We start from the raw sequence: 230,686 nt of genomic DNA, 5'->3' as shown, positions 1-230,686 counted from the left end.
GCGGAGGGTTGTAGGTCGTCAACTTGTCGGGAACCAGACTGGTTTCGGGGACGAAATGCTCCGAGCGCTGGTAGCCGACATAGGTTTCCGGCGACTGCACTTCGTTCATGTCCGGCGCGAGTTGAACACCCTCGGCATTGGCATTGATCAACCCGTCATCCACCTTGGCGGCACCCGCTTCACGCAGCAATTGCTGGATCACCCGCTCCGACTCGGCGTACTCGCCTTCGCCAAAGTGGTGATAACGAATGCGCCCCTGGGCGTCGGCAAAATAGTGGGCCGGCCAATACTCATTGTTGAAAGCTCGCCAGATCTTGAATTCATTGTCGATGGCCACCGGGTAGTTGATACCCAGGTCCTTCATGGCTTTGGTGACGTTGCCTACGTTGCGCTCGAAGGCGAACTCGGGTGCATGGACGCCGATCACCACCAACCCCTGATCGCGGTATTTTTCAGCCCAGGCTTTTACATACGGCAAGCTGCGCAGGCAGTTGATGCAGGAGTAAGTCCAGAAATCCACCAGCACTACCTTGCCCTTCAACGCCTGGGCATCGAGTGGTGGCGAGTTGAGCCATTGCACGGCGCCATCCAGCGATGGAAGCTTGCCTTCGATGGGCAGTGTGCCCGGCGCTTTGTCAGCCACGCTCATCGCACCATCAGCAGCCGGGGTTCTCGCCATCATCGCCCCGCTGCCGTTCGGTGTCTTACCGGCCAAACGGCCCACCAGCGCCTGCTCGATACCACCAGTAGATGCCGTGGAAAACCGCGCCAGAATCCCGGTATCAAGCCCCAACGCAATCGCCGCCACACCGGCCAGCATGGCCGCGCCCAAACCTCGACGGACCCACTCGCCAGCACCGATGGAACGCTTCATGGCGGCGAAAACCTTACCGCCCAGCAGCAACGCAACCGCAAGGGAAGTGGCGGCACCGGCGGCGTAGGCCAGCAGCAACAGGGTGGTGGCGATGCTTGCCCCTTGCAGCGCGGCACCGGTTAACAACAGGCCCAGAATTGGCCCGGCACACGGCGCCCAGAGCAGCCCCGTGGCAACACCGATCAAAAACGAAGCGCCGGGACGCGGCCGGGCATCGGCGCCCGCCGCCTCTGACAACCGACTGCCAGCCGCCACCAACGGGCGCGTCAGACGTTCGGCCAACTGCGGCAGCAACAGCGTCAGCCCGAACAGGGCGACAAACACCAGCGCGAGCCAACGTCCATACTGATTGAGTTGCACCACCCAACCGCCGCCCACTGCCGCCAATGAAGCGACCAGCGCGAAGGTCAGCGCCATGCCCGCCAGCAGCGGCAGGCTGCTCTTCATGAACGGCTGCCCGGTGCGAGCGAAGACAAACGGCAACACCGGCAGAATGCACGGGCTGACGATCGTCAGCACACCACCGAGATAAGCGAGGATCAGAAGCCACATAGCGTCGACCTGCAGGAAATGAGAGAAAAAGGAATCAAGCCGCCTGTGGCTTGAAGGTCATCGCCAGACCGTTCATGCAGTAGCGCAGACCGGTGGGTTTGGGCCCATCGTCGAAGACATGGCCCAGATGACCGCCGCAACGCCGGCAGTGAACCTCTTCGCGCAACACACCAAAGGACCGGTCCTGACGGGTCGCCACCGCCTTGTCCAGCGGTGCCCAGAAACTCGGCCAGCCGGTGTGGCTGTCGAACTTGGTGGCAGAGGAAAACAGCGGCAGATCGCAACCGGCACAGGCAAAGGTTCCATCACGATGCTCATTGTTCAGCGCACTGCTGTAAGCCCGTTCGGTGCCCTCTTCCCGCAGGATTTCGTACTGCTCGTCACTGAGCAGGGCACGCCATTCGCTGTCAGTGTGCGTCACCTCGAAAACCTCCGCCGCGCTGGCCTCGCTGACCAGCGCATAGCTGGCCGCAAATTTTGGCAATACACCGATCGCCAGGGCTGCAACCCCCAGCCCGCCGCTCGCTACAAGAAATTGTCGCCGTGAAAACATGGCCGTCTCCAAAATCCAAAGTGCCTTTCATGGAACACAGCCTAGGCTTGGGTTGATCGCCAAATCCTCACGGGAAGTTAAACAATTCGTGATAACTCTGGCCCCGGAAAACCCGCACAATGCGCTCATTGCGCCGAAGGATTGAGCTTGATGGAACCGACCAAACGCGTCCTCGTGGTCGAGGACGACCTGCATATCGCCGACCTTATCTGCCTGCATCTTCGTGATGAGCAGTTCGAGGTGGTGCACTGCGCCGATGGCGATGAAGGCATGCGAATGCTGCAGCAAGGAAGCTGGGATGCACTGATCCTCGACCTGATGCTGCCGGGCGTCGATGGCCTGGAAATCTGCCGGCGCGCCCGCGCCATGGCCCGCTACACACCGATCATCATCACCAGCGCACGCTCAAGTGAAGTGCACCGGATTCTGGGGCTGGAACTCGGTGCCGACGATTACCTGGCCAAACCCTTTTCCATGCTCGAGCTGGTCGCCCGGGTCAAAGCGCTGTTGCGGCGGGTCGACGCCATGGCCCGCAACCTGAAAATGGACGCCGGCAGCCTGATCACGGACGGGCTCGCCATCGATCCGATCACCCGCGACGTGTCCCTTGACGGTCGCCGCCTCGACCTCACGCCACGGGAGTTCGACCTGTTGTATTTCTTCGCCCGCCAGCCCGGCAAGGTGTTCTCGCGCATGGACCTGCTCAATGCCGTGTGGGGTTACAGCCATGAAGGCTACGAGCACACGGTCAATACCCACATCAACCGCCTGCGCGCGAAAATCGAGGCCGACCCGGCACAACCGGTGCGCATCCTCACGGTGTGGGGCCGAGGCTACAAATTCGCGGCCAGGGAGGAACAGCCATGAGGCTGACCCTCACCCAGCGGCTGTCGCTGGTGTTCGCCGTGCTGTTGTTGGTGTGCTGCGGCACCTCGGCATGGATGCAGGTACGTTCCAACCAGATGCATGAACAGGAAGTGGTGCAAGGGCTGTCGCGGGATCTGGCCCAGCACATCGCCCGTGACACCGTGCTGATGGACACCCAGGGCCTGATGCCCAATGCCGTGCGTGACCTGTTCAGCAAACTGATGCTGGTCAATCCCAGTGTCGAGGTCTATCTGCTCGACACCGAGGGCAAGATTGTCGGCAGCGCCGCGCCCGAGGGCCGGATTCATCGGGAGCGGATCGACCTCGCGCCGATCCAGCGCCTGCTCAAAGGCGATGCCCTGCCGATTCTCGGCGACGACCCGCGCAGCGCCGATGCGCGCAAGGTGTTCAGCGCCGCGCCGCTGAAAGTTGACGGCAAGCCGGCCGGTTATCTCTATGTGGTGCTGCTCGGTGAGGACCACGATCGCCTGGCTGAACGCGGCGCCACCAGTGCGGCACTCAATACCGCCCTGTTATCGATCGGGTTGGTCGCACTGCTGTGCCTGATTGCCGGTCTCACCGCGTTTGCACTGATTACCCGACCTTTGCGTCGACTGACCGAAACCGTCAGCCAGTTCGACATCGATGGCGTCCCGGCCACGCCTCCTGAATCAGCGCCGGTGGAAAAAACCGCCAGCCACGATGAAATTGCCATTCTCGACGCCACCTTCCGACAGATGCAGGCGCGCCTCAGTGAACAATGGCGTTCGTTGACCCGCCAGGATCAGGAACGCCGCGAACTGGTGGCGAACATTTCCCACGACTTGCGCACGCCGCTGGCCTCCCTGCACGGTTACCTGGAAACCCTGTCGATGAAGGACGCCACGTTGTCCCCCGCCGACCGCCGCCGCTACCTCGGCATCGCCCTGGATCAAAGCCGCAAAGTCGGCGGTCTGGCGCAATCGCTGCTGGAGCTGGTGCGACTGGAACATGGTTTTGTGCAACCGGTGCTGGAGCGCTTCTCCCTGACCGACCTGGTGCAGGACATCTTCCAGAAATTCGAACTGACCGCCGAGGCGCGTCAGGTCGAACTGAAAGCCAACTTTGCCCCCAACGTTGCAGCCGCCTGCGCCGATCTGGGGCTGATTGAACGGGTGCTCACCAATCTGTTCGACAACGCTCTGCGCCACACCGCCCAAGGTGGGGAAGTCGAACTGAGCCTGCGCCCTCAAGGGTCTTTCGTCGAAGTCACCGTCAGCGACACCGGGCCCGGCATCGCGCCAGAACTGCGCGAAGGGTTGTTCCTGCGCCCGTTCAACATTGGCGGGGCAAGGCGCGATGGCGGACTCGGGCTGCGAATCGTGCATCGGATCCTGCAACTGCACGGTCGCGATATCCAGCTGATCGACGTGCCCGGGCGCGGTGCAACGTTCCGCTTCACACTGCCGGTTGATCAGCAAACCGCAGAGCAATGGGCGGTGCGGTCGATGAATCTGAATTCACCGGGGAAATAGTCGCCGCAACCGCTATGATCCCGACTTCACTTTTCGGCAAGGACGCTGCTCGATGCTCAACACTCTGGAAAACACCCCGCTGTGGGTTTATGCAATATTTCTGCTGCTCTGTTACTACGGCATCAAAGCCCTGTCCCCGACCCGTGAAAGCAAGTTTTCACTGCTGATCACACCGCCGATTTTGCTGGGCTGGTCGCTGTATTCGTTGAATCTGACACCCGACTTCTCACTCTCTATCAGTTGCTGGCTGGCTGCGGTGATCGTGGGCAGCGTCGTCGCACTGGTGATTTTTTCGCGCAAGGGTGTCGAGCTGGATCAAGCGCAAACCGGGTTGATCGTGCCGGGCACAGCAAAAACCCTGGTGCTTTACCTGCTGTTTTTCGCTGTTAACTATTACTTTGGCTACCAGGCCGAGGTTGATCCGCAGCATTCGGCCACGCTGCCGATGGTGTTGCTCAAGGCGTGTGCATCGGGCTTTTCGAGCGGTTTGTTCTGCGGACGCTCATTCCGGTTTTATCAAACGTTCCGCTCCCTGAAGCCCGCCATCCTGTAGGAGCCGGCTTGTTGGCGATGGCGGAGGGTCAGTCAATATTGGTATCGACTGACACGCCGCCATCGCCAGCAAGCCGGCTCCTACAAGGTGGTGTTATCCAGTTCTTTTGCCCGCTCGCCTGTTCACCCGTGACAACGCCGCGCAGGTCCAATAGATTAGGCGGCCTGAAAAAGCCCTGTGCTTTTTCGCCCCAATTCAAGTTAAAGAAGTAGTGAAATTTCAATGTCCGATTCCAATACCGCTGAATCCGTAGTCACCTTGTCGTCCAAAGCGGAATACGAAAACTCCATCAATCTTTCACAGCACGTGCCCCAGGCCAAGACCATCGCCGAGATGGTGCTGGACGCTTTCCAGTCCACCCGGGAAAGCGACCAGATCCGCGAGCTGCGCGCCGCGATTCGCCAGGCCCACGACCGCTTCGACGACGATAAAGCCTATGAATTGATGGGCGAACTCAAGCAACTCAAGGACGCCGAGGCGGCCGATATCGCGGCCCTTGAAGACCTGAGCAGCAAATTCTCGATCAGCCGGATCCTTTCCAGCTTCAAGGACGATCCTGCGTTTCAGGAGATCGTCTACGGTCTGGCCCTGAAAGTACTGAACCAGACGCATCAGGCCATCAGCAACCCAACCAGTGGCAAGAGCAAAACGGCCCGCGCCAAGAAAGATGTCGAAGTGTTCACCATCAGCAAGGACGGCATCAGCGTCACGCTGCCGCTGCGCACTCCGCGTTCGCGCCTCAACGTTGACCGTGAGGCCCTGGAGTTCCTCGGCTTTACCTTTGTCGGCGAAGGCGATGAAGCAGAGCTGGAAAGCGAATCGTTCCTGGACAGTAGCGGAACCGAACACGCCGTTAACCGCAAAAACATCATCACCGCGCTTCAGCAGCAAACCGCGTTCGATGGCTACAGCATCGCCGCGCAGTAACACTTCCCGCTCAGCAGCGCCTCAAGCGCCACTGACCTAAAAGCCCCGCCCTAGAGCGGGGCTTTTTATTGCCCGCGATTCCGGCAAAAGCGCGATTACTCTCTGTGTATCGACGCCAGAAAAAAACTTCCCTTAACCCTTGAGCACCACGGGTCCGCCTGCGGGGAACGTCAACTTTCTTTCCAGCCCAAGACCTCAGTGGTGCGATTGCTGAGGTCATCATGCACCCGACCCCCTTGTATCGTCAGTTAGCCAACCACTACCTCGACGCGATCCGCAGCGGCACCTTGAAAACCGGGGAACGCTTCCCCTCCATTCGGCTGATGATGGAAAAACACGCCGTCAGCCTGTCGACCGCGGTGCAGGTGTGCCGGGAGCTTGAGGACTATGGCGTCCTGGAAGCCCGTCCGCGTTCCGGCAACTACATTCGCCAGCCGGACACCTTGCCCAAACCGGTCGTGACCACAACGCCTGCGCCCCTTGATACCGAGGTCTATCTCGGCATTCACGAGCAAGTGTCATCGGTACTCAAGGCCAGCCAACGCGCGACGGTCAAGGTCAATTTCGCCAGTGCCTACTGCGCGCCGGAACTCTATCCGTTGAAGATTCTGCAAGACCATATGAGCAAGGCATTGCGTCAGGATCAGAAACTGCTGGGTGCGACAGGCCCGACCTGCGGCAACATCGAGTTGCGCAACATCCTTGCCCGGCGAGCGTTGACGGCAAAGGCCAACCTGAGCGCCGAGAAAATGGTGATCACCAACGGCGCGACCGAAGCGATCAACCTGGCCTTGCGTGCGGTGACCCACCCCGGCGACACCGTGGCCGTGGAATCCCCGACCTTTTACGGCCTGCTGCAAATTCTCGAAAGTTTGAACTTGCGAGTGCTCGAAGTCCCGGCAACGGCCCATTCGGGCATCAATCTGTTCGCGCTCGAACAGCTGTTGCAAGGCCCCGAACGGATTCGGGCGCTGATCGTCATTCCCAATCTGCAGAATCCGCTCGGCAGCATCATGCCCGACACCCACAAGGCGCGGCTGGTGCAATTGTGTGCCGAGCACGGCACCGTGCTGATCGAAGACGATACCTACGGCGACCTGGTGGACACCGAGCAGCCGTTATCCACGCTCAAACACTGGGATCGCACCGACAACGTCATCTACTGCGCGTCGCTGAACAAAACGCTGGCGCCGGGCATACGCCTGGGCTGGATCAGCGCCGGGCAGTGGCACGACCGCGTGGAAATGCTCAAACACACGCAGTCCCGAGGTTGTGAAGCGTTGTCGCAACTGGCGGTCAGTGCGTTCATGAAGACGCCGTCCTACGAACGTTACCTGCGCCGCTTGAGGAAAACGCTGACACAGCAGCGCCAACAGATGAGTGCGGCGATCACTCGCTATTTTCCACCGGGCACCCGCATCACCCATCCACGGGGCGGTACGTTGTTGTGGGTGGAACTGCCGGCTGAACAGGCGTCCATGGCGTTTTTTCATGCGGCGTTGAAGGTGGGCATCCAGATTTTGCCTGGGGATATCTTTTCCAACGCCCAGCGCTTCAGTCACTTTGTGCGGATCGGTTGTGGGGCGCCGTATTCGCCGAAGATTGATGAGGCGCTGGCGACCCTCGGCCAGCTCCTCAAAAACCAGAGCTGACGTATTTCCTGTAGGAGCGAGGCTTGCCCGCGAAGAACGATAATGCGGTCATTCAGGAGAACCGCGTTATCGTTCTTCGCGGGCAAGTCGGAACGCCGCACCGCTCGCTCCTACAGGGGGTTGGCGTGCAGGCAGATGATGTGCGGGTCATCGTTCCAATGCGGAAAGCGCTCGGCGATCAACGGGTCATGGCCGGGAATGACGTGGTCTTCGCCATCGGCCAAACGGTCGATTTCGATAAACGCTTCCAGCGTCTGCGCCAGATCATCAATGATCGGAAACGGACTGCGCTGGCGAATGTTCGCCCACAAATGCGCCGCATCCGACGCCAGAACAATCCACCCGCGTGCGGTGTTCACCCGCACCACCTGGCTACCCGGCGTATGGCCGCCCACCGGGTGCAGCGTCACGCCGGGAACCACCTCGACCGTGCCGGTATGCAAGCGCAAGCGTCCCTCGAACAGCGGTGGCAACGCCGACATCACATCCTCGACCTCGTAGGTTTTGTTCACCGTGCGATGGGCCATTTTCGGTCCGGTGCAGAAACGCAGCTCCGCTTCCTGCAAATGCACCGTGGCTTTCGGAAACAACCCCAGGTTGCCGGCGTGGTCCCAGTGCAAATGGGTGAGGATCAGGTTCTCGACCTGCCCCGGATCGATGTCCAGTTGACGTAGGGATTCTTCCGGCAGGCGGTACATCTGACGGTTGCGCCGATCCGCTGTCGCGGGTTGAAAGCACGTGTCGACCACAATCACCTGCTGCTCATTACGAATGACCCAGAAGTAGTAATCCAGCGGCATCGACGCATTCGGATCACCGCAGCAGGCGTCGTAAAGAAAGTTCTCCCGGGCAGTGCGCTGGGCATTGGCGCCGACTCGGATGGCGAACACTTCGTACACAGGAACGGACATATTCACCTCCCGATCAGGCCACTGCAGCGGTTTTGAGGGTCGGACGGAAGTCGAAATCGATCTCGTCGCTAATCCCCAGATCCTGCGCCAGACGATGCAGGCCGCTGTAGTCGCGCATGATCGTGGCGTTCTTGTTGCTCTCCCGGGTGTCGGCGATGATCAGCGCAGCGTCTTCGACGCCGAGCTGCGTCAGAATCGCCTCCCACATCGAGTAGTCCTGAGCGACAAAGGCACTCAGCGCCACCGACAACGTCTGTGCGAAAAATGCCCGTTGAGGCGGCTGCATGTTGGCGTACATGACCTTCGCCACTTCCGCGAGAATCTTGCTGTGGGCATATTCGTCGCGGTTGTGCAGTTCTGCCACGCGGCGGTTTTGCGGCTGAATGGTTTGATCGTCGGCCAACAGATCGAGGTACGCGTTGACGCTGATCTCGGCCACTACCGCGAAGGTGATCGCTGCCAGATCGCGCTGCCACTGCTCGGGCAATTCCTCACGCAGCGCGGCAAGACGCAGATAGGTCACCGACGGCGGCAGGTCCAGATCCTGATCAAGCGCTCGATCCTCTTTGGTCCGCTCAATGGCCCGCAGGTGCATGAGCGTGTGGTAGTGCTCGTCGATCAACGTCTGCTGCATCGCTTCGCGAAAATGCCAGTCGTTTTTGCCCAGGTACTGATTGGCGATGACGCTCAGCGCAGGGTTCACCACGTGCTCTTCAGCCGTGACCGTGCGCAGGTTGTAGCCGATCCAGCCCCAGGTCACCACGGTGCTTTTGAGCTCGTCGCTCAGGGCCTGGAATTTCGGGTGATGGAAAAACGGCACCATGCACTCCGGGTAATCCGGACGCGCCGGGTCGAACGTTTCGCTGCCCGAGGTCTTGTCCGGTGCGCACACCGTGGCCCTTTTGGTCCAGGCCTGATTGAGCCGCACGACCAGTTGATGATCGACCTTGGCGATCTCGATTGCTGTTTGCATGACGCGATACCTGTAAGACGCGTACCCGCCGAGGGGTACGCCGATGGAATGGTGGGCGACGGATGAATCAGGCCAGCCAGTAGCGGGTCAGGTTTCGCGCCGGGTCAGTGTATCGACTGCGGGCGTGGATCATTCGCCAATTGTCCCAAATCAGCATGCAGCCGTCGGGAATCAGCACCGGCGTGTTGTGCTGGATGAAGTATTCCTCGCCGAGCATCGCGAACCTGGCCAGTGGCGATGAGCTGTTCGTCACCTTCGATTGCTGCAGATCCTCCTCGGAAGGGTTCACATCGCCGTAGTGAAACTGGTTGTAGCTGAAGCGGAAAATGTCCCCGTCCTCTGTAGGCGTCAGGATGTATTCCTTGACCCGCGTTTGCGCCACTTCACCCGGTTTGGCGGTGGCCACGAACTCCACGGGTGTGTCGTCGATCCATTCGCGCAGCTCGGGCTCCGTGCGTTCGAGGAATGCCAGGAACTCGATCCCGTCGACCAACCCGGTATGCCCGCCACCGCACGTGGCCTGATGATGACAATGCAGCGCCAGATAACGCGGCGGTGGGCCGTAGACCGGCGCTTCGGTGTGCGGTCCGATGCCGTTCATGCTCTGGGAGTACGGCAACGCTTCGTACCCCGGTTTGCGGGTAATGGCGAAGGCCGTCTGCCCGTTGAATTGCGGAATGATCTGACCGAACGCCTGCAATGTGCCGACGACATCGTAGGCAAATTCGGCTGGGGTCAGTACCGTCCAGCCGCGGGACGACAATTCGTCATGGCGGTGGCCCAGTGAAACGTAAGGTGTAGACGCAACAATCCCTTGATCTGACATGGTGAAGTTCCTGGCGGTTTATCAGGCGTTAACGGTTGAGGTGTAAGCGGCAATGAATTCGCGGCAGGCGTTGCCTGGTCGGTAGCGCTGCTCGTCGATGCTCTGCACGGGGGTGATTTCGGCGGCGGTGCCCGTCAGAAAACACTCATCGAAATCGCCAAGCTCCGTAGGAAGAATGGTGCGCTCGACCACTTGGTAATCCAGCGCCCCGGCCAATTCGATAACGGTCTGGCGGGTGATCCCATTGAGGAAGCAATCAGGCAGCGGCGTGTGCAGCGTCCGGTCCTTGACGAAAAACACGTTGGCGCTGGTGGCTTCGGCGACGTGACCGCGCCAGTCGAGCATCAACGCGTCGTGAAAACCGTTGTTTTCCGCATCGTGCTTGCTGAGCGTGGCGATCTGGTAATGCCCGGACGCCTTGGCTTCGAACGGGCTGCTGCTGGGTGGCGGACGCCGCCACTGCGCGGTCTTCAAGCGAATGCCGCCCATGTGCCCCGCCGGGTCGAAGTAACTCGGCCATTGCCAGCAGGCGATCGCCACGTGCACGCGGTTGAAACGAGCCGAGGTCGAGATCATTTCACTGCCGCGCCACGCCACCGGCCGCAGATAACCGTCCACGACGTTGTTGCGTTGCAGCAGTTCATGACTGGCCGCTTCCAGTTCGGCCAGCTCATAGGGAATAGCGAAATCCATCAACTGTGCCGAGCGATACAGCCGCTCGCTGTGTTCGCGCAGCTTGAAGATCTTGCCGTTGTAGACGCGCTCCCCTTCGTACACCGTACTCGCGTAATGCAGGCCGTGACTCAGCACATGCAGTCGCGCCTGGGACCACTCGACGAACTCGCCGTCGAGCCAGATAAAACCTTCTCGCTGATCAAACGGAATACTGCTCATATCCTTATCTCCTGATGAATCGTCCTACGCCGTTTCGAGCAGGACCGGTATCAATTCGGGCACTGCCGCAGGCTCCGGCTGAAAGAAGAACGCACGTTCGCCAAACGCTGGCCGCAACTCATCGAACCAGGTCGCGTTCGGATCAAAGCGCGCATAGAACGTGCGCAATACCCATTGCGGGTCCCGAGCCTGGAGAAACTGCAGCACGAAGACTTTTTCCCCGGCCACGGTCTCGATGCCGTTGATCAATACCTTGCCGTAGAAGGTGCTCATGGACGGCCCGCGTACTGTGCGCGCCAGCCCGGACACCGTGCGGTAAGCCGCCTGGAAGATCTCGAACGCCCGCGCCAGCGGCATCGCAAAGTAGTGGCTGGGCCCGGTATCGCGCTCGACGAACATGTAATAAGGCACCGCTCCCAGCCGCACGCCTTCAGTCCACAATTCGGCCCAATCGCCGGGGTTTTCGTTGATGTGGCGGATCACCGGCGCCTGCATGCGCAACGTCGCGCCGGTGGAACGAATGCGTTCGACAGCCTGCCGGGCAATGTCCTGGCGAATCTCGACCGGGTGGTTGTAGTGCCCCATGACCGACAGGTTTTTCCCGGCCGCAACGATGCGCCTGAACAGATCCAGCAGCTCCGGCGCATCCTTGTCGCTGACAAACCGCTGCGGCCAATACGCCACGGACTTGGTGCCGATGCGGATGCTTTTGAGGTGCGGCAGCGCCAGCAGCGGCTCGATGTAACCGGCCAGAGAACGGGTGTTCATGATCATCGGATCGCCACCGGTGATCAGCACATCCGTCACTTCAGTGTGCACCCGCAAGTAATTCACCAGCTCCTGGGACTCACGCGCGTTGAACTTGAGCTCTTCTTCGCCGATGAACTGCGCCCAGCGGAAACAGAACGTGCAGTAGGCGTGACACGTCTGACCTGCACCGGGGAAAAACAGCACGGTCTCGCGGTACTTGTGCTGAATGCCCGGCAGGACTTTTCCGTCGAGGGTCGCGCCGTTGTGCGTCAGCTGCCCGGCCGGATGCGGGTTCATGCGCAACCAGATTGCCTCGATCCGTCGCTTGATGGCGACGGCATCATCCCGTTCGATCAGTTGCTTGAGCGACGCGTATTCGTCCGGCAGCAGCATGTCCTTGTGGGGAAAGGTCATGCGAAAAATCGGATCGTCCGGAATGTTGTTCCAGTCGATCAACGTGCCCAGCACATATTCATTGGTGCGAAACGGCATGACCCTGGCCACCACGTTCATGGCTTCCTGCAACGCTGGCGTCAGTTTTTGCCAGTACGGCGTGTCGCGAATGGTGCGTGAGTTGTAGGGTTTGTATCTTTCCAGCTCCGACGGTCCCTGCATGGCAGCGCTCCTGGTGATTGCCTGGCGTTAGTTACTGGATGGCCGGCGCTGCGCGCTCTATGTCCATCCATGCCCGAACGCTGTCGCGATCCCACTGCCGACGCACATAGGCCGCGAGCCGCTGAGGAACGCGGTCGCCATTGGCAAGCAGTCGATTGAGCATGATTGCCAGGTCGGTGTCGGCAATGCTCCAGTCACCGAACAGGTGATCGGCGCCCTCCTCCAGCAACCGATCCGCGACGAAGAACAGCCTTGCGACAGCGGCCTGGGCTTCGTCCGACAACGGGGTTTCTTTCTTGCCGAAGTAGATGAGGTCCGCCGGGCGCTCTTTGCGAATCACCAACAAATCACTGCGCAGCCAGGCCTGGAGTTGACGAGCGCGAGCGCGCTGTTTGATGTCGAGCGGGAACAGTTTTTTATGCCCCGGCGCTATCTCTTCCAGGTATTCAGCAATGGCCGAAGATTCCGACAGTGCAAAACCATCATGAACCAGCGTGGGAATCTTGCACGTCAGCGATACATCACGATAACTCGCCAGGTAGTTATCACGCGCCTTTAAATCAACCTTAACAAGTTCAAATGAAAGTTGCTTTTCTTTCAGCGCGACAAATGCCGACATTGCAAAAGCACTGACAAAATCTGCGCCAACATACAGTTTCAGCTTCGTACTATCCATAGAACGCTCCCTTGCACTAACCACAATAATCCGTTGCATTGGAATCGATCGTAGTTAGTTGGCCAGGTGCTGAACAGATACAGAAATTATCTGTTTCTACGGATACAGAAAGTCAAAACAGCCATGGCCTGCCTAGGTAGCAGAAATGAAAAAGGGAGCCTGCGCATGCGGACTCCCTGATGGGCAAAACGGGAAGATTGAGCGTGTCAGACCGTGGCGTCTGCAGCATTGGAGAGCAACGCCATCTGGGGCATGTTGCTCATGTTCAGCATGGCCAGCGGCTCAGTGGCGCTGGTGTTGACGAAGCCGTGCCGGGTCCAGGCCGGTACCAGCAACACGTCGCCGGGGCTGATGTTCACTGCATCGGCATCGCCAAGGGTCAAGGTGCCGCTGCCGGACTGAATGATGAACAGGTGCCACCACGAATGGGCATGACCGTTCAGTTCGGTGCCGGGGTTCAACCATTGCATCGACACCGCCATCCCTGGCGTCAACTTGCAACCTTCGCTGCTGTCATGGTGGGCCAGCGCGACAATATCGACCTCGCTGGCCGCAAGGCTCTGGCGCATATCGGTAAGTTCATCGCCCTTCCACACCCGTGCACTCACCGGTGGACGGGTTAAACTCTGGCGAAAGTCCTTATATGAAAAAAAACCACCTTGAATGTTATTCATCCGTAAACACCGAGTTATGAGCAACTTAAGTGACCAGACACTAGGCGAACAATTGATCACTGTAAAGTCGGCGGACTAACACTCACAAAACCGAAGGCCGAAGCGCGACAATCATGTCAACTTCTACGGCGGCATTTTTCGGTAACTGATAAACGCCGACAGTGGTTCGAGTATGTTTGCCCGCATCGCCCAGCACATGGCTGAAGACATCCGATGCACCGTTGGCAACTTCGCTGAGGTCAACAAAGTCCGCCGTGGACTTCACGTAAACCGTGATACGTATCAGCGACTTTATTTTGTCCAGCGAGCCGATGGCATCAACGATCAAGGCCAGCCCGCGCATGGCACTGATACTGGCGGCCGCTTGTGCATCGGCCAGGCTGAGCTCCAGCCCCACTCTGCCGGGGTAGCGGATTTCGCCGGTCATGCGCGGCACCAGGCCGCTGAGATAGAGCTCATCGTGATGCCGAATCAGCGGCGCGTAATGACCACCCGCGGTGTTTTCGCCGTAGATGTCATAGTCCAGCTCTTTCGCCAGGGCTATAAAGCGCTCATCACAGGTCATTTTTTGCTCGATCATTGAAACAATCCTCTCAACTCAAAAATACCAAAACGCAGATCCAGGAGACTCAACCCGCGGCTCTCGCCGGGGCTGCCAGGCTAGTGACCTCGACACGTGATTCGATCGCGTCAGCCAGGCGCAGCAGGTTGTCGCTGAGCTGTGCGTAGTCTTCGCTGAACAACACGATGTGGCCGATAAACGAAGTGTTGTCCTTCACCAGTGCGGTGACCGAATCACTGAGGCGTTTGGTGTAAACGGCTTCTACCAGCTCGATGTTCAGGTCCCGGGCCAGGGACTCGATGTCCGGCACGTAGCGCAGCAGTCCGCCGGCCGGCGCCCGGACCAGACGGATGCCGCAATAGCCCCGAGCGACGGGATCGCGCGGGTCGGTCTTGCCTTCCACCGCCCACCTGACCCAGCGCTCCCACGGATCGAAATCGACGAACGCCAGGCGGGCCAGGTCCCAGATGTGCATGCCGCCGGGGCGCATGTTGGTTTCCACCGCCGACGTCAGGCCGTCGCTGCGCAGGAACACCTCGTTGTGGTACGCGCCGTTAGCCTGCGAGACCAACCCGGACATGTGTCGACCGGCAGCTGCCAGTCTGGCTTGCACATCTGCCGCCAGCGGTGCCGGCACCACTTGCTGAATTTCCGCGCGATAGGCGCCTTCGGTGGTGGTTTTCTCCGTGACCCACGTGCTGCCCGCAACGTAATCCCAGCTGTATTCCCGGGCGTTCTGAATCAGTTCTTCAAGGACGATGCCGCCCTCGCGATACGGCTTGAGTGCCTGCCACGCCTCGTCGCATTCGGACGGATGATGGATGACCCGGCAGCCCCTGCTTGCCCCTTCGCAGGCAGGTTTGATGAAGGCTTTGCCGCCCAGTTCGACGACCCGCTGACGCAGCTCGGCGAGGCTTTCGATGCGCACGGAAAACACCGGACGATAATCTTCCGGCGACTGCTCGGCCGCCGCTTCCAGCTTGCGAAAGATTGGTTTATCCAACCCCGCACGCGCCTCGGCCGGGGTGATGCCGGGCAAGCCGTAATGGCTCGCCAGCGCCGCGCCGAGCAGCACGCCACGGTCGGAAAACGGCAGCACGCCGATCAGTTTCCAGTGATCGGCACTCAAGCAACCCGCCACCAGTTCCAGGGATTCGGTGACGTCTTCCGGCGCCAGGGACGTGCTGCAGACGTGATCGGCCACCTGGTCGTCATCGGGCTGAATCTTCTCGACCAGCAGGATCAACCGGGCGTTGTAGAGCGTTTTGCAGAGTTCGCGCAGTTTCTGGATGTCGTGAACCCGATTGCCGTTGTACCCGACCACCACTACGCATGACGTCGTATTCATGAAGCCTCCGACCTGTGGAGTAAAAAACGCAAACGCGGTGACTCAGTCGTGCAGCGACGCGTTGGATCTACGGTTGAGCCAGTACCAGGCGAGGATGCCTCCCGCGCCGATGGCAGCCAGCACCAGGGCGCTATAGGGCGGCGGCATGACCCGCATGATCAGCACCGTCAGGCCGGCACCGACGCCCAGGGACACTTCCTTGACGAACATGTTGTTTTGTTTGACGGAGAAGTAATCGAGGTAGCTGAACGCACACTCGGCGATGGACAGCAGCGCCACCCAGATCAACGCGCCCACGAGGGTTTCGACGTGGAATGCACCCGGCGACGAGAGCACCGCGAAGCCGCCGATGATGATCCCGATGACAGCGACCACTTTGAAGCGGCCGGTGCGCTCGATCAGCTTCATCACCGGCACCTGGGCAAAGACCACCACGGCGCTGTTGAGGATCAGCATCAGGCCATACCAGGCCGGCAGTTCGCCGGTTTCGAGCAGGATTGCCTGGGGCAGGATCGAAAACACGCCAAACAGCTTGATGCCCATGATGATGCCGGCGATCACCCATGGCAGTTTGTTGCGCCAGCCGCTGCCGTCATGAGTGACCGGGCTGGCCACCACCGGTTGGGAGGTAAAAGTCGCGCCCATGGCGATGGGCAGGCACAGCAGGACGAAACCCGCCGCGCCGAGGAAAAACAGGGTCGGGGTCAGCAGCGGCGAGAGCAGGATCAGCCCCGCCACCAGACTGCCCATGTTCATGGCGACGCGGTTGTAGGCCGCGCCCTCCTTGGTCTGGGCGGCTTCGCTCTTGATCAGGTAACCGGCAATCGCAATGCCGTAGGCGAACAACGCGGCGGCGAACATCACCATGCCCTGGTTGCTGGTGACCGCCAGCAACACCAGCCCGAGGGCGGCGCACAACAACGTGACGCTCAGGGAGCGGCGACCCAGCACCAATAACGTCAGCGGCAGCAGCAACAGCAACGCCCGATAACCGAGGGCGAGGATGCTGTTGGTGGCGGTGTCGAGCCAGACGTTGGCCTTGCCCAGCACGGCAAACAGCGACACGGCGGTGATGATCCGGATCGTGAACAGGCGAATATTGATCACCGGTTTAGCGACGGCGACCGTTGTTTGAACACTCATGCAACACCTCTGGAACCAGCGATTGTTCAGGCGTTCAGCGCGAACAATCAGGAAAGTCTGTAAGGTGATGGTAGAGAGAGTCGCTTGTTTTCATCAGAGCAAGTTCGTATAGAATCAAACGAACTTTACTGCCGGAGAGACCAGTAAAATGCAGGTTCAGCGTGCAGTGATCGCCGCCATCGAGTTCCAGCCGGGTGTGCCGCTGGTCCAGCAGATTGTCGATCAATTGTCGGTAGCGATCAGCCAGGGCGGGCTGCCTCACGGCTCGCGGCTGCCGCCGATTCGCGAACTTTCCGAGTTGATGAACGTGGGCAAGTCCACGGTGGTGGATGCGCTGGACCGCTTGCGCGCCAAGGGTCTGGTGGTTTCACGCCAGGGGTCGGGGCATTACGTGCACCGCTCCAGCGCCACGCTCAAGACCGATGCCGGCCCGGACCTGCAACCTCAAGACACCCTCAGCGTGGTCCGCCGCGCGGTGCTGCAGGACAACGGCTCGCTGCGCCCCGGTGCGGGTTTTCTGCCGTCCTCGTGGCTACCGGCGGACGAATTGCTCAAAGCCGTGCGTGGCACGCTGCGCGCAACGTCCCTGCGCATGGGCGAATACGGCGTCGCCGCCGGTTACCTGCCGCTGCGCGAAGCGTTGCGGGTCAAACTGGCGACCCTGGGCATCGAAGTACCGGTGGACCAGATCATCACCACGGCCAACACCGTACAGGCCATCGACATGCTGATGCGCCTGCTGGTTAAACCCGGCGACACGGTGCTGCTCGACGATCCGTGTTACTTCACCATGCACACCAACCTGGCCCTGCATGGCGCCCGGGTCATCACCATCCCCCGTGGCGCGGACGGCATGGACCTGGACGCCTTCGAGCAATTGCTGATTGTCCATCGGCCCGTGCTCTACATGACCAATAACACCCTGCACAATCCGACCGGACACTCGTTCTCCCCGGCGCAGGTCTATCGCTTGCTGGAGCTGAGCCACCGCTACGGTTTTCACATCCTCGAAGACGATTTGTATTGCGACATGCAGCAACGAACGACCCCGCGCCTGGCAGCGGGCGGGCTGGACAATGTCAGTTACGTCTCCGGTTTCTCCAAGACCCTGACGGCGAACAGTCGGGTCAGCTATGCCGTACTTTCGCCGCAACTGGCGGCACGGATGGTCACCCTGAAAATGGCTTGCGGTGGCATGACGTCGGAACTGGCGGAGCAGATTATCTGCACGATGCTCAGCGACGGCAGCTACGCCAAACACACCCGGCGCACGGTGGATCGGCTTTACGAGGCGAGCAGTCGGGTGAGCAGTTGGCTGATGGAAGCCGGTTGCTCGGTGTCATCGCTGCCCCATGAAGGGTTGTTTATCTGGACGCGATTGCCCGAAGGGCATCATGCCGAAACGCTGGCGAGGAAAGGCCTGGACATCGACCTGGTGCTGGCGCCCGGCACGCTGCTCAGCAAAGCGCCGGATGCCAGTCACTTCCTGCGTTTCAACGTGGCGCACAGTGACAACGTTCAGGTGCGGGAGCGGTTTTTTCGGTTGCTCGACACACCCAGTAAATAACTGACCGTCGCCATCCTGTAGGAGCGAGCGGTGCGGCGACCCGACTTGCCCGCGAAGAACGATAACGCGGTGTATCAGCCAGACCGCGTTATCGTTCTTCGCGGGCAAGCCTCGCTCCTACAAGGGTCTGTATGTGGAGCAACGCCGATCCATTGTAGGAGCAAGCTTGCTCGCGATAGGGGCAACTCGGTCCACCAGAATACGGGCAACAAAAAACCCCGCACCTTCTCTCAAAGGGCGGGGTTTTTCTTTACAGCATCCGACGCTTAAGGCGCGTACGTCAGCAACAGCTCGGTCGGCACTTTGAAGTCCAGGGGCATCATCACGCTCAACGCGATAACGATCAGCTCGCGTGCCCAGACCGTGTCATCCACTGCCTGGTAGCCGGTCCAGAGCAATTACAAACCGCTCCCGATTAGTCTCACGATGTTCGGCATCGTAACTACACTTCTCTCTCCACCCATGGAGATGACCTCCAATGCCTTCAAGCATTCATCGGTTTACGCCTACCCTGACCGTCATTGATCCCCGTCGATTGCTGATGGCGACTGTGGACTATCACCGAATGAAGGTGGACGAACCCACGCAGGCGCGAACTGAACGGCAAGTTCACGATGCTGCGGGAAGAGTACGCGCGCAATGGGACGCGCGGTTATGGGCGTTGGGGGGTGAGTCCGAGGTTCCCAACCAGCGAAAAACCCACAGCCTGTCCGGGCAGGTTTTGAGCCTCGAAAGTGTAGATGCCGGATGGCGCGTCAGCCTTCTCGGCACCGACGCTCAATTACTGGAAAATTGGGATGGACGGAGCACGTGCCGGCAGACTACTTACGATTCCCATCTGCGCGCGGTCACTGTGCATGAGCACTTGCTGGACGACGTCCCGGCGTGCGTCGAGCGCTTCACTTATGGCATTCCGGCAGACACGGGTAACCGCTGCGGCCGGCTGATCCGTCACGATGACCCCGCCGGCACCCAGGTGTTCGTCGACTATGGTGTGTTGGGGCAGGCAGTTGCGCAGACCCAGCAGTTCCTGAAAGACCTGGCACCGCCTAACTGGCCCGCCTTGCTGCAGGAGCGCGACGTGTTGTTAGAGGTGGGCGCCCCGTATCTCACGCGTTGGCGCCACGATGCAGTGGGCGCGGTCATCAGACAAATCGATGCGGTAGGTAACGAGCAGCTCAACCGATACAACATTGCAGGCCAACTGGCCCTCTCCAGCCTCACCCCAGAGGGAGAGGCCAAGCAAGTGGTGGTGGCCGATATCCGTTACAACGCATCAGGCCAGATGGAATCCCAGACAGCAGGCAACCGGGTCACCAGCCAAGCGACCTATGCGGCGGACAACGGTCGCCTTTTACGCTTGCATGCGGCCCGACCCGATAAGGTGCTTCAAGACCTGCACTTCGTTCAGGATCCGGTGGGGAACGTGTTGAGCGTTGAAGATCAGGCGCAGCCGACCCAATGGTTTGACAGTCAACAGATCGATCCCGTGAGCACTTACCGTTACGACACGTTGAACCATCTGATTCAGGCAACGGGCCGGGAAAGCGTGTTGGCTGCGATCCAGCCGGGTTTACCCGAACTGGTCGTGCCGGGCTCAGGCGACGCAAGCCGGCTGCGCAACTACAAACAGAGCTACACCTATGATGCTGCCGGGAACTTGCTCACGCTCAAACATGGCGAAGCCCCGCTGCGAACAATGAAGGTGGCCCTGCGCAGCAACCGCAGTCTGTACATGGTCGATGAGGCGAACCCGCCAGATCTGGACAAGGGCTTTGATGCGAACGGCAATATGCTCCTGCTGGATGGGGCACAGACCATGGCGTGGGACGCGCGCAATCAGCTGCAACGCGTTACCCAAGTGGTACGCAATGACGGTGCCAATGACGACGAAGTGTATATCTACCATGGCGACGGGCAGCGTGCCCGCAAGGTAAGCGTTCAACAGGCCAAGGCCGTCGAACATGTGGCTCAGGTTCTTTACCTGCCGGGGTTGGAGATCCGTCGCGACACGGCCAAGGGTGAGGAGTTGTACGTGGCGACCGTGCAGGCCGGGCGCAGCCGGATGAGACGACTGCACTGGCGGGCGAACGGTCGCAAAGCATTGCCTGTTACGCAGTCGCGCTACAACGTCGATGACCACCTGGGTAGCTGCGCGCTGGAACTTGATGAGCAAGGTGAGGTGATCAGCCATGAGGGTTATTACCCCTTTGGCGGCAGCGCGTGGTGGGCGGCAAAAAGCCAGGCCCACGCCAATGGCAAGACAATCCGTTACTCCGGTAAGGAGCGCGATGCGACAGGGCTTTATTACTACGGTTTGCGCTACTACGCGCCGTGGCTCAATCGCTGGATCAATCCGGACCCGGCAGGTGATGTTGATGGGCTGAACTTGTATCGGATGGTCAGGAACAATCCGCTGCGGTTTCGGGATGGGGATGGCAGGCTGCCGGAAGACGTTGATGATTATTCTGAAGATTCCCCCAGCGCAGGAGTGCCGGGTTATCAACAGAACCCAAAGGCATTCAGGCGGCGAGATTTGGATGAGCATACTGCCGCAGCAAGCCAGAAGGTTGTGGTGAGCACTCTCTCACACACTGTGTATCGAGAGCACAGCATTGTGTCGACTTACACGGATTCGTCCATACCCAGAAAGTATCGTTTCAAAAATGAATATTTACCGGGCCGTTGGAGAATTATGGAAGTTTTCCGCGCGCCAGTAATGAATGGACCGAACGCTACTGATGTGACATGGCATCAATATGAACAGGTTTCAAGGCAGAACAATTTTTACGGCGTCTTGCCGAAAGTCATTGTGCACTGGGAAGTTATCAATATTGAGGCGTTACGTGCTACCCAAGCACCGGAAGGAATGCTTGAACGATTTTTGGCTAGCGAAGGTAATGGCAGGTTTACACAGCGTGTAATGAATGCGTTCGGCCTGCGCGCAACCGGAATTGAGAGAAGAGAAGTCCATGATTACCGCAAAGGAGCAGATATCAACATCATTGCTGTGCATGTCGAACCTATTCCTCAACCCAGGAGCCCGTCCCTGGAGGCCTTGACCAGAGAGGTCGAACGAGACTTGCGTCGAATGAGTCGCAACCCGGTATCCCGGGTCGCTCATAGCGTCTGGCGAAGTTTGAAACGAACCGCCCTGCGTTCCCCCTCCCGTCAAGTCTTGAGTTGATCTGCAGCCAACAAAAAACCCCGCACCTTCTCTCAAAGGGCGGGGTTTTTCTTTACAGCATCCAACGCTTAAGGCGCGTACGTCAGCAACAGCTCGGTCGGCACTTTGAAGTCCAGGGACATCATCACGCTCAACGCGGTAATGGTGAAGATCGAGAACACGAACAGCTTGCGTGCCCAGACCGTGTCATCCACTGCCTTGTAGCCGGTCCAGGCCATGTACAACCAGTACATGCCCATGGCCGCGGCGACGGCGAGGTAGCTCATGCCGGCGTAACCGCTGAAGGTCAGCATCAAGGTCGCCACGAGGAAGGCCAGGATGTAGATCAGGATGTGCTTCTTGGCCACTTGAATCCCGCGCTTCACGGGCAGCACCGGAATCGATGCGGCCAGGTAATCGTTGAAGCGGAAGATCGCGATGGCGTAGGAATGCGGCATCTGCCACAGGCTGAACATCACCAGCAGCGTCAGTGCAGCCATGTCGAAGGTGTTGCTCACCGCGACATAGCCGATCACCGGCGGCATCGCGCCCGACAGACTGCCCACCAGCGTGCCGTGAACCGACTTGCGCTTGAGGTACAGGCTGTAGAAGCCGACGTAGATGACGAAACCGATCACGGCGAACAGCGCAGCCAACGGATTGGCCACCTTGTACAGCAACGCAACGCCGGCAACACCCAGGACGGTCGCGAAGGCCAGGGCCAGTTTCAGGGAGACAAAGCCCTGAACCAGCGCCCGGTTCTTGGTGCGTTCCATCTTGATGTCGATGTCGCGGTCGATGCAGTTGTTGAACACGCAACCGGATGCCACCACCAGGGAAGTGCCGATCATGGCGGCCAGGAAGATGGCCAGATCGACATGCCCTTTCGAGGCCAGGAAAAATCCGCCTGCCACTGAAAGCACGTTACCGAAAATGATCCCCGGTTTGGTGATTTGGATAAAGTGCTTCAAGGACATCCGGATTTACCTCAGTGCGCCATCATGTTGGTGTGGATGCTGAACATGATCCACAGCGACAGGCCAACCAGCAGGACGATCACGATCGCGGCGAACACAAACGCAATCACGTTGTTACGCTGCGCGGCCGAACGGTCCAGGTGGAGGAAGTACACCAGGTGCACCAGCACCTGGATCACTGCGAAGGCCAGTACGATCCACAGGGTCAAGGCTTTCGGCAGCGATGGGTACATCACCAGGCCGAAAGGAATGACGGTCAGGATGACCGACAGGATGAAACCGATAGCGTAGGACTTGACGCTGCCGTGGCCGGCGTCGTGGCTATCGTGGGAATGAGCGTTAGCCATTTACATAGTCCCCATCAGATAAACAACGGTGAATACGCAGATCCACACCACGTCCAGGAAGTGCCAGAACAGGCTCAGGCAGCTCAGACGGGTCTTGTTGGTCGCCGTCAGGCCGTTTTTCTGCACCTGGTACATCATGATCGCCATCCAGATCAGACCGCTGGTCACGTGCAGACCGTGGGTGCCGACCAGGGTGAAGAACCCGGACAGGAAGCCGCTGCGGCTAGGACCGAAGCCCTCGGAGATCAACACGTGGAACTCGTTGATTTCCATGCCGATGAAGCCGGCGCCGAACAGGAAGGTCATGGCCAGCCAGCCCAGGACCTGGTTCTTCTTGCCCTTGAACAACGCCAGCATGGCGAAGCCGTAGGTGATCGAACTGAACAGCAGCAGAGCGGTTTCGCCCAGCACGTATGGCAGTTCGAAGATGTCGTGGCCCGACGGGCCACCCGCTACGTTGTTAACCAGTACCGCGTACGCCGCGAAGATCGATGCAAACAGGATGCAGTCGGTCATCAGGTAGAGCCAGAAACCGAATACGGTCATCTCGCCCGAGTCGTGGTGATGGTCATCGTGCCCATGTCCATCGACATGGGTGTGTCCAGCATTGGTCACTAAGTTCGACATGGTTTAAGCCTGTTCCAACGAGGTTTCAACACGGGTGGCGGTGGCTGGAACTTTCCCGGCCGCTACCAGACGCTTGTGCTGCTCGGCTTCGATGCGCTCGATCACGTCGACCGGCACCATATAGCCTTGATCATCACGTGCAGCGTGGATCACGAAGTACACCACGGTGCCGATCAGGCCGAATGCAGCCAACCACCAGATGTGCCAGATCATCGCGAAACCGAACACGGTCAACAGAGCACCCATGACCACACCGGTCGCAGTGTTGTTTGGCATGTGGATCGGCTCGTACTTGGCCGGAGCCTTGTACGCAGTACCGTTTTCCTTGGCTTCGGTGAACGGATCGATGGTTTCCGCTTTTGGCAGGACCGCGAAGTTGTAGAACGGTGGTGGCGACGAGGTCGACCATTCCAGGGTGTGTGCATTCCACGGGTCGCCGTGTTCGCACATGTTTTCTGGCTTGTTGCGGTCACGCACGCTGACGTACAGCTGAATCAGCTGGCAAGCGATGCCGACGGCGATCATCACCGCACCGAACATGGCGACGTACAGGTACGGCACCCACTCAGGGTTGGTGGTGGCGTTCAGACGACGGGTCATGCCCATGAAGCCCAGTACATAGAGCGGCATGAACGCGACGAAGAAGCCGGTGATCCAGAACCAGAACGCTGCCTTGCCCCAACCTTCGTGCAGCTTGAAGCCGAACGCTTTAGGGAAGTAGAAGCCGAAGCCTGCGATGTAACCGAATACCGCGCCGCCGATGATCACGTTGTGGAAGTGAGCGATCACGAACAGGCTGTTGTGCAGAACGAAGTCGGCACCCGGAATGGCCAGCAATACGCCGGTCATGCCGCCGATGGCGAAGGTCACCATGAAGCCCAGGGTCCACAGAACCTGGCTGGTGAAACGCAGACGGCCCTGGTAGATGGTGAACAGCCAGTTGAATAGCTTCACCCCCGTCGGGATCGAAATCAGCATCGTCGCCAGACCGAAGAAGGCGTTGACGCTGGCACCCGAACCCATGGTGAAGAAGTGGTGCAGCCAGACCATGAAGCCCAGGATCGAGATCGCGCCCGAGGCGTAGATCATCGAGTGGTGGCCGAACAGACGCTTGCCGGAGAAGGTCGAAATGACTTCGGAGAAGATCCCGAACGCCGGCAGAATCAGGATGTAAACCTCGGGGTGACCCCAAGCCCAGAACAGGTTGACGTACATCATCGGATTGCCACCAAGTTCATTGGTGAAAATGTGGAAATCCATGTAACGGTCAAGCGTCAGCAGTGCCAGGGTAGCGGTCAGGATCGGGAACGAGGCCACGATCAGGACGTTGGCCCAGGTGCAGGTCCAGGTGAAGATCGGCATGTCCATCAGCTTCATGCCAGGGGTACGCATTTTCAGCACGGTCGCCAGGAAGTTAACCCCGGTTAGCGTCGTACCCAGACCCGATAGCTGTAGCGCCCAGATGTAGTAATCCATCCCCACGCCAGGGCTGTATTGCAGGCCCGACAGCGGTGGATAGGCAACCCAGCCGGTCTTGGCGAATTCGCCGACGCCCAGGGACAGGTTGATCAGCACTACGCCGGATACCAGCAACCAGAAGCTCAGGGAGTTCAGGAACGGGTAGGCAACGTCACGGGCGCCGATCTGCAGCGGCACTGCAAGGTTCATCAGGCCGGTGAAGAATGGCATCGCCATGAAGATGATCATGATCACACCGTGAGCGGTGAAGATCTGGTCATAGTGTTCAGGTGGCAGGTAGCCAGGCGAACCCTCGGTGGCCATGGCCAGCTGGGTACGCATCATGATGGCGTCGGCAAAACCGCGCAGCAGCATGACCATGGCGACGATGATGTACATCACGCCGATTTTCTTGTGGTCGACCGACGTCAGCCACTCGGTCCACAAGTAAGTCCACTTCTTGAAGTAGGTGATTGCAGCGAACAGCGCCAGACCACCGAGCGCGATCATGGCGATGGTCACCATCACGATCGGCTCGTGGAACGGGACCGCTTCCCAACTTAATTTACCAAACATCGTTTACTCCTCTGCCCCGGCAGCTGAATGCGAACTCATGTCCATCCCTTCCATGGCGGCCACTTCGTGCTCTTTCTTCTCGTGGTGCATCGGCTTGCCTGGTTTCATGCCTTCGTACTTGTCGACGATGATCTGGAACAGGTTCGGCGTGACCGAGGAGTAGAGCTCGACTGGGTTGTTCTGGCTTGGCTTGGAAAGGGCTTCGTATTCAGCTTTTTCAAGCTGTTTAGGTGCCTTTTTGACTTCGCTGACCCAGGCGTCGAAATCTTCCTGGGAAGTGGCGATAGCTTTGAACTTCATGCCGGTGAAACCCGCGCCGCTGTAGTTGGCGGAGATACCGTCCATTTCAGCGTTCTGGTTGGCGATCAGGTGCAGTTTGGTCTGCATGCCGGCCATCGCGTAGATCTGGCCGCCCAGCGCCGGGATGAAGAACGAGTTCATCACGGAGTCCGAAGTCACCTTGAAGTTGATCGGCGTGTGCGCCGGGAACACGATCTTGTTGACGGTGGCAATGCCTTGCTCCGGATAGATGAACATCCACTTCCAGTCCAGCGCGACCACTTCAATGGTGATTGGCTTGACGTCGGAGACCAGCGGCTTGTAAGGGTCCAGTGCGTGGGTCGACTTGTAAGTGACATAACCCAGGGCAATGATGATCAGCACTGGAACAGCCCACACCGCGATTTCGATCTTGGTGGAGTGCGACCACTTCGGCGTGTACACGGCGTCGGTGTTGGACGCGCGGTATTTCCAGGCGAACAGGAAGGTCATGACGATGACCGGAACCACGACCAACAGCATCAGCAGCGTTGCGGTGATGATCAGGTTTCGCTCGTCCAGGCCAACCTGGCCCTTGGGATCGAGCAAGGTCATGTTGCAGCCTGACAGCAACAACGTGCCGATCAGCGGCAATAAGCCTAGTAGTCTGGGGTACCTGTTTTTACTCATCTCACGACCTCTAAAGCAGCTTGCGCAATGCAGTTGGGTTTTGATCGCCAACACTTCACCCTGCCAAGGGTTGGCATTTTCTTGGATTGAATAAGGGCCGCCCGTCGCGCGTCAGACGCTGCTCGACAATTCCTGGGCAAGCGGTGAGTTCTTATTCGAATTCGTGGTCAAAGGCCTTGTTACAGACCAATTCCATTTGGTGCGGATAGTTGGAAGGCACCGACACCAGAGGAGTCGCATGAAGCCATCCGGCCCCTCGACGCCCTATTGCTGCTCAAGCACCTGAAGCAGGGTGAGCAGTGCCGGGAATTCAGTGCGGGCGATTGTAGATATGTAACGATTCATAAACCATGTCTCATCCCGAAATAATTTTTATCCATTCCAGCAACAATCATTAACGGTTTTCGCAAAAGTGCGGCATCTTATCGAAATTCATTCTCAACAAAAACACCAAAATAAGTAGGGCTACCACGCGCAGTTCAGACAGTATCGAAAGCTCTGCCTCTGCCCTCTACCCTGCCTTAGCCCCCATGTGACAAGGGCTCTGGCAATTTGCCAAGGCCTGTTAAAACTGCCTGTTCCAGGTTGAGAGCGCTAAAGCCTGTTGCGAAATCAGAAGACCATTTTCATTGCGTCTACGCATACCAATCCGACACGCTGAAACGCCTTGCGACACTCGCGCTGTGACAACATGTCGCACATGCGCCGCACCCGTTCTTGTCGCGCATCAAGGTCTTTTTACCCGAGCCCTGAATGGCAAAACGCCCCGGCTCTCTCAACGAGGGCCGGGGCGTTTTCATGTGTTGCGCAGCGATACCGCGAATGACCTCAGCGCAGTGCCTTGCGGTTGCGCGAAGTGAGCAATGGCACCAACACCACCACCAGGACAAAGGCAATCAAAGCCCACTGTGCGAGCGACAGACCGAGGATCGGCGGGTACGGCGTGGAGCAGAAACCGTCGACCTGGAACCCCAGCGGGAAGATCTTCGCCAGCGGCAGACCATCGACAATCGGTTGCAACACATCGATGCCGCAGCTGACCGCCGGATAGAACTGGGTATAGACGTGATGCCCGGCTACGCCGACGCCTGCCAGGGCGCAGATCACCACCAGGGTTTCAAACACCGTGATGCTGCGGCGGGTGCGCATTGCCGCGCCGATGAACGCGAAGATCGCGATCAGCAACAAGGCATAACGTTGCAGGATGCACAGCGGGCATGGCGCCTCGCCCAACACGATCTGCATGTACAGCGCGCCGCCAATCAGCGCCAGACAGATGATGCCCAGCAACACCAGGTAGCGCCGCTCACGGCCCAACCGCATCGTTTCCTCGCTCATTGCGTTTCCCTTCTAGATATCGATTGACCGGAAGTCTACACGCTGGCCCGGACCTTGGAGAGCCCGGGGCGTGTGGAACAGATGTCGGGGAATAAACGATAAGGTGGTTAAGAAGGGATTAAATTCGATCAGTTTCCAGAGATTTGCATGATCCCACGATCGCATCGCCAGCAGGCTGGCTCCCACAGTTGAATGCATTCCAAAGTGGGAGCCAGCCTGCTGGCGATGCGGCTGCTCAGTCGCCGTAGATATCAGACTTGAAGTACTTCTCGGAAATCTTCTGATACTCGCCGCTGGCGCGAATACCGTCGATGGCCGTGTTCAGTTGGCTGACCAATTCGGTGTTGCCCTTGCGCACGGCAATCCCGGCGCCCTCGCCTACGTATTTCGGATCCTTGAGCTCTGGCCCGACGAAGGCGTATCCCTTGCCGCGTGGCATCGACAGGAAGTCATTCAGCGGGATGGTGTCGGCGAAAATGGCGTCGAGGCGACCAGCCGCCAGGTCCATGTAGATCTCTTCGTTGTTGCCGTAACGCTTGACAGTGATGCCCTTGGGTTCAAACACCTCGGTGGCATAACGGTCCGTGGTGGTCGCACGTTGCACGCCGACGGTCTTGCCTTTGAGGCTGGCGTACTGATCATCCACCACCGCGCCTTCCTTCATTACAAGGCGCGATGAGGTGAAGTAGTACTTGTGGGTGAAGTCCACCGACTTCTTGCGGTCTTCGTTGATGGTCATGGACGACAGCGCCATGTCGATTTTCTTCACTTTCAGGGAAGGAATCAGACCGTCGAACTCACCTTCGACCCAGACGCACTTGACCTGCATCTGCGCGCAGAGGGCATTGCCGATGTCGTAGTCGAAACCGACGATTTCACCTTTGTCGGTTTTCGACGCGAACGGTGGGTAAGCCGCCTCGATGCCGATGCGCAGGGTTTTCTCGGCGGCAAACAGAGTGCTGCACGCCAACAGGCTCAGGGCCAGACCGGTGATGAGGGGGAATTTCTTCATGTTCGTTCTCTCGCGGGTTGTTGTTGGTTTGGCAAGACAGAAGAAAGAGCAGAAACGGGGGCACGCATTTTTTGTACTTATAATTCCATACTGGACTTTTATGTATGAGCCGTCAATTGGGGGGAACGCGGATGTGCCGTCCGGTGGTCGGGCGGTGAGTCAGGAAGGTATTGGGTGATGCAGATGGCCTCTTCGCGGGCAAGCCTCGCTCCTACAGGGATTGGTAATGTCTGAACGACACGATCCTGTAGGAGCGAGCGGTGCGACGATTCGACTTGCCCGCGAAGGCGTACTTGAAGGCGCCGCAGGGGTTACTGCTTCCAGCGATCCGCCGCCGCATGATCACTGTCACGCCCTTCCACCCAACGCGCGCCTTCACGGGTGTTCTCTTTTTTCCAGAACGGTGCGCGGGTTTTCAGGTAGTCCATGACAAAAGCGCAGGCATCGAACGCGGCCTGGCGGTGGGCGCTGGCGGCGCCGACGAAGACGATCGGCTCACCCGGCTCAAGGGCGCCGATGCGGTGCAGCACTTCCAGCTTGAGCAACGGCCAGCGTTGTTCGGCCTCGATGGCGATCTTGCCGAGAGCCTTTTCGGTCATGCCCGGATAGTGCTCCAGGAACATCCCGGCCACGTCGAGCCCGTCATTGAAGTCGCGCACGTAACCGACAAAACTCACCACCGCACCGACGCCGACATTGGCGGCGTGCATGGCGTTGACTTCCGCCCCCGGATCGAACGCCGTGGACTGCACGCGAATCGCCATGGTTCAGCCCCCGGTCACGGTCGGAAAGAACGCCACTTCATCGCCATCACTTACCGGCTCGTCGAGTTGGCAGAGGTCTTCGTTGCGGGCGCACATCAGGTTCTGCTCGCTCAACACATCGGCGCCGTCACGCTTGGCCAGCAGTGCGCGAACGTCATCGACGGTGGCGAAATCACCTTCAACTTTCACTGAGTCAACGCCCAGTGCTTCTCTATAACGAGCGAAAAACTTCACGGTGAGGTTCATGACTGATCCGCCTGGTAATGACCGCTCTTGCCCCCGAGCTTCTCCAGCAACCGCACGCTCTCGATGGTCATGCCACGATCCACGGCCTTGCACATGTCATAAATCGTCAGCGCCGCGACACTGGCTGCGGTCAGCGCTTCCATTTCGACACCGGTCTGCCCGGACAACTTGCAGCTCGCGACGATGCGCACGGTGTCGTCGCCTTCGGCACTCAGTTCGACCTTGACGCCGGTGAGCAGCAACGGATGGCACAGAGGAATCAGATCGCTGGTTTTTTTCGCAGCCTGAATGCCGGCGATGCGCGCTACGGCGAACACATCACCCTTGGGGTGACCGCCGCTGACGATCATTTGCAGGGTTTCGGGCAGCATGCGCACCCGCGCTTGAGCGGTGGCTTCACGGAACGTTACGTCTTTTTCAGTGACGTCGACCATGTTGGCGCGACCTTGGGAATCGAGATGAGTCAGCACAGGGTTACTCCTGATCAAGAGCCCCGATTGTAAACCCGTGGGTCAATCTTCTGCACCCGCGATTATCAGGTCACCCAATTCCCTTGTAGGAGCGAGACCGGCTTGCCGGCGATGGTGTGTCAGTCGCCCCGGTGTCGACTGACACACCATCGCGAGCAGGCTCGCTCCTACAGGGGGATTTGTGTTGGGCATAAAAAAAGACGGGCGACCCGCGAGGGCCGCCCGGTTTGGGTGAAGGGTTACAGATGCGATTCGGCGTATTCGGCCAGAATCGAACGAGGCACCCCTTGCAGGGTGATGTGCACACCGTTGGGGAAATCCTTGAAACGTTCAGTCAGGTAGGTCAGCCCGGAGCTGGTCGCGGACAGGTAAGGGGTGTCGATCTGCGCCAGGTTGCCCAGGCACACCACTTTGGAACCGGCGCCGGCACGGGTGATGATGGTTTTCATCTGGTGCGGCGTGAGGTTCTGGCATTCGTCGATCAAAATCAGGCTCTGCTGGAAGCTGCGACCCCGGATGTAGTTGAGGGATTTGAACTGCAACGGCACTTTGCTGAGGATGTAATCGACGCTGCCATGGGTGTTTTCGTCATCCATGTGCAAGGCTTCGAGGTTGTCGGTGATGGCGCCCAGCCACGGCTCCATTTTTTCCGCTTCGGTGCCGGGCAGGAAACCGATCTCCTGGTCCAGGCCCTGAACGCTGCGCGTCGCGATGATCCGGCGATAGCGCTTGCTGACCATGGTCTGCTCGATTGCCGCCGCCAGTGCCAGGATGGTTTTGCCGGAACCGGCCGCACCCGACAGGTTGACCAGGTGAATATCCGGATCAAGCAAGGCGTACAGCGCCAGGCTCTGATAGATGTCACGCGGTTTCAGGCCCCAGGCTTCCTGGTGCAACAAGGGTTCCTGATGCAGGTCGAGAATCAGCAGCTTGTCTTCGTCGATCTCCTTGATCCAGCCGACAAAGCCCTGCTCATCGATGATGAACTCGTTGATGTGCACCGCCGGCAGGTTGTCGGTCAGCTTCACCTGGTGCCAGGTGCGGCCGTGGTCCTGACGGGTTTCGACATTACTCACGCGATCCCAGAAGGAGCCGTCCATGTTGTGATAACCGTTGGGCAACAGCGAAACGTCGTCAACCAGTTGGTCAGTGCTGTAGTCCTCGGCCGCGATCCCGCAGGCACGGGCCTTGAGGCGCATGTTGATGTCTTTGGTGACCAACACCACGGGCAGCTTTGGCGCGCGCGCGTGCAGGTCGATCAACTGGTTGATGATGATGTTGTCGTTCAGGTGCTCGGGAAGAATGATGTTCGGTTCGGCACGTTTGCTCATCAGAATTGACAGCAAACCCTTGGGCCCACTTTTGCCACGCTGGATCGGTACCCCCAGCTCAACGTCTTCAGGGCTGGCTTCGCCCAGGGTCTTGTCGATCAGGCGAATCGCCTGACGACATTCCGCAGCCACGCTGTGATGCCCGCTTTTGAGCTTGTCCAGCTCTTCAAGCACGGTCATCGGAATCGCGACGTGGTGTTCTTCGAAGTTCAGCAGGGCGTTTGGATCGTGAATCAATACGTTGGTATCGAGTACATAAAGGATTGGCTGGTTGGAGGAAGAACTACGTCCGTGATCATCCATACTCGGTCACCTTTGTGGGAGCCATTCGACGCAATACCTTGGCGGTGCTGCGCCTCGAAGTGACTGCCGAATTCACCTGCGGGGACTCAAGTGAACTGCATCCATAGCTGGGTCTTGGGAGACGCCACCTGTGTTGCAGGTTTCGGCGGTCTGTCTTCGTAATACTCCAAAACATGTGACAGAAAAAAGCACTTTGACGCTTTTTTGAAGTTTATTTTTCAGAGTGACGAATAGCCCTTGGCCTGCAGGCAATGTGCCGTTAAAGTCGGAAGTCCGCCTGCACTGAATTTCCCTCCAAAATCGCCTTAGCCCCAATATTTACGGGCTTTCCCGCTTTCAGCGAAACGCATCCTGACAATCTTCCCAACCGATCCCGCTGAGCGCCGTTTGCGTGACAAGCCAGGGCATCGCCGTTTTCACGCCATCCTGTTTAATGTTGAAATTGATCACCCCATGCCGCCACAACAGCATCAGGGTCAACACGCGCTGCGCGCTCTGACTGGCCTTGAGTTTGCCGGCGCCATCCTGGGCATCGATGTCCCACAGCGCCACTTGCAGGCCCTGGGATCTGAAGAAGCCTTGCGCGTCTGATCGGCGCTGACCATCGGGCGGACGAAACAACGGCACATAGTTCTCCGGCAATTTGCTTTTGACCAGTTCGGCGCTGCGCCGCACCGAGTCCTGCCAGTCCTGCCAATAGCTGTGGGAGCGAAACTCCCAGCCTTGCACGCCGATGCACTGCGCCGAGTAAGTGGCCTGCAGGTTGGCGACGGAACGATCGCTCAGACGCGCCTGAATGTCCTTGCCAAGGACGAAAAACGTGCCCGTCATGTTGGCCTTGCGCAGGTACTCGGTGACCCATGCCGTGTTGTCCGGCGCGGCATTGGCGGCGCTGTCGAAGGTCAACAGGAACAGTCGGTCATGCATTTGCTCGCCGTTGCGCTCGTAGTCGCCAAAACGATCGATTTCGCTGCTGGTTTGCGGAAACAGCGCAGCCTTGCGCAATTGCTCGTCGAGGTACTGCGCATGGAACAGCCGGCTCGGCTCGGACCACTTGATGTAGTAACTGTCGGCGCTGACCTGAAACTTGGCGGCTTGCTGGCGCAAGGTGGCCATGTCCTCCACCAGATAACACCAGGAAGCGTCCTGATCGCAGCTCTGTTGAGCGAAGTTGTAGTTGGTCAGCAGTCGTTGCCACATGCGCTGGCGCAGATGGTTGACCGAATCCGGATTGATCGTGCGCAGGCCCAGGCGCTGGGCCAGGCTTGCATCATCCAGCGACTCGCTGGCCAGCAGCACGCGCGCGAACATCAAAATCTCTGCCCGCGAGGCGACATCGAACAGCGTCGGGTTGCTGAGCTGTTCAGGCCAGGTGCTGCGATCGAGCGTCGCCACATCGCCCGGCGCCGCCATGGCACCGAAACTCAACAGCCACGCCGAAAAAAGAAAAACGATACGCAATGGGATGTCTCCAGAACAAAACCCGCGCGGCACTATAGCTGATCCGGCATTAGCGCCACGATCTCCTGTAGGAGCGAGGCTTGCCCGCGAAGGCGGTGTATCAGTTACCGATGATGCCGACTGACATACCGCTTTCGCGGGCAAGCCTCGCTCCTACAGGAGATCGTGGCCACCGATCATCACCTATGGACTTGATAGCTGGAGTCAACACGGACAACCCCCTAGAATCGCCCCACGATTAAAGGAGACGACTTCATGCTGATGGTGATTTCCCCCGCCAAGACCCTCGATTACGAAACACCGCCGGCCACCCAGCGCTTCACCCAGCCGCAATACCTCGACCATTCCCAGGAGCTGATCCTGCAATTGCGCGACCTGACGCCGGCGCAGATCAGCGAGCTGATGCATGTCTCCGATAAGATCGGCGGGCTCAACGCCGCGCGTTTCGGCAGCTGGACCCCGGCGTTCACGCCTGAAAACGCCAAACAGGCCCTGCTGGCGTTCAAGGGTGACGTTTATACCGGTCTCAACGCGCAAACCTTCAGCGAAGCCGATTTCGATTACGCCCAGCAGCATCTGCGCATGCTGTCCGGCCTGTATGGCCTGTTGCGTCCACTGGACCTGATGCAGCCGTACCGTCTGGAAATGGGCACCAAATTGCCCAACGCCCGTGGCAAGGACCTGTATGCCTTCTGGGGCACGCGCATCAGCGAATGGTTGAACGAAGCCCTGGCCGATCAGGGCGATGATGTGCTGCTGAACCTGGCGTCCAACGAGTATTTCTCGGCGGTCAAACGCAGCGCCCTGAATGCCCGCATCATCAATACCGAGTTCAAGGACCTGAAAAACGGTCAGTACAAGATCATCAGCTTCTACGCGAAAAAGGCCCGGGGCATGATGAGCCGCTTCGTCATCGAAGAACGCATCAACGACCCCGCCGCACTCAAGCAGTTTGACGTTCAGGGCTATCGGTACAGTGCCGAGCAGTCTAAACCGGACAACCTGGTGTTCCTGCGCGATCACGCCCCCGAGTAAATGCACCCGGTCGGTGCACGACCGCAAAAGCGTCGTGCACCGCCTTCAAATAGTCAAACAATCCCCCGCCTTTTTCGCCAGTTATTTGGCGCCAATTTTCAATCAATCAAAATCCTAACTTTAGTTTCACTCGACTTTCGTGATTTTTTTCAGTAGTGGCACTAAAAAAAATTATCCGTAGTGGCATAAAACTATCCAATCCAACGACGACCCTATGTATCAAGGGTGAAACAGCCGTTGCTATCAATATGAAAGCAGTGCCATCTTTTTCAATATTTCAAGAAATTTCAGAATTCGCGATGGGTGGACTGGAACTATGTCCAAATGCGTAGCTCATACCACCGGTAACCATTATCTCTGAACATGTACGAGATAACTTACGCAGAGAAGAGATTCACGTAGCGAAGTTGTCACAATAACTTCGGCTACATAATCCCTGATTTGGGCAACATCTGAAGGAAAGGAGATAACGCATCACTACTATCCCCTACACGGCCAAGGCAGCGCCCCTATAAACGTGCTCACCTGAGCACCAAACCGCTTGATTTACGGGCTTTCGGCCTGGCATTGAGCGCGCAAGACCTTTGCACGAAGGACCTCGACCAGAGGACTCGGCTGCATAACAGGGCAAGTCATAATAATAAGGCCTGGTTACGCACACCTTGAGTGCACTTATTTAGACACTCGGAACTTAGTATGCCTGTACACGGCATTGTGGCGCCTGACTGCCGCACTTCCGAGCGCACTACAACTGCTGAACACACTTAATTCCGGCCATGTAATGGCTTGTTGAACACAGTCTTGTTAACGAGAGGTAAATGCGATGCGCATCAGCATATTTGGTTTGGGTTACGTCGGTGCAGTATGTGCCGGTTGCCTGTCTGCACGGGGCCATGACGTCGTTGGCGTCGATGTCGCCAAAGACAAGATCGATATGATCAACGCCGGTAAATCACCGATTGTTGAACCAGGTTTGGGCGAACTGCTGGCCAAGGGTATCGAGACCGGTCGACTGCGCGGTACGACCAACTTCGCGGAAGCGATTCGCGACACCGACCTGTCGATGATCTGCGTCGGCACGCCGAGCAAGAAGAACGGCGACCTGGAACTGAACTACATCGAAGCCGTGTGCCGCGAGATCGGTTTTGTCCTGCGTGACAAGACCACCCGCCACACCATCGTGGTTCGCAGCACCGTTTTGCCGGGCACTGTCGCAAACGTTGTCATCCCGATTCTCGAAGACTGCTCCGGCAAGAAAGCCGGTGTTGATTTCGGTGTGGCGGTGAACCCTGAGTTCCTGCGCGAAAGCACCGCGATCGCCGACTACGACCTGCCACCGATGACCGTCATCGGCGAATTCGACAAGGCGTCCGGCGACGTTCTGCAATCGCTGTACGAAGAACTCGACGCGCCGATCATCCGCAAGGACATCGCCGTTGCCGAGATGATCAAGTACACCTGCAACGTGTGGCACGCCACCAAGGTGACCTTCGCCAACGAGATCGGCAACATCGCCAAGGCGTGCGGCGTCGATGGTCGTGAAGTGATGGAAGTGGTCTGCCAGGACAAGACACTGAACCTGTCCCAGTACTACATGCGCCCTGGTTTCGCCTTCGGCGGTTCGTGCCTGCCCAAAGACGTGCGCGCCCTGACCTACCGCGCCGGCGCCCTGGACGTGGAATCACCGCTGCTGAACTCGCTGATGCGCAGCAACGAATCCCAGGTGCAGAACGCCTTCGACATCGTTTCCAGCCACGACAAACGCAAAGTCGCCCTGCTGGGCCTGAGCTTCAAGGCCGGCACCGACGACCTGCGCGAAAGCCCGCTGGTTGATCTGGCAGAAATGCTGATCGGCAAAGGCTACGACCTGAGCATCTACGACGCCAACGTCGAATACGCCCGCGTTCACGGTGCGAACAAGGACTACATCGAGTCGAAGATTCCTCACGTCTCGTCCTTGCTCAACTCCGACTTCGACGAAGTGATCAACAACTCCGACGTGATCATCCTCGGCAACCGTGACGAGAAATTCCGCGCCCTGGCGCAGAACGCTCCGCACGGCAAGCAAGTGATCGACCTGGTCGGCTTCATGTCGAAAGCCACCAGCGTGAGTGGCCGCACCGAAGGCATCTGCTGGTAACACGCCGCGCTCTGTAGGAGCCAGGCTTGCCGGCGAACCAGGCGCCCCGGTGTGTCAGGCAGGCAGCCTTCGCGGGCAAGCCTCGCTCCTACAGTTTTTACGCCTGCCTTAACCCATTCGGGCCTCGCCCGAGATCGAGACGGATGCAGATTATGCACAGGCTAAAGCACGGCCTACTTCAGGCCGCCGGTTGGCTGTTTTACTTAAGTCTTTTGATGGGCATCGCCATGGCGTTGCCTGTGTCCACGTTCGACTCCGAGTCGAAGGACTTCATTTTCCTGATCGGTATCGTCGGTATCTGGCGCTACTCGATGGGTGCCACGCACTTTCTGCGCGGCATGCTGTTTCTGTACGTGGTCTACCCGCACCTGCGGCGCAAAGTGCGCAAGCTGGGTAAAGCGGCAGACCCGTCCCATGTGTTTTTGATGGTCACCAGTTTCCGTATCGACGCGCTGACCACCGCCCAGGTCTACGCCTCGGTGATCCGCGAAGCGATCGACTGCGGCCTGCCGACCACCATGGTCTGCTCCATCGTGGAAATGTCCGATGAGAAGCTGGTGAAAAGCCTGTGGACCAAGATGAATCCACCGGAGCGCGTCAAGCTCGACTTCGTGCGCATTCCCGGCACCGGCAAGCGTGATGGCCTGGCCTACGGTTTCCGCGCCATCTCCCGTCACCTGCCGGACGACCGCGCCGTGGTGGCCGTGATCGATGGCGACACCGTGCTCGCCGAAGGCGTCGTGCTCAAGACCGTGCCGTGGTTCCAGCTGTTCGGCAATGTCGGCGGCCTGACCACCAACGAATTCTGCGAAGTGCGCGGCGGCTACATCATGAGCGAGTGGCACAAGCTGCGTTTCGCCCAGCGCCACATCAACATGTGCTCGATGGCCTTGTCCAAGCGCGTGCTGACCATGACCGGCCGCATGTCCGTGTTCCGCGCAACGGTCGTGACCAACCCGGACTTCATCGCCGATGTGGAAAGCGACTCGCTGCAACACTGGCGCCTGGGTCGCTTCAAGTTTCTTACCGGTGATGACAAGTCGAGCTGGTTCAGCCTGATGCGCCTGGGCTACGACACGTTCTACGTGCCGGACGCCGCGATCCACACCGTGGAACACCCGCCGGAAAAAAGCTTCATCAAGGCCAGCCGCAAGCTGATGTTCCGCTGGTACGGCAACAACCTGCGCCAGAACTCCCGCGCCCTGGGCCTGGGGATGAAGCGTCTCGGCCTGTTCACCTCGGTGGTGCTGTTCGATCAGCGTGTATCGATGTGGACGTCCTTGCTGGGCCTGACCGTCGCGCTCATCGCGTCGTTCAAGTACGGCACCGCGTTCATCCTCGTTTACCTGCTGTGGATCGGCATCACCCGCCTGATCCTGACCCTGCTGCTGTCCTGCTCCGGTCACCGGATCGGCCCGGCTTACCCGGCGATTCTCTATTACAACCAGATCGTCGGCGCGCTGGTGAAAATCTACGTGTTCTTCCGCCTCGACCAACAGTCCTGGACTCGCCAGCCCACTTCCCTGACCCGTGATCTCGCCAGCTTTCAACGTTGGTTCAACACCTGGTCGTCTCGGACCATGACCTTCTCCGCCGGCAGCATTTTTGTCGCCGTGCTGCTGATGATGGTCTGACCGCCCCCTTATTGAATTAACCAGGAAATCGCCCCTATGAATACCGCCGTCAACGCCAATGTAGTGCATGAATCCGAAGCCCAGCGCCAACACGCCCGAGTGAAAATTCCGGCCAAGCTGCGTTTCTTCGGCCCGGACCGCACGCCGGTTGAAGCCCGGGTCCTCGACCTCTCCGCCGGCGGCCTGGCGTTCAACGCCGGTCAGCTGCCGCTGAAGGTCGGCGACGTGCACAAGGCTCGCCTGCAGTTCGTCATCGATAACCTCGGCCTGGCCATGGACGTAGAGATGCAAGTGCGCTCCTTCGACCGCCAGACCGGCCGTGCCGGTTGCCAATTCCAGAACCTGGAACCGCAAGACATCTCGACCCTGCGCCACCTGATCACTTCGCACCTGGCCGGCGACATCGTCAGCATGGGTGAAGTGCTGGCGACCCTGCAGCGCGACAACTTCACCAAAGCGCGCAAGGTCAAGGATGGCGGCCACGGCATGACCGCGTTCGGTCGCCTGCGTGCCGTGACCTTCAGCCTGGGGATTTTCCTCGTCGGCCTGGCGGCGTTCGGTTTCATTTTCAAATCGGTGTACGGCATGTACTTCGTCAGCCACGCACAGGCCGGTCTGGTCAGCGTGCCGGGCATGAGCATCACCATGCCCCGTGACGGCACCGTGCAAAGCCTGATCAAGGCCGACGGCGTTGCGGCCAAAGGCGCTCCGCTGGCAACGTTCAGCACCAGCATGCTCGACGTGCTCAAGGGTCATCTTGACGACAATCAGCTGCAACCGGCCAAGGTTGAAGAACTGTTCGGCAAGCAAATGACCGGCACCCTGACCTCGCCGTGCGATTGCACCGTGGCCCAGCAACTGGTCGCCGACGGTCAGTACGCCAGCAAGGGCGACGTGATCTTCCAACTGGTGCCGCGTAACAGCGAAGCCAACGTTGAAGCGCGCTTCTCCTATCGCCAGTTCGGCGACGTGCGTCCAGGCACCAACGTCAACTTCCAGATTGCCGGCGAAGACAAGACCCGCACCGGCAAGATCGTCAGCAGCACCAGCCTGAAAAGCGCCGACCTGTCGTCCGACATCCGCGTGCTGATCCAGCCGGACGAGCCGCTGGACAGCAAGTTCGCCGGTCGCCCGGTTGAAGTGAACAGCGACCGTGGCCCGAACCTGAACTGGCTGATCGATAAAGCCATGGCTTCCGGTCTTTAAGTCGAGGACATGCCTGTGACGACTCCTACCTTGAACACACCGCAGACCCTGTGGGAGCGAGCCTGCTCGCGATGGGATCAACGCGGTTCAACTGATGCACCGCGCAGCCTGAATCGCCAGCAGGCTGGCTCCCACATTGGAACAGTGTGTGCCTTGGCATTGGCAGTCAGCCTGGCCGGTTGCGCCGGTCTGCCCGACCAGCGTCTGGCCAATGAAGCGCTCAAGCGCGGCGACACCGCGCTGGCTCAGCAGAACTACAAGCAACTGGCCGACCTGGGCTACAGCGAGGCCCAAGTAGGCCTCGCCGATATCCAGGTCGACAGCCGCGACCCGGCGCAGCTCAAGCAGGCCGAGGCGACTTACCGCGCGGCGGCCGACGTCTCGCCGCGAGCGCAGGCTCGCCTGGGTCGCTTGCTGGTGGCCAAACCCGGTTCCACCGAAGCCGAACAGCACGAAGCTGAAGCCCTGCTGAAAAAGGCTTCGGCCAATGGCGAAGGCAACACGCTGATCCCGCTGGCGATGCTGTACCTGCAATACCCGCACAGTTTCCCCAACGTCAACGCGCAACAGCAGATCAGCCAATGGCGCGCCGAAGGCAAACCGGAAGCCGGCCTGGCCCAGGTGCTGCTCTATCGCACCCAAGGCACTTACGACCAGCACCTGGACGAAGTCGCAACGATCTGCAAAGCGGCGTTGAACACCACCGATATCTGCTACGTCGAGCTGGCCACGGTTTACCAGAAACAAGGCAAACCGGAACAGCAAGCTGAGCTGATCAAGCAGATGCAAGCGGCACATACCCGTGGCACCGTTTCCGCTCAGCGCGTGGACAGCGTTGCTCGTGTGCTCGGTGATGCAAGCCTGGGCAAGACCGACGAAAAAACCGCTCAGGCGCTGCTCGAAGACATCGCCCCCGCCTACCCCGCTTCGTGGGTCAGCCTGGCGCAATTGCTCTACGACTTCCCGGAACTCGGCGACGTCGACACGATGATGAAGTACCTGGACAACGGCCGCGCCGCTGACCAGCCGCGCGCCGAACTGTTGCTCGGCAAGCTCTACTACGAAGGCAAATGGGTGCCGGCGGACGCGAAAGTCGCCGAAGCACATTTCCAGAAAGCCGTCGGCAAGGAAGTCGCCGCCGATTACTACCTCGGCCAGATCTACCGTCGTGGTTACCTGGGCAAGGTCTATTCGCAGAAGGCACTGGACCACTTGCTGACCGCTGCGCGCAACGGCCAGAACAGCGCCGACTTCGCCATCGCCCAGCTGTTTTCCCAAGGCAAGGGCACCAAGCCCGACCCGCTTAACGCTTATGTCTTCAGCCAATTGGCCAAGGCCCAGAACACCCCGCAGGCCACCGAGCTTGCGCAAACTCTCGAAGCCCAACTGCCGCCTGCCCAGCTGGCCGAGGCCCAACGCCTGTTGAAACAAGAACAGGCCGTTCGTGGCGCCTTGAGCCAGAACACGCTGGAACTGCATGCCCTGCAAGAAGAAGACGGCGAGGAATCCCTATGAAGTTGAATCCATTCATGAAGGCCGGCATCGGCCTGACGTTTGCGCTGATCTGGTCTTGCCCGACCCTGGCGGCAATCACCGAAACCAAGAATTTCGGTCTGGACGTAAAAATCACCGGCCAGTCCGAAGACGACCGTGACCTCGGCACTGCCAGCGGCGGCGACGTCAATGGCGTCGGTCTCGACCTGCGTCCCTGGGTCTACGGCGAAAGCGGCGCGTGGAGCGCCTACGCCATGGGTCAGGCCGTGACGTCCACCGACATCATCGAAACCGACACCTTGCAGCAGTCCGACAGCGACGGCACCCAGACCACCGACAACGGTGATCGCAAGACCAAGAAAAACTACCTGGCGATGCGCGAATTCTGGGTCGGCTACAGCGGCCTGACACCGTATCCGGGCGAGCAGTTGAAGCTCGGTCGTCAGCGCCTGCGCAACGACGACGGCCAATGGCGCGACACCAACATCGAAGCCCTGAACTGGACCTTCGACACCACACTGTTGCGCGCCAACGTCGGCGTCGCCGAACGCTTCAGCGAATACCGCACCGACCTCAAAGAGTTGGCGCCGAAAGACAAGGATCGCTTGCACCTCTACGCCGACGCGGCGTATCAGTGGACACCGGGCAACTGGGTCGGCATTCGCGGTCATCACACCCACGACGACGGCAAACTCGACTACCCGGAACCGGGCGTGCCCGGCGACTCGCTGGACAAGAAACAGAACGGCGACATCAGCTGGCTCGGCCTCACCGCTGACAGCGACGCCTACAACTACCGCAACACCAACACCGTCAATTACTGGGGCAGCGTCACCGGCATGAGCGGCGACACCGACACGGTGAATCAGCTGAACGCCGACGGCTCCCGCCCGACCGAAGCCAAGCGCGGTGAAGACCTCAACGGCTGGGCCACCGATATCGGCGTGCGCCTGCGCCTCGATCCGCAATGGCAAGTGGGTGCAGCCTATGCCCGCGCCAGTGCCGATTACGAACAGAACGGCCTGGAAAGCAACCGCTCGAACTACACCGGTACGCGCTCGCGGGTTCACCGTTTCGGCGAAGCGTTCCGCGGCGAAATGAACAACATGCAAACCGCTACGTTGTTCGGTTCGTGGATGCTCAACGACGAGTACGACGCCAGCGTGATCTACCACAAATTCTGGCGCGTCGACGGCAACAAGCCGGTGGGCAGCAACGGCATCAACGCCGTCGAGAACGACACCGACCCAACCGGCGCGATTCTCTCCAGCACGTCCCTGCCGCTGGAAGATGGCAACAAAGACCTCGGCCAGGAAATGGACCTTGTGGTCACCAAGTACTTCAAGCAAGGCCTGTTGCCTGCCGCGCTGAGCCAGTCGATCGACGAACCGTCGGCCCTGGTGCGCTTGCGTGGCGGCGTGTTCAAGCCGGGCGATGCCTATGGCAAAGAAGTCGACTCGTACATGCACCGCGCGTTCATCGACGTGATCTGGCGCTTCTGATGCGAACCGCTAAGGGAGTTCCTGACATGAACAGTCCGAAGAGAGGCTCGTTGACCTTGCTGGCCGGCGCGATGCTGCTGGCAAGCTCGGCCGCCTTCGCCAACGTGGAACCGACCAAGCCGGTAACCATGGCCAAGGAACTGCAACAGGCCAAGACCTACACCGTCAGCAGCGCCCCGACCGCGCCGCTGGAACTGGAAAAGCCGACGCTGCCGGACACCGCCGGCTACACCGCCGACGCCATCGCCGCGAAAATCGTGCGCACCAAGGCCGGCAAAATCAGCGTGCGTCGGATGATGCAAGAGAACGCGCTGAAGGACTTCATCGGCGGCGACAACAAGATGGCCGAATGGGTGGTGCGTCAGCACGGTATCCCGCAGGCGATCTTCATCGACGACGGCTACATGAACCTCAAGGACCTGGCGAAGAAGCTGCCCAAGCAGTACTTCAGCGAAACCTCGCCGGGCGTGTTCCTGGCGAAGTTGCCGATTGTGGTCGGTGAGAAAGGCATCCTCGAAATCGACAAACAGACCCAGGAATTGCGCCTGTCCCAAGAGGCCGGTTCATTCCTGGTCAACGACGGCCAGCTGTTTGTGCGCGACACCAAAATCACTGGCTGGCGCGAGAAGGACAACGGCCCGGCGACGTTCAAGTCGCCGAATGAATTCCGTCCGTTCCTGCTGGCCTGGGGCGGCACCCAGACCTACATCGCCAACAGCAAGATGGCCAGTTTCGGCTACGCCAACAGTAAGTCGTATGGCGTGAGTATTTCCCAGTACACGCCGAACATGGCCAAGGTGCTCAAGCGTCCTGAACCGACCGGCTGGATCATCGGTTCCGAGTTCTCGGACATGTGGTACGGCTTCTACTGCTACGAAACCCGCGACTTCGTGGTCAAGGGCAACACCTACAAAGACAACATCGTCTACGGCATCGACCCGCATGACCGTTCGCACGGCCTGATCATCGCCGACAACACCGTTTACGGGACCAAGAAAAAGCACGGGATCATTATTTCCCGTGAGGTCAACGACAGCTTCATCTTCAACAATCGCAGCTACGACAACAAGTTGTCGGGCCTGGTGATCGACCGGAACAGCGTCAACAACATCATCGCCTACAACGAGATCTACAAGAACCACACCGACGGCATCACCCTCTACGAGAGTGCCGACAACCTGCTGTGGGCGAACAAGGTGATCAGCAACCGTCGCCACGGCATTCGCATTCGTAACAGCGTGAACATTCGCCTGTACGAAAACCTGTCCATGGCCAACGGCCTGACCGGCGTCTACGGCCACATCAAGGACCTGAGCGACACCGACCGGGACATCAAGCTCGACCCGTTCGACGCCCAGGTGTCGCTGATCGTTGTCGGCGGTGAACTGGCCGGCAACGGCAGTGGCCCGCTGTCCATCGACTCGCCGCTGAGCGTCGAGCTGTATCGCGTGTCCATGCTTGCCCCGACCAAATCCAGCGGCATCAGCTTCAGCGGGATTCTCGGCGAGCGTCAGGATGAAATTCTCGACCTGCTGGTACGCCAGCAGAAAGCCGTGCTGATCGACCCTGTCGAACGCCAGACCGAAATGCGGGACTGAGGATAATTTTATGCACCCACACTTGATCAAATTACTCAGCCTGTCGGCCCTGACCGCCGGCATTCTCGCGGCCAGCGGCGGCGTTCGTGCAGATGAAGCCAAAGCGCCGACCTTCAGCGCCGAACCGTGCTGCAACCTGTGCCCCGAAGCCCACGACGCGAAGAACTACACCACGCGTTACCAGCAGAACTTCACCACGCTGGTGCAGGCTCAGGGCGACTGGTTGTTCCGTACGCAAGAAGACTTGCGCACCGAATTCGACACCACCCCCTCCGGCTACAAACGCATGAAAGAACTGCACGATGCGTTCAAGAGCAAAGGCGTGGAGCTGGTGATTGTTTACCAACCCACTCGTGGCCTGGTGAACCGCAACAAGCTCAACCCGGAAGACAAGGCCAGGTTCGATTTCGACAAGGCGCTGAGGAACTACAAGACCATGCTCGGCCGCTTTGCCGCCATGGGTTACGTGGTGCCGGACCTGTCGCCGCTGACCAACGAGTCGCTGCCCGACACCCTGCCCGCCCACGACTTCTACTTCCGTGGCGACCAGCACTGGACGCCGTATGGCGCCCAGCGCACGGCAAAAATCGTCGGCGAGAAAATCAAGCAACTGCCTGAGTTTGCCGGCATTCCCAAGCGTGAATTCGAGAGCCACAGGTCGGGTCGCATGGGCAAGACCGGAACGTTGCACAACATGGCCGGTCAACTCTGTGGCACCAGCTACGCGATCCAGTACATGGATCAATTCACCACCGAGCCAAAAGGCGAAGCAGCGGATGGCGATCTGTTCAGTGATTCCGGCAACCCGGAAATCACCCTGGTCGGCACCAGCCACAGTGGCAAGAACTACAACTTCGCCGGTTTCCTCGAAGAGGCCATCGGCGCCGACATCCTCAACGTGGCGTTCCCCGGCGGTGGCCTGGAAGGTTCGATGCTGCAGTACCTGGGCAGCGAAGAGTTCCAGACCAAGCCGCCGAAGATTCTGATCTGGGAGTTCTCGCCGCTCTACCGCCTCGACCAGGAAACCATCTACCGCCAGATGATGGCGCTGCTGGACAACGGTTGCGAAGGCAAGGATGCACAGATGTCCGGCAGCACCACGTTGAAACCGGGCAAGAACGAATTGATGGTCAACAGCAAGAACCTGAACCTGCAAAACAGCAGTCACCAGGTCGACATCCGTTTCGCCGATCCGTCGGTGAAAACCCTGCAAGCCACCCTCTGGTACATGAACGGTCGCCACGAGGACATCAAGATCGAAAAACCGGAAACCTCCGACACCGACGGGCGTTTCGCCTTTGAGTTGCGCACGGACGAAGACTGGGCCTCGCAGAATCTGCTGGCCGTCGAAATCCAGGGTCCTGAAGCAGGTGCCGCGCAGCAGAAAGTCGAAGCGAAAATCTGCAAACGCAACGTGTTCCCGAGTGCCGAGCAGCGTACTGCTTCGGTCGGGCAATGAGGCAATCATGCAAACCCGAACTTTGAAAAAGCTACTCGCGCCCTCCCTGCTGACGCTGGCGATGTTCGCCGGCGCCACCCAGGCCGCCGCGCCGCTGCGTCCGCCACAGGGTTACTTCGCGCCGATTGAAAAAGTCAAAACCGGCGACAGCAAAGAAGGCTGTGACGCGATGCCGACGCCGTACACCGGCGCGCTGCAATTTCGCAGCAAATACGAAGGTTCCGACAAGGCCCGTTCGACCCTGAACGAGGTATCGGAAAAAGCCTTCCGCGACACCACGGCCGACATCACCAAGATCGAGCGCGGCACCAGCAAGCGCGTGATGCAGTTCATGCGTGACGGTCGCCCGGAACAGCTCGAATGCACGCTGAACTGGTTGACTGCCTGGGCCAAGGCCGATGCGTTGATGTCCAAAGACTTCAACCACACCGGCAAATCGATGCGCAAATGGGCGTTGGGCAGCATGGCGTCTTCGTACATCCGCCTGAAGTTCTCCGACTCGCATCCGTTGGCGAACCACCAGCAAGAGTCGCAGTTGATTGAAGCCTGGTTCAGCAAAATGGCCGATCAGGTGGTCAGCGATTGGGACAACCTGCCGCTGGAACAAACCAACAACCACTCGTACTGGGCCGCCTGGTCGGTGATGGCAACGTCCGTCGCCACCAACCGCCGCGACCTGTTCGACTGGGCCGTGAAGGAATACAAGGTCGGCGCCAATCAGGTCGACGCCCAAGGCTTCTTGCCCAACGAACTCAAGCGCCAGCAACGCGCCCTCGCCTATCACAACTACGCCCTGCCACCGCTGGCGATGATCGCCAGTTTCGCCCAGGTCAACGGTGTGGATCTGCGTCAGGAAAACAACGGCGCGTTGAAACGTTTGGGTGATCGAGTGCTCGCCGGGGTTAAAGACCCGGACGAATTCGAGAACAAGAACGGCAAGGAGCAGGACATGACCGACCTCAAGGTCGACTCGAAATTCGCCTGGCTCGAACCGTTCTGCACGCTCTACACCTGCTCGCCGGATGTGCTTGAGAAAAAGCACGAGATGCAGCCGTTCAAGACCTTCCGCCTCGGGGGTGACCTGACCAAGGTCTACGACCCGGCGAACGAAAAAGGCAAAGGTTCTTAACGCATAACCCTTGTAGGAGCGAGGCTTGCCCGCGAAGAACGATGACACGGTTCATCAGTTCCACCGCGTAACGGCCTTCGCGGGCAAGCCTCGCTCCTACAAGGATCGCGGTGGTTTGAATGCAATACATCTCCCTCGTTTTTTGGTGGGGGGGTTTGGGGGGGCTGCGGCCCTTGACTGTTGGTTAAACATGGAGAGACCGGGATGGTATTTTCATCCAACGTGTTCCTGTTTTTGTTCCTGCCGATCTTTCTCGGCATGTACTACTTGAGCGGAATACGCTATCGCAACCTACTGCTGCTGATCGCCAGCTATGTGTTCTATGCCTGGTGGCGCGTGGACTTCCTGGCGTTGTTCGCCGCCGTCACGCTGTGGAACTACTGGATCGGCCTCAAAGTCGGCGCCGCAGGCGTTCGGACCAAACCGGCCCAGCGCTGGCTGCTGCTCGGCGTGGCCGTCGACCTGTGCATTCTCGGCTACTTCAAGTACGCCAACTTCGGTGTCGACAGCATCAACGCGATGATGACGTCGGTGGGTCTGTCGCCGTTCATCCTGACCCACGTGCTGTTGCCGATCGGGATCTCGTTCTACATCTTCGAGTCCATCAGCTACATCATCGACGTCTACCGTGGTGACACCCCGGCAACACGCAACCTGATCGACTTTGCGGCGTTCGTGGCGATCTTCCCGCACCTGATTGCCGGCCCGGTATTGCGCTTCCGCGACCTCGCCGACCAGTTCAACAACCGCACCCACACCCTCGACAAGTTCTCCGAGGGCTGCACGCGGTTCATGCAGGGTTTCATCAAGAAGGTCTTCATCGCCGACACCCTCGCGGTGGTGGCCGACCATTGCTTCGCCTTGCAGAACCCGACCACGGGCGATGCCTGGCTCGGCGCGCTGGCGTACACCGCGCAGTTGTATTTCGACTTCTCCGGTTACAGCGACATGGCCATCGGCCTGGGCTTGATGATGGGTTTCCGCTTCATGGAAAACTTCAAGCAGCCGTACATCAGCCAGTCGATCACCGAGTTCTGGCGTCGCTGGCACATCAGCCTGTCCACCTGGCTGCGTGACTACCTGTACATCACGCTGGGCGGTAACCGCAAAGGCACGCTGATGACCTATCGCAACCTGTTCCTGACCATGCTGCTCGGTGGTCTGTGGCACGGCGCGAACATCACCTACATCGTGTGGGGTGCGTGGCACGGCATGTGGCTGGCGATTGAAAAAGCGCTGGGCCTGAACACTTCGCCGCGCAGCATCAACCCGATCCGCTGGGCGCTGACCTTCCTGCTGGTAGTGATGGGCTGGGTGATCTTCCGCGCGGAAAACCTGCACGTCGCCGGTCGTATGTACGGCGCGATGTTCAGCTTCGGCGAGTGGTCGCTGTCGGAACTCAACGAGGCCAACCTCACCGGTCTGCAAGTGGCGACTCTGGTGGTGGCGTACGCAACCCTGGCGTTCTTCGGCATCCGTGACTTCTACAGCAACCAGCCACCGGTCAAGACCAAACCTGCGGTCAACGTCGAGGCCGATGGCCCTGCCGGTGCGACACCAGGAATGATCAAAGCCGTACCGGGCGACAACCCGGCCAGCATCCACCAACCGGGTTACACCGTTGGCGTTGAAGCCAGCGTGCAGCCGGCTTACTGGACGGCGGACTGGTCGCGTTACGTGATGCGCACGCTGGTACTGGTGCTGTTCATTGCCTCGATTTTCAAACTCTCGGCGCAAAGCTTCTCGCCGTTCCTTTACTTCCAGTTCTGAGGGATCTGACCATGACCCGCTCATTACGCATCTTCTACATCGCCCTGTTCCTGGTGACCCTGCTGGTCCTGGGCCTGTGGTCGACGCGCAGCTTCTTCGGCTTCAGCACCAACGCCGATGCGACGGTGCTCAATGGCCGCTGGGCCAAGGCTGTCGAAACGCACTACGACGACGAGTTCCCGATCAAGCGCCTGGGCACCAACCTCTGGGCTGCGCTGGATTTCAAACTGTTCAACGAAGGTCGTCCGGGCGTCGTGCTCGGTCGCGATCAGTGGTTGTACAGCGATGAAGAGTTCAACCCGATCGTCAACGAAGAGTTGAACCTGCAAGGCAACTACGCGCTGGTCGAAGGCGTGCGCCAGGAACTGAAAGAGAAAGGCGTGAAACTGGTGATGGCGATCGTGCCGGCCAAGACTCGCCTGTATCCGGAACACCTGGGCGAAGTGAAGCCTTCGAGCATTCACGCCAATCTTTATGAGGACTTCCACGCTCGTCTGGCGGCCAACAAGATCCTCGCACCCGACCTGTACGGCCCCCTGCTGAAGGCCAAGCTCGACGGTCAGCAAGTGTTCCTGCGCACCGACACCCACTGGACCCCGGAAGGCGCGCAAATCGCCGCCCAGACCCTGGCCAAGACCATCGCCGAGAAAACCCCGCTCAGCGGCGAGCCTCAGCGCTTCGTCACCGAGCCGGCAGAGAAAGTGACCCACAAGGGTGACCTGCGTTTGTTCCTGCCGCTTGACCCACTGTTCGAAAACCTGATGCCGGCGACCGAGCCGCTGCAGAAGCGCAACACCGTGGTGGCCGACGATCAGGCTGGCGGTGATGACGCGCTGTTCGCCAACACCGAAGTGCCGGTGGCCCTGATCGGCACCAGCTACAGCGCCAACCCGAACTGGAACTTCGTCGGCGCGCTGAAAGAAGCGCTGAACAGCGACGTGGTCAATTACGCCGAAGACGGCCACGGCCCGATTCTGCCGATGCTCAGCTACCTGAAAAGCGATGCCTTCAAGAACAGCCCGCCACAGGTGCTGATCTGGGAGTTTCCTGAACGTTATCTGCCTGTGAACAACGAAATCGGCGACGCCGACCCGCAGTGGGTCGCAGCGCTCAAAGAAGCCGGCGCCCGCCAACAAAACGTAGCCGTAAACACTAAATCCGAGACGCCCGACCGGGCGCAAAACTGAAAGAGAGGTACACCATGACTTTCACTACTACTCCTCGCCGTCTCGCCAAGACCTTTGCTCTGGCCGCAACCTTCAGCGTGCTGTCCATGAACGCCTTCGCCGCCGGTGACTCGGCCCTCTACGGTCCGACCGCGCCTAAAGGTTCGAGCTTCGTACGGGTCTATAACGCCGGCAACGCTGAAGTCAGCGCCACCGTCGGCAGCACCAACCTGAGCGACGTCGCGCCGCTGTCCAGCACTGACTTCAGCTTCATGCCGGGCGGCGACTACAGCGCCAAGGTCGGCAGCCAGACCCTGCCGGTGAAACTGGCCGGCGATCACTATTACACCCTGGTCAACAACGCCAGCGGCGCGCCGCAACTGATCGAAGAGCCGCCGTTCAAGAACAAGCAAAAATCCCTGGTTCGCGTACAGAACCTGAGCGACAAGGCCCTGACCCTGAAAACCGCCGACGGCAAGACCGAAGTGGTCCCGTCCGTGGCCGCCAAGGGCCGTGGCGAGCGTGAAATCAACCCGGTCAAAGTCAGCCTGGCGCTATACGATGGCGCCACGAAAGTGGGCGACGTGAAACCGGTTGCCCTGGAACGCGGTGAAGCGGCGGTGCTGTACGTCACCGGCAACGGCAGCAGCCTGTCGCCAGTCTGGGTAAAACGCCCGGTTTCGACGCGCTAACAAATTTACCCGGTTGACCCGTGCCCTGTAGGAGCACGGCTTGCCGGCGAAGAGGCCCTCGAGACCGCCTTCGCTGGCAAGCCATGCTCCTACAAGGGACCGAGATGTCAGTCGGGACACGAAACAAAAACAAGAGTGAAACGACAGAACGCAGTAGCTCTGACCCATACGATTTTCAAGGAGTAACAACATGATTCCGGTGATCTTGTCAGGTGGTAGTGGCTCACGTCTTTGGCCGCTTTCCCGTAAGCAGTTCCCTAAACAATTCCTCGCCCTGACCGGCGAACACACGCTGTTCCAGCAAACCCTGGAACGCCTGGTGTTCGAAGGCATGGACACCCCGATCGTGGTCTGCAACAAAGACCACCGCTTCATCGTCAACGAGCAACTGAGCAACCGTAAGCTGGAAACCCAGCGCATCCTGATGGAACCGTTCGGCCGCAACACCGCGCCGGCCGTGGCCCTGACCGCGATGATGCTGGTCAACGAAGGTCGCGACGAACTGATGCTGGTGCTGCCGGCCGACCACGTACTGGAAGATCAGAAAGCCCTGCAACGCGCCCTCGCCCTTGCCACCGTCGCCGCCGAAAACGGCGAAATGGTGCTGTTCGGCGTCCCGGCGACCAAACCGGAAACCGGCTACGGCTACATCAAGTCGACCAACGACTCGCTGCTGCCGGAAGGCGTCAGCCGCGTCTCGCACTTCGTTGAAAAACCGGACGTGAAACGCGCCACCGAGTTCGTCCAGTCCGGCGGCTACTTCTGGAACAGCGGCATGTTCCTGTTCCGCGCCAGCCGCTTCCTCGAAGAGCTGAAAAAGCACGATCCGGACATCTACGACACCTGCCTGCTGACCCTGGAACGCAGCCAACAGGACGCCGACACCGTCACCATCGACGAAGCCACCTTCGCCTGCTGCCCGGACAATTCCATCGATTACTCGGTCATGGAAAAAACCCAGCGCGCCTGCGTCGTACCGCTGACTGCCGGCTGGAGCGATGTCGGTTGCTGGGCGTCGCTGTGGGAAGTAAATGACAAGGACATCAACGGTAACGTCACCAAAGGCGACGTGGTCATTCAGGACAGCAAAAACTGCATGATCCACGGCAACGGCAAACTGGTGTCGGTGATCGGCCTGGAAAACATCGTGGTCGTCGAAACCAAGGACGCCATGATGATCGCGCACAAGGACTCGGTCCAAGGCGTGAAACAGATGGTCAACACCCTCAACGAACAGGGCCGCAGCGAAACCCAGAACCACTGCGAAGTCTATCGTCCGTGGGGTTCCTACGACTCGGTGGACATGGGCGGTCGCTTCCAGGTCAAGCACATCTCGGTCAAACCGGGCGCGTGCCTGTCACTGCAAATGCACCACCACCGCGCCGAACACTGGATCGTGGTCAGCGGCACCGCTGAAGTGACCTGCGACGAGAACGTGTTCCTGCTGTGCGAGAACCAGTCGACCTACATTCCGATTGCTTCGGTTCACCGTTTGCGCAACCCGGGCAAGATTCCACTTGAGATTATTGAAGTGCAATCGGGCAGCTATCTGGGTGAGGACGATATCGAGCGGTTTGAAGATATCTATGGTCGGTCCACGCCGATTGAGCGTGGGGTTTCGGTGAAGACCATCGCGCAGTAAGTCATCGGTAAAAAGAAGCCCCCATCCAGGTCACTGCGTTCCCTATCCGCAGTGGTTTGGGTGGGGGCTTTTTTTATGGAAATCATCAATGGTTCAGGTTTAACCTCGAAAGAGGCGTGTTGATAGGCTTTGCCTTGATCCTTTGCGCCACGTCCGAATCTCTTTGGGTTGAGGAGCCAAACAGCACATATTTCATGTTTGTGCTTTTGCCCACCTCGTTCAAACTCCGAACTGTGACGAAGGTTCGCACCCGCCTCAGTACAGGTATCGACTCTCTTCCAAGCAGATCGCTAAAACCGCCCCTCACCTCGGGTCGAATGAGTGGGTTCTGAATAACGCCACTGACAAACGCCCTGTCTTCACCAGCGGTACGCTGACTTATCGATATTTTCTGAATGGCCAGGATTTCTCGCTTTCCGTTTTCCGGCTTTGCTTTCATCAATGCAAAGAAGCGAGGCTTGTTCGCTGCTGCCGAAGCAGTTGATCCATCAATGCCCTTAGCGACATCACGCATCCGCCCTGCTTGATTTGAAAGCTCTATCATCGACAGTCCCAACTCCGACTTTCCAGCAGTGGATGCACGATTCGCCAAGTCCAGGTACGTCTTGCGGTAGCCCTCCAATGCCTCAACGATTTCCTGCCCAGTCAAGGCGTACTCCGGATCACCCACTTCGAAAACGCGATAGTCATGGGTTTCTTCGTAGCCTCCCTTCGTCTTGTCATGGCGCTGCAACAGGAGATTCAACAGTTGAGTTTCAAGCAAGTGCTGTTTCCAGCCTTGGGTTGAAAGGTCAAGCTCATGGAAAGATGCTTTGGATAATTCGTCACCTGCCAAACCGTTGTAGTCTCGCACCACCATTGGATTGTTTCGAACCATGGCATAGAAATTCAATCCATCAACCGCGCCCGCCGGATCTGGATTCAGCCATCGCTGCAGCCAAGGTACGTAATACCTGAAGCCATAGTAATAAAACCCCGTCGCATCCTGCTCCTTGCCCGAATACCGCACCGTTTTGTAGCTGACCTGCACCGTCGCGCCGTTCCACCATGCCGTGCCGCCAAACGGGTAAAACCTTTCCTGGGTGATGAGGCGGGCGTGCTGATCCAACTCCAGCGTGCTCGAGCCCAGATGATCCGTCAGGCTGTAGCCCTGCTGGTCGTTGCTGATCTCGTTCGGTCTTCCCGCTTCCCAGTGCAACACCCGCACGCTGCCACGCCCGGTCGCCACGTCGATGACATGCAGCACTTCGCCGGTGCCGCTGTGGGTGCGGATTTCCAGGCCGGGCAAATACAGGGTTTCGATGATGTTCGTTTGGGCATTGGTTTGCAGCGAGCGGACTTTGCGCACGCGCAGGCCGTCGGCGCCGTAAACGTAATGCTCGCTGTCGTTTTCGGCATCACGCGCCACCGGGCGGACTTCACACAATTGATTGCGCGCGTCCCAACGCAGCGTTTGCCCCGGTTGCAGCTTCAGCAGGTTGCCGTTGGCATCGAAACTGTCACGGAAGTCTTGTTCAGTCGGCTCGATACCCTCGCGCACCGGCAGGCAGCGGTTGCTGTGAGCATCGGCGACCAGACGATGGCCATGGTTTTGCGGGCCGATGTGGGTCAGTTCGAGCAGGTTGTGGCCGGCGTCATAACGGTAGGTCTGGCGGTAATTGCCGGGCATGGCGGGGGCCGCCGTCATTGCCGACGACGGGCCCTGCCTGACCGAGCCGGCCTCCCAGCCTGTGGCCGCGATCAATCGGTAGAGTGTGTCGTACCAATAATGGCTGACCGGCTCGATACGCTGATTGGCAAAGTAGCGGATCGGCAGCGCGGCGTTTTCGATGCTCAGCACATTGCTGACCGGGTCGTAGGTGTAACGCAGATCCTGCAATGGCTCGTTCTGGCCGAGCCGGGAAAACAGCCGTTGCAGACGCCCGTCCTCGGCGGCGTATTCGAGGGTGGTGATCACGCCATTGCCGGCGACTTCCCTTTCGACCTGGGCGTGGGCGTTGTAGGTAATGGCGCTGACCATCGGCAGGTGTTGGGGCGTGTGGCTCAGACGCAAATCCACGGCGCGCAACTGACCGTCCACAGTCTGGCTGAAGCGTTGTTCGTTACCTTGGGCATCGGTTCGGGAGAGCAGGTCACCCGCTGGGTTGAAGCGTGAGTGCGTTGAAAAAGACTGCGCGATGTCGGCGAGACGTCGCTCTTGCTCGAGAAGCGCAGTGGTCAATCCGTAGTCGTTGAACAGCAGAACACCGGCAAGGTCTGCGTGGCTGATCAGTTGGCTGCACTGGTTGTGAGCGGCGGAAACGGGATCGTTGGCCGCATAAGTCAGATGCTCTGCGCAAATCGCTTCGCCCTCTAACGCCTGCTCGAACAGCGCCGTCAATCGCAGCTGATTGTCGTAGTGCATCCAACGTTGCGAACCCCGGCCATCCCAGGATTGAACCGGTTGGCCCGCCTCACCGAACAAACTCACGCGCAGCCCGGCATCGACACTGAGGGTGCACAAGGCGGTGCCGGAGAGCCCACGAATCGTAACCAGATTGGCCGGCGCCGAGGCATCCAGAAACAGGCGCGGATCGCACTGCGCAACTGCCCTTCCCGCTGGGTCATGGGTCGTGTAATCGACCCGCGCCTCTGCCATATCGCCCGAATCGGCACGGTAATAATCCACCGAGCGAACGGCCAGACTGCGGGGATCGATGGCAATCAGCTTTGGGGTATGGCGGTGCATGGCCGTTACTTGGGTATCCATGACAATTCATCTCGAAGAATGACGATCAGCTAATGCCTAAAACCCATACTTGGCTACTGTCAAAAGTTACAGCCGCGACTGTCGGCGCGATAAAAAGTCGATTTGCATTACGACAGATTCGCCTCCCCACTTGCGTAATTCCACCTAAACCCCAGCTTACTCACCAATATATTTGTGATCGAAATCTGTTTTATTCATTACCATTTTTTTGGGAACAGCAAATTGCGGCCTATAAAATACATTAAGAACTTCACCCAATTCACGCCCCTCCCTTAAAGACATGATTTTCTCCTGAGCCGCAGGACTTAGCAGTCTCACGTCGCGAATGATTCTACGCCCCAGCAACTCGATGGCATGTTCCGGACTAGACATCAATTCGGTAGGATCTTTGGCCACCTCTTGTTTTTTAAGTATTTCAACGTCAGTTTCAGAAAAATAGTCCGGATAATGATTTGTCTGACGTGATTCATAATCATGAATGTCGTTCAACTGCACATGAGCATACTGAACGTAGTGTGATTTATTTGCGTCAACCAGCTTCATTTGATATCGATGCCCTCCAAATCTACTTTTAACCTTTGCATCAGGAGCAACATCAAGTGAAAAATATACAAAATCGACACCACCCACATCATCAATATCACTCGGCTTGCTGTTGCCCTGATTAAATTTAATTCCTTTTTTTTGCAAGCTTTTACGCGACCTTAATACAACATCCCCTTTCTTATCCTGAGGGATTTCGTTTCCCGTAAAGTGAACTATGTAGCTATCCTTACCTGCTTCCACAAAATTATTAAGGAATGCCCTCTCGCTAGGTTCCAAGGGAATGTTTCTAGCTTCTATCAAATTATCCGCACTGATTTTCTGCATCATTTCCAATCCCCCCAACTCACGGCCTCGTCCCTCCACCTTGTCCAGCCACGCCCCCCAAAACTCGCCTTGCTGCATTGCCAAATAAGCCTGGTCCGCGCGACGTCGGGTTAGTCCGGAATGATCAATGAAGTTCAACGGATTGTTTCCGACAAAACAAAATTGATTAAGCCCATCGATAATTCCCGCCGGATCCGGACTCAACCACCGCTGCAACCAAGCCACGTAATACCGCAACCCATAGTAATAAAGCCCCGTCGCATCCCTCTCTTTCCCCGAATACCGAACCGTTTTACGACTCGCCTCTACCTCCCCCCTCCCGGCAAACCAGGCGGTAGTCCCGAACGGGTGATAACGCTCCTGGCTGATCACTTCGCCGTCGCTGTCGAGCTCCAGGGTGGAGGACCCCAAATGATCACTCAGGCAAAACCGGTATTGATCATTGGCGCTGTCCTTTGGCGGCGCCGTTTCCCAGTGCAACACCCGCACGCTGCTGCGCCCGGTCTGGACGTTGATCACATGCAGCACTTCGCCGGTGCCGCTGTGGGTACGCATTTCCAAACCTGGCAAATAACGCACTTCAACCAAAACCGTTCGGGCATTGGTTTGCGTCGAGCGGACTTTGCGCACGCGCATGCCGTCGGATCCGTAGCTGTAACCCTCACTGTCGTCTGGGGCACCGTTTCGTTCTACCGGCCGCACTTCGCACAACTGGTTACGCAGGTCCCAACTCAAGGTTTGTCCCGGTTGCAACGTCAGCAGGTTGCCGTTGGCGTCGAAGCCCCTGCGAAAATCCTCTTCGCCGGGGTCCACGCCCTCGACCACTGGCAGGCAACGGTTGCTGAAGGGCGCGACGACCAGACGATGCCCATGCTTTTGCGGCCCCTCGTGGATGAGTCCCAACAAGTTGCCGCCCCGATCGTAGTGATAGCTCTGACAGTAATTGCCCCGTGGCGCGGGATCGTCGAAGGCCGAAAACTGTGGGCCTCTGTTCGCGCCGCCGGCCTCCCAGCCCGTCGCACGAATCAACTGATTGAGGCTGTCGTAGGCATATCCGTTGACCGGGTCGATACGCTGGTTGGCGAAGTAGCTAGTCGGTACGGCGTCGTCTTCGATGCGCAGCACGTTGCCCGTCGGGTCGTATTCATAATGGGAATCTTGCAGGACTTCGTTGCCGCGCCTGGCGTGCAAGCGGGTCAGACGAGCATCTTCCGGGGCGTATTCGAGCGTGGTGATCACGCCGTTGCCCGCCACTTCCCGTTCGGTCTGGCCATGGGCGTTGTACTGGATGGCGCTGACCAGCGTTTTTGGCGTGGTGTCGCTGCGCAGTTGCAGTCGTACCTCGCGCAACTGGCCGGCGACGGTGTGGCTGAACAACTGACGGTTGCCTTGGGCGTCGGTCTGTTCAACAGCCTCGCCCAGCGGGTTGAAGCGTGAGCGAGTGGTCGCGCCAGATCCCGGTTCCAGCCAGGTATCGCGCTCGTCCACGTGTTCGGGCCAATCGGGGATTTCCAACGTACGCAGAAAGTGCCGGGTCTGCTCAAGCAACCCGCCGGTCAATCCAAACGTCGGGAACAGCTGCGTGCCTGCCCGGTCGTCATGCCGGATCAATTGGCCGCACTGATTGCGATCGGCAGACGCCGGATCATTGGCTGCATAAGTCAGACGCTCTGCGCAAACAGCTTCGCCCCTCGCGGTTTGCTCGAACAGCGCGGTCAGGCGCAGTTGATTGTCATAGTGCATCCAGCGTTGCGACCCCCGACCATCCCAGGACTGAACCGGTTGATCTGCCTCGCCGAAAAGATTCACGCTCAAGCCGGCGTCGACACTGACGGTACTCAACGCAGTGTCGGACAGTGACAGGATGCTGCTGAGGTTCGCCGGTGCCGAAGCCTCCAGGAACAACCGCGGATCCCGCTGCGCAATCGCCCGCCCCGCCGGGTCATGAACCGTGCGGTTGACCCGAGCTTCGGCGACTTCACCCTGCGCGGCGCGGTAATAATCCACCGAACGCACGGCCAGCCCCCGCGGTTCAACGACCGTCATGCTTGGGGTGTCGCGGTGCAGGAAAGCCAGCTGAGGTTGCATCAGGCGTCTTCATGTCGATTTGCACCAGCTAATGCTGAAAACCCATGCATGGCTACTGTCACAAATTACAGGCTCGACAAACGGTCGCCCTCACCACGCCCATCGCCAAGCACACCCGCCCTTAGGTAGGATGAGCCTCTCTCCTGCGAGGTTGTGCGACATGTTCATCGGCGTCCTGTTGGTCATCACCTGGCTGATCCTGTTGCTGCGCTACCCGTCCAAGGCCCTGCCCGTTTCGGTGGCGGCCGCCATTGGACTGGGGCTGGTGGCCACCTGGGTGGTCTGGCTGGACAATCGCGAGGTCAAGCAATTGGCGCGCCTTGAGTTGCGCATCACTTACGCGCCGGAGCACTGCCCGGCGGATCGCCCTTTGCTATTGAAAATGAACAACGGCAACGACGTGCCGCTGACCGAACTGCGCTGGCGCGTCGCTGCCTACGCGCCGGGCGATACGGTCAACCTCGCCGACAATCAATACGCCGCACCGCGTTATCGCGGCCCAGGTGAACTGCAAGCCGGGGCGAACTGGGAAGATTGCCTGCCCATGCCGCCGCTGCGTCCCGGTTATCGCCCGCAAACCCTGGAGTTTCGCGCCGAGCGTTTGCAGGGTAGTTTCTCCGACTGACCCCCACTCTTCCCTTTGCACAAGGACCGCGCCATGCCCGTTGCGTTGATTACCGGTTGTTCCAGCGGCATTGGCCGCGCTCTGGCGGATGCCTTTAAAGGTGCCGGTTATAAAGTCTGGGCCAGCGCCCGCAAGGCTGAAGACGTTGCCGCGTTGACGGCGGCCGGTTTCACCGCCGTGCAGCTGGACGTCAACGATGGCGTGGCACTTGAAGCGTTGGCCGGGCAGATCAACCAGCAACATGGCGGCCTCGATGTGCTGATCAACAACGCCGGTTATGGCGCCATGGGGCCGCTGCTGGACGGCGGTGTGCCGGCCATGCAGCGGCAGTTCGAAACCAATGTGTTTGCGATTGTCGGTGTGACGCGCGCGCTGTTTCCAGTGCTGCGCCGGGCCAAAGGGATAGTGGTGAATATCGGCAGCGTTTCCGGGGTCCTGGTCACGCCATTTGCCGGTGCTTACTGCGCCTCGAAAGCCGCAGTGCATGCCTTGAGCGATGCGTTGCGCATGGAACTGGCGCCGTTCGGTGTGCGAGTGATGGAGGTGCAACCGGGCGCCATCGCGTCCAGTTTTGCCAAGAATGCCGGGGCAGAGGCGGAGCAGTTGATCAGCGAACAGTCACCGTGGTTTCCGCTGCGTGAGGGCATTCGTGCGCGGGCCAAGGCGTCCCAGGACAACCCGACGCCGGCCAGTGAGTTTGCCGCCGGTTTGCTCAAGGCAGTGCAGCAGGACAAACCGCCGCGCCTGATTCGTTTGGGCAATGGCAGCCGGGCGTTGCCGTTGTTGGCGGGGTTGCTGCCCAAAGGGTTGCTGGAGTCGGGGTTGATGAAGCGGTTCGGGTTGAGTGGGCAGCTTTGAGACCGCGTTATCGTTCTTCGCGGGCGAGCCTCGCTCCTACAGGTTTTGCGCGAGCCTTGTAGGAGCGAGGCTTGCCCGCGAAAGCGTCAGATCAGACTCTGCAAAATTTTCAGGAAGTAACATGACCGACTACACCGAATACTTCGACGAAGTGATCCAGGCCCACGTCGCCATCGAGCAATGGCTGGCCGAAGAACGAAACGTCACCGAACTTGAACACTTGCTCGCCCGTTTTTCACCGCAGTTTTCCATGGTCTCGCCGTTGGGCCGAGTGCTGGATTTCGACGCGCTTGGCGAGTTGTTCCGGATGGCGGGCGGGAAGAAGCTCGGGTTCAGGATTGAGCTCAGCGAGTTGCGTGGCATTGCGCTGTCCGACAACGGCGCGACCGTGAGTTATCGCGAGCAGCAGACCGATGCGACCGGCCAGCAGACGGACCGGCGTTCGACGGTGGTGTTTGAGAAGCAGGCCGGTGGAAAGGTGGTTTGGCGGCATTTGCATGAGACGTTTTGCAAGGAGTGAGCTGTAAGACCGAGGCGCCTGCATCGCGAGCAGGCTCACTCCCACAGTAAAACTTCAGTGAACACAAGATATATGTACGACGGAGATCAAGTGTGGGAGCGAGCCTGCTCGCGATGGCCGCGACTCGGTCCAAAAGTTAGTTAACCACCACCGTGCACGTAATCCCCGCCGCCAACAACACCCCTTCCGGCACTTCATCAATGTGAATCCGCACCGGCACCCGCTGTGCCAGGCGCACCCAGTTGAACGTCGGGTTCACGTCCGCAATCAGCTCGCGGCTTTCCGGATTATCGCGGTCGTAGATCCCGCGAGAAATACTCTCCACATGCCCCTTGAGCACTTCGCCGCTCATCAGTTGCATGTCGGCCTTATCGCCCACCCGCACGTGCGGCAGTTTGGTTTCTTCGAAGAAGCCATACACCCAGAACGAGTTCATATCGACCACAGCCATTTTCGCTTCGCCGATGCGTGCGTAGTCGCCGGGATGCACGTTGAGGTTGGTCACGTAACCGTCCACCGCCGCGCGCACTTCGGTGCGTTTGAGGTTCAGTTCGGCGGCTTCCAGTTGCGCTTGCGCGTGTTGGTAATCGGCGAGGGCCGAGTCTGCGATATTGCTGGCGTCGTCGCGGTTTTCCTTGGAGATCACCAAGGCATCCATGTCGGCGCGGCGATGGGCGTTGACCTTGCGCATCTCCCACGTCGACTTGCGTGAAGCCACCAGTGCCTGCGCCTGTTTGACCGCGATGCGGTAGTGCTCGGGGTCGATGCGCATCAGCAGATCGCCCTTCTTCACCTGTTGGTTGTCGCGCACCGGCACGTCCACCACTTCACCGGTGACGTCGGCGGCGACGTTGATGATGTCGGCGCGCACCCGGCCGTCGCGGGTCCACGGCGTGTTCATGTAATGCACCCACAGGGTTCGGCCAATCCACAGCGCGAGGGCCAGCACCAGCAGAGTGGCGAGCAGGCTGAAAAGCTTTTTCATCAGAGCCTTCTTCAGAGATAGAGAGTCAGTGGTAGACAGTCAGCGCCAAAGCACCAAACAGACAGGTAAACAAACTCAGGCGCAACAACGCCGGGTGCCAGAAAAAACGGTACAGATCGAACCCGGACAGGAACCGGTCCAGCGCCCAGGCCAGCACCGCGGCGATGAAGAACATCAGCGTCATGGTCGGCATGTACACGCCGTGGAAGGCGATTTCACGAGGCATGTTCAAGTCCTTGGGGCGTGGTCATTGCGTAGGCGGCAAGCGGTGATTGCGGGTCGAGTAATGAGGTGCGGATGAAATGCAGGTAGCTCTTCACCCGGCGCAACGCCGAGGTGTCGAAGTGCGGCGCGAAGGGCTCGTCGGTGGCTTGCACGCGGCTGATCGCATGGTCCACCGCGATCAGGCAGCGCTGCAGATTGCTCTGGCCCGGTTGCAGAAACAGCCGCACCAGCGAACGGCCCATCACGCGGATGGCCTGGCGCCACGGCTGCGATTCGGCGTACGCCGGGTGCACCGGCAGAATCGCCTGTTCCTTGCGTAACTCGATGATCGCGTGACCGACTTCCAGCACCACGAACATCCAGCGCAGCAAGTCCCGTTGCACCTGCGGCTGACCGGCGGCGAGACCGTAGGCCTGATGCAGCAAGTCCCGCGTGCGGCTTTCGAAACTCGACGCCAGGCCCTTCAGTTTGCCGCCGATCGCATACACCACTTGCCCGCGCAGGTCCTGCTCCAACCGGCGCCATAACCAGCGACTGTTCGGCGGCAGGATGATCGCCCCCGCAGCGGCGCACACCAGCATGCCGAGCACCATGGCGATGTAGTCGTTGATGAAGGTGTAAGGGTTGTAGATGGTGAGGTTGTCCGGCACCGAACCGGTGCTGAAAAAGATCAGCAAACCGAGGCCGACACCGGCGTATTGCGGGCGCGAGGTCAGGAACGAACCGAGCACGATCACCGGCGCGAGCATCACGCACAGCAACGGAAACCCATCGATCCACGGGAAGATGAAAAACATCTCGACGAAGCCGATCAGCGCCCCCAGGAACGTGCCGCAGGCCATCTGGAACGCCATGCGTTTCGGGTTCGGCGTTGCCGCCGAAAGGCCCACGGTGGCGGCGGCAATCAGGGTCATCATCGCCCCGCTCGGCCACGCGGTGGCGACCCAATAACTGCCCAACACCACGAGAATGAACGCCGCGCGAATCCCCGAAGCGGCAGACGCCATCCAGTTGGTTTGCGGGGTGAAAGGCTCGTCCCACTGCTCCCGTTCATGGCTGTGATCAGCCAGGGACGCGTGGGTCTGTGCATAACCGTGCAGGTCGTCGACGAAGCGATAGAGCAGCTCATACGCGGTATGAAAATCGAGCTGCTCGGCGTCGCTTGGCTCGCTCTCCTGAAACGTCGCGCGCAGGCTGCGGACACGCGCCGGCAGCGCTTCTTTGTAGGCGCTCAGCGCAATCACCAGGCGTGCGGCGTCAGGGCTGGTCAACGCGCGACCACTGAAACCGTCGAGCACTTCCGCGAGGTCCTGCAAGCCCGGCTTGATTGCCGCGACCACATGATCGGCGCCACTGCTGCGCAAGCGTTCGAGCAGTTGGTGCAGGGCATTGAACCGCGTGGTGACGCCCATGAACTCGCTGTTCAAGCGACTGAGCCGACCGTTGCGCCGACGCATGTGCGGGTCTTCGAACACGGTGACGCTGCGCAGCCCTTCCAGGCCGACCGCCTCGGCGATGAAGCGCACGTTGCTCGCTTCAAAAGCGTCCCGTTTGCTGCGACCGCGCAAGCCATCGGTGACGAACAAGGCGAACACACCGAAGCGTTGATACAAAGCGTTGCGCATCGCCGCGCTGGCGGTTTGCGGCAGGATCGCAGCGCTGACCAGCGTGGCACAGAGAATCCCCAACGAGATTTCCAGCACGCGCCAGACCGCCGCCATGAACGCGCCCTCCGGGTGCGCCAGGGCCGGCAAGCCGACCATCGCGGCGGTGTACCCGGCCAGCACAAATCCGTAGGCGCGGAAGTTACGAGAACGCGCCGCGCCGGCCGAGCAGATGCCGACCCAGATCGCCAGCGAACCAAGGAACAACTCGGTGTTCTGTGCGAACAAGGCAATCAGCGCGACCATCACCGCCGACCCGGTCAGCGTGCCGAGAAAGCGGTAGAAACTCTTGGCGAACACCTGGCCGCTTTGCGGTTGCATGACAATGAACACGGTGATCATCGCCGTGCGCGGTTGCGGCAATTCCAGACGCATGGCCAGCCACAGGGTCAGGAACGCGGCGAACAACACCTTGAAAATGTAGACCCAGGTCACGCCGTCGCTGCGTGCCCAGTCGAAGAAACCCCGGCGCCATTCAAGGGTGTACAGCCAGCGCAGCGGTGCGGGCAAGGGAGTCATGAAATCCTGCTTAATTCAGTCTGACCGGGGACCTGTAGGAGCGAGCCTGCTCGCGATAGCGGTCTGACATTCAACATCGATGTCGACTGACACTCCCTCATCGCGAGCAGGCTCACTCCTACAGGTTTTGTGTTCAACGCAATAGAACCGGGGTTTTCGGGGGCTGGGTTTTCTCAGCATTCGGCACGTCATTACCCGCACCAAGCCCGCCACCGAGCGCCGTCACCAATTCGGCGTGAGCACTCAGCCGCGCGGCCTGAACCTGTTGCTGAACCTGCTGCTGTTTGAACAACAAGGTCTGGGCATTGAGCACGTTGAGGTAATCGGTGAGCCCGCGTTGATAAGCGATCATCGCGATGTCGTAAGTCTTCTGCGCGGTGGCCACGGATTCGGCGGCGAAGGTTTGCTGCTTGTCCATGGATTCGCGGCGGATCAACTGGTCGGAGATGTTTTTCAGCGCATTGACCAGCGTCTGGTTGTACTTCGCCACGGCGATGTCGTAACCGGCCGAGGCTTCCCCCAACTCGGCGCGCAATCGGCCACCGTCGAAGATCGGCAACGAGATCGCCGGACCGACGCTGTAGTTGAGTTTCTTGCCGGTCAAAAACTCCAGCGCACCGCCGCCGGTGGCCATGTAGCCGAGGCTGCCGACCAGATCGACGTTGGGGTAGAAACCCGCGTGAGCCACATCGATGCCCCGCGCCTGAGCCGCCACTTGCCAGCGGCTGGCGACCACGTCGGGACGCTGGCCGAGCAATTGCGCCGGCAGCGACGATGGCAGTTTCAGCGCAGTGCCCAATGCCAACGTGGGTCGCTGCAACTGCGCGCCGTCGCCCGGGCCTTTGCCGGCGAGTGCGGCAAGCTGATTGCGGCTGAGGGCGATTTCTTCGTCCAGCGCGTCGAGCTGGCGGTGGGTTTCCGGCAGCGGCGTTTCGGCCTGGCTGACTTCGAAGTGGGTGCCGATGCCGCCGCTCAGGCGTTTCTGGGCGAGGTCGAGAATTTGCTGCTGTTGTTGCAGGGTCGCGGCGACGATGTCCCGTTGCGCGTAATGCAGCGACAGTTCGATGTAGGCGCGCACGATGTTGTTCTGCAGTTCGAGCTGGGCCAGACGCGCTTCGGCGGCGCTCATGTGCGCCATGTCGACGGCGCGCTCGGTGGCGTTGCTTTCACGGCCCCAGAGGTCGAGGGCGTAGCTGAAGCCCAGCGCGGCGTTGTTGTCCCACGTCGTCGCATTGGCCAGCTCGCCCGGCCCGTAGAACTGATCGGTGGGCCAGTTGTGGCGCTTGAGGGTGGACCCGCCATTGATCTGCAGCGACTCGGCAGACTCGGCGATGCCCGCCATGGATTTGGCCTGACGCACCCGCGCCGCCGCCATGGCCATGGTCGGGCTGCCTTGCAGAGCGAGGTCGATCCAGCGGTTCAGTTGCGGGTCGCCATACGCCTGCCACCATTGCGCGGTGGGCCAGTGAGCGTCCTGCGCGGCGCTCTGGATGGCGTCGTCGGTGGCCAGTGAATTGGCCTCCAGTGCCTTGCCCTGCGGGGCAATACCTGCGGTTCCGATGCAGCCGCTGATTGCCAGGGTTAAAGTCAAAACACTGAGCGTCTGAAGCGCTCTGCTGATGCGACGCGGCACTGCTGCGATTTCCCGAGAAAGTGGACTGGATCCCGTAGGAGCGAAGCTTGCTCGCGAAGAACGATAACGCGGTCCATCTGTTAAACCGCGTTATCGTTCTTCGCGAGCAAGCTTCGCTCCTACAAGGAACGGCGCAATTCTAGGGGGCGGGTTTGATGGCGATAAGCTGGGATTCCTGTGAATCTTTGTTACCGTTAACGCGATAATCCCTTGGTCGGGGTCTCAGACTCTGAAACTTCGTGTCACAATTTGCCATCGCACCCGAGAGCACCCCATGGACACTTTGCAAAACATGCGCGCCTTCAGCTACGTGGCCGAGGCCGGCAGCTTCACCGCCGCCGCCGTGCAACTCGACACCACCACGGCCAACGTCTCGCGCGCGGTCTCCAACCTGGAAGCCCACCTGCAAACCCGCCTGCTCAACCGCACCACTCGTCGCATCGCCCTGACCGAGGCCGGCAAGCGCTATCTATTGCGCTGCGAGCAGATCCTGGCGTACGTCGAAGAGGCCGAAGCCGAGGCCAGCGATGCCCACGCGCGCCCGGCCGGGCAACTCAAGGTGCACACCATGACCGGCATCGGTCAGCACTTCGTGATCGACGCCATCGCCCGCTATCGCAAGACCCATCCCGACGTGACCTTCGACCTGACCATGGCCAACCGCGTGCCGGACTTGCTCGACGAGGGCTACGACGTGTCCATCGTCCTTGCCAGCGAACTGCCGGACTCGGGCTTCGTCTCCCAGCGCCTGGGCATCACCTACAGCATCGTTTGCGCCTCCCCGGCCTACGTGAAAGCCAACGGCTGCGCGCACAAGCCCAGCGATTTGCTGAACCACGCGTGCCTGCGCCTGGTGAGCCCGGTGATTCCGCTGGAGAAATGGAATTTCGACGGCCCGGAAGGCCAGGAAATGGTCACCATCAACAGCTCGCCGTTTCTGGTGAACTCCGCCGATGCGATGAAAACCGCGATCATCAGCGGCATGGGCGTCGGCGTGTTGCCGGTGTATGCGGCGATCGAAGGCTTGCGCAACGGCACACTGGTGCGGGTGATGCCGAACTACCGCTCGCAGGAACTGAATCTGTATGCGATCTATCCGTCGCGGCAGTATCTGGATGCGAAGATCAAAACCTGGGTCGAGTATTTGCGCGGGTCGTTGCCGGAGATATTGGCAGCGCATCAGGCGGAACTGGCCGCGTATGAGTTGAGCGGGAGCCTGGGTGGCGCGCGATTGGCGAATTGACGACAGAACACTGTGGGAGCGAGACCGGCTTGCCGGCGATGGTCGTGAACGATAACGCTGTGAACCTGATACCCCGCAGTGTTCTCACGTTTTTCGCGAGCAGGCTCGCTCCTACAAAAAGCGTGGTGTCCTAGGATGTTTCCGACGCGTTCTGTCGGTTGTCGGGTGGGAAGCTAGATGGGTAGGCTTCGGGTGTCGCTGAGAAATCAGCGACCGGGCCTGGAAACCCGAGGTTCAAGAGATAGATGCCGGACTTCATGACATACTACGGCGCTTTTTTTGCCCGTTAGCACTTGTTATGGCGGCTGTGCGTGGGAGACCTTCGGGTCTGCCGGGTTTTGCTCTTGCCTCGGTTTTCCAGCCCGCGCATAGCTGCCACCCTTTCGTCTGGAAACGAAAAATGGCGGCTCCATCAAGCAAGAGGAATACGCCATGAAAAAGCCGTCACCCAATCCGCCAGATGCGGAAGTCACCTCCCCCCAAAACTCATTCACCCTGAAAGCCTTGATCCCGCCCCACACCCCCAGCCATCTATTCACCGTCGTCCCCGACATCAACACCGAAACCCTTTTGGTTCACGCCAGCGAATCCCTCGCCTCCGCCAGCGTCATGGCCAGCGACCTCGCCGGATTTCTCGACGGCCCCCACCGCAACACTCTGCTGGGCATTCAACAAGTCATCATGCTCGGCGAACTGGCCGTCAACCGCGCGCTGGATAACATCGACCCGCAGGATTAGACACCCCAATCTGTAGGAGCCGGCTTGCTGGCGATCCATACGACGCGGTGCATCAGACGAACCGAGGTGCCTGGATCGCCAGCAAGCCGGCTCCTACAAGTTCGCGTACGAAGCACCCTTTGCGCATCACCCATCACCTGTAGGAGCCGGCTTGCCGGCGATCCATGCGACGCGGTGCGTCAGACAGACCGAGGTGCCTGGATCGCCAGCAAGCCGGCTCCTACAGGGGGAAATGCGTGCATCCGAACCATCCGGGCACTCGCACAAAAGCGCGGAAGAATGTTAGCGTGCTTGGCATTCTCCATGCCCGACGAGCCCGCCTCCCATGAAAAAGACCGTCCTCGCTTTCAGCCGCGTCACTCCCGCCATGATCGAACGCCTCCAGCAGGATTTCGACGTCATCGTGCCTGACCCGAAAAAAGGCGACATCAACGCCCAATTCAACGAGGCCCTGCCCCATGCCCACGGTTTGATTGGCGTGGGTCGCAAGCTCGGTCGCGCACAACTGGAGAACGCGAGCAGCCTGGAGGTGGTGTCCAGCGTCTCGGTGGGCTACGACAACTACGACGTCGCGTACTTCAACGAACGCGGGATCATGCTGACCAACACGCCGGATGTGCTGACCGAAAGCACCGCCGACCTGGCCTTCTCTCTGATCATGAGCAGCGCCCGCCGCGTCGCCGAACTCGATGCCTGGACCAAGGCCGGTCAATGGCAAGCCACCGTCGGCGCCCCGCTGTTCGGCACCGATGTCTATGGCAAGACCCTGGGCATCGTCGGCATGGGTAACATCGGCGCCGCCATCGCCCGGCGCGGTCGGCTCGGTTTCAACATGCCGATTATCTACAGTGGCAACAGCCGCAAAACTGCACTTGAGCAAGAGCTCGGTGCGCAGTTCCGCAGCCTCGATGAGTTGCTGGCTGAAGCCGATTTCGTTTGCCTGGTGGTGCCGCTCAGCGAAAAGACCAAACACCTGATCAGCCGCCGTGAACTGGCGCTGATGAAGTCGGACGCGATTCTGATCAACATCGCCCGCGGCCCGGTGGTGGACGAGCCCGCGCTGATCGAAGCGCTGCAAAACAACCAGATCCGTGGCGCCGGGCTGGATGTCTACGAGAAAGAACCGCTGGCCGAATCGCCACTGTTCCAACTGAAAAACGCAGTGACTTTGCCACACATCGGCTCCGCCACCCATGAAACCCGTGAAGCGATGGCCAATCGCGCCTTGGCCAACCTGCGCAGCGCCTTATTGGGTGAACGACCGCAGGACCTGGTGAACCCGCAAGTCTGGAAAGGCTGAAAAAAACGGGCAGGCGATTAAAGCGCCTGCCCGTTTACAACTAAGTTTCACAAACCACAAAACAACCAATACACAATTTGCAATTTAGTCCACCCCTCAACAAATACACTTCGCTATAGACTCTCCTTACTTACCCGCCCTGACGGGAACCCGTTCTGGAGAACTATTACCTTGAACCACTTGACGACCGAGCAAACAATTAGAATCAGCAAAGCCACATTGATGCTATTTATAAGCTTCTTTGGTTTTTTAATGTTGTTTAGCAACTTCACCGACTACCCTTCCAACTACGAATACATCGCCCACATCCTCAGTATGGACACCACGCGCGAGGGCGAGAAGTACAGTTATCGCGCCATTACCTCCCCCATGGCCCATCACAGGGTTTACTGGCTGATCATTACACTTGAAGTCCTCTTCACCGCCTTTTGCATGATGGGCACTTACCAACTATTCAAGAATATAAACACCAGCGCCAAAAAGTTTCACGAGGCAAAGAAATATGCACTGGTTGGCTTACTGATTGCCGTATTTATCTACTACGTGTGTTTTCAGGTGGTGGGTGTCGAATGGTTCAATATGGATGAATCACAACAGTGGAACTATAAAGACTGGGCTCGACATATTGTTGATTTCATCATGCCGCTAATGATCTATGTGGCCATCCGGATCGAGCGCTGAGTGCACACGCACCCGATCCGCAACATCTTCAAGCCAGCTTGCCACTCCCCTGCACCATCGGTGCCTTGGGTTTGCGGAACACCAGCACGTTGCCCAACATCACCAACACTAGGCCCATCAGCGCCGGCGCGGTCCATTGGTAGCCTTCGGCAAACGCCGAGACGTTGAGCGCCACCACCGGGAACAGCACCGTGCAATAGGCTGCGCGCTCCGGGCCCATGCGCCCGACCAGCGTCAGGTAGGCGGTGAAGCCGATCACCGAACCCGGAATGACCAGGTACAGCAGCGAGCCGATGTAACGCGCATTCCATTCCATCTCGAACGGAATGCCTTTGACCAGGCACCACACCGACAGCATCGCCGCGCCATAAGCCATGCCCCAGGCATTGGTGGTCAGCGGCTTGAGCCCGGCCTTCTGTTGCAGGCTAGACAGCATGTTGCCCGCCGAGAAGCACAGCGTGCCCAACAAGGCCAGGCCCAGGCCCAGCAAGGTTTCCGGGCTGGCCGTGTGGCCGGCCAGCTCCGGCCAGAACAGCAAACCCAGCCCGAACAAGCCGAGCGCGCCACCCAACAGGACGTTGCGGGCGATTTTCTGGCCGAAGAACACCCGCGCATTCAGGGCATTCCACAGCGTGGCAGTGGAAAACACCACGGCTACCAAGCCACTGGGGATCCATTGGCTGGCCGTCAGGAAGCACATGAAGTTGATGCAAAACAGGCACAGGCCCTGCGCCAGGCAGATCAGGTGTCCGCGACGGTTCATCACTTGCAGCTTGCGGCTGAGCAACAGCATCACGAACAGCACCAGCGCGGCGAGGCCGAAGCGGTAGACGATCGACACCGGAATGGCCACCACGCCCAGTTGCCATTTCAAGGCAATCCAGGTGGTGCCCCAGATCAGCACGGTCAGCAAATACAGCGAAAGGTTCATGGCGAAGGCTCCTCAATAGGTGCCCAGTGTCCTGCGCCAAACTTTTTCGCACTTGCATAAACTTGCGCTTTTGTCGGCCCGGAGGCTGGCAGGCCAACGTCTACGGAGTAGGATGCGAAGCGTTGGAGAAACGATCATGCCCGCACTGGAATCACTGCAAGTCTTTCAAGCCCTCAACCGCTCGCCCAATGCTCGCCTCGAGCACAGCGCCGAGCTCGGTGACGGCATGGCTGCAGCCCTGTGGAGCAACCATCACGACGCCCAGGACTACGAAGCGCCGAGCCATCACACCTTGTCCTGTTACATCGCGGGCGGCACCGGCACTTTTCGCCGCGATCAGCCCGGCACCAAGGGCGGTCCGGACAAACTGTGCATTCTGCCGGCCGACCATCAGTCAGGCTGGGTGATCAATGGCGACATTCGCCTGGCCCATCTGTATTTCAGCCCGGAACAATTCGCCCTCGGTTGCGTCACGCTGCTGGACCGCGAACCTCGCGAATTGCAATTGCGCGAAGGGACTTTTCTCGACGACCCGCAGCAAGCCCGGCGCTTTCGCCAGATGCTCACGCTCAACTGGGATGAACCCGGCGAACGCCTGCTGACCAGCAGCCTGGCCCATGAAATGCTCAGCCACGTGTTGCTCGGCCAGGTCGGCATGCGCGACGGCTTGCGGCTCAAGGGCGGATTGGCGGCGCACCAGCGGCGGCAGCTGGTCGAGTTCATCGACAATCAGTTGGCCGAAGCCATCAGCCTTGGGCAGTTAGCGGGGTTGTGTGCGCTGTCGGAGTATCACTTTGCGCGGATGTTCCGGGAGAGCTTTGGCTTGCCGCCGCATCAGTATGTGTTGGCAAGGCGACTGAGCCGGGCGCGGGAGTTATTGCGTTCGACATCGCAGCCGTTGGGGGAGATTGCATTGGCGAGTGGGTTTGCCAGTGCGAGTCATTTCACCAATCGGTTTCGGCAGGTTCTCGGTGGGACGCCTGGCGAGTATCGGCAGGCGTTTTTGCGCTGACCCGGAAGCCGCCTTCGCGGGCAAGCCTCGCTCCTACAGGGATGTGTGTTGATCGCGAAAATTGGACTCGACACGATTCCTGTAGGAGCGAGGCTTGCCCGCGAAGAACGATAACGCGGTCTGTGATCAGAACTCCAAGGTGCTGGACAACGAAACCTGCCGCGAATCCCCCATCGACACAAAGAACCGGCTCGCCGCCGAGGTGTAGTAAGTGCGGTCAAACAGGTTCTTCACGTTGAGCTGGAACTTGACCTTCTGCCCCTCGACCTTGGTGTCGTAGGTGGCGAATGCATCGGCCACGGTGTAGCTCGGCAGATCAAAATCGTTCACCGCGTTACCCGCCCGCTCACCGACATACCGCGCGCCCGCGCCGACCCGCAATTGATCGCCACCAACAATGGTGCCGAAGTCATAGACCGCCGACAGCGAGCCGGTGTTCTTCGCCACGTTTTGCAGTTTTTTGCCTTTGTAGTCCGGGTCTTCGGTGACTTCGGCATCGGTGTAGGCATAGCTGCCGATCATGCTCCAGCGATCGCTGAGCTGACCGCTCAGGTCCACTTCCAGACCACGGGAACGCACTTCGCCGGCGGCGCTGTAAAGGGTCACCGGACCTTCGGCATTGGCCACCAGCACGTTGCGTTTCTTGATGTCGAACAGGGCAACGTTACCCGTCACACGCCCCGGAATATCCAGCTTCGCGCCGACTTCCCAGGACTTGGCTTCTTCCGGCGCGATGCTGCCGTCGAGCACGGTGCTGCTGCCGCTCAAAGGAGCGATGGTCGAGTTGGGCTTGAACGATTCGGTGTAGCTGCCGTAGAACGACAACGCGTCGGTGTACTTGTAGACAAGGCCGGCACGCGGCCCCCATTTTTGCCCGTTGCTGTCGGTGTTGGCCTTGAACGGCACGCCTTTGCCGGCGTACTGGTCGTACTCCTGGAAACGGCCGCCGGCCACCAGAATCCACTGGTCAGTGAGGTGGATCGAGTCCTGCAGAAACAGCGAATCGCTGCGCAGCAGATCGGTCTGCGCGCTGTCCGCCGGGCTGACGGTGGTGCCGGCGACTTCACGGCCATAGACCGGGTTGAGGTAACTGAAGGTGGTCAGGCTTTTCTGGCGGATCAGGTCTTCGCGGTAGATCTTGCGGTACTCGTCATCGACGCCGAACACCAGGTCATGTTGCATGCCCAGCGCATTCACTTTGCCTTCGAGGCTGGCCGTGGTGAAGCGGTCGGTGCTGATCGCGTTTTGCGTGCCGTCCATGCTGCGGGTCAGCGTGCCTTTCTTGGTGTCGATGGCGGTAACGCGCACTTGGCTGGCGTCGTAGGTTTCACGGTTCCAGCTGTAGCCAAAGTGCGCTTTCCAGTTGTCGTTGAGTTCGTGGTCGGCCTCGAAGTGATAGAGGTCCGAACGCCCTTCCATGTTGTTGAACGGCTCGTCCAGACGACGCTCGCGGGAGATGTCCAGCGGATGGTTGTCGCGTGGGTCGATCAGCGTGCCACGGTCGAACGGGGTGAGGAATTCACGGTGTTCGTAGGCGAACAACAGCTTGGTGCTTTCACCGAACCAGGCCAGGGACGGCGCCACCAGCGTCTCGCGGTGGGTGCCGAAATTGCGCCAGTAATCTTCGTCTTCGTGGTCGAGCACCATGCGGTAGGCCAGCCCGGAATCACCGAGCGCGCCGGTGCTGTCGAAGCTGCCGCCGCTGCCGTTTTTGCCATCGCCGTACGTCGAGCCACGCACGGTCAACGCGTTGTACTGTTCCAGTTCAGGTTTCTTGCTGACCATGTTGACCACGCCGCCCGGGTCCTGGATGCCGTAGAGCAACGAGGCCGGGCCCTTGAGCACTTCGACCCGATCGACCGTGGCGTTGAGGCCACGGCCCTGCACCACCGGCATGCCGTCGCGCATGATCGAGCCGTTGCGGTTGTCGCCGAAGCCACGGGTCATCACCGAATCCTGGGTGCTGCCCAATGTATTGCCCTGAGTGATGCCGCTGACGTTGGCCAGCGCGTCGTCGAGGTTGCGCGGCGCCTGATCGCGAATGACCTGGGCCGGGATGACGTTGACGGTCTGGGGGATTTCCTGGAGCAAGGCCGAAGAGCGCATCACCGAACTGGTCGGCGGCGGCTGGTAGCTCATGGATTGATCCATCACCGAGGTGATGGTGGTCGCGCCGAGGTTCAAGGCGCCTTCGGTGGGCTGCGGTTCCAGCGCCATGGTGTGCGCATCGGTACGACGGAAGGTCAAACCCGAACCGCTGAGCAAACGCTGGATCGCCTGTTCGGCGCTCATCTGCCCGCTGACCGCTGGCGCGGTCATGCCGTATGGCGCTTCATCGGTGTAGACCACGCTGATGCCGGTGATCCGGCTGAAGTCGCTCAGGGCCTGGGGCAGCGGTTTGGCGGCCATCGCGAAGCTGAACTGCGTGCGCTGCTGCGTCGTGCCCGCTTCAGCGGCCAATGCCACGCTCAATGGCAGCAATGCCAATGCCGAAATGCTCAGCGCCGAAGCACCCAACCACTGTTTGACCGAACCCGATTTTGCCCTGGACTTCATTGCTCATGACCTGTGTAGAACCGCTACGGATGCGAATGACTCGCAGTTTCAGTCACTACACGGATGGGGCTTGGGTTTACCTCACCATCATTTTGAAAATATTTTTATTTGAGTGATGGGGTGTTTGATTTGACGCCTTCGCGGGCAAGCCTCGCTCCTACAGGGATCGTGAAACCTGTAGGAGCCGGCTTGCCGGCGATGAGGCCGGACGCCTCAACGCAAAATAATCAAATGCCCCACGGCATGCTGCTCAAACCCCATCACCCCCTGCAACGAACTCAACACCGCCTGCGGATCCTTGCTCGGGAAACTGCCACTGACCCGCCGCGCCGCCAGCTCATCGTTGAGCAGCACAATCCGCCCAGGGTAGTAACGCCGTAAATCCTGCACCACGTCGGCCAATGGCGCCTTGTAGTAATTGAGCCAGCCCTGACGCCACGCCAGCTGCGCTTCGCTGTCCACGGCATGCAGTTTTTCCGCCGTGCCTTCGCCGTAAGCCACTTGTTGGCCGGCGGACAGAATCTGCTGCTCGGCATGCTTGTCTGCCGTCACGCCGACCCGGCCGGACAACACCGTCACTTGCGCGCCGTGAGGTTGCAAACGCACTTCAAACTGCGTCCCCAGCACCCGCGCCTGGCCCTTTTCAGCCTCAACCACAAACGGTTCGCCGGTGTGCGTCACGCTGAAAAATCCGGCGCCGCGACGCAACTGCACGTGACGCTCACCGCGACTGAAATCCACCGCGATGGCGCTGTCGGCATCCAGCGTGACCTGCGATTGATCCGCCAGCGTGACGGTGCGAACTTCCCCCGGCGCCGACACATAGTCAGCACCCAGATCATCCACCCAGCGCATCGGCTGCCAGCCTGAACCGAGGCTGACCATCAACAACAGGCACGCCGCCATTGCCAGTGCTCCGGACCAGCGCCGAACGCTGCTGCGCCGCGAGCGATTCATCGCATTGAGGTAACCCTGCAAGGCAAACGCGTCTTCGTTGGCCAGCGTCCGCGCCGGGCCTTCGCTCAATTCCCACACCACTTGCGCCTGGGCATAGGCCTCGGCATGCGCGGGATCGGCCTGCAGCCAATGGCTGAAAGTAGCCTGATCACCGCTGCTCGGCTGGTCATGCAGCAGACTCAGCCAGGCGAAAGCGGCCTGTTCCTGAGCGGGCGTCGGGGTGACGCGTTCGATGTGATTCACGGTGCTTTCCCTGGCGTGCGCGGTTCGGGGTCCCGCAGGCTGGCCTTGCAGGCTTCGAGGGCGCGCATCATATGTTTTTCCACGGCGCTTTGGGACAAACCCATGGCCTTGGCGATCTCGGCGTATTTGCGGCCATGGATGCGATTGAGCAAAAAGATCTGCCGCGTGCGCTCGGGCAACGCACGCAACGCCGCTTCGACATGGCGCAAATCGTTGCCGGCCTCCAGCGCGGCTTGCGGCTCGCTGCCGTGGCTGTCCGGTTGATCCGGTTGCCAGCCTTCAGTGACCCGCACCCGCGTGCCTTCGCTGCGCAAGTGGTCGATGGCAATGTTGCCGGCGCAACGCAACAGGTAGGTGCTGAGCTCTTCGACCTGCACCAGCGGCCGGCGCCAGAAGCGCAAAAACAAATCCTGCACCAGGTCCGCCGCCGTTGCCCGACAGCCGACGCGACGGTTCACCAGCGCTTCCATCTGCGAACGCTGGGACAGGAACACTTGCAGGAAATGCGCACGTGCTCCGCGAGGTTCGTCGTCATGGGAATCCGGAGGGCTAGTCATCATCGGGTCAGTACTGCGCAAACGCGGCAACGGGGCTGACGAGCAGGCTCAAAGCAGCCATCGACAGCGCCAGGCGCGGGCGATACGGCATCAACAGCACCAGCAGCAACGCGCTGAGCATCAACACCGCACACCATTCCACCAGGCCAAGCCCCCAGCCGGTCGAAGACACCGCCGCCCACAGAGACAAGATCAGCAACAGCCAGCCACCCAGTTTCAACAACCGGCGACGATGGGCCGTCGGTTTACCGCCCAACAGCTCGGCGTGATGTCGGTCCATCGATAAACACAGTGCGGTGAAACCGCCGTAACAGAGCAACAGCGACAGCAACATTCAGTTCGCCTCTCGCTCAAGGGTAATCGGTTGTGCACGCTGCCGGATGACGATCCTGGCCTGTCCCGAACGCTGCATTTTCCACGCAGCCCAGGCGAAAAACACACCGCTGCCCAGGCACGTCAGATCGAAACCGGCCATCGCCCAATCGCCCTGCGCCAGCGTGTTTCCCAAGTGAAACGGCGTGGTCATGGCGTTCAGCAGCGGCATCGCGCCAAACAGCAATGCCACCAGTGCCAATTGCTCGATCCACGCCGTGCGGCCCCGGCGGACCATGGCATGCAGCACACTCAAACCCCAGACGATGAAGAAGCTGTTCACCTCCCAATCCGCACGTCCGGCCATGTCGACCGGCAACACCCGATTGGCCCAAAAGAACGCCGCCACCGCCACCATCAACCCGGACATGCTGGCGATATTCAGCACTTCCACCAGTCGCAATTCGAACGGCATCACGGCGCTTTTCGCGTGTTTGAGCTGACGCTTGCCGAGCCAGATCACCAGCCCGGTGCCAATCATCGCCGTGCCGGCCAACCCGCAAATGAAGTACAACCAGCGCAGCACGGGGCCGGCGAAATGGCCCATGTGCAAACCATAGAAACTGCCGGCAATCGCCCTCGGCAGCGATTGCTCCGGGGTCGTGCCGAGCAATTGCCCGGTCACGCCGTTGAAGGTCACCGCGCTGCCGAAGTCGTGAACTACACGGTCCGCGCCATCACGCACGAGCACCACCGAGGCATTCGCGTCGCCCGGATTGTTCACCGTCAGCCGCCCGACGCGCCCTCCCGACCACTGCTCGCGCGCCTTTTCCAGCAGCGGTGCCAGCGGCGCCAACTGCGCCGGTTTGTCCGCACGCTCCGGAGCCGTGGAAGCCGGGAACACCTCATCGTAAAACGCCCGCGCATCACCGTTGTACGCGGCAAGAATGCTCGCCGGCATCACCATCGACATGAAAATCACCAGGCTGCTGTAGGTGATCATCAGGTGAAACGGCAGCACCAGCACACCCACCGCGTTGTGCCCGTCGAGCCAGGAACGCTGGCCTTTGCGCGGGCGGAAGGTGAAGAAGTCCTTGAAGATTTTCTTGTGGGTGATGATCCCGCTGATCAGCGCGACGAACATCACCATGGCGGCGATGGTCGACAACCAACGGCCCCACGGATACGGCATTTGCAGCTGAAAGTGGAAGCGGTAGAAAAACTCGCCGCCGGTGGTTGCCCGGCCCTGCACTTCGGCGCCGGTTTGCGGGTCGAGGAGTTTTTCTGTGAACTGACCGCGTTCGCCACGTTTGGCCGGGGTCTGCTGCCAGCGTACCGACAGGCCGGGTTCGCGGGCATCGGGCAGGTCGATGAGCCAGCGCGAGGCGCCGCCGGCGTGTTGCTGAAGGTAGTTTTGCGCCACGGTCAGGCTGGCTTCGGAAGTCACCGAACGCGCAGGGATTTCCGGCTGCATCCAGTGGCTGATCTCGTCCTTGAAATACGCGAGTGTGCCGGTGAGGAAAATCGCGAACAGCAACCAGCCGAAGATCAACCCGGCCCAGGTGTGCAACCAGGCCATGGCCTGACGAAAACCCTCTTTCATGTGCGGCCCATCCAGTACGCGAGGCCCGAAATCGCCGCAAGCACCAGGCTTGGCACGATCAACCCGAGCCAGGCCCGCCATGCGCTGCGGCAGGCGAAGCACCAGATCACTGCGCCGAGGTAGGCCAGAAACGAAGTCATCATCCCGGTCACCACGGCGTCGGCGCGGGCCATGGGCACCCACAGCGTCAGGCTGACACTGGCCAGCGCCGCAACGATGTAGCCGCCCAGCACGGCGGCCAACACCCGGGAGGTGACGGCCAATCGATAGGACACGGGGATTACTTTCATGTTTCGACCTTGAAACCGGTGAGGCCTGGGGAAATCACGAGGCCAGGGCCGCAATATTAATGATAAATATTCTCATACGCAAAAGAGATACGATCAGCGCCGATTGCCGGAGCGGGTTCTCGCCTCTACAATGCGAACAATTCTTGTTCTCTAACGCATTAAACCGCGCTCGGAGTTACCGTTGCAGCCAGCCCACACCGTCGAAGTCCTCTATCACGCCCATCACAACTGGCTCACCGGTTGGTTGCGGCGCAAGCTCGGCTGCCCGGACAGCGCGGCAGATCTGGCCCAGGACACGTTCATGCGGGTGCTGACCGCACGAGACACGCCGCAGATCATCGAGCCGCGAGCGTTCCTTACCACCCTCGCCAAACGCGTGCTGTCCAATCATTACCGCCGTCTGGATCTGGAGCGCGCCTACCTCGACGCCCTGGCGCAGATGCCGGAAAGGGTCGCGCCGTCGGAAGAAGAACGGGCGATCATCCTGCAAACCCTGATGGAACTGGACCAGTTGCTCGACGGTTTGCCGCGCCTGGTCAAGCGCGCATTTCTGCTGGCCCAGGTCGATGGCCTGACGTATCCACAAATCGCCGCCGAGCTGGGGATTTCCATCGCCACGGTCAAGCGGCACCTGAATAAAGCGGCGATGCGCTGCTACTTCGCCCTATGAACGGCACCCCGGATTTTTCACCGCAAGTCGCCGAGCAGGCGGTGCAGTGGTTGATGAAAATGCAGCAAGGGCCGTTGAGCCCGCGCCAGCAAAACGCCTGGCAGCAATGGCTCGATGCGCACAGCGAGCATCAACGGGCGTGGGAGCATATTCAGCGGGTCAACCAGCGCCTGCGCGGTTTGTCTTCGCCGCTGGCGCATGCGGCCCTGAATGCACCGACGTCCAGCAGCCGGCGTCAGGCGCTGAAGTTGTTGCTGATTCTTGGTGCCGGTTCGGCCGTCACCTGGGGCATGCGCGAGCACAACCTGCTGCCACCGTTGCTGGCCGACTACCGCAGCCCCATTGGCCAGCGGCGCAAGATCGCGCTCGCAGACGGCAGCCAATTGCAACTCAATACCGCAAGTTCGGCGGATGTGCGGGTCGAGGGTCAGCAACGGCTGATCCGTTTGCTTGAAGGCGAGATGCTGCTGACGACGTCCAAAACGTTTCAAGTGCGCACGGCACAAGGCTTGTTGAAAACCGAAGGGGCGCGCCTGAACGTTCGGCAGCTTGCGGATCGCACTCAGGTCGCGGTGTTTGAAGGCCATGTCGAATTGACGCCTGATGGCGGTTCTCCCTGGGTACTGCAAAGCGCCCGGCAGTTGAGTTTTGATGCTCGCGGAATCGGCAACCCCGTGCCTCTGGATGCCAACAGCGGCGCCTGGGCCGACGGCATGCTGGTGGCTGCGCACATGCGCCTTGGCGATTTCCTTGAGGAACTTGGCCGCTATCGTCGCGGGCAGTTGAACTGCGATGCGAAAGTTGCTGACTTGTTGATCTCCGGGACTTATCCACTGGACGACAGCGAGCGGATTCTGGATCTGCTGGAAATCAGTTTGCCGGTGAAGGTGAAGCGCTTTACGCGGTATTGGGTAACCGTCGAGGCGCGCGCCTGACTCTTGTAGGAGCCGGCTTGCTGCGGGCGGCGTTCCGACGATCGGCACGCCGCGGCCTGTCTGATACACCGCCTTCGCCGGCAAGCCAGGCTCCTACAGTTACGGTGTTTGTTCAGAAATCCTGTGGCAGTGGGGTTGCTTGCGAAAGCCCCAAAAAATATTCACACAACCGTGAGCCGTTTTTCAGATCTGGCGTGACAGAGAAGGAAAGCCACCTTGATTCCACCTTCTCAGGATCGTCCTCCATGCACCCCACCCGCCTCACCCCGCTGGCCCGCACCTTGCGCCAACTCTTGCTGGGCGCCAGCCTGAGCTTCGGCGCGCTGCCACTCGTCCACGCAGACGATGCCAAGCCGTACCACATCGCGCCATCGTCGCTGGAAAACGCCCTCAACCAGTTCGGCCGTGAAGCCGGCGTGTTGATTTCGTTTGGCTCGCAAGTCACCAGCGGTGTGCAGAGTCGTGGCCTGGAGGGTAACTACACCGCCGAACAGGGCTTGAACGCCTTGCTCGAAGGCACCGGCCTGCAGGCCCGCGCCGAAGGCAACAACGCGTTCAGCCTGCAACCGGTGGGCAATGCTGCGCTGGAGCTGGACACATCGAAAGTGGTCGGCGACTGGCTCGGCGATGCGCAGCAAATCAACGTCTTCGAGCATCCCGGCGCGCGTGACGTGATCCGTCGCGAGGAATTCGAACGCCAGGGCGCAACCCAGGCCAGGGACGTGCTCAACCGCATCCCCGGCGTCAACGCGCCGGACAACAACGGCACCGGCAGCCATGACATGGCGCTGAACTTCGGCATTCGTGGTCTCAATCCGCGCTTGGCGTCGCGCTCGACGGTGTTGATGGATGGCATCCCGGTGCCCTTCGCGCCTTACGGTCAGCCACAGTTGTCGTTCGCGCCGATCAGTATGGGCAACATGGACGCGGTCGATGTGGTGCGCGGCGGCGGCGCGGTGCGTTATGGCCCGCAAAACGTCGGCGGCGTGGTCAACTTCGTGACCCGCGCGATTCCCGACGAGCCCACGGTGAAAGGCGGTTTCCAGACCGAAACCAGCCCCTCCTCCAGCCACGACGGTTTCAAGACCACCGGCAACCTGCTGGCCGGCGGCACTGGCGACAATGGCCTGGGCGGCGCGTTGTTGTATTCCGGCACACGCGGTGGCGACTGGCGTGAACATAGCGACACCGAGATCGATGACCTGATTCTCAAAGGCAAATACCAGCTCGACGACGCCAACAGCTTCAATGCCATGGCCCAGTATTACGAAGGCAAGGCCGACATGCCCGGTGGCCTGAACGTTGCCGATTACGATGCCGATCCGTACCAGTCGACCCGCCCGAAGGATCAGTTCTGGGGCCGCCGGACGATGTTCAACTTCGGCTATCGCTATCAGGAAGATCGCCGCGAATTCACCGCTAACACCTTCTTCACCAAAACCCTGCGCAGCGGCTATCTGGATCAGGGCACGTTCCTGTCGCTGTCGCCACGCGAATACTGGGTACGTGGCCTGGAAACCCGCTTCGCCCAAGGCTTTGATGTTGGCCCAACCAGCCATGAAGTCGGTGTCGGCTATCGCTACATCAACGAAGCCGGCCACGAACTGCGCTATCGCACGCCGATTGCCAGTAACGAGTATCCGACCACCAACAGCCGCAACGACCGCGATACGCGCGGTGGCACCGAGGCCAACGCGTTCTTCGTCGATGACCGGATCGACATCGGCAAATGGACAGTGACGCCGGGCATCCGCTACGAAATGATCGAATCGCAACAGACCAACAAACTGACGAACGAGAAGTACAAGGGCGACTACAACACCGCCCTGCCGGCGCTGAACGTGCTCTATCACCTGACCGACAGCTGGAACCTCTACGCCAACACCGAAGGTTCGTTCGGCAGCGTGCAATACAGCCAGATGCCAAACCGCGTGACCAGCGGCGAAGTCAAACCGGAAAAAGCGCGCACCTGGGAACTGGGCACCCGCTACGACAACGGTGCGTTACGCGCGGAAATCGGCGCGTTCCTGATCAACTTCGACAATCAGTACGAAAGTAATCAGACCAACGATTCGGTGATCGCTCGGGGCGAGACTCGCCATCAGGGCATCGAAACCAGCGTCAACTACGCACTCGATGATGTGAGCCCGGCACTGGCCGGTTTCGATGTCTACGCCACGTACGCCTATGTGGACGCGACCATCCGCGAAGACGGGCCGAACAAGGGCAATCGTGTGCCGTTCTCCTCGAAACACAAGGGCACCGTGGGCGTCGGTTACACCGAAGGCGCGTGGAAGTTGAACCTGGACAGCAGCTATCAGAGCGACCAGTTTGCCGACAACGCCAATACGTCGAAAGAAAGTGCCGACGGCAGCACGGGCACGATTCCTGGCTACATGCTGTTCAGCAGCCGCGCGGCGTATGACTTCGGGCCGAAGTTGTCGGATTTGAATGTGGCGGTGGGGGTGAAAAACATCTTCAACCACCAGTACTTCACACGCTCGTTCGATGACAACAACAAGGGCAAGTACGTCGGGGAACCGCGGACGGTGTATGTGCAGACGTCGGTAGCGTTCTGATCTGAAACTGAACAGCCTCGCTGCAATTCACCCCTGTAGGAGCGAGGCTTGCCCGCGAAGGCGATTTAACGAGCGACATATGCGCTGGATTTCCGGGCCTCTTCGCGGGCAAGCCACGCTCCTACAAGGAATCGCGGCGCTGCGATAATCGGCACAAACAACAACGGGCCTGCAATGCAGGCCCGTTTTTCGTTGGGACGTTAAATCAGGCGTCAGCCGTTTTGTGCAGCCTGTTCGTTCTCGAGAAACTCGTCTTCCAGCAGCGCATCGGCTGCACGCCTCTCAAACGGCACCACAGCGGCACGTGGTTTGCCCCGCAGTTTGCCGAACAGATGTTCCAGTGCATGTTCGAGTTTTTCAGCCGCACCGTCGATCGCCAGTTCCAGGTTTTCGGCTTTATGGGTGACAGAAATCGGTTGGTGGCCTTTTGGCCGCGCTTCCAGCTGGCAGCGCAAATCATGGGGACCGGGCTTGTCGCCGTTCTCGTCCCGCAGATGGACCTCGACGCGTGTCAGGTCCTCTTCATAACGTTCGAGCGTGCTCTCAATGGTAGTACGTACCCACTCCTCCAGTCGGATGCTGCTTTGAATATGGTTATCGCTGTTGACTTGGATTTGCATAGTTCATCCCTTATTTCAGCTAGCTCGCGAGAGGCCCCTCGGCTGGCCCTTGGGCGTCATCACCGTGACCTCTTGGTTACACAATCGGTCTGTACGACGAACAATTCAACCCCTGAAAAAAGATAAATTTTCATACGCAAAAAAAGCCGGACAAGGAGCAAAAGCGCTGTTAAGGTCGGGAGTTGGGTCGCTTCACTTCTTTGTCATAATTACTCACATCTGCCGCTCCGCCAGCGGGTGCAGGCTGCGAAAAATACCCGCCTCCTCTACCAGCCAGTCATGTACTGCGCGCACGCCCGGATGGCTCAGCGCCCCCGGCGCATACAGCAACACGTAACGTTTGTGATTGGGCACCGCCAGACCGAACGGCACAATCAACGTCCCGCGCTCCAGCTCATCGTTCAACAGCGTTCGCCGCGCAATCGCCACGCCCATGCCGGCAATCGCCGCTTCGATGGTCAGGTGATTGCGATTGAACGTGTGCCCGCGCCGCACGTCCGCGCCTTCGAAGCCGATGGCGTTGAGATAGAACTCCCACTCCGCGTACTCGTAACTGCCGCGCCAGGCCGTAATGTCGTGCAACAGCGGAAAGTGCGACAGGTCTGCCGGGCCATGCAACGGCGGCCGCCCGCGCAACAGACTCGGCGCGCACACCGGGAAGATCTGTTCGTCGAGCAAGGTTGTGGATAACAAGCCAGGGTAGCTGCCGTCGTTCAGGTCGATGGCCAGGTCAAAGTCGCCCTCATGCAACGGCACGCTGCTGTCCTCGGCCACCAGGCGCAGCTGAATGTCCGGAAAACGCTGCTGCAAGCGCGGCAGACGCGGGGTCAGCCATTTGCTCAGGAACGATGGAATCGACCGTACCCGCAGAATTCCGCTGATCATTCCCGCGTCCAGTCGTCGCAATTCCGCGTCGATGCTGCCGTAAGCCTCGTTGACCGTAATGGCCAGTCGCTGGCCTTGCGCGCTCAACTCCACGCCTCGGGCACGCCGGTGGAACAGTCGAAACCCCAGCCGCTCTTCCAGTTGTCGGATCTGCTGACTGACCGCCCCCGGCGTGATGTGCAGTTCTTCGGCGCAGCGGGTGAAGGACAAGTGCCGTGCGGCACAGGAAAACACGTGCAGCCAGACGTAAGTCTGGGCGTGCAATTGGCGACTCATTGTTTAGTCCTGCTAAAGGCTGTCTTAGGAAGTTTCGTTGGTCACGTAGGACCGAGGTAGGCAGTATCGCCGACATTGCGCTTGTCCTACAAAAATGGCAGCGATTTCTCTTCCATTGCTTGTATAGGCTTTAGCATGGCTATCAGTGTTTTTGATCTTTTCAAAGTCGGCATCGGTCCGTCCAGTTCTCACACCGTCGGCCCGATGCGCGCCGCCGCGACCTTTGCCCAGGCACTGATTGACCAGCATTTGCTGGACGCCGTACGCCGAGTGGAAATCCGCCTGTACGGCTCCCTTTCCGCCACCGGCGTCGGCCACGCCACCGACCGAGCCTGCGTCATGGGCCTGATGGGCGAATGGCCGGACAGCATCGACCCGTCCAGCATCGACAGCCGCATCAAAACGCTGCTCGAGACCGGCGAACTGAGTCTGGCCGGTAAAACCACCATCGCCTTCAACTGGCAAAGCGATCTCCTGCTGCTCGACGAGAGCCTGCCCTACCACCCCAACGCCATGTCTCTGACAGCCTTCGGCGACACTGGCGAATTGTCAGAACAAACGTATTACTCGATCGGCGGCGGTTTCATCATTGAAGCGGCCGAAGCCGAGTCCGGCATCGCGCCGACCAGCGACGTGGTGCTGCCGTACGATTTTTCCAGCGCCGCCGAATTGCTCAAGCTCTGCAATCAGCATGGTCTGCGGGTTTCCGAGTTGATGATGGCCAACGAACGGGCCTGGCGCAGCGAAGCCGAAATCCGTCAGGGCTTGCTGCACATCTGGTCGGTGATGCGCGAGTGCGTCGAGCAGGGTTTGCGCCACGAAGGCATCTTGCCCGGCGGTCTGAATGTTCCGCGTCGCGCGGCGAAATTGCACCGCAGCCTGTTGGAAATCGGCAAGCCGAATGTCATCACTTCGACACTGTCGGCGATGGAATGGGTGAACCTGTTTGCCCTCGCCGTGAACGAAGAAAACGCCGCCGGCGGACGGATGGTCACCGCACCTACCAACGGCGCGGCCGGGATCATTCCCGCCGTCCTGCACTACTACATGAAATTCAACCCGGACGCGTCGGACGATGACGTCGTTGCGTTCTTTTTGGGCGCCGCGGCCGTAGGCATTCTCTGTAAGAAAAACGCTTCGATCTCCGGCGCCGAAGTCGGCTGTCAGGGCGAAGTCGGTTCGGCGTGCGCCATGGCCGCCGCCGGTCTGGCCGACGTACTGGGCGCCACGCCCGAGCAACTGGAAAACGCCGCCGAAATCGGCCTGGAACACAACCTGGGCCTGACCTGCGATCCGGTCGGCGGCCTGGTGCAAGTGCCGTGTATCGAGCGCAACGCCATCGCGGCCGTGAAGGCGATCAACGCCACGCAAATGGCCCTGCGCGGCGACGGCAAACACTTCATTTCCCTGGACCGGGTGATCCGCACCATGCGCGATACCGGCGCCGACATGCACGACAAATACAAAGAGACTTCACGGGGCGGCCTGGCTGTCAGCTGGGTGGAGTGCTGAGGAGCATTCCCGACCGTCCGCAACACGTGAGCCCGAGCAAGAATAATAACGAGGCCAATAACGATGACCGATGTACGTACACCTGCTGCCGATAATCCTGCTGTAGACCTGACACGCAATACAGAAACAGCCCACAAGGGCTGGAGCAAACACGACACCACCTGGATGCTGGGCCTCTACGGCACGGCGATTGGCGCCGGCACGCTGTTCCTGCCGATCAACGCCGGCGTGGGTGGCTTCTGGCCGCTGCTGATCCTGGCGGTGCTGGCGTTTCCGATGACCTTCTTTGCTCACCGCGGCCTGACTCGCTTCGTGCTGTCGGGGCGCTCCGGGGACATCACTGAAGTGGTGGAAGAACACTTCGGCATCGGTGCCGGCAAGCTGATCACGCTGCTGTATTTTTTCGCGATCTTCCCGATTCTGCTGGTGTACAGCGTGGCGCTGACCAACACCCTCAGCAGTTTCATGGAGCACCAGTTGCACATCGCCCCGCCACCTCGGGCGGTGCTGTCTCTGGGGCTGATCCTTGGTTTGATGGCGATTGTGCGCTGCGGCCAGGGTGTCATCGTCAAATGCATGAGCGTGCTGGTTTACCCGTTCGTCGCGGCGTTGCTGCTGCTCGGTATCAGTCTGATTCCGAACTGGAACGGCGCGTTCTTCGCCACCGCCGGTGACGGCATGCCGATGCCACTGTTCTTCAAAACGCTGTGGCTGGCGATCCCGGTGATGGTGTTTTCGTTCAATCATTCGCCGATCATCTCCGCCTTTGCTGTCGATCAGAAGCAGCGGTACGGCGAGCAAGCCGAGCGCAAGAGCAGCGGCATCCTCGCCATTGCCCACGGGATGATGGTGGTGACCGTGATGTTCTTCTGTTTCAGCTGCGTGTTGGCCCTGTCCCCGGCTGATCTGGCGGCGGCGAAGGCACAGAACATCTCGATCCTGTCGTACCTGGCCAACCACTTCCAGACCCCGGTCATTGCCTACGCAGCGCCGCTGATTGCGCTGGTGGCGATCACCAAATCCTTCCTAGGCCACTACATCGGCGCCAGCGAAGGCTTTCAGGGCCTGATCGTGAAAAGCCTGCGTGGTCGTGGCCGGGTGATGTCGGCGAGCTGGCTGAACCGCATGACTGCACTGTTCATGATCCTCAGCTGCTGGGCCGTGGCCACTTTCAACCCGAGCATCCTTGGCATGATCGAAACCCTCGGCGGGCCGATCATTGCGTGCCTGTTGTTCCTGATGCCGATGTACGCCATCCGCCGCGTGCCGGCTTTGCGCCAGTATTCGGGCCAGGCGTCGAACGTGTTTGTGGTGTTGATCGGTCTGATTGCACTGTCTGCGATCATCTACTCATTCATGCCCTGAAACGGGCAAAGTTCTTGTAGGAGCGAGCCTGCTCGCGATGGTCTCGAGAGCGCCACGTTTACCCGGTAAACACGCGTTATCGTTGACGAACATCGCGAGCAAGCTCGCTCCTACATTGTCCGACAATCTTTCCGGCATGCCCCTTGCTACATCCCTGACGAGGCAAAAAGGATGTTTGAAAACCTCAGCGAGCGACAGGCCAATGGTCCGGTGTTGCGAACCAACCCGATCATGGCCGGTCAACAACTGCACGTTCAATCAGGCGGTGACGCATCATGGACAACCCTTTTCAGCTCATTACCGATGCCTTTGCACCGGATTACCAGATCAACCTGAGCATTCAGGGGCTGGACGGCAGCATCATGCTGACCCTCTCCAACAGCGGCCGCGTCGTGGCCAAGCGAATGATCAGCGCCGAACAACGCAATGACCCCAAGCGCCTCAAACGCCTGGTGCAAAGTATTCAATTCGGCATCGCCATCGAGCAGGGTCACAGCGCAATGACCATCCTCGAAGCCATGACCGACAGCGACAATCGCACCCCGCCGCCGCCATCGACCAAAGCCCACCCGCGCCCCGCCATGCGGTTTTAAATCTCGCCCTTCTCCACTTCGGGATGCTCACTGGAACCCGCACCGGTCTTGCGTTGCGGGTGTTCGATCTTCACCGAAGGGAATTGCGACGAGGCGTAACGCACCACCAGAATCGCAAACGCCAGCAGCAGAATCCCGCCGCACAGGTAAATGATGCCCAGGTCCGGCGGATTGTGGTGCGAGACGTTGGAGATCAACAACCGCGTCAGCGCGGTGATCGCCACGTAGATCAGGAAACGCACCGGCATGTGATTGGTCTTGAAGTAAATCCCGACCATCGCGCCCAGTTCGAGGTAGATGAACAGCAGCAAGATGTCATCGATCTTGATGTGCCCCGCTTCGATCATCCCCAGAAACTCCATCACCGCCGCCCACGCGGTCACCGCACCGATGGCGAACAACGCCAGGTAGTGGAAGGTCTCGACGAACAGATTGCCCAGGGATTCGGCCAGTTGGTGCACGTTCTGCCGCAGGTTCTCGGCCCAGTTGATTTTCACGATGATTCTTCCTTAGCTCGGTTCGAGCGGATGATGCCGGTTGGACGTGACGGTTGTTCTGCATGCAGAAAAAAGGCCAGAGGTTGATGGTGAGATGGCGATAGGCTGCCAGTGGACACTTTTGTGCTGTCTGGACGGGCGCCTTCGCGGGCAAGCCTCGCTCCTACCTAGCGTTATTGCCCTGTAGGAGCGAGGCTTGCCCGCGAATGAAGCAACGCGGTCTACCTGACAAACGCTGATTTCGGTCTACATTAAAAAGCCACTACCCAAAGCGCAGGGATTCGCTTATCCTTTTCGCTGTATAAAAACACAGTGGTCGAAACAGACAACTATCGTGAAGGCATGTGAGGTGGTGAATGGCCGTCGAAGTGGTATACCGCAGCAGCCGAGATCTGGAGCGCTTGTTCATGGATAAAGCCGAAGCTGACCGTCATGACAAAATGCTCGAACTGGCCGAATTGCTGGCTGAAGTGTTGCAAAAAGCCGTTCCGTCCCTGACCGAGCAGCAAGTGGAAGAAGCCGGGATCTACATGGCGAAGAATCGCGATGTGTTCGCCAAGGCGTTCAAGAGCCAGCCGGATGCGTTGTCCGAGCTGCTGAGCGCGCCTGTTGAAGTCGCAGAACAGGTTGAAGTGGCAGAAACAGCTGAGCCGACCAAGCCAGCCAAAGCCGCTAAAACGCCGAAGTAAGCAACAGCCGAATTGAACAGGCCCTGAGTCGAATGACTCAGGGCCTTTTTCATGCCTGCGAAAAACGCGGCTCAAACCGTTCGCGGCGTTCGCTCGTCTGCAGCTGTCGAGCTTCCACGTACTGACGCCCCCCATGGCGACTGCGGAGAAAGTCCCTGGATGACGTAGAGATACGTTTCTTGCGCAGCGTAGTCGAGCACGCTGATCAAACCGCCGACATAGCTACCGTTGTAAAGGAAACCATCAAAGTTATAGGTCACCGTGAAGGTGATCTGTGCCTCGGCACTTTTGCCCGAGGCCTCGATGATCGTGCCCGCCAACGTTGCTGGCGATACGGTGCTTCCCTCGTACGGGATCGGATCCTGGTAGAAATCCGGTAGCGCCAATGCGCCTGTCACCGAATCGGTGTCGAACGTCAACGTGCCGCTCTGCCAAACCTGCAACCCGTTCGGGTTGGCGCTCGCGTCGAACAGGCTGACGGAGAAGGTGTAAGAAGTGCTCATGATTTCACCCATGGCCGTTCAACGACGTTCAACAGGTAGACCTCTTCACTGTCAGGCGTCAGTGAAAACAGGTAGCCATTGTTGAGGAAGTCCTCGTGATCGCTGACATCGATGGGCCAACCGGGGTACTGATTACCGTCGGCGTCCAGCACCCACATGAACTTGACGTTGTAGTCTGTCGGGGTGGCCGATTTGTAGACACCGCCGGCGACCTGCGTCCCGTCGTCAAACCGCGCCCATGCCATGACGACCGGCGAGCCAACACTGATTTCGTCGGGCACCGGTGTATTGCCCTGCATGATCAGCGTCCACGCCTCTTTACCGCCGGCAGGCAGCATCATTCGCGCAACGTGTTGCGGCGCCGGCGATCCTGCTGCCTGTCCCGTAACGGCGCCCTGACCAACGCCCGTGCCCTGCGCGACATTGAGGGTATAACCAAACGTGTTTTCACCGGGTTGCTGCACCGGGCCGGTGATGGTGCAGATCAGGCCATTTTGCTGGGCGACCTCCACGTAGGGGTCCCAGGTACCGGGCGTCGATCCCGAATTGATCACGCAGTTGATGGCCGGGTTTTCAGACTGGTAGAGGGTGAAGAAGACGTTGCCGTCGTTGTCCCATAAACCGGTGCTCACCGGACCTGCGGTGCCGGGGGTGAAAATAGTGATCTGCCCGCCGTAATTGGCGCCGTTATCGTCGCTGACAAACGACACGCCAATATCAAGGCTGGAGTTGATCGTGAAATTGCAGGTGAGAGAAGAACTGGAAGACATGATTCGCTCCTTGAAATCACGAAAAAGCAGTGCGCCAGTCATGATTGCCCCAGACGCTGGCAGGCCCTCATCAACCGGGCGGGTGGCGTTGCGCCATCCCGCTTGCAGCGTAGTCAGGTCTTTAGAATTTGCCAGCGAAGTGAAGGGCGCGGCGAGCCTTTACCGGTACAAGACTTTCTCCGCCAACTCGTCCGCCACCCGGGCGGGGGAACGTTTCTCAGCCTGCGCATGGGCGAACACTTCGGTCAGCCGTGAGCTGATTTTCGACAAGTGCGCGGTGATGGTCGTCAGCTCTTCGCCACGGTGTTTGAGCGACACGTAGATCAGCCCGCCGGCATTGATCACATAATCCGGCGCATAAAGAATGCCTCGCCGTTCCAGTTGATCCGCGACATCCAGATGAGTCAGTTGGTTATTCGCCGAACCGGCCACCGCCGAGCAACGCAGTTGCGTAACGGTGTTGCTGTTGAGCACGCCGCCGAGGCCGCACGGCGCGAGAATGTCGCAAGGCGTGCTGAGCAACGCCTCGTTGGCAATCGGGTGAGCCCCGAGTTGCTCCATCGCCAGTTGCACCTTGCCGTGATCGATGTCGCTGACCAGCAGTTCGGCACCGGCAGCGTGTAACTGCTCGGCCAAGGCATAACCGACATTACCCAGGCCTTGTATGGCCACGCGCAGGCCTTCGAGGTTGTCGCTGCCCAGGCGGGCCATGGCGGTGGCACGAATGCCGGTGAATACGCCCATCGCCGCGTGAGGCGCCGGATCGCCCGCCGAAGTGGTGCTGGTGACGTGCTGGGTCTGTTGGGCGATGCAATCCATGTCCGCCACTGAGGTACCGCTGTCGATGGCCGTGATATAGCGCCCGTCGAGCTGATTGATGCAGCGCCCGAACGCTTCGAACAACGCGGCGCGGTTTTCCACATGGACCGGTCGAACAATCACCGCCACGCCGCCACCCTGAGCCAGGCCGGCCAGTGCCGCCTTGTAACTCATGCCTTGAGCCAGACGAATGGCATCCTCGACCGCGGACTCGTCGCTTGGATAGGCAAGGTAACGACACCCGCCCAGGGCAGGCCCCAGACGGCTGTTATGAATAGCAATGACCGCCTTCAACCCGGTGACCGAGTCGACGCTCAGATGCAGCGATTCAAGGCGAGTGCTTTGCATGAGAGCGAACATCGTAAGGGCTCCCGAATCACTTCTTGTAGTCGCCAGTATAGGCTTGCGCCCAAAATTTGCAGAAGCGCACCGGAATAAGCGGCGCCGCCATTCAGGCTTTCGGACATAACCTGCGCGGCACTGGACGAATGCCGCAGGGGAGGCTAAAACGAGGCATGTCCCGGAGATTTTGATGACGCCCCGCCAACGCTTTTTCGACTGCCTGCAACGATCACCGCCCGCGCTGTTCGAAGCGGCGCTGTGGATTGCCGTCGAGCACGATAAAGAGGTGGATCCGCAGGCGGTACTGGCGAATTTCAAGGACCTGCAACAGCGCGTCAGTTACGGCTTGCCGATGTTGCCGGTGAGCGAGCTGGCCCAGCCGCTGTTGCGACGCCTGAATGATCTGGGATACGCCCAGGACGATTTCACGCCATTGCGACCGCAAGTGGCCTTGCTCGACAAAGTGCTGGAGCGCCGACGTGGCCAGCCATTGGCCCTGGGCCTGATTGCACTGGAACTGGCCAGAGGCCTGGAAATCCCCCTGGTCGGGGTCAACTTCCCAGGGCATTTCCTGCTGCGGGTTCCGGGGGCCGATCACCTGCTGGACCCTTGCGGCGGTCGACGGTTGTACCCCAACGATTGCCGGGAACTGCTGCAACGCCAGTACGGCCCGAACATGAAACTCAGCGCCGAACATTTGCTGACGGCCGAGCCGGTGCAAATGCTCCAGCGGTTATCACGCAACCTGCGCCAGTTGCACCTTTCCCACGATGACTACATTGGCGCGTTGATCGACGCCGAACGCGTGCTGGAACTGGGCAACGCCAGCGCCTCCGATTACCTGGCCCGGGCCAGCCTTTACCAGCGGCTGGACTGCCCGAACGCCGAGCGTTTCGATCTGGAGCATGCGCTGCTGCTCAGCGACGACCCTATCCAGCGGATCCGCCTGACCGAACGACTCGGCCACCTGCCCCCCAACTCAATCGTCCACTGAACACCTGCAAGCGCCGGCTTGCTGGCGATTCAAACGCAGCGGTCAGTCAGGAACATCGCGTTATCGTTCATCGCCGGCAAGCCGGCTCCTACAAAAAACTGTGCGGCAATTGAACCTGTAGGAGCCAGCTTGCTGGCGATTCAAACGCCGCGGACCATCAGGAACACCGCGTTATCGTTCATCGCCGGCAAGCCGGCTCCTACAAAAAACTGCGCGGTATTTGACCCTGTAGGAGCTGGCTTGCTGGCGATTCAAACGCCGCGGTCAGTCAGGAACACCGCGTTATCGTTCTTCGCGAGCAAGCTTCGCTCCTACAGGGAATTGTGCGGTATTTGAACCTGTAGGAGCCGGCTTGCTGGCGATTGATACGCCGCGGTCAGTCAGGAACACCGCGTTATCGTTCATCGCGAGCAAGCTTCGCTCCTACAGGGGGCGGTGTGATGTTTTCAAGGAGTGTCTGGCTGATTGGCCGGGTGCGCTTTCATGAACGCTGGATGCGTCGCGGCCAGCGTCGCCACTCGACGAATCCGTGGGTATGCCTCCAGCGAAATGTTGAAACGTTCAGCCGCGTACAACTGCGGAATCAGGTACACATCCGCCAGCCCCGGTTCAGCGCCGAAGCAATAACCTTCATCACCAATCAACTGTTCCACCGTCGCCAGCCCTTGGCTGATCCAGTGCCCGATCCACTCGACCACCTGCGGTTCATCGTGGCCCAACTGCCGCAGCCTGTTGAGCACGCTGACGTTGTGCAGCGGATGCACGTCGCAGCCAATCACCGCCGCCACACCGCGCTCATGCGCGCGAGCGGCGAGGTCTTTGGACAGCAGCGGCACCTGTGGATAACGTTCCTCCAGGTACTCGATGATCGCCGGTGACTGGATCAGCAACTCGCCTTCGTCGGTGCGCAAGGCCGGCACCCGGCCTTGCGGATTGATCGCCAGGTACGGTGGCTGGCGATGCTCACCGCCCGGCGGCGCGATCAGGTTGATCGGCAACGCCCGGTAATCCAGGCCCTTCAACGCCAATGCGATACGCACCCGGTAAGACGAAGTCGAACGGTAGTAGGTATAGAGTTCCATGACCCGTTCCTCTTAACGCGCCGGCAGCACTTTGCCACGGCATTCGCCGAAACCGATGGAGGCAAAACCGTCGCGGCTGCAACGGGCGCGCAGGATGATTTCGTCGCCGTCCTCAAGGAATTTACGCACTTCGCCGGAGGCCAGTTCGATCGGCTTTTTACCGCCCTCGGTGATTTCCAGCAGGCTACCGAACTGACCGTTTTCCGGCCCCGACAAAGTGCCCGAACCAAACAGATCGCCGGCCTGCAACTGGCAGCCGTTGACGCTGTGGTGCGCGACCATTTGCGCCACGGTCCAGTACATGTGTCGGGTGTTGCTCAGGGTCAGGCGATGGGCCGGCAGGTTCTGCTCGCGCATGCCTTCGGTCAGCAGCAGCACTTCCAGTTCGATGTCGAAGGCACCCGCGGCCTGGTCACGTTTGTCGAACAGGTAAGGCAGCGGCTGCGGATCGCCTTCCGGACGCGCCGGTTGCGCACGACGGAACGGTTCCAGCGCCTCGGCCGTCACCACCCATGGCGAGATGCTGGTAATGAAACTCTTCGACAGGAACGGCCCCAGAGGCTGGTATTCCCACGCCTGGATATCCCGCGCCGACCAGTCGTTGAGCAGGCAGAAACCGGCGATGTGATCGGCGGCGTCGCCGATGGCAATCGAGTCGCCCATGTCGTTGCCCTGGCCGATCCAGATGCCCAGTTCCAGTTCGTAGTCCAGCCGTGCACACGGGCCGAAGGTCGGTTCGGTCTGACCGGCCGGCAGGGTCTGGCCTTTCGGACGGCGAACGTCGGTGCCGGACGGGCGAATGGTCGATGCGCGGCCGTGGTAACCGATCGGCACGTACTTGTAGTTCGGCAGCAGCGGGTTGTCGGGACGGAACAGTTTGCCGACGTTTTGCGCGTGCTCGATGCCGACGTAGAAGTCGGTGTAATCGTTGATTTTCGCCGGCAGGTGCATCTCGCAGTTCGCCGCCAGCGGCAGCAGTTTTGCACCTTGGGCTTCGATCTTGCCGTGCAGGGTGCTGCCTTCCTTGAACAGTTCGATCAAGCGCTCACGCAGGGCAACACGAGCCTCGCGGCCGAGTTCGAAAAACGCATTGAGCTGACCGCCACGGGTGGCTTCGACCGCCGCTTTTGCAGCACCGTCGAACAGGCCGGCGTCGAGTGCCGCTTGCAGATCAAAGATGTGTTCGCCAATCGCCACGCCACTGCGCGGCGCAGAACCCTTCACGCTGAACACGCCCAGCGGCAGGTTTTGCAACGGGAAGTCGACATGGCCGTTGGCGGAGGCAACCCAGCTACGAGTGATGGAAGTCTGAGTCATGGGTTATCTCCGGGTCGGGTCGAAAGTAGCGGGCAGCGTGGCCCAGCAGGCATCGTAATGGGGTTGCAGTTGTGGGCAGTCGAGGGCGAAGCGACTCGGGCGCAGCACCTGACTGGTCTCGAACATGAAGGCCATGGTGTTGTCGATTTTCGCTGGTGCGAGTTCTGCGTTGATCGCTTTGGTACAGGTTTCCCCGTCCGGGCCGTGGGCGCTCATGCAACTGTGCAGCGACGCACCGCCGGGCACGAAGCCTTCGGCCTTGGCGTCGTACTCGCCCTTGATCAGGCCCATGAATTCGTTCATCAGGTTGCGGTGGAACCACGGTGGACGGAAGGTTTTTTCGGCGACCATCCAGCGTGGCGGGAAGATCACGAAGTCGAGATTGGCCAGGCCATGGACGCTGGTCGGCGAAGTCAGGACGGTGAAAATCGAAGGATCCGGATGATCGAAGCTGACCGTACCAATGGTGTTGAAACGGCGCAGGTCATATTTGTACGGCACGTTATTACCGTGCCAGGCGACCACGTTCAGCGGCGAATGATCGAGCTCGCAGCCCCACAACTGGCCGAGGAATTTCTGCACCAGGGTGGTCGGCTGCTTGAGGTTTTCGTAATGGGCGACCGGGGTCAGGAAGTCCCGTGGATTGGCCAGACCGTTGCTGCCAATCGGTCCGAGGTCCGGCAGGCGCAATGGCGCGCCGTGGTTTTCCGCAATATAGCCACGCGCCTGCGGGTCGAGCAGTTCGACGCGAAATTTCAGACCGCGTGGCAGCACGGCAATTTCCAGCGGTTCGAGTTCCAGCACGCCCAGTTCGGTGGCAATGCGCAGGCGGCCCAGTTCCGGCACCAGCAGCAGTTCGCCATCCGCGTTGAAGAACACGCGCTCCATGGAGCGGTTGGCACGGTAATGGTAAATGCTGATTCCGGCCGGTTTTTCCGCCGCCGAATTGGCAACCATGCTCACCAGCCCGTCAATGAAATCGGTGGGCTCGGTCGGGATGTCCAACGGGTTCCAGCGCAGGCGATTGGGGGTCACTTCACCCAACGGTCCGCCGGCCAGTTGCCGATCCAGTTTGACGAATGCCGGGTGATTGGCCGAGGGCTGAATGCGGTACATCCAGGTCCGCCGCGCTTCGGCGCGAACCATGGTGAACGCGGTGCCGGAGAACAGCTCAGTGTAGAGGCCGTATGGGGCTTTTTGCGGGGAGTTCTGGCCGACGGGCAGTGCGCCGGGCAACGCTTCACTGCTGAACTCATTGCCGAAACCGGACTGATAAGCCAGCGCGGGCGCCGTTGAATCGAGGTTCATGGAGCCTCCTGAACAGGGAGTAGGCAATGGCCTGTCGCTCTGTTGCAGAGGTCTCGGCACGCCTGGGTTATTTTTATCGTAATTCAATTACGCATAACGTAATTTGATTGGTATTGACCGTCAAGCTATAAAGACGCCCATTCGTCCCGGGATCAGACTGCCTCCATGGAAACGCCGCGCAACAACGACAAACAGAAAGTCCGCTCGGCCGAGGTCGGCACCGACATCCTCAAGGCACTGGCCGAGTTGTCGCCATCGACTTCACTGTCGCGCCTGGCCGAGCATGTGCAGATGCCGGCAAGCAAGGTTCACCGCTATCTACAGGCGTTGATCGCCAGCGGTTTTGCCGAACAGAACACCGCCACCAACCATTACGGCCTGGGCCGCGAAGCGCTGCGCGTGGGGTTGGCCGCACTTAACAGTATGGACGTGCTGAAAGTCGCCGCCCTGCCCTTGGCCGAACTGCGCGATGAATTGAATGAAACGTGTTTTTTGGCGGTGTGGGGCAATCAGGGCGCAACCGTGGTGCATATCGAACCGGCGGTGCGCGCGGTGACCGTGGTGACGCAATTGGGCTCTGTGTTGCCGTTGCTCAGTTCATCCACGGGATTGGTGTTTGGCGCTTATCTGCCCAAGCGTGAAACGGTGGATTTGCGCGAGCAGGAAGTGCTGGCAAACAGTTCCCATACGCTGGCGGACGATCAGGCTTATGTGACCTTGTGTGAACAGATCCGCGAGCGCGGCCTGCACCATGTGCATGGATTGTTGATGCCCGGCGTCGATGCGTTGTCGGCCCCGGTGTTCAACGCGGTGGGGAATGTGGTGGCCGTCATGACCATCGTTGGCCCGGCGTCACTGTTTCACGCCGACGAAAACGGCCCGGCGGCGCAGCGATTGCTGGCTGCGACGCGGGCCGTTAGTTGGCGAATGGGATATGAGCCATCCGTTGTCACTGGTTAATTAAGCTGGCAGGCTACTGTTGCGCTTAATTGCTTCTCGGTAGGACTCAACCACAATACGACCTGCAGTATTAAGATCAATGCTGTCCAAATAGGCAACGCGATCAGCTTTATCAAAAGTCCATCGCTTTGAAAAAATACCCGCGTATTCAGTATTGAACCTGGGCAACTCATCCGCCTGCACTTGTTCCATGATAGCCCAGCTCAAACTCTCGGAGTAATCAACCACCTGCTTTCCCTCGTCGTTGATCACTACCGAGTTCAGGTAAGTTTCATCAACATTAATGGTATACCCTAAAACACCGAACGCACCAGTCAACTTTTTACTTACTTCTTCCAGCAAATTATTACTCACAAATAGCATCCTTACTAATAATGGAAGTCGGCCAAAACACATTCAAAAAATATAAACACTGATTGACGGGCCGACGCCCACTTTATAAACAACCCAACTAATTTAGTACACCCCAAAACTTGTATGTAGACGTAAACACACCGAACACTTCAAACAACAATCCCCAGAACTTTGGCTTTGGCCACAGCCTGAGTCCTCCGCTCTACACCCAACTTTCCATTGATCCGCCGCGCGTGGGTTTTAACGGTATGTAACGATATGAACAACTGATCAGCTATCTGTTGATTGGAGTTACCCAGGGCGACTAACTCAAGCACTTCTATTTCACGCTGACTCAAGCGGTTCTGGACCGAAGCCAGCGGTTCAGCAGGGTTACCCGACTCGGTACGCCCGATCGCCTCCGGCAAGCGTGGCTGGCGCAATTGCAGATCGCGCAGGGCCTGTTGAAGATTGCAGCGCTCGACCAGTGCCAAACCTTCCTGCATCGCCTCGCGAGCGGCAGGCGTGTCGCCCGTCAGCCAGGCCACTTCTGCCAGCGCCAGGTGCAATTGCGCTTGCAGCCCCGCCATTCCCCGTTGGCGCGCCCAGTGCAACTGAGCCTCGAGCTGCACCAGAGGGTTTGGCGCCTGCCCTCGATACACTTCGGTCAGCACCAGCAGGTATTCAAGGCCGGGAATCAGCTCCAGCGTCGCCGGTGGCGCCTGACGAGCATGGACGCCGTGATAGTGGCGTAGCACCCGGGTCAGGGCTTCATGGGCCAAATCCGGACGGCCCTGCTGTAGCCAGAAATGGCAGCTGTATTGCAGCAGAACACTGCGGTAGACCGTGTCTGGAATCCGCCGCTGTTGCATCAATCGTTCGGCGTCACGCAGCAGGACAAAAGCCTGGGCGTAGTCCTGGCGATTGGCGGCCAATTGCGCGAGGCCGAGGAAACCGTAAAGCACGCGTTTGTCCTGGCTACGCAGGCAGATTTGCAGGCCGCTCTCGAAGTACGCAGCCGCCTGCGTCTCTCGTCCCTGACACAGGCTCAAGCGTCCGCGCTGCAAGGCAATCCGCCCCAGCAGCGGTTGGGCCAGCGGTTGCTGCTGGACGAGCAAGCCATGCATGTTGGCCAGCAGGGTTTCGGCCCGGCCGGACGCACCACGCTGCTCGAGCAATTGCGCATGATCGAGTTCCAGCAGCCCCTCGAACACCAGCGAACCTTGCGCACGCGCCAGGCACAACGCCTCACGGTTGGTCGCCTGCGCCACGTCGAGCTCGCCCCTGAGCAAGGCTTGCTGGGTCAGCGCTGACAGGCACATCAGCCGAGCCGTCCAGAGCGAGGGATCGAGTTCGTCGAGTGCCTCAAGCAAATGCGCGCGCGAAGGCTCCATGCGCCCCTGCAAATGCAACAGCCAACCCTGCATCGCCTGCCAACGCGCCATCAGCTGCCGTTGATGCAACGCCGACGGCTGAGGGGCGAAGCGTGACAAATGCCCGATGCACTCACCCGCCTGCTCGAACCGCCCGGCAAACAGCAACGCCGCGGTGATCAACCCCACCAGTTGCGGCGAGCCAAGCATCAGCTCGTCGCCTTTGTGTTCATGCAGACGCAACAACAGCACCACGGTCTGCTCTTCGAACAGGTGCTCGAAACTGAAATGCTGCAACAGGCTGACCGCGACCTCGAACTCTTCGGCCAACAAGGCTTGTTCAAACGCAGCTTTCCAGTCCAGTTCGGCGGCGAACCACTGACAAGCGCGGCGATGCCAGGAACGTCCCGCCGGCCACTGCTCTTCGCGCATCAATTGCGTGAGGGGGGTGAAAATCTGCAGCCAGTCGGTCGAGTCCTGCCAGGGCTCGATGAAGCAGCCCAACGCCTGCAACGTGCTCAGGCATTGGGCGCCCTCGCCTGCACCGAACAGGTGGTCGCACAACCGCGCATTGAATCGCTGCAAATGGGCCAGCACCCGCCAGGCTTCTGCCAGCTCCGGGGTCAGCATGCCGAACAATTCGTGTTCGAGGTAATCGTGCAGGGTGTCCGGCCGACCGTGCAGCGACTCGCTGCGCGACCAGTCGCATTTTTGCAGCAGCGCTATCCGCACACCCGCGCACCAGCCACCGCTGAGTTCGATGATCCTGCCGGCACGTTTCGCCGCCTGCTCCGGCTCCAGGTGATGCAGCAGTCGGGCAATTTCCGTTTGAGTGAAGGCCAGCGTGGCGCGCTCGCAGTCGTACAGCTCATCGGCGAGCAACAAGCGTGGCCAATTGCATTGCGGGCGGCGGCGACCACTGAGCCACCAGGTAATCATCGGACTGCTGATAGCCAGCAACCGGTCGAGCAGCAGGTCCAGCTCCGGGTTGGGCGTGCGGCAATAGTCATCGAGGCACAGCCAGGTCGGCGTCTGCCATTGAGCCAGCGATGACAGCAATGCGGATTCGTCCGCCGCGGCCAATCCCAACGCGTGGGCCAGCCGCTGCCGAAAATCGGCAGCCTCCATCGGCGCCCCCGCCAACGGCAACCAACAGACCCGGCACTGCTCGGGCGCCTGCAACAGGCATTCGATCAGCAGCGCACTCTTGCCACTGCCCGCCGGCGCACAGAGCAATTTCACGCGTGCGGTCGAGGCCAGTAACGGCTCGATCAGCCGCTCGCGAGACTGGTGATGGGAAGACAAACGGGGCAGAAGTCCAGGACGGTCCAGACACGGGGTCATGGCGGTCATAGTGGTGCGCCTTTTTATAATTGTGGCGCCACCCTAGCCCTCTCTACACGGCTTGTTGAAGAAGTATTCAACACACTTATCGACACCTATAAAAAAGGTGACCGCGAAGTCACCTTTTTCTGTAGAGCCTGTAGGAATGATTACCTCACCCCTGTACTCCGCAGCGCTGCTGGCGTGTAGTCACCTGCTTTGGCATCGATGCCGAATTCGAAGCTGCGCTTCTCCTCGTTCTTCATCCCCAGTGCGATGTAGCGACCGGCGATCAAGTCGTACAGCGCTTCAACGGTGTAGGCCGGAACCTGGTGATCGTAGTAGAACTGGGCATGACCTTCGGCCACACGCCACAGCTGACCGCGACCGTCATAGTGATCGGCCAGTGCCACCTGCCAGCTGTCTTCGTCGATGTACATGTGACGCTTGGCGTACACGTGCCGTTCGTTGGGCTTGACCGTGGCGACAACCTCCCAGACCCGGTGCAGCTCGTAGCGTGTGAGGTCCTGATTGATATGCCCGGCCTTGATCACATCGGTGTACTTGAGGTTGGGCGAGTCGAGCTTGTAGCTGTTGTAAGGGATGTACATTTCCTTCTTGCCGATCAGCTTCCAGTCATAGCGATCCGGTGCGCCGGAAAACATGTCGAAGTTGTCGGTGGTGCGCAACCCGTCGGACGAGGTGCCGACGCCGTCATAGGCCACCTGCGGCGCACGCCGCACGCGACGCTGACCGGCGTTGTAGATCCAGGCCTTGCGCGGTTCCTTGACCTGGTCGAGGGTCTCGTGAACCAGCAACACGTTGCCGGCCAACCGCGCCGGCGCCGTGACTTCCTGCTTGAAGTAGCTGAGCACGTTGTCGTCGCTGCCGGGTTTCAAGTCCCCCAGCAGCGAAGGCACGGCGACTTCATCCTTGAAGCGGATCACCGTGAAATCGCCATTGGACTGCGGCGTGGCCTGGGTGATGGTGCGACGCAAATTGCCGCCGTGATAACGGGTGACGTGGTTCCAGATCACCTCAACGCCGTTCTTCGGAATCGGAAACGCGTAGTAGCGATTGCCGGTGAAATTGGCCAGGCCATTGCCGTCGTTGATCGGCGTTACATTCAGCGCGCTGCGCTTGGCCGACTCGTAGATGTCCGCTGGCAAGGCCACTGTACGGTGGGTCGGATAGACCGGGATCTTGTAGGTCTCCGGGTAGCGTTTGAACATCGCGATCTGGCCGTCGGAGAGCTTGTCCTTGTACTTGTCGACGGTTGCCGCCGTGATGGTAAACAGCGGCTTTTCATTGGCGAACGGGTCGGCAAGGAACCCTTTGCTGTCCACCGCGCCGGCGTTTTTCGGGATGCCGCCGGTCCAGGCCGGAATCGAGCCATCGGCATTACCCGCCTTCTCGGCGCCCAACGGCGTCAGGCTGGTGCCGAGTTTATTGGCTTCTTCCGGCGACACCGCGGCCATTACATCGACGGCCAACAGGCTCAGGGCCAGAACGCTGCATTGCAGAATCATTTTGCGCATTGAAATCATCCTTCTCAGCCAGATCAGAAGTTCACGCCAAAGCTCAGCGCCAGGAAGTCGCGATCTTCCAGGGTGTTGTAGTCACCGCCGAAGAAATCGGTGTAACTCAAGCTCGCGGTATAGGTGTTGCGATAGTCCGCATCGACGCCGACGCTGATGGCCTTGGCGCCTTCGTTGAACAGCCCGTTGGGGCCGTAACCGGCGACGTCATGGGACCACGACAGGTTGGGTTTGAAATTGATTCCGGCGATGACGTTGTTGTAATCAAGGATCGCGCGGGCACGGTAGCCCCAGGATGTCGAGGTGACGAAACCGTCGGTATCACCACGGAAACCGTACTGTCCGTAGACCGAGTCGCGGCCGTAACGCAGCTTGCTTTTGTCTTCCAGCCCGCCGACGTGAACAACGGCCGCCTCACCCACCAGGGTCAAACGGTCCGCGCCGGCGACCTGATCGATGAAGTGCGTCAGGGTGCTCTGGATCTGCGTCACTTCCTTGCGGCGATAGCCTTTGTTATCCGCGCCTGGCCGGGTGGCGATTGGCGAAGCAGCGCCGCCGGCAATCGGGTTGAGCAAGGCCAGTGTCAGGTCGGTGCTGTTGACCTGCACCGGTGCGTTGGGGCGATAGCTGATCTCGCCGGTCCATGCGGTGCCGGTCGGCAAGGTGGTGGAGAAGCTCGCGCCGTAGAGGCGGATGTCTTCCGGGTATTCGAGATAGTACTGGCCGCGACCGAGCATCACGCTCTGGGCCAAGGCCGAACCGGTGCCGGGTGCGATGGCGTTCGCGGTAGAAACGATGGCCGGAATCCGTGCCAGCGTCCCCGCCCCGGCAGTGGTGGTGCCAACATTCGGGGTGCGGCTGTGGTAGTTCATGAAGTACAGGCCGTACTCGGTGTCATCACCCAACCAGCGCAACGCCGTGCCCCATTGCCCGGAGTCGCGGGCGTCGCGGTCGCCACCACGGGGCACGATCACCCCTTCCTTGCTGACCTGGAAGCCTTGGCCGAATGCGGCAGCAATCGGTTGCAACGGTGCAATCGCCGGGCTGGCGACCGTGTATCCCGTGTTGCAGCCATCTGCCGCCACGTCCCCGCCGAAGAAGGTGCCGCAGTTGTCGAGAACGGTCTGGTCCCACTCCAGTTGATAGAAACCTTCCACGGTAAGTTTGTCGGTCAGGCCCTGAGAGGCGAACAGCATGTTCACCGGAATCAGGCCTTCCTTGATTTCCGCGCCAGGACGACGGAACGCTGAAACGTCGACCGGGTTGATGCTGTTGATCGAGTTGCCGATGAAGGTACTTTCGCCCCAACTGACCACCTGTTTACCCGCGCGCAAGGTGCCCGGCAGATCGGCGATGGAATAGTTGTGATAGACGAACGCATCGAGGATCTGCGCGCCGGCAGACTTGGAACCCTCCTTGCGATTGTGATCGCTGATCGGCTTGAACTCGCGGTCTTCGTCCTTCAGTTCGAAGTCGTACCAATACTTGCCACGGACGAACACGCCGGTGTCGCCGTACTTCAGTTCGAGGTCGTGAATGCCCTTGAAGATCTTGGAGTAGGTTTCGCCCTTCTTGAAGTTCAGACGCCCGTCGTCACCGGTCGACGCCTGGCCGGTCCCGCCGTTGACGATGCCCACCAGCGATTTATCGGCATCGCGCATGCCCCAACTCGCGCCGACGGACAGTGAGGAGTCGAATGTCCCCTCGATTTCGCCAATGTTGAATGAAACGGCCTGCGCCTGGGCGCAGCAACCCAAGGCAACCGCAGCGGCCAGCGCCTGCGGTGTGAAGATGGCGCGCATTGTTGTTTTTGTCATGCGTCTTCCCCGGTGAGTGACAGAAGGCCACACCCTACTGCCGCAGGTCGGGAGCGATAAGCGCACCAAGGAGGTATTCGTTGTGTAGCTCTAAAGGATGAATGGCCTTGCGGCGCGGGGAGTTGCGCGAGGTATGGATGAAGTGGATGGAGGTTCATCAGCCGGATGCATGAGCGCAAGACTGTTGCCCAGGCTGCAATACTGCATGTCTGGAATCGCTATTTTTCCTTTGGACTCAAGCGCTTATTCTTGTCGGGCTTTCACGGCAACAGCCTGACAGCACACCGCGATGGCGTGTGATCAGTCCGCGCCATTGGCGACAGATTTCAGATGTGTCGAAGGTTTCGACTCATCACCCCATGTTCACTGACGTTGATTTGTAGCTCCTTGATCCAACGTCTTACTTTGGCCGCTGCGTTTGCAGCGGCCTTTTTTATGGGCGATGGTTTTGCGCGGAGGCAGAACTCAGGCGAGCCCTGCGCGAGGCGAAGGAATCAGAGGGAATACTTCTGCAAATTGCCCATCATTTCCTTCAGCGCCTCGATGTTGTCCTTTGGATGCGCTGCGCCTTCGAAGTCGCAGATCTGCTGCCAGTGCGCCGCCACATCTTCCGGTGAAAACCCGACCCGTGGATCGAACCCGGCGCCGAGGCTGCGCTCCCAACGCACCTTGCCCATCCAGCCGCCACCGACCTCAAACAGCCCCGAGGTTTCCTGGCAGTTTTCGCTGGCGAGGTACACCACCAGCGGGCTGACCAGTTCCGGCTTGAGTTGTTCGAACACTTGCGGCGGGATCAGGCCTTCGGTCATGCGGGTGCCGCCGGTTGGGGCGATGGCGTTGACCAGGATGTTGTTTTTGCGGCCTTCGATGGCCAGGGTGCGGGTCAGGCCGTAGAGGCCGAGCTTGGCCATGCCGTAGTTGGACTGGCCGAAGTTGCCGTAGATGCCCGAGGTGGATGCGGTGAAGATCACGCGACCATAATTTTGCTCGCGCATGTGCGGCCAGGCGGCGCGGGTGACTTTGTAGGCGCCTTCGACGTGGACGCGATAGACCAGGTCCCAATCGGCATCGTCCATTTTGTGGAAAGTCTTGTCCCGCAGGATCCCGGCGTTGTTGACCACTACGTCGACCCGGCCGAAAACGTCGAGGGCGTTCTGGACGATTTTGTCGCCGTCGGTGACGGAGTCATGGTTGGCCTCGGCAATGCCGCCGGCCTCACGGATTTCCGCGACTACGCGGTCTGCTGCCGAAGCGTTTGCACCTTCACCTTGCGCCGAGCCACCGAGATCGTTGACCAGCACCCTGGCGCCCTGTTTCGCGAACAACAGCGCATGAGCGCGGCCCAGGCCACCACCGGCTCCGGTGATGATCACGACTTTATCTTCGAAGCGCACAGGCTCATTCATTAGGGGGGACTCCAGCAGGCCGAGGGACAATAAGTCCGAGTCTCAGGCAAGGCGCTGCCGGTCACAATGAACACGGGGTAGGCTGAATGGTGCTCGATAAGGCGGGGGGATGATGAGCGCGTGGACCGAGTCACGGCCCATCGCCAGCAAGCCGGCTCCTACAGGACCGGGGTGCCCCAAACTCATCAAACACCACAAAAACCCTGTAGGAGCCGGCTTGCTGGCGATGGCAATCCGACAGACACCACAACCCTCAAGAACGCATTCGCCGGCAAGAATTGGGATGAACACCACCTCACCAAACACCACAAAACCTGTAGGAGCCGGCTTGCTGGCGATGGCAATCTTACAGACACCACAAGCCTCGAGGACGCCATCGCCGGCAAGCCGGCTACAAGGTTGCTGCGATGTTTACGAACAGGCCACTTTCAGCGGCGTTGAAATCAGCCGGTCGCGAAACGCCAGATAATGCTTGAGCACCTGAGCCGGTGCTTCGGTTTGCGGGTAATGGCCGATGCCGGGCAGCAGGACAGTGTCCGGGTTCGGGATCAGCTCCCGATAGCGTTCGACCATATGCCCGCCGGAGATCGGATCGACCTCGCCATCGATCACCCGCAACGGCACTTCGCCGCGCTGCATGGCACTCACCCAACGCTCGCGCTGAACCCTGCGCTCGGGGATGTAGGCAATCAGCTTGTGCATGATCCGTGGCCCGTGATTGCTGTCGATCAGGCTCCAGAAATCATCCATCTCACTCTCGGTCGGACGGCTCTGCGGTCCGAAAATCTGGCGGAAACTCTTCACCAGCGCATCACGGGAAAACGCGCGGCCGATCATCCAGCCCACCGGGCTGAGCAACAGTTTTTGCATCAGTACCGGGCGATGGGTTTCAGGAAACAGCCCCCCATTGAGGAACACGCAACTGGCGAGATGAATGCGCGCCTCGTAATGCCGGGCCAACAGTTCCTGAGCCACGCTGTCACCATAATCGTGGGCGAGCACGTGCACCGGTTGCTCGACGTTCAAATGCTCCAGCAATGCCTGTTGCAGATCGGCCTGCTCCAGCAGGCTGTATTCATGATCCACCGGTTTGGCTGAATCGCCGAAACCGAGCATGTCGCAGGCAATCACCCGATAACGCTGGGCCAGCGGCTGCCACAGGTAGTGCCAGTCCCAACTGGCGGTCGGGAAGCCGTGAATGAGCAACAGCGGCTCACCCTGCCCTGCCGTCCAGTAACGCACCGTCTGATCACGAAAGTCGAACGTCTGGCTGCGCTTGCGCCAGACACACAGGGGGATCTCGGCGAGAGGCATCAGAGTTTATATCCCGCGTCTTGTTTATCGAGTTTGCGCAGCAGCGCCGGCCAGGCCAGTGCGCCGCCCATCCCTTGTGCACTTTTGGTGACGCCGGCGATCATCGCCTTGGCGCCCGCCAGAATCTGCGGTTCGATGGCGATGAGTTCCGCGCCACCGTTCTGTGCCAGCACCTGGATCTCGCAGGCGCGCTGAAAGGTGAACATCATCAGGAACGTGTCGGCGATGGTGCCGCCGCAGGTCAGCAACCCATGGTTGTGCAGCATCAGGAAATTGTTTTCACCGAGGTCGGCCTGCAGCCGCGCCTTCTCTTCGTGGTTCAGCGCAACGCCTTCATAGGCGTGATACGCCAGGCTCGACAGAACAAACAGCGACTGTTGGCTGATCGGCAAAACGCCTTGCTTCTGCGCCGACACCGCAACGCCGGCCGCCGTGTGCGTGTGCAATACACAGACGACATCGTGCCGCACTTCGTGCACGGCGCTGTGGATGGTGTAGCCCGCCGGGTTGATCTCGTAAGGGCTGTCCATCAGCTTGTTGCCGGCCTGATCGACTTTGACCAGGCTCGAAGCGGTAATTTCGTGGAACATCAACCCGAACGGGTTGATCAGGAAATCTTCAGTGCCTGGCACCTTGGCGGAGATGTGCGTGAAGATCAGATCATCCCAGCCATGCAGGGCGACCAGACGATAACAGGCGGCCAGATCGACGCGGGTCTGCCACTCGGCGGCACTGACCTGGTCTTTGACACTGTGGGGAGATTGGACGGGGGCTACGCTCACGACAAGGAACTCCTGTTCTTATTGTTTTGCTCACGTTTAGCAGTCTAGTCAGCCCCCGGGGTTCGTGTAGTTGCATTGGCAGCCAGCTTGATGACCTAGCGAGTCACTGCGCCAGACAGCTTGGATCCATGTCAAAGTACTGCCGCCAACAAGGGGTCCGCGAACCGGTTCCGCAGCCCCGAATCGGCACAATCCTGGCTCGCCTTGCTGCGCGAATGGCCAGTCAGCCCTGCAGAGCGGTGACGAGTTCCGCCAGCCAGGGTTCGGCATCGGTTTCCGGGGTGACGCTTTCGCTGGCATCCAGGCGCAGCATCGGCAGCACTTCGCGGATGCCCAGTTCGCCGAACAGCTCGCGCATCAGCTCACCGCCGCCACAGAACGTATCGCCGTAGCTCGCATCGCCCAGGCCGATCACCGCGCCCGGCAAACCACGCCAGGCGGCCGGCAATTGATCGCGAATGGCGAAATACAACGGTTGCAGGTTGTCCGGCAGTTCGCCCATGCCCGTGGTCGAAGTCACTGCCAGAAAGGCTTGCGGGCCAAACGCCTGAACATCGGCAAGGCTAGCGCGCGGGTTGTGAAAGGTCTCGAAGCCCGCGGTTTTCAAAATATTCGCAGCGTGGCGAGCGACTTCTTCAGCCGTGCCGTACACCGAGCCCGAAAAAATGGCGACTTTCATCAATCTGATCCTGAAGCTGAGTAAAAAGATGAGGGATATTAACAGCCGCAGCAAAAAAGCTGCGATTAGCTCTCATTAAGCATTGAAGGCCGCTAGAGTTCTTTTAGAATGCTGCGCTCAATCAATCTGGAAAGGATTCTCCGATGATCAACGCACAACTGCTGCAAATGGTGATTGACGCGTCCAACGACGGCATCGTGATTGCCGAAAAAGAAGGTGAACACGACAACATCCTGATTTACGTCAACCCGGCGTTCGAACGGTTGACCGGTTACACCAGCGAAGAAATCCTCTACCAGGATTGCCGCTTTCTGCAATCAGGTGACCGCGACCAGGAAGCGCTGCCCTTGATTCGCAATGCGTTGAGCAGTGGCGGCTCCTGCCGGGAAATCCTGCGCAACTACCGCAAGGACGGCACGCCCTTCTGGAATGAGCTGTCGCTTTCTACGGTGAAAAACCCGAGTGACGGTCAGACGTATTTTGTCGGCGTGCAAAAGGACGTCACCGTGCAGGTCAAGGCGCAGCAGCGGGTAGCGCAGCTTGAAGCGCAAGTGGCAGAGCTTCAGGCCGAGCTCGCCGCGCTCAAACCGACGAACGGCGCAAACAAAACCGAGAATTGATTGTCATTAACTACAATCACCGATGACTTTGTTACTTTTCCTTTCGAGCCCATCATGCAGCGCGACGCACTCCTGACCCAGGATGAGCTGGATTTTATCCAGACCATGCAACACAACCCGCAACTCAATGTGCGGGATGCGACGTCGAGTCTGCTTGTAAATGGTGGTTCGCAAATCCGTGACTTGCTCACGCGCCTTGCTGCTCATGAGCAAGTCACGATCCAGGCCAACTTCGAAAATCAGCAAATGACCTTCCCGCTGCACCTGGTGGAAGACGAATTTCACGCGCTGCATTTACGTCTCGGCGTACCCAGCATTTATGAAGACGGACCGCTGGTCCGGCCATGGCGCCTGGTCCTCGAAGAACCGGTCGCCCTGGAAAATGCCGCCGGCCATGCCGGCACGATGTGGGTGCATGAAGTGTCGTTCAAAGGGGTTTTGCTGGAAGTTCGCAACAAGACCAAACCGCCCAAGCATTTCGCGTTGTGGTTCAGCCCGTCAGGCTATGAACGTATCGCGTTGCGCGGCACCTTCGAGAGAGAAACCGAGAACGGCTTCTTTGCCTATCAGTTGAGTCAGAGCGACAAGGATGAAACCGAGCGCCTTCGCCAGTACATCCTTCAGCAGCATCGACTGACCCACCCGACCCTGCATCTGTGATTCAGGTGTCCAGGTTGCCTGCCAGGAACTGTTTCAGGCGCTGACGCATCACCACTCCTTCGTTACCCAGGCAGCCGATGGACGATCCGTCCAGGCTCTCCTGCACCAGTTCCGACGCGTCACCGGCCAGCATCAACTGGCAATCCAGGCTCATCGCCAGACGATTCAAACGTCGCGGCAAATCGCTGGTGGGCGCGTGATTGGAAAACAGCACCAACGCCTGGGGCTTGACCCTTTCGCAGATCAGCGCCAGTTCATCAAAGGGCTGACCAACCGCCAGCAATTGAATGGCCGAATCGACACTGCTCAAAAACAACGCCGTGACCAACAGTTCGAGTTCGCGACATTGATCGTTCAGGGGACAGACAATCACGCGCCGTGGCTGCATGACGCGCACCAGCAGCAGCCGCTGTAACACCCGGGAACGCAAAAAACCGTCCAGGAATAGCCACTCGCTGGCCTGGCCGAACACTTCCTGACGTTGCAGAAATTGCTTCCAGAGTGGCATCAGAATGTCCTGAAACGCCACGGTCAGGGGGTAACTGGAAAAGATCTGCCCATAGACCTGCTCCAGTTGCACCTCATCGAACACGCTCACCGCCGCTTTGACTTGTTCCTGCCACTGCGCGTAGTCAGCCTGCACCAGTTCGTTGGGGATGATGTGCGACAACGCTTGAAGCGGAGCAGTCTTGGCCAGTATCTTGCCGACCTTGCTGACGGCGACGCCACGTTCGATCCAGCCCAGGATGCTGCGGACCCGCTCGATATCGGTCATTGCGTACAAGCGATGCCCGCTTTCGGTGCGCATTGGCTGAATCAGACCATAACGTCGCTCCCACGCCCGCAAGGTGACCGGATTGACGCCGGTCAGCCGTGATACTTCACGGATCGGAAACAGTTCTTCCTTTTCTATGGAAAGAGCACGCGGCAAACCAGCGACATCTTCAGTCAAGACAGGCATAGGGCAATCAACGTCCGCGCATAAATTGGATCCCATTCTACCTCTCTTGCCCCATCACCATTCAATACATTGATGAACGACGATTGTCGCTGCCATAACCTGTAGAATCCGGACTAATCCTTGCTTGTTCCGAGACGCAGCCCATCACCCCGGCGCTGCGGCTGGCGAAACTCCTATCCGGAGTAACGCGATTGTCATACGGAGATACATAATGTCTACCTCCCCCGTCACGCTGATGGTTGCGCGCCGCGTCGCCGATGGGCGTTATCAGGACCTGATGACCTGGTTGCGCGAAGGCGAACAACTGGCCACCGATTTCCAGGGTTATCTCGGCTCAGGCGTGCTCGCCCCGCCGCCCGACGATGACGAATTCCAGATCATTTTCCGCTTCGCCAACGCGCAGACCATGCACGCCTGGGAGCATTCGGCCTCGCGTACCGCCTGGCTCGCGCGCGGCAGCGACTTGTTTGCACATAAGACGGAACATCGTGTGAGCGGCATCGAAGGCTGGTTCGGTGCTGCCGGCGCACGTCCGCCTCGCTGGAAACAGGCCGTGGCAATCTGGTTGGCGTTCTTCCCGGTGTCGTTGTTGTTCAACTTCGTACTGGGGCCGTTGCTCGGCGAAATGAGCCTGCTGCCTCGGGTGTTCATCAGCACGCTGTGTCTGACGCCGTTGATGGTCTACTTCTTTATTCCACTGTCGACCCGTTTGTTGGCAGGTTGGCTGCAAAGTACACCGCAACGACGGTTGCCCGCCGAGCCGTCCTCCCAAAATCACTGAGCCCTTGTAGGAGCGAGGCTTGCCCGCGAAAGCGATGTACCGTTCAACATATTTTGTCGACTGTTACACCGCTTTCGCGGGCAAGTCGGATCGCCGCGCCGCACGCTCCTACAAAAGCCACCTCACGGCTCGTCGCTGGTATAGTTTTGCTCTTACCGCGACGCGAGCCGTTCATGACCTCTTCATCCGCCCCGATCCTCATCACCGGTGCCGGCCAGCGTGTCGGCCTGCACTGCGCGCAGCGATTGCTCGAAGACGGCCATGCGCTGATCTTCAGCTATCGCACTGAACGCCCAGGCGTACAGGCATTGCGCGATCTGGGGGCGACGGCAATCCTCGCCGACTTTTCCAGCGAGGGCGGGATTCTCGCCTTCATCAGCGAACTGAAAACCCACACCGACTGCCTGCGGGCGATCATTCACAACGCATCCGAATGGCTGGCCGAAACGCCGGACACCGACGCCGCAGCGTTTACCCGCATGTTCAGCGTGCACATGCTGGCGCCCTACCTGATCAACCTGCACTGTGCCGACTTGTTGCAACGCTCGACCCCGGCGGACATCGTGCACATCAGCGATGACGTCACGCGCAAGGGCAGCAGCAAGCACATCGGCTACTGCGCCAGTAAAGCCGGGCTCGACAGCCTGACCCTGTCCTTCGCGGCGAAGTACGCGCCTGACATCAAGGTCAACGGCATCGCCCCTGCCCTGCTACTGTTCAACCCTGACGACGACGCGGCGTACCGCGCCAAGGCTCTGGCCAAATCCGCATTGGGTATCGAACCCGGTAGCGACGTGATCTACCAAAGCCTGCGTTATTTGCTCGACAACCCTTATGTCACCGGCACGACCCTGACCGTCAACGGCGGGCGGCACCTCAAGTAAGTTGCCCCGCGAGGATATTTCATGACGTTATCCCGGCCCCAGAACGCCCTGTCCCAGAACTACCGCGAGATCCTCATCGGCCTCGGTGAAAATCCCGACCGCGAAGGCCTGCTCGATACGCCGGCGCGCGCAGCCAAAGCCATGCAGTACCTGTGTCATGGTTATGAGCAATGTGTCGAAGAAATCGTCAACGGCGCGTTGTTCGCCTCTGACAACGATGAAATGATCATTGTCGACAACATCGAGTTGTACTCACTCTGTGAACATCACCTGCTGCCCTTCATCGGCAAGGCGCATGTGGCTTATATTCCAACGGGTAAAGTGCTGGGCCTGTCGAAGATTGCACGGCTGGTGGACATGTTTGCCCGTCGCCTGCAGATCCAGGAAAACCTCACCCGGCAGATCGCCGACGCGGTGCAACAAGTGACCGGTGCCGCCGGTGTCGCGGTGGTCATCGAGGCACAGCACATGTGCATGATGATGCGCGGCGTCGAGAAACAGAATTCGACCATGAACACCTCGGTGATGCTCGGCGCCTTCCGCGATTCGAGCAACACCCGTCAGGAGTTCCTGCAATTGATTGGACGGAGCAAGTAGCAATGCCACAACTTCAACCAGGAATGGCACGCATCCGGGTCAAGGACCTGTGCCTGCGGACGTTCATCGGGATCAACGAGGATGAAATCCTCAACAAGCAGGACGTGCTGATCAACCTGACGATCCTGTATGCAGCCCAGGAAGCGGTGCGTGACAACGACATCGATCACGCGCTGAATTACCGGACCATCACCAAAGCGATCATCGCTCACGTGGAAGGCAATCGCTTTGCCCTGCTCGAACGCCTGACCCAGGAAATTCTCGATCTGGTCATGGCCAATGAGTCGGTGCTGTACGCCGAAGTCGAAGTCGACAAGCCCCACGCCCTGCGTTTCGCCGAGTCAGTGTCGATCACCCTGGCCGCGAGCCGCTGACCGCGTCTGGCGCATTGCTCGCCAGACTTTTATTATCTCGCGCACGACTGAGTAACACAGAGCCCATCATGACTGACCAACAACGCCTCGAACTTGAAGCCGCCGCCTTCCGCCGGCTGGTCGCGCACCTGGACAGCCGCAAGGATGTGCAGAACATCGACCTGATGAACCTCTCGGGTTTCTGCCGCAACTGCCTGTCCAAATGGTACAAGGCCGCGGCTGACGAACGTCAGATCGAGGTCAGCCTCGACGACGCCCGTGAAGTCGTCTACGGCATGCCGTACGCCGAGTGGAAAGCCCAATATCAGCAAGAAGCCAGCGCCGAGCAACAAGCAGCGTTCGCCAAAGGAAAACCCAATGAGTGATTTGAACACCCTGCGCGCCAGCCTCAAGAGCGGCGAACACGTTTTTGCCGACACCCTGGCCTTCATCGCCGCCGGTTATGACTACCAGCCACAGGCGTTCAACAACGGTGGCGTGGAAAACGCCGCCGGGCAAAACGAAGGTTCGTGCAAGACCCTGGGTCTGGCGCTGCTGGAAGGGTTGAGCGATGAAGAAGCGCTGTTGGCATTCGGCGAGCATTACCGCTCCGTCGTGGCCACCCCCGAAGGCAGCGATCACGGCAACATCCGCGCGTTGATTGCCCATGGCCTGGCCGGTGTGAAGTTCACCCAGCAACCCCTGACCCGCCGCTGATTTCTGAGCAACACCTCCCACTGTAGGAGCCGGCTTGCCGGCGATGGGCCCCTTGAGGCTTGCATCGCCCTTGAGGACGCCTTCGCTGGCAAGCCATGCTCCTACAGGTTTTGCGTTGTTTTGAATGATTTTGCACAACGCTCAAACCACATCCCGACTTTTAAGATTGACCCGGCAACTTTATTTCGTTTGCCCGGCACCACTGCTCGCGGCTTAGATAAAAGAAGAGCCTCCCTTCTTCAGAGTCGGTCATCCATGAGCAGCGAAACCATCAGCCGGTCGATCAACATCGTGCACCCTGTCACGCTCAGCCACGGCAAAAATGCCGAGGTCTGGGACACCGAGGGCAAACGCTACATCGACTTTGTCGGCGGCATCGGCGTGTTGAACCTCGGCCATTGCCACCCGCGCATCGTCGAGGCCATTCGCGAACAAGCCACCCGGTTGACGCACTACGCGTTCAACGCCGCCCCGCACGTGCCTTACCTCGAACTCATGGAGCGTCTGGCCGCGTTCATCCCGGTGGATTACCCGGTCAGCGGCATGCTCACCAACAGCGGCGCGGAAGCAGCGGAAAACGCCCTGAAGATCGTCCGGGGTGCGACCGGTCGCACGGCCGTCATCGCTTTCGACGGCGCCTTCCACGGGCGCACCCTCGCCACTCTCAACCTCAATGGCAAAGTCGCGCCCTACAAACAGAAGGTCGGCGTGTTGCCTGGTCCGGTGTTCCACTTGCCCTACCCGAGCAAGGACAACGGCGTGACCTGCGCCGAAGCGTTGAAGGCGATGGATCGGCTGTTCAGCGTCGAGATCGAAGTCGACGACGTGGCGTGTTTTATCGTCGAGCCTGTGCAGGGTGAAGCCGGTTTCCTGGCGATGGATGTCGAGTTCGCTCAGGCCTTGCGCAAGTTCTGTGATGAAAAGAACATCCTGCTGATCGCCGATGAAATCCAGTCCGGCTTCGGCCGCACCGGCCAGCGGTTTGCGTTCTCGCGACTGGGCATCGAGCCGGACCTGATCCTGCTGGCCAAAAGCATTGCCGGCGGCGTGCCGCTGGGGGCGGTAGTCGGGCGCAAGTCGCTGCTCGACACCTTGCCCAAGGGCGGACTGGGCGGCACTTATTCGGGCAATCCGATCGCCTGCGCCGCTGCGTTGGCGACGCTGGATGAAATGACCGACGCCAACCTGCACGCCTGGGGTTCGCAGCAGGAAGAAGCAATAGTCAGCCGCTACGAAGCCTGGCGAGCCAACAAGGTTTCCCCTTATCTCGGACGCCTGACCGGTGTCGGTGCCATGCGCGGCATCGAACTGGCCAACGCCGACGGCACACCCGCCCCGGCGCAGCTGACACAACTGTTGGCCCTGGCCCGTGAAGCGGGGTTGCTGCTGATGCCTAGCGGCAAGTCGCGGCACATCATCCGGCTGCTGGCGCCGTTGACCACGGAGGCGGCGGTGCTGGAAAAAGGCCTCGACATCCTGGAAGCGTGCCTGAAAAAGCTGACCTGATCCCTGTAGGAGCCGGCTTGCTGGCGATCCAGTCGACTCGGTATGACAGGAGCACCGCGCCGCCTGCATCGCCAGCAAGCCGGCTCCTACAGGACAAGCAAAATGAGCGGCACAAAAAAACCGGCCGAAGCCGGTTTTTTTTCATTTCAACAGAATCAGAACGAAGCGTTCTGCAGACCGTCGAGGTAACGCTCGGTGTCCAGTGCCGCCATGCAGCCGGCGCCGGCCGAGGTGATCGCTTGACGGTAAACGTGGTCAGCCACGTCACCGGCGGCGAAGATGCCTTCAACGTTGGTCGCGGTCGCATTGCCTTCACGGCCGCCGTGCACCACCAGGTAACCGTCTTTCAATGTCAGCTGGCCTTCGAACAGCGAGGTGTTCGGGGTGTGGCCGATGGCGATGAACACGCCGTCGACTTTCAGCTCGTCGAAGCTGCCGTCGTTGTTCTTCAGGCGAGCACCGGTCACGCCCATGTTGTCGCCCAGGACTTCGTCCAGGTTCGAGTTCAACTTCAGGATGATCTTGCCTTCGGCAACGCGAGCATTGAGCTTGTCGATCAGGATCTTCTCGGCGCGGAAGGTTTCGCGACGGTGGATCAGGGTCACGGTGCTGGCGATGTTGGCCAGGTACAAGGCTTCTTCGACAGCGGTGTTACCGCCACCGACCACGGCCACTGGCTTGTTGCGGTAGAAGAAACCGTCGCACGTCGCGCAGGCCGAAACGCCTTTGCCCATGAACGCTTCTTCCGATGGCAGGCCCAGGTAACGAGCGCTGGCGCCGGTGGCGATGATCAGGGCGTCGCAAGTGTAAGTCGCGCTGTCGCCGGTCAGGGTGTAAGGCTTGGCGGCGAAGTCCACGGCATTGATGTGATCGAAAACGATCTCGGTTTCAAAGCGCTCGGCGTGCTCACGCATCCGCTCCATCAACGCCGGGCCGGTCAGACCGTGGACATCGCCCGGCCAGTTGTCGACTTCGGTGGTGGTGGTCAGTTGACCGCCGGCTTGCATGCCGGTGATCAGCAGTGGCTTGAGGTTGGCACGGGCGGCATAGACCGCGGCGCTGTAACCGGCAGGGCCGGAACCGAGAATAATCACTCGCGAATGACGGACTTCAGACATGACCTGCTCCTGTTGACCGGCCCGGAATACCTGGCGCGGAACGCCGGGTTGCCGGCGGGAATAAAAAAGGACCGTTGAAAGCACTTGGGGAAGGCTTGAACTCGACAGTCCTGTAAAAAGATTGGGTGCAGCGTATCGAGGGGGCGAAGATTAAGGAAATACGGTTTAACAATCCAGCTCATAGGCGGTCTCTATCCCGTCACGGCCAATATATAGACGCCTTTGTTACTGTTGATGTCGATGCTGCGACCGCGCTTTCGCCCGTAAGGCAAAGCCGGTAAGGTCGGCGCGTTTCCCTTCTGCTCGGAGCTCGATATGCCCGCCCCTGTTCTGTCCGGCCCGCAATACCTGCGCGAAGGCCTCAAGCTGGTCCTCAGCCCCAGCCTGCGTTTATTCGTGTTGCTGCCGCTGGCAATCAATCTGGTGCTGTTCGTCGGATTGATCTATCTGGCCGGCCATCAATTCAGTCTGTGGGTCGATACGCTGATGCCGTCTCTGCCCGACTGGCTGAGTTTTCTCAGCTACATCCTCTGGCCGATTTTCGTGGTGCTGGTGGTGTTGATGGTGTTCTTCACCTTCACCATGCTCGCCAACGTCATCGCTGCGCCGTTCAACGGTTTTCTCGCGGAGAAAGTCGAAGTGGTGGTGCGCGGCACCGACGACTTCCCGGCTTTCAGCTGGGGTGAACTGATCGCCATGATCCCGCGCACCCTCGCCCGGGAAATGCGCAAACTCGGCTACTTCCTGCCGCGGGCGATCGGGCTGTTCATCCTCTCGTTCATCCCGGTGGTGAACATCATCGCCGCACCGCTGTGGCTACTGTTCGGCGTATGGATGATGGCGATCCAGTACATCGACTACCCGGCGGACAACCACAAGCTGGGCTGGAACGAGATGCTCGCCTGGCTGCGTGAGAAGCGCTGGCAGAGCATGAGCTTCGGCGGGAGTGTTTACCTGGTGCTGCTGATTCCGGTGGTCAATATCCTGATGATGCCGGCGGCAGTGGCCGGCGCGACATTATTCTGGGTGCGAGAGCGTGGAGTAGAAAACCTCACCGCCAAACTTCGTTAGGTACTTGCTTTTCGTTGTTATCCACGCGCGGCAATAACTGTGCCCAGAATAATCAGGCCAACGCCCATTGATTTCTGGAGTGTCATTGGCTCACTTAGAATCCAACCACTTAAAAGCAAAACGACAACGAAGTTCAAGCTCATAAATGGATAGGCGTGACTAAGATCAAACTTGGTCATCGCCGCCATCCAGGCTAACGATGCTAAAAATCCCGCGGCGAACCCTGAAACAATCGCCGGATCCAAAAACAGCAAAAAAAGAAATTTAATTTTTTGAGTTGTGTCAGCGGGGAATGCACCGTAGTGAGAGATTCGCCATTTAAGAATAAGTTGCCCATAGACGGTCAGCAGGATGGTTGCAAATATATACACATAATCGAATATACGAGCCATCAGCCTCTCTCCAGCACAGCCAGGCCGAAGCCGGTTTTACCATAGCCATTACCGTTATAAAGCATGTACCGACTTCCCTTATGATCAAACACAAACGGGTATTCGATCATCTCGCTATCCCAGCCTTCCGATGAAACATCGATAGCGGCTTCCTCCAGCGCCAATCGCCATTGCTTGCCTTCGTCAGTGGTTGCGTAGCCGATACGATAGGTTTCCCCGGCTCCGCTGCGATAGGAGAACCACATCTCCAATCCACCCAGATGGTTTTTTGCGACGGTTGGGCGCGAAAACGCTTGAGCGACTCCAAGTTCGAAGGGGATTGCCAAGCCGTTACGCTTCCAGTTTTCGCCATCAAGGGAATGCGCCGAGTTGATCACATGAATCATTTCTCCGTTACCCGAATCCCAAGTACGGGTCGATCCATACCACATGTCATACCCGCCGTTTCCGTCTTCACGCACCCACGGGTAAGAAAGGCTTATAGGATCGTCTTTATCAGCGCTCATGAACGGATTTTTGCTATCAAGCGTCAGCGTAGTATCCGCATTGACAACTAACCTGCCGACATCCCCCCTCCAATGCTGATCAATTGGCGCCTGCCAACCCATGAAAAGCATGTATTGCACGCCATCCACCGTGTAGCAGTTACCAATGCTTATACCATCAGCGTAAAAACTCCCTTTCGGTCCGTGTTCCATGAAAGGTGAAGGGTGTTCTTTGATGACTTTTCGTTTTTCAATATCGATATCCACAGCCCCAACGGAGGAGCGGTTATCAGAATCCCGACCACTGAAAAATACCCGAAAGACATCATCGTGCAGATGTACCGGTAACGGGTTGGCGGCATGAGATAATAACTTGGGATGACGCGCATCACCCTCGACAAAAAATAATTGCCCGAGCTTTTTCCATGTCGACTTCATAGTTTTCTCAGCTTGCTGCTGGGAACTTTAGAGCGCTCAGTCGCCGTGCCGATAAAGACACCCTCCTGTTCAGCGTTTGCTAACAGCAGTGCACCTGCACCAACGACGCACTTGTCCTCGACCGTTATATGATCACGAAGAGTCGCATTGACCCCGATAAAACACTGCTCGCCGATATGCACACCACCAGAAATAACTACATGGGATGCGATAAACGTATGATCCTGAATCGTAGAGTGGTGACCAATATGGTTACCGCTCCACAACGTAATATTATTGCCAATATTAACGAATGGCTGAATGGTATTGTCTTCAAGAATAAAACAATTGTCGCCAATCCGGCCTTCATTGAGCACCGTGGCATGACTGCTTATGTAACTGGCAAGCGTGTAGCCGAGCGCCTTGGCTGCAAGATATTTTTCTTTGCGCACTGCATTGAGCTTCGAGTAGCTCAGGGCAATAAACAGCTCGTGACTGTGCGTTGGATAGTGCTCGGCTACGTCTTCGAATGCAACGACTGGTAGACCACAGAAAGTAGGCGCCTCGATATAACTACCGTCCACAGTGAAAGCAACAATCTCATAAGCGGAGTCTGTACTAAAATAAAAGTGGGCCAGCTGCGCAATATCGCCAGAGCCGAAAATCACTAATTTTTTTTTCATCACATTTTCCTTACAAGAATAGTGAATTCGTACAACCCATAATCGTGCAGAAGGGCTACATGACGAGAGTAACGCCGCTTGCATATATCAAATAACAGGCAAGGATCGGCGTAGTACAGATCATCTCGCTTCTTATCTTCGTCAGAGTAGGAGGTGAGGCAATTAAAAGAGAACCCCAGACGACTTGTTCGATCCAGAACATCCAGTGTTTTTTCAAGATAGCTCAGCCACTCGTCGTCTGAACGACCCAGGCGAACATTAAAAATACCACTGGCAACGCCATAGTCAGCGACAGAGTCGGGCTCGGACCCGGCAATGAATCGAACACCGGACAGTTTTGCGTAACGCTGTTCGGCGGCCTGAATCATCTCTTTTGAAACATCTATACCAAGATATGAAAATTTCTGAGGCTTGTTATTTAAGTAGTCAACCAGCGCACCGTAGCCACATCCCAGATCATTGACAGTACAGTCCTGCGGGCCATCGATTACTTTGCAGAGTTGCTCGAAACGCAGCGCCTGGCCCTGTTCACCATTCCAGTCCACCCCATTCGGTGTCTCGCCATGCAGCGCAAGCTTGCTCGAGTAATAGCTCGCTACTTCATCAAGGAGCTCAGTTTTGTCGCTGTGCATAAATCTGCCTCACGATAGTGTAGGGGCGCTGTTTTGACTCGGAAAATATCTTGGAAAGATAGATCCCCACGACACCGATAAACGAAATTATCATGCCGCCAAGTAGCCAGATAGAGGCCATGACCGACGTCCAGCCGCTCATTGGCTTTGCGAGAAACATCCAGTGCGCTGTCAAATATAGAATATAAAGTAGTGCGAAAAACGAAATAGACACACCTATATAAAAAATACCAATCAATGGCGCATTGCTGAACGATGTTACCGAATTCACCAATATAGACATTTTTCTTCTGAGTGTATAAGTCGTCTGACTGGTATTGCTCTTTTTGACCGTCTGCGGCTGCTGTTCAAACCCGGTAATATGCCAAAGACCGGCAATAAATACCTCTCGTTCCTTATGGCGCAGTAAAGCGTCCACGTAGCGACGAGTCATTAATCTTGCAGTGACAATATTCTCTGGCAGGGCGAGTCCAGTCAGGGCTTGAAAGAAACGATAGAACCACCGGCCGCTCCATCGCTCAAACCAGCCGCCTTTGCGCTGCTCCTGCACTCCGTAAACAACATCACAGGCGGTCTGATTGATTTGCTGGTCAAAGCTGAGCAAGCACTCCGGCTCTTCTTCCAGATCGCTGTCAATCAGGAATATTTTTTCGCCTTTTGCGTGGGAGAGCCCCGTCATCATGGCCTTATGATGGCCGAAATTACGGGAGAGATCGATAAGTACGACATGATGGTCTCGTTCAGTGAGCGAGATGGCGATATCAAGACTGTTATCGGGAGATCCATCATTCACCAGCAGGATCTCATAATCATCCCCTGCAAGCGTCATCGCGACAGCACTCACGCGCGAATGAAACTCCTCTATGTAAGAGGCTGACTGATAAAGAGTGGCTACGATTGAGAGCTTCATGGAGCAACATGCCTCATTTGGCGATGAGCGTCTTTTCCACAATTAAAAAGCAGGTCAAGGACCGTGACGCCATGGGTAAACTCGCCCCATAACTGCGAATACTCCGGATAACCTGAGTAATCGAACCAGGTTAACTTTATATTCATCGCTTCAAATACAGCTTCATCAACGTAGTCCTTGGCAGATGGCCCGGAGACGTACTCGCTCCCCCCAGCCTGTGCACAAAGATTGGCAAGGCGTTCCGTCTTACCGTCGACCAACTCATAATCCGATGAACGACTAATAACTGTCTTGATTTCCAGGTAATCGCAAATAGCCTGAATAAATCGCTGATTAAGCTCTGAAATATGAGTATAACTTTCATTCAGATAAAGCGGCTCAAGCCATTTTGCAATTTCATTGAAGTGCGGAGCGCGACTGTAATTTTGAACCAGAGACTTCCAATGTGAAGCGGCCCAGTCAACACCATCTATCTCAGTTTCCCTGATCTTCTGATGATATTTTCCTTTCACTAAAACTGGCACGGTCAACCATTGCACACCTTGCGGGGTTTTAATCTGATTACGATTTCGCCAATCACGCCGAGTATATTGCATGTCATCATAGAGAATGAACTCATCCACTGATGCGATCATGTCAAAATACCCTTTCCAAGGGATGTAGTTGGATTGAAGTATCGCGACTTTTTTCAACGCACTGTTCCCTGGCGACGGTGAATCTTCATTGAGAAATGTAATTGTGAAGTAGAACGAGCACTTAGACGCACAGCAATATCACTACACAATTTTTAAGGCTGTCATATTAATCTGCAATGGGGGGAAGCGTCACCCTTTTCATGGTTTTTTGCCTCAGCAAACGCTCGAACGAGTTAACGTTTTGTGGACGCGACGCTAGCCCACGCCCATCCTCAGTCGCCCGGCCAAATGACATTCAATGCTCGCGCGGTCACAAATCCATCATCAAAACGCCACAACGACGACATGGCCTCAGCCGACACTGAGGTCATGACGACAGCTCTGCATATCACCCTGATCACCGAAACCTTCCCTCCCGAAATCAACGGCGTGGCCAATACCCTTGGCCGCTTGTGCGACGGTTTGCGCGCGCGCGGGCATCAGGTTGAACTGGTGCGGCCACGCCAGGGTTGCGATCAGCAGCTGGGCAGCGACGATGAATTGCTGCTGTGCCGGGGCTGGCCGCTGCCGGGGTATCCGGGTTTGCAATGGGGCCAGTCGTCGATGCACAAGCTGCTGCGACGCTGGAAGCGCCAGCGCCCGGACGTGCTGTACATCGCCACGGAAGGACCGCTGGGCTTGTCCGCGTTGCGCGCGGCACGGCGCCTGGGGATTTCGGTGGTCAGCGGTTTTCACACCAACTTCCAGCAGTACTCCAATCAGTACGGGCTCGGATTGCTCACGCGCCTGCTGACCCACTACCTGCGCTGGTTTCACAATCGCTCGACCCTGACGCTGGTGCCGAGTGTCAGCCAGCGAATGGAGCTGGAGCGCCGGCATTTCGAGCGGCTGGCATTGCTGTCCCGCGGGGTCGACAGTCAGTTGTTCCACCCGACCAAACGGCTGCAATCGTTGCGTGAGCAATGGGGCCTGAGCGAGAAGGACATCGCAGTCATCCACGTAGGACGCCTGGCACCGGAGAAGAACCTTGGTTTGCTCAAGCGCTGTTTCGACACGTTGAAAGCGACTTATCCACAGCGAATCCTAAAGCTGATCATCGTCGGTGACGGTCCGCAACGAGTGGCTCTGGAACAGGAACTGCCCGAAGCGATTTTCTGTGGCACTCAGCGCGGCGAGGCCCTGGCCAGCCACTATGCGTCAGGGGATGTGTTTTTGTTTCCGAGCATGACCGAAACCTTCGGCAATGTGGTGCTTGAGGCACTCGCGTCAGGGTTGGGCGTGGTGGCCTACGATCAGGCTGCGGCGGCGCAGCATATTCGCCATGGCTACAACGGCGTGCTGGCGATGCCGGGGGATGAGGAAGCGTTCAGCGATGCCGCGGTGTGGCTGTTGGAGAAGCGCGAAACCTTGCGATGCGTAAGGCTCAATGCGCGCCAGCATGCGAGTCGGCAGGGTTGGGCAGCGATTATCGAGCAATTCGAGGGGCAGTTGCGGGGGGCTTGTTCGCAGGAACAGGTTTTGCCTGATGTGGCTTTGTTGCCTTAAAAGCTTCGCGGGCAAGCCTCGCTCCTACAGGGACTTGCGTTCCGGCACATACCCTGTAGGAGCGAGCGGTGCGGCGACCCGACTTGCCCGCGAAGAGGCCTTTCCAGTCGCCGCTTAAACCAGCGTCATCAACGCCTCACGGCTGAACGGCAGGATATCTCCCTCTCGACCGTCACGCACTTTCTGCGCCCAGTCCGGGTCCACCAGCAGCGCACGCCCCACCGCCACCAGATCGAACTCGTCGTTGTTCAAACGCTCCAGCAGTTTTTCCAGACTGGCCGGCTGCGCGATCTTGTCGGTGTTGACCATGAATTGCAGGAACTCGCCATCCAGACCGACGCTGCCCACGGTGATGGTCGGCTTGCCGGTCAGTTTGCGCGTCCAGCCTGCCAGGTTCAGCTCGGAACCGTCGAACTCCGGCTCCCAGAAACGGCGCGTCGAGCAGTGGAAAATGTCCACGCCGGCGTCAGACAACGGCTTGAGGAACTCGCCCAGCGCTTCCGGAGTTTGCACCAGACGCGCGGTGTAATCCTGCTGCTTCCACTGAGAAAAACGGAAGATGATCGGGAAGCCTTCACCGACTGCCGCACGCACCGCCTGAATCAGTTCGATGGCAAAACGCGAACGGTTCGCCAGGTTGCCACCGTATTCATCGGTGCGCTGATTGGTTCCTTCCCAGAAGAACTGGTCCACCAGGTAGCCATGGGCGCCGTGGATTTCCACGCCGTCCATGCCGATGCTTTGCGCGTCTTTGGCAGCTTGAGCGAACGAGGCGATTACGTCCTGGATATCCTGTTTAGTCATGCCGTGAACCACGACCTGACCATCCTTCAGTTTTTCCGACGGACCGTAACCCGGCACGCTGGCGTCAGGCTCGGTGCCGATGCGACGCACGCTGCCGACATGCCAAAGCTGCGGAACGATCTTGCCGCCTTCGGCATGCACCGCGTCGACGACTTTCTTCCAGCCGGCCAGCGCGGCTTCACCGTAGAAATGCGGCACGTTCGGGTAGCCGTTGGAGGCCTTGTGGCCGACGGTGGTGCCTTCAGTGATGATCAAACCCACGCCGGCGGCGGCGCGACGACGGTAGTACTCGACCACTTTGGAGTTGGGTACGCCACCCGGCGAAAACGAGCGGGTCATCGGCGCCATGACGACACGGGTCGGCAGTTCGAGGGTGCCGAGGTGGAACGGTTTGAACAGGGCTTTGACAGGCATGGGACGCTCCACGGGAATAGACTTTATGACGGCGATAATATGGAGTTGGGAACGCCTTGAATAGCACTATTGATTTTGGTGATTAAGGAATAAAAGGTGGAAAGCATCGTAGGAGCGAGCGGGCGGCGCTCCGACTTGCCCGCGAAGGCGGTCGGTCAGTCGACATCATTACTGACTGACCTGACGCCTTCGCGGGCAAGCCTCGCTCCTACAGGGGGAATCAGCTCAGGGCTTTTTCGATTGCCTGAATGACAGTGGGATCATCCGGCGCCGTACGCGGTGAGAACCGTGCCAGTACACGACCGTCCTTGCCGAGCAGGAATTTTTCGAAATTCCAGGTGATATCACCCGGGAATTCAGCACCCTCGCCCGCCAGCAGGCGGTACAACTGATGACGCTCATGTCCGTTGACTTCCAGCTTGCTGGACAACGGAAAGGTCACGCCATAGTTGAGGCTGCAGAACTCCTGGATCTCTTTCTCGGTACCCGGTTCCTGTCCGGCAAACTGGTTGCACGGCAAGCCCAGCACGCTGAAGCCTTTACCTTTGTATTGCTGGTAAAGGTTTTCCAGCGCCGCGTATTGTGGGGTCAAGCCACATTTGGAGGCGACGTTGACCACCAGCACGACATGCCCCTTGAAGGGCGCCAGAGGTAGCTCCTGACCATCCAGGCCTGTCAAATTAAGGTCGTGAAAAGCACTCATGACGTACTCCAGATTCCCGTGTTCTTCTCGAAACAGCCTCTTGGTGAGGCCACCAAGGACAGCCGCGGACTAAAAAGGCGCCCTCGGGCGCCTCTCCAGTTCTCTGAGCTTAGCGCAGAAAATCAGTGGTGATGGCCACCTTCGCCATGGACGTGACCATGAGCGATTTCTTCCTGGCTGGCGTCACGGATGGCGATGATCTTGACCTGGAAGTTCAGGCGCTGACCGGCCAACGGGTGGTTGCCGTCGACAGTGACATCGTCGCCGTCCAGATCGCGAATGGTCACGATCTGCATTTGGCCGTCCGGTGCGGAAGCGTGGAACTGCATGCCCACTTCCAGCTCGTCGACGCCTTCGAACATGCTGCGGCTCAAGGTGCTGACCAGTTCGGCAGCGTATTCGCCGTAAGCGTCTTCAGGTTCAACGGCCACGGTCAGCTCGTCGCCGACTGCTTTGCCTTCCAGAGCCTTTTCCAGGCCCGGAATGATGTTACCTGCGCCTTGCAGGTAGACCAGCGGCGCGCCGCCGGCGGAGCTGTCGATGACCTCACCAGCGTCGTTGGTCAGGGTATAGTCGATGGAGACAGCCTTATTGGCGGCGATCAGCATGGGGCGAGACCTTTTGCATAAGAATTTAGAAAGGCCAAGTTTAGCGAAGCAATCGTCCGAAAGCGAACACAACCCGGACAGACGGAATGCGGCGCCAGGCTCGACGGTCACAGGTTTTCATCAGGACGAGGACGGGCATTGGGTGGCCGAGCTGTCCTGTGGCCACACGCAGCACCTGCGCCACCAGCCGCCGTGGCAATCGCGCGCCTGGGTCATGGACCCGGCGCAACGTATTGAAAAAATAGGCCAGCCCTTTGAATGCGGTTGGTGCGCACAAGGCTCGGTTAGCGATAACCTTGGCGACTGAATTTCGGTAGATCGTCAGCTATAGATGATCACCTTTGTCATGCTCCCTTAGAGAATCCGCATGCAAACTTTTTTTATCGCGCCCACCGATTTTGGTGTGGGTCTGACCTCCATCAGCCTCGGGCTGGTGCGCACCCTCGAGCGGGCCGGCCTCAAGGTCGGCTTTTTCAAACCGATTGCCCAGCCGCATCCGGGTGATACCGGGCCGGAGCGCTCCACCGAACTGGTGGCGCGAACCCACGGTTTGAAGCCGCCGCAACCGCTGGGCCTGGCGCACGTCGAGCGCATGCTCGGCGACGGCCAGCTCGATGAGCTGCTCGAAGAAATCATCACGCTCTATCAGCAAGCGGCCATCGGCAAGGACGTGCTGATCGTCGAAGGCATGGTCCCGACCCGCAGCGCCAGTTACGCCGCGCGGGTCAATCTGCATTTGGCCAAGAGTCTGGATGCCGACGTGATTCTGGTTTCGGCACCGGAAAACGAAGTGCTGACCGAACTCTCCGGTCGCGTGGAGCTGCAGGCGCAATTGTTCGGCGGGCCGAAAGACCCGAAAGTCCTCGGCGTGATCCTCAACAAGGTCAAGACCGACGAGAGCATGGAGGCCTTCGCCTCGCGCCTCAAGGAGCATTCGCCGTTGCTGCGCAGCGGTGATTTCCGCTTGCTCGGTTGCATCCCGTACCAGCCGGAACTGAACGCGCCGCGCACCCGCGACGTGGCCGATCTGATGGGCGCGCAAATCCTCAATGCCGGCGACTACGAAACCCGGCGCATGACCAAAATCATCATTTGTGCGCGCACCATGCGCAACACCGTGGAGCTGCTCAAGCCCGGCGTGCTGGTGGTGACGCCCGGCGATCGCGACGACATCATCCTCGCCGTCAGCCTCGCCGCCATGAACGGCGTGCCGCTGGCCGGCCTGCTGCTGACCAGCGACACCCTGCCCGACCCGCGCATCATGGACCTGTGCCGTGGCGCCTTGCAGGCCGGTTTGCCGGTGTTGTCGGTGAGCACCGGCTCCTACGACACCGCGAACCAGCTGAACGGTTTGAACAAGGAAATCCCGATCGACGACCGCGAGCGAGCGGAGATCATCACCGACTTCGTCGCCAGCCACCTCGACGCCAACTGGCTGCACCAGCGTTGCGGCACGCCACGGGAGATGCGCCTGTCGCCTGCGGTGTTCCGTTATCAATTGATCCAGCGCGCCCAGGCCGCCAACAAGCGCATCGTGCTGCCCGAGGGTAGTGAGCCACTGACCGTGCAAGCCGCCGCAATCTGCCAAGCGCGCGGCATTGCCCGCTGTGTGTTGCTGGCGAAACCGGCGGATGTCGAAGCCGTGGCGCGTGCCCACGATATCGAACTGCCGCCAGGCCTGGAGATTCTCGACCCGGACCTGATTCGCGAACGTTACGTCGAGCCGATGGTTGCGTTGCGCAAGACCAAAAGCCTCAACGCGCCGATGGCCGAGCAGCAACTGGAAGACACCGTGGTGATCGGCACCATGATGCTGGCGCTGGATGAAGTCGACGGCCTGGTGTCCGGTGTCATTCACTCCACCGCCAACACCATCCGCCCGGCCTTGCAGTTGATCAAGACCGCGCCGGGCTGCACGCTGGTGTCGTCGGTGTTCTTCATGCTGTTTCCCGAAGAGGTGCTGGTCTACGGCGACTGCGTGATGAACCCGCACCCGAGCGCCACGGAACTGGCCGAGATCGCCCTGCAAAGTGCGGACTCGGCAGCAGCGTTCGGCATTACGCCGCGCGTGGCGATGATCAGCTACTCCAGCGGTGAATCGGCCAGCGGCGAAGAGGTCGAGAAGGTCCGCGAGGCGACGCTGCTCGCCCACGAGCAACAACATTCACTGCTGATCGACGGTCCGTTGCAGTACGACGCCGCCGCCAACGAAACCGTTGCCCGGCAACTGGCGCCGAACAGTCAGGTCGCCGGTCGCGCCACGGTGTTCGTGTTCCCCGACCTGAATACCGGCAACACCACGCACAAAGCCGTGCAGCGCAGCGCCGACTGCGTCAGCCTCGGCCCGATGCTGCAAGGCCTGCGCAAACCGGTGAACGACCTGCCGCGTGGCGCGCAAGTCGACGACATCGTGTACACCATCGCGTTGACCGCGATTCAAGCTGCCAACCGACCTCTGGATGTTTAAATGCTGGATTTCCTGCCTGCCGCCGCACGCGGCGTGATTGCATCGTTGTTGCTGGCACTGAATACGATTCTGCTCTGCTCGTTTCTGTTCTGCGTGGCGATTTTCAAGGTGTTGCCGTTCGCCCTCACCCAGCGTTTCACGCGCTGGCTGATGAACCATACCCATGAAGCCTGGATCAGCAACAACAAGGCCTGGATGAACCTGGTCCGCCGCACCCGCTGGCACCTCAGCGGCCTTGAAGGGCTGGACTATCAGCACTCGTACCTGATCACCAGCAACCACCAGAGCTGGGTCGACATCATGGTGTTGCAGTACGTGCTCAACCGTCGTATCCAGCCGCTGAAGTTCTTTCTCAAGCAAGAGCTGATCTGGGTGCCGGTGATTGGCCTGGCCTGGTGGACGCTGGGCTTTCCGTTCATGAAGCGCTATTCCAAGGCTTACCTGGAAAAGCACCCGGAGAAGAAAGGCAAAGACCTGGAAACCACGCGCAAGACCTGTGCGAAGTTTCGTGATAACCCGGTGGGGATTTTCAATTTCGTCGAAGGCACGCGCTTCACCGAAGGCAAGCATGCGCAGCAGAAATCACCGTTCAAGTATTTGCTCAAACCCAAGGCCGGTGGCATTGCGTTTGTGCTGGACGCCATGGGTGAGCAGCTGGAGTCGATCGTCAACGTGACGATTCACTATCCGGGCGGGCGTCCGGGGTATTGGGATTTGCTCTGCGGGAACGTTGAAGATGTTGTGGTGCACTTTCAGGAGTTGAAGATTCCGCCGCAGTTTATTGGCAAGAACTACGACCAGGATGGGGAGTATCGGTTGCAGTTTCAGGGGTGGATCAATCAGCTTTGGCTAGACAAGGATGCGTTGTTGACGCAGATGCATCGCGAGTATCCCGCCAAACACTGACCTACTGTGGGAGCCAGCCTGCTGGCGATAGCGGGTTCACATTCAGCAGATTTATTGCCTGAATCACCGCAATCGCTAGCAGGCTAGCTCCCACAGTTGACCGAGTTGACCCACAAAAAAACCCGCCGATGATCACTCATCGGCGGGTTTTTCATTAGCAGCTAACGCTTAGATCGCGCCATGCTTGCGCAGCAGATCCAGCACTTGCTTGACGCTTTCTTCCAGCGACAGCGACTGGGTGTCGACCACGAGTTCGGCGTCCAGCGGCACGTCGTACGGGAAGGAATCACCCGGAATGTTATCCCCGGCCGCCGCGTACAAGCCTTGCGGATCACGCTCGGCACAAACCGTCGGCGAGGCCTGGACGTAGACCGTCAGCAGACGCTCCTTGCCGATCAGGTCCTTGGCCTGCTCACGCCCTTCTGCACTCGGCGCAACAAACGCAGCGAGGGTCAGCAGACCGGCTTCGTTGAACTGACGCGCAACGTGCGCGGCACGACGCCAGTTCTCGGTACGCCCGGCGCGATCCTGTGGCAGACCTTTGTTCAGGTCGTGACGCAGGTTCTGGCCATCAAGCACAAACACCGCACGGCCCAGGTCGAACAACTTGCGTTCAACGGCGTAAGCCAGGGTGCTTTTGCCCGCGCCCGACAAACCGCTGAACAACACGGTAGCCGGCTGTTGGCCGAAACGCTGAGCGCGCTCCTCGGTGGCAACGTGCGCCAGTTTGCCGTGGTGCGTGCTGCTGCCATGCGCCAACGGCTGAGCGATGATCATGCCGGCGGCAACGGTGCCGTTGGTCAAACGGTCGATGACGATGAACGAACCGGTGGTGCGGTTGCTCGCGTAACCGTCCAGCGCGATGGCGGCGTCGAGGCTGATCTTGACGCGACCGATCTCGTTCAACTGCAACGCGCTGGCAGGACCTTCTTCCAGGGTGTTCACGTCAACGCGGTTGACGATGCTGGTGATCGAACCCGGCACGTACGTCGTAGCGCGCTTGATGTCGTATTTCTTGCCCGGCAGCATCGGTTCTTCGGCCATCCACACCAGCATGGCGTCGAAGGCGTCAGTCACTTGCGGCAGGTTGTCGGCGTGCACCAGCAAGTCGCCGCGAGAGATATCGATCTCGTCTTCCATGGTCAGCGTCACCGCTTGACCCGGACCGGCATGCTCCAGCTCACCTTCGAAGGTGACGATGGATTTCACGCGGCTGCTCTTGCCCGACGGCAGCACAACGACTTCATCGCCCTTGTGCACGATGCCGCTGGCCAGGGTGCCGGCGAAACCACGGAAGTTCAGGTTCGGACGGTTGACGTACTGCACCGGGAAACGCAGGTCGGTGTAGTTGCGGTCGCTGGCAATTTCGACGGTTTCGAGAATTTCCATCAGCGACTGGCCGGTGTACCACGGCGAGCGCTCGGACTTGTTCACCACGTTGTCGCCCTTCAGCGCCGACATCGGCACGAAGGCCATGGTGGTCGGCTTGAACGCGATGCCTTCGGCGAACTTCAGGTAATCGGCCTTGATCGACTCGAACACGCTTTCGTCGAAGCCATTGAGGTCCATCTTGTTGATGGCGACCACGATGTGCTTGATGCCCAGCAACGAGGCGATGAAGCTGTGGCGACGGGTCTGGGTCTGCACGCCGTAGCGGGCGTCGACCAGGATGATCGCCAGGTCACAGGTGGATGCACCGGTGGCCATGTTGCGGGTGTACTGCTCATGGCCAGGGGTGTCGGCAATGATGAATTTGCGCTTGGCGGTGGAGAAGTAGCGGTAAGCGACATCGATGGTGATGCCCTGCTCACGCTCGGCCTGCAGGCCGTCGACCAGCAATGCCAGGTCGATGTCTTCGCCAGTGGTGCCGACTTTTTTCGAGTCGCGGGTAATGGCTTCCAGGTGATCTTCGTAGATCATCTTGGAGTCGTGCAGCAGGCGCCCGATCAGGGTGCTCTTGCCGTCGTCGACGTTGCCACAGGTCAGAAAGCGCAGCATTTCCTTGCGTTCGTGCTGGCCCAGGTAGGCGAGGATGTCCTCGCTGATCAAATCAGATGCGTGCGACATGACAACCCCTTAGAAATAACCCTGACGTTTCTTTTCTTCCATCGAGCCTGCGCCATCGTGATCGATGACCCGGCCCTGGCGTTCGGAAGTTCGCGTCAGGAGCATTTCCTGAATGATGTCGGTCAGGCTGGTGGCCTCGGACTCGACCGCACCGGTCAGCGGGTAGTCACCCAATGTACGGAAACGGACTTTCTTCTTGACGATGCGCGCCTTGTCTTCGTCGCTCAGGTGATTGAGCAGGCGTTCGTCGTCGATCATGATCCAGGTGCCATTCATCTCGATGACGTCGCGCTCGGCGGCGAAATACAGCGGCACAATCGGGATGCCTTCGAGGTAGATGTACTGCCAGATGTCCAGTTCGGTCCAGTTCGACAATGGGAAAACGCGGATCGATTCGCCCTTGTTGACGTTGCCGTTGTAGACGTTCCACAGCTCTGGACGCTGGTTTTTCGGGTCCCAGCGGTGCTTGGTGTCGCGGAAGGAATACACGCGCTCTTTGGCGCGGGACTTCTCTTCGTCGCGGCGAGCGCCACCGAAAGCGGCGTCGAAACCGTACTTGTCGAGCGCCTGTTTCAGGCCCTCGGTTTTCATGATGTCGGTGTGCTTGGCACTGCCGTGGGTCAGCGGGTTGATGCCCTGGGCCACGCCATCGGGGTTCACGTGCACTAGCAGGTCCAGGCCGAGTTCTTCGACCATGCGGTCGCGGAATTCGTACATTTCCTTGAACTTCCACCGGGTGTCGACGTGCATCACCGGGAACGGCAATTTGCCCGGGAAGAATGCCTTGCGCGCAAGGTGCAGCATCACGGCGGAATCTTTACCGACGGAGTACAGCATCACCGGGTTATCGAACTCGGCGGCGACCTCGCGGATGATGTGGATGCTTTCGGCCTCCAGCTGTTTCAGATGCGTCAGTTTGTCGACCATGGCTACTCACGAAAACGATCTTATGGACGGCCAGCGGGCCGTGTTCGAGCGGGGAATCCTAGCACAGCGACCTCTTCTAATCAGGCCGCGAGCTAGATCGAAAGGGTATATGAATATACCCCCTCGTTTGGGCGCAGGGACCTTGTAGGAGCGAGGCTTGCCCGCGAAGAACGATAACGCGGTGTGCCTGATGTACTGCGTTATCGTTTTTCGCGGGCAAGCCTCGCTCCTACATGAAATTAGATCGGATTCGGGCAATCGATGAAGATGTGCTCCAGCGCAAACCGTCGCGCCAGGTAATCCCCCAGCGCCTGCACACCATAACGCTCGGTGGCGTGGTGACCGGCGGCGATGAAGCTGATGTCGTTTTCCCGGGCGCTGTGGAAGGTTTGCTCGGACGCCTCACCGCTGAGGTACAGATCGACGCCCGCCAAGACCGCCTGATCGATATACCCCTGACCGCCACCAGTGCACCAGCCGACCCGACGAATCATCTCGCTGCCTTCAATCAGCAGCGGCTCGCGCCCCATGACTTCCTGCACGCGGCGAGCGAAATCACGCGGCGTCACCGGTTCGTTCAACGAGCCGACCAGACCGACAATCTTCAGGTTATCCGGGTCCAGCGGCCCTTCGACGGTGATGTCCAACTGACGGGCGAGCTGCACGTTGTTACCGACTTCCGGGTGCAGGTCCAGCGGCAAGTGATAGGACAGCAGGCTGATGTCGTGCTTGAGCAGGGTTTTCAACCGACGCTGCTTCATGCCGGTGATGCACGGGTTCTCGCCCTTCCAGAAGTAACCGTGATGCACCAGCACCAGATCGGCCTGCGCTTCGACGGCTGCATCCAGCAACGCCTGACTGGCCGTGACGCCACTGACGATGCGCATCACCTGCGGCCGGCCTTCGACCTGTAACCCGTTGGGGCAATAATCGGCAATCTTTGCACTGTTCAGATAACGGTCGGCTTCTTCGACCAGGGTGCTCAGGGCGACGGCCATAAAAGACTCCTAAATATCCCGTTCAGAGGCGCGCGCGGCCTCGTATAATGCGCGACATTATGGGCGGTCTCTAACCGCCTGCAACCTCTCAGGACGTGCTTAATGCTCAAGGCGCTGCGTTTTTCCGGCTGGCCGCTGTTGGCCGGCGTGCTTATCGCTCTATTGATCATCCAGCGTTACCCGCAGTGGGTCGGGCTTCCAAGCCTCGACGTCAACCTGCAGCAAGCCCCGCAAACCACCACCATGCAACAGGGGCCGGTGTCCTATGCCGACGCAGTCACCACCGCTGCGCCGTCGGTGGTGAACCTGTACACCACCAAAGTCATCAACAAGCCGAACCATCCGCTGTTCGAAGACCCGCAGTTCCGTCGCTTCTTCGGCGACAACGCGCCCAAGCAGAAGCGCATGGAATCGAGCCTCGGCTCCGGCGTGATCATGAGTCCGGAAGGCTACCTGCTGACCAACAACCACGTGACCAGCGGCGCCGACCAGATTGTCGTCGCGCTGAAGGACGGGCGTGAAACCCTGGCCCGCGTCATCGGCAGCGACCCGGAAACCGACCTCGCGGTCCTGAAGATCGATCTGAAAAACCTGCCGTCGATCACCGTCGGCCGCTCCGACAACATCCGCATCGGCGACGTCGCCCTCGCCATCGGCAACCCGTTCGGCGTCGGCCAGACCGTGACCATGGGCATCATCAGCGCCACCGGCCGTAACCAGCTGGGCCTGAACAACTACGAAGATTTCATCCAGACCGACGCCGCGATCAACCCCGGCAACTCCGGCGGTGCGCTGGTGGATGCCAATGGCAACCTGACCGGGATCAACACGGCGATCTTCTCCAAGTCCGGCGGTTCGCAAGGCATCGGTTTCGCGATCCCGGTCAAACTGGCGATGGAAGTGATGAAGTCGATCATCGAACACGGCCAGGTGATTCGCGGCTGGCTCGGTATCGAAGTGCAGCCGTTGAGCCAGGAGCTGGCGGAGTCGTATGGCCTATCGGGACGTCCGGGCATTGTGGTCGCGGGGATTTTCCGTGACGGCCCTGCGCAGAAGGCCGGCCTGCAATTGGGTGACGTGATTCTCACCATCGACGGCGAACCGGCCGGTGATGGTCGTCGCTCGATGAACCAGGTCGCGCGGATCAAACCGACCGACAAAGTCACGGTTCAAGTGATGCGCAACGGCAAGGAACTGAAGCTCACCGCTGAAATCGGCTTGCGCCCGCCACCGGCGCCGGTCAAAGAGAAAGAAGAGCAGTAAACCGCCAGCGCGAAACCTGTGGGAGCGGGCTTGCTCGCGAAAGCGGTTGATCAGCCAACATCTCTGCTGAATGGAAAACCGTATTCGCGAGCAAGCCCGCTCCCACAGGATTGGTGGATGTTTTAGAGGTCGCCGAGGCCGTCGATCAGTGCCTGATTCTGTTCAGGTGTGCCAATCGAAATCCGCAGGAACTGCGCAATGCGCTCCTGCTTGAAGTGCCGGACGATCACGCCTTGCTCGCGCAACTTCGCCGCCAGCCCCGCCGCATCGTGCTGCGGATGCCGGGCGAAGATGAAGTTCGCCGCTGACGGCAGCACTTCAAAGCCCTTGGCTTGCAGTTGCGCAACGACCTTCTCGCGATTCTCGATCACCAACCCACAGGTCTTGTCGAAGTATTCGCGGTCTTCGAATGCGGCGGCTGCACCGACGTTCGCCAGGCGATCCAGCGGATAAGAGTTGAAGCTGTTCTTGATCCGCTCCAGCGCCTCGATCAGGTCCGGATGCCCCACCGCCAGACCGACCCGCAGGCCGGCCAGGGAACGGGATTTGGACAAGGTCTGAGTCACCAGCAAATTCGGATAACGGTCCACCAGACTGATCGCCGTCTCGCCACCGAAGTCGATGTAAGCCTCATCCACCACGACCACCGAATCCGGGCTGGCCTTGAGGATCTGCTCAACCGCGTCCAGCGCCAACAGGCAACCGGTCGGCGCGTTCGGGTTCGGGAAGATGATCCCGCCGTTCGGCTTGGCGTAATCCGCCGGGTTGATCTGGAACTGCTCGTCCAGCGGCACCGCGTCGAACGTGATGCCATACAACCCGCAGTAGACCGGGTAGAAGCTGTAGCTGATGTCCGGGAACAGCACCGGCTGATCGTGTTGCAGCAAACCGTGAAAAATGTGCGCCAGGACTTCATCGGAACCGTTGCCGAGGAACACCTGATTGCTTTGCACGCCGTAGTACTTGGCGACAGCGTTCTTCAACAGGTCGCTGTTCGGGTCCGGGTACAAACGCAGGTTGTCGTTGAGCTCGGTCTGCATCGCCGCCAGGGCTTTTGGCGATGGGCCGTACGGGTTTTCGTTGGTGTTGAGCTTCACCAGTTTCGCCAGTTTCGGCTGCTCGCCCGGCACGTAAGGCACCAGGTTCTTGACGAACGGGCTCCAGAATTTACTCATCTCAGTTCCCCTGCTTGTCGTCGATGATGCGGTATTCGGCGCTGCGGGCGTGGGCGGTCAGCGACTCGCCACGGGCCAGCACGGAAGCGGTCTTGCCCAGTTCCGACGCACCCTGCTCGGAGCAGAAGATGATCGACGAGCGTTTCTGGAAGTCGTACACGCCCAGCGGCGAGGAGAACCGTGCGGTGCCGGAAGTCGGCAGCACGTGGTTCGGGCCGGCGCAGTAGTCGCCCAAGGCTTCGGAGGTGTGACGGCCCATGAAGATTGCGCCGGCGTGACGGATCTGCGGCAACCACGCTTGTGGATCGGCGACCGACAACTCCAGGTGCTCCGGTGCGATGCGGTTGGCCACTTCGATGGCTTGCTCCATATCGCGAACCTGGATCAGCGCCCCACGGCCATTGATCGAGGTTTCGATGATCTCGGCGCGTTCCATGGTCGGCAGCAGTTTGGCGATGCTGGCGGCGACCTTGTCGAGGAACCCGGCGTCCGGGCTGACCAGAATCGCCTGGGCGTCTTCGTCGTGCTCGGCCTGGGAGAACAGGTCCATGGCGATCCAGTCCGGATCGGTCTGGCCGTCGCACACAACGAGGATTTCCGACGGGCCGGCGATCATGTCAATGCCGACCTGGCCGAACACGTGACGCTTGGCGGTGGCGACATAGATATTGCCCGGGCCGACCACCTTGTCGACCTTCGGCACGCTTTCGGTGCCGTACGCCAACGCGGCAACGGCTTGGGCGCCACCGATGGTGAACACACGATCGACGCCAGCGATGCACGCAGCGGCCAATACCAGCTCGTTGATTTCACCGCGCGGGGTCGGCACTACCATGACCACTTCGGTCACGCCCGCCACTTTGGCCGGGATCGCATTCATCAGTACGGACGACGGGTACGACGCTTTGCCGCCCGGGACATAAAGACCGGCGCGATCCAGCGGCGTGACCTTCTGGCCCAGCACGGTGCCATCGGCCTCGGTATAGCTCCAGGAATCCTGTTTCTGCTTTTCGTGGTAGCTGCGCACACGGGCTGCGGCTTTTTCCAGCGCTTCACGCTGCGGCACGGTGATGCGGGTCAGCGCCAGTTCCAGGCGTTCGCGTGGCAGGATCAGGTCGGCCATCGAGGCGACTTCCAGGCCGTCGAACTTCTGGGTGAATTCCACCAGCGCCGCATCGCCACGCTCGCGCACGGCCTTGATGATGTCCAGCACCCGCTGATTGACCGAGTCGTCAGACACACTTTCCCAGCTCAGCAGATGATCCAGATGATGTGCGAAATCCGGGTCAGCAGCGTTGAGTCGGCGAATTGCAGTCGGTGCGGTCATAGCGAGAGCCTCATAGGAATGGCAAAAACTCAGGCGCCCTAACTTAGCAGTCGTTTCCGCTTGGGCACCTGAGATTCTGGCTATGAGGCGGATAGACGGGCGCGACTCAAGGTCGCGCAGGTGAATCAGCCGCGGTGTCGAGACTCCACTGCCTTGCGCAGGGTGTCGATCAACGCCTGGATACGGGCGTGCTGCATTTTCATCGAAGCTTTGTTGACGATCAGCCGGGAGCTGATGTCGGCAATGAAATCCTGGGGTTCCAGGCCATTGGCGCGCAGGGTGTTGCCGGTGTCGACCACGTCGATGATCTTGTCCGCCAGACCGATCAGCGGCGCCAGCTCCATCGAGCCGTACAGCTTGATGATGTCGACCTGACGACCCTGTTCGGCGTAGTAACGCTTGGCAACGTTGACGAACTTGGTCGCCACCCGCAAACGGCCCTTGGGCTCGACGTCGCCGACACGGCCAGCGGTCATCAGCTTGCAGAGGGCGATGCGCAGGTCCAGTGGCTCGTACAAGCCCTGGCCGCCATATTCCATCAACACATCTTTACCGGCGACGCCCAGGTCAGCGGCACCATGCTCGACATAGGTCGGCACATCGGTGGCGCGCACGATCAGCAGGCGTACATCTTCCTGGGTCGTGGGGATGATCAGCTTGCGGCTCTTGTCCGGATTCTCGGTCGGCACGATGCCCGCTTCAGCCAGAAGCGGCAGGGTGTCGTCAAGGATGCGGCCCTTGGACAGTGCGATGGTCAACATGGGAAACGTCAGTCCTTATCAAGGTACGTGCCCGATCACAAACGGCGCCGGACACACATCGTGGGTGAAGTACCCTCGACTTGAAACGAATTCAACGGGCACATCCTTATGCCCATGCAGCAAAAAACTAGCCCGGTACGCGGCGGATCTTGGCGCCGAGCATCTGCAGTTTCTCTTCGATGCACTCGTAACCACGGTCGATGTGGTAGATGCGGTCGATCAGGGTGTCGCCTTCAGCGATCAGCGCCGAGATCACCAGGCTGGCCGAAGCACGCAGGTCGGTGGCCATGACTGGCGCGCCTTTCAGCTTCTCGGTACCGGTGACAATGGCGGTGTTGCCTTCGACCTGGATCTTGGCGCCCATGCGGTGCAGTTCGTAAACGTGCATGAAGCGGTTTTCGAAGATCGTCTCGATCACGGCACCGGTGCCTTCGGCAATGGCGTTGAGCGAGATGAACTGCGCCTGCATGTCAGTCGGGAACGCCGGGTATGGAGCGGTGCGCACGTTGACGGCTTTTGGCCGCTTGCCGTGCATGTTCAGCTCGATCCAGTCTTCGCCGCAGTTGATTTCGGCACCCGACTCACGGAGTTTTTCCAGGACGGCTTCGAGGATGGTCGGATCGGTGTCCTTGACCTTCACACGACCGCCGGTCACGGCGGCGGCAACCAGGTAGGTACCGGTTTCGATACGGTCCGGCATCACTTTGTAAGTGGTGGTGTGCAGACGCTCGACGCCATCGATGGTGATGGTGTCGGTGCCGGCGCCAGAGATCTTGGCACCCATGGCGATCAGGAAGTTCGCCAGGTCGACCACTTCAGGCTCGCGCGCGGCGTTGGCCAGCACGCTGCGGCCCTTGGCCAGGGCAGCGGCCATCATGATGTTTTCGGTACCGGTCACACTGACGGTGTCGAAGAAGAAGTGCGCGCCACGCAGGCCGCCTTCAGGCGCCTTGGCCTTGATGTAGCCGCCTTCGACGTCGATGACCGCGCCCATGGCTTCAAGACCACGGATGTGCAGGTCCACCGGACGCGAACCGATGGCGCAACCGCCAGGCAGTGCGACTTCGGCTTCACCGAAACGGGCAACCATCGGGCCCAGTACCAGGATCGACGCACGCATGGTTTTAACCAGTTCGTACGGAGCGATCAGGGTCTTGATGGTGCGCGGGTCGATTTCGACGCTGAGTTTCTCGTCGATCACCGGCTCGATGCCCATGCGACCGAACAGCTCGATCATGGTGGTGATGTCGTGCAGGTGCGGCAGGTTGGCAACGGTAACCGGGCCATCGCACAGCAAAGTTGCAGCCAGGATCGGCAGGGCAGAGTTCTTTGCCCCGGAAATGCGGATCTCGCCATCAAGACGAGCGCCACCGGTAATAATCAATTTATCCATAAGAATCTCGACGCCCTTGGGCTCAGGTGCGCTCGGCCCAGGCCGCGCTGCTGAAAAATTTCATAGTGACCGCATGGATGCTGCCATCGGTGATCCATGGGTTCAAATGGGCATAGACCTGCTGCTGACGCTTCACCGGGCTCAACGCCGCCAGTTCATCGCTAATCACATTCAGCTGGAAATTGCAGCCTTCGCCTTCAACTTCCACCTTGGTGTTTGGCAGCTTTCCTTCAAGGAAGCTCTTCACTTCTACGGCCTGCATGCTCAACCTCAATCGGCGCCCTGTGCGCGCGGGTCGGACATCATACAAAAAAGCCCCGCGCCTGCGAACCCCGCGAAGCAGGACTCTGACGGGGGGCTTCTCTGTCGATGCGGTTAGGGATGCGCCAACAGCTCGGTCATTTCGCTGACCTGAGCGATTTCGCGCATGTCTTCGGGCATCGCGCGAATGCTCAGCGACTTGCCGGCCTCGTGCGCATCCCGCATGAAACACAGCAGCAACGACAAGCCGACGCTGCTGGATTTCAACACCGCCGAACAGTCCACCACCAGTGCGGGGGCCTTGCTGGCCTTGATCAGCGCCTGGCCCTGCTTGCGCAGGCCCGGGCCGGTGAGGTAGTCCAGCATGCCGCTGAGCATCAGTTCACCGGATTCGTTCATGCGAATGGCCGATACACTCATTGGGTCTGCTGCTCGGTGGATTGCTTCTGGCTGGCTTCCTTGGCCTTGGCGACTTCACCGGCCCAACCATTGATGGTCTTTTCCAGGTCGTTGCCATTGCGCTGCATCGCATCGGCGAACTGATCGCGGAACAGCTTGCCGATGTTGATGCCGTTGATGATCACGTTACGCAGCTTCCACTCGCCGTTGATCTTCTCGAGCGTGTAGGACACAGGATAGATCGCGCCGTTGCTGCCTTTGACCGTCATGCCAACGCTGGTGCGGTCTCCCGACTCATCCTTGGCAGGGTCGACGACGATGCCCTGGTTGTTGTACTCGAGCAAGGCGTTGCCATAAAACTGGAACAGGCCTTTCTTGAAGTTTTCTTCAAAGGTCTTCATTTGCGCCGGCGTGGCCTTGCGCGAATATTTGACCGTCATGATGCTCTTGGAGATGCCCTCGGCATCCACCACAGGCCCGACGATGGTGTTCAGCGCCGTGTAAAAGTCCTGCGGGTCCTGCTTGTACTTCTCTTTGTTGGCCGACAGATCCGCCAGCAACCGGGTCGTGGTGTCTTGTACCAGTTCGTGCGCGGAAGGCGCCGCCACGGCGTTAGCCATCAACGGCAGGGCCGCGAGTAATACCAACAGGCCACGTCGCAAGGTAGAGATCATTCAAAAGCTCCTCATTTGGCGTCTTTGCTAACGGTATTGAGCAGGAATTTACCGATCAGGTCCTCGAGCACCAGCGACGACTGGGTGTCATGGATGGTTCCACCATCCTTGAGCAGGGCTTCTTCGCCGCCCACGCTGATACCGATGTACTTCTCGCCCAACAGGCCAGCAGTCAGGATAGATGCAGTGGAGTCATTCGGCAGGTTATCTACGCGCTTTTCCAGCTGCATCGTCACTCGACCGGTGAAACTGTCGCGGTCCAGATCGATCGCCGTGACCTTGCCGATGGTCACACCGGCCATGGTCACTTTAGCTCTGACCGTCAAACCGGCGATATTGTCGAAATACGCATAAAGTTTATAAGTATCGTTGGTTGCGCTCGGGGACAGGCCACTCACCCGCAACGCCAGCAACAGCAAAGCCAGGATGCCAGCCAGCAAGAAAAGGCCGACACCGATTTCCAGGGTGCGGTTTTGCATCAGAAATCTCCAAACATCAAGGCGGTCAGAATAAAGTCCAGGCCGAGTACCGCCAACGAGGCGTACACAACGGTCTTGGTAGTGGCACGACTGATCCCCTCGGATGTGGGCTCGCAGTCATAGCCTTGGAATACGGCGATCCAGGTCACGACAAAAGCGAAGACAATGCTTTTGATGATGCCGTTCAGCACATCGTCGGCAAAGGTCACGCTGTTTTGCATGTTCGACCAGTAGGAACCTTCATAGACACCCAGCCAGTCGACGGCCACCCACGAACCGCCCCAGATACCCACCACGCTGAAAATCATCGCCAGCACAGGCAGGGAAATGAAGCCGGCCCACAGGCGCGGGGCAATGATGTACTTGAGCGGGTCGACACCAATCATTTCCAGACTGGACAACTGCTCGGTGGACTTCATGTTGCCGATTTCAGCCGTCAGGGCCGAACCGGCGCGCCCGGCGAACAACAACGCCGTGACCACGGGGCCCAGTTCACGCAGCAACGTCAGCGCAACCATCTGCCCGACCGCCTGCTCCGAACCATAGCTGGACAGGATGTTGAACCCCTGCAGTGCCAGCACCATGCCGATGAACACCCCGGAGACCACGATGATCACCAGGGACATCACGCCCACCGAATGCAATTGCTTGATCAGCAGCCCGAACCCGCCGCCGATACCGCCACGGCCGAGCAAGGCATGAAACAGGAAGATCGTCGAACGACCGAACACCGCCAGCACATCGATGCCGGAGTGGCCGAACCGGCGCACGCGCTCCAATAGTGAAATCTTGCGCATCAACGCTTCCCCAGAAGATCTGCGCGGTAATCCGTCGCTGGAAAGTGGTACGCCACCGGGCCGTCGGGTTCGCCGGTCATGAATTGGCGAATTCGCGGCTCCTGCGAGTTCATCAGCTCCTCGGGCGTGCCCTGCCCCAACACCTGGCCTTCGCCCACCACATAGATGTAGTCGGCGATGCTCGCCGTCTCGGCCAGATCGTGGGAGACCACGATGCTGGTGATGCCCAGCGCGTCGTTGAGCAGGCGGATCAGGCGCACCAGGACGCCCATGGCGATCGGGTCCTGACCGACGAAGGGTTCGTCATACATGAGAATCTGCGGATCGAGAGCAATTGCCCGGGCCAGCGCCACACGACGCTTCATGCCGCCGGACAGCTCCTCGGGCATCAGGTCGATGGCACCACGCAGGCCCACGGCCTGTAATTTGAGCAGGACGATGTCCCGGATCATTTCTTCCGGAAGCTCGGTATGAACGCGAAGCGGAAAGGCGACGTTCTCGAACACATCGAGATCGGTAAACAGTGCGCCGCTCTGAAACAGCACGCCCATGTGCTTGCGAGCGTCGAACAAATCGCTGCGCGACAGCTTCGGCAGGTTTTGACCGTTGACCCAGACTTCGCCCTTGGTGGGACGCAGCTGTGCGCCCATCAAACGCAGCAATGTGGTCTTGCCACACCCGGAAGGCCCCATGATGCCGGTGACCTTGCCGCGTGGAATACGGATATCGACGTTATTGAAAATGCTGCGCGAACCGCGCTTGAAGGTCAGTCCCTTCAGCTCGACCGCGTAGGCGTTATCGGCACTCATCTAAACTCCTTGCGATGCAGCCTCTCACTCGGACGCCTGACTTTCTGACGAAAGCACATACCTCCCGGGCAGGCCGAACTGGCGGCGAACTATATCACTGCAAAGGCCAAGCGCCCAAGCGCCAAGCCGGGCCATGTTCAGCAACATGACAGGCAAAAAGCTTTCACTCGGAGGGTTTCGGTAACAGGGAATGACAAAGCGCGACGAACTTGCGTGAGGGTTTCGATCATTACCGCTATAATCGCCGCCTTTTCATCAGGCTATACGATTTCTGACATGAGCCAATCCAGCGACCTGATTCAATCAGCACAACGCACCATCCGCCTCGAACTGGAAGCCGTAGAAGGCTTGCTGCCCCACATCGACGCAGATTTCGTACGCGCTTGCGAGATGATTCTGGCCAGCAAAGGCCGCGTAGTCGTGGTCGGCATGGGCAAATCAGGGCACATCGGCAACAAGATCGCGGCCACCCTGGCCAGCACCGGCACCACGGCGTTTTTCGTGCACCCGGCCGAAGCCAGTCACGGCGACATGGGCATGATCACCCGCGACGACATCATCCTGGCCCTGTCGAACTCCGGTTCCACCAACGAAATCGTGACCCTGCTGCCGCTGATCAAGCGCCTGGGCATCAAACTGATCAGCGTGACCGGCAACCCCGACTCACCGCTGGCCAAGGCTGCCGAGGTCAACCTCAACGTGCACGTCGAGCATGAAGCCTGCCCGCTGAACCTGGCGCCGACATCGTCGACCACCGCGGCGCTGGTCATGGGCGACGCCCTGGCCGTTGCGCTGCTGGAAGCCCGCGGCTTTACTGCTGAAGACTTCGCCTTTTCCCACCCGGGTGGCGCGCTGGGCCGACGCCTGCTGTTGAAAGTGGAAAACGTCATGCACGCCGGGCAGGAGCTGCCGCAAGTCCAGCGCGGCACCTTGCTCAAGGACGCGCTGATGGAAATGACCCGCAAGGGTCTGGGCATGACCGTGATCCTGGAAGCCGACGGCAAACTCGCCGGGATCTTCACCGACGGCGATTTGCGCCGCACCCTGGATCGCAGCATCGACATCCACAGCGCGACGATCGACCAGGTCATGACCGCTCACGGCAAGACCGCCCGCGCCGAGATGCTCGCGGCCGAGGCCCTGAAAATCATGGAAGACCATAAAATCAACGCGCTGGTCGTGGTCGATAGCGAAGACCGCCCGGTCGGCGCCTTGAACATGCACGATTTGCTGCGTGCGGGAGTAATGTAATGAGCACGGACCTGCTGCAACGCGGCAAACAGATCAAACTGGCGGTATTCGACGTCGACGGCGTCCTGACCGACGGACGCCTGTACTTCCTTGAAGACGGCAGCGAATTCAAGACATTCAATACGCTCGACGGCCAGGGCATCAAGATGTTGATGGCAGCGGGCGTGCAGACGGCTATCATCAGCGGCCGCAAGACCCCGGTGGTCGAGCGACGGGCGAAGAACCTCGGTATTCCCCACCTTTATCAGGGCCGTGAAGATAAACTGGTGGTGCTTGACGAGCTTCTCGCACAGCTCAATCTAAGCTATGAACAAGTCGCCTACCTCGGCGACGACCTGCCAGACCTGCCGGTGATCCGCCGCGTTGGCCTGGGCATGGCGGTGGCCAATGCCGCCAGCTTCGTGCGTGAACACGCCCACGGCATCACCCAGGCCCGTGGTGGCGAGGGTGCCGCTCGCGAATTCTGCGAATTGATCCTGCGCGCCCAGGGCCGCCTCGATGCGGCCAACGCCGCGTACCTGTGAGCCAACTATGCTGAGCAAGAAATTTCGCAACATCCTGATGTTCGGTTGCATCGCAGCGATATTTGCTGCGGTCGGCTACTGGAACATCAGCCCGGAGCGCTTCCTCGACAAGCCTGTGGCAAAGGTCGATGAAAGCGAAATCGACTACTACGCGATCAACGCGCACAGCGTCCAGTTCCTGCCGGATGGCAAACTGCAATACGAAATGACGTCCGACAAGGTTGAACACCTGAAGGCGACCGAAGTGACGCTGTTGACCAACCCGGACCTGAACCTGTTCCGCGGCACCCAGTTCCCTTGGCACGTCCAGAGCGAACACGGCGAGGTCAACCCGGACGGCACCCAGGTCGAACTGATCGACTCGGTGCGCATCACGCGTTTCGACGAGAAAAACCGCAAGACCCTGATTACTACCACCCGTATGACCGTGTTCCCGCAACAGCAATATGCGCAGACCGAGCAACCCGTTAGAATCGACGGCGCTGGCGGTGTATCGACTGGCAAGGGAATGAAAGCGTATTTGAAAGAAAGCAGGATACACCTGCTATCGAACGTAAGAGGACAGTATGAGGCTCGTTAAAACTCTCCCTATTTTGCTCGGTCTGAGCGCAGCACTGGGAAGCGTGAGCGCCTGGGCTCTGCCGAACGATCAACAGCAGCCGATCCGCATCCAGGCCGACGACGCCCAACTGGACGACAAGAACGGTATTGCCACCTATAAAGGTGACGTGATCATCACCCAAGGTTCGATGATCGTTAAAGGCAATACTGTGACCATGACCCGCACCCCTGCGGGCGACATCGACGTGGTGACTTCGGTGGGCAACCTTGCCTATTTCGAACAGCTGCAAACGGCGGGCGACACCAAGCCGGTTCAGGGCTGGGGCGTCACCATCCAGTACCACGCCTCGCAAGATCGCGTCGTGCTGATCGATCGCGCCAAAGTTGTCGATAAGGACGGTAACGTCACCCAAGGCGAGAAAATCGTCTACGACACCAACAAAAAGCTTGCCAGCGCAGGCCGTGCCACGGGCACCAATGTGACCGAGTCGCGTCCGCGTATCGACATGGTTATCCAGCCGAAAAAGAAAACCGACGAGCAAAAGGCCCCGTAATGGCAACTCTGAAAGCTCAGCATTTGGCCAAGAGCTACAAGAGCCGTCAGGTCGTGCGCGACGTCAGCCTGTCTATCGACAGCGGTCAGATCGTCGGCCTGCTTGGCCCTAACGGCGCCGGTAAAACCACCTGTTTCTACATGATTGTCGGCCTGGTTCAGGCCGATCAGGGTCGCGTACTGATCGATGATCTGGACGTCAGCCACCAGCCGATGCACGGTCGTGCGAAGGCAGGTATCGGCTATCTTCCGCAAGAAGCGTCGATCTTCCGCAAACTCTCGGTCGCCGACAACATCATGGCGATCCTCGAGACCCGCAAGGAACTCGACAAGGCCGATCGCCGCAAGGAACTGGAAAGCCTGCTGCAGGAATTCCACATCAGCCACATCCGCGACAGCCTCGGCATGAGCCTGTCCGGTGGCGAGCGCCGCCGCGTGGAAATCGCCAGGGCACTGGCCACCAACCCGAAATTCATCCTCCTCGACGAACCGTTCGCCGGCGTGGACCCGATTTCGGTGGGCGACATCAAACAGATCATCTACCACCTCAAGGCCAAGGGCATTGGCGTGCTGATCACCGACCACAACGTCCGTGAGACGCTGGATATCTGCGAAACCGCCTACATCGTCAACGATGGCCAACTGATCGCCGAAGGTGATTCGGCCACCATCCTGGCCAACGACCTCGTGAAAGAAGTCTATCTGGGCCATGAGTTCCGCCTGTAAGCACTAAGGTGTCTGGCTGGCTGCCCGAGCGCTTGTCTCGATAAAAAATCAATACTTTTTTATTGTTACAGCGCTCTAGGCAAACGCTACGGTTTCGGGCATATAATTTGCTTATGTTTGGCGCTTCGGCGCCCTGTAGTGGATGGCGCATGTGCGCCGGCGAATAAGGTGTTTAGCCCCTGCCATGAAACCATCGCTAGTCTTGAGAATGGGCCAGCAGCTGACGATGACACCGCAGCTGCAACAGGCCATCCGCCTGCTCCAATTGTCGACCCTGGACCTGCAACAGGAGATCCAGGAGGCCCTGGAGTCCAATCCGATGCTCGAACGCCAGGAAGAAGGCGACGACTTCGATAACGCCGACCCCTTGGCCGACAAAGCCGAACAGCAACCCAACGCCGACGTTTCAGAACCCTCCTATCAGGAAACCGCCCCGACGGTGGACAACCTCGAGGAAGGTGACTGGAACGAGCGCATTCCCAACGAACTGCCCGTCGACACCGCCTGGGAAGACGTCTACCAGACCAGCGCCAGCAGCCTGCCGAGCAACGATGACGACGAGTGGGATTTCACCACCCGTACATCCGCCGGTGAGAGTCTGCAAAGCCACCTGTTGTGGCAACTGAACCTGGCGCCGATGTCCGACACCGATCGCCTGATCGCCGTGACCCTGATCGACTGCATCAACAATCAGGGTTACCTGGACGAAACCCTCGAGGAAATCCTCGAAGCCTTCGATCCGGAACTCGACATCGAACTGGACGAGATCGAAGCCGTCCTGCATCGCATCCAGCAATTCGAACCCGCCGGCATCGGCGCCCGCAACCTGGGTGAATGCCTGCTGCTGCAATTGCGCCAACTCCCTGCCAAGACACCTTGGCTGGCCGAGGCCAAGCGCCTGGTCACCGACTACATCGACCTGCTCGGCAGCCGCGACTACAGCCAGCTGATGCGCCGCATGAAGCTCAAGGAAGATGAACTGCGCCAGGTGATCGAACTGGTTCAGAGCCTCAACCCGCGCCCCGGCTCGCAGATCGAATCCAGCGAAGCCGAGTACGTCGTCCCCGACGTGATCGTGCGCAAGGACAACGAGCGCTGGCTGGTCGAGCTGAACCAGGAATCGGTGCCACGGCTGCGGGTCAACGCCCAATACGCCGGTTTTGTGCGCCGCGCCGACACCAGTGCCGACAACACCTTCATGCGCAATCAGTTGCAAGAGGCCCGCTGGTTCATCAAGAGCCTGCAAAGCCGCAACGAAACGCTGATGAAAGTTGCCACCCAGATCGTCGAGCATCAGCGCGGTTTTCTGGAATACGGCGACGAAGCGATGAAACCGCTGGTGCTGCATGACATCGCCGAAGCGGTGGGCATGCACGAGTCGACGATTTCCCGCGTAACCACACAAAAATTCATGCATACCCCCCGGGGCATATATGAGCTGAAATACTTTTTCTCCAGCCACGTCAGCACCTCCGAAGGCGGTGAATGCTCGTCCACGGCGATCCGCGCGATCATCAAAAAACTGGTTGCCGCGGAAAATCAGAAAAAGCCGTTGAGTGACAGCAAGATCGCTGGTTTACTGGAGGCACAAGGCATTCAGGTGGCTCGCCGCACCGTCGCCAAGTACCGCGAATCCCTCGGGATCGCGCCTTCGAGCGAACGCAAGCGGTTGATGTAGAGCCACGCCACAGCGTTCCAGTGGTAGATCATCTGGTCTACCGCTTTATGCACTGGCAACGAAGGAGAAGCTGTATGCAAGTCAACATCAGTGGACACCAACTGGAAGTGACCGAACCTCTTCGCACCTACATCGGCGAAAAACTCGAACGGTTAGAGAGGCATTTCGACAAGATCACCAACGTGCAGGTCACGATGACGGTCGAAAAGCTGAAGCAGAAAATCGAAGCCACGCTGCATATTCCCGGCAATGAAGTGGTCGCCAATGCGGAACATACCGATATGTACGCGGCGATCGACGCATTGACCGACAAGCTGGATAAACAACTCAAAAAGCATAAGGAAAAGACCCAGAGCCTCCTCCAGGGCGCGACCGGTCGTTAACACTCCCAACCCATGATCCGACTTGAAAGCATCCTGACCCCCGGCCGTTCCCTCGTGAACGTGCCGGGCGGCAGCAAAAAGAAAGCCCTCGAGCAAATTGCCAACCTGATCGCCCGGGAAGTGCCGGATCTGGAGATGCAAGATGTCTTCGAGGCGTTGATTGCCCGTGAAAAACTCGGCTCGACCGGTTTTGGCAACGGCATCGCTATCCCTCACTGTCGGCTGAAAGGTTGCACCTCGCCTATCAGCGCCTTGATGCACCTGGACGCCCCCATCGATTTCGACGCCATCGACGGTGCTCCGGTTGACCTGCTGTTCGTCTTGCTGGTCCCCGAAGCCGCTACCGATGCGCACCTTGAATTGCTCCGCCAGATCGCCAGCATGCTCGATCGCAAGGAAGTCCGCGATCGCCTGCGTAGCGCCCCGAGCAATGAAGCCTTGTATCAGGTTGTCCTGGACGAGCAAAACGGGCACTAATCATGCGCTTGATCATCGTCAGTGGCCGTTCCGGCTCAGGTAAAAGCACCGCGCTCGATGTTCTCGAGGACAACGGCTATTACTGCATCGACAACCTGCCCGCCGGGTTGTTGCCGGAACTGGCCGAACGCGCGCTGGTCCACACCGAACTGCCACAGCCGCTGGTTGCCGTCTCTATTGATGCGCGCAACCTGCCGAGCCACCTGAGCCGGTTTCCGGAACTGCTCGAAGAAGTTCGCAGCCGGCATATCCAGTGCGACGTCCTGTACCTGGACGCCGACGAAGAAACCTTGCTGAAGCGTTTTTCGGAAACTCGCCGTCGTCACCCGCTGAGCAGCGCCAACCGCTCGCTGGCCGAGGCGATCAACGACGAAACCAGCCTGCTCGGGCCGATTGCCGACCTCGCCGATCTCAAGGTCATCACCACCAACCTGAACCTGTACCAGCTGCGCGATACCATCAAGTTGCGCCTGCTGAACCAGCCGGAACCCGGTACTGCGTTTTTGGTGGAGTCGTTCGGATTCAAGCGCGGCATGCCGGTGGACGCCGATCTGGTGTTCGACGTGCGCTGCCTGCCGAACCCCTATTGGAAGCCCGAGCTACGCGATCAGTCCGGGCTTGATGAACCGGTTGCCACGTACCTGGCCGCCCAGCCGGACGTCGAAGAGATGTTCCAGGACATTTCCACGTACCTGCTCAAATGGCTGCCGCGCTTTGCCGCCAGCAACCGCGCTTATGTCACCATTGCCATCGGCTGCACCGGCGGGCATCACCGCTCCGTCTATCTGACCGAACGTCTGGGTCAGGCCCTGCAAAAAACCCTGAAGAACGTCCAGGTCCGCCACCGCGACCTCAGCTAAAGGATTCACATCGCGATGCCTGCTCTGGAAATCGAAATCATCAACAAGCTGGGTCTGCATGCCCGTGCTTCCGCCAAATTCGTTGGTGTCGCCGGCGAGTTCAAAGACTGCACGATCAGAGTCGGACGAACGCCGGAATCAACGGTCGACGGCAAAAGCATCATGGCAATGATGATGCTCGCTGCGGGCAAAGGCACCAAAATCTACATCAGCACCGAAGGCGAAGACGAGCAAAGAGCGCTGGATGCGCTGACAGACTTGATCAACCGTTACTTCGACGAAGGCGAATAACGCTCGCCTAGGCGAGCGCTGTATCCATCACCATCATCAAACAAAACCCGATCAGCAGCCCAAGACTGGCCAGCTTGTCGTGACCATGGCGTCGCGACTCGGGGATGACTTCGTGCGTGACCACCAGCAACATGGCCCCGGCCGCGAGCGCCAGGCCCAACGGCAACAGCAATTCGGCCAGGCTCACCAGCCAGGCGCACAACAGTGCGAAGACCGGCTCGACCAAGCCTGATGCCGCCCCGATCAGGAACGCCTTGACCCGCGACATCCCTGCCCCGGCCAACACCAACGCAATGACCAATCCTTCCGGCACATCCTGCAAGGCGATGCCCATGGCCAGGCTGTCGGCGTCGGGCATGCCGCCCCCCGCCGAGACACCGACCGCCATGCCTTCGGGAATGTTGTGGGCAATGATGGCAAACACGAACAACCAGATCCGTGGCGCAATGACCGGCCGCTCCAGCGTGCCGACGAGCATTTCCGGTGAAGCGCCGGAAGCCTTTCGATCCACCAGATACAGCCCGAACGCGCCAAGCATGATGCCGAAACTGATCAGACCGCTGGCCGCCCAGGGTGTCAGCCCCAGGCTTTCAGCGGCGGCAATGCCTGGCACGATCAGCGAAAACGCCGTCGCCGCGAGCATCACCCCGGCACCGAAGCCGAGCAGCGTATCGCTGACCGTCTGGGGCATGCGTCGAATCACCAGCACCGGCACCGCGCCCAAGGCTGTGCCCAAGGCGCAAATGGCCCCGCCCTGCAACGCACGCAGCAGTTTCGGCTCAAGGTCCAGCCACGCGAGCCCATGCGCAACCAACAGGCTCATGCCCGCCAGTAGTAACAGCGACCCAAACGCGTAACGAAACATTCGTCCACTTCCGATCGCCAGTGTTTCAGTGCCCATAGCCCGCCCAGGATTGTTTTTATAGAAGACTTAAACCAGTGCAGCCTGATAGCGCGCAGCGACTTCGGGCCAATTGATCACGTTGTAAAAAGCGTTGATGTATTCCGGCCGGCGGTTTTGATACTGCAGGTAATAGGCATGCTCCCAGACATCCAGCCCCAGAATCGGCGTATTGCCATTCATCAAGGGACTGTCCTGGTTGCCGCTGCTTTCAACGACCAGCGTCTTTTGCGGCGTCACACTCAGCCAGGCCCAGCCACTGCCGAAACGGGTCAGCGCGGCTTTGGTGAAGGCCTCCTTGAAACGGTCGAGGCCGCCCAACTGGTCTTCGATGGCCTTGGCCAATTCACCGTCCGGCCGACCGCCGCCGTTGGGCACCATCACTTCCCAGAACAGCGAGTGGTTGGCGTGACCGCCGCCCTGATTGATCACCGCCGCGCGGAGCTTTTCCGGCAGTTGCTGGACAGCTGCCACCAGCTTTTCCACCGGCCACTCGGCGAACTCGGTGCCTTCGACAGCCGCGTTGAGGTTATTGATGTAAGTCTGGTGGTGCTTGGTGTAGTGGATTTCCATGGTCTGCGCATCGATGTGCGGTTCCAGGGCATCGTAGGCGTACGGCAAGGCAGGCAAGCTAAAAGCCATTTCAGTGGACTCCATGATGTAGAGACGCAGGGGGCGACGCGGCATCGACGTGCAGCAAACGATGAGTGCGCGGGTATTCGCCATGCTCGCTGATGAAATTCAGCAGTTCGACGTAGGTTTTGCTGCTCTGACGCAGTGCGGCTTCACGCAATGCCGGCGCCAGTCGCGGGTCCTGCATGGTCTTCAACAAGCGCTGGTGGATGGCGCACAGGTATTCGGCGCTCTCCTCCGGCTGGTTCAGACGCAAATGCAGGTCCGCCAGGTTGTGATGGGAAATGACGCAGGCCGCCACCGCTTCGTCGGCATCCGCCCAGCGCTCGAACAACACCTGGGCCAGGGCCAATGCCTGCAAGTAAGCCTCGCGGGCATCGACGTATTCGCCCAGCATGAAACAACGGTTTGCCCTTTCGATCGTGCGTTTCCAGTGCTCCATGGTGAGCCTCCAAAGCGGTTGCGGTGATTACACGCCGCCTGCGGTGAGCTTTTCCGGATTGAGCAACTCTTCCAGTTGGCTGCGCGACAGTTCGGTGTGCTCCAGAGCGACATCGATCACCGGCCGGCCTTGCTGATAAGCCTTCTTGGCGATCTCCGCAGCTTTTTGGTAACCAATGATCGGGTTCAGTGCCGTGACCAGAATCGGGTTGCGCGACAGCGCTTCCTTGAGCCTGGCTTCGTTGACCTTGAAACTGGCGATAGCCTTTTCACCCAAGAGGTGGCTGGAGTTGGCCAGCAATTCGATGCTGCTCAACAGGTTCTGAGCGATGATCGGCAGCATCACGTTCAGCTCGAAATTGCCCGACTGACCGGCGATGGTGATCACCGTGTCATTGCCGATCACCTGAGCGGCGACCATCGCGGTGGCTTCCGGGATCACCGGGTTGACCTTGCCGGGCATGATCGACGAGCCCGGCTGCAAGGCTTCGAGTTCAATTTCACCAAGGCCGGCCAGCGGGCCGGAGTTCATCCAGCGCAGGTCGTTGGCGATTTTCATCAGCGAGACAGCGGTGGTTTTCAGCTGCCCGGAGACCGCAACGGCGGTGTCCTGAGAGCCGATCAGTGCAAACAGATCGGTGCCCGGCGTGAATTGCACCTGAGTCAACTTGCTCAACTGCTGGCTGAAAAGCCCGGCAAATTCAGGGTGCGCATTGATACCGGTGCCCACCGCCGTGCCACCCTGAGCCAGGGATTGCAGGCTCGGCAGCAGATCCTGCAGATGGCCGATGTTGGCTTTGAGCTGTTGCGCCCAACCGTTGAGCACCTGGCTCATGCGCACCGGCATCGCATCCATCAAGTGAGTGCGACCGGTTTTGACGTGGTGGTGAACCTCCTCGGCCTTTTGCTCGATCACCTGCACCAAGCGCACCAATGCCGGCAGCAATTGCTCATGCAATGCCAGCGCAGCGCTGACGTGGATGGTGGTCGGGATGATGTCGTTGCTGCTCTGCCCGCAATTGACGTGATCGTTGGGGTTCACCGGCTCGCCAAGCAGTCGGCTCGCCAGCGTGGCAATCACTTCGTTGGCGTTCATGTTGGAACTGGTGCCGGAACCGGTCTGGAAGATATCCACCGGGAAGTGCTGCATGAAGTCGTCCTTGAGCAAACCCAACGCCGCTTCGACGATGGCATTGCCCTGGGATTCGCGGATCTGCTTGAGTTCGACGTTGGCGCGGGCGGCGGCGGCCTTGGCCAGGATCAGCGCGCGAATGAACTGCACGGGCATCGGCTTGCCGCTGATCGGGAAGTTGTTCACCGCACGCTGGGTCTGTGCGCCGTAGAGGGCATCCACCGGGACCTGAAGCTCGCCCATGCTGTCGCGCTCAATACGTGTCTTGGTCATCAGAAAATCCTTGCACCAGTTCTATGAGAGGAATCGAAGGCTGCAACTCGCAGGTCGCCAGTTGCCAGGTGTAGCTTTGCCAGCGCTTGAGGCGGCACTTGCACAGAGAGAGGCGTTCGAGTTCGCGTAGCGGGCGCCATGCCTGGTCCAGGCAATAGGTTCGCCAGTGCCAGGGCAGCGCGACGTCGGCAGCGGTGTCGAGCAATAAACGGAAAGAGGTTTCAGCGATGGTCCAGGGTGAAGTCGCCGTGCAACACGCCAGATACCGGCCTTCGGCCAGGTAGTGGTCGATCAGGCGCGGCTCGTCAGGGTCCATCCCGCAACGGATCTGGCGACTCATCCAGCGCCAGCTTTCGAGGTAAGGCTGCTCGTGCAAGGCAGAACTCATGATCCGGGGCTCATTCGGTAATGAGATTTATTATTAGATGATAATGAGAACCAACACAAGCCCGAGCATGGTCCCTTGTAGGAGCCGGCTTGCTGGCGATTGCGATCTGGCATTCAACATCGATGTCGACTGATTGACCGCAATCGCCAGCAAGCCGGCTCCTACAGGTGTGTTATGCGGGCACAAAAAAAGGCGCGCCACCCGATGGGTGGCGCGCCTTTTGTGTAGCGGTCGCGGGTTAGCTGCCGGCGACTGTCATCCGCTCGATCAGCACCGAACCCGTGCGAATGTTGCTGCGCAATTCCAGGTCGTTACCCACCGCAACGATCTGCTTGAACATGTCGCGCATGTTGCCGGCGATGGTCACTTCCTGGACGGCGAACTGGATTTCGCCATTCTCGACCCAGTAACCCGCCGCGCCACGGGAGTAATCGCCCGTGACCATGTTCAGGCCCTGGCCCATCAGCTCGGTGACCAGCAAGCCACGGCCCATGCGGCGCAGCAACGCCGCCTGATCTTCATCGCCATGGGTGACGAACAGGTTGTGCACGCCGCCGGCGTTGGCCGTGCTCGGCATGCCGAGTTTGCGACCGGAATAGGTGCCGAGGATGTAGGACACCAACTCGCCTTTTTCGACGAACGGTTTGGCGTAGGTCGCCAGGCCATCGCCGTCAAACGCCGAGCTGCCCATTGCACGCATCAAGTGCGGACGCTCATCGATGGTCAGCCATTCCGGGAACAGCTTCTGACCCAGCGTGCCTTCAAGGAACGACGATTTGCGATACAGACTGCCGCCGGAAATCGCCGAAAGGAAACTGCCGAACAAGCCACCGGCCAGCTCAGCGGAAAACAATACCGGCACTTCACAGGTCGGCACCGGACGTGCACCCAGTCGGCTCGCCGCCCGCTGCGCGGCACGCTGGCCGATGCTCGCCGGGTCGGCCAGCAAGTTGCCCTGGCGATTGACGTCGTACCAGTAATCACGCTGCATCTGGCCGTCGGCTTCGGCGATCATGACGCAGCTCAAGCTATGACGAGTCGATGCATAGCCGCCGATAAAACCGTGGCTGTTGCCGTAAACGCGGCAGCCCTGATGCGTGCTGAGGGTGGTGCCGTCGGCGTTCTTGATCCGGCTGTCGGTAGCAAATGCCGCAGCTTCACAGCTCAGGGCCATCTCGATGGCTTGTTCCGGTGTGATGTCCCACTGATGGAACAGGTCGAAATCCTGCAGATCCTTGGCCATCAGCGCGGCATCCGCCAGGCCGGCGGCTTCGTCTTCGGAGGTGTGTTTAGCGATGGCCAGCGCCGCAGCGACGGTTTCACGAATCGCTTCAGGACCACTGGCCGACGTGCTGGCCGAGCCCTTGCGCTGCCCGACGTACAAGGTGATGCCAAAGCCCTGATCGCGGTTGAATTCGACGGTTTCGACCTCGCGCTGACGCACCGATGTGGACAGGCCCTGCTCCAGGGACACCGCCACTTCACAGGCACTGGCGCCCTGACGCTTGGCTTCAGCGATGATCTGCTCGACTTGTTCTTGCAGTGCCGGCAACGCTTGTGGGCCGACGCTTTCAACTGCACTCATGCTGTTCTCCACTCAAATTCTGCTTTCGGTAAAGGCCTTCGAGCGACCGGGCCGGACAAGCGGCCCCCGACTGGTTATCATGGCGGCGTTTCTTTGCGGACGGCCACCATGGTTGATTCTTACGACGACTCCCTCGATACGGGAGAAAAAAGCAAATCCCAGGTTAAACGCGAGCTGCATGCTCTGGTTGACCTCGGCGAACGCCTTACAACGCTCAAGCCTGACTTGCTGGCAAAACTCCCGTTGACCGACGCTCTGCGCCGGGCTCTGGGCGATGCGCCCAAGCACACCGCGAATATCGCGCGTAAACGGCACCTTATGTTCATCGGCAAACTGATGCGCGATCAGGACACTGACGCCATTCTGACTTTGCTCGATCAACTCGATGCCTCCACCCGGCAGTACAACGAACGTTTCCATGGCCTGGAACGCTGGCGCGATCGCTTGATCGCGGGCGACGATGCAGTCCTGGAGAAGTTCGTGCTCGACTACCCGGAGGCTGATCGTCAGCAGTTGCGCTCCCTGATCCGTCAGGCCCAGCACGAACTGGCGACCAACAAGCCACCGGCATCGAGCCGTAAAATCTTCAAGTACATCCGTGAGCTGGACGAGACTCAACGCGGTCTGCGTTGAATCTCTTCTCGGGTGAGCCGCCACGCGGCTCACCCGAAGCTCCATCCCTTACGATCCTGTACCACCCACAGTGATCGCATCGATTTTCAGCGTTGGCTGGCCGACACCCACCGGCACCGACTGCCCATCCTTGCCGCACGTGCCCACGCCGCTGTCCAGCGCCAGGTCATTACCGACCATCGACACCTTGCTCATCGCTTCAGGCCCGTTGCCAATCAACGTCGCGCCTTTGACCGGCGCCGTAATCTTGCCGTCTTCGATCAGGTACGCCTCGCTGGTGGAGAACACGAACTTGCCGCTGGTGATGTCCACCTGACCACCACCCAGGTTGGCGCAGTAGATGCCGCGCTTCACCGAGGCGATGATTTCCGCCGGATCGCTTTCGCCCGCCAGCATGTAGGTATTGGTCATGCGCGGCATTGGCAGGTGCGCGTAGGACTCACGGCGACCGTTGCCGGTGCGGGCGACGCCCATCAGGCGCGCGTTGAGTTTGTCTTGCATGTAGCCTTTGAGTACGCCGTTTTCGATCAGCGTGGTGCACTCGGTCGGGGTGCCTTCGTCGTCGACGCTCAACGAACCGCGACGACCGGCCAGCGTGCCGTCATCGACGATGGTGCAGAGCTTGGACGCAACCATCTCGCCCATACGGCCACTGTAAGCGGAGCTGCCCTTGCGGTTGAAATCGCCTTCCAGACCGTGACCGACCGCTTCGTGCAACAGCACACCGGACCAGCCCGAACCCAACACCACCGGCAACGTACCGGCCGGTGCCGGAATGGCTTCGAGGTTGACCAGCGCCTGACGCAACGCTTCACGGGCGTAGCCCATGGCGCGGTCGTCGCTGAGGAAATAACGGTAATCGGTACGCCCGCCGCCGCCATGGCCGCCGCGCTCGCGACGACCGTTCTGCTCGACGATGACGCTGACGTTGAAGCGCACCAGCGGCCGTACATCTGCCGCCAGGCTGCCGTCGGTGGAGGCCACCAGAATGCGCTCCCAGACGCCGGCCATGCTCACGGTCACTTGCTGGATACGCGGGTCGAGAGCGCGGGTGGCGACGTCGATGCGTTTGAGCAGTTCGACTTTCTCGGCGCGGGTCATCACTTCCAGCGGGTTGTCCGGCCCGTACAACTGGGCGACGTCCTGAGTGGTGAAGGCCTGCACCGTGCCGTTCTGCCCGGCGCGGGAGATCGAGCGCGCAGCACGGGCCGCAGCGCCAAGGGCTTCGAGGGTAATGGCATTGCTGTAGGCAAAGCCGGTTTTCTCACCCGATTGCGCGCGCACGCCAACGCCCTGGTCAAGGTTGAAACTGCCTTCCTTGACGATGCCGTCTTCCAGGGCCCAGGACTCGGAAATCTGCCCCTGGAAATACAGGTCGGCGGCATCGATGCCCGGGCCGGCCAGATCGCCGAGCACACCTTGCAGGCTTTCGATGGTAACGCCGCCGGGCGCCAGGAGGTGTTCACTGACTGAGGACAACAACTCGCTCATATGCTTTACGCCTTAAATTCATCGTTCTGAGGCAGGTCGCCGGGCGCCCTGCGAGAAAAAGCGCCGGTGACTGGACACCGGCATCCGCGCCCGGATGGACGCCTGTTCGCTGCTATCGCGTTCGGCCAGCAGCACGGCCTCGCCTTGATCCTGTTGCGCCAGCACTCGACCCCACGGGTCGACAATTGCGGCATGCCCCCAGGTTTCTCGCGGCCCCGGATGCGTTCCACCCTGGGCAGCCGCGAGCACATAACACTGGGTCTCAATGGCCCGCGCGCGAATCAGTACATCCCAATGCGCCGCACCGGTCACCGCAGTAAAGGCCGACGGCGCGGTAATCAACTCCGCCCCGGCAGCGCGTAATTCGCTGTACAGCTCCGGGAAGCGCAGGTCGTAACAGACCGTCAGGCCGACTCGACCGACGGGCGTGTCCACGACCACCACGTCACTGCCATAAGCATAGTCATCGGACTCACGATAACGCCCACGGTTGTCCGCCACGTCCACGTCGAACAAGTGCAGCTTGTCGTAGCGTGCCACCGTTTCGCCCTGATCATTGACCAGCAGCGAGCAGGCATGCACTTTCGCCGCTGGCTGATCCGCCGGCGGCAACGGCAATGTGCCGGCCACTATCCATAACTTGAGGTCGCGGGCGGTCTGTTTCAACCAGGGCAGGATCGGACCTTCGCCCAACGCTTCGGCGCGGCCGATGTCAGCGATGTCGCGTCGGCCCATGGCGGCGAAGTTTTCCGGCAGCACGGCAAGCTTTGCGCCCCCGACGGCCGCTTGTTCAAGCAGCCGACGGGCCTGGGCCAGATTGGCCAGCACGTCGCTCTGGCTGACCATTTGAATCACCGCTACAGACATGGCCTTCCCTTTACCTGGAAATCAATAGATACCCCGTAGGAGCGAGGCTTGCCCGCGAAAGCGTCGTTCCTGACACACCTCGGTGGGTCGGTTCGCGGGCAAGTCGGGTCGCCGCATCGCTCGCTCCTACAGAGATTAGCGTCGGAGCATTAGAGCCTAGGGCCATGCTACTCCATAGGCTTGGGGAGTGGCTTTTCAAAAAGGTTTGTCGAAGGTGATTTTCGGCTCTTTCCACGGGCCTTTGACGGTGTACTTCACGCTGGCGAAACGTGCCACGCGGTCACCGATCAGCTTGTCGATCAGGAACAGCGCCCCACCGATGGCCGGTGCACCGACAATCAGCGCGGCAATCGGCAAGTTGTTGGTAACCGGCAAGGTCACCAGCAGTTTCGCATCGATCTGATCACCCACCAGGTCCAGCGTGCCATTGAGCTCGACATTGCTCGACGGACCGGTCAGCAGAATCGGCTCACGGGTCACGTAAACGCCGTTGGTCCCGACCAGCAGGCCTTTGACTCGGTCGTAACTCAAGCCTTTGCCAAACAGATCGGAGAAGTCCAGCCGCAAGCGCCGGCCGATGGAGTTGAAGTTGAGCAGGCCAAACACCCGCAACGCCTGAGCGCCACCCTCGACTTCAACGAACTGGCCTTTGTTCAGCGACGCATCAAGCGTCCCGGAGAAGCGCTTGGTGGCCAGCCAGGCCGGTGAACCGGGCCAGCGACCCTCGACATCCATATGAAACTCTTCGCTGGTGACACTGGGCGCAAAGCCCCAACCTTTCAGCACATCCGCCAGATTCTTGCCGCTGACCCGGCCCTTGTACCAACTGGTGGAAGCACCAGGCGCGCCTTCCCAGCCGCCGCTGCCCTGCAACAGAAGGCCCTTGAGGCCCAGATCCAGCGTATTGAGCGCGATGCCTTTGGCGGTCGGACGCACTTTCAGCGACCAGCCCCCGACCAGATCCTGCCCCTGGAACAGTTGATTGATGGTGATATCCAGCGCCGGGATCTTCGTCGGATCCACGGAGGCCAATGGATCCGGCGAATTTTCATCGGCCAAAACCGTTGGGTCCGGTGCCGGCAAACGCACGTATTGCAGATTGATCGCAATCGGTGCGCCTTTCGCATCGGGGATACCGGCGGTGCCCTTGACCTGTTGGCTGTCGAGTTGCAGGGCCCATGCACTCGGCTTTCGGTTCAACTGCACCGAGGCCTGATCAAGCGTGGTACCGATGCCGCTGAGCTTGCCGACCTTGAAATCCGCGCCGCTGAGCAACTGCTTGGCGCTGCCGCCCGGATCCTGGCCGGCATACTTGTCCACCAGATCCTTCCACGGGCCGACATCCAGCTCCGACAGCACGCCGCGCACCCGCAGGCCTTTGCCGCCTGGCAATACGGCATCGCCACCACCGAGGAACAGTTCACCGCGACCGTCGGCAAAACTGCCGGCCGGCGCTGCAAACGTGAAGCTGGCCAATTCGCCGTACTTGACCCAGTAACGCCGTTCCGGCCCTTGCAGGGTCATGCGGAACGTCGTGTCGCGCCCCACATCGGCCGCCATGCCGAACGGCGCCGGCAAATCGACGGCCACGCCTTTGAGGCTGGAATTGACCATCAACTGGCTGTCTGCGCCATCCAGGTTCAGTTGCAACTGATACGGGATCAAACCAGAGACCGGCAACGGCTGCGTGACACTCAGCCAGTCAGTCAGCTTTTTGACCTCGACCTGGCCGGAAGCGGTGACCCGCGTCTTGATGTCGCCTGGACTGCCATCGGCGAAAATCTGTGCGGTGACGGGTTTGTCAAAGGCACGAGCGGTGATGTTCTGCCCACTCAAGCCTTTGGTGCTGTCGAAGCGGAAATCGCCCTTCAACTGAGTCAGTTCAAGGACTGGCTCAGCCAGTTTCAAGCGCGCCTTGGCGGTCTTGAAGTCGACGAGGATATTCGGCTGTTCGCCTTTGGCCAGCGGAATATCCAGTTTCAGCTTGCCCTTCAGCTCGCCCTCGCCTTCCCATCCGGCGAAGGTGGCGGCGGTGCCGATCGGCGCTTCCTGGAGAATTTTCAGGCCATCGCCCAACCCGCCAGCGAAAGCGCCATCGAGCAACAGGTGAGGGTTTTGCCCGGCGGGCGCGTGGGGAATATTGACGTAAATATCGCTGACTTGTGTGTCGAGCAACTGACCTTTGCTGGCCAGAATCCGCACGCCACTGTCTTCGATGAACACGTCGCCAGTGACCTTGCTGACATGCGGCCAACCCGGTTGGAACGCCAGCTCGGCATCGTGAACCTTGAAGAACAGGCTGATGCTGCGCGCGGTGTCGGCGGCGCCATGGTTCAGCGAGCCTTGATACTGGAAGAAGCCCTGGTCCACCGCGCCCTTGAGAATCGCCGTACGCAACCATTCGTCCAGCGCCGGGCTGAGCACTTCGGGCAGGTACTTGGCGGTGTACTTGCCATCGCCCTCCACCAGGCCGACCCGCAGGTCCATGTAGTCTTCCTGGGTGTGATCGAAATGCAGGCGGATCAGGAAGTCGCCGGCAATCTTGCCCTCTTCGCCCAGCACCTTCAGGTACGGCGCGATCAGGGTGAAACCTTCTTTGTCGAGCTTCCAGGTCAAACGGGCGTTGGCCTGAATGTATTGCCATGGCTTGGCGAAAATCGGGTCCAGGTGCAGGGAAAAATCCTTGCTGTCCATGCGCAGTTCGCCGTGACCCAGATCACCGCTGATGCTGCCGCTGACATTCCGTGCTGCCGGGGCACCGTGATAGGCATCAAAGCCGACCCGGTCGAGGTTGGCGGCAAAACTGACCTTGCTGTCGTCGGTGGCGTTGGGCCGGATGTCGACCAGCACATTACGCAAACCACCCGTCACCTTGAGCCGCTCGACGGCGGTGGCGAGGCCTTCGGGCAATGGCCCCAAGGCATTCAGCAGCGGAGTCAGCGGGGTGAGGTCGAGGCGGTCGGCTTGCAGATGCCAGAGCTCTTCGGTCGTGTCGGTGGCCAGGCTCTGTTTGAGTTGCAGGTGCGATTCCCAGCGGGTCTCACCGAAGTTCATGGACAGCGAGTCCACCGTCACCAGAAAGCCTTCAGCACTGCGCTGGAAATAACTGTTGAGCGCCAGGTTGTTGATCTGGATCGGCTTGCGCTCGGCGTAGGCGCCCTTGAGTTGCGGCGCGTTCAAGCGGATCGCGGCGCTTTGCAGAGCGCCCTTATCCCAGTTGACCCAGAGTTCGCCACCGGCCTTGATTTCGGAAAAGTTCCATTGCTGGGTCACACGCTCGGGCAGCCATTTCGACCAGTCGCTTTGCGGCAGGCTCAGGTACGCATCCGCTGCACCGTCCTGCCACTGACTGGCACTAATGCGGGTGCGCACGCTCATGGCGACCGGCTGGCCGTCGGGCAGGGTCAGCCGTGCGTCGAGTCGCTGCCGGGAGACGCCGGTTTTCAGATTCAGGCCAACGTAGGTCAAGGTCAGCGGCGGGTGATCCAGTGGCTGCAAGGTCACTTGGCTGTCGAGCACCGACAACTGCTGGACCATCTGCATGCGATTGAGCAGTTGTTCCGGATCCAGCGGCTGATCCTGCTGCACCGGCAAGCCTTCCAGCGCCCAATGACCGTCCTCGCCTTCCTTGAGGCTGATCTTCAGACCGTTGAGTTCCAGATGAGCGATGCGCAGTTCACGGGCCGCGAGGCTGGCCCAGAGGTCCGGCACCGCGCGCACCTGATCCAGACGCAGGGCATTGGCGCCCTCGCCGACCATCACGTCGTGAGCCAGCAGAATCGGCGCGAAGCCACTCCAGTTGCCTTCCAGCTCACCTATATGCAGCGGCATGCCCAGGGCTGCGCCGGCTTTGGTTTCGACTTCGGCCCGATATTCGGCCACCAGCGGCGCCAGCTCGCGACCGAGACTGACGTAAAGCGCCATCATCACCAAAGCCAACGCGCACAGGCCCAGACCCCAGCGGGTCAGTGCGGCCAAAATGCGTGTCAGACGGTCCATGTCAGTTGGCTCCCATGGCAAAATTACTGCAAAAAGCTGAGGCCAGCTGTTCTAGTCGGGTTGAAACACAGCGATTCAGAGCAGCACCACGTCGTATTGTTCCTGGGAATACATGGTTTCCACCTGGAACCGAATGGTGCGCCCGATAAATCCTTCCAGCTCGGCGACGTTGCCCGACTCTTCATCGAGCAAGCGGTCGACGACTTTCTGATTCGCCAATACACGATAGCCTTCCGCTTGATAGGCGCGAGCCTCACGGAGGATTTCGCGGAAAATTTCGTAGCAGACCGTTTCCGGTGTCTTGAGCTTGCCGCGCCCCTGGCAACTGTTGCACGGCTCGCACAGTACTTGTTCGAGACTTTCGCGGGTGCGCTTGCGGGTCATCTGCACCAGGCCCAACTCGGTGATACCGATAATGTTGGTCTTGGCGTGGTCGCGCTCCAGTTGTTTCTCCAGCGTGCGCAGCACCTGACGCTGATGCTCTTCGTCTTCCATGTCGATGAAGTCGATGATGATGATCCCGCCCAGGTTGCGCAGGCGCAGCTGGCGAGCGATGGCGGTCGCGGCTTCGAGGTTGGTCTTGAAGATGGTTTCTTCAAGGTTGCGATGACCGACGAACGCCCCGGTGTTGACGTCGATGGTGCTCATGGCTTCCGCCGGGTCCACCACCAGGTAACCGCCGGACTTCAGCGGGACTTTGCGTTCGAGGGCTTTCTGGATTTCGTCTTCGACGCCGTACAGGTCGAAGATCGGCCGCTCGCCCGGATAATGCTCCAGGCGATCAGCGATTTCCGGCATCAGTTCGGCCACGAACTGCGTGGTTTTCTGGAAGGTTTCCCGGGAGTCGATGCGGATCTTCTCGATCTTCGGGCTGACCAGGTCGCGCAAAGTGCGCAATGCCAGGCCAAGGTCTTCGTAAATCACGCTCGGCGCGCTGATGGTTTTGATCTGCTCGTTGATCTGATCCCAGAGCCGGCGCAGGTAGCGGATGTCCATGAGGATCTCATCGGCCCCGGCGCCTTCGGCGGCGGTACGCAGGATGAAACCACCGGCTTCCTTGATGCCTTCCGTGGCCACGCAATCGGTGACCACTTGCTTGAGGCGCTCGCGCTCGGCTTCGTCTTCGATCTTCAGGGAAATGCCGACATGCGCGGTACGCGGCATGTACACCAGATAACGCGAAGGTATTGATAGTTGTGTGGTCAGGCGTGCGCCTTTGGAACCGATCGGGTCCTTGGTGACTTGCACGACCAGGCTTTGGCCTTCATGAACCAGCGCGCTGATGCTTTCGACCGCAGGGCCTTCGCGCAGGGAAATTTCCGAGGCATGAATGAACGCAGCGCGGTCCAGACCGATGTCGACGAACGCCGCCTGCATGCCCGGCAACACCCGCACGACTTTGCCTTTATAGATGTTGCCGACGATACCGCGTTTTTGCGTGCGTTCGACGTGGACCTCTTGCAGGACACCGTTTTCAACCACCGCCACGCGCGATTCCATCGGCGTGATGTTGATCAGGATCTCTTCACTCATGGCAGGGTCTCGTTCAGGCATGTTCACGATAATGGCCGCATCTTGTCAGTACGACGCTCAGCGCGCGTTAAGGGTTTGCCAACAGGGTATGCCGAAATGGCCAAGCAGCTCAGCGGTTTCGCACAGCGGCAGTCCGACCACCGCCGAGTAGCTGCCATTGAGCCCGGCGACAAACACCGCGCCCAGTCCTTGAATGCCATAGCCACCCGCCTTGTCCCGAGGTTCGCCGCTGGCCCAGTAGGCTGCCGCTTCATTGAGATCAATGGGGCGAAAACGCACCAGGCTGCGCACAACACGAGACTCGCAACGCTCACCGTCAAGCACGGCAATGGCGGTCAGCACTTCATGTTCTTGTCCTGCCAACATCATAAGCATGGCGCACGCGTCGGCTTCGTCCACCGGTTTGCCGAGAATTTTGCCGTTGAGCACTACGGCGGTATCAGCGCCCAGCACGCAAAAATCGGCGTCGGACACGACCGCGCCACGCCCGGCTTCAGCCTTGCCGCGCGCAAGGCGCTCGACATAGGCCGACGGCGATTCATGGTTCAAAGGGGTTTCATCGATGTCCGCGCTGATGGCGGAGAACGGCACGCCGATCTGCGTAAGCAGCTCACGCCGACGCGGCGAGCCTGAGGCGAGGAATAGCTGTTTCATCAAGACATCTCCCTTGTCATGGTGTGGGCAAATGCCTGACCGAATCAGTTAATTTTGTAACGTCGACGCAGACCGCGCAAACCGAAGCTGATCCACGGCCAGAGCAACGCGCTGACCAGTGCCGGCAAGACCAGCGCCAGCGTTGGCTGACGATTGCCGGTCAGGGCGCTGAGCCACAGCTGAACAAGCTGCGCGAGGCCGAAGATCACCAGGATCACCAGGCTCTGTTGCCACATCGGGAACATCCGCAGCCGCTGTTGCAGCGACAGCACCAGGAACGTGATGAGCGTCAGGATCAACGCGTTCTGGCCCAGCAGCGTGCCGTAAAGCACATCTTCGGCCAGGCCCAGGCACCACGCGGTGACCATGCCGACTTTCTGCGGCAGGGCCAACGCCCAGAACGCCAGCAGCAAGGCGAGCCATAGCGGGCGAAGGATTTCCATGAATTGCGGCAGCGGCGAAACGCTGAGCAACATGCCGATGGCGAACGTCAGCCAGATCATCCAGCCATTTCGGGAGGCGGTAGCACCGACCATTATTCTCTTCCCCCAGTGGTAGCCGGTGCAGAGACAGGCGGTTTGGCAGCGGGCTTAACGACAGCGGGTTGTGTCGCCGGTGGTTTGGCGGCGGGTGCAGTCGCGGGCGGCTTGGCGGCGGCAGGGTGTGCGGCAGCGGGTTTGACCGGGGTTGTGGCAGCAGGTTTGGCCGGGGTCGCAGCAGGTGCAGTCGCTGGAACGGCGGCGGCAGCAGCAGGTGCAATCACCGCAGCAGGTTTCGGCACGGTGGCGGGAATGATTGGCCCGCCGCCTTGCGCATCGAGGTTTTCCTGAGCCTGAGCGGCGTCATTTGCACGCTCTTCCGGTGTACGCGTATCGCTGAACACCAGCAACAGGTAACGGCTACGGTTCAAGGCAGCGGTCGGCACGGCGCGGACAATGGCAAATGGCTGGCCGGAATCGTGAATCACTTCCTTGACCGTCGCCACCGGGTAACCCGCCGGGAATCGCTGGCCGAGACCGGAGCTGACCAGCAAGTCGCCTTCCTTGATGTCCGCCGTGTCGGCCACGTGACGCAGTTCCAGACGTTCCGGGTTGCCGGTGCCGCTGGCAATCGCTCGCAGTCCGTTACGGTTCACTTGCACCGGGATGCTGTGGGTGGTGTCGGTGAGCAACAGCACACGGGAGGTGTACGGCATCAACTCGACCACCTGGCCCATCAGGCCACGGGCATCGAGCACCGGCTGACCGAGGACCACACCGTCGCGCTCACCTTTATTGATGATGATGCGATGGGTGAAGGGGTTGGGGTCCATGCCGATCAACTCGGCTACTTCGACCTTCTCGTTGACCAGCGCGGAGGAATTGAGCAACTCGCGCAACCGAACGTTCTGCTCGGTGAGGGCGGCAAGCTTTTGCATGCGACCCTGCAGCAGCAGGTTTTCGGTCTTGAGTTTTTCGTTTTCGGCGACCAGCTCGGTACGGCTGCCAAACTGGCTGGCCACACCTTGCCATAGCCGCTGCGGCAGGTCGGTGATCCAGTAAGACTGCATCAGCACCAGCGACATCTGGCTACGCACTGGCTTGAGCAGTGTGAAGCGGGCATCGACCACCATCAGCGCGACCGATAGCACGACCAGCACCAACAAGCGCACGCCCAGTGAAGGCCCTTTGGTGAAAAGCGGTTTAATAAGCCGCTCCTCCCAGGCAAATGTTTTCTTTATTCATACGGCAGACCGGCCTGGATACAGACTGACAGAAGGTAAACGCAAACAGGCAGCACTGCAAAGTGCCGCCTGCGCGCTCAACAGCATAGTTGCATCGGGCGATCACTCGCTCGACAGCAGATCCATGGTGTGTTTATCCATCATTTCCAATGCGCGGCCACCGCCGCGAGCAACGCAGGTCAGCGGGTCTTCGGCAACGATCACCGGCAGACCGGTTTCCTGGGCCAGCAACTTGTCGAGGTCACGCAGCAAGGCGCCACCACCGGTCAGTACCAGGCCACGCTCGGCGATGTCGGAAGCCAGCTCCGGAGGCGATTGCTCCAGTGCGCTTTTAACAGCCTGAACGATAGTAGCCAGGGACTCTTGCAGAGCTTCCAGCACTTCATTGGAGTTCAGGGTGAATGCGCGTGGAACGCCTTCGGCCAGGTTACGGCCGCGAACGTCGACTTCGCGAACTTCGCCGCCCGGGTAGGCAGTACCGATTTCCTGTTTGATGCGCTCGGCGGTGGATTCGCCGATCAGGCTGCCGTAGTTGCGACGCACGTAGGTGATGATCGCTTCGTCGAAGCGGTCGCCGCCAACCCGTACGGATTCGGCGTAAACCACACCGTTCAGGGAGATCAGTGCGATTTCAGTGGTTCCACCACCGATATCGACCACCATCGAACCGCGTGCTTCTTCAACCGGCAGGCCGGCACCGATCGCAGCCGCCATCGGCTCTTCGATCAGGAACACTTCACGTGCGCCGGCACCAAGGGCCGACTCACGGATGGCACGACGCTCAACCTGAGTGGATTTGCACGGAACGCAGATCAGCACACGAGGGCTAGGCTGCAGGAAGCTGTTTTCGTGAACCTTGTTGATAAAGTATTGCAGCATCTTTTCGCAGACGCTGAAGTCGGCAATGACGCCATCCTTCATCGGACGAATGGCGGCAATGTTGCCCGGCGTACGGCCGAGCATGCGCTTGGCCTCGGTGCCGACAGCAACGACACTTTTCTGGTTACCGTGTGTCCGAATAGCCACAACCGATGGCTCATTCAGGACGATTCCGCGCTCGCGCACGTAAATAAGGGTGTTGGCAGTGCCCAGGTCAATGGAAAGATCGCTGGAAAACATGCCACGCAGTTTCTTGAACATGGGAAAGGGACCCTAGGCAACGCGTGGGTAAAAAAGTGCGGCAAACTCTAACAACGACAGGGATTTTGGGCAAGGCGCCAATATGTTAAATTGGCCGCTTTTCTGTGCACCAACCCCCACAATCGCGGCCTTATGACCGTAGAAATGCGGTAGTGTTCCGACAATCTAACACACGGATAGCATCCGTTCTGTTTTCCTTCCACTGGAGAATCCCATGACGCTTGAACGCTCCGACGTGGAAAAAATCGCTCATTTGGCCTGTCTGGGCCTCAATGATGCCGATCTTCCACACATCACTTCGGCCCTGAACAGCATTCTGGGACTGGTCGACGAAATGCAGGCGGTCAATACCGACGGTATCGAGCCGCTCGCCCACCCACTGGAAGCCAGCCAGCGCCTGCGTGCAGACGTCGTGACCGAGACCAATCATCGCGAGGCCTATCAGTCCATCGCACCAGCGGTCGAAAACGGCCTGTACCTGGTTCCGAAAGTCATCGACTAAAGGGAAAGAGCCTGCAATGCATCAATTGACTCTGGCCGAGATCGCCCGCGGACTCGCCGATAAAAAGTTTTCTTCCGAAGAGCTGACCAAAGTCCTGCTGGCGCGCATCGCCCAGCTCGATCCACAGCTCAACAGCTTCATCAGCCTCACCGAAGACCTGGCGCTCCAGCAGGCGAAAGCCGCTGACGCACGCCGGGCCAATGGTGAGAGCGGCGCCCTGCTCGGCGCGCCGATCGCCCATAAAGACCTGTTCTGCACCCAGGGCGTGCGCACCAGCTGCGGCTCGAAGATGCTCGACAACTTCAAGGCACCGTACGACGCCACCGTCGTCGCCAAACTGGCAGCCGCCGGCGCGGTGACCCTGGGCAAGACCAACATGGACGAATTCGCCATGGGTTCGGCCAACGAGTCGAGCTACTACGGCGCGGTGAAAAACCCGTGGAACCTGGAACACGTGCCGGGCGGTTCGTCCGGTGGTTCGGCGGCGGCCGTTGCCGCTCGTCTGTTGCCAGCCGCGACCGCCACCGACACCGGCGGCTCGATCCGCCAGCCGGCCGCGTTCACCAACCTCACCGGCCTGAAACCGACCTACGGTCGCGTTTCGCGCTGGGGCATGATCGCTTACGCGTCCAGCCTCGATCAGGGTGGCCCGTTGGCGCGCACCGCCGAAGACTGCGCGATCCTGCTGCAAGGCATGGCCGGTTTCGACAGCAATGACTCCACCAGCATCGACGAGCCCGTGCCGGATTACAGCGCCAGCCTCAACGATTCGCTGAAAGGCCTGCGCATCGGTGTGCCGAAGGAATACTTCAGCGCCGGTCTCGACCCGCGTATCGCCGAGTTGATCCAGAACAGCATCAAGGAGCTGGAAAAGCTCGGTGCCGTGATCAAGGAAATCAGCCTGCCGAACATGCAGCACGCGATTCCTGCGTACTACGTGATCGCCCCGGCAGAAGCGTCTTCCAACCTGTCGCGTTTCGACGGCGTGCGTTTCGGCTATCGCTGCGAAGACCCGAAAAACCTGGAAGACCTGTACAAGCGTTCCCGTGGCGAAGGTTTCGGTGCAGAAGTGCAGCGCCGGATCATGGTCGGCGCCTACGCGCTGTCGGCCGGTTACTACGACGCCTACTACCTGAAGGCGCAGAAGATTCGTCGCCTGGTGAAAAACGACTTCATGGCGGCTTTCAATGAAGTCGACATCATCCTCGGCCCAACCACGCCGAACCCGGCCTGGAAGCTTGGCGCCAAGAGCAGCGACCCGGTCGCTGCCTATCTGGAAGACGTCTACACCATCACCGCCAACCTCGCCGGCCTGCCGGGCTTGTCCATGCCCGCCGGTTTCGTCGATGGCCTGCCGGTCGGCGTGCAACTGCTCGCCCCGTATTTCCAGGAAGGTCGCCTGTTGAACGTTGCCCATCAGTATCAGTTGAACACTGACTGGCACACCCGCACCCCAACCGGCTTCTGAGGAGAAACACATGCAATGGGAAGTCGTGATCGGGCTGGAGATTCATACCCAGCTCACCACCCGGTCGAAAATCTTTTCCGGTAGCTCCACCACTTTCGGTTCCGAGCCGAACACCCAGGCCAGCCTGGTTGACCTCGGCATGCCTGGCGTCTTGCCAGTGCTGAACCAGGAAGCGGTGCGCATGGCCGTGATGTTCGGCCTCGCTATCGATGCCGAGATCGGCCAGCACAACGTGTTCGCCCGTAAAAACTATTTCTACCCGGACCTGCCCAAGGGCTACCAGATCAGCCAGATGGAATTGCCGATTGTCGGCAAGGGCCACCTGGACATCGCCCTTGAAGACGGTACGGTCAAACGCGTTGGCATCACCCGCGCGCACCTGGAAGAAGACGCCGGTAAAAGCCTGCACGAAGAGTTCAACGGTGCCACCGGCATCGACCTGAACCGCGCCGGCACGCCGCTGCTGGAAATCGTTTCCGAGCCGGACATGCGCAGCGCCAAGGAAGCCGTGGCTTACGTCAAGGCTGTCCACGCGCTGGTGCGCTACCTGGGCATCTGCGACGGCAACATGGCCGAAGGTTCGCTGCGTTGCGACTGCAACGTGTCGATCCGTCCGAAAGGCCAGGCCGAGTTCGGCACGCGTTGCGAGATCAAGAACGTCAACTCGTTCCGCTTCATCGAGAAGGCGATCAACACCGAAGTGCAGCGTCAGATCGAACTGATCGAAGACGGCGGCAAGGTGATCCAGCAGACTCGCCTGTACGACCCGAACAAGGACGAAACCCGTCCGATGCGCAGCAAAGAGGAAGCCAACGACTACCGTTACTTCCCCGATCCGGACCTGCTGCCGGTGGTCATCGAGAACTCGTTCCTCGACGACGTGCGCGCCACCCTGCCGGAATTGCCACCGCAGAAACGCGAGCGCTTCCAGGAGCAGTTCGGTCTGTCGGTCTACGACGCCAGCGTCCTGGCCACCAGCCGCGAGCAAGCCGATTACTTCGAGAAAGTCGCGAGCATTGGCGGCGACGCCAAACTGGCGGCCAACTGGGTCATGGTTGAACTGGGCAGCCTGTTGAACAAACAAGGCCTGGACATCGACCAGTCGCCGGTTTCGGCCGAGCAACTGGGCGGCATGCTGCTGCGCATCAAGGACAACACCATCTCCGGCAAGATCGCCAAAGTGGTGTTTGAAGCGATGGCCAACGGCGAAGGCAGCGCGGACGAGATCATCGACAAGCGCGGCTTGAAGCAAGTGACCGACACCGGCGCGATCTCGGCGGTACTGGACGAAATGCTCGCGGCCAACGCCGAGCAGGTCGAACAATACCGCGCGGCAGACGAAGCCAAACGCGGCAAGATGTTCGGCTTCTTCGTCGGCCAGGCCATGAAAGCCTCCAAAGGCAAGGCCAACCCGCAACAGGTCAACGAACTGCTGAAAAGCAAGCTCGAAGGCTGATGAGCATGGAGCCAGATGTTACGCCTGGCTCAAATCCTTGTAGGAGCAAGCTTGCTCGCGATGGTGTGTCAGTCGACATTGATGTAGCTGACACACCATCGCGAGCAGGCTCGCTCCTACAGTTGTTTGTGGGAGCTTTACAATGAAACGTCTACTGGGGGCCTGCGCCCTGTTGTCTTTACTGGCCGGTTGCGCCAGCACCGATGTCGTCGATCCTCACGGTTACGACCAGACAGGCGTGGCGTCCTACTACGGCGCCAAACACCAGGGCAAACGCACCGCCAGTGGTGAACGTTTCGACAAAAATTCCATGACCGCTGCCCACCGCCAACTACCCTTTGGTACGCGGGTGAAGGTCACCAATCTGAAAAACGACAAATCCTGCGTGGTCCGTATCAATGATCGCGGGCCGCACACTCGCGGGCGCCTGATCGACTTGTCTCACGAAGCCGCCGAGCAACTGGGCATGATCAAAAGCGGCACCGCACGGGTTCGCGTGCAAGCCCTCGACTGACTCACGGAGCCCCGACCATTTTCGGACTTGCCGACTTACCCCTGCTCAGCGTGATTGAACTGCTCAGCGGCCTGGTTCTACTGATCGCCGGTGCCGAACTGATGGTGCGCGCCGCCGTGCGCGTGGCCGCGCGGCTGCACGTTCGACCGCTGATCATCGGCCTGACCATCGTCGCCCTCGGCAGCAGCGCACCGCAGATGGCCGTCAGCCTGCAAGCCACGCTGGCGCAGAACGCCGACATCGCCGTCGGCAGCGTGATCGGCAGCAGTATCTTCAACATCCTCGTCACCCTCGGGCTTTCGGCGCTGATCATCCCGCTGCGGGTCTCGCGGCAACTGGTGCGCCTGGATATTCCACTGATGATCGGCGCCAGCCTGCTGGTGTTCGTCCTGGCATGGAATGAAGAACTGACCCGGGTCGACGGCGTCCTGCTATTGGCGGCGCTGATGGTGTATCTGGGCCTGCTGCTGCGCCAGTCGCGGCATTCGGCGCGCCCACAAACGAGCCCGCATGAAGGCCCTGAAGTTCCGTGGTTCAGCAGCCTGCTGATGATCGTCGCGGGCCTGGCGATGCTGATCTACGCCGGGCATTTGCTGCTGGGCGCCGCGGTGTCGGTCGCCACGGACCTGGGGCTGTCGGAACGGATCATCGGCCTGACCATCGTCGCCGTCAGCACCTCCCTGCCGGAGCTCGCCACCTCGTTGATCGCGGCATTGCGTGGCCAGCGCGACATCGCCGTAGGCAACGTGATCGGCAGCAACCTGTTCAACCTGTTGGGCGTGCTGGGCGTTACCGCACTGATCGCGCCGTCGCCGCTGTCGGTCTCGCCCAACGCGCTGGATTTCGACTTGCCGGTGATGCTCGGCGTCGCGGCGCTGTGCCTGCCGGTGTTCTATTCCGGCTACCGGGTGACCCGCGCCGAAGGTCTGCTGTTTTTGGGTTTGTACCTGGCTTACGGTCTGCACGTGGTGTCGTTCACCACCGGCATGCCCCTGGCCGGCAAGCTTGAACACCTGATGCTGTTTTTCGTCCTGCCGGCGCTGTTGGCGTTTTTGCTGTTCACGTCGCTGCGCGCCTGGCGTCGCCAACACCACAAGAAGGAATTGCCATGACCGACAATAAAAAAACCGGCGTTGAAGTCCGCCGCCAAGTGATGGGCGACGCGTTCGTCGATCGAGCATTGGGCAATGCCACCGAGTTCACCCAGCCGTTGCAGGATTTCGTCAATGAACACGCCTGGGGCAGTGTGTGGAGTCGCGAAGGGTTGCCGCTGAAAACCCGCAGCCTGATCACCCTCGCCGCGCTGACCGCGTTGAAGTGCCCACAGGAATTGAAAGGCCACGTGCGCGGCGCGCTGAACAACGGTTGCACCGTGGAAGAGATTCGCGAGGCACTGCTGCATTGCGCGGTGTATGCCGGTGTGCCGGCGGCGATCGATGCGTTTCGGGCGGCGCAGGAAGTGATCGATACCTACCAGAAGCCGGAGTAAGCAGGTCCGCAGCTTTCGCGGGCAAGCCTCGCTCCTACACGTTCGATGACCTTCTGTAGGAGCGAGGCTTGCCCGCGAATGGATCTAAAGCGCACAGAGAATCTGAAGCTAGATCCACCCACCCCACTGCAACAAAAAGATCCCGATATTGGTGGTCACCGCCGCCATCAGCGTGGTGATCACAATGATCGCCGCCGCCAGTTCATGATTGCCGTCGGCCTGACGCGCCATGACAAAACTGGCCGCCGCGGTCGGGCTGCCGAAGTACAGGAACAGAATCCCCAACTCCGCCCCGCGAAAACCCCAGAGCCATGCGCCCAGCGTCGCCAGCACCGGCAGGCCGATCATCTTCACCAGGCTGGAGCTGAGCGCCATGTTGCCGCTTTTGCGCATCGCCGCCAGCGACAGCGTGCCGCCGATGCAGATCAACGCCAAGGGCAACGTGGTTTGCGCCAGGTACTGCCCGGACTTCTCCAGCCAGCCCGGCAAGGCAATATTGAAATATGCAAACGGCGCCGCCGCAAACACGCTGATGATCAGCGGGTTGTTCATCACGCTTTTGCAGATACTCCACGGGTCGGACTTGATCACCGGGCTGTACACCGCCAGCACAATGGTCGACAGCGTGTTGTAAAACAGGATCACCAGTGCCGCGAGAATCGCGCCGAGGGAAATTCCGTAATCGCCGTACATGCTCGCTGCCAGCGCGAGGCCGATAACGCCGTTGTTGCCGCGAAACGCACCCTGGGTGTAAATCCCGCGGTCTTCACGCGGGCACTTCCAGATCGCCCAGCCCCAGGCGATGGCGAAGCTGACCAGCGTGGCAATCGAAAAATAGATCAGCAGCGACGGTTGCAGCGCGGCGTGCAAGTCGGCATGCAGGATGCCCAGAAACAGCAACGCCGGCATGGTGACGTTGAACACCAGAGCCGACGCTGTGTGGATGAAATTGTCGTTGATCCAGTTGATGCGCTTGAGCAGCACGCCCAGAAACAGCATGGCAAACACCGGCGCGGTGATGTTCAGGGTTTCGAGGAAGATAGCCAGCATGCCGGGGGTCACCTTGGGTGGGCGTCGTTAGGGGGCTAATGATAAGCCACCCAGGGCGTTGGCGTCTGGTGGAAAGCCTTCGCGGGCAAGCCTCGCTCCTACAGGTTCGGTGATCTTCTGTAGGAGCGAGGCTTGCCCGCGAAGAACGATGACGCGGTCTTACGTGATCGGCGCCGGGTTGAACAGGGTAATGTCGTTATGCAGCTTGTGCCGCTCCGACCACGTCTGTTTCTTCCCGCTGGCCACGTCCAGGTAGTAGTGAAACAACTCCCACCCGAGATCCTCGATCGACGCCCGTCCAGTCGCAATCCGCCCGGCATCGATGTCGATCAGGTCCGGCCAGCGCTGCGCCAGTTCGGTCCGGGTCGACACCTTCACCACTGGCGCCATCGCCAGGCCATACGGCGTGCCACGCCCGGTGGTGAACACGTGCAGGTTCATCCCGGCCGCCAGTTGCAACGTCCCGCAGACAAAATCACTGGCCGGGGTCGCGCAGAAAATCAGGCCTTTGCGCTTGAAGCGCTCGCCAGGACCCAGCACGCCGTTGATCGCGCTGCTGCCGGATTTGACGATCGACCCAAGGGATTTCTCGACAATGTTCGACAACCCGCCCTTCTTGTTGCCCGGCGTGGTGTTGGCGCTGCGATCCGCTTCGCCCTTGGCCAGGTAACGGTCGTACCAGTCCATTTCCCGCACCAGTTCCTGAGCGACCTCCTCGGTTTCGGCGCGGGACGTCAGCAGGTAAATCGCGTCGCGCACTTCGGTGACTTCGGAAAACATCACCGTCGCACCGGCGCGCAGCAACAGGTCAGAGGCGTAACCCAGCGCCGGGTTGGCGGTGATGCCGGAGAACGCATCGCTGCCGCCACACTGCATGCCGAGAATCAGCTCGGACGCCGGCACGGTTTCCCGGCGACGTTGATCGAGCTTCTTCAAACGGGTCTCGGCCAGGGCCATGATCTGCTCGATCATTTCGGTGAAACCGTGACTCGAATCCTGCAAGCGATACAGCCACGGATCGCTCAAATCCACCGAACTGTCGTTCTCGTGCATCACCTGCCCGGCCTGCAATTTCTCGCAGCCCAAACTGATCACCAGCGCTTCGCCGCCCAGGTTCGGGTTGCGCGCCAGGTTACGCACGGTGCGGATCGGGATGTACGCGTCGGTGGCGGTAATTGCCACGCCGCAGCCGTAGCTGTGAGTCAACGCGACCACGTCATCGACGTTCGGATACTTGGGCAGCAACTCGTCCTTGATGCGCTTGACCGCATGATCCAGAACGCCGGTGACGCACTGCACCGTGGTGGTAATCCCGAGAATGTTGCGCGTGCCGACGGTGCCGTCGGCGTTGCGATAACCCTCGAACGTAAAGCCTTCCAGCGGTGCCTGCGCCGCCGGCACCTCGGTGGACAGCGGCAAGCTGTCCAGCGGTGGCGCGGTGGGCATGCGCAGTTGATCTTCCTTGACCCAACTGCCGCGCGGAATCGGCTGCAACGCGTAGCCAATGGTCTGGCCGTAACGAATCACCTGACCGCCCTCGGGAATATCCTCAAGGGTGACCTTGTGGCTCTGCGGCACGAAGTCCACGGTGACCAGGCCATCGGGAAACTCGGTGCCCGCCGGCACGCCCTGATCGTTGACCACGATCACGACGTTGTCTCGCTCGTGCAGACGGATGTAGCGCGGCGAGTCGGAATGTTCAATCAACTGCATGACGCCGCTCCTCAGGAATGCGCTTGTGACAATTTGTTGTTTGTTTCAGGGCCGCTGACCGGTGGCTCTTTAAGCACCACACGTTTGATCGGACCAACGATCACCAAGTAGCTGAACACTGCAACCAGTGCGTTGCAACCGACAAACACCAGCGCCCATTTGAACGAGCCGGTGGAGCTGATGATGTAGCCGATGACGATCGGGGTGGTAATCGACGCGATGTTGCCGAAGGTGTTGAACAGGCCACCGCTGAGACCGGCGATCTGTTTTGGCGAGGTGTCGGACACCACGGCCCAACCCAGTGCACCCACGCCTTTGCCGAAGAATGCCAAGGCCATGAAGCCCACGACCATCCATTCAACATCGACATAGTTGCAAGCCACGATGCTGCTGGAGACCAGCAGGCCCGCGATGATCGGCGCCTTGCGAGCGAAGGTCAGTGAATGGCCCTTGCGCAGCAGGTAGTCGGAAATCACCCCACCGAGCACACCACCGATGAAGCCGCAGATCGCCGGCAACGAGGCGATGAAACCGGCCTTGAGGATGGTCATGCCGCGTTCTTGCACCAGGTATACCGGGAACCAGGTCAGGAAGAAGTAGGTGATGCCGTTGATGCAGTATTGGCCCAGGTACACGCCGAGCATCATGCGGTTGGTCAGCAACTGGCGGATGTAATCCCACTTCGGACCGTCGCTTTTTTTGCCTTTGCCTTTGTCCTGGTCCATATCGACCATGCCGCCGTTGTCGGCGATGTGCTTGAACTCGGCATCGTTGATCATCGGGTGCTGGCGCGGGCTGTAGATCACCTTCAGCCAGATGCCCGAGAAGATGATGCCGATCACGCCCATCACGATGAACACGTGCTGCCAGCCGAAGCTGTAGACGATCCAGCCCATCAGCGGCGCGAACAACACGGTGGCAAAGTATTGCGCCGAGTTGAAGATCGCCGAGGCGGTGCCGCGTTCAGCGGTCGGGAACCAGGCGGCCACGATGCGTGCGTTACCGGGGAAGGACGGCGCTTCGGCCAGGCCCACCAGGAAGCGCAGCATGAACAGCGCAACCACTGCCGTGGACATGCCGAACTCGCCGACATAGCCCTGCAGCACGGTGAACAATGACCAGGTGAAAATGCTCAGCGCGTAGATTTTTTTCGAGCCGAAACGGTCCAGCAGCCAGCCACCGGGAATTTGCCCGGCCACGTAGGCCCAACCGAATGCGGAGAAGATGTAACCGAGGGTGACCGCGTCGATGCCGAGGTCTTTTTGCAGGCTGGAGCCCGCGATTGCGATGGTTGCCCGGTCGGCGTAGTTGATTGTGGTCACCAGAAAAAGCATGAGCAAAATCAAATAGCGGACGTGGGTCGGCTTGGTCGCTTGCATGTAGATGTACTCCCACTGATTATTTTTATGCGGGTAATAACGATGTTCTGTAGGCGCCGGCTTGCTGGCGATGCAGGCACCTCGGTGTGTCATTTACACCGTGGTGATGCGATCGCCAGCAAGCCGGCTCCTACAGGTATTGCGTGAATCAGGAACCGATGTAGGAGGTCTTCACAACCGTGTAGAACTCTTGCGCGTAGCGACCTTGCTCGCGGGAACCATAGGATGAACCTTTACGCCCACCGAATGGAACGTGGTAATCCACGCCCGCCGTCGGCAGGTTGACCATCACCATCCCGGCCTGGGAGTGGCGTTTGAAGTGGTTGGCGTACTTCAGCGACGTGGTGGCGATGCCCGCCGACAGACCGAATTCGGTGTCGTTGGCCATGGCCAGTGCAGCGTCGTAATCCGCCACGCGAACGATGTTGGCCACCGGGCCGAAGATCTCTTCGCGGCTGATGCGCATCGCAGCTTCGCTGTCGGCAAACAGCGTAGGCGCGAGGTAGTAGCCTTCGGTGTCGCAGGTCACCAGACCGCCGCCGCTGACCAGACGTGCACCTTCGGACTGGCCGATGTCGATGTACTTCATGTCCTGTTCAAGCTGAGCTTGCGAGACCACCGGACCGATGTCGGTGCCGGTTTTCAGCGCGTGGCCAACCTTGATCGACTTCATGCGTTCGGCCATCGCTTCGACGAACTTGTCGTGGATGCCGGCAGTGACGATGAAGCGGCTGGAAGCGGTGCAACGCTGGCCGGTGGAGTAGAACGCGCTCTGTACCGACAGTTCGACCGCTTGCTTGAGGTCGGCGTCGTCGAGAATGATCTGCGGGTTCTTGCCACCCATTTCCAGCTGAACCTTGGCCTGGCGCGACACGCAGCTGACGGCGATCTGACGACCGACACCGACGGAACCGGTGAAGCTGATGCCATCGACTTTCGGGCTCTGAACCATTGCATCGCCAACCACGCGACCGCTGCCCATCACCAGGTTGAACACGCCGGCCGGGAAGCCTGCGCGGGAGATGATTTCAGCCAGCGCCCAGGCGCACCCCGGCACCAGATCCGCCGGTTTCAGCACGACGCAGTTGCCGTAGGCCAGGGCCGGGGCGATTTTCCACGCAGGGATGGCGATCGGGAAGTTCCACGGGGTGATCAGGCCAACCACGCCCAAGGCTTCGCGAGTGACTTCGACGTTGACGCCCGGACGTACCGACGGCAAGTAGTCGCCGGACAGACGCAGGGTTTCACCGGCGAAGAACTTGAAGATGTTACCGGCGCGGGTCACTTCGCCGATGGCTTCAGGCAGGGTCTTGCCCTCTTCCCGAGCCAGCAAGGTGCCGAGCTCTTCGCGGCGAGCGAGGATTTCAGTACCGACTTTATCCAGCGAGTCGTGGCGGGCTTGAATGCCCGAGGTCGACCAGGCCGGGAACGCAGCGCGAGCGGCGTCGATGGCGGCGTGGACCTGGGCCAGATCAGCCTTGGCGTATTCACCGATGGTGTCGGTCAGTTCGGACGGGTTGATGTTGGCGCAGTATTCACTGCCGGCAACCCATTCACCGTTGATGTAGTTATCGAAACGCTTTGTATCTGCCACAACAATTCTCCTCACGCAAAAGGCCGCTGATTGCTCAGCGGCCTTGTTTAATCGGGTGTGTTACTGCGCACCTTGCTTGTCGATCAGCGCGGCGAGCATTTCGTACTCTTCGCCGGTCAGATCGGTCAGCGGCGCACGCACAGGACCTGCGTCATAGCCGGCAATTTTCGCACCCGCCTTGACGATGCTCACTGCGTAACCGGATTTGCGGTTACGGATGTCCAGGTACGGCAGGAAGAAGTCGTCGATGATCTTGCCGACGGTGGCGTGATCTTCGCGAGCGATGGCGTGGTAGAAATCCATCGCGGTTTTCGGGATGAAGTTGAACACCGCCGAGGAGTAAACCGGTACGCCCAAGGCCTTGTAGGCAGCGGCGTAGACTTCGGCGGTCGGCAAACCACCCAGGTAGCTGAAACGATCACCGAGGCGACGACGGATCGACACCATCAACTCGATATCGCCCAGGCCATCCTTGTAGCCGATCAGGTTCGGGCAGCGCTCGGCCAGGCGTTCCAGCAGCGGCGCGGTCAGGCGGCAGACGTTGCGGTTGTAAACCACCACGCCGATCTTCACCGATTTGCACACGGCTTCAACGTGGGCGGCAACGCCGTCCTGGCTGGCTTCGGTCAGGTAGTGTGGCAGCAGCAACAGGCCTTTGGCGCCCAGACGCTCGGCTTCCTGTGCATATTCGATGGCTTGACGGGTCGAACCGCCAACGCCGGCCAGAATCGGCACGCTGGTTTCGCAGGTGTCGACGGCAGTCTTGATGATTTCCGAATATTCGCTGGCCGCCAGGGAGAAGAACTCACCGGTGCCGCCTGCGGCGAACAAAGCCGAGGCGCCGTATGGGGCCAGCCATTCGAGACGCTTGATGTAGCCCGCGCGATTGAAGTCGCCCTGAGCATTGAAATCGGTAACCGGGAAAGACAACAGACCGGAAGAGAGGATGGACTTCAGTTCTTGTGGATTCATTATTCGAACACCCTGGGTAGCAACGTTTGTTTATGTGTGTGTGAGAAAACCGTTCAGCCTGCGCCGAAGTTGTAGGTCATCGTACAACTTAAAAAACAACCGTCAACTGCATTTCATCGCCGCACCCAAAATTTATGCGTCGGAAAAGTATTTTCTTGACGTAGGAAAGATCTCCTCTATGCTCTGAACAACTGTATGTGCATACAGTTATCTTGAAACATACCGACGACATATCAAGGAGATAGAAATGTCAGGTCTACACACAAAAACTCAGGAAAAACCAAAACAGGTCATTGCTGGCCTGGATGATCTGTTCACCGAAAACGGCATCGCCATCAAGGGCAATGACCATCTGGTCCTGCGCCTCGACGAGCACCGGACCGACACCCACCAGCCATCCGCCCCTGCATCCGGCAACGCCTTGAAAGGCAAGCCACAGCTGAGGTTCGAAGGTGGTGAACACACCGCCATCGGCGATAACACGCTGCTGCGTTTCGTCAAGGATGCACCGGCGATAACAGCCTCGCAGGTCGAGTTGCATTTACCTAACGGCCTGGCCCTGACGTATGGGCAGGTTGTTGCACTGGGCGGTGATTTCTATGGAATCCCGGACAAACCGGTCAGCGAAGGCGCAACCGCTGCCGACCGGATCCAGCGCTTTACCGAGGCCTTCAATTCCCTGGCGGTGCTGCCGGCGTCAAATGCCGAAGCGAAGCTGATCCTCGGCGTCATGCAGAAGGAAATCGCCGCGGTTAAACAGGCGATAAAGGACGGCAAACAGCCCCACGAGGCGTATGACGCATTGGGTGATACGTTGTCGGAAGAGTGGAACAAGATCACCGGCGGCGGCAGTTTCGTCTCGGCCCTGTATCCATTGGGCCGCTACCTGAAACTGGCCGCCAACAACGCTGACCACTTCGCCGAGTGGGCACTGCTGGCCTACATCGCCGGGCATACGGCGGCATTGCAACAAGCGGTGGTCGCCCACAACAGTGGCGATGACGCGTCGCTGGAACTGGCTTACGCGATGAACGCTTTCGCCGATCACTACCTGACCGACCTGTTTTCCGCCGGCCACCTGCGGGTGCCGCGCAAACAGTTGGCAGCGGTGGTCACGCCGAGTGACCTGGGCTCGTTGATTACCCGCTTCATGCACGACGAAGACAGCAAGTTCGGCCTCAATGTGCGCAACGGTGACGGCGTTCAATGGCACGCTTATGGCGACAAGCGCTACTTCGATGCAATCGACAGCGCCAATCGCGCCCAGGTCAATCTAGCGGTCCAGGTGTCGGCGGATGAAATTTTCGCGACGTACCTCAGCGGCATCGCTCCGTCGCCCGGCAGTTTCGCGGCATTGAAAAAACTGCCTGATCTGCAAGCGGTACTGAACCCGACGGGCAATTTCTCGCCGCTGTTCAAGGTCGAGGGCAACAAGGTGTTGCGGCGCAAGGACGTCAATAACCTGAATGACACCGCCACCGTCGATGACTGGTGGGGCTGGAGCACTTACCTGCTGCTCAAGGACTACAACCCGACTGGCAACGTGGCCTGACAAGGAGATCGATGATGACTATCAAACTGAAACTGGAATTGGCTTCGGGCGATTCGCTGAAGGGTGCGCCGCTGGAATTGCTGGCTGATGGCAAGGCCATTGCCAAAGCGGTGGTGGGTAAGCATGGGGATGTGGTGTTCGATGCCAAGCCCGGTGCAGGTCGGTTGGCGGTGAGGGTGGATCGTTCGATTCTTCGTACTGGCTGACGCTGTGGTGTAACGGCCACAGGACTCATCGCCAGCAAGCCGGCTCCTACAGGATTGTCGTCGTACACAAAATTTGCGTACGACACAGTTCCTGTAGGAGCCGGCTTGCCGGCGATAGCGGTCTCTCGAGCAACCCGTAACCCGGGTTGAAATATTAACCCCGCTGCGCCTCAGCCTCTTCATGCGCATGACGCAACCGCTCGCGGCTGTTCGTCAGATGCAAGCGCATCGCCGCCCGCGCCGCATCGGAATCCTGGCGTGCGATCGCATCGTAAATCTCTTCGTGCTCACGGCTCAGGCGACTCATGTAGTGCTGTTGGTCGTCATGGGCCAGGCGCGCAGAGTTGAGGCGCGTACGCGGAATGATGCTGGTGCCCAGGTGGGTCATGATGTCGGTGAAGTAGCGGTTGCCGGTCGACAGCGCGATTTGCAGGTGGAACTGGAAGTCCGAGGCCACGGCATCGCTGGCGTGGGCCGCGCTTTCGTTCAAGGCGTCCAGGGCGGCGCGCATCAACGCCAACTGCTCAGGGCTGCGACGTTGCGCAGCAAGCCCCGCGGATTCCACTTCGAGGCTGATACGCAGCTCCAGAATCGCCAGCACATCACGCAGCGTCACCACCGTCGCCGGGTCGATACGGAAACCGCTCGGGCTCGGTGTATCGAGCACGAAGGTGCCGATGCCGTGGCGGGTTTCCACCTGCCCGGCCGCCTGCAAACGGGAAATCGCCTCGCGCACCACGGTGCGGCTGACGCCATGGGCATCCATGATCGCCGACTCGGTGGGCAATTTGTCGCCGCGCTTGAGGTGACCATCGCGGATCTGCTCGGACAGCACCGTCACCAATTCCTGTGCGAGGCTGCGGCGCTTGCGAGGGAGGCGTGGTGCGTCGATCGGGTTTTCCATGGTGAACGTCTGTCTCGAAAAATTCGGCTGAAACCGCATCATAGCTCAACGCGGTTGTACGATCACCATCGCCCCTTTGTAGGAGCGAGGCTTGCCCGCGAAGAACGATGACGCGGTCTTAATTACAAACCGCATAACGGCCTTCGCGGGCAAGCCTCGCTCCTACAGGGGCGGGGGTGCTCAGGCGGTTACGGTCTGGTCCACCAGATGGCCGTTGTCGATGCGCACATGCCGTGGATGGAAGCGTTTCAGGCTGCTGCGATGCCCGACGCTGACGATGCTGAGCCCCGGAATCTCATCGATCAACGCCTGATACAGCGAAGCTTCATCCTCTTCATCCATCGCCGAAGTCGCTTCGTCCATGTACAGCCATTGCGGTGCATAAAGCAGCGCACGGGCAAAGGCCAGACGTTGCTGTTCGCCCGGCGAAAGCATGCGTTGCCAGTGATTCGCTTCATCCAGGCGCGAAACCAGGTGCGGCAAACGACAGGTTTCCAGCACGTGAACGTAGCGTTCCTGCGGATAGGTCTCGCCAGGCTGTGGATAACTCAACACCTCGCGCAGCGTGCCAATCGGCAGATAAGGCTTTTGCGGCAGGAACAAATAGCGCGCCGCCGGCAGACGAATGCTGCCATGGCCTGTTGGCCACAAATGCCCCATCGCTCGCAGCAACGTGGACTTGCCGCTGCCGGAACGGCCGCTGAGCATCACGCGCTCGCCCTCCTCCACGGTCATGTCGGCATTGGTCAGCAGATGCCGACCGTCCGCCAGATCGAGGCCCAGGTTGTGAATCTTCAACCCATTACCCTGATTCTGTACGTCGATGGCCGGCGCGCGCTCTTCGTTGTCGGTCATGGCCTGACGGAAACTCAGCAGACGATCACAAGTGGCACGCCATGAGGCGAGGTTCTGGTACGCACTGATAAACCAGCTGAAACTCTCCTGCACATTGCCGAACGCCGAACTGATTTGCATCAGATCACCGAGTTCGATCTTGCCAGCGAAATAACGTGGGGCGGCGACCATGAACGGAAAGATGATGGCGGCCTGTTGGTAACCTGCGGTAAAGAACGTCAGACGCTTGGACACCTTCATGATGTCCCAGAAGTTGTGCCAGACCAGCCCGAAGCGGTGGCTCAAGCGACGATTTTCATTGGGTTCGCCGTTGTACAGCGCAATAGTCTCGGCATTTTCGCGAACCCGTACCATGGAGAAACGCAGGTCGGCTTCAAAGCGTTGTTGTTGGTTGTTCAGGCCGATCAGGCGACGACCGATCAGATGCGTCAGCCAGCTACCGATCACGGCATACACCAGCACACACCAGAACATGTAGCCGGGGATGGTGAAACCGAACACTTCGATACTGCCCGACACGCCCCACAGAATGATCGAGAACGACACCAGGCTGACAATGTTGCGCAGCAAACCGATGCCCAACTCCAGGGTATTGGAGGTGAAGTTGTTGAGGTCTTCGGAAATCCGCTGGTCCGGGTTATCGGTGTAACCGCCCTGCTCCAGCTGGTAGTAATTCTTGTTGCCGAGCCAGCGGGCGAAATGCTTTTCCGTGAGCCAGGCACGCCAGCGAATGGTCAGCATCTGCGTCAGATAGAGCCGGTAAACGGCACCGATGATCGCCACCGCCGCAATCCCGCAGAAATACAGAATCAGCTGCCAGAACGCGGCTTCGTCCTTCTTCTGCAGAGCGTTGTAGAAGTCCTTGTACCAGGTGTTGAACCACACCGAGAGCCCCACGCTGATCAACGACAACGCAATCACCGCGATCAGTAGTGTCCAGGCCTTGACCTTCTCTTCGCTTTGCCAATAAGGCGTGATCATCGCCCAGACTTTGCGAAAAAACTGCCCGCGCACGGCATCGTTGACCGCGGAATATTCAGCGTTCTGATTCATGGAAAAGGCTCGATAAAGAAAAGAACACGCACGAACCGATCATAGATGATCGGCTCGGTTTGTCGCGAGGCGCGGCCGGCATTTGTTCAGCGCAGGTTCAGCGACGAACGGGACGCTTTTGCAGTTTGCGCTGCAGCGTACGGCGGTGCATGCCCAAGGCACGGGCAGTGGCGGAGATGTTGCCTTCGTGTTCGGTCAACACGCGCTGGATGTGTTCCCATTGCAAGCGGTCCACCGACATCGGGTTTTCCGGCACCAGGGAGTCGAGGTCGGCGTGCTCGGAGAGCAGCGCAGCAAGGACATCATCGGCATCCGCCGGTTTGCACAGGTAGTTGCAGGCACCGCGCTTGATCGCTTCGACAGCGGTGGCAATGCTCGAGTAACCGGTGAGGATCACCACGCGCATCTCCGGGTCGAGTTCGAGCAGTTTTGGCAGCAACACCAGGCCGGAATCGCCGTCCATTTTCAGGTCCAGCGCGGCGTAATCCGGGATATCGGCCTGGGCGATGGTCAGGCCTTCTTCGGCGGAGCCGGCGGTGCTGACGCGAAAACCACGGCGAGCCATGGCGCGCGCCATCACGCGGGTGAACGTGGCGTCGTCATCTACCAGCAGCAAATGCGGCAGTTCTTCGCCTTCGACTTGGATCTCTTCACTCATGTTCGTCTCCTCGGGCGACACGGGGCAGGCGCAGCTCGGTGAGCGTACCGCCTTCCTCATGACTGTAGAGTTTCACTGAGCCGCCGGCGCGTGTCACGCTGGCCTTGCTCAAAAACAGGCCCAGGCCGAAACCTTTGCCCTTGGTGGTAAAAAACGGTTTGCCGATCTGTTCGGCAATGGCCAGCGGCACACCGGCGCCGTGGTCGCGAATGCTGATGGTCAAGTCCTCGGCATTCCAGTCCAGCGTCACTTGCAGCCCTTCGGGGCATGCATCAGCGGCGTTGTTCAACAAATTCAGCAGCGCCTGGGTCAGGTCCGGAGGCGGCGCCATGCGTGGCACGGTGCCTTGGCCCAGGCGCTGGAAGCGGTAACTGGCTTCCGGGCGCATCAAGTGCCAGCGGTTCAGCGCTTCGTCGAGCCAATCCGTGACGTCCTGCATCTCCACCGCCAAGCGGCGATTGGCCTCGGCGGCGCGCACCAGTTGCTGCAAGGTTTCTTTGCAGAGTTTGACCTGATCCTGCAGCACGCTGAGGTCGTCCTGCAACATCGGATCGTGATGGTCCCGGCGCATTTCCTTGAGCAGCACGCTCATGGTCGCCAGCGGCGTGCCCAGCTCATGGGCGGCACCGGCGGCTTCGGTCGCGACGGCCAGCAATTGCTGATCACGCAGGCCTTCTTCGCGACGGATGGCCCGTAGCTCCTCCTGCCGGCGCAGCTCTTCGGCCATGCGCGCGGCGAAGAAGGTAATCACCGCAGCAGCCAGGGCGAAGCTCAGCCACATCCCGTAGACCTGCAGGTTTTCCCGGGCAATCGGGAAGGTTTGCAGCGGATAGAAACCCGCCAGCAACAAGGTGTACATCGCCAGGGCGATGCCCGACAGAATCACCGAATAACGCCATGGCAGCGTCACAGCAGCGATGGTCAGCGGCACCAGGTAATAAGAGACGAAGGGGTTGGTCGAGCCGCCGGAGAAATACAGCAAGGCGCTGTGGATAAACAGGTCGCAGGCCAGTTGCACGGCGTATTCGAGCTCAGTGACGGGCCAGGAGGTGCGCAGTCGAATGGCCGTGAACGCGCACAGCAACATCGAGCAACCGAGGGTCGCTGCCAATTGGAACCAAGGCAGCGGCAGCAAGTCGAGCCAGTAGGCCAGGCCCACGGAACCGGCCTGAGCGGCCAACACCAATGTGCGGATGAACGTCAGCCGCCAGAGATTCTGACGAGTTGCGGAAGTGATTTGAACGGGGGCGAGCATGAGCTCTCCTGATGAGCGCTCCAGGCAGATCGCACGGAGTATAACCAAGCACGGGGGCTGACAGGCAAAAGTGCGGCAAACGGCCACATGGCAGGAATGTCAGCCGCGTCTATAAGGCCGCCTTCGCGGGCAAGTCGGATCGCCGCCCGCTCGCTCGCTCCTACAGGAAAATGCATTCTGGCGTAGGAGCGAGGCTTGCCCGCGAAGGCCGCGACGCGGTCAACCATCTGTATAGAAGTTGTAACTGTGCGAACCGGATCATTAAAGCTAGAGTCTGATGGTTTCACGCAGGCTCGGACCTAACCCCTGCGCATCGTCCAAGGAGTTTTCATGCACACTTTCCGCCGCAGCGCCGCCCTTCTCGCCCTCAGCGTTGGCACCGTCGCCAGCCTCCCGGCCATGGCCGCCGACGAGCTGCATTACAACCAGATTTCCCTGCGCGCCGAAGTCAGTCAGGAAGTTGCCCGCGACCTGATGATCGTGACCCTCTACACCGAAGAACAAAACACCGACCCGGCCAAACTCGCGGCCGACGTCAGCACCACCATGAACAAAGCGCTGGCCCAGGCCAAGCAAGTCAAAGACATCACCCTGCGCCAGGGCAGCCGCAACAGCTACCCGATCTACGACACCAAGGGCCAGAAAATCACTGGCTGGCGCGAACGCGCCGAACTGCGCCTGGAAAGCTCCGACTTCGCCGCCCTGTCGAAACTGACCGGCGAACTGCTCACCGACCTGAAAATGGGCGGCATGGACTTCGCCATCGCCACGCCAACCCGCAAGGCCAGCGAAGACGCCCTGCTCAAAGACGCCGTGACCGCCTTCAAGGCCCGAGCACAACTGGCCACCGACGCGCTGGGCGGCAAGGGTTACAAAATCGTCAACCTCAACCTGAACAGCAACGGTTATCCACAACCGTACATGCGTGGGCCGATGATGATGAAAGCGGCCAGCATGGATGCCGCACCGGTTACGCCGGAAGTTGAAGCGGGCACCAGCCAGGTCAGCATGACGGCGGATGGGTCGATTGAAGTATTGATGCCTTGATTCGATAACCCGTACACAGAAACGGCGATCACCGGAGTGATCGCCGTTTTTTTATGGTCCGGCAAAATCGACGCCCCCCGATCCTGTAGGAGCCGGCTTGCTGGCGAAAAATTCCGGATTTTGCGGCGCTGTTTCGGACGCCATCGTCGGAACGCCGCCCGCAGCAAGCCGGCTCCTACAAAGGGCGTATTACATCCGCGAAATCAGGTCGTCTGACAGGCCGCCATCGCCGGCAAGCCGGCTCCTACAAAGGGCGTATTACATACGCGAAATCGGGTCGGCTGGAAGGCCGCCATCGCCGGCAAGCCGGCTCCTACAAAGGTTCGGGTACATCCGCGAAAGCAGGTCGTCTGGCATGCCGCCATCGCCGGCAAGCCGGCTCCTACAAAAGCAGGTCGGCGTACACCCGCTTTTCACCACTCATCAGGCCGAGCGTTAGCTCGCCTGCAGCTTTTGATTTTGATCTGCCCGCCCCTTCGGGAGGCCGAGTGGAGGTTCTGCGCAGTGGGCAGCCCGGCATGGATGCCGGGCTAGCCGCCCCCGGCCATGGATGGCCGATGGCGGCGGGCCCACGGAGCAGGACCGGAGCGAGGGAACGCCGAGCCTTAGCGAGGGGCCGGACGCCGGGGCGAGACCTTTTGGTTCCTTTTGGGGCGTTTGCCAAAAGGGACTCGCCGTAAGGGCGAAACCGTAAGTGGCCGTTACCGCAGGAATGGATATGTACACCCGAAAGAAAATGGTCGGCTACCAGGCCGCCATCGCCAGCAAGCCGGCTCCTACATGTCGATGCGCACACATCCGGCAACCAGCCTGAATATACCGAGATAGAGGGGTCCCCCTCACAAACGGATATTTCCGCCCACCCCGTCTACGACGCTACCCTGAGGAAAACACAGCGACCCAAACCCCCGGGGACTCCATGGAAAGAACCACCGTCAAACCACTCCTGCTCGCCCTAGCCCTCGCAACAACCGCCCCCTTCGCACAAGCCGCCACCACCCTGGTCTACTGCTCCGAAGCCAGCCCCGCCGGCTTCGACCCCAGCCAATACACCAGCGGCACCGACTTCGACGCCTCCGCCGAAACCGTCTTCAACCGCCTCACCCAATTCAAACGCGGCGGCACCGAAGTCGAACCCGGCCTGGCGACAAACTGGGACGTATCAAAAGACGGCCTCACCTACACCTTCCACCTGCGCGACGGCGTGAAATTCCACACCACCGACTATTTCACCCCGACCCGCGACTTCAACGCCGACGACGTGCTGTTCACCTTCCAGCGCCTGCTCGACCCGGAGAACGCGTTCCGCAAAGCCTATCCCGCCGAGTCCCCGTACTTCACCGATATGGACCTGAACAAAACGATCAAGAGCGTCGACAAAATCGACGAGCACACCGTGCGCTTCAGCCTGAACAACATCGACGCCGCCTTCATCCAGAACCTGGCGATGAGTTTCGCTTCGGTGCAATCCGCCGAGTACGGCGCGCAATTGTTAAAGGAAGGCAAAGCAGCCGACATCAACCAGAAACCCGTCGGCACCGGCCCGTTCGTGTTCAAGCGTTATCAAAAGGACTCGCAGATCCGCTACGTCGCCAACAAGGCGTATTGGAAACCCGAGGATGTGAAAATCGACAACCTGGTGTTCTCGATCACCCCGGACGCCGCCGTGCGCTTGCAGAAACTCAAGACCGGCGAGTGCCAGGTCAGCGGTTACCCGCGCCCGGCCGACATCGAGGTGATGGAGAAAGACCCGAACCTGCGCGTGCTCAAGCAGGCCGGGTTCAACCTCGGCTTCCTGGCCTACAACGTGACACACCCGCCACTGGACCAGCTCAAGGTGCGTCAGGCCCTGGACATGGCGATTGACAAACCGGCGATCATCAAGGCTGTCTACCAGAGTGCCGGGCAACTGGCGCAAAACGCCTTGCCTCCCGCGCAATGGTCGTATGACCCGAGTATCAAGGACGCTTCCTACGACCCGACAAAAGCCCGGGCGCTACTGAAAGAAGCAGGGGTTGCACCCGGTACCACCATTAATTTGTGGGCCATGACCGTGCAACGTGCCTCCAACCCCAATGCGCGGATGTCGGCACAGATGATCCAGCAGGATTGGGAGAAGGTCGGCATCAAGGCCAACATCGTCAGCTATGAATGGGGCGAGTACATCAAGCGCGCCAAGAACGGCGAACACGACGCGATGATCTACGGCTGGACCGGCGACAACGGCGACCCCGACAACTGGCTCGGCGTGCTCTACAGCTGCGCGGCCGTGAAGGGCAGCAACTACGCCAAGTGGTGCGACCCGGCCTACGACAAACTCGTCCAGCAAGCCAAGGTGTCCACGGACAAACAGCAGCGGGTGAAACTGTATCAACAGGCCCAACAAATCCTTAAGCAACAGGTGCCTATCACGCCGATCGCCAACTCGACGGTGTTCCAGCCGCTGCGCAAGGAAGTCACCGACTTCAAGATCAGCCCGTTCGGCCTCACACCCTTCTATGGTGTGGGTATAAATAAGTAACACCGCGCGCCAACCGGGTGCGCCCAGCGCCCCGGTTGCCCTTCGTCAGTGCGTGGTTTGCACCGAAAAAAATACACGCAAACGGTCAAATGCGCGTCAATTTATACATATGCGACATTAAGGTACGTTCGTGCCACTGTTTAAGGCTTGTGGCCATTCAACATCTTGCATTGGGTATGGCCCCTGCATAAGTATCCGCAGGCACGACTCACGAGGTCGTCCTCAAATTCAAAAATGACAACAAATCATGAGGCCACCATGCTTAAACACGCGGTCATTCCGTTTTTAGTCGGCGCCAGCTTGTTAGCTGCCGCACCTTTCGCCCAAGCGGCGACTAACCTGGTGTTCTGCTCCGAAGGGAGCCCGGCCGGTTTTGATCCTGGTCAGTACACCACCGGAACCGACTTCGACGCCTCTGCCGAAACCATGTTCAACCGTCTGACTCAGTTCGAGCGCGGCGGCACCGCCGTTATTCCTGGTCTGGCGACCAAGTGGGACATCTCCGATGATGGCCTGACTTACACCTTCCACCTGCGTGAAGGCGTCAAGTTCCACACTACCCCGTACTTCAAGCCGACTCGCGAGTTCAACGCCGACGACGTGCTGTTCACCTTTAATCGCATGATTAACAAGGATGATCCGTTCCGTAAGGCGTACCCGACCGAATTCCCGTACTTCACCGACATGGGGATGGACACCAACATCACCAAGATCGATAAAGTCGACGACCACACCGTCAAGTTCACCCTCAAAGAAGTAGATGCCGCGTTCATCCAGAACATGGCCATGAGCTTCGCCTCGGTGCAGTCCGCCGAGTACGCAGCCCAGCTGCTCAAGGAAGGCAAAGCCGCCGACATCAACCAGAAGCCGGTCGGCACTGGTCCGTTCGTGTTCAAGAGCTACCAGAAAGACTCCAACATCCGCTACACCGGGAACAAGGACTACTGGAAGCCTGACGACGTCAAGATCGACAACCTGATCTTCGCCATCACCACCGACCCTTCGGTGCGTATCCAGAAGCTGAAAAAGGGCGAGTGCCAGATCACTCTGTTCCCGCGTCCGGCCGACCTGAAGGCGCTGAAAGAAGACAAAACCCTGAAGGTGCCTGACCAGGCTGGTTTCAACCTGGGTTACATCGCCTACAACGTGATGGACAAGATCAAGGGTGACGACAAGCCGAACCCGATGGCCCAACTGAAAGTGCGTCAGGCACTGGACATGGCCGTCAACAAACAACAGATCATCGACTCGGTTTACCAGGGTGCAGGTCAAAAGGCCGTCAACGCCATGCCACCGACCCAGTGGTCTTACGACACCACCATCGTGGATGCTCCGTACAACCCTGAGAAAGCCAAGGAGCTGCTCAAGGAAGCCGGTGTGAAGGAAGGCACCGAAATCGTTCTATGGGCAATGCCGGTGCAGCGTCCGTACAACCCGAACGCCAAGCTGATGGCAGAAATGCTGCAGTCCGACTGGGCGAAGATCGGTATCAAGGCCAAAATCCAGAGCTACGAATGGGGCGAGTACATCAAGCGCTCCAAAGGCGGCGAAAACGGCGCGATGCTGATTGGCTGGAGCGGCGACAACGGTGACCCGGACAACTGGCTGAACGTGCTGTTCGGCTGCGACTCGCTGCAAGGCAACAACTTCTCCAAGTGGTGCGACAAGAAGTTCGACGGCATCGTCAAAGAAGCCAAGCGCACGACCGACCAGGGCAAGCGCACCGAACTGTACAAGCAGGCGCAACACGTCCTCAAAGACGCTGTTCCAATGACACCTATCGCTCACTCGACGGTGTTCCAACCCATGCGCAACGAAGTGCAGGATTTCAAGATCAGCCCATTCGGCTTGAACTCCTTCTACGGCGTTAGCGTCAGCAAATAAGATTTGGCAACGGCGACGTTTTTGACGTCGCCGTTGCTTTTTCTACCGAGAAAGCAGGAAACAACCTACATCCTATTCCGCTGAGCATTACAGCTGCGGCGTCGGACGCGTTGCCCTTTCCTACGAGTCTTTAGGACTCTACGCATTTACTGCCAGACTCGCGGCTCTTACCGTCGGGTTCTGACCAGTGCACGCGTGGGCTCTCGGTTTTTGCTGTACCTCATGGCTTGAGATCAGTGACGCCTCCACGTCCCCGGACGGGACAGCGGCGCATTGAAAACACTTAGCGAAAGAGAAAAGGGAGCGTCATGCGCCATACCTTGGTTTTATCCGCATTGCTGGGCACCGGCCTGCTGGCCGCCACTTCCATCAGCCAGGCCGCCAACAACAGCCTGGTGTTCTGCTCCGAAGGCAGCCCGGCTGGCTTCGACACCGCGCAGTACACGACCGCGACCGATAACGACGCCGCCGAGCCGTTGTACAACCGATTGGCAGAATTCGAAAAAGGCGCCACCAACGTCGTACCAGGCCTGGCAAAGAGCTGGGATATTTCCGAAGACGGCCTCAAGTACACCTTTCACCTGCGCGAAGGGGTGAAATTTCATACGACCAAGTACTTCACGCCGAGCCGTGATTTCAACGCCGATGACGTGCTGTTCACCTTCAATCGCATGCTCGATCCGCAGCAACCTTTCCGTAAGGCTTATCCAACCGAGTTCCCGTATTTCAACGGGATGAGCCTGAACAAGAACATCGCCAAGGTCGAAAAGACCGGGCCGCTGACCGTGGTCATGACGCTCAACAGCGTGGACGCCGCGTTCATCCAGAACATCGCCATGAGCTTCGCTGCCATCCTGTCCGCCGAATACGCCGACAAGCTGCTGGCCGAAGGCAAGCCGAGCGACATCAACCAGAAGCCGATCGGCACCGGGCCGTTCGTGTTCAAGAGCTACCAGAAAGACTCCAACATCCGTTACAGCGGCAACAAGCAGTACTGGGACCCGAGCCGGGTCAAACTCGACAACCTGATTTTCGCCATCAACACCGATGCGTCGGTGCGGGTGCAGAAACTCAAGGCCAACGAGTGCCAGATCACCCTGCACCCACGTCCCGCCGATGTCGAAGCGCTGAAGAACGACGCGAATCTCAAGCTCATCGAAAAGCCTGGCTTCAACCTCGGCTACATCGCCTACAACGTGCGCCACAAACCATTCGATCAGCTCGAAGTGCGTCAGGCGCTGGACATGGCGGTGAACAAGCAAAGCATTCTCAACGCCGTTTACCAAGGTGCCGGTCAACTGGCGCAAAACGCCATGCCGCCGACCCAATGGTCCTACGACGAGACCATTAAAGACGCCGCCTACAACCCGGAAAAAGCCAAGGAACTGCTCAAGGCTGCCGGCGTGAAAGAAGGCACCGAAATTACCCTGTGGGCGATGCCGGTTCAGCGTCCCTACAACCCCAACGCCAAGTTGATGGCCGAGATGCTCCAGGCTGACTGGGCGAAGATCGGTCTCAAAGTGAAGATCGTCAGCTACGAATGGGGCGAGTACATCAAGCGCACCAAGAATGGCGAGCACGACGTCAGCCTGATTGGCTGGACCGGTGACAATGGGGACCCGGACAACTGGCTCGGCACGCTTTACAGCTGCGACGCCATTGGCGGCAACAACTACTCCCAATGGTGTGATCCGGCTTACGACAAGCTGATCAAGCAGGCCAAGGTCGTCACAGACCGTGACCAGCGCACCGTGCTTTACAAACAGGCTCAGCAGTTGCTCAAGCAGCAAGTGCCGATCACGCCTGTCGCTCACTCGACGGTCAACCAGCCGTTAAGCGCCAAAGTCGAAGGATTCAAGGTGAGTCCTTTCGGCCGCAACGTGTTCTCGGGCGTCAGTATCGACAAATAACCGATTAGCCAAAAAACGCTGGGGGCGGATTCCGCCCTCACGCAAGCGTATTGCCGTTATTTGCCGATCAGGCCGACAGCAAACGTTTGCGAAGCCTTGTATGAGTTCCAAAACCAATAGCCGGATCACAAAAAAAGACCGGTATAAAAAAAGAAAGAAAGGAGCTTCACCCATGAAACTGAGCAGCACCGCGTTATTGGCCCTGGCCATCAGCAGCGTTACCGCCACGGCCTACGCTGAGTCCCAGAGTCAGGCTTTCACACCGGTCACCGTCAAGGAAAAGAGCGCCCAAAGCGAAGCCACCGGCTTTGTCGAAGGGCAATCGGTCACCGGCTCCACGCGTAACTGGTATGCGAATGAGTCGTTCAAGCGGGGCGCGACGCTCAACTATCGTAAAAATGGTGAGACTCACACGACTGACCGCCGCATCAACTGGGTGCAAGGCACGATCATCAAGTACAACTCGGGCTTCACCGAAGGCACTGTAGGCTTCAGCACCGAAATCGCCGCCTACAACGCCATTGCCCTGGACCGTGACCGTAAAGACCTCGCCTCCGGCAACGGCGGTGCGCCTGAGCCAGGTCGCTCCGGCCGTGGTAACAACCGTACGCTGACTGAAAATGGCGGTGACGCTGTTGATCAGTGGAGCAAACTGGGCCTGGCCAACGTCAAGGCACGCGTCTCCAACACCACACTGACGGCTGGTCGCCAGAATTTCAGCAGCCCGCAAGTGGATGTCATCGGTAACCGTCCCCTGCCTTCGAGCTTCGAAGGTGTGACCCTGCACAGCGAAGAGCTGGAAAACCTCTCCTTCGACCTCGGCACCTTCGACCGTAACTCGCCGCGTACCGAACAGAGCCAGCGCAAGTTCCGCTCCGAATACGGCGACGGCACAGCCGAAGCGGATCACGTCAACACCGCCGGTATCACCTACCAGCCGTTCGCCAGCCTGACCACCAGCCTGTGGGGCACCCAGGCTGAAGACCTGTGGAACCAGTACTACTTCGGCGCCAGCCATGTGTTGGGCGACAGCTCGATCCTGAGCCTGACCACCGGCCTGAACTACTACAAAACCGTCGACGAAGGTAAAGCCAAGCTCGGCCAGATCGACAACGACACCTACTCCCTGTCGTTCGGCCTGACCCACCAGGCTCACAGCCTGACCTTCTCGTACCAGGAAGTGAACGGTAACGAGTACTTCGACTACCTGCACGAAACCAACGGCATCTACCTGGCCAACTCCCTGTTGTCGGACTTCAACGGCCCGAACGAGAAATCCTTCCAGGTCGCCTACGGCCTGAACATGGCTGAATACGGCGTTCCAGGCCTGAAGTTCAACATCTACCAGGCGCGCGGCTGGGGCATCGACGGTACTCACTACAACAGCACCGGCTACGGCGACGTGAAAGGAATGGACGGCGAGCACCATTACGAATACGGCATCGGTGCTTCGTACGCCGTGCAGAGTGGCCCGCTCAAGGCGACCGCGATCCGCGCGACCTACACCGCTCACCGCGCCAGCGAAAACCAGGCGGATGGCAGCCTCAACGAGTTCCGTCTCGTGACCACCATCCCGTTCAACGTTCTGTAATGCACCCGCCGAACGGCTGATTCAGTGACGAATCTACCGTTCGGCTTTTGTCCTTAACTGATTGCAGAGGGCTCTTGATGAAAATGCTTCCCCTACGTGCGGCCATCGCTGCCGCGTTGCTGAGTGTTGCCGTTGGCGTCTCGGCCAAACCCTTGGTGGTTTGCACCGAAGCCAGTCCGGAAGGCTTCGACATGGTTCAATACACGACTGCAGTCACAGCCGATGCGGTGGCCGAAACCATCTTCAACCGCCTGGCGGACTTCAAGCCCGGTACCACCGAAGTGATTCCGGCACTGGCCGAGTCCTGGGACATCAGCGAAGACGGCCTGACCTACACGTTCCACCTGCGCAAAGGCGTCAAGTTTCACACCACCGAATACTTCAAGCCGACCCGCGACATGAACGCCGACGACGTGGTCTGGAGCTTCCAGCGGCAGCTGGACCCGAATCACCCGTGGCACAAACTGTCGAGCGTGGGCTTCCCGTACTTTGAAAGCATGGGCTTCAAGGAACTGCTGAAAAGCGTCGAGAAAGTTGACGACAACACGGTCAAATTCACCCTGACCCGCCGCGAAGCGCCGTTCCTGGCCGACATCGCCATGGCCTTCTCCTCGATTTACCCTGCCGAGTACGCCGACCAGTTGCTCAAGACGAACAAGACCGGCGACCTCAACAACAAACCGGTCGGCACCGGCCCGTTCGTTTTCCAGCGTTACGCCAAGGACGCTCAGGTTCGCTTCAAGGCCAACCCGGACTACTTCCGTGGCAAGCCGCCGGCTGACTCGTTGATCCTGGCCATCGCCACCGACAACAACGTGCGCCTGCAAAAGCTCAAGGCCAACGAGTGCCAGGTTGCGCTGTATCCGAAGCCGGATGACATCCCGAGCATCAAGAAAGACGCCAAACTGAGCGTCGATGAACTGAACGCGATGACCGTTTCGTACATCGCCATGAACACCACGCACAAGTACATGAGCGACGTGCGGGTGCGCAAAGCCATCGACATCGCCTTCGATAAAGAGGCTTATGTCAACGCGCTGTTTGGTAAAGGCAATGCGACAGTGGCGGTCAACCCGTTCCCGGACACGCTGCTGGGCTACAACCACAGCCTGAAAAACCCGGCCCGTGATCTGGACAGGGCCCGCGCCCTGCTCAAGGAAGCCGGCGTACCGGAAGGCACCACCTTCACCCTGTTCACTCGCAACGGTGGCGGCCCGACCAACCCGAACCCGATGCTCGGCGCGCAGATGATGCAGGCTGACCTGGCCAAGGTCGGGATCAAGATCGACATCCGCGTGATGGAATGGGGCGAAATGCTCAAACGCGCGAAAAACGGCGAGCACGACATGGTTTCCGCCGGATGGGCGGGTGATAACGGCGACCCGGATAACTTCCTGACGCCTATGCTCAGTTGCGAAGCCGCGAAGAACGGCGAAAACTATGCACGCTGGTGCAATGACAAGTTCCAGGCGCTGATCGACCAGGCTCGCGAAAAAACCGATCCGGCCGAGCGGGCAGCGCTGTACGAGCAGGCCCAGGTTATTTTTAACCAGGACCAGCCATGGATCAGCATGGCGCACACTAGAATGTTCACCGCTATGCGCAACAACGTAGAGGGCTATCACATTAGCCCCCTCACCACTAATAACTTCGCCACCACCCAGGTGAAGTAGATAAGAAAACTCCCGGTGTCCCTGACTCCAGGGACACCAGGCACGCCTAACCGGCTGATGAGGTACACCAGAAGATGTTTAGTTTTATTGCCCGCCGATTGGGGTTATTGATCCCCACGTTCTTCGGCATCACCTTGCTGACTTTCGCGTTGATTCGCATGATTCCAGGCGACCCCGTGGAAGTAATGATGGGCGAACGACGAGTCGACCCCGAAATGCATGCTCAGGCAATGGAACGCCTAGGTCTGAACAAACCGCTGTATGCCCAATACCTGGATTACATCGGCAAACTGGCTCACGGCGATCTCGGCGAATCCCTGCGTACCCGTGAAAGCGTGTGGAGCGAGTTCAGCTCTCTATTCCCCGCGACCCTGGAACTGTCCATGGCCGCCCTGTTGTTCGCCGGCATCCTGGGCCTTCTGGCCGGGGTGATCGCGGCACTCAAGCGAGGATCCCTGTTCGACCATGGGGTGATGGGCATCTCCCTGGCGGGATATTCGATGCCGATCTTCTGGTGGGGCCTGATCCTGATCATGTTCTTCTCGGTGTCCCTGGGCTGGACCCCGGTGTCCGGGCGGATCGACCTGCTCTATGACATCGAGCCGCGCACCGGCTTCATGCTCATCGACACGCTGCTGGCCGATGACGTCGGTGCGTTCCTCGATGCCCTGCATCACCTGATCCTGCCGGCCATCGTGCTCGGCACCATCCCGCTGGCGGTGATTGCGCGGATGACCCGCTCTTCGATGCTCGAAGTGCTGCGCGAAGACTACATCCGGACCGCCAAGGCCAAAGGCCTGTCGCCGTCTCGCGTAGTGTTCGTACACGGCCTGCGCAACGCGCTGATTCCGGTACTGACCGTGGTCGGCCTGCAAGTCGGCACATTGCTGGCCGGTGCGGTCCTGACCGAAACCATTTTCTCGTGGCCCGGCATCGGCAAATGGCTGATCGAAGCCATTGGCGCACGGGATTATCCCGTGGTGCAAAACGGCATCCTGTTAATCGCCTGCCTGGTGATTCTGGTGAACTTCATCGTGGACATCCTCTACGGCTTCGCCAACCCACGCATCCGTCACCAGCGCTGAGATCATGACCATGACCACTCCAGCTTCAACTACAAATCAAGCGGTAACAGTCGATCAAAGCCTGCTGTACCCGTCCCCGTACAAAGAATTCTGGCAAGCGTTCTCCAAGAACAAAGGCGCCGTCGCCGGCCTGATGTTCATGTTGCTGGTGATCTTCTGCGCGATCTTCGCGCCGTGGGTCTCGCCACATAACCCAAGCGAGCAATACCGTGACTTCCTGCTGACCCCGCCGTCCTGGCTGGAAGGCGGGCAAATCCAGTTCCTGCTCGGCACCGATGAACTGGGCCGCGACCTGCTATCGCGCCTGATCAACGGTTCGCGCCTGTCCCTGCTGATCGGCTTGTCGTCGGTGGTGATGTCGCTGATCCCGGGCATCCTGCTCGGTCTGTTCGCCGGCTTCTTCCCGCGCATCCTTGGCCCGACCATCATGCGTCTGATGGACATCATGCTGGCCCTGCCCTCGCTGCTGCTGGCCGTGGCGATTGTCGCCATCCTCGGCCCTGGCCTGATCAACACCATCATTGCCATCGCCGTCGTTTCGTTGCCGTCCTATGTTCGTCTGACCCGCGCTGCGGTGATGGGCGAGCTGAACCGCGACTACGTGACCGCCGCGCGCCTGGCCGGTGCCGGTCTGCCACGCCTGATGTTCGTCACCGTGCTGCCCAACTGCATGGCGCCGCTGATCGTTCAGGCCACCCTGAGTTTCTCCTCGGCGATTCTCGATGCCGCAGCCCTTGGCTTCCTGGGCCTTGGCGTACAACCGCCAACCCCTGAGTGGGGCACCATGCTGGCTTCGGCTCGCGACTACATCGAACGCGCCTGGTGGGTAGTAAGCCTGCCTGGTTTGACCATTTTGCTCAGCGTGCTGGCAATCAACTTGATGGGCGACGGCCTGCGCGATGCGCTGGACCCGAAACTCAAGAACGCCGCCTGAGGAGATTCAAATGTCACTGTTAGAAATCAAGAATCTCAACGTTCGCTTCGGCGACAAGAACGCCGTTCCGGTGGTCGACGGGCTCGACATTTCCGTGGACAAAGGCGAAGTGCTGGCCATCGTTGGCGAGTCGGGTTCGGGTAAATCCGTGACCATGATGGCGCTGATGGGCCTGATCGAGCATCCGGGGATCGTCACCGCCGACGCCCTGAATTTCGACGGCAAGAACATGCTCAAGCTCAGCAACCGTCAGCGTCGGCAAATCGTCGGCAAAGACCTGGCCATGGTCTTCCAGGACCCGATGACCGCGCTGAACCCGAGCTACACCGTCGGTTTCCAGATCGAAGAAGTGCTGCGCCTGCACCTGAAAATGTCCGGCAAGCAAGCGCGCAAACGCGCCATCGAACTGTTGGAAAAAGTGGAAATCCCGGGCGCCGTCAGCCGTATGGACGCCTACCCGCATCAACTGTCGGGCGGTATGAGCCAGCGTGTTGCGATCGCCATGGCGATTGCCGGCGAGCCCAAACTGCTGATCGCCGACGAACCGACCACAGCTTTGGACGTGACGATTCAGGCGCAGATCATGGACCTGCTGCTGGCGTTGCAGAAAGAGCAGAACATGGGCCTGGTGCTGATCACTCACGACCTCGCGGTCGTTGCCGAAACTGCCCAGCGTGTGTGCGTGATGTACGCCGGCCAGGCCGTAGAAGTCGGTCATGTGCCACAACTGTTCGACATTCCGGCGCACCCGTACAGCGAAGCGCTGCTCAAGGCGATTCCGGAACACAGCCTCGGCGCCTCACGGCTGTCGACATTGCCGGGCATCGTTCCCGGTCGTTACGACCGTCCGCAAGGCTGCCTGCTGTCGCCGCGCTGCCCGTATGTGCAGGACAGCTGCCGTGCGCAGCGTCCGACCCTTGACCCGAAAAGCAACAGCCTCGCCCGCTGCTTCTACCCGCTGAACCAGGAGGTGGCGTAATGGCCGTCGTACTTACCGCCCGCGACCTCACGCGTCACTACGAAGTGTCCCGCGGCCTGTTCAAGGGCCATGCGACCGTACGCGCCCTGAACGGTGTGTCGTTCGAACTGGAAGCCGGCAAGACCCTCGCTGTCGTGGGCGAGTCCGGTTGCGGCAAATCCACCCTGGCCCGCGCCCTGACGCTGATCGAAGAGCCGTCTTCCGGCTCCTTGAAAATCGCCGGGCAGGAAGTCGCCGGGGCTGACAAGGCTCAACGCAAACAACTGCGCAAAGACGTGCAGATGGTGTTCCAGAGCCCGTACGCCTCGTTGAACCCTCGGCAGAAAGTCGGTGATCAACTCGCCGAGCCGCTGCTGATCAACACCAGCCTCAGCGCAGCCGAGCGTCGCGAAAAAGTGCAGGCGATGATGAAGCAGGTGGGTCTGCGCCCTGAGCATTACCAGCGCTATCCGCACATGTTCTCCGGCGGTCAGCGCCAGCGGATCGCCCTCGCCCGCGCCATGATGCTGCAGCCTAAAGTGCTGGTGGCGGACGAACCGACCTCGGCGCTGGACGTGTCGATCCAGGCGCAGGTGCTGAACCTGTTCATGGACCTGCAGCAAGAGTTCAACACCGCCTACGTGTTCATCTCGCACAACCTGGCTGTGGTGCAACACGTTGCCGATGACGTGATGGTGATGTACCTCGGTCGCCCGGTGGAAATGGGCCCGAAGAACGACATCTACGAGCGTCCTCTGCACCCGTACACCCAGGCGTTGCTGTCGGCCACCCCGACCATTCACCCGGACCCGAACAAGCCGAAGATCAAGATCGTCGGCGAGTTGCCCAACCCGTTGAACCCGCCGTCGGGCTGCGCTTTCCACAAGCGTTGCCCGTACGCGACCGACCGTTGCAAAACCGAAGAGCCAGCCCTGCGCCCTCTCGATAACCGCCAGGTGGCTTGCCACTACGCCGAGCAATTCCTCGACGGCGCGGCATAACAGCGGGCTGAAAAAACCTGTAGGAGCGAGCCTGCCCGCGATGGAGTGTCAGCCAACACGGCTGTTACTGATACTCCATCGCGAGCAGGCTCGCTCCTGCAAGGGATAGGTGTTCTGTTCAAAAACCTCTTCTGGTTCGATTGCGCGTCAATCGGGTCGAAGGGGTTTTATTTTGCCTGCTACTCAGGCCCCTTCTTCCTCATCACTGTCCGGCTCGTCGGTGGTCGTATCATCATCGTCCGCGCTGCCGCCCTGCCCCTGATCACCGGGCTCTGATTCGGACTTGGCAATCATCATGCCGGTGTGCGTCATCTGCCCGCTCGATGCCTGGCTTTCGTGATCCTCACACTCGGCCCAGACCGCCGAACTGCCGAGGGCCAGCATCAGCAAAACCTTCAACAGCAGCACAACGCGTAGCAACCTGTTCATAGTCGATTCCATCCTTTTGCAGGTGAAACATCTGTACCTGTCTGGCGCTCTTTGAAATCTAGTTCCGATCAGCCGGGCTCTCCAGATAGGACGCTAACGAAGAGACGGAATGCGATGGCTTTAGAGATTGGTTGTGAATATGGCCTATAACCAAACCCGCTAACACGATGCTTTTCTGTAGGAGCCAGCTTGCTGGCGATGGTCGTTAACGATAACGCGCGCTGTCAGGATTAACGCGGCGTTCTCTGGTCCATCGCCAGCAAGCTGGCTCCTACAGGGGGGATTTGTGTCGGGCATTAAAAAACCCCGGTGCTTTCGCTACCGGGGCTTTTGGTTTTGCAGCTCAGCGCTTAGTGGTGCTCACGCGTCGCACGGAATTTCACGTCCGGCCAGCGCTCTTCCATCAACGCCAGGTTGACGCGGGTCGGCGCCAGGTAGGTCAGGTGACCACCGCCATCGACCGCGAGGTTTTCCACGGCCTTGACCCGGAACTCCTCGAACTTCTTCTTATCGTCGCAATCGATCCAGCGCGCGGAGTACACGGTGATCGGCTCGTAGGAGCACTCAACCTTGTATTCCTCTTTCAAGCGGCTGGCGACCACGTCGAACTGCAGCACACCGACGGCGCCGAGGATGATGTCGTTGCTGCGCTCAGGGAAGAACACCTGGGTCGCGCCTTCTTCGGCCAATTGCTGCAAGCCTTGGCGCAGTTGCTTGGATTTCAGCGGATCACGCAGACGCACGCGACGGAACAGTTCCGGGGCGAAGTGCGGGATACCGGTGAAGCCCAGGACTTCGCCTTCGGTGAAGGTGTCGCCGATCTGGATGGTGCCGTGGTTGTGCAGGCCGATGATGTCGCCGGCAAACGCTTCTTCCAGTTGCTCACGCTCGGAGGAGAAGAACGTCAGGGCATCGCCGATCCGCACGTCCTTGCCGGTGCGCACGTGGCGCATCTTCATGCCTTTTTCGTACTTGCCGGAGCAAATGCGCATGAAGGCGATACGGTCGCGGTGTTTCGGGTCCATGTTCGCCTGGATCTTGAACACGAAGCCGCTGAATTTCTCTTCGACCGGCTCCACGGTGCGCTCGTTGGCGACACGGGCCAGCGGTTTCGGTGCCCAGTTGACCACGGCGTCGAGCACGTGATCGACACCGAAGTTGCCCAGTGCGGTACCGAAGAACACCGGGGTCAGTTGGCCGTCGAGGAATTCCTGCTGGTTGAATTCGTGGCAGGCGCCCTGAACCAGTTCCAGTTGATCAACGAAGCGATCGTACTCGTCGCCCAAGTGCGCGCGGGCTTCATCGGAGTCGAGCTTTTCGATGATTTTCACATCGGTGCGCTCGTGGCCGTGGCCGGCGGTGTACACGATGATGTAGTCGTCGGCGAGGTGATAAACGCCTTTGAAATCGCGGTAGCAACCGATCGGCCAGGTGATCGGCGCAGCCTTGATCTTCAGGACCGCTTCGATTTCGTCGAGCAGTTCGATCGGGTCGCGGATGTCACGGTCGAGTTTGTTGATGAAGCTGACAATCGGCGTGTCACGCAGACGGCAAACGTCCATCAGCGCGATGGTCCGTGGCTCTACACCCTTACCGCCGTCGAGGACCATCAATGCCGAGTCCACCGCCGTCAGGGTGCGGTAGGTATCTTCGGAGAAGTCTTCGTGGCCCGGGGTGTCGAGCAGGTTGATCATGTGATCGCGATACGGGAACTGCATGACCGACGTGGTAATCGAGATACCCCGCTGCTTTTCCATTTCCATCCAGTCGGAGGTGGCATGGCGGTCGGACTTGCGAGACTTCACCGTGCCGGCAACCGCAATCGCCTTGCCCATCAGCAAGAGCTTCTCGGTGATGGTGGTTTTACCGGCATCGGGGTGGGAAATAATGGCGAAAGTGCGGCGTTTCGCGACTTCGGCGGCCTGTTTGGTCATGGGAAATCGCCTGGCGGTGATTCAAAAAAGGGCGGCGAGTATAGCGCAAACCGACCGCCACGGACCACCGCCCGCCCGGACGCGCGGACTTTTGTAGGAGCCGGCTTGCCGGCGATTGGGGCCGTACGCCTTGCGGTGATCTCTCGGCCCTCATCGCCGGCAAGCCGGCTCCTACAGGGTTGCGTTATGGCATCGAACGGGGGCGTGTTCGGTCATCAAGGGTGGCTATCTGCTGCTAATTATGGAACCTTTTAAAAGGTGGAGGCGTCCACTCCCCTGTTACGGCACTCGTCCCAGGGGCTTAAAAATCAGCAAGTTAGCCTGACGAGGCTGCGCTTATGGCTCGATTCATGTCCCTTCGCGGGCATAGAACGCGCTGCTTCTCGCGAACGCTTACTTCGGCAGCCAGGACTGGCATTGCCACACGAAGCTGCGTTCGCCGACAAAGAAAAAAGGAGTCCGCCTGTGGCTATTCGCTATGGCAAAGGGCTGACAGGAGGTGCGGTTGTCGTCGCCCTTCTGGCCCTGCTGGTCCACTGGATTGGCATCAACACGATCGAACAGTACCGCGACGATTTGTTGTTTTACCTGCAAGCTCATCTGATTCTCGTCCTCGCCTCCATGCTGGCCGCCCTTGTTGTGGGCATACCCGCCGGTATCTTCCTCAGCCGTCCGACCATGGTGGGACGCGCCGAACGCTTCATGCAGATCTTCAACATCGGCAACACCGTGCCGCCACTTGCCGTACTGGCCATTGCCCTGGGGATTCTGGGCATCGGCAGCGGCCCCGCGATCTTCGCCCTGTTCCTCGCCTCGCTGTTGCCGATCGTGCGCAACACCTATGAAGGCCTGAAAAATGTTCAGGGCTCCCTCAAGGAAGCGGCCGTCGGCATCGGCATGACGCCGACTCAAGTGCTGTGGCGGGTTGAACTGCCGAACGCCGTGCCGATCATCATCGGCGGTGTGCGTGTGGCGCTGGCGATCAACGTCGGTACTGCACCGCTGGCGTTCCTGATTGGCGCCAACAGTCTGGGCAGCCTGATTTTCCCCGGCATCGCCCTGAACAATCAGCCGCAACTGCTGCTCGGCGCGGCCTGCACCGCCCTGCTGGCCTTGCTGCTCGACGGCCTGGTGACACTCGCCAGCCGCCTCTGGCTCGAACGCGGCTTGCGCCCGTCTTAAGCCTCGGCAAAGGAATAATCATGAAGACATCAAGCTTTTTACTAGGCTGCGTTCTGCTGTTCTCGGGAATCGCCCAAGCCGCTGAAAAACCGGTGATCCGCATCGGCGCCCGGGTGTTCACCGAACAAACCCTGCTCGCGGAAATCACCTCCCAGTACCTGCGCACCAAGGGTTACGACACCCAGGTGACTGGCGGTCTGGGCAGCAACCTCGCTCGCAGCGCCCACGAAAGTGGCCAACTGGACCTGATGTGGGAATACACCGGCGTGTCGCTGGTGGCCTACAACCATGTCACCGAAAAACTCGACAGCGCTCAGTCCTACGCCAAGGTGAAAGAACTCGACGCGAAAAAAGGCCTGGTCTGGCTGACCCCGTCGAAGTTCAGCAACACCTACGCCCTGGCCCTGCCGGAAAAAACCGCGAAGGCCTACCCGCAGATCAACACCATCAGCGAGCTGAACACGGTGATGCAGGCTGAGGCGAAGACTAATCACCTGGTCGCGCTGGACACCGAGTTCGCCAACCGCTCCGATGGTCTGGACGGCATGGTCGACCTCTACAGCATGAACCTGACGCGCAAAAACATCCGCCAGATGGATGCAGGCCTGGTCTACACCGCCCTGCGCAATGGCCAGGTGTTCGCCGGTCTGGTCTACACCACCGACGGTCGCTTGAACGCCTTCAAGTTGAAACTGCTTGAAGACGACAAGCACTACTTCCCGGACTACACCGCCGCGCCGGTGGTGCGTCAGGTTTACCTCGATGCCCACCCGCAACTGGCGCAAGAGATCAAGCCGCTGGCCGAGCTGTTCGATGACGAAACCATGCGCCAGCTCAACGCGCGGGTCGATGTCGATCACGAAAGTCCTTCATCCGTTGCCGCCGACTTCCTGCGCCAGCACCCCATCAACTAAGGAGGAAAAGTCATGGAATTTCTCAACGCCTTTTCCCATCTCGACTGGCCGTTGGTGCTGCACCTGACCTGGCAGCACATCACCCTGGTCGGCATCGCCGTGACCCTGGCGATTCTGGTCGGCGTGCCGCTGGGCATTCTGATGACGCGTTTCCCGACGCTCGCCGGCCCGTTGCAAGCCAGCGCCACGGTGCTGCTGACCGTGCCGTCAATTGCACTGTTTGGCCTGCTGCTGCCGTTCTACTCCAAATTCGGCCAGGGCCTGGGGCCGATGCCCGCGATCACGGCAGTGTTTCTGTACTCGTTGCTGCCGATCATGCGTAACACCTACCTCGCCCTGACCGGCGTCGAACCGGGCATTCGCGAAGCCGCACGCGGCATCGGCATGACCTTCGGCCAGCGCCTGCGCATGGTCGAACTGCCCATCGCCGTGCCGGTGATCCTCGCCGGCGTGCGCACCGCCGTGGTCATGAACATCGGTGTCATGACCATCGCCGCGACCATCGGCGCCGGTGGCCTCGGTGTCCTCATTCTCGCTTCCATCAGCCGCAGCGACATGTCGATGCTGATCGTCGGCGCCGTGCTGGTCAGCCTGCTGGCCATCTTCGCCGACCTGCTTCTGCAATGGCTGCAACGCACGCTGACTCCAAAAGGACTGCTCAAATGATCGAACTTCAAAACCTCAGCAAGACTTTCCAAAGCAACGGCAAAGATGTGAAAGCCGTGGACTCGGTCAGCCTGACCGTCAATGAAGGCGAAATCTGTGTGTTCCTCGGGCCATCGGGCTGCGGCAAGAGCACCACGCTGAAGATGATCAACCGCCTGATCAAGCCGACCTCGGGCAAGATCCTGATCAACGGCGAAGACACCACCGACCTCGACGAAGTGACCCTGCGTCGCAACATCGGTTACGTGATCCAGCAGATCGGCCTGTTTCCGAACATGACCATCGAGGAAAACATCACCATCGTTCCGCGCCTGCTGGGCTGGGACAAACAGAAGTGCCACGACCGCGCCCGCGAGTTGATGAGCATGATCAAGCTTGAACCCAAGCAATATTTGAATCGTTATCCGCGCGAATTGTCCGGTGGTCAGCAGCAACGGATCGGCGTGATTCGCGCACTGGCGGCGGATGCACCGTTGCTGTTGATGGATGAACCGTTCGGCGCGGTCGACCCGATCAACCGCGAGATGATCCAGAACGAGTTCTTCGAGATGCAACGGGCGCTGAACAAGACCGTGATCATGGTCAGCCACGACATCGACGAAGCGATCAAGCTGGGCGACAAGATTGCAATCTTCCGCGCCGGCAAGCTGTTGCAGATCGATCACCCGGACACGCTGCTGGCGCACCCGGCGGACGACTTTGTCAGCAACTTCGTCGGCCAGGACAGCACGCTCAAGCGTTTGCTGCTGGTGAAGGCTGAAGACGCGGCGGACAACGCACCGTCCGTCAGCCCGGAGACGCCGGTGGCTGAAGCGCTGGAGTTGATGGATGAACATGACCGGCGTTATGTCGTGGTCACGGACGGTGAGAACAAGGCGCTCGGTTATGTACGACGTCGCGACCTGCACCGTCAGACCGGGGCTTGCGCGCAGTACCTGCGTGAGTTCAATGCCACGGCAGCGTACGACGAGCATTTGCGCATCCTGTTGTCGCGGATGTACGAGTTCAACCGCTCCTGGTTGCCGGTGATGGATGCCGAGCGGGTGTTTTTGGGGGAAGTGACGCAGGAATCGATTGCGGCCTATCTGAGCTCAGGACGCTCACGGGGCATGAAAACCAATATCGTGTCGCCGGCCGAGGCAGTCGCCTGACAGCCTGAATCGCTGGGTAAACATGCAAAACCTGTGGGAGCGAGCCTGCTCGCGATAGCACCTTGTCAGCCAACGAAGATGTTGAATTTGAAATTGCCATCGCGAGCAGGCTCGCTCCCACAAAAACCGCACAGCCTGTGACCGGAAAAAAATATCAACACCTGCCTCGGCAAGCGGCCTCCAAAAAGGTCCGCCGAAACAGTCAAAAAATCACTCAGCCGTCCTTTTCGCAGCTATCGTCGCCGATGTTGACGCCATCGCAGTTGTCTTTGAGTTGGCAGACATAAGCGTCGAACGTGCAGGTATTTTTAACACTTCAGATTTCCTCGGGAACATCGGCCTGTCATCTGTGTCGAGTACAAGGAGAGCTGGCGGCAACGTGCGTCAGACAAGTGCAAAAACGCGACATTTTTTGTTGATCTCAAGCCCCTCACGCCCTAAAGTTCGCGCCGAACGTCCATGCTGGAAACGATCCATCCGGCTCAAGTACTGACGACGAGACAGCAAGGCCAAGGGAAAGCACCGCTTCCCATGGCCTTTTTGCTTTCGGCGACATGCCTTGGGAAGTAGGCGAACCAAAGTGGGGATACGGAGGACGTTCAGGAGGGTGTGTCATCAATGAAATCACGAGTGCGCCGGAGCCTGCTTTTGCGCAGGGCAAGGCGCGAGGCCCGCGGTTTGGTTGTTCCAAATAAGGGACGAGCAACGCAGCCCTGCGCAAAAGCAGGCCCGGCCCTTCGGGTTGTGCCTGAGCGCGCGCCATGCTGCGTTGCAGGCCTTGCGAAGGGAATGACCATTAGCGGCGGCCTGCGCCTTGCCTGGCACGCGCTCAGGCGCAACGCACTCGCGATTTCATTGATGACACACCCTCGCACCCATTGATTAATCTAGTTTGCCAGTAGGAGTTCCCAGCATGTCGATCAACGTCGAAGACTATTTCGCGCGCGATACCTTTCAGAAAATGAAGGCTTTCGCCGACAAACAAGAAACCCCGTTCGTGGTTATCGACACCGCGATGATCAGCCAGGCCTATGACGACCTGCGCGCCGGTTTCGAATTCGCCAAGGTCTACTACGCCGTCAAGGCCAACCCGGCCGTCGAAATCATCGACCTGCTCAAAGAGAAAGGCTCGAACTTCGACATCGCCTCGATCTACGAGCTCGATAAAGTGATGAACCAGGGCGTCGGCCCGGATCGCATCAGCTACGGCAACACCATCAAGAAATCCAAGGACATCCGCTACTTCTACGAGAAGGGCGTGCGTCTGTATGCCACCGACTCCGAAGCCGACCTGCGCAACATCGCCAAGGCTGCACCGGGTTCGAAAGTCTACGTGCGCATCCTCACCGAAGGCTCGACCACTGCCGATTGGCCTTTGTCGCGCAAATTCGGCTGCCAGACCGACATGGCCATGGACCTGCTGATCCTCGCTCGCGACCTGGGCCTGGTGCCTTACGGCATCTCGTTCCACGTCGGCTCGCAACAGCGCGACATCAGCGTCTGGGACGCAGCGATCGCCAAGGTCAAAGTGATCTTCGAGCGCCTGAAAGAAGAAGACGGCATCCACCTGAAGCTGATCAACATGGGCGGTGGCTTCCCGGCCAACTACATCACCCGCACCAACAGCCTGGAAACCTACGCTGAAGAAATCATCCGTTTCCTCAAGGAAGACTTCGGCGACGACCTGCCGGAAATCATCCTGGAACCGGGCCGTTCGTTGATCGCCAACGCCGGCATCCTGGTCAGTGAAGTGGTGTTGGTCGCACGCAAATCCCGCACCGCCGTCGAGCGCTGGGTGTACACGGATGTGGGCAAGTTCTCCGGCCTGATCGAAACCATGGACGAAGCCATCAAGTTCCCGATCTGGACCGAAAAGAAAGGCGAAGTGGAAGAAGTGGTTATCGCCGGCCCGACCTGCGACAGCGCCGACATCATGTACGAGAACTACAAGTACGGTTTGCCGCTGAACCTGGCGATCGGTGATCGTTTGTACTGGCTGTCGACCGGTGCGTACACCACCAGCTACAGCGCCGTCGAGTTCAATGGCTTCCCGCCGCTGAAGTCGTTCTACGTGTAATACCGCTTGCTGTAACAACAGAAGGTCCATGACATGTCATGGACCTTTTTTTATGCCCGGGACCAGTACCGCATTTGTTCAGCCATCGACTTGACCTCTTCCAGCACATGCTCGACCTGCGCCAGAGCGCAGTTCAATTGCGAGAGTTTAATAGTCGGCCTGACGTTACGTAATTCAAGCTCAGCTACCGTCAGAAAGTGCTGCATTGCATAGAGGAAGTCGCTCAGATTGTGAATCGCCGAGCAGGCCTCTGTCTTGATCGCGAACAGTTCACGCAGATGCTCGTTCGCCCGCGCCTGACGCGCCTGTGCAGAATCGCCTGGACTGGCAGCGCCACTCAGCCCGGGCAGGCCTGATCCGCCATCCACGTACCAGGCTTCAAGTCGGGAATAGCGCGAGTGGCACTCACAGGATTTCAACGTCAACGACCGGAAAAACCGCTCGAACACGTTCTGGATATCATTGTGCAATTCCTGCGGCACAGCCTTGAAGTCCAACAGTGCAGACTTGGTACGACCCAGGCGCAGAGAAAGCTCGAAAGCCAGGCCGTCGACATCACTGGGAGGAAACCAGATCCACCACTGCGATCGGGACAGGCTGAATAATTTGTAGTTCACGGAGCTGATACTGAAAGAGCGGCCTTGCTTGTGCGACAGTTTGGCCAGTATTTGGCACTCCACGGTAAACACCTCGATGGAGTGCAAGTTCTCATCACACACCTTACCCAGCGCCGAAATATCAGCCTCAAGCCGTTCCAGATAACCGGTACTGAATGAAGCCAGCACTTTAAGACGCTCGGCGTCAGGTCCTGTCGTCGGCACATGTCCCTGACGCTGCAAGTTGTCCGAATGGCTTTTCAGTTGATCCAGCGTGGCGGGAAGTGCGCGGAGGAAATCGAAGTATTTTTTCAACGCAACGAAATGCGTCTTCGCAAGCAAAAACTCATACATGGCAAATAACCTGATGACACTGACGAAGGCCAGCGTGGAGAGCTGTCACTGATCACTATCAGGCAAGGGTCGCCATGCTCGATGAAAGCCACCCCTGCCATCAGTGAATGCTGGCGTTACGGCCGTGAAATTGGCGTCAGGAAGCCAATGAACTGGCTCGCTTCTTTAATGGCCCTGGCACTGCGCGTCGCGACATCACCCGCCGTATCGCCCTCCATGACCGTCAGGAATTGCTTGAATGCAGCAACAGCCAGCTTGTACTCGCCCACATAACGCTGGCGTTGGTCGTCCAGCGCATGAATCAAGTGGATAAACTCGATCTTGCCCACCGACTGATCGATATCCCGGTCTTTGAGCGCAATCTTTCGACCAAGCTCATTGACCTTGTCCTGAAGCTTGTTGCTTTCATGGATCATGTTGATGAAGGTGATGCCTGCGTTGATATCGGCCATGGCTTTCTTCAGTTCATCGATCGCAAACATCACGATCTGAGCTTGCGGCGGCGCCATGCCCAGCTCTTTGAGCTTGTCGATGGTCAAGGCAATGTCTTTGCCAATTTTCTCGATACCGGCTTTTTCGATTGCGCTGATTGCCTCGGACAAAACCTTGAGCTCACGTTGAAGCTTGACCTGAGTCTCGCTCAACGCTTGTTTGGACTCTTTGGCATCGAGTTGGTCTTTTTCCAGGCCAGCGATGTAACCCAATGTGGTACGTCGGTCATACCCGTCGCTGATGTTGGCCAGGCGAATACTCACTTTGCTCGCCTCGCTGCGCGTGATGGCGAGCATTTTTTTCAATGCCGCAATGAGATCCTCTTCAATCTCGTCGAACTCCTCTGAACCCTCAACGGCACCGGTCAATTCCTTTTCAAGCGCCACTAACTTACGAACCTTGGACTCCAGGTCCATCTTGCTGTTGAGGCTCGATTCACGCAGATCCCGGGCTGCGGCACCGACATCGCCGAGTAATCTTTGAAAGCGATCGAATACTCCCGGCAAGTAATTGAGCCGGATAAAAAGGGCTTCGGCCGCGACAGCATCGTCACGCATCGCGTGATGGCTGTCCTTCAGAACCTGAAGATTCGGCTCCGGGTAGTTCTGCTTGATGGAAAAAGTTGTCATTCTGGGTACCGCCCTTCCTTGGTCCTGGTTGTATTCCCGATCCGCTTCCTTGAACACTTCGATCAAGAGGTCCGCATCATTGTGGATTTGCACCCAAGGGCCGACGACCTCTCGGAATGACGACATGAAGCGCCTCAAACTCAGCGCATCGGTGATGCCCAACATGGCGTTCGACGATTCATCGACGTACCGATGCATGACATTCCAGACGTGTATGAGATTCTGCGTGGCCAGATCAGCATCAATGGCGATGACGGTCAGGTTTTGCAGATCCTGTTCGACACGCTTTAACGAACCGAGGGTCTGGTTCATGTTTCTCAGGACTTCAATGTCTTTGTCCTGCGCCGCGTTCAGTTCCTTGCGTACGGCTCGTACCGCCTCCGCTTCGACACCGTAGTAAATAGCCATTCCCAAGCCGAAAAGATTCAACCCGGCTGCCGAGCCCAGCGCCTTGTCGACCAACGCCTGGTATTGGGTATTCTTTTCCAGAATCTCTTCGGCACGACGGGCGATGACTTCATCGAGTTTCTTGACTTCCGCTGGATAGGAATTGGTTTGAATCAATGCCACGCGCAACTTGATACCTGGAAGCACTTTTTCACGCAGGTCATAACCAAACTTGTCCAGATCGGTTTTTATACCCCGGACACTCACCAGATTGGATGCAACCCTGTCGAATATTTTACCCAGGTAAAACTTCATGTCCGGAATCGTATCCGCATCAAGTTCTATACCGGGAAATTTATCGCCCAGTTCAAGTTGCAACTTTTTCAGTTGCTCCAGTGTTTTGACATTGTACTTTTCAAGCAATGGACCGGACTTCAGATCAAGGTAGACCTCTTCCATGTCTTCGCCGTAGCGCTGCATGCTTGCGCCAAACAGCTTCAGTTCGGTCCCGGTGATCATGATGCGTTCGCGCAGCGGTGACCAGCGCCTGGCGTGATCACGAGTTTCGACAAACGTCTTCAGGAAATCGGCGGCCCTGAGACCGGCACCGCCATCCTGGCCCGCACCGAATCGCAGATAGTCGGTGACATCCTTCAATGTATACGGAAGGGCCAAGCCTGCGGCTTCATACTTGCGCAGATCAATGATCTGTTTTTTTGTCAGTAACAAACCGGCTTCACGCGTCACATTGTCCGCATCCGCGCTGGACGCATCGGACAGGATCTTTGGAACTTCGGTTGCAAACTCGGTAATTTTCTCGTAGTTCGCCCCCCGTAAAGAGTTCTCCCACAATGTGTCATTGCTCATAACTACTCCATTAACTATAGGCATGAATATATTTAAATAATTTAAAGCAGATCGTAACAGCGCACTGTCAAATCCAATTTAACTGCGCCGAACAAAAGACTAATCCACTTATAAAAGTTCTGTCAAAGAAACCCTGAGGGGCATATATAAGAAAAGAATACAAACCTGCGAAACAACCCACTTCATGTTTATATGAAGCGTCTTTCAGGTTCGACCGAACAGTGTTTGTTCGTGATGGGCAAACTCCTCAGCCAAACACTTGAGCGCAGGGTCGGACGCTTCGCGCAAGCGTTGGACACTGACCCGCAGGAACCGCTGATTGCCGTTGACCATCGCCTGGCGCAACCAGGCCATTCCTTCGTCAAGCCTGCCCTGCTCCACCAAAACCGCGCCATGACTGAACTGCCCGCGAAAATCCCCGGCATCGGCCGAACGTCGATACCACTCGCGTGCGCCTTGCAGATCCGCGGGGCAAATCCGTCCTTCCTCCAGGTAACGCCCAAGCAGGTTCATCGACTTCGCATGGCCCAGCTCCGCAGCGCAGCGATAAAAACTCAGCGCTTGCGGCTGATCTTCGGTCACCCCGCGCCCGGTCGCCAGCAGGTTGGCGTAGTTGTACATCGCCCAATCCAGTCCGGCTTCAGCGCCGACGCGATAATGCTGCGCTGCAACTGAAGCATCTGCCGCACAACCCCAGCCATGTTCATGACAGCGACCGAGCATGTTGCGCGCCATCAGGTGCCCGCGCTGAGCGGCTATCTCGAACCAGCGCAGCGCCAGCGGTTGATCCATCGCGATGCCCTGTCCGTCCAGCAGAATCTGGCCGAGCAAGGCTTGCGCGTCGAGCACGCCTTCGCGGGCAGCGATCAGGATTGCCTGAGCAGCACGCGCAGGACTTTCCTCAAGCATGGCTTTGAGGTGATCGCCGTCGAGCACTTCCTCGCGGCGCAGTTGAAAACTCATACCTCGACCCAGCGACGCAACAGGTTGTGATACGTGCCGGTCAGGCGGATCAGTGAAGGGTGGTCGGGCATGTCCTGCGTCAGTTGCTGGATCGCACCGTCCATCTCGAACAGCAGGGCGCGCTGGCTGTCTTCGCGGACCAGGCTTTGGGTCCAGAAGAATGAGGCGAACCGTGTACCACGGGTGACGGCATTGACCTTGTGCAGGCTGGTGCCGGGGTACAAGACCATGTCGCCGGCCGGCAACTTCACGCGCTGGGTGCCGTAGGTGTCCTGGATTTCCAGTTCGCCGCCGTCGTAGTCCTCCGGCTCACTGAAGAACAGGGTCGACGACAAATCCGTGCGCACACGCTCGATGCTGCCTTTGGGCTGGCGCACGGCGTTGTCGATATGAAAATCGAAACTGCCGCCCGCTGTGTAACAGTTCAGCAACGGAGGAAAGACCTTGTGCGGTAACGCCGCTGACATGAACTGCGGATTTTTCCACAACCGTTCCAGCATCGCCGCGCCGACTTCCTTGGCCAGTGGATGACCTTCCGGCAGTTGCAGGTTGTGTTTGGCCTTGGCCGACTGGTAGCCGGCGGTGATCTTGCCATCGGCCCAATCCGCCTGTTCCAGAGCCTCGCGGATGCGCTGCACTTCTTCTTTAGTGAACAAGCCGGGAATGTGCAGCAGCATGAGGACCACCTGAAGGCAAAGGGGCGTCAATGGTATTGATTCTTATTGACGCTGTAAAACCCCCATGACGAATGAAACAGCAAAAACCGTAAGGGTAAATTGTAAAGAATGTAAATTCAGTGCGAATAGAAACGTTTCGCAATTGATACATAGACGCGTCTACCCTATATTCCGCGGCCTCAAATCCTTGGGGAGGGGAATTCACATGTCACGCCAACAACCACAATTACCTGTCAATTCACCGCGTTTGCTCGCTTCTGCGATTGGCGTGGCAATCACCGCCGGCTCTGCGGGGCATATGGTTTTCGCGGCCGAAAAGACCGAAAAAGCGCCGAACAATGCGATTTCCCTGGACGCCACTGCCATCACCGGCGAAACACAGGACGATACCTCCTACAAGACCGATACCTCGGCCAACAAGAAATACACCGCACCGCTGCGTGAAACGCCGAAAAGTGTCACCGTGATTCCGCAGCAGGTGATCCGCGACACAGGCGCTACCAGCCTGGTCGACGCCTTGCGCACGACACCCGGCATCACCTTCGGTGCTGGCGAAGGCGGTAACCCGGCGGGCGACCGTCCGATCATTCGTGGCTTCAGCGCTGAAAGCGACACGTTCGTCGACGGCATGCGCGACCCGGCGTCCCAGAGCCGCGAAATCTTCAACGTTGAATCGATCGAAGTCAGCAAAGGTCCGGGGTCGGCCTACACCGGCGCCGGCTCCACCGGTGGCAGCCTGAACCTGGTGAGCAAGACCGCCAAACTGGGCAGTTTCTACAATGGCGGCTTCACCTGGGGCTCGGATCAGACCAAGCGCACCACACTCGACCTGAACCAGCAGATGACCGACACCTCGGCCTTCCGCCTGAACCTGATGAAACACGAAGCCAATGTCGCCGGCCGTGACACCGTGGACGTCAGCCGCTGGGGTGTCGCGCCGACGTTCGCCTTCGGCCTGGGCACCGATACCCGCATGACCCTCGGTTACTACCACGTTGAAACCGACGACATGCCGGACTACGGCATTCCGCTGACCCTGAACCCGGCCCGCAGCAAGTACAACGTCGACAAACCAGTGCATGTCGATCGCGACAACTTCTACGGCGTCACCAGCCGCGACTTCCGCGAAACCACCAATGACAGCGGCACCTTCAAGATCGAGCACGATCTGAATGAAGACCTGACCGTGTCCAACAGCTTCCGCATGTCCCGTTCGACGCTGGACTACATCGTCACCAACCCGGACGACAGCAAGGGCAACGTCGCCAAGGGCAGTGTGTACCGTGGCGCCAAGAGCCGTAATTCGACGTCCAGCGGCTGGATCAACCAGACCGACCTGAGCGCCAAGTTCGACACTGGCACCATCGCACACAGCCTGGTCACCGGTATTGAGTTCTCTTATCAAGACACCCACAACCGCCCTTACATCCTGACTTCGGCCGCCAGCGGCACGACGTGCAACACTGCACTCTTCCGCTCCGGCGACTGCACCAGCCTGTACAACCCGACGCCTGGGGATACCTGGAACGGCAAGATCACCGACAGCGCCGCGTTCACCGACACTGACACCAAAACCGCCGCGGCCTACGTGTTCGACACGCTGAAGTTCAACGATCAATGGTCCCTGAACCTGGGCCTGCGTTATGACAACTACCAGGTGGAATCCAGCGGCCACGCCAACGCTAGCAGCACAGCGCCGGCGAACGACTTCTCCCGCGAGAACACCAGCGACCTGGTCAACTACCAGATCGGCGTGGTCTACAACCCGTTGCCTAACGGCAGCATCTACGCGGCCTACTCCACCTCCAGCAACCCGTCCGGTGAAACCAGCGGCAACGGTGGCCTGGATCTGGCGGCGAACAACACCGATCTGGACCCGGAAAAGAACCGCAACTACGAGATCGGCACCAAGTGGGACTTCTTCGGTGACGACCTGTCGCTGACCGCCGCACTGTTCCGCACCGAGAAAACCAACGCACGTATGAACGATCCGGATGGTGCCACCTCGCAAGTGCTGGATGGCGAGCAAACCGTCAACGGCCTCGAGCTGACGTACACCGGTAAGCTGACCCGCAACTGGAGAGTCTTCGGCGGCTACACCTACATGGAAAGCGAAGTGGTCAAAACCACCCTCGCCGCCGATGAAGGTAACCACATGCCGAGCACCCCGCGGAACAACTTCACCCTGTGGTCGACTTACGACGTGGTGCCGGACAAGCTTACCGTGGGTGCGGGTGCCACTTTTGTTGACTCGCAGTTCGGCAACATCGCCAACTCGGTGGAGATCCCGTCCTACTGGCGTTACGACGCGATGGCCAGCTACCGCCTGACCAAAAACGTCGACCTGCAACTCAACGTGCAGAACCTGACCGACAAGCGTTACTTCGACCAGATACTGCAGACCCACTACGCCCACGTAGCGGCCGGCCGTACCGCCCTGCTGAGCGCCAACTTCCACTTTTGACCACACCACAACCCTGTAGGAGCAAAGCTTGCTCGCGAAGACGTCGGCATAGACAGCATTTATGTTGCCTGACACACCGTCATCGCCAGCAAGCTGTGCTCCTACAGGTGTGCAGATGAAGGCTGGAATCAGGGAAAGGCCCCGTTCACGCAATTGAACGGGGCTTTTGTGCGTAAAAAAGAATGCTTCTCGACAGCCCACGGCATAATGCGCGCCGTGATGACAATTTCGAACGAACAAGGCGAGTGACGTGTTGAAGAAAACCCTGTTCCAGTTGCACTGGTTTTTCGGTATCAGTGCCGGGCTGGTCCTGGCCCTCATGGGCATCACCGGGGCGATAGTGTCGTTTGAGGATGAAATCCTGCGCGCACTCAACCCGTCGGTGTTGCAGGTCGAGAAACAGGTCGCCGGCGTGCTGCCGCCCGCTGAACTGGTGGAAAAAATCGAGGGTGCATCGGGCAAGAAAGTCTCGATGCTCTGGGTCGACACCGACAGCGGTAACGCCGCACGGGTGAACTTCACCCCGCCACCGGGTGAGCGTCGCGGGGAGATGCGCTACTTCGATCCGTACACCGCCGAGTTCATGGGCGACGCCACCGGCCAGGGTTTCTTCGACCTGATGCTGAAACTGCACCGCTTCCTCGCCATGGGCGATACCGGTCGGCAGATCACCGGCGCGTGCACACTGATTCTGCTGTTCTTCTGCCTGTCCGGCCTGTACCTGCGCTGGCCGCGTCAATGGAAAAGCTGGCGCGCCTGGCTGACCCTCGACTGGAAGAAAACCGGCCGCAGCTTCAACTGGGATTTGCACTCGGTGGCCGGTACCTGGTGCCTGGTGTTTTATCTGTTGGCAGCGCTGACCGGGTTGTCCTGGTCCTATGAGTGGTACAACAAGGGCCTGACCCGATTGCTGTCCGATGCGCCGCAGAATGAACGTGTTCGCAATCGTGGCCCGGCACCGGAAGGCCCGGCACCGACGGCCGATTACGCATCGATGTGGAGCAGCATTTACAGCGCTGCCGGCCCGGCATTGAGTGCCTACAACATTCGTATGCCGCCTGTGGCCGGGCAACCCGCGACGGTGTTTTACCTGTTGACCACCTCGCCCCACGACCGCGCGATGAACCAGATCTCCCTCGATCCGGCCACCGGCGTCGTCAAACGCCACGACCGCTACAGCGATAAAAGCTTCAAGGCGCAACTGCTGACGAGCATCTACGCGCTGCACGTCGGCAGTTACTTCGGGATTGTCGGGCGGATCGTCCTGACGCTCAGCGCGCTGACCATGCCGCTGTTTTTTGTCACGGGCTGGTTGCTGTACCTCGATCGTCGACGCAAGAAAAAGCAGATCAAGGACGCCCGCAAAGGCCTCGAACAACCGGACAGCGATGCTCCGGCGTGGCTGATCGGTTTCGCCAGCCAAAGCGGGTTTGCCGAACAACTGGCGTGGCAGACCGCTGGCCAACTGCAGGCAGCAGGCCTGCCGGTGAAGGTTCAGCCACTGGCCAGCGTCAGCGAGCAAGACCTGCGGAACTCCGGCAACGCGCTGTTCGTCGTCAGCACCTTCGGCGACGGCGAAGCGCCGGACAGCGCCCGTGGTTTCGAACGCAAAGTGCTGGGCCGGGCATTGAGCCTGGAGAGCCTGAATTATGCGGTGCTTGGATTGGGTGACCGGCAGTATCAACACTTCTGCGGTTTCGCCCGACGCTTGCATGCCTGGCTCGGCGAGCACGGCGGCAAGCATTTGTTCGCGCCGGTGGAAGTCGACTGCGGCGACCCTTACGCCTTGCGTCACTGGCAGCAGCAACTTGGTCTGCTGACCGGGCAAGCGCCCGTGGACTCCTGGCAAGCGCCGAGCTACGACAACTGGACGCTGAGCCGCCGCGACGTGATGAACCCGGACAGCAGCGGCTCGCCGGTGTATCTGCTGGGCCTCAGCGCGCCGACCACCAGCAGTTGGCTGGCCGGTGATCTGGTGGAAGTGTTGCCGCGTAACTGCCCATGGGCAATCGAGCATTTCCTCGATGGCCTCGGGATCGACGGTCGCGCCTCGGTGATACTCGATGGCCTGTCGCAAGCGCTGGAACAAGCACTCGCGACTCGACAATTGCCCGAGAACCGTACGCACCTTGTCGGCTTGCACGCGCAAGCACTGGTGGATGCTTTGGTGCCGCTGGCCATGCGCGAATACTCCATCGCCTCGATTGCCGCCGACGGTGTGCTGGAACTGATCGTGCGCCAGGAACTGCACCCCGACGGCAGCCTGGGTATCGGCTCCGGATGGCTGACCGAACACGCCCCGGTGGGCAGCACCATCAGCCTGCGGGTGCGCCGCAACAGCGGTTTCCATCTGCCGGTCGAACCGCTGCCGATGATCCTGCTGGGCAACGGCACCGGCCTGGCCGGGCTGCGCAGTTTGCTCAAGGCGCGGATCGCCGATGGGCAGCAACGTCATTGGCTGTTGTTTGGCGAACGCAATCGCGAGCACGACTACCTGTGCCGCGACGAACTTGAAGACTGGTTGATTTCAGGGGATATCGAGCGTCTGGACCTGGCGTTTTCGCGGGATCAGGCCGAGAAGATTTACGTGCAGGATCGCCTGCGTGAATCCGCCGGTTTGCTCAAGCAATGGCTGGATGACGGTGCCGTCATTTACATCTGCGGCAGCTTGCAGGGAATGGCTTCAGGGGTGGATCAAGTGCTCAACGAAGTGCTCGGGGTTGAAGCAGTCGAACGCTTGATCGAGCAAGGCCGCTACCGCCGCGACGTCTACTGACCCCCTCCCCCCTGTAGGAGCCAGCTTGCTGGCGATGGCGATATCAAAACCGCCATCGCCAGCAAGCTGGCTCCTACAGGTCATTGTGGCTGCAACTTCTGCTCAAACACACTGACCCCATCCAGATCCCGCAACACCACACTCATCTCCCCCGTCGCCCCCTCAATATTCACCTCGCCAAAAAACTGAAACCCGGCAAACGGCGACATGTTCTGCGCCGACGGTGCTTTCTCGAACACCACTTCAGGACCGAAGGTTTTATCCAGCGGATTAGGCCCGAAGCTCCCCGCGTTCAACGGTCCGGCTACAAACTCCCAAAACGGTTCGAAATCCTGAAACGTGGCACGATCCGGATGGTAGTGATGTGCCGCGCAGTAATGCACATCCGCCGTCAGGAACACGAAATTGCGCACCTGTTGCGCCCGCAGAAAACCAAGCAGTTCGGCGATTTCCAGCTCACGCCCCTGGGCCGCGCCCGGATCACCGTTGGCCACCGCTTCCCAGCGCGCCACGCCGGGGCTGACTTCACCGTCGGGTACGCCGAGGCCGATCGGCATGTCGGCGGCAATGACTTTCCACTGGGCGCTGGAGGCTTTCAATTCACGCTTGAGCCAGTCCAGTTGCTCACGCCCGAGAAAGGGTTTGGCTGCACCGAGGTTGTCATCATTGGCCTCGCGATAACTGCGCATGTCGAGCACAAAAACATCGAGCATCGGCCCATAACCGATCTTGCGATAGATCCGCCCGCCGTTATCCGCGCTCTGCAACCGCATAGGTGCATATTCCAGCCACGCCTGACGTGCGCGGCCTACCAGGCTGTGGATATCCTTGCTCTGGTAACGCTCATCCAGTTGCTTGCCCGGTGACCAGTTGTTAACCACTTCGTGGTCGTCCCACTGCCAGATCTGCGGCACTTCGGCGTTGAAGCGACGGACGTTTTCGTCCATCAGGTTGTAGCGGTAATTGCCGCGATACTCGTCGAGGGTTTCGGCGACTTTGCTCTTGGCGTCGCTGGTGATGTTGCGCCACACGCGACCACTTTCAGTCACAAGTTGTGCCGGCACCGGGCCGTCGGCGTAGATGGTGTCGCCGCTGTGGATAAAGAAGTCCGGCAGGCGCAAACGCATGGCTTCGTAGATGCGCATGCCACCGATGTCCGGGTTGATGCCGAAGCCCTGGCCAACGGTATCGCCGCTCCAGACGAAACGGATGTCGCGCCGGGTTTGCGGCACGCTGCGCAAGTGGCCAAACCAGGGTTCGCTGGTGACACCGCTCTGGGCGTCTTCGAAATGCACGCGATAGAAAATCGCCTGGTCGGCGGGCAGACCGGTGAGCTCGACCCGCGCGGTGAAATCGCTGCGGGCATCAGCCAGCGGCGAAACAAAACGCCGAGGGTTGGCGAACAGGCTACGCGTGTCCCATTCCACCACCATCCGCGCCGCACGATCGCTGCGGCTCCAGACCATCGCCCGGTCGCCCAGCACGTCGCCGGACTGCACGCCATCGGTGAGTTGCGGCCGATCCTTGACCGAGGCAATCACCGCCGGCGCAAGACCGGGAAGCAGAATCCCGGCGCCGACTGCTTGCATGACACGACGGCGACCGAGGTTGAATTCGCTCATGGTGTTCTCCCTGAAAAAGGAAAACTAAAGCATGGCCGTGTGACCCGGGCATGACACAAAACCTGCCAACGTCGCAGATCCCCTGTGGGAGCAGGCTTGCCCTCGACTACGGGTTAACCGTCACCATTTTCATTGAATCTTAAACCGTCATCGCGAGCAGGCTCGCTCCCACAGTGACCGCGTCCGTCCGGGCAACTCGGTCACCTGTGGGAGCGAGCCTGCTCGCGATGAACGATAATGCGGTCTTACCGACTCGCCCCTCATCTGCAACACCATGAAATAGGAAATTTCAGCACCGCTTTTAGGAAACGTCCTAACGCCTACGCCTGAGCGTCCCGGATAGGGTTGAGGCAAACCCGGCTACATGCCGGGATTGTCCAAGGACGAAAAAGAAGCGCTGATGAAAAAGCTCGGTTTCCCGGAATCCCCGGACTATCTGCCCGCCCCAAGACAACTTCCCACGCGGGAAGAAGTGCAAGCCTCCCAGGATGCTGGCGCAGCGGTATCCGCCAAGAACGAACGGCATGAACTGGAAGCCAATGCCCGTTGGGAGGTCCGTCGAAAAACACAACAAAACGCTCTCGACACAACGTCCGATTCGCAATTCAAGGGTTGCGTGTTCGCCAAAAGCTGCAACCTCCCGGACGGTGTCATCAATCACAACAACCACGCCGGTTATGTCCCCGTCGAGAAACTGGCTGACTACGGGTTGTGGGCTGTACTGGGCACCGGCGCGGCGATTACCGCCGAAGGCACACCGCTGAAATGGGTGGCCGGCTCGTCGACGGGCAACGCCTTGGCCCAACGTCTCGGTGGTTCGCTCGCCCTATCGCTGACGGGTTCAGTGGTGGCGACCGGGGCAGCCGTCGGGACAGTGGCGCTGCTAATGCCCAACACCCGCCTTTCGCCCGACAGCGCCTTCTACAAAAACGAACAGTACGCGGCACTGGAGGCGGGACGCACCCGTGTACGCGTCAACGTAAAGGTCTTGCCGGACAACGCCATCAGCGCTTACGGCTTCTACACCGGCGGAAAAAAAGACTGGGAGTTTGTCCCCGTCATCAAGGCCCGAAAGGACGGCGAGCAGTTCATCGCCGACCTCGGCAACGGCATCGGCCTGACCTGGACGCCAGCCGCCAATCCTGACGACGCCCCAACTGTCCCCGCCCTGGAAGGTGCCCCGCCACTACCGACGATATGGGTGTACCCGCCCACGGAGCAGGCCGACAAAATACTGCTGAACCCGCAGCATCCGCCCGAATATCAGGATGCGATTATCTGGTTTCCGGCGGATGCCGGGCTTGAGCCAATCTACCTTGTGCTCAACGCTCGGTATGAGCCGGGTGGTGTTACGGGGGTGGGTGAAGATGTTGCGGGTATTTGGCTGGCGGGGGCAAATTCCGGCGTGGGGGCGCCGATCCCCACAGAAATTGCTGATGCATTAAGAGGCCGTAACTTCAAAAGTTTCGATAAATTCAGATCAGCATTTTGGGAGTCGATTTCAAAGTCGATGGTTGCTGATCAGTTCATCAAACAGAATGTGAGTCGGATGAAAGCAGGCCGGGCTCCACGGGTTAGAAAGGCCGATAGAGTTGGCGGTAGGCTGTCTTATGAACTGCACCATCTCGATTCTGTGTCGAAAGGTGGAGAGGTGTATGACGTCGACAACTTGCGAGTTAACACTCCAAGAAACCACATTGACATTCACCGGAACGAATAGGCGAGCCATGACAGACACACTTCTGAAAGATAGTTTTTCGCAGTACACAGAAGCAGAATTCATCGGGCTGCTAAAAGAATTGGCCAAGGAAGATGCAGAAGCCGAAACAGACGATCGTGCTGATCTGCTACTGCTGCATTTCGAGAAAATAAGTGAGCACCCTGACGGCTCGGACTTAATCTACTTCCCAGAAGAGGGGGCGGACAATTCCCCGGAGGGCATTACTCGGACGGTAAAAGAGTGGCGAGCAGCTCAAGGCCTGCCCGGATTCAAGGAGAAATGAGGCATGGCCATCCTGACTCCGAAAACAATCCAGCCCCACTGTGGGAGCGAGAGCGGTTTAGCACTCAGGAACTATGTTGGCTGGGAAACTGCTATCGCGAGCAAGCTTGCTCCTACAGGTCCGTGTCGTTCACGCGTTTTGTGATCGACTCTCACCTGTAGGAGCCGGCTTGCTGGCGATGGCGATTTCAAAACCGATATCGCCAGCAAGCTGGCTCCTACAAGGGTGGATTATGCGTTGACGGGTTCTATTGCCAACTCGACAACCTCTGGTCGCTTGACCACCGCATACACCACCGCCGTCAGCAAACTCCCGGCGACAATCGCCAGCAAATACAACAACGCATGGTTGATCGCATTCGGGATCGCCAACACGAACAATCCACCGTGCGGCGCCATCAGTTTGCAGCCGAAGTACATCGACAGCGCACCGGTCAGCGCGCCACCGGCAATGCTTGCCGGGATCACCCGCAGCGGGTCCTTGGCGGCAAACGGAATCGCGCCTTCGGAGATGAAACACAGCCCCAGCACCAACGCCGCTTTACCCGCCTCGCGTTCAGTCTGGGCGAACTTGCGCCGGGCAATGAACGTGGCAATGCCCAGGCCAATCGGCGGTACCATTCCGGCGGCCATGGTCGCGGCCATCGGCGCATAGCTCTGGGACGCCAGCAGCCCCACCGAGAAGGCATAAGCGGCCTTGTTGATCGGCCCGCCCAAGTCGACGCACATCATCCCGCCCAACAACACGCCGAGCAGAATCGCGTTGGTGGTGCCCATGCTGTCGAGGAAATGCGTGAGCCCGGTGAGCATCCCGGCCACCGGTTTGCCGACCACGTAGATCATCACCAACCCGGTGAACAGACTCGCCAGCAACGGGATGATCAGGATCGGTTTCAACGCTTCAAGGCTTTGCGGCAAACGCGCGTAACGGTTGATCGCCTGCGCCGCGTAACCGGCGATGAAACCGGCAATGATCCCGCCGATGAAACCGGCACCCAACGTGCTCGCCAGCAAGCCGCCAATCATCCCCGGCGCCAGGCCCGGACGGTCGGCAATCGAGTAGGCGATGTAGCCCGCCAGCAGCGGCACCATCAGCTTGAACGCGGTCTCGCCGCCGATCTGCATCAGCGCGGCGGCGAGTGTGCCTTCTTCCTTGAACGCGGTGATGCCGAACACGAACGACAAGGCAATCATCAGACCGCCCGCCACCACCATCGGCAGCATGAACGACACGCCGGTCAGCAGGTGTTTGTAGATGCCGGTCTTCTCTTGTTTGGCCGGGCCTTTGGCCCCGGTCGCGGCACTTTCCTGCTTGCCTTCGGCCAGGGCTTTATTCAGCGTCGCTTCGGCTTGCTTCAAGGCGATGCCCGTGCCGCAACGGTAGATTTTCTTGCCGGCAAAACGCTCGGTCGCGACTTCGATATCGCAGGCCAGCAGCACCACATCCGCATCGGCAATCGCTGCCGCGCTCAACGGATTGCGCGCACCGACCGAGCCCTGGGTTTCGATTTGCAGGTCATAACCCAATCGCTTGGCCGCCTGCTGCAAGGCTTCAGCGGCCATGAAAGTATGAGCAACGCCGGTCGGGCACGCGGTGATCGCGACCAGGCGCGGGGCGCTTTGGGTAACGGCTGCAGGTTCGACGGTGACTTCGGCTGCGGCGTAAACCTGCGCTTCTTCGGCACCGCGTCGCAGCACTGCTTCGACATCTTGCAGGGCGTGTGCCGGGGTGCTTTGGAACACACGCTTGCCGACGAATCGCGACATATCCACCGGCGCGCTGGTGACCAGCAACACCCACTCGGCGGCCTCGATCGTGGCCGCCGACAACTGGCGTTCCGGGTGCGCCACATCCACCACTTCGACACTGGTGCTCCAGCCCTGACGTTGCGCCGCGGCATCGAGCAATCGGGCGCACAGCACGCTGGTGACCATGCCGTTGGGGCAAGCCGTAACGATGGCTAACTTCATGACAAACCCTCTTATTGTTCTGTCAGGGGGCGCACGCGCACACCCTGTTCGAGCCGCGCCAACTGCGCAGCATCGCCGATACCGAAACCGATCTGCGTGACCGCCATCGCCGCAATCGCCGTGGCGGTGCGCAGGGTCTGTTCCGGCGTATCGGGCTTAAGCAAACCGTGAAGCATGCCGGCCAGCAACGAATCCCCTGCGCCTACCGTGCTGGCGACGCTGACCTTGGGCGGCGTGGCGTGCAGCGCCGAACCGACACTGAACCAGTTCACACCGTCGGCACCGTGGGAAATCACCACGTGCTCGATGCCTTGGGCATGCAAACGGCTCGCGGCTTCGGCTTGAGCCGCAACCGAAACCACCTCGCAGCCGAGCACTTCGGCCAGCTCTTCGGTGTTCGGTTTGATCAGCCACGGACCGGCCTTGAGCGCCGCCCGCAACGCTTCGCCACTGGTATCGAGCGCGACGTTCAACCCGAGGTTTTTCAAGCGCTGTACCAACGCCTGCAACCATTCAGGACTGACGCCTTGCGGCAGGCTGCCGGCCACGACAACCGCGTCATGCCCCGGGGCAATCTGATCCAGTCGATCGAGCAACGCCTGCTGCGCCGCTTCACTGACCTTGGGTCCGGGACCGTTGATGTCGGTGATGCGCCCGTCGCTTTCCGCCAGTTTGAGGTTGCTGCGGGTCTCACCGGGAACGCGGATAAACGCGTCGACAAAACCGCGTTTGGCGAACAGGGTTTCGAACGCCTGAAGGTTGTCCTCGCCGAGAAAGCCGCTGACGGTGAGCGAATGCCCGAGGTCCGCCAGCACCTGCGCCACGTTCACGCCTTTACCGGCGGCGTGAGTGTGCATCTCGTCGCTGCGATTGACCTGGCCGGGCTCAAGGCGCGGCAACTGCACCGTCAGGTCCAGCGCCGGGTTGAGTGTCAGGGTCAGGATCTTGGCCATTACAGGGCCTCCACTAATGCGCGCACTTCATTGGCGCTGCCCACGGCCAGCGCCTGTCGGGCAAGGGTTTGAGTCTGGGTCAGGCTGAGTTCGCGGATGCGCGCCTTGACCTCGGCAATGCTGCGGCCCGACACGCTCAACTCGTCTACACCGAGGCCGACCAGCACCGGCACCGCCAGCGGATCGGCAGCCAGTTCGCCGCACACACCGACCCATTTGCCATGGGCATGGGCCGCGCGCACGGTGATGTCGATCAGTTGCAGCACCGCCGGGTGCAAGCCGTCAGCCTGGGCCGACAAGGTCGGATGACCACGGTCGATGGCCAAGGTGTATTGCGTGAGATCGTTGGTGCCGACGCTGAAGAAATCGACCTCTTTGGCCAACACCGGCGCCAACAGTGCGGCCGACGGCACTTCGATCATGATCCCCAGTTGCAGGTCCGCCACGGGGATTTCCAGGCGCAAGCGCTCGGTCATGTCCCGCGCCTGACGCCACTCGTCAACGCTGCCGACCATCGGGAACATGATGCGCAGCGGGCGGTTGTCAGCGGCCCGCAGCAAGGCGCGCAATTGCGCTTCCATGATGTGCGGACGCTGCAAGGTCAGGCGAATGCCACGCACGCCGAGGAACGGGTTTTCTTCTTTCGCAATCGGCCAATACGGCAGCGGCTTGTCGCCACCAACGTCGAGGGTGCGCACCACCAGTGGCCGACCGGCGAGGCCATCGAGCACGCGGCGGTATTCGACTTCCTGAGTCGCTTCGTCCGGCGCCTGCGAGTGGGCCATGAAAATCAGTTCGGTGCGCAGCAGGCCAATGCCTTCGGCACCCTGCTCCACCGCGCTGGTGACGCCCGCGCTTTCGCCGATGTTGGCAAACACTTCGACCGCATGGCCGTCGGTGGTCAGCGCCGGTTGATGACGTTGTTCTGCCGCGGCTTTCAAGCGTTGCTCGCGGGTGTCGCGCTCTTCGGTGGCGCGCTGCAAGGTCGCCGCATCGGCGTCCACGTGCAGGCGACCGCGCTGGCCATCGAGCAGCAACGGCGTGCCCGGCGCCAGCAGCAACACCGCGGCACCTGCGCCGACCAATGCCGGAATGCCCAGCGCACGGGCGACGATGGCGCTGTGCGCGGTGGCGCCGCCACGGGCGGTGAGAATGCCGGCGACACGGGTCGGATCGAGACGTGCCACGTCGGAAGGACCGACTTCGTCCATCACCAGAATGTACGGTTGATCAGGTTCGCTCGGGGTTTCGACGCCGCTCAGTTGCGCCAACACGCGACGGCCGATATCGCGCAAGTCCGCCGCACGCTCGGCAAGCAATGCGTCCTGCAGCGATTCCTGTTGTTTCGCCGCCGCTTCGATCACCGCCATCCACGCCGCTTCGGCGCTTTCGCCCTGCTTGAGGCGCGTCTCGACTTCATCGGTCAGTTCCGGGTCGTCGAGCATTTCCTGATGGGTGATGAAGATTTCGCGGATGGCTTTGGATTTGCTGCGCTCGATCAAGCCTTCGATGTCGTGACGCACGTGCGCCAGCGCTTGTTTAAGACGCTCGCGCTCAATGGCGGCGGACTCACCGCGCAGCGGGTATTCGATGGTTTGCAGCACTTGAATATGCGCCGGACCGATGGCGATGCCCGGTGCGGCGGGGATGGCCTGAACCAGGCTGCCAGACGCCGGGGCGAACAGCACTTCGGCCACCTCGGTGATCACTTCGCGCTGCGGGCTCACGGCAGGCAAAGGCTCGACTTCTTCACCCAGCCCCTCTTCGATTGCCGCTAACAACGCAGGCAAGGCATCGGCGGCGATGCTCGGCTCGGCGATGAATTCCAGCACCTGACCGCGACGGGCGCCGAGGCTGAGCAGTTTGCTCAAGCTTTTCACCGACACCGCGCTGTCTTGGCCATCGACGATGCGCACACGAATTTCGCCTTCAAAACTCTTCGCCAGTTGCGCGAGGATCTTCGCCGGACGCGCATGCAATCCATGGGCATTGGCCAGCGCAATGCGTGCGCTTGGCCAGTCCGCCGGCAGTTCACCGCCGAGCACTTCGAGGACTTTGCGGCTGCTGGTGGCGCGTCCCAGTTCATGGCCACGGCCTTCGATCAGCAACGCGCAAAGGCGTTCGAGCAACGCCTGGTGCGCCTCGCCCAAGCTTGCCAGACAGAACAGACCGCTGAGCGGCTGGCCGAGGTAGCGCATCGGTTTGTCCGGCGTGACAAACGCCAGGCCCGGACGCTTCACCGTTTGCTCGCTGTGCAACCACCACAAACCGTCGCCTAGCGGCAACGCGTCGACTTGCTGCAAAACCGCAGAAAAACCATTGCTCACACAATCCGCCTGACGCAACAAACGGGCACCGCGCCAGACCAGTTCTTCGAAGTCATCGGCCGACACCCCGAGGCCGATCATCTGCGCATCCAGCGCCAGTTCCTGCGGCGCGCCTTGCAGCAGTTTCAGCAACGCTTCGGCAGAACTGGCGCGACGCAGGGCCTGGCCCAGATCGGTTTCGCCGAGGGCGCGTGTCAGCAATTGCAACAGGCGCAAATGTTCATCGGATTTGGCCGCAATGCCGATCGCCAGGTAGACGATCTGACCGTCGCCCCAATCCACACCGTCGGGAAACTGCATCAGCCGCACGCCAGTGGAAAACACCTGATCGCGGGTTTGCGGCGTACCGTGGGGGATGGCAATACCTTGACCGAGAAAGGTCGAGCCCTGGGCTTCGCGCGCCTGCAAACCGGCGAGATAACCTTCGGCGACCAGGCCGTCGTTGACCAGATGCTGCGCCAACAAATGCAGTGCTGCGGACTTGTCCACGGCCGACTGGCCCATGGAAATCTGCTCTAGAGTGAGCTCGAGCATGCTTTCTCCTTTTTGGCACCTTGAGGTGCCAGGTATTGTTTTGAATGAGTCAGCTTAGGCGCTTAATCATCACTTTTGGCGGTTTCGCGGCAGAACCGGCCAAATGCACCTGATGCGTAGAAAATACGCTTGCTGAAACGTTTAATCTAGAATGATTGGCACGTTACTCGATAATGTCCCATCCTTGAAGTCCAACTTGTCGGATATGTTGCGACAATAGTCCCCTGCCTGAATCGGGTAGGATTGGCGAAAGTATCGGCCGAAAAACAAGGAAATCCCGAGTTGAAACTCAGTGATATCGCCCAACTGGCCGGTGTGTCCGTGACCACCGCCAGTTATGTCATCAACGGCAAGGCGGAACAGCAACGCATCAGCAGTGCCACCGTCGAGCGCGTGCGCGCGGTTGTTGAAGAACATGGCTTTACGCCCAATCCGCAAGCGGCCGGGCTGCGCAGTCGGCACACCCGCACGCTGGGTTTCATTCTGCCGGACCTGGAAAACCCCAGTTACGCACGTATCGCCAAGCTGCTGGAGCAAGGTGCCCGGGCCCGCGGTTATCAGTTGCTGATCGCCAGTTCCGACGATGCGCCGGACAGCGAACGGCAACTGCTGCAACTGTTCCGCGCCCGGCGCTGCGACGCGTTGATCGTCGCCAGTTGCCTGCCGTCCGGCGACGACAGTTACCGCCAGTTGCAAGCCAAAGGCATCCCAATCATCGCCATCGACCGGGTCATGGAGCCCGAGCATTTCTGCTCGGTGATCAGTGATGATCGTGAAGCCAGCCTGCAACTGACGCGCAGCCTGCTCGATCCGTTGCCCAAGCAGATCGCCCTGATCGGCGCGCGCCCCGAACTGAGCATCAGTCAGGAACGGGCCGCCGGTTTCAAGGAAGCGCTGGCCGGGTTCAAAGGCGAGATCCTCATCGAACACGGCGAATCGTTCAGTCGTGAGTACGGCAAGCAACTGATGGAAGAAATGCTTCAGCGCCTGGGGCATTTGCCGGACGCGCTGGTGACCACTTCCTACGTGCTGCTCCAGGGTGTGTTCGACGCCTTGCACGACTTCCCGTTGAAAAACCGTCCGCTGCGCCTCGGTACATTCGGCGACACGCAGTTGCTGGACTTTCTGCCGCTGCCGGTCAACGCCATGGCCCAGCAACACCAGTTGATCGCCGACAAAGCACTGGAACTGGCCCTCGCCGCCATCGAGCAGTCCGATTACCAGCCCGGTGTGCAAGCAATTGCGCGGACCTTCAAGCAGCGTATTCGCCAGGACTGAACCGTGGAGCTGATCGACAGCCACACTCATCTGGATTTTCCGGACTTTGACGAGGATCGTCAGGCGCTGCTCGCCGAGAGCCGCGCCCTCGGCGTGCGGCGGATGGTGGTGCTGGGGGTTTATCAGGCCAATTGGCAGCGGGTCTGGGATCTGGTGCAAAGCGATCCCGATCTGTACGCGGCGTTCGGTTTGCACCCGGTGTATCTGGACGAGCATCGGCCTGAGGACCTACGCGAACTCGCCGAGTGGCTGACCCGCCTGGCCGGTCACCGACAGCTGTGCGCGGTGGGCGAGATTGGCCTGGATTACTTCATCGAAACCCTCGACCGCGAACGCCAGCAGACGTTGTTCGACGCGCAACTGCAACTGGCGGCGGACTTCAATCTGCCGGCTTTGATTCACGTGCGACGCAGCCATGCGGCGGTGATTGCCACGCTCAAGCGCTTCAAGTTGAAACGCGCGGGGATTATTCACGCCTTCGCCGGCAGCAAGGAAGAGGCCCGCGAGTACATCAGGCTCGGCTTCAAACTGGGCCTGGGCGGCGCGGCGACCTGGCCGCAGGCGTTGCGCATGCACCGGGTGCTCGCCGAGTTGCCGTTGGAGTCTGTGGTGCTGGAAACCGACTCACCGGACATGGCCCCCGCCATGTTTCCCGGTCAACGCAACAGCCCGGCGCATTTGCCGGCGATCTGCTCGGCGCTGGCCGCGATCATGGCGATCAGCCCTGAACGGCTGGCGGCTGTCAGCACAGCCAATGCGTGTGAGTTGTTCAACTGGTAATCAGTCGGCGTGAGCCTTGGCCGCTTCCAGAATCAGCGTCATGTGTTGTCGGTGACGGGCGAACCGGATAACCGCGAAGTAGACCAGAATCGCGATCAACGAAAAATTCAGCTGCTCGACCACGCTGAGCATCCCCACCCATTCCATCACCAACGCCACCAGCAACGCGGTGCAGACCATCACCAACGTACTCGCACGTAGCATCGCAAGCGAGTCGAGGGATTTGATGCGCCTGATCTGTTTCGGGTCGCTCAGTTGCAAGGCTTTGTGACAGTGGGAACAGGCGAAGGCTTCATGGATGGCAATGGCGTTGAGTTGCCAGGGTTTGAGCAGGAGTGTGCATCCGCAATGAGCACAATGGCCCTGGATTCCAGTTGTAGCGAAGGACATAACCGAGCCTCCTCAGAGTAGGTCAGGGTTGTGGATCATCCCTCATTGAAGACCAAAAACCAGACTCTGGAGGGAAATCGGATACCGCCTACTTGTGGAAGAAACAAGTACTACAGACAACGCACAAAACTGTAGGAGCAAGCTTGCTCGCGATAGCGGTCTGGTAAACACCCTGTAGGGTGAATGTACCTACGCCATCGCGAGCAGGCTCACTCCTACAGGGGTTATGCGATTCTTCAGACCCGGAACGCGCTGATCAACTGCTTGAGCTCCACCACCTGCGCCGACAACGCCCGGCTGGCGTCCTCGGTCTGGTGCGCACCTTCGGCGGTACGTTCGCCAGCCCGGTTGATCTCGACGATGTTCTGGTCAATGTCGTGGGCCACGGCGGTCTGCTGCTCTACGGCGGCGGCAATCTGCTGGTTCTGATCGACGATCATGCCGACAGCGCCAAGGATGTTTTCCAGCGCCTGCTGGACCTTTTCCGACTGCCCCACCGTGCCGTTGGCCATTTGATGACTGGTGCCCATAGCCTTCACTGCGGCACCGACACCGCTGTGCAGTTTGGCGATCATCTGTTCGATTTCTTCGGTCGATTGCTGGGTGCGTTTGGCCAGGGTCCGGACCTCGTCCGCCACCACCGCAAAACCACGCCCCTGCTCGCCTGCCCTCGCTGCTTCGATAGCGGCGTTGAGCGCCAGCAGGTTGGTCTGTTCGGCGATGCTTTTGATCACTTCCAGCACGCGGCTGATGGACTGGCTGTCGCTGGCCAGTTGATTGATCACCAGCACCGACTGATCGATCTCGCTGGCCAGCGCAGCGATGCTGCCCTGCTGAGACTCCACCAACCCGCGACCGCTGATGGTTTCGTCGTTGACGCTGTGAGCGCTGCTGACCGCGGCGGCAGCGCTGCGGGCCACCTCCAGTGAGGTGGCCGACATTTGGTTCATCGCCGTGGCGACTTGCTCGATCTGCGTGCGTTGCCCCGCGACAGCCTGGTTGCTCTGGGCGGACACGTTCTCGACCTGACCGGCCTGACGCTCGACTTCCCCGACCGTTTGGCCGACACGCTCGATCAAGTCATGGATTTTCTTCACCGTGCCGTTGAACACCTCGCCCAACTCGCCCAGTTCATCACGGCTGTTGGCGTTGAAGGTCACGGTCATGTCGCCGGCCGCGACCTTGTCCATCATCGCGCCAAGGCGCTTGAGGGTGGTGCGGGTCGAGGCGTAGAAGCCGCCGTAGAGGTAAAAAATCAGTACAAACACCACCGACAGCGCCACGGCCTGCAAGACCATGTGCGTGCGGTTCTGGCTCAGTCGTTGTTGCAATTGGGTGTCGAGGAATTTCAGGGTGGCTTCGTTGAGTTGGTAAGTCTGGTCCATCAGGCCGCTGACCTGATCGTAGAAGGCCAGCCACGGCGCATCGAGGGTGTCGGCCATCACCACCTGCTCTTCAAACAGTTCACTGGCTTTTTTCAGCGACGCCTTGCTGCTCTCGGCCTGCGCCGCCAGGGTTTCACGTGCCGCCTTGCTCGACCCCAGCGCATCCTGCAACTTCAGACCGTACTCGGCTTGCAGCTTTTCAATCTGCACCAGCAATTCATCGAAGCGGGTGCTCGAAGACGAATTGAGAAACCCTTGCCCCAGCGAGTAGGAACCCATGGCGCGACCATCGCCCAACGTCTGGGTGACGGGCGGCGTGACATTGGTGATGAGTTCGGTGAGCTGACGCATGTCGCTCTGATTGTCACGGCTCAAACCCGCCTGGCTGGCGATGATCTGGCTGA

205 protein-coding genes and 2 pseudogenes (2 of these 207 only partly in view) are annotated in these 230,686 nt (G+C 59.5%); 92 read left to right on the top strand and 115 right to left on the bottom strand.

The window, feature by feature from the left end:
• Positions 1–1,426, bottom strand: partial view of a cytochrome c biogenesis protein DipZ gene (locus IB246_RS19495; protein ID WP_008036631.1) — the 5' portion only. It extends 350 nt beyond the left edge of the window; only the first 1,426 of its 1,776 coding nucleotides appear in the window; its start codon is at positions 1,424–1,426; the stop codon falls past the left edge of the window.
• A gap of 34 nt (positions 1,427–1,460) precedes the next feature.
• Positions 1,461–1,979 carry a peptide-methionine (R)-S-oxide reductase MsrB gene (msrB, locus tag IB246_RS19490; RefSeq protein WP_008036632.1) on the bottom strand — a complete coding sequence of 173 codons (519 nt, stop codon included), beginning with the start codon at positions 1,977–1,979 and terminating at the stop codon, positions 1,461–1,463.
• 150 nt (positions 1,980–2,129) lie between these two features.
• Between msrB and IB246_RS19485 the strand changes: the two genes are divergently transcribed.
• Genes IB246_RS19485 through IB246_RS19475 form a run of 3 tightly spaced genes read left to right on the top strand, consistent with a single transcriptional unit; the run spans position 2,130 to position 4,913 of the window.
• The gene (locus IB246_RS19485; protein WP_008025429.1) at positions 2,130–2,846 is read left to right on the top strand and encodes a response regulator transcription factor; all 717 of its coding nucleotides are present in this window, start codon (positions 2,130–2,132) and stop codon (positions 2,844–2,846) included.
• On the top strand, positions 2,843–4,360 hold the full coding sequence (locus tag IB246_RS19480) for a sensor histidine kinase (protein ID WP_008036633.1): 1,518 nt from the start codon (positions 2,843–2,845) through the stop codon (positions 4,358–4,360). The genes IB246_RS19485 and IB246_RS19480 overlap by 4 nt, the downstream gene beginning before the upstream one ends.
• Positions 4,361–4,412: 52 nt before the next feature.
• A complete protein-coding gene (locus tag IB246_RS19475) occupies positions 4,413–4,913 on the top strand; it encodes a DUF6622 family protein (RefSeq protein ID WP_008036634.1) in 501 nt (166 codons plus the stop codon).
• 28 nt (positions 4,914–4,941) lie between these two features.
• On the opposite strand, the gene IB246_RS19470 is transcribed toward IB246_RS19475, so the two are convergent.
• Positions 4,942–5,136 (bottom strand): hypothetical protein, encoded by a 195-nt coding sequence (locus IB246_RS19470; RefSeq protein WP_157222794.1) that lies wholly within the window; start codon positions 5,134–5,136, stop codon positions 4,942–4,944.
• On the opposite strand from IB246_RS19470, the gene IB246_RS19465 reads away from it, so the two are divergent.
• On the top strand, positions 5,136–5,840 hold the full coding sequence (locus IB246_RS19465; RefSeq protein ID WP_008025424.1) for a hypothetical protein: 705 nt from the start codon (positions 5,136–5,138) through the stop codon (positions 5,838–5,840). The genes IB246_RS19470 and IB246_RS19465 overlap by 1 nt on opposite strands.
• A gap of 221 nt (positions 5,841–6,061) precedes the next feature.
• The gene (locus IB246_RS19460) at positions 6,062–7,492 is read left to right on the top strand and encodes a PLP-dependent aminotransferase family protein (protein ID WP_008045179.1); all 1,431 of its coding nucleotides are present in this window, start codon (positions 6,062–6,064) and stop codon (positions 7,490–7,492) included.
• Positions 7,493–7,602: 110 nt separating this feature from the next.
• Here IB246_RS19460 and IB246_RS19455 read toward each other — a convergent pair whose 3' ends face one another.
• From IB246_RS19455 to IB246_RS19410, 10 genes are all read right to left on the bottom strand, one after another.
• Positions 7,603–8,403 carry an N-acyl homoserine lactonase family protein gene (locus IB246_RS19455; RefSeq protein ID WP_008045177.1) on the bottom strand — a complete coding sequence of 267 codons (801 nt, stop codon included), beginning with the start codon at positions 8,401–8,403 and terminating at the stop codon, positions 7,603–7,605.
• 13 nt (positions 8,404–8,416) lie between these two features.
• Positions 8,417–9,376 carry a diiron oxygenase gene (locus IB246_RS19450; protein WP_008045175.1) on the bottom strand — a complete coding sequence of 320 codons (960 nt, stop codon included), beginning with the start codon at positions 9,374–9,376 and terminating at the stop codon, positions 8,417–8,419.
• Positions 9,377–9,443: 67 nt separating this feature from the next.
• Entirely contained in the window at positions 9,444–10,202 is a 759-nt protein-coding gene (locus IB246_RS19445) for a TauD/TfdA family dioxygenase (protein WP_008025417.1), read from the bottom strand.
• Positions 10,203–10,223: 21 nt separating this feature from the next.
• Positions 10,224–11,096 (bottom strand): branched-chain amino acid aminotransferase, encoded by an 873-nt coding sequence (locus IB246_RS19440; RefSeq protein ID WP_008045173.1) that lies wholly within the window; start codon positions 11,094–11,096, stop codon positions 10,224–10,226.
• A 24-nt stretch (positions 11,097–11,120) separates the two neighbouring features.
• Entirely contained in the window at positions 11,121–12,461 is a 1,341-nt protein-coding gene (locus tag IB246_RS19435; RefSeq protein WP_008045171.1) for a KamA family radical SAM protein, read from the bottom strand.
• Between the two features lie 31 nt (positions 12,462–12,492).
• Positions 12,493–13,137 (bottom strand): glutathione transferase, encoded by a 645-nt coding sequence (yfcF, locus tag IB246_RS19430; RefSeq protein WP_008025411.1) that lies wholly within the window; start codon positions 13,135–13,137, stop codon positions 12,493–12,495.
• A gap of 206 nt (positions 13,138–13,343) precedes the next feature.
• On the bottom strand, positions 13,344–13,811 hold the full coding sequence (locus tag IB246_RS19425) for a cupin domain-containing protein (RefSeq protein ID WP_008045169.1): 468 nt from the start codon (positions 13,809–13,811) through the stop codon (positions 13,344–13,346).
• Between the two features lie 82 nt (positions 13,812–13,893).
• The gene (locus IB246_RS19420; RefSeq protein WP_008025407.1) at positions 13,894–14,391 is read right to left on the bottom strand and encodes a RidA family protein; all 498 of its coding nucleotides are present in this window, start codon (positions 14,389–14,391) and stop codon (positions 13,894–13,896) included.
• A gap of 49 nt (positions 14,392–14,440) precedes the next feature.
• Positions 14,441–15,721 carry a biotin carboxylase gene (locus IB246_RS19415; protein WP_192230122.1) on the bottom strand — a complete coding sequence of 427 codons (1,281 nt, stop codon included), beginning with the start codon at positions 15,719–15,721 and terminating at the stop codon, positions 14,441–14,443.
• A gap of 42 nt (positions 15,722–15,763) precedes the next feature.
• The gene (locus tag IB246_RS19410; RefSeq protein ID WP_008043746.1) at positions 15,764–16,864 is read right to left on the bottom strand and encodes a hypothetical protein; all 1,101 of its coding nucleotides are present in this window, start codon (positions 16,862–16,864) and stop codon (positions 15,764–15,766) included.
• 148 nt (positions 16,865–17,012) lie between these two features.
• Between IB246_RS19410 and IB246_RS19405 the strand changes: the two genes are divergently transcribed.
• Complete coding sequence (locus tag IB246_RS19405; protein ID WP_008025402.1) at positions 17,013–18,431, top strand: PLP-dependent aminotransferase family protein; 1,419 nt, start codon at positions 17,013–17,015, stop codon at positions 18,429–18,431.
• Between the two features lie 266 nt (positions 18,432–18,697).
• Here the strand turns inward: IB246_RS19405 and IB246_RS19400 are convergent.
• Positions 18,698–18,829: pseudogene (locus IB246_RS19400) on the bottom strand (protoheme IX farnesyltransferase); the annotation flags it as partial.
• An 80-nt stretch (positions 18,830–18,909) separates the two neighbouring features.
• Between IB246_RS19400 and IB246_RS19395 the strand changes: the two are divergent.
• Positions 18,910–21,618 carry an RHS repeat domain-containing protein gene (locus tag IB246_RS19395; protein WP_008044530.1) on the top strand — a complete coding sequence of 903 codons (2,709 nt, stop codon included), beginning with the start codon at positions 18,910–18,912 and terminating at the stop codon, positions 21,616–21,618.
• Positions 21,619–21,686: 68 nt separating this feature from the next.
• On the opposite strand, the gene cyoE is transcribed toward IB246_RS19395, so the two are convergent.
• The 12 genes from cyoE to IB246_RS19335 all read right to left on the bottom strand — a co-directional run bounded on the left by cyoE (position 21,687) and on the right by IB246_RS19335 (position 33,455).
• On the bottom strand, positions 21,687–22,574 hold the full coding sequence (gene cyoE, locus IB246_RS19390) for a heme o synthase (protein ID WP_008025400.1): 888 nt from the start codon (positions 22,572–22,574) through the stop codon (positions 21,687–21,689).
• 11 nt (positions 22,575–22,585) lie between these two features.
• Positions 22,586–22,921 (bottom strand): cytochrome o ubiquinol oxidase subunit IV, encoded by a 336-nt coding sequence (gene cyoD, locus IB246_RS19385; protein ID WP_008025399.1) that lies wholly within the window; start codon positions 22,919–22,921, stop codon positions 22,586–22,588.
• Complete coding sequence (locus IB246_RS19380) at positions 22,922–23,548, bottom strand: cytochrome o ubiquinol oxidase subunit III (RefSeq protein WP_008044529.1); 627 nt, start codon at positions 23,546–23,548, stop codon at positions 22,922–22,924.
• Between the two features lie 3 nt (positions 23,549–23,551).
• Entirely contained in the window at positions 23,552–25,582 is a 2,031-nt protein-coding gene (gene cyoB, locus IB246_RS19375; RefSeq protein WP_008025397.1) for a cytochrome o ubiquinol oxidase subunit I, read from the bottom strand.
• 3 nt (positions 25,583–25,585) lie between these two features.
• Positions 25,586–26,530, bottom strand: a complete 945-nt coding sequence (gene cyoA, locus IB246_RS19370) for a ubiquinol oxidase subunit II (protein WP_008025394.1) — start codon at positions 26,528–26,530, stop codon at positions 25,586–25,588.
• 828 nt (positions 26,531–27,358) lie between these two features.
• Complete coding sequence (locus tag IB246_RS19365) at positions 27,359–27,868, bottom strand: disulfide bond formation protein B (RefSeq protein WP_032828589.1); 510 nt, start codon at positions 27,866–27,868, stop codon at positions 27,359–27,361.
• A gap of 235 nt (positions 27,869–28,103) precedes the next feature.
• Entirely contained in the window at positions 28,104–28,880 is a 777-nt protein-coding gene (locus IB246_RS19360) for an ABC transporter substrate-binding protein (RefSeq protein ID WP_008044528.1), read from the bottom strand.
• 311 nt (positions 28,881–29,191) lie between these two features.
• Complete coding sequence (moaE, locus tag IB246_RS19355; RefSeq protein WP_008044526.1) at positions 29,192–29,644, bottom strand: molybdopterin synthase catalytic subunit MoaE; 453 nt, start codon at positions 29,642–29,644, stop codon at positions 29,192–29,194.
• Between the two features lie 3 nt (positions 29,645–29,647).
• Positions 29,648–29,890, bottom strand: coding sequence for a molybdopterin converting factor subunit 1 (gene moaD / locus IB246_RS19350; protein ID WP_008025385.1), 243 nt, complete (start codon positions 29,888–29,890; stop codon positions 29,648–29,650).
• Positions 29,887–30,360 (bottom strand): cyclic pyranopterin monophosphate synthase MoaC, encoded by a 474-nt coding sequence (gene moaC, locus IB246_RS19345; RefSeq protein WP_008044525.1) that lies wholly within the window; start codon positions 30,358–30,360, stop codon positions 29,887–29,889. Before moaC ends, moaD begins: the two co-directional genes overlap by 4 nt.
• Positions 30,361–30,599: 239 nt before the next feature.
• On the bottom strand, positions 30,600–31,994 hold the full coding sequence (locus IB246_RS19340) for a PhoH family protein (protein WP_008025381.1): 1,395 nt from the start codon (positions 31,992–31,994) through the stop codon (positions 30,600–30,602).
• Positions 31,995–32,330: 336 nt separating this feature from the next.
• On the bottom strand, positions 32,331–33,455 hold the full coding sequence (locus tag IB246_RS19335) for a polysaccharide deacetylase family protein (RefSeq protein ID WP_032832874.1): 1,125 nt from the start codon (positions 33,453–33,455) through the stop codon (positions 32,331–32,333).
• A 255-nt stretch (positions 33,456–33,710) separates the two neighbouring features.
• Here IB246_RS19335 and yaaA point away from each other — a divergent pair, with 255 nt between their 5' ends.
• The 13 genes from yaaA (at position 33,711) to IB246_RS19270 (ending at position 51,922) form a co-directional block, all read left to right on the top strand.
• Positions 33,711–34,490, top strand: coding sequence for a peroxide stress protein YaaA (gene yaaA / locus IB246_RS19330; protein WP_008025377.1), 780 nt, complete (start codon positions 33,711–33,713; stop codon positions 34,488–34,490).
• 823 nt (positions 34,491–35,313) lie between these two features.
• The gene (locus IB246_RS19325; protein ID WP_008044520.1) at positions 35,314–36,630 is read left to right on the top strand and encodes a nucleotide sugar dehydrogenase; all 1,317 of its coding nucleotides are present in this window, start codon (positions 35,314–35,316) and stop codon (positions 36,628–36,630) included.
• A gap of 152 nt (positions 36,631–36,782) precedes the next feature.
• On the top strand, positions 36,783–38,264 hold the full coding sequence (alg8, locus tag IB246_RS19320) for a mannuronan synthase (RefSeq protein WP_404943251.1): 1,482 nt from the start codon (positions 36,783–36,785) through the stop codon (positions 38,262–38,264).
• A 36-nt stretch (positions 38,265–38,300) separates the two neighbouring features.
• Entirely contained in the window at positions 38,301–39,470 is a 1,170-nt protein-coding gene (locus IB246_RS19315; RefSeq protein WP_008044509.1) for an alginate biosynthesis protein Alg44, read from the top strand.
• Between the two features lie 15 nt (positions 39,471–39,485).
• The gene (gene algK, locus IB246_RS19310; RefSeq protein ID WP_008044508.1) at positions 39,486–40,985 is read left to right on the top strand and encodes an alginate biosynthesis TPR repeat lipoprotein AlgK; all 1,500 of its coding nucleotides are present in this window, start codon (positions 39,486–39,488) and stop codon (positions 40,983–40,985) included.
• Positions 40,982–42,466, top strand: coding sequence for an alginate export family protein (locus tag IB246_RS19305; RefSeq protein WP_008044507.1), 1,485 nt, complete (start codon positions 40,982–40,984; stop codon positions 42,464–42,466). The genes algK and IB246_RS19305 overlap by 4 nt, the downstream gene beginning before the upstream one ends.
• A 26-nt stretch (positions 42,467–42,492) precedes the next feature.
• Complete coding sequence (algG, locus tag IB246_RS19300) at positions 42,493–44,064, top strand: mannuronan 5-epimerase AlgG (protein ID WP_008044505.1); 1,572 nt, start codon at positions 42,493–42,495, stop codon at positions 44,062–44,064.
• Between the two features lie 10 nt (positions 44,065–44,074).
• The gene (locus tag IB246_RS19295) at positions 44,075–45,523 is read left to right on the top strand and encodes an alginate O-acetyltransferase (RefSeq protein WP_008044503.1); all 1,449 of its coding nucleotides are present in this window, start codon (positions 44,075–44,077) and stop codon (positions 45,521–45,523) included.
• Positions 45,524–45,530: 7 nt separating this feature from the next.
• Entirely contained in the window at positions 45,531–46,652 is a 1,122-nt protein-coding gene (locus tag IB246_RS19290) for a mannuronate-specific alginate lyase (protein WP_008044501.1), read from the top strand.
• A gap of 204 nt (positions 46,653–46,856) precedes the next feature.
• A complete protein-coding gene (locus tag IB246_RS19285) occupies positions 46,857–48,422 on the top strand; it encodes an MBOAT family O-acyltransferase (protein ID WP_008044499.1) in 1,566 nt (521 codons plus the stop codon).
• 11 nt (positions 48,423–48,433) lie between these two features.
• The gene (locus IB246_RS19280) at positions 48,434–49,609 is read left to right on the top strand and encodes an alginate O-acetyltransferase (protein ID WP_008025360.1); all 1,176 of its coding nucleotides are present in this window, start codon (positions 48,434–48,436) and stop codon (positions 49,607–49,609) included.
• Positions 49,610–49,623: 14 nt separating this feature from the next.
• Positions 49,624–50,280: an alginate O-acetyltransferase AlgF gene (locus IB246_RS19275; protein ID WP_008044492.1), complete on the top strand. Its 657-nt coding sequence runs from the start codon at positions 49,624–49,626 to the stop codon at positions 50,278–50,280.
• Between the two features lie 190 nt (positions 50,281–50,470).
• A complete protein-coding gene (locus tag IB246_RS19270) occupies positions 50,471–51,922 on the top strand; it encodes a mannose-1-phosphate guanylyltransferase/mannose-6-phosphate isomerase (RefSeq protein WP_008044490.1) in 1,452 nt (483 codons plus the stop codon).
• 85 nt (positions 51,923–52,007) lie between these two features.
• Here IB246_RS19270 and IB246_RS19265 read toward each other — a convergent pair whose 3' ends face one another.
• Together IB246_RS19265 and IB246_RS19260 are read right to left on the bottom strand one after the other, a co-directional pair.
• Complete coding sequence (locus IB246_RS19265; RefSeq protein WP_008044488.1) at positions 52,008–54,671, bottom strand: RHS repeat domain-containing protein; 2,664 nt, start codon at positions 54,669–54,671, stop codon at positions 52,008–52,010.
• A gap of 156 nt (positions 54,672–54,827) precedes the next feature.
• The gene (locus IB246_RS19260) at positions 54,828–57,629 is read right to left on the bottom strand and encodes an RHS repeat domain-containing protein (protein ID WP_008044487.1); all 2,802 of its coding nucleotides are present in this window, start codon (positions 57,627–57,629) and stop codon (positions 54,828–54,830) included.
• Between the two features lie 160 nt (positions 57,630–57,789).
• On the opposite strand from IB246_RS19260, the gene IB246_RS19255 reads away from it, so the two are divergent.
• The 3 genes from IB246_RS19255 (at position 57,790) to IB246_RS19245 (ending at position 59,632) form a co-directional block, all read left to right on the top strand.
• Positions 57,790–58,254 (top strand): hypothetical protein, encoded by a 465-nt coding sequence (locus IB246_RS19255; protein ID WP_008044486.1) that lies wholly within the window; start codon positions 57,790–57,792, stop codon positions 58,252–58,254.
• A gap of 33 nt (positions 58,255–58,287) precedes the next feature.
• Positions 58,288–59,112, top strand: a complete 825-nt coding sequence (locus IB246_RS19250; protein ID WP_008044485.1) for an SDR family oxidoreductase — start codon at positions 58,288–58,290, stop codon at positions 59,110–59,112.
• A 121-nt stretch (positions 59,113–59,233) separates the two neighbouring features.
• On the top strand, positions 59,234–59,632 hold the full coding sequence (locus tag IB246_RS19245; protein WP_008044483.1) for a DUF4440 domain-containing protein: 399 nt from the start codon (positions 59,234–59,236) through the stop codon (positions 59,630–59,632).
• A gap of 136 nt (positions 59,633–59,768) precedes the next feature.
• On the opposite strand, the gene IB246_RS19240 is transcribed toward IB246_RS19245, so the two are convergent.
• The 4 genes from IB246_RS19240 to IB246_RS19225 all read right to left on the bottom strand — a co-directional run bounded on the left by IB246_RS19240 (position 59,769) and on the right by IB246_RS19225 (position 64,658).
• A complete protein-coding gene (locus tag IB246_RS19240; RefSeq protein ID WP_008044482.1) occupies positions 59,769–60,617 on the bottom strand; it encodes an HlyD family secretion protein in 849 nt (282 codons plus the stop codon).
• Positions 60,618–60,642: 25 nt separating this feature from the next.
• Positions 60,643–60,843 (bottom strand): DUF1656 domain-containing protein, encoded by a 201-nt coding sequence (locus IB246_RS19235; protein WP_008025348.1) that lies wholly within the window; start codon positions 60,841–60,843, stop codon positions 60,643–60,645.
• The gene (locus IB246_RS19230; RefSeq protein ID WP_008044480.1) at positions 60,833–63,025 is read right to left on the bottom strand and encodes an FUSC family protein; all 2,193 of its coding nucleotides are present in this window, start codon (positions 63,023–63,025) and stop codon (positions 60,833–60,835) included. The genes IB246_RS19235 and IB246_RS19230 overlap by 11 nt, the downstream gene beginning before the upstream one ends.
• A gap of 133 nt (positions 63,026–63,158) precedes the next feature.
• On the bottom strand, positions 63,159–64,658 hold the full coding sequence (locus IB246_RS19225) for an efflux transporter outer membrane subunit (protein ID WP_008041777.1): 1,500 nt from the start codon (positions 64,656–64,658) through the stop codon (positions 63,159–63,161).
• Positions 64,659–64,932: 274 nt separating this feature from the next.
• On the opposite strand from IB246_RS19225, the gene IB246_RS19220 reads away from it, so the two are divergent.
• The 4 genes from IB246_RS19220 to IB246_RS19205 all read left to right on the top strand — a co-directional run bounded on the left by IB246_RS19220 (position 64,933) and on the right by IB246_RS19205 (position 68,620).
• Positions 64,933–65,901, top strand: coding sequence for a LysR family transcriptional regulator (locus tag IB246_RS19220; protein WP_008025343.1), 969 nt, complete (start codon positions 64,933–64,935; stop codon positions 65,899–65,901).
• A 432-nt stretch (positions 65,902–66,333) separates the two neighbouring features.
• A complete protein-coding gene (locus tag IB246_RS19215; RefSeq protein ID WP_008041779.1) occupies positions 66,334–66,639 on the top strand; it encodes a DUF6124 family protein in 306 nt (101 codons plus the stop codon).
• 325 nt (positions 66,640–66,964) lie between these two features.
• Entirely contained in the window at positions 66,965–67,939 is a 975-nt protein-coding gene (locus IB246_RS19210; RefSeq protein ID WP_008041788.1) for a 2-hydroxyacid dehydrogenase, read from the top strand.
• A 171-nt stretch (positions 67,940–68,110) separates the two neighbouring features.
• Positions 68,111–68,620 carry a DUF2165 family protein gene (locus IB246_RS19205; RefSeq protein WP_008041790.1) on the top strand — a complete coding sequence of 170 codons (510 nt, stop codon included), beginning with the start codon at positions 68,111–68,113 and terminating at the stop codon, positions 68,618–68,620.
• 28 nt (positions 68,621–68,648) lie between these two features.
• Here the strand turns inward: IB246_RS19205 and IB246_RS19200 are convergent, their stop codons facing one another.
• On the bottom strand, positions 68,649–69,551 hold the full coding sequence (locus IB246_RS19200) for a DMT family transporter (protein WP_008025338.1): 903 nt from the start codon (positions 69,549–69,551) through the stop codon (positions 68,649–68,651).
• A gap of 136 nt (positions 69,552–69,687) precedes the next feature.
• On the opposite strand from IB246_RS19200, the gene IB246_RS19195 reads away from it, so the two are divergent.
• The gene (locus IB246_RS19195) at positions 69,688–70,563 is read left to right on the top strand and encodes a helix-turn-helix domain-containing protein (protein WP_008041791.1); all 876 of its coding nucleotides are present in this window, start codon (positions 69,688–69,690) and stop codon (positions 70,561–70,563) included.
• 126 nt (positions 70,564–70,689) lie between these two features.
• Here the strand turns inward: IB246_RS19195 and IB246_RS19190 are convergent, their stop codons facing one another.
• The 6 genes from IB246_RS19190 to IB246_RS19165 form a co-directional block, all read right to left on the bottom strand.
• Positions 70,690–73,119, bottom strand: coding sequence for a TonB-dependent siderophore receptor (locus IB246_RS19190; protein WP_008041792.1), 2,430 nt, complete (start codon positions 73,117–73,119; stop codon positions 70,690–70,692).
• Positions 73,120–73,332: 213 nt separating this feature from the next.
• Entirely contained in the window at positions 73,333–74,319 is a 987-nt protein-coding gene (locus tag IB246_RS19185; RefSeq protein ID WP_008041794.1) for a FecR family protein, read from the bottom strand.
• A complete protein-coding gene (locus IB246_RS19180) occupies positions 74,316–74,879 on the bottom strand; it encodes an RNA polymerase sigma factor (RefSeq protein WP_008041802.1) in 564 nt (187 codons plus the stop codon). The genes IB246_RS19185 and IB246_RS19180 overlap by 4 nt, the downstream gene beginning before the upstream one ends.
• 4 nt (positions 74,880–74,883) lie before the next feature.
• Positions 74,884–75,210 (bottom strand): DUF3325 domain-containing protein, encoded by a 327-nt coding sequence (locus IB246_RS19175; RefSeq protein ID WP_008041804.1) that lies wholly within the window; start codon positions 75,208–75,210, stop codon positions 74,884–74,886.
• Complete coding sequence (locus IB246_RS19170; protein ID WP_008041809.1) at positions 75,211–76,791, bottom strand: PepSY-associated TM helix domain-containing protein; 1,581 nt, start codon at positions 76,789–76,791, stop codon at positions 75,211–75,213.
• Positions 76,788–77,081 (bottom strand): DUF3649 domain-containing protein, encoded by a 294-nt coding sequence (locus IB246_RS19165; RefSeq protein WP_008041811.1) that lies wholly within the window; start codon positions 77,079–77,081, stop codon positions 76,788–76,790. Before IB246_RS19165 ends, IB246_RS19170 begins: the two co-directional genes overlap by 4 nt.
• A 181-nt stretch (positions 77,082–77,262) precedes the next feature.
• On the opposite strand from IB246_RS19165, the gene IB246_RS19160 reads away from it, so the two are divergent.
• From IB246_RS19160 to fecA, 3 genes are all read left to right on the top strand, one after another.
• Entirely contained in the window at positions 77,263–77,751 is a 489-nt protein-coding gene (locus tag IB246_RS19160) for a sigma-70 family RNA polymerase sigma factor (RefSeq protein ID WP_008041812.1), read from the top strand.
• On the top strand, positions 77,748–78,686 hold the full coding sequence (locus IB246_RS19155) for a FecR domain-containing protein (RefSeq protein WP_008041814.1): 939 nt from the start codon (positions 77,748–77,750) through the stop codon (positions 78,684–78,686). The genes IB246_RS19160 and IB246_RS19155 overlap by 4 nt, the downstream gene beginning before the upstream one ends.
• Positions 78,687–78,931: 245 nt before the next feature.
• A complete protein-coding gene (gene fecA, locus IB246_RS19150; RefSeq protein WP_008041816.1) occupies positions 78,932–81,265 on the top strand; it encodes a TonB-dependent Fe(3+) dicitrate receptor FecA in 2,334 nt (777 codons plus the stop codon).
• Between the two features lie 212 nt (positions 81,266–81,477).
• Here fecA and IB246_RS19145 read toward each other — a convergent pair whose 3' ends face one another.
• Positions 81,478–81,885 carry an HPF/RaiA family ribosome-associated protein gene (locus tag IB246_RS19145; RefSeq protein WP_008025327.1) on the bottom strand — a complete coding sequence of 136 codons (408 nt, stop codon included), beginning with the start codon at positions 81,883–81,885 and terminating at the stop codon, positions 81,478–81,480.
• A 213-nt stretch (positions 81,886–82,098) separates the two neighbouring features.
• On the bottom strand, positions 82,099–83,046 hold the full coding sequence (locus IB246_RS19140; protein WP_008041817.1) for a LysR substrate-binding domain-containing protein: 948 nt from the start codon (positions 83,044–83,046) through the stop codon (positions 82,099–82,101).
• 135 nt (positions 83,047–83,181) lie between these two features.
• On the opposite strand from IB246_RS19140, the gene IB246_RS19135 reads away from it, so the two are divergent.
• The 3 genes from IB246_RS19135 (at position 83,182) to IB246_RS19125 (ending at position 86,516) form a co-directional block, all read left to right on the top strand.
• A complete protein-coding gene (locus tag IB246_RS19135) occupies positions 83,182–84,558 on the top strand; it encodes an L-serine ammonia-lyase (RefSeq protein WP_008041818.1) in 1,377 nt (458 codons plus the stop codon).
• 63 nt (positions 84,559–84,621) lie between these two features.
• Positions 84,622–85,923, top strand: coding sequence for an HAAAP family serine/threonine permease (locus IB246_RS19130; protein ID WP_008041819.1), 1,302 nt, complete (start codon positions 84,622–84,624; stop codon positions 85,921–85,923).
• 275 nt (positions 85,924–86,198) lie between these two features.
• Complete coding sequence (locus IB246_RS19125) at positions 86,199–86,516, top strand: DUF3509 domain-containing protein (RefSeq protein WP_008025323.1); 318 nt, start codon at positions 86,199–86,201, stop codon at positions 86,514–86,516.
• On the opposite strand, the gene IB246_RS19120 is transcribed toward IB246_RS19125, so the two are convergent.
• Positions 86,513–87,013, bottom strand: a complete 501-nt coding sequence (locus IB246_RS19120) for a phosphate-starvation-inducible protein PsiE (protein ID WP_008025322.1) — start codon at positions 87,011–87,013, stop codon at positions 86,513–86,515. The two genes, IB246_RS19125 and IB246_RS19120, sit on opposite strands and share 4 nt — an antisense overlap.
• Positions 87,014–87,369: 356 nt before the next feature.
• Here IB246_RS19120 and IB246_RS19115 point away from each other — a divergent pair.
• Positions 87,370–87,609, top strand: a pseudogene (locus IB246_RS19115) (YebG family protein); the annotation flags it as partial.
• 164 nt (positions 87,610–87,773) lie between these two features.
• Here the strand turns inward: IB246_RS19115 and IB246_RS19110 are convergent.
• The 3 genes from IB246_RS19110 to IB246_RS19100 all read right to left on the bottom strand — a co-directional run bounded on the left by IB246_RS19110 (position 87,774) and on the right by IB246_RS19100 (position 90,154).
• Positions 87,774–88,205, bottom strand: a complete 432-nt coding sequence (locus tag IB246_RS19110) for a hypothetical protein (RefSeq protein ID WP_008041821.1) — start codon at positions 88,203–88,205, stop codon at positions 87,774–87,776.
• Positions 88,202–88,975 carry a hypothetical protein gene (locus IB246_RS19105; protein ID WP_008041822.1) on the bottom strand — a complete coding sequence of 258 codons (774 nt, stop codon included), beginning with the start codon at positions 88,973–88,975 and terminating at the stop codon, positions 88,202–88,204. The genes IB246_RS19110 and IB246_RS19105 overlap by 4 nt, the downstream gene beginning before the upstream one ends.
• Positions 88,976–89,134: 159 nt before the next feature.
• A complete protein-coding gene (locus tag IB246_RS19100) occupies positions 89,135–90,154 on the bottom strand; it encodes a Glu/Leu/Phe/Val dehydrogenase family protein (RefSeq protein ID WP_008025318.1) in 1,020 nt (339 codons plus the stop codon).
• Positions 90,155–90,326: 172 nt separating this feature from the next.
• On the opposite strand from IB246_RS19100, the gene IB246_RS19095 reads away from it, so the two are divergent.
• Positions 90,327–91,130, top strand: a complete 804-nt coding sequence (locus IB246_RS19095) for a SirB1 family protein (protein ID WP_008025317.1) — start codon at positions 90,327–90,329, stop codon at positions 91,128–91,130.
• Between the two features lie 446 nt (positions 91,131–91,576).
• Here the strand turns inward: IB246_RS19095 and maiA are convergent, their stop codons facing one another.
• Genes maiA through hmgA form a run of 3 tightly spaced genes read right to left on the bottom strand, consistent with a single transcriptional unit; the run spans position 91,577 to position 94,837 of the window.
• Entirely contained in the window at positions 91,577–92,212 is a 636-nt protein-coding gene (gene maiA, locus IB246_RS19090; RefSeq protein ID WP_008037321.1) for a maleylacetoacetate isomerase, read from the bottom strand.
• Between the two features lie 12 nt (positions 92,213–92,224).
• Positions 92,225–93,529 (bottom strand): fumarylacetoacetase, encoded by a 1,305-nt coding sequence (fahA, locus tag IB246_RS19085; RefSeq protein ID WP_008027000.1) that lies wholly within the window; start codon positions 93,527–93,529, stop codon positions 92,225–92,227.
• 3 nt (positions 93,530–93,532) lie between these two features.
• A complete protein-coding gene (gene hmgA, locus IB246_RS19080; protein ID WP_008026999.1) occupies positions 93,533–94,837 on the bottom strand; it encodes a homogentisate 1,2-dioxygenase in 1,305 nt (434 codons plus the stop codon).
• Between the two features lie 165 nt (positions 94,838–95,002).
• Here hmgA and IB246_RS19075 point away from each other — a divergent pair, with 165 nt between their 5' ends.
• Complete coding sequence (locus IB246_RS19075) at positions 95,003–95,797, top strand: IclR family transcriptional regulator (RefSeq protein ID WP_008037322.1); 795 nt, start codon at positions 95,003–95,005, stop codon at positions 95,795–95,797.
• Here the strand turns inward: IB246_RS19075 and IB246_RS19070 are convergent, their stop codons facing one another.
• The 8 genes from IB246_RS19070 to IB246_RS19035 all read right to left on the bottom strand — a co-directional run bounded on the left by IB246_RS19070 (position 95,798) and on the right by IB246_RS19035 (position 106,362).
• Entirely contained in the window at positions 95,798–96,160 is a 363-nt protein-coding gene (locus tag IB246_RS19070) for a hypothetical protein (RefSeq protein ID WP_050562976.1), read from the bottom strand.
• A gap of 140 nt (positions 96,161–96,300) precedes the next feature.
• The gene (locus tag IB246_RS19065) at positions 96,301–98,856 is read right to left on the bottom strand and encodes a LuxR C-terminal-related transcriptional regulator (protein ID WP_008037324.1); all 2,556 of its coding nucleotides are present in this window, start codon (positions 98,854–98,856) and stop codon (positions 96,301–96,303) included.
• 140 nt (positions 98,857–98,996) lie between these two features.
• Positions 98,997–100,364, bottom strand: a complete 1,368-nt coding sequence (locus IB246_RS19060; RefSeq protein WP_008037325.1) for a DUF1329 domain-containing protein — start codon at positions 100,362–100,364, stop codon at positions 98,997–98,999.
• A gap of 23 nt (positions 100,365–100,387) precedes the next feature.
• The gene (locus IB246_RS19055; RefSeq protein ID WP_008037326.1) at positions 100,388–102,181 is read right to left on the bottom strand and encodes a DUF1302 domain-containing protein; all 1,794 of its coding nucleotides are present in this window, start codon (positions 102,179–102,181) and stop codon (positions 100,388–100,390) included.
• A gap of 494 nt (positions 102,182–102,675) precedes the next feature.
• Positions 102,676–103,587, bottom strand: a complete 912-nt coding sequence (locus IB246_RS19050; protein ID WP_008037328.1) for an SDR family oxidoreductase — start codon at positions 103,585–103,587, stop codon at positions 102,676–102,678.
• Positions 103,588–103,998: 411 nt separating this feature from the next.
• Positions 103,999–104,901, bottom strand: a complete 903-nt coding sequence (locus IB246_RS19045; RefSeq protein ID WP_008037329.1) for an alpha/beta fold hydrolase — start codon at positions 104,899–104,901, stop codon at positions 103,999–104,001.
• On the bottom strand, positions 104,901–105,683 hold the full coding sequence (locus IB246_RS19040) for a class II aldolase/adducin family protein (protein ID WP_008026984.1): 783 nt from the start codon (positions 105,681–105,683) through the stop codon (positions 104,901–104,903). Before IB246_RS19040 ends, IB246_RS19045 begins: the two co-directional genes overlap by 1 nt.
• Before the next feature lie 223 nt (positions 105,684–105,906).
• Positions 105,907–106,362 (bottom strand): flavodoxin, encoded by a 456-nt coding sequence (locus IB246_RS19035; protein ID WP_008037332.1) that lies wholly within the window; start codon positions 106,360–106,362, stop codon positions 105,907–105,909.
• Between the two features lie 143 nt (positions 106,363–106,505).
• Between IB246_RS19035 and IB246_RS19030 the strand changes: the two genes are divergently transcribed.
• Positions 106,506–106,982, top strand: coding sequence for a PAS domain-containing protein (locus IB246_RS19030; protein WP_008037334.1), 477 nt, complete (start codon positions 106,506–106,508; stop codon positions 106,980–106,982).
• 54 nt (positions 106,983–107,036) lie between these two features.
• Positions 107,037–107,642: a hypothetical protein gene (locus IB246_RS19025; RefSeq protein ID WP_008037336.1), complete on the top strand. Its 606-nt coding sequence runs from the start codon at positions 107,037–107,039 to the stop codon at positions 107,640–107,642.
• Between the two features lies 1 nt (position 107,643).
• Here the strand turns inward: IB246_RS19025 and IB246_RS19020 are convergent, their stop codons facing one another.
• Positions 107,644–108,603: a MerR family transcriptional regulator gene (locus IB246_RS19020; RefSeq protein WP_177318162.1), complete on the bottom strand. Its 960-nt coding sequence runs from the start codon at positions 108,601–108,603 to the stop codon at positions 107,644–107,646.
• Positions 108,604–108,814: 211 nt separating this feature from the next.
• On the opposite strand from IB246_RS19020, the gene IB246_RS19015 reads away from it, so the two are divergent.
• The 7 genes from IB246_RS19015 (at position 108,815) to IB246_RS18985 (ending at position 113,441) form a co-directional block, all read left to right on the top strand.
• Entirely contained in the window at positions 108,815–109,384 is a 570-nt protein-coding gene (locus IB246_RS19015; RefSeq protein ID WP_008037340.1) for a hypothetical protein, read from the top strand.
• Between the two features lie 173 nt (positions 109,385–109,557).
• Positions 109,558–110,268 (top strand): dihydromonapterin reductase, encoded by a 711-nt coding sequence (gene folM, locus IB246_RS19010; RefSeq protein WP_008037344.1) that lies wholly within the window; start codon positions 109,558–109,560, stop codon positions 110,266–110,268.
• Positions 110,269–110,289: 21 nt separating this feature from the next.
• Positions 110,290–110,865, top strand: a complete 576-nt coding sequence (gene folE, locus IB246_RS19005; protein WP_008037345.1) for a GTP cyclohydrolase I FolE — start codon at positions 110,290–110,292, stop codon at positions 110,863–110,865.
• A gap of 2 nt (positions 110,866–110,867) precedes the next feature.
• Entirely contained in the window at positions 110,868–111,239 is a 372-nt protein-coding gene (gene folX / locus IB246_RS19000; protein ID WP_008026970.1) for a dihydroneopterin triphosphate 2'-epimerase, read from the top strand.
• 68 nt (positions 111,240–111,307) lie between these two features.
• On the top strand, positions 111,308–111,604 hold the full coding sequence (locus tag IB246_RS18995) for a DUF1244 domain-containing protein (protein ID WP_008026968.1): 297 nt from the start codon (positions 111,308–111,310) through the stop codon (positions 111,602–111,604).
• Complete coding sequence (locus IB246_RS18990) at positions 111,597–111,935, top strand: HopJ type III effector protein (RefSeq protein ID WP_008037347.1); 339 nt, start codon at positions 111,597–111,599, stop codon at positions 111,933–111,935. Before IB246_RS18995 ends, IB246_RS18990 begins: the two co-directional genes overlap by 8 nt.
• 255 nt (positions 111,936–112,190) lie before the next feature.
• Entirely contained in the window at positions 112,191–113,441 is a 1,251-nt protein-coding gene (locus IB246_RS18985; protein ID WP_008037348.1) for an aspartate aminotransferase family protein, read from the top strand.
• A 155-nt stretch (positions 113,442–113,596) separates the two neighbouring features.
• Here IB246_RS18985 and trxB read toward each other — a convergent pair whose 3' ends face one another.
• Positions 113,597–114,559, bottom strand: coding sequence for a thioredoxin-disulfide reductase (gene trxB, locus IB246_RS18980; RefSeq protein WP_008026963.1), 963 nt, complete (start codon positions 114,557–114,559; stop codon positions 113,597–113,599).
• A 315-nt stretch (positions 114,560–114,874) separates the two neighbouring features.
• Here trxB and cysZ point away from each other — a divergent pair, with 315 nt between their 5' ends.
• The gene (gene cysZ / locus IB246_RS18975) at positions 114,875–115,630 is read left to right on the top strand and encodes a sulfate transporter CysZ (RefSeq protein ID WP_192230120.1); all 756 of its coding nucleotides are present in this window, start codon (positions 114,875–114,877) and stop codon (positions 115,628–115,630) included.
• A 17-nt stretch (positions 115,631–115,647) separates the two neighbouring features.
• On the opposite strand, the gene IB246_RS18970 is transcribed toward cysZ, so the two are convergent.
• From IB246_RS18970 to IB246_RS18945, 6 genes are read right to left on the bottom strand one after another with little or no spacing between them, the layout of a single operon-like run.
• On the bottom strand, positions 115,648–116,022 hold the full coding sequence (locus IB246_RS18970) for an EamA family transporter (RefSeq protein WP_008037350.1): 375 nt from the start codon (positions 116,020–116,022) through the stop codon (positions 115,648–115,650).
• The gene (locus IB246_RS18965; RefSeq protein ID WP_008037351.1) at positions 116,022–116,945 is read right to left on the bottom strand and encodes a hypothetical protein; all 924 of its coding nucleotides are present in this window, start codon (positions 116,943–116,945) and stop codon (positions 116,022–116,024) included. Before IB246_RS18965 ends, IB246_RS18970 begins: the two co-directional genes overlap by 1 nt.
• Positions 116,942–117,607 (bottom strand): acetyltransferase, encoded by a 666-nt coding sequence (locus tag IB246_RS18960; protein ID WP_008037353.1) that lies wholly within the window; start codon positions 117,605–117,607, stop codon positions 116,942–116,944. The genes IB246_RS18965 and IB246_RS18960 overlap by 4 nt, the downstream gene beginning before the upstream one ends.
• Positions 117,607–118,239 carry a class I SAM-dependent methyltransferase gene (locus IB246_RS18955; RefSeq protein WP_008037355.1) on the bottom strand — a complete coding sequence of 211 codons (633 nt, stop codon included), beginning with the start codon at positions 118,237–118,239 and terminating at the stop codon, positions 117,607–117,609. Before IB246_RS18955 ends, IB246_RS18960 begins: the two co-directional genes overlap by 1 nt.
• Positions 118,220–119,149 carry a glycosyltransferase family 2 protein gene (locus tag IB246_RS18950; protein WP_008037356.1) on the bottom strand — a complete coding sequence of 310 codons (930 nt, stop codon included), beginning with the start codon at positions 119,147–119,149 and terminating at the stop codon, positions 118,220–118,222. The genes IB246_RS18955 and IB246_RS18950 overlap by 20 nt, the downstream gene beginning before the upstream one ends.
• Positions 119,146–119,841: a WbqC family protein gene (locus IB246_RS18945; RefSeq protein ID WP_032832353.1), complete on the bottom strand. Its 696-nt coding sequence runs from the start codon at positions 119,839–119,841 to the stop codon at positions 119,146–119,148. The genes IB246_RS18950 and IB246_RS18945 overlap by 4 nt, the downstream gene beginning before the upstream one ends.
• Before the next feature lie 288 nt (positions 119,842–120,129).
• On the opposite strand from IB246_RS18945, the gene IB246_RS18940 reads away from it, so the two are divergent.
• A complete protein-coding gene (locus tag IB246_RS18940) occupies positions 120,130–121,329 on the top strand; it encodes a glycosyltransferase family 4 protein (RefSeq protein WP_008037358.1) in 1,200 nt (399 codons plus the stop codon).
• A gap of 114 nt (positions 121,330–121,443) precedes the next feature.
• Here the strand turns inward: IB246_RS18940 and IB246_RS18935 are convergent, their stop codons facing one another.
• The 3 genes from IB246_RS18935 to IB246_RS18925 form a co-directional block, all read right to left on the bottom strand.
• Positions 121,444–122,547 (bottom strand): NADH:flavin oxidoreductase, encoded by a 1,104-nt coding sequence (locus tag IB246_RS18935; RefSeq protein ID WP_008037359.1) that lies wholly within the window; start codon positions 122,545–122,547, stop codon positions 121,444–121,446.
• A 220-nt stretch (positions 122,548–122,767) separates the two neighbouring features.
• Positions 122,768–123,250, bottom strand: a complete 483-nt coding sequence (locus IB246_RS18930) for a glutathione peroxidase (RefSeq protein WP_008037360.1) — start codon at positions 123,248–123,250, stop codon at positions 122,768–122,770.
• Positions 123,251–123,372: 122 nt separating this feature from the next.
• Positions 123,373–123,858, bottom strand: coding sequence for an FKBP-type peptidyl-prolyl cis-trans isomerase (locus tag IB246_RS18925; RefSeq protein ID WP_008026954.1), 486 nt, complete (start codon positions 123,856–123,858; stop codon positions 123,373–123,375).
• Here IB246_RS18925 and IB246_RS18920 point away from each other — a divergent pair.
• From IB246_RS18920 to IB246_RS18910, 3 genes are read left to right on the top strand one after another with little or no spacing between them, the layout of a single operon-like run.
• Positions 123,827–124,165, top strand: coding sequence for a DUF3565 domain-containing protein (locus IB246_RS18920; protein WP_081500182.1), 339 nt, complete (start codon positions 123,827–123,829; stop codon positions 124,163–124,165). The two genes, IB246_RS18925 and IB246_RS18920, sit on opposite strands and share 32 nt — an antisense overlap.
• Before the next feature lie 60 nt (positions 124,166–124,225).
• Positions 124,226–126,325 (top strand): phosphate acetyltransferase, encoded by a 2,100-nt coding sequence (gene pta / locus IB246_RS18915; protein WP_008026952.1) that lies wholly within the window; start codon positions 124,226–124,228, stop codon positions 126,323–126,325.
• Positions 126,326–127,231 carry an acyltransferase gene (locus IB246_RS18910; RefSeq protein ID WP_008037361.1) on the top strand — a complete coding sequence of 302 codons (906 nt, stop codon included), beginning with the start codon at positions 126,326–126,328 and terminating at the stop codon, positions 127,229–127,231. It abuts the gene before it with no gap.
• Between the two features lie 168 nt (positions 127,232–127,399).
• Here IB246_RS18910 and cysN read toward each other — a convergent pair whose 3' ends face one another.
• From cysN to IB246_RS18895, 3 genes are all read right to left on the bottom strand, one after another.
• Positions 127,400–129,298, bottom strand: coding sequence for a sulfate adenylyltransferase subunit CysN (gene cysN, locus IB246_RS18905; RefSeq protein WP_008037365.1), 1,899 nt, complete (start codon positions 129,296–129,298; stop codon positions 127,400–127,402).
• 9 nt (positions 129,299–129,307) lie between these two features.
• Positions 129,308–130,225 carry a sulfate adenylyltransferase subunit CysD gene (gene cysD / locus IB246_RS18900; RefSeq protein WP_008026947.1) on the bottom strand — a complete coding sequence of 306 codons (918 nt, stop codon included), beginning with the start codon at positions 130,223–130,225 and terminating at the stop codon, positions 129,308–129,310.
• 239 nt (positions 130,226–130,464) lie between these two features.
• Positions 130,465–131,223 (bottom strand): Nif3-like dinuclear metal center hexameric protein, encoded by a 759-nt coding sequence (locus IB246_RS18895; RefSeq protein WP_008037366.1) that lies wholly within the window; start codon positions 131,221–131,223, stop codon positions 130,465–130,467.
• A 102-nt stretch (positions 131,224–131,325) separates the two neighbouring features.
• Between IB246_RS18895 and algW the strand changes: the two genes are divergently transcribed.
• Positions 131,326–132,486 carry a Do family serine endopeptidase AlgW gene (gene algW / locus IB246_RS18890; protein ID WP_008026944.1) on the top strand — a complete coding sequence of 387 codons (1,161 nt, stop codon included), beginning with the start codon at positions 131,326–131,328 and terminating at the stop codon, positions 132,484–132,486.
• Positions 132,487–132,608: 122 nt separating this feature from the next.
• Here algW and hisC read toward each other — a convergent pair whose 3' ends face one another.
• The 10 genes from hisC to IB246_RS18840 all read right to left on the bottom strand — a co-directional run bounded on the left by hisC (position 132,609) and on the right by IB246_RS18840 (position 140,561).
• Positions 132,609–133,661, bottom strand: coding sequence for a histidinol-phosphate transaminase (gene hisC, locus IB246_RS18885; RefSeq protein ID WP_008037367.1), 1,053 nt, complete (start codon positions 133,659–133,661; stop codon positions 132,609–132,611).
• A gap of 1 nt (position 133,662) precedes the next feature.
• On the bottom strand, positions 133,663–134,988 hold the full coding sequence (hisD, locus tag IB246_RS18880) for a histidinol dehydrogenase (protein WP_008026941.1): 1,326 nt from the start codon (positions 134,986–134,988) through the stop codon (positions 133,663–133,665).
• 125 nt (positions 134,989–135,113) lie between these two features.
• A complete protein-coding gene (gene hisG / locus IB246_RS18875) occupies positions 135,114–135,749 on the bottom strand; it encodes an ATP phosphoribosyltransferase (RefSeq protein WP_008026940.1) in 636 nt (211 codons plus the stop codon).
• A 127-nt stretch (positions 135,750–135,876) separates the two neighbouring features.
• Positions 135,877–137,142, bottom strand: a complete 1,266-nt coding sequence (gene murA, locus IB246_RS18870) for a UDP-N-acetylglucosamine 1-carboxyvinyltransferase (protein ID WP_008026938.1) — start codon at positions 137,140–137,142, stop codon at positions 135,877–135,879.
• Between the two features lie 22 nt (positions 137,143–137,164).
• A complete protein-coding gene (locus IB246_RS18865; RefSeq protein WP_007901566.1) occupies positions 137,165–137,404 on the bottom strand; it encodes a BolA family protein in 240 nt (79 codons plus the stop codon).
• A 113-nt stretch (positions 137,405–137,517) separates the two neighbouring features.
• A complete protein-coding gene (locus tag IB246_RS18860; protein ID WP_008037374.1) occupies positions 137,518–137,823 on the bottom strand; it encodes a lipid asymmetry maintenance protein MlaB in 306 nt (101 codons plus the stop codon).
• A complete protein-coding gene (locus tag IB246_RS18855) occupies positions 137,820–138,476 on the bottom strand; it encodes a phospholipid-binding protein MlaC (RefSeq protein WP_008037375.1) in 657 nt (218 codons plus the stop codon). The genes IB246_RS18860 and IB246_RS18855 overlap by 4 nt, the downstream gene beginning before the upstream one ends.
• A gap of 11 nt (positions 138,477–138,487) precedes the next feature.
• Entirely contained in the window at positions 138,488–138,955 is a 468-nt protein-coding gene (gene mlaD, locus IB246_RS18850; protein ID WP_008026930.1) for an outer membrane lipid asymmetry maintenance protein MlaD, read from the bottom strand.
• Positions 138,955–139,752, bottom strand: coding sequence for a lipid asymmetry maintenance ABC transporter permease subunit MlaE (gene mlaE / locus IB246_RS18845; RefSeq protein ID WP_008026928.1), 798 nt, complete (start codon positions 139,750–139,752; stop codon positions 138,955–138,957). Before mlaE ends, mlaD begins: the two co-directional genes overlap by 1 nt.
• The gene (locus IB246_RS18840) at positions 139,752–140,561 is read right to left on the bottom strand and encodes an ATP-binding cassette domain-containing protein (RefSeq protein ID WP_008026926.1); all 810 of its coding nucleotides are present in this window, start codon (positions 140,559–140,561) and stop codon (positions 139,752–139,754) included. The genes mlaE and IB246_RS18840 overlap by 1 nt, the downstream gene beginning before the upstream one ends.
• A gap of 276 nt (positions 140,562–140,837) precedes the next feature.
• Here IB246_RS18840 and IB246_RS18835 point away from each other — a divergent pair, with 276 nt between their 5' ends.
• The 10 genes from IB246_RS18835 (at position 140,838) to IB246_RS18790 (ending at position 147,865) form a co-directional block, all read left to right on the top strand.
• Positions 140,838–141,812: a KpsF/GutQ family sugar-phosphate isomerase gene (locus IB246_RS18835; protein ID WP_008026924.1), complete on the top strand. Its 975-nt coding sequence runs from the start codon at positions 140,838–140,840 to the stop codon at positions 141,810–141,812.
• Positions 141,812–142,336, top strand: a complete 525-nt coding sequence (locus IB246_RS18830) for a KdsC family phosphatase (RefSeq protein WP_008037377.1) — start codon at positions 141,812–141,814, stop codon at positions 142,334–142,336. The genes IB246_RS18835 and IB246_RS18830 overlap by 1 nt, the downstream gene beginning before the upstream one ends.
• A 7-nt stretch (positions 142,337–142,343) precedes the next feature.
• Entirely contained in the window at positions 142,344–142,916 is a 573-nt protein-coding gene (gene lptC / locus IB246_RS18825) for an LPS export ABC transporter periplasmic protein LptC (RefSeq protein ID WP_008026921.1), read from the top strand.
• Positions 142,903–143,451 carry a lipopolysaccharide transport periplasmic protein LptA gene (lptA, locus tag IB246_RS18820; protein WP_008026920.1) on the top strand — a complete coding sequence of 183 codons (549 nt, stop codon included), beginning with the start codon at positions 142,903–142,905 and terminating at the stop codon, positions 143,449–143,451. The genes lptC and lptA overlap by 14 nt, the downstream gene beginning before the upstream one ends.
• On the top strand, positions 143,451–144,176 hold the full coding sequence (lptB, locus tag IB246_RS18815) for an LPS export ABC transporter ATP-binding protein (RefSeq protein ID WP_008026918.1): 726 nt from the start codon (positions 143,451–143,453) through the stop codon (positions 144,174–144,176). Before lptA ends, lptB begins: the two co-directional genes overlap by 1 nt.
• Positions 144,177–144,360: 184 nt before the next feature.
• Positions 144,361–145,854 (top strand): RNA polymerase factor sigma-54, encoded by a 1,494-nt coding sequence (locus tag IB246_RS18810; RefSeq protein ID WP_032828652.1) that lies wholly within the window; start codon positions 144,361–144,363, stop codon positions 145,852–145,854.
• Between the two features lie 74 nt (positions 145,855–145,928).
• Positions 145,929–146,237 carry a ribosome hibernation-promoting factor, HPF/YfiA family gene (gene hpf / locus IB246_RS18805; RefSeq protein WP_007941242.1) on the top strand — a complete coding sequence of 103 codons (309 nt, stop codon included), beginning with the start codon at positions 145,929–145,931 and terminating at the stop codon, positions 146,235–146,237.
• A gap of 12 nt (positions 146,238–146,249) precedes the next feature.
• The gene (ptsN, locus tag IB246_RS18800) at positions 146,250–146,714 is read left to right on the top strand and encodes a PTS IIA-like nitrogen regulatory protein PtsN (protein ID WP_008026914.1); all 465 of its coding nucleotides are present in this window, start codon (positions 146,250–146,252) and stop codon (positions 146,712–146,714) included.
• Positions 146,715–146,716: 2 nt separating this feature from the next.
• Positions 146,717–147,574: an RNase adapter RapZ gene (gene rapZ / locus IB246_RS18795; RefSeq protein WP_008037390.1), complete on the top strand. Its 858-nt coding sequence runs from the start codon at positions 146,717–146,719 to the stop codon at positions 147,572–147,574.
• 15 nt (positions 147,575–147,589) lie between these two features.
• Entirely contained in the window at positions 147,590–147,865 is a 276-nt protein-coding gene (locus tag IB246_RS18790) for an HPr family phosphocarrier protein (protein WP_008037392.1), read from the top strand.
• Positions 147,866–147,872: 7 nt separating this feature from the next.
• Here IB246_RS18790 and IB246_RS18785 read toward each other — a convergent pair whose 3' ends face one another.
• The 6 genes from IB246_RS18785 to pmbA form a co-directional block, all read right to left on the bottom strand.
• Entirely contained in the window at positions 147,873–148,766 is an 894-nt protein-coding gene (locus tag IB246_RS18785; protein WP_032832356.1) for a ZIP family metal transporter, read from the bottom strand.
• Positions 148,767–148,796: 30 nt separating this feature from the next.
• Positions 148,797–149,408, bottom strand: a complete 612-nt coding sequence (locus IB246_RS18780; RefSeq protein WP_008037396.1) for a superoxide dismutase — start codon at positions 149,406–149,408, stop codon at positions 148,797–148,799.
• A gap of 1 nt (position 149,409) precedes the next feature.
• Positions 149,410–149,841, bottom strand: a complete 432-nt coding sequence (locus IB246_RS18775; protein WP_008037399.1) for a hypothetical protein — start codon at positions 149,839–149,841, stop codon at positions 149,410–149,412.
• A gap of 27 nt (positions 149,842–149,868) precedes the next feature.
• Positions 149,869–151,245, bottom strand: a complete 1,377-nt coding sequence (locus IB246_RS18770) for a class II fumarate hydratase (protein WP_008037401.1) — start codon at positions 151,243–151,245, stop codon at positions 149,869–149,871.
• Positions 151,226–151,633, bottom strand: a complete 408-nt coding sequence (locus IB246_RS18765; protein ID WP_008026896.1) for a hypothetical protein — start codon at positions 151,631–151,633, stop codon at positions 151,226–151,228. The genes IB246_RS18770 and IB246_RS18765 overlap by 20 nt, the downstream gene beginning before the upstream one ends.
• 238 nt (positions 151,634–151,871) lie before the next feature.
• Positions 151,872–153,218 (bottom strand): metalloprotease PmbA, encoded by a 1,347-nt coding sequence (gene pmbA, locus IB246_RS18760; protein WP_008026894.1) that lies wholly within the window; start codon positions 153,216–153,218, stop codon positions 151,872–151,874.
• A 108-nt stretch (positions 153,219–153,326) separates the two neighbouring features.
• Here pmbA and yjgA point away from each other — a divergent pair, with 108 nt between their 5' ends.
• A complete protein-coding gene (yjgA, locus tag IB246_RS18755; protein WP_008026892.1) occupies positions 153,327–153,851 on the top strand; it encodes a ribosome biogenesis factor YjgA in 525 nt (174 codons plus the stop codon).
• Between the two features lie 48 nt (positions 153,852–153,899).
• Here the strand turns inward: yjgA and tldD are convergent, their stop codons facing one another.
• From tldD to mreB, 8 genes are all read right to left on the bottom strand, one after another.
• Positions 153,900–155,342, bottom strand: a complete 1,443-nt coding sequence (gene tldD / locus IB246_RS18750) for a metalloprotease TldD (protein ID WP_008037402.1) — start codon at positions 155,340–155,342, stop codon at positions 153,900–153,902.
• Positions 155,343–155,360: 18 nt separating this feature from the next.
• The gene (locus IB246_RS18745; RefSeq protein WP_008037403.1) at positions 155,361–156,209 is read right to left on the bottom strand and encodes a carbon-nitrogen hydrolase family protein; all 849 of its coding nucleotides are present in this window, start codon (positions 156,207–156,209) and stop codon (positions 155,361–155,363) included.
• Positions 156,210–156,404: 195 nt separating this feature from the next.
• The gene (locus IB246_RS18740; RefSeq protein ID WP_192230118.1) at positions 156,405–160,208 is read right to left on the bottom strand and encodes a YhdP family protein; all 3,804 of its coding nucleotides are present in this window, start codon (positions 160,206–160,208) and stop codon (positions 156,405–156,407) included.
• A 75-nt stretch (positions 160,209–160,283) separates the two neighbouring features.
• Complete coding sequence (gene rng / locus IB246_RS18735; protein WP_008037406.1) at positions 160,284–161,741, bottom strand: ribonuclease G; 1,458 nt, start codon at positions 161,739–161,741, stop codon at positions 160,284–160,286.
• A gap of 57 nt (positions 161,742–161,798) precedes the next feature.
• A complete protein-coding gene (locus IB246_RS18730; protein ID WP_008037408.1) occupies positions 161,799–162,395 on the bottom strand; it encodes a Maf family protein in 597 nt (198 codons plus the stop codon).
• A 44-nt stretch (positions 162,396–162,439) separates the two neighbouring features.
• On the bottom strand, positions 162,440–162,931 hold the full coding sequence (mreD, locus tag IB246_RS18725) for a rod shape-determining protein MreD (protein WP_008037410.1): 492 nt from the start codon (positions 162,929–162,931) through the stop codon (positions 162,440–162,442).
• The gene (gene mreC, locus IB246_RS18720; RefSeq protein ID WP_081500181.1) at positions 162,931–164,082 is read right to left on the bottom strand and encodes a rod shape-determining protein MreC; all 1,152 of its coding nucleotides are present in this window, start codon (positions 164,080–164,082) and stop codon (positions 162,931–162,933) included. Before mreC ends, mreD begins: the two co-directional genes overlap by 1 nt.
• Before the next feature lie 138 nt (positions 164,083–164,220).
• On the bottom strand, positions 164,221–165,258 hold the full coding sequence (gene mreB / locus IB246_RS18715; RefSeq protein ID WP_002555108.1) for a rod shape-determining protein MreB: 1,038 nt from the start codon (positions 165,256–165,258) through the stop codon (positions 164,221–164,223).
• A gap of 214 nt (positions 165,259–165,472) precedes the next feature.
• Here mreB and gatC point away from each other — a divergent pair, with 214 nt between their 5' ends.
• The 6 genes from gatC (at position 165,473) to IB246_RS18685 (ending at position 170,687) form a co-directional block, all read left to right on the top strand.
• Positions 165,473–165,760, top strand: coding sequence for an Asp-tRNA(Asn)/Glu-tRNA(Gln) amidotransferase subunit GatC (gatC, locus tag IB246_RS18710; RefSeq protein ID WP_008026876.1), 288 nt, complete (start codon positions 165,473–165,475; stop codon positions 165,758–165,760).
• Positions 165,761–165,776: 16 nt separating this feature from the next.
• Positions 165,777–167,228: an Asp-tRNA(Asn)/Glu-tRNA(Gln) amidotransferase subunit GatA gene (gatA, locus tag IB246_RS18705; protein WP_008026874.1), complete on the top strand. Its 1,452-nt coding sequence runs from the start codon at positions 165,777–165,779 to the stop codon at positions 167,226–167,228.
• A 10-nt stretch (positions 167,229–167,238) separates the two neighbouring features.
• Positions 167,239–168,684, top strand: coding sequence for an Asp-tRNA(Asn)/Glu-tRNA(Gln) amidotransferase subunit GatB (gene gatB / locus IB246_RS18700; RefSeq protein ID WP_008026871.1), 1,446 nt, complete (start codon positions 167,239–167,241; stop codon positions 168,682–168,684).
• A gap of 142 nt (positions 168,685–168,826) precedes the next feature.
• The gene (locus tag IB246_RS18695) at positions 168,827–169,198 is read left to right on the top strand and encodes a septal ring lytic transglycosylase RlpA family protein (RefSeq protein ID WP_008037420.1); all 372 of its coding nucleotides are present in this window, start codon (positions 168,827–168,829) and stop codon (positions 169,196–169,198) included.
• Between the two features lie 50 nt (positions 169,199–169,248).
• Positions 169,249–170,310 (top strand): calcium/sodium antiporter, encoded by a 1,062-nt coding sequence (locus IB246_RS18690; RefSeq protein WP_008037426.1) that lies wholly within the window; start codon positions 169,249–169,251, stop codon positions 170,308–170,310.
• Positions 170,307–170,687, top strand: coding sequence for a carboxymuconolactone decarboxylase family protein (locus IB246_RS18685; RefSeq protein ID WP_008037429.1), 381 nt, complete (start codon positions 170,307–170,309; stop codon positions 170,685–170,687). The genes IB246_RS18690 and IB246_RS18685 overlap by 4 nt, the downstream gene beginning before the upstream one ends.
• 108 nt (positions 170,688–170,795) lie before the next feature.
• On the opposite strand, the gene IB246_RS18680 is transcribed toward IB246_RS18685, so the two are convergent.
• From IB246_RS18680 to kdgD, 5 genes are all read right to left on the bottom strand, one after another.
• Positions 170,796–171,737, bottom strand: coding sequence for an AEC family transporter (locus IB246_RS18680; protein WP_008026863.1), 942 nt, complete (start codon positions 171,735–171,737; stop codon positions 170,796–170,798).
• A 159-nt stretch (positions 171,738–171,896) separates the two neighbouring features.
• On the bottom strand, positions 171,897–173,450 hold the full coding sequence (garD, locus tag IB246_RS18675; protein WP_008037432.1) for a galactarate dehydratase: 1,554 nt from the start codon (positions 173,448–173,450) through the stop codon (positions 171,897–171,899).
• A gap of 11 nt (positions 173,451–173,461) precedes the next feature.
• Positions 173,462–174,829, bottom strand: coding sequence for an MFS transporter (locus IB246_RS18670; RefSeq protein WP_008026859.1), 1,368 nt, complete (start codon positions 174,827–174,829; stop codon positions 173,462–173,464).
• A gap of 148 nt (positions 174,830–174,977) precedes the next feature.
• Complete coding sequence (locus IB246_RS18665; protein ID WP_008026857.1) at positions 174,978–176,423, bottom strand: aldehyde dehydrogenase family protein; 1,446 nt, start codon at positions 176,421–176,423, stop codon at positions 174,978–174,980.
• A gap of 60 nt (positions 176,424–176,483) precedes the next feature.
• A complete protein-coding gene (kdgD, locus tag IB246_RS18660) occupies positions 176,484–177,395 on the bottom strand; it encodes a 5-dehydro-4-deoxyglucarate dehydratase (RefSeq protein WP_008026855.1) in 912 nt (303 codons plus the stop codon).
• A 247-nt stretch (positions 177,396–177,642) separates the two neighbouring features.
• Between kdgD and IB246_RS18655 the strand changes: the two genes are divergently transcribed.
• Positions 177,643–178,947 (top strand): hypothetical protein, encoded by a 1,305-nt coding sequence (locus tag IB246_RS18655; RefSeq protein ID WP_008037433.1) that lies wholly within the window; start codon positions 177,643–177,645, stop codon positions 178,945–178,947.
• A gap of 14 nt (positions 178,948–178,961) precedes the next feature.
• Positions 178,962–179,153 (top strand): hypothetical protein, encoded by a 192-nt coding sequence (locus tag IB246_RS18650; RefSeq protein WP_008037435.1) that lies wholly within the window; start codon positions 178,962–178,964, stop codon positions 179,151–179,153.
• Positions 179,154–179,307: 154 nt separating this feature from the next.
• Here the strand turns inward: IB246_RS18650 and IB246_RS18645 are convergent, their stop codons facing one another.
• The 4 genes from IB246_RS18645 to IB246_RS18630 form a co-directional block, all read right to left on the bottom strand.
• A complete protein-coding gene (locus IB246_RS18645) occupies positions 179,308–180,057 on the bottom strand; it encodes a FadR/GntR family transcriptional regulator (protein WP_031318393.1) in 750 nt (249 codons plus the stop codon).
• Between the two features lie 180 nt (positions 180,058–180,237).
• Positions 180,238–181,965 (bottom strand): ABC transporter ATP-binding protein/permease, encoded by a 1,728-nt coding sequence (locus tag IB246_RS18640; protein ID WP_008037437.1) that lies wholly within the window; start codon positions 181,963–181,965, stop codon positions 180,238–180,240.
• Positions 181,966–182,062: 97 nt separating this feature from the next.
• Positions 182,063–182,623, bottom strand: coding sequence for a response regulator transcription factor (locus IB246_RS18635; RefSeq protein ID WP_008026845.1), 561 nt, complete (start codon positions 182,621–182,623; stop codon positions 182,063–182,065).
• A complete protein-coding gene (locus IB246_RS18630) occupies positions 182,616–183,878 on the bottom strand; it encodes an ATP-binding protein (RefSeq protein WP_008037438.1) in 1,263 nt (420 codons plus the stop codon). The genes IB246_RS18635 and IB246_RS18630 overlap by 8 nt, the downstream gene beginning before the upstream one ends.
• 330 nt (positions 183,879–184,208) lie before the next feature.
• Between IB246_RS18630 and IB246_RS18625 the strand changes: the two genes are divergently transcribed.
• From IB246_RS18625 to IB246_RS18580, 10 genes are all read left to right on the top strand, one after another.
• The gene (locus tag IB246_RS18625; protein WP_008037440.1) at positions 184,209–184,925 is read left to right on the top strand and encodes an SIMPL domain-containing protein; all 717 of its coding nucleotides are present in this window, start codon (positions 184,209–184,211) and stop codon (positions 184,923–184,925) included.
• 919 nt (positions 184,926–185,844) lie between these two features.
• Entirely contained in the window at positions 185,845–187,446 is a 1,602-nt protein-coding gene (locus IB246_RS18620; RefSeq protein WP_008036272.1) for an ABC transporter substrate-binding protein, read from the top strand.
• Positions 187,447–187,704: 258 nt separating this feature from the next.
• Positions 187,705–189,330 carry an ABC transporter substrate-binding protein gene (locus tag IB246_RS18615; protein WP_008036270.1) on the top strand — a complete coding sequence of 542 codons (1,626 nt, stop codon included), beginning with the start codon at positions 187,705–187,707 and terminating at the stop codon, positions 189,328–189,330.
• Between the two features lie 308 nt (positions 189,331–189,638).
• A complete protein-coding gene (locus tag IB246_RS18610; RefSeq protein ID WP_008024394.1) occupies positions 189,639–191,240 on the top strand; it encodes an ABC transporter substrate-binding protein in 1,602 nt (533 codons plus the stop codon).
• 172 nt (positions 191,241–191,412) lie between these two features.
• A complete protein-coding gene (locus IB246_RS18605; protein WP_008036267.1) occupies positions 191,413–192,831 on the top strand; it encodes an OprD family porin in 1,419 nt (472 codons plus the stop codon).
• Positions 192,832–192,908: 77 nt separating this feature from the next.
• Positions 192,909–194,504, top strand: a complete 1,596-nt coding sequence (locus IB246_RS18600) for an ABC transporter substrate-binding protein (protein WP_008036266.1) — start codon at positions 192,909–192,911, stop codon at positions 194,502–194,504.
• Between the two features lie 74 nt (positions 194,505–194,578).
• Complete coding sequence (locus IB246_RS18595) at positions 194,579–195,589, top strand: ABC transporter permease subunit (RefSeq protein ID WP_008024401.1); 1,011 nt, start codon at positions 194,579–194,581, stop codon at positions 195,587–195,589.
• A 10-nt stretch (positions 195,590–195,599) separates the two neighbouring features.
• The gene (locus IB246_RS18590) at positions 195,600–196,523 is read left to right on the top strand and encodes an ABC transporter permease subunit (RefSeq protein WP_008024403.1); all 924 of its coding nucleotides are present in this window, start codon (positions 195,600–195,602) and stop codon (positions 196,521–196,523) included.
• A gap of 10 nt (positions 196,524–196,533) precedes the next feature.
• The gene (locus tag IB246_RS18585) at positions 196,534–197,502 is read left to right on the top strand and encodes an ABC transporter ATP-binding protein (protein WP_192230116.1); all 969 of its coding nucleotides are present in this window, start codon (positions 196,534–196,536) and stop codon (positions 197,500–197,502) included.
• Positions 197,502–198,482 carry a peptide ABC transporter ATP-binding protein gene (locus IB246_RS18580; RefSeq protein WP_008024408.1) on the top strand — a complete coding sequence of 327 codons (981 nt, stop codon included), beginning with the start codon at positions 197,502–197,504 and terminating at the stop codon, positions 198,480–198,482. The genes IB246_RS18585 and IB246_RS18580 overlap by 1 nt, the downstream gene beginning before the upstream one ends.
• Positions 198,483–198,665: 183 nt before the next feature.
• Here IB246_RS18580 and IB246_RS18575 read toward each other — a convergent pair whose 3' ends face one another.
• Positions 198,666–198,911 (bottom strand): hypothetical protein, encoded by a 246-nt coding sequence (locus tag IB246_RS18575; protein WP_008036264.1) that lies wholly within the window; start codon positions 198,909–198,911, stop codon positions 198,666–198,668.
• A 350-nt stretch (positions 198,912–199,261) separates the two neighbouring features.
• A complete protein-coding gene (locus IB246_RS18570; RefSeq protein ID WP_008024413.1) occupies positions 199,262–200,845 on the bottom strand; it encodes a peptide chain release factor 3 in 1,584 nt (527 codons plus the stop codon).
• Positions 200,846–201,310: 465 nt separating this feature from the next.
• Between IB246_RS18570 and IB246_RS18565 the strand changes: the two genes are divergently transcribed.
• The 5 genes from IB246_RS18565 to IB246_RS18545 all read left to right on the top strand — a co-directional run bounded on the left by IB246_RS18565 (position 201,311) and on the right by IB246_RS18545 (position 206,835).
• Positions 201,311–202,027, top strand: a complete 717-nt coding sequence (locus tag IB246_RS18565; RefSeq protein ID WP_008036263.1) for an ABC transporter permease — start codon at positions 201,311–201,313, stop codon at positions 202,025–202,027.
• A gap of 20 nt (positions 202,028–202,047) precedes the next feature.
• On the top strand, positions 202,048–202,941 hold the full coding sequence (locus IB246_RS18560; protein WP_008036262.1) for a glycine betaine ABC transporter substrate-binding protein: 894 nt from the start codon (positions 202,048–202,050) through the stop codon (positions 202,939–202,941).
• Positions 202,942–202,953: 12 nt separating this feature from the next.
• Positions 202,954–203,607: an ABC transporter permease gene (locus IB246_RS18555; protein ID WP_007942812.1), complete on the top strand. Its 654-nt coding sequence runs from the start codon at positions 202,954–202,956 to the stop codon at positions 203,605–203,607.
• Positions 203,604–204,758, top strand: coding sequence for a betaine/proline/choline family ABC transporter ATP-binding protein (locus IB246_RS18550; protein ID WP_008036261.1), 1,155 nt, complete (start codon positions 203,604–203,606; stop codon positions 204,756–204,758). Before IB246_RS18555 ends, IB246_RS18550 begins: the two co-directional genes overlap by 4 nt.
• A gap of 913 nt (positions 204,759–205,671) precedes the next feature.
• Positions 205,672–206,835 (top strand): type III PLP-dependent enzyme, encoded by a 1,164-nt coding sequence (locus IB246_RS18545; RefSeq protein WP_008024420.1) that lies wholly within the window; start codon positions 205,672–205,674, stop codon positions 206,833–206,835.
• A gap of 50 nt (positions 206,836–206,885) precedes the next feature.
• On the opposite strand, the gene IB246_RS18540 is transcribed toward IB246_RS18545, so the two are convergent.
• The 4 genes from IB246_RS18540 to IB246_RS18525 all read right to left on the bottom strand — a co-directional run bounded on the left by IB246_RS18540 (position 206,886) and on the right by IB246_RS18525 (position 211,800).
• Positions 206,886–207,785, bottom strand: a complete 900-nt coding sequence (locus tag IB246_RS18540; RefSeq protein WP_008036259.1) for a hypothetical protein — start codon at positions 207,783–207,785, stop codon at positions 206,886–206,888.
• A 116-nt stretch (positions 207,786–207,901) separates the two neighbouring features.
• Positions 207,902–210,160: an alpha-xenorhabdolysin family binary toxin subunit A gene (locus tag IB246_RS18535; RefSeq protein WP_008036258.1), complete on the bottom strand. Its 2,259-nt coding sequence runs from the start codon at positions 210,158–210,160 to the stop codon at positions 207,902–207,904.
• Positions 210,161–210,364: 204 nt separating this feature from the next.
• Positions 210,365–211,123, bottom strand: coding sequence for a tetratricopeptide repeat protein (locus IB246_RS18530; protein WP_008036257.1), 759 nt, complete (start codon positions 211,121–211,123; stop codon positions 210,365–210,367).
• Complete coding sequence (locus IB246_RS18525; protein ID WP_008036255.1) at positions 211,120–211,800, bottom strand: Fe2+-dependent dioxygenase; 681 nt, start codon at positions 211,798–211,800, stop codon at positions 211,120–211,122. The genes IB246_RS18530 and IB246_RS18525 overlap by 4 nt, the downstream gene beginning before the upstream one ends.
• 205 nt (positions 211,801–212,005) lie before the next feature.
• Here IB246_RS18525 and IB246_RS18520 point away from each other — a divergent pair, with 205 nt between their 5' ends.
• The gene (locus IB246_RS18520) at positions 212,006–214,264 is read left to right on the top strand and encodes a TonB-dependent receptor (protein WP_008036253.1); all 2,259 of its coding nucleotides are present in this window, start codon (positions 212,006–212,008) and stop codon (positions 214,262–214,264) included.
• A 250-nt stretch (positions 214,265–214,514) separates the two neighbouring features.
• Positions 214,515–217,040 (top strand): PepSY domain-containing protein, encoded by a 2,526-nt coding sequence (locus IB246_RS18515; RefSeq protein WP_008036251.1) that lies wholly within the window; start codon positions 214,515–214,517, stop codon positions 217,038–217,040.
• Between the two features lie 80 nt (positions 217,041–217,120).
• Here the strand turns inward: IB246_RS18515 and IB246_RS18510 are convergent, their stop codons facing one another.
• Complete coding sequence (locus IB246_RS18510; RefSeq protein WP_008036250.1) at positions 217,121–218,662, bottom strand: alkaline phosphatase D family protein; 1,542 nt, start codon at positions 218,660–218,662, stop codon at positions 217,121–217,123.
• A gap of 364 nt (positions 218,663–219,026) precedes the next feature.
• Here IB246_RS18510 and IB246_RS18505 point away from each other — a divergent pair, with 364 nt between their 5' ends.
• Positions 219,027–220,382: an S-type pyocin domain-containing protein gene (locus IB246_RS18505; RefSeq protein ID WP_008036248.1), complete on the top strand. Its 1,356-nt coding sequence runs from the start codon at positions 219,027–219,029 to the stop codon at positions 220,380–220,382.
• 7 nt (positions 220,383–220,389) lie between these two features.
• Entirely contained in the window at positions 220,390–220,665 is a 276-nt protein-coding gene (locus IB246_RS18500; protein ID WP_008036245.1) for a bacteriocin immunity protein, read from the top strand.
• A gap of 230 nt (positions 220,666–220,895) precedes the next feature.
• Here IB246_RS18500 and IB246_RS18495 read toward each other — a convergent pair whose 3' ends face one another.
• From IB246_RS18495 to ptsP, 3 genes are read right to left on the bottom strand one after another with little or no spacing between them, the layout of a single operon-like run.
• Positions 220,896–222,635: a PTS fructose-like transporter subunit IIB gene (locus IB246_RS18495; RefSeq protein WP_008036242.1), complete on the bottom strand. Its 1,740-nt coding sequence runs from the start codon at positions 222,633–222,635 to the stop codon at positions 220,896–220,898.
• An 11-nt stretch (positions 222,636–222,646) separates the two neighbouring features.
• Positions 222,647–223,588 (bottom strand): 1-phosphofructokinase, encoded by a 942-nt coding sequence (gene pfkB / locus IB246_RS18490; protein WP_008036241.1) that lies wholly within the window; start codon positions 223,586–223,588, stop codon positions 222,647–222,649.
• Positions 223,588–226,449, bottom strand: coding sequence for a phosphoenolpyruvate--protein phosphotransferase (gene ptsP, locus IB246_RS18485; RefSeq protein ID WP_008036240.1), 2,862 nt, complete (start codon positions 226,447–226,449; stop codon positions 223,588–223,590). The genes pfkB and ptsP overlap by 1 nt, the downstream gene beginning before the upstream one ends.
• Before the next feature lie 282 nt (positions 226,450–226,731).
• Between ptsP and cra the strand changes: the two genes are divergently transcribed.
• Both cra and IB246_RS18475 read left to right on the top strand, forming a co-directional pair.
• Positions 226,732–227,727, top strand: a complete 996-nt coding sequence (gene cra, locus IB246_RS18480) for a catabolite repressor/activator (RefSeq protein WP_008036238.1) — start codon at positions 226,732–226,734, stop codon at positions 227,725–227,727.
• 3 nt (positions 227,728–227,730) lie between these two features.
• Positions 227,731–228,507: a TatD family hydrolase gene (locus IB246_RS18475; protein ID WP_008036230.1), complete on the top strand. Its 777-nt coding sequence runs from the start codon at positions 227,731–227,733 to the stop codon at positions 228,505–228,507.
• On the opposite strand, the gene IB246_RS18470 is transcribed toward IB246_RS18475, so the two are convergent.
• Both IB246_RS18470 and IB246_RS18465 read right to left on the bottom strand, forming a co-directional pair.
• The gene (locus IB246_RS18470; RefSeq protein WP_008036229.1) at positions 228,508–228,897 is read right to left on the bottom strand and encodes a hypothetical protein; all 390 of its coding nucleotides are present in this window, start codon (positions 228,895–228,897) and stop codon (positions 228,508–228,510) included.
• Positions 228,898–229,133: 236 nt separating this feature from the next.
• Positions 229,134–230,686, bottom strand: partial view of a methyl-accepting chemotaxis protein gene (locus IB246_RS18465; RefSeq protein ID WP_008036228.1) — the 3' portion only. The gene runs 478 nt beyond the window's last position; 1,553 of the gene's 2,031 nt are visible here — the last part of the coding sequence; the start codon falls outside the window, past its right edge; it ends in the stop codon at positions 229,134–229,136.

The organism is Pseudomonas sp. PDM01, from assembly GCF_014852325.1.
Taxonomy (GTDB): domain Bacteria; phylum Pseudomonadota; class Gammaproteobacteria; order Pseudomonadales; family Pseudomonadaceae; genus Aquipseudomonas; species Aquipseudomonas migulae.
The sequence above is the reverse complement of the archived record's forward strand: the minus strand, read 5'-3'. Positions and strand labels throughout refer to the sequence as shown.

Excerpts from the sequence above, each read along its gene's own strand:
- IB246_RS19270 (WP_008044490.1), top strand. The coding sequence starts at position 50,471 with ATGATTCCGGTGATCTTGTCAGGTGGTAGTGGCTCACGTCTTTGGCCG.
- IB246_RS18860 (WP_008037374.1), bottom strand. The coding sequence starts at position 137,823 with ATGAGTGTATCGGCCATTCGCATGAACGAATCCGGTGAACTGATGCTC.
- IB246_RS18960 (WP_008037353.1), bottom strand. The coding sequence starts at position 117,607 with ATGAAAAAAAAATTAGTGATTTTCGGCTCTGGCGATATTGCGCAGCTG.
- IB246_RS19220 (WP_008025343.1), top strand. The coding sequence starts at position 64,933 with ATGGACACTTTGCAAAACATGCGCGCCTTCAGCTACGTGGCCGAGGCC.
- IB246_RS19070 (WP_050562976.1), bottom strand. The coding sequence starts at position 96,160 with ATGCTATTTGTGAGTAATAATTTGCTGGAAGAAGTAAGTAAAAAGTTG.
- cyoD (WP_008025399.1), bottom strand. The coding sequence starts at position 22,921 with ATGGCTAACGCTCATTCCCACGATAGCCACGACGCCGGCCACGGCAGC.
- IB246_RS18840 (WP_008026926.1), bottom strand. The coding sequence starts at position 140,561 with ATGAGTGCCGATAACGCCTACGCGGTCGAGCTGAAGGGACTGACCTTC.
- IB246_RS18745 (WP_008037403.1), bottom strand. The coding sequence starts at position 156,209 with ATGTCTGTAGCGGTGATTCAAATGGTCAGCCAGAGCGACGTGCTGGCC.
- IB246_RS18740 (WP_192230118.1), bottom strand. The coding sequence starts at position 160,208 with ATGGACCGTCTGACACGCATTTTGGCCGCACTGACCCGCTGGGGTCTG.
- IB246_RS19440 (WP_008045173.1), bottom strand. The coding sequence starts at position 11,096 with ATGAGCAGTATTCCGTTTGATCAGCGAGAAGGTTTTATCTGGCTCGAC.
- pfkB (WP_008036241.1), bottom strand. The coding sequence starts at position 223,588 with ATGGCCAAGATCCTGACCCTGACACTCAACCCGGCGCTGGACCTGACG.
- IB246_RS19235 (WP_008025348.1), bottom strand. The coding sequence starts at position 60,843 with ATGCCTCGTGAAATCGCCTTCCACGGCGTGTACATGCCGACCATGACG.
- tldD (WP_008037402.1), bottom strand. The coding sequence starts at position 155,342 with ATGAGCGAGTTGTTGTCCTCAGTCAGTGAACACCTCCTGGCGCCCGGC.
- IB246_RS19240 (WP_008044482.1), bottom strand. The coding sequence starts at position 60,617 with ATGAAAAAGCTTTTCAGCCTGCTCGCCACTCTGCTGGTGCTGGCCCTC.
- IB246_RS18630 (WP_008037438.1), bottom strand. The coding sequence starts at position 183,878 with ATGCTCGCCCCCGTTCAAATCACTTCCGCAACTCGTCAGAATCTCTGG.
- IB246_RS19195 (WP_008041791.1), top strand. The coding sequence starts at position 69,688 with ATGCCCGCACTGGAATCACTGCAAGTCTTTCAAGCCCTCAACCGCTCG.
- IB246_RS19360 (WP_008044528.1), bottom strand. The coding sequence starts at position 28,880 with ATGAAGAAATTCCCCCTCATCACCGGTCTGGCCCTGAGCCTGTTGGCG.
- IB246_RS18610 (WP_008024394.1), top strand. The coding sequence starts at position 189,639 with ATGCGCCATACCTTGGTTTTATCCGCATTGCTGGGCACCGGCCTGCTG.
- IB246_RS19365 (WP_032828589.1), bottom strand. The coding sequence starts at position 27,868 with ATGAGCGAGGAAACGATGCGGTTGGGCCGTGAGCGGCGCTACCTGGTG.
- IB246_RS18545 (WP_008024420.1), top strand. The coding sequence starts at position 205,672 with ATGTCGATCAACGTCGAAGACTATTTCGCGCGCGATACCTTTCAGAAA.
- IB246_RS18505 (WP_008036248.1), top strand. The coding sequence starts at position 219,027 with ATGCCGGGATTGTCCAAGGACGAAAAAGAAGCGCTGATGAAAAAGCTC.
- IB246_RS19095 (WP_008025317.1), top strand. The coding sequence starts at position 90,327 with ATGACGCCCCGCCAACGCTTTTTCGACTGCCTGCAACGATCACCGCCC.
- IB246_RS19460 (WP_008045179.1), top strand. The coding sequence starts at position 6,062 with ATGCACCCGACCCCCTTGTATCGTCAGTTAGCCAACCACTACCTCGAC.
- IB246_RS19265 (WP_008044488.1), bottom strand. The coding sequence starts at position 54,671 with ATGGATACCCAAGTAACGGCCATGCACCGCCATACCCCAAAGCTGATT.
- IB246_RS19445 (WP_008025417.1), bottom strand. The coding sequence starts at position 10,202 with ATGTCAGATCAAGGGATTGTTGCGTCTACACCTTACGTTTCACTGGGC.
- IB246_RS18530 (WP_008036257.1), bottom strand. The coding sequence starts at position 211,123 with ATGAGTTTTCAACTGCGCCGCGAGGAAGTGCTCGACGGCGATCACCTC.
- IB246_RS19015 (WP_008037340.1), top strand. The coding sequence starts at position 108,815 with ATGTCTACCTCCCCCGTCACGCTGATGGTTGCGCGCCGCGTCGCCGAT.
- IB246_RS19465 (WP_008025424.1), top strand. The coding sequence starts at position 5,136 with ATGTCCGATTCCAATACCGCTGAATCCGTAGTCACCTTGTCGTCCAAA.
- IB246_RS19295 (WP_008044503.1), top strand. The coding sequence starts at position 44,075 with ATGCACCCACACTTGATCAAATTACTCAGCCTGTCGGCCCTGACCGCC.
- maiA (WP_008037321.1), bottom strand. The coding sequence starts at position 92,212 with ATGGAACTCTATACCTACTACCGTTCGACTTCGTCTTACCGGGTGCGT.
- gatC (WP_008026876.1), top strand. The coding sequence starts at position 165,473 with ATGACGCTTGAACGCTCCGACGTGGAAAAAATCGCTCATTTGGCCTGT.
- IB246_RS18830 (WP_008037377.1), top strand. The coding sequence starts at position 141,812 with ATGAGCACGGACCTGCTGCAACGCGGCAAACAGATCAAACTGGCGGTA.
- IB246_RS18575 (WP_008036264.1), bottom strand. The coding sequence starts at position 198,911 with ATGAACAGGTTGCTACGCGTTGTGCTGCTGTTGAAGGTTTTGCTGATG.
- IB246_RS18495 (WP_008036242.1), bottom strand. The coding sequence starts at position 222,635 with ATGAAGTTAGCCATCGTTACGGCTTGCCCCAACGGCATGGTCACCAGC.
- cyoA (WP_008025394.1), bottom strand. The coding sequence starts at position 26,530 with ATGAGTAAAAACAGGTACCCCAGACTACTAGGCTTATTGCCGCTGATC.
- IB246_RS19395 (WP_008044530.1), top strand. The coding sequence starts at position 18,910 with ATGCCTTCAAGCATTCATCGGTTTACGCCTACCCTGACCGTCATTGAT.
- IB246_RS18970 (WP_008037350.1), bottom strand. The coding sequence starts at position 116,022 with ATGGCTCGTATATTCGATTATGTGTATATATTTGCAACCATCCTGCTG.
- IB246_RS19060 (WP_008037325.1), bottom strand. The coding sequence starts at position 100,364 with ATGCGCAAAATGATTCTGCAATGCAGCGTTCTGGCCCTGAGCCTGTTG.
- IB246_RS18470 (WP_008036229.1), bottom strand. The coding sequence starts at position 228,897 with ATGTCCTTCGCTACAACTGGAATCCAGGGCCATTGTGCTCATTGCGGA.
- IB246_RS19155 (WP_008041814.1), top strand. The coding sequence starts at position 77,748 with ATGAACGGCACCCCGGATTTTTCACCGCAAGTCGCCGAGCAGGCGGTG.
- folX (WP_008026970.1), top strand. The coding sequence starts at position 110,868 with ATGCCACAACTTCAACCAGGAATGGCACGCATCCGGGTCAAGGACCTG.
- ptsP (WP_008036240.1), bottom strand. The coding sequence starts at position 226,449 with ATGCTCGAGCTCACTCTAGAGCAGATTTCCATGGGCCAGTCGGCCGTG.
- IB246_RS19215 (WP_008041779.1), top strand. The coding sequence starts at position 66,334 with ATGAAAAAGCCGTCACCCAATCCGCCAGATGCGGAAGTCACCTCCCCC.
- folM (WP_008037344.1), top strand. The coding sequence starts at position 109,558 with ATGACCTCTTCATCCGCCCCGATCCTCATCACCGGTGCCGGCCAGCGT.
- IB246_RS18590 (WP_008024403.1), top strand. The coding sequence starts at position 195,600 with ATGACCACTCCAGCTTCAACTACAAATCAAGCGGTAACAGTCGATCAA.
- IB246_RS19380 (WP_008044529.1), bottom strand. The coding sequence starts at position 23,548 with ATGTCGAACTTAGTGACCAATGCTGGACACACCCATGTCGATGGACAT.
- IB246_RS19290 (WP_008044501.1), top strand. The coding sequence starts at position 45,531 with ATGCAAACCCGAACTTTGAAAAAGCTACTCGCGCCCTCCCTGCTGACG.
- hisG (WP_008026940.1), bottom strand. The coding sequence starts at position 135,749 with ATGTTGACCATCGCACTGTCCAAGGGCCGCATCCTTGACGACACCCTG.
- IB246_RS19410 (WP_008043746.1), bottom strand. The coding sequence starts at position 16,864 with ATGAGTGTTCAAACAACGGTCGCCGTCGCTAAACCGGTGATCAATATT.
- hpf (WP_007941242.1), top strand. The coding sequence starts at position 145,929 with ATGCAAGTCAACATCAGTGGACACCAACTGGAAGTGACCGAACCTCTT.
- cysN (WP_008037365.1), bottom strand. The coding sequence starts at position 129,298 with ATGTCGCACGCATCTGATTTGATCAGCGAGGACATCCTCGCCTACCTG.
- IB246_RS18925 (WP_008026954.1), bottom strand. The coding sequence starts at position 123,858 with ATGCTGATCGCCGCCAATAAGGCTGTCTCCATCGACTATACCCTGACC.
- IB246_RS19145 (WP_008025327.1), bottom strand. The coding sequence starts at position 81,885 with ATGCAAATCCAAGTCAACAGCGATAACCATATTCAAAGCAGCATCCGA.
- IB246_RS19100 (WP_008025318.1), bottom strand. The coding sequence starts at position 90,154 with ATGTTCGCTCTCATGCAAAGCACTCGCCTTGAATCGCTGCATCTGAGC.
- IB246_RS19420 (WP_008025407.1), bottom strand. The coding sequence starts at position 14,391 with ATGATCGAGCAAAAAATGACCTGTGATGAGCGCTTTATAGCCCTGGCG.
- IB246_RS18695 (WP_008037420.1), top strand. The coding sequence starts at position 168,827 with ATGAAACGTCTACTGGGGGCCTGCGCCCTGTTGTCTTTACTGGCCGGT.
- IB246_RS18585 (WP_192230116.1), top strand. The coding sequence starts at position 196,534 with ATGTCACTGTTAGAAATCAAGAATCTCAACGTTCGCTTCGGCGACAAG.
- IB246_RS19035 (WP_008037332.1), bottom strand. The coding sequence starts at position 106,362 with ATGAAAGTCGCCATTTTTTCGGGCTCGGTGTACGGCACGGCTGAAGAA.
- IB246_RS18835 (WP_008026924.1), top strand. The coding sequence starts at position 140,838 with ATGAGCCAATCCAGCGACCTGATTCAATCAGCACAACGCACCATCCGC.
- algW (WP_008026944.1), top strand. The coding sequence starts at position 131,326 with ATGCTCAAGGCGCTGCGTTTTTCCGGCTGGCCGCTGTTGGCCGGCGTG.
- IB246_RS18810 (WP_032828652.1), top strand. The coding sequence starts at position 144,361 with ATGAAACCATCGCTAGTCTTGAGAATGGGCCAGCAGCTGACGATGACA.
- IB246_RS18625 (WP_008037440.1), top strand. The coding sequence starts at position 184,209 with ATGCACACTTTCCGCCGCAGCGCCGCCCTTCTCGCCCTCAGCGTTGGC.
- IB246_RS19065 (WP_008037324.1), bottom strand. The coding sequence starts at position 98,856 with ATGACCGCCATGACCCCGTGTCTGGACCGTCCTGGACTTCTGCCCCGT.
- IB246_RS19055 (WP_008037326.1), bottom strand. The coding sequence starts at position 102,181 with ATGACAAAAACAACAATGCGCGCCATCTTCACACCGCAGGCGCTGGCC.
- IB246_RS18670 (WP_008026859.1), bottom strand. The coding sequence starts at position 174,829 with ATGCAAGCGACCAAGCCGACCCACGTCCGCTATTTGATTTTGCTCATG.
- lptC (WP_008026921.1), top strand. The coding sequence starts at position 142,344 with ATGCTGAGCAAGAAATTTCGCAACATCCTGATGTTCGGTTGCATCGCA.
- IB246_RS19105 (WP_008041822.1), bottom strand. The coding sequence starts at position 88,975 with ATGTCTTCCAGTTCTTCTCTCACCTGCAATTTCACGATCAACTCCAGC.
- IB246_RS18500 (WP_008036245.1), top strand. The coding sequence starts at position 220,390 with ATGACAGACACACTTCTGAAAGATAGTTTTTCGCAGTACACAGAAGCA.
- IB246_RS18790 (WP_008037392.1), top strand. The coding sequence starts at position 147,590 with ATGCCTGCTCTGGAAATCGAAATCATCAACAAGCTGGGTCTGCATGCC.
- IB246_RS18730 (WP_008037408.1), bottom strand. The coding sequence starts at position 162,395 with ATGAAACAGCTATTCCTCGCCTCAGGCTCGCCGCGTCGGCGTGAGCTG.
- IB246_RS18780 (WP_008037396.1), bottom strand. The coding sequence starts at position 149,408 with ATGGCTTTTAGCTTGCCTGCCTTGCCGTACGCCTACGATGCCCTGGAA.
- hisD (WP_008026941.1), bottom strand. The coding sequence starts at position 134,988 with ATGACCGCACCGACTGCAATTCGCCGACTCAACGCTGCTGACCCGGAT.
- cysZ (WP_192230120.1), top strand. The coding sequence starts at position 114,875 with ATGCCCGCCCCTGTTCTGTCCGGCCCGCAATACCTGCGCGAAGGCCTC.
- garD (WP_008037432.1), bottom strand. The coding sequence starts at position 173,450 with ATGCAGTTGATTGAACATTCCGACTCGCCGCGCTACATCCGTCTGCAC.
- IB246_RS18920 (WP_081500182.1), top strand. The coding sequence starts at position 123,827 with ATGGAGACAGCCTTATTGGCGGCGATCAGCATGGGGCGAGACCTTTTG.
- IB246_RS18940 (WP_008037358.1), top strand. The coding sequence starts at position 120,130 with ATGGCCTCAGCCGACACTGAGGTCATGACGACAGCTCTGCATATCACC.
- IB246_RS19255 (WP_008044486.1), top strand. The coding sequence starts at position 57,790 with ATGTTCATCGGCGTCCTGTTGGTCATCACCTGGCTGATCCTGTTGCTG.
- cysD (WP_008026947.1), bottom strand. The coding sequence starts at position 130,225 with ATGGTCGACAAACTGACGCATCTGAAACAGCTGGAGGCCGAAAGCATC.
- IB246_RS18550 (WP_008036261.1), top strand. The coding sequence starts at position 203,604 with ATGATCGAACTTCAAAACCTCAGCAAGACTTTCCAAAGCAACGGCAAA.
- IB246_RS18535 (WP_008036258.1), bottom strand. The coding sequence starts at position 210,160 with ATGAGCAATGACACATTGTGGGAGAACTCTTTACGGGGGGCGAACTAC.
- IB246_RS18640 (WP_008037437.1), bottom strand. The coding sequence starts at position 181,965 with ATGAATCAGAACGCTGAATATTCCGCGGTCAACGATGCCGTGCGCGGG.
- IB246_RS19260 (WP_008044487.1), bottom strand. The coding sequence starts at position 57,629 with ATGCAACCTCAGCTGGCTTTCCTGCACCGCGACACCCCAAGCATGACG.
- yjgA (WP_008026892.1), top strand. The coding sequence starts at position 153,327 with ATGGTTGATTCTTACGACGACTCCCTCGATACGGGAGAAAAAAGCAAA.
- IB246_RS19275 (WP_008044492.1), top strand. The coding sequence starts at position 49,624 with ATGACTTTCACTACTACTCCTCGCCGTCTCGCCAAGACCTTTGCTCTG.
- IB246_RS19425 (WP_008045169.1), bottom strand. The coding sequence starts at position 13,811 with ATGAATAACATTCAAGGTGGTTTTTTTTCATATAAGGACTTTCGCCAG.
- gatB (WP_008026871.1), top strand. The coding sequence starts at position 167,239 with ATGCAATGGGAAGTCGTGATCGGGCTGGAGATTCATACCCAGCTCACC.
- IB246_RS18935 (WP_008037359.1), bottom strand. The coding sequence starts at position 122,547 with ATGCCTGTCAAAGCCCTGTTCAAACCGTTCCACCTCGGCACCCTCGAA.
- hmgA (WP_008026999.1), bottom strand. The coding sequence starts at position 94,837 with ATGAACCTCGATTCAACGGCGCCCGCGCTGGCTTATCAGTCCGGTTTC.
- IB246_RS18995 (WP_008026968.1), top strand. The coding sequence starts at position 111,308 with ATGACTGACCAACAACGCCTCGAACTTGAAGCCGCCGCCTTCCGCCGG.
- pmbA (WP_008026894.1), bottom strand. The coding sequence starts at position 153,218 with ATGAGTGCAGTTGAAAGCGTCGGCCCACAAGCGTTGCCGGCACTGCAA.
- IB246_RS19245 (WP_008044483.1), top strand. The coding sequence starts at position 59,234 with ATGACCGACTACACCGAATACTTCGACGAAGTGATCCAGGCCCACGTC.
- IB246_RS18965 (WP_008037351.1), bottom strand. The coding sequence starts at position 116,945 with ATGAAGTCGACATGGAAAAAGCTCGGGCAATTATTTTTTGTCGAGGGT.
- IB246_RS19450 (WP_008045175.1), bottom strand. The coding sequence starts at position 9,376 with ATGCAAACAGCAATCGAGATCGCCAAGGTCGATCATCAACTGGTCGTG.
- IB246_RS18680 (WP_008026863.1), bottom strand. The coding sequence starts at position 171,737 with ATGCTGGCTATCTTCCTCGAAACCCTGAACATCACCGCGCCGGTGTTT.
- IB246_RS19325 (WP_008044520.1), top strand. The coding sequence starts at position 35,314 with ATGCGCATCAGCATATTTGGTTTGGGTTACGTCGGTGCAGTATGTGCC.
- IB246_RS19480 (WP_008036633.1), top strand. The coding sequence starts at position 2,843 with ATGAGGCTGACCCTCACCCAGCGGCTGTCGCTGGTGTTCGCCGTGCTG.
- IB246_RS19200 (WP_008025338.1), bottom strand. The coding sequence starts at position 69,551 with ATGAACCTTTCGCTGTATTTGCTGACCGTGCTGATCTGGGGCACCACC.
- IB246_RS18895 (WP_008037366.1), bottom strand. The coding sequence starts at position 131,223 with ATGGCCGTCGCCCTGAGCACCCTGGTCGAAGAAGCCGACCGTTATCTG.
- IB246_RS19030 (WP_008037334.1), top strand. The coding sequence starts at position 106,506 with ATGATCAACGCACAACTGCTGCAAATGGTGATTGACGCGTCCAACGAC.
- IB246_RS18930 (WP_008037360.1), bottom strand. The coding sequence starts at position 123,250 with ATGAGTGCTTTTCACGACCTTAATTTGACAGGCCTGGATGGTCAGGAG.
- IB246_RS18510 (WP_008036250.1), bottom strand. The coding sequence starts at position 218,662 with ATGAGCGAATTCAACCTCGGTCGCCGTCGTGTCATGCAAGCAGTCGGC.
- cyoE (WP_008025400.1), bottom strand. The coding sequence starts at position 22,574 with ATGTCCTTGAAGCACTTTATCCAAATCACCAAACCGGGGATCATTTTC.
- IB246_RS18855 (WP_008037375.1), bottom strand. The coding sequence starts at position 138,476 with ATGATCTCTACCTTGCGACGTGGCCTGTTGGTATTACTCGCGGCCCTG.
- IB246_RS18520 (WP_008036253.1), top strand. The coding sequence starts at position 212,006 with ATGTCACGCCAACAACCACAATTACCTGTCAATTCACCGCGTTTGCTC.
- IB246_RS19405 (WP_008025402.1), top strand. The coding sequence starts at position 17,013 with ATGCAGGTTCAGCGTGCAGTGATCGCCGCCATCGAGTTCCAGCCGGGT.
- murA (WP_008026938.1), bottom strand. The coding sequence starts at position 137,142 with ATGGATAAATTGATTATTACCGGTGGCGCTCGTCTTGATGGCGAGATC.
- pta (WP_008026952.1), top strand. The coding sequence starts at position 124,226 with ATGCAAACTTTTTTTATCGCGCCCACCGATTTTGGTGTGGGTCTGACC.
- IB246_RS18685 (WP_008037429.1), top strand. The coding sequence starts at position 170,307 with ATGACCGACAATAAAAAAACCGGCGTTGAAGTCCGCCGCCAAGTGATG.
- IB246_RS19435 (WP_008045171.1), bottom strand. The coding sequence starts at position 12,461 with ATGCAGGGACCGTCGGAGCTGGAAAGATACAAACCCTACAACTCACGC.
- IB246_RS18950 (WP_008037356.1), bottom strand. The coding sequence starts at position 119,149 with ATGAAGCTCTCAATCGTAGCCACTCTTTATCAGTCAGCCTCTTACATA.
- rapZ (WP_008037390.1), top strand. The coding sequence starts at position 146,717 with ATGCGCTTGATCATCGTCAGTGGCCGTTCCGGCTCAGGTAAAAGCACC.
- IB246_RS18620 (WP_008036272.1), top strand. The coding sequence starts at position 185,845 with ATGGAAAGAACCACCGTCAAACCACTCCTGCTCGCCCTAGCCCTCGCA.
- IB246_RS19020 (WP_177318162.1), bottom strand. The coding sequence starts at position 108,603 with ATGCCTGTCTTGACTGAAGATGTCGCTGGTTTGCCGCGTGCTCTTTCC.
- hisC (WP_008037367.1), bottom strand. The coding sequence starts at position 133,661 with ATGAGTAAATTCTGGAGCCCGTTCGTCAAGAACCTGGTGCCTTACGTG.
- ptsN (WP_008026914.1), top strand. The coding sequence starts at position 146,250 with ATGATCCGACTTGAAAGCATCCTGACCCCCGGCCGTTCCCTCGTGAAC.
- IB246_RS18555 (WP_007942812.1), top strand. The coding sequence starts at position 202,954 with ATGGAATTTCTCAACGCCTTTTCCCATCTCGACTGGCCGTTGGTGCTG.
- IB246_RS19475 (WP_008036634.1), top strand. The coding sequence starts at position 4,413 with ATGCTCAACACTCTGGAAAACACCCCGCTGTGGGTTTATGCAATATTT.
- IB246_RS18645 (WP_031318393.1), bottom strand. The coding sequence starts at position 180,057 with ATGGAAAACCCGATCGACGCACCACGCCTCCCTCGCAAGCGCCGCAGC.
- IB246_RS18605 (WP_008036267.1), top strand. The coding sequence starts at position 191,413 with ATGAAACTGAGCAGCACCGCGTTATTGGCCCTGGCCATCAGCAGCGTT.
- IB246_RS19175 (WP_008041804.1), bottom strand. The coding sequence starts at position 75,210 with ATGTTGCTGTCGCTGTTGCTCTGTTACGGCGGTTTCACCGCACTGTGT.
- IB246_RS18560 (WP_008036262.1), top strand. The coding sequence starts at position 202,048 with ATGAAGACATCAAGCTTTTTACTAGGCTGCGTTCTGCTGTTCTCGGGA.
- msrB (WP_008036632.1), bottom strand. The coding sequence starts at position 1,979 with ATGTTTTCACGGCGACAATTTCTTGTAGCGAGCGGCGGGCTGGGGGTT.
- IB246_RS19280 (WP_008025360.1), top strand. The coding sequence starts at position 48,434 with ATGACCCGCTCATTACGCATCTTCTACATCGCCCTGTTCCTGGTGACC.
- IB246_RS18910 (WP_008037361.1), top strand. The coding sequence starts at position 126,326 with ATGCTGGATTTCCTGCCTGCCGCCGCACGCGGCGTGATTGCATCGTTG.
- IB246_RS19455 (WP_008045177.1), bottom strand. The coding sequence starts at position 8,403 with ATGTCCGTTCCTGTGTACGAAGTGTTCGCCATCCGAGTCGGCGCCAAT.
- IB246_RS19045 (WP_008037329.1), bottom strand. The coding sequence starts at position 104,901 with ATGCCTCTCGCCGAGATCCCCCTGTGTGTCTGGCGCAAGCGCAGCCAG.
- IB246_RS18595 (WP_008024401.1), top strand. The coding sequence starts at position 194,579 with ATGTTTAGTTTTATTGCCCGCCGATTGGGGTTATTGATCCCCACGTTC.
- gatA (WP_008026874.1), top strand. The coding sequence starts at position 165,777 with ATGCATCAATTGACTCTGGCCGAGATCGCCCGCGGACTCGCCGATAAA.
- IB246_RS18580 (WP_008024408.1), top strand. The coding sequence starts at position 197,502 with ATGGCCGTCGTACTTACCGCCCGCGACCTCACGCGTCACTACGAAGTG.
- moaD (WP_008025385.1), bottom strand. The coding sequence starts at position 29,890 with ATGAACCTCACCGTGAAGTTTTTCGCTCGTTATAGAGAAGCACTGGGC.
- IB246_RS19340 (WP_008025381.1), bottom strand. The coding sequence starts at position 31,994 with ATGGATGATCACGGACGTAGTTCTTCCTCCAACCAGCCAATCCTTTAT.
- mlaD (WP_008026930.1), bottom strand. The coding sequence starts at position 138,955 with ATGCAAAACCGCACCCTGGAAATCGGTGTCGGCCTTTTCTTGCTGGCT.
- IB246_RS19110 (WP_008041821.1), bottom strand. The coding sequence starts at position 88,205 with ATGAGCACTTCTTACACCTTCTCCGTCAGCCTGTTCGACGCGAGCGCC.
- IB246_RS19135 (WP_008041818.1), top strand. The coding sequence starts at position 83,182 with ATGGCTATCAGTGTTTTTGATCTTTTCAAAGTCGGCATCGGTCCGTCC.
- mreB (WP_002555108.1), bottom strand. The coding sequence starts at position 165,258 with ATGTTCAAGAAACTGCGTGGCATGTTTTCCAGCGATCTTTCCATTGAC.
- rng (WP_008037406.1), bottom strand. The coding sequence starts at position 161,741 with ATGAGTGAAGAGATCCTGATCAACATCACGCCGATGGAATCGCGCGTG.
- IB246_RS18765 (WP_008026896.1), bottom strand. The coding sequence starts at position 151,633 with ATGAGTTCTGCCTTGCACGAGCAGCCTTACCTCGAAAGCTGGCGCTGG.
- IB246_RS19210 (WP_008041788.1), top strand. The coding sequence starts at position 66,965 with ATGAAAAAGACCGTCCTCGCTTTCAGCCGCGTCACTCCCGCCATGATC.
- fahA (WP_008027000.1), bottom strand. The coding sequence starts at position 93,529 with ATGACTCAGACTTCCATCACTCGTAGCTGGGTTGCCTCCGCCAACGGC.
- IB246_RS19075 (WP_008037322.1), top strand. The coding sequence starts at position 95,003 with ATGGAAACGCCGCGCAACAACGACAAACAGAAAGTCCGCTCGGCCGAG.
- IB246_RS18570 (WP_008024413.1), bottom strand. The coding sequence starts at position 200,845 with ATGACCAAACAGGCCGCCGAAGTCGCGAAACGCCGCACTTTCGCCATT.
- algG (WP_008044505.1), top strand. The coding sequence starts at position 42,493 with ATGAACAGTCCGAAGAGAGGCTCGTTGACCTTGCTGGCCGGCGCGATG.
- yaaA (WP_008025377.1), top strand. The coding sequence starts at position 33,711 with ATGCTGATGGTGATTTCCCCCGCCAAGACCCTCGATTACGAAACACCG.
- IB246_RS19230 (WP_008044480.1), bottom strand. The coding sequence starts at position 63,025 with ATGACTCCCTTGCCCGCACCGCTGCGCTGGCTGTACACCCTTGAATGG.
- IB246_RS19190 (WP_008041792.1), bottom strand. The coding sequence starts at position 73,119 with ATGAAGTCCAGGGCAAAATCGGGTTCGGTCAAACAGTGGTTGGGTGCT.
- yfcF (WP_008025411.1), bottom strand. The coding sequence starts at position 13,137 with ATGGATAGTACGAAGCTGAAACTGTATGTTGGCGCAGATTTTGTCAGT.
- IB246_RS19250 (WP_008044485.1), top strand. The coding sequence starts at position 58,288 with ATGCCCGTTGCGTTGATTACCGGTTGTTCCAGCGGCATTGGCCGCGCT.
- IB246_RS18635 (WP_008026845.1), bottom strand. The coding sequence starts at position 182,623 with ATGAGTGAAGAGATCCAAGTCGAAGGCGAAGAACTGCCGCATTTGCTG.
- trxB (WP_008026963.1), bottom strand. The coding sequence starts at position 114,559 with ATGTCTGAAGTCCGTCATTCGCGAGTGATTATTCTCGGTTCCGGCCCT.
- IB246_RS19285 (WP_008044499.1), top strand. The coding sequence starts at position 46,857 with ATGGTATTTTCATCCAACGTGTTCCTGTTTTTGTTCCTGCCGATCTTT.
- IB246_RS19180 (WP_008041802.1), bottom strand. The coding sequence starts at position 74,879 with ATGATGACTAGCCCTCCGGATTCCCATGACGACGAACCTCGCGGAGCA.
- moaE (WP_008044526.1), bottom strand. The coding sequence starts at position 29,644 with ATGGCGATTCGCGTGCAGTCCACGGCGTTCGATCCGGGGGCGGAAGTC.
- lptB (WP_008026918.1), top strand. The coding sequence starts at position 143,451 with ATGGCAACTCTGAAAGCTCAGCATTTGGCCAAGAGCTACAAGAGCCGT.
- fecA (WP_008041816.1), top strand. The coding sequence starts at position 78,932 with ATGCACCCCACCCGCCTCACCCCGCTGGCCCGCACCTTGCGCCAACTC.
- IB246_RS19130 (WP_008041819.1), top strand. The coding sequence starts at position 84,622 with ATGACCGATGTACGTACACCTGCTGCCGATAATCCTGCTGTAGACCTG.
- IB246_RS19415 (WP_192230122.1), bottom strand. The coding sequence starts at position 15,721 with ATGAATACGACGTCATGCGTAGTGGTGGTCGGGTACAACGGCAATCGG.
- kdgD (WP_008026855.1), bottom strand. The coding sequence starts at position 177,395 with ATGAATCCACAAGAACTGAAGTCCATCCTCTCTTCCGGTCTGTTGTCT.
- IB246_RS18525 (WP_008036255.1), bottom strand. The coding sequence starts at position 211,800 with ATGCTGCTGCACATTCCCGGCTTGTTCACTAAAGAAGAAGTGCAGCGC.
- IB246_RS18955 (WP_008037355.1), bottom strand. The coding sequence starts at position 118,239 with ATGCACAGCGACAAAACTGAGCTCCTTGATGAAGTAGCGAGCTATTAC.
- IB246_RS18985 (WP_008037348.1), top strand. The coding sequence starts at position 112,191 with ATGAGCAGCGAAACCATCAGCCGGTCGATCAACATCGTGCACCCTGTC.
- IB246_RS19025 (WP_008037336.1), top strand. The coding sequence starts at position 107,037 with ATGCAGCGCGACGCACTCCTGACCCAGGATGAGCTGGATTTTATCCAG.
- IB246_RS19485 (WP_008025429.1), top strand. The coding sequence starts at position 2,130 with ATGGAACCGACCAAACGCGTCCTCGTGGTCGAGGACGACCTGCATATC.
- cyoB (WP_008025397.1), bottom strand. The coding sequence starts at position 25,582 with ATGTTTGGTAAATTAAGTTGGGAAGCGGTCCCGTTCCACGAGCCGATC.
- IB246_RS18655 (WP_008037433.1), top strand. The coding sequence starts at position 177,643 with ATGTCAGGTCTACACACAAAAACTCAGGAAAAACCAAAACAGGTCATT.
- IB246_RS19305 (WP_008044507.1), top strand. The coding sequence starts at position 40,982 with ATGAAGTTGAATCCATTCATGAAGGCCGGCATCGGCCTGACGTTTGCG.
- IB246_RS18775 (WP_008037399.1), bottom strand. The coding sequence starts at position 149,841 with ATGGAGCACTGGAAACGCACGATCGAAAGGGCAAACCGTTGTTTCATG.
- IB246_RS18615 (WP_008036270.1), top strand. The coding sequence starts at position 187,705 with ATGCTTAAACACGCGGTCATTCCGTTTTTAGTCGGCGCCAGCTTGTTA.
- folE (WP_008037345.1), top strand. The coding sequence starts at position 110,290 with ATGACGTTATCCCGGCCCCAGAACGCCCTGTCCCAGAACTACCGCGAG.
- IB246_RS19140 (WP_008041817.1), bottom strand. The coding sequence starts at position 83,046 with ATGAGTCGCCAATTGCACGCCCAGACTTACGTCTGGCTGCACGTGTTT.
- IB246_RS19315 (WP_008044509.1), top strand. The coding sequence starts at position 38,301 with ATGAATACCGCCGTCAACGCCAATGTAGTGCATGAATCCGAAGCCCAG.
- IB246_RS18600 (WP_008036266.1), top strand. The coding sequence starts at position 192,909 with ATGAAAATGCTTCCCCTACGTGCGGCCATCGCTGCCGCGTTGCTGAGT.
- alg8 (WP_404943251.1), top strand. The coding sequence starts at position 36,783 with ATGCACAGGCTAAAGCACGGCCTACTTCAGGCCGCCGGTTGGCTGTTT.
- mlaE (WP_008026928.1), bottom strand. The coding sequence starts at position 139,752 with ATGCGCAAGATTTCACTATTGGAGCGCGTGCGCCGGTTCGGCCACTCC.
- IB246_RS18650 (WP_008037435.1), top strand. The coding sequence starts at position 178,962 with ATGACTATCAAACTGAAACTGGAATTGGCTTCGGGCGATTCGCTGAAG.
- IB246_RS18865 (WP_007901566.1), bottom strand. The coding sequence starts at position 137,404 with ATGCAGGCCGTAGAAGTGAAGAGCTTCCTTGAAGGAAAGCTGCCAAAC.
- IB246_RS18540 (WP_008036259.1), bottom strand. The coding sequence starts at position 207,785 with ATGTATGAGTTTTTGCTTGCGAAGACGCATTTCGTTGCGTTGAAAAAA.
- IB246_RS19125 (WP_008025323.1), top strand. The coding sequence starts at position 86,199 with ATGGACAACCCTTTTCAGCTCATTACCGATGCCTTTGCACCGGATTAC.
- IB246_RS19170 (WP_008041809.1), bottom strand. The coding sequence starts at position 76,791 with ATGAAAGAGGGTTTTCGTCAGGCCATGGCCTGGTTGCACACCTGGGCC.
- IB246_RS18770 (WP_008037401.1), bottom strand. The coding sequence starts at position 151,245 with ATGACCAAGACACGTATTGAGCGCGACAGCATGGGCGAGCTTCAGGTC.
- IB246_RS19050 (WP_008037328.1), bottom strand. The coding sequence starts at position 103,587 with ATGAATGAGCCTGTGCGCTTCGAAGATAAAGTCGTGATCATCACCGGA.
- mreD (WP_008037410.1), bottom strand. The coding sequence starts at position 162,931 with ATGGTCGGTGCTACCGCCTCCCGAAATGGCTGGATGATCTGGCTGACG.
- IB246_RS19165 (WP_008041811.1), bottom strand. The coding sequence starts at position 77,081 with ATGAAAGTAATCCCCGTGTCCTATCGATTGGCCGTCACCTCCCGGGTG.
- IB246_RS18785 (WP_032832356.1), bottom strand. The coding sequence starts at position 148,766 with ATGGGCACTGAAACACTGGCGATCGGAAGTGGACGAATGTTTCGTTAC.
- IB246_RS18990 (WP_008037347.1), top strand. The coding sequence starts at position 111,597 with ATGAGTGATTTGAACACCCTGCGCGCCAGCCTCAAGAGCGGCGAACAC.
- lptA (WP_008026920.1), top strand. The coding sequence starts at position 142,903 with ATGAGGCTCGTTAAAACTCTCCCTATTTTGCTCGGTCTGAGCGCAGCA.